Source organism: Achromobacter sp. EG18, assembly GCF_059759395.1.
The window spans coordinates 2,247,684-2,476,599 of the sequence record NZ_CM186213.1 but is presented as its reverse complement, the minus strand read 5'-3'; the positions used below and the strand labels follow the sequence as shown (position 1 = coordinate 2,476,599).

192 protein-coding genes, 1 tRNA gene, 1 pseudogene and 2 riboswitches (2 of these 196 only partly in view) are annotated in these 228,916 nt (G+C 68.9%); of the genes and pseudogenes, 106 read left to right on the top strand and 88 right to left on the bottom strand.

Annotation, left to right across the window (positions count from 1 at the left end; all coding sequences use genetic code 11):
• The 5 genes from AC6CR5_RS11185 to AC6CR5_RS11165 all read right to left on the bottom strand — a co-directional run.
• On the bottom strand, window positions 1-7 hold the 5' end (the start) of the coding sequence (locus AC6CR5_RS11185; protein WP_498085625.1) for a hypothetical protein. 422 nt of this gene lie to the left of the window's left edge; 7 of the gene's 429 nt are visible here — the first part of the coding sequence; its start codon is at window positions 5-7; its stop codon lies beyond the left edge, outside the window.
• Between the two features lie 85 nt (window positions 8-92).
• Window positions 93-359, bottom strand: a complete 267-nt coding sequence (locus AC6CR5_RS11180; RefSeq protein ID WP_006384599.1) for a hypothetical protein — start codon at window positions 357-359, stop codon at window positions 93-95.
• A gap of 69 nt (window positions 360-428) precedes the next feature.
• Window positions 429-1,271, bottom strand: coding sequence for a PhzF family phenazine biosynthesis protein (locus AC6CR5_RS11175; RefSeq protein ID WP_054516231.1), 843 nt, complete (start codon window positions 1,269-1,271; stop codon window positions 429-431).
• Between the two features lie 74 nt (window positions 1,272-1,345).
• Window positions 1,346-1,975: a LysE family translocator gene (locus AC6CR5_RS11170; RefSeq protein WP_024069708.1), complete on the bottom strand. Its 630-nt coding sequence runs from the start codon at window positions 1,973-1,975 to the stop codon at window positions 1,346-1,348.
• A 36-nt stretch (window positions 1,976-2,011) separates the two neighbouring features.
• Complete coding sequence (locus AC6CR5_RS11165) at window positions 2,012-2,416, bottom strand: VOC family protein (RefSeq protein WP_020928694.1); 405 nt, start codon at window positions 2,414-2,416, stop codon at window positions 2,012-2,014.
• A 151-nt stretch (window positions 2,417-2,567) separates the two neighbouring features.
• Here AC6CR5_RS11165 and AC6CR5_RS11160 point away from each other — a divergent pair, with 151 nt between their 5' ends.
• A complete protein-coding gene (locus tag AC6CR5_RS11160; protein WP_498085624.1) occupies window positions 2,568-3,914 on the top strand; it encodes an aminotransferase-like domain-containing protein in 1,347 nt (448 codons plus the stop codon).
• A 24-nt stretch (window positions 3,915-3,938) separates the two neighbouring features.
• On the opposite strand, the gene AC6CR5_RS11155 is transcribed toward AC6CR5_RS11160, so the two are convergent.
• Entirely contained in the window at window positions 3,939-4,907 is a 969-nt protein-coding gene (locus tag AC6CR5_RS11155) for an AraC family transcriptional regulator (RefSeq protein ID WP_498085623.1), read from the bottom strand.
• Between the two features lie 201 nt (window positions 4,908-5,108).
• Between AC6CR5_RS11155 and AC6CR5_RS11150 the strand changes: the two genes are divergently transcribed.
• From AC6CR5_RS11150 to AC6CR5_RS11135, 4 genes are read left to right on the top strand one after another with little or no spacing between them, the layout of a single operon-like run.
• Complete coding sequence (locus tag AC6CR5_RS11150; protein ID WP_006385128.1) at window positions 5,109-5,579, top strand: (2Fe-2S)-binding protein; 471 nt, start codon at window positions 5,109-5,111, stop codon at window positions 5,577-5,579.
• Complete coding sequence (locus tag AC6CR5_RS11145) at window positions 5,579-7,867, top strand: xanthine dehydrogenase family protein molybdopterin-binding subunit (protein WP_045953267.1); 2,289 nt, start codon at window positions 5,579-5,581, stop codon at window positions 7,865-7,867. Before AC6CR5_RS11150 ends, AC6CR5_RS11145 begins: the two co-directional genes overlap by 1 nt.
• Before the next feature lie 52 nt (window positions 7,868-7,919).
• Window positions 7,920-8,492: a nucleotidyltransferase family protein gene (locus AC6CR5_RS11140; RefSeq protein WP_227739980.1), complete on the top strand. Its 573-nt coding sequence runs from the start codon at window positions 7,920-7,922 to the stop codon at window positions 8,490-8,492.
• The gene (locus AC6CR5_RS11135) at window positions 8,493-9,506 is read left to right on the top strand and encodes an XdhC family protein (protein ID WP_006385130.1); all 1,014 of its coding nucleotides are present in this window, start codon (window positions 8,493-8,495) and stop codon (window positions 9,504-9,506) included. It abuts the gene before it with no gap.
• A 36-nt stretch (window positions 9,507-9,542) separates the two neighbouring features.
• Here the strand turns inward: AC6CR5_RS11135 and AC6CR5_RS11130 are convergent.
• Window positions 9,543-9,616 (bottom strand) — tRNA-Cys (locus tag AC6CR5_RS11130).
• A gap of 167 nt (window positions 9,617-9,783) precedes the next feature.
• Between AC6CR5_RS11130 and AC6CR5_RS11125 the strand changes: the two genes are divergently transcribed.
• The 10 genes from AC6CR5_RS11125 (at window position 9,784) to AC6CR5_RS11080 (ending at window position 20,485) form a co-directional block, all read left to right on the top strand.
• Complete coding sequence (locus AC6CR5_RS11125) at window positions 9,784-12,048, top strand: Orn/Lys/Arg family decarboxylase (protein WP_498085622.1); 2,265 nt, start codon at window positions 9,784-9,786, stop codon at window positions 12,046-12,048.
• Window positions 12,049-12,158: 110 nt separating this feature from the next.
• Window positions 12,159-13,454, top strand: coding sequence for a MocR-like B6 salvage transcription factor PtsJ (ptsJ, locus tag AC6CR5_RS11120; RefSeq protein WP_047991338.1), 1,296 nt, complete (start codon window positions 12,159-12,161; stop codon window positions 13,452-13,454).
• Window positions 13,455-13,642: 188 nt separating this feature from the next.
• The gene (locus tag AC6CR5_RS11115; protein WP_026382840.1) at window positions 13,643-14,362 is read left to right on the top strand and encodes a glutamine amidotransferase; all 720 of its coding nucleotides are present in this window, start codon (window positions 13,643-13,645) and stop codon (window positions 14,360-14,362) included.
• Window positions 14,341-14,577, top strand: a complete 237-nt coding sequence (locus AC6CR5_RS11110; protein WP_047991336.1) for a hypothetical protein — start codon at window positions 14,341-14,343, stop codon at window positions 14,575-14,577. Before AC6CR5_RS11115 ends, AC6CR5_RS11110 begins: the two co-directional genes overlap by 22 nt.
• A 213-nt stretch (window positions 14,578-14,790) precedes the next feature.
• Window positions 14,791-15,000: a hypothetical protein gene (locus AC6CR5_RS11105; protein WP_006384197.1), complete on the top strand. Its 210-nt coding sequence runs from the start codon at window positions 14,791-14,793 to the stop codon at window positions 14,998-15,000.
• A 55-nt stretch (window positions 15,001-15,055) separates the two neighbouring features.
• Window positions 15,056-15,688, top strand: a complete 633-nt coding sequence (locus AC6CR5_RS11100; protein WP_498085621.1) for a UdgX family uracil-DNA binding protein — start codon at window positions 15,056-15,058, stop codon at window positions 15,686-15,688.
• Between the two features lie 198 nt (window positions 15,689-15,886).
• Window positions 15,887-17,011 (top strand): TRAP transporter substrate-binding protein, encoded by a 1,125-nt coding sequence (locus tag AC6CR5_RS11095; protein WP_020928681.1) that lies wholly within the window; start codon window positions 15,887-15,889, stop codon window positions 17,009-17,011.
• Between the two features lie 149 nt (window positions 17,012-17,160).
• Window positions 17,161-17,784, top strand: coding sequence for a TRAP transporter small permease subunit (locus AC6CR5_RS11090; RefSeq protein WP_006384200.1), 624 nt, complete (start codon window positions 17,161-17,163; stop codon window positions 17,782-17,784).
• Window positions 17,781-19,817, top strand: a complete 2,037-nt coding sequence (locus tag AC6CR5_RS11085; protein WP_498085620.1) for a TRAP transporter large permease — start codon at window positions 17,781-17,783, stop codon at window positions 19,815-19,817. Before AC6CR5_RS11090 ends, AC6CR5_RS11085 begins: the two co-directional genes overlap by 4 nt.
• Window positions 19,818-19,981: 164 nt before the next feature.
• The gene (locus AC6CR5_RS11080; RefSeq protein ID WP_053530720.1) at window positions 19,982-20,485 is read left to right on the top strand and encodes a ClbS/DfsB family four-helix bundle protein; all 504 of its coding nucleotides are present in this window, start codon (window positions 19,982-19,984) and stop codon (window positions 20,483-20,485) included.
• Window positions 20,486-20,539: 54 nt separating this feature from the next.
• Here the strand turns inward: AC6CR5_RS11080 and AC6CR5_RS11075 are convergent, their stop codons facing one another.
• Genes AC6CR5_RS11075 through AC6CR5_RS11065 form a run of 3 tightly spaced genes read right to left on the bottom strand, consistent with a single transcriptional unit; the run spans window position 20,540 to window position 26,468 of the window.
• Entirely contained in the window at window positions 20,540-22,033 is a 1,494-nt protein-coding gene (locus AC6CR5_RS11075) for an efflux transporter outer membrane subunit (protein WP_498085619.1), read from the bottom strand.
• 20 nt (window positions 22,034-22,053) lie between these two features.
• Window positions 22,054-25,230, bottom strand: a complete 3,177-nt coding sequence (locus AC6CR5_RS11070) for an efflux RND transporter permease subunit (RefSeq protein ID WP_054437024.1) — start codon at window positions 25,228-25,230, stop codon at window positions 22,054-22,056.
• On the bottom strand, window positions 25,227-26,468 hold the full coding sequence (locus AC6CR5_RS11065; protein ID WP_045953264.1) for an efflux RND transporter periplasmic adaptor subunit: 1,242 nt from the start codon (window positions 26,466-26,468) through the stop codon (window positions 25,227-25,229). The genes AC6CR5_RS11070 and AC6CR5_RS11065 overlap by 4 nt, the downstream gene beginning before the upstream one ends.
• Window positions 26,469-26,715: 247 nt before the next feature.
• Here AC6CR5_RS11065 and AC6CR5_RS11060 point away from each other — a divergent pair, with 247 nt between their 5' ends.
• Window positions 26,716-29,100: a catalase gene (locus AC6CR5_RS11060; protein WP_346507110.1), complete on the top strand. Its 2,385-nt coding sequence runs from the start codon at window positions 26,716-26,718 to the stop codon at window positions 29,098-29,100.
• Window positions 29,101-29,140: 40 nt separating this feature from the next.
• Here AC6CR5_RS11060 and AC6CR5_RS11055 read toward each other — a convergent pair whose 3' ends face one another.
• The 3 genes from AC6CR5_RS11055 to AC6CR5_RS11045 all read right to left on the bottom strand — a co-directional run bounded on the left by AC6CR5_RS11055 (window position 29,141) and on the right by AC6CR5_RS11045 (window position 32,370).
• Window positions 29,141-30,064: a SphA family protein gene (locus tag AC6CR5_RS11055; protein WP_020928673.1), complete on the bottom strand. Its 924-nt coding sequence runs from the start codon at window positions 30,062-30,064 to the stop codon at window positions 29,141-29,143.
• Between the two features lie 81 nt (window positions 30,065-30,145).
• Window positions 30,146-31,303 carry an FAD-dependent oxidoreductase gene (locus tag AC6CR5_RS11050; protein ID WP_238926451.1) on the bottom strand — a complete coding sequence of 386 codons (1,158 nt, stop codon included), beginning with the start codon at window positions 31,301-31,303 and terminating at the stop codon, window positions 30,146-30,148.
• Window positions 31,304-31,377: 74 nt separating this feature from the next.
• A complete protein-coding gene (locus AC6CR5_RS11045; protein WP_218911316.1) occupies window positions 31,378-32,370 on the bottom strand; it encodes a DODA-type extradiol aromatic ring-opening family dioxygenase in 993 nt (330 codons plus the stop codon).
• A 248-nt stretch (window positions 32,371-32,618) separates the two neighbouring features.
• Between AC6CR5_RS11045 and AC6CR5_RS11040 the strand changes: the two genes are divergently transcribed.
• Window positions 32,619-33,746, top strand: a complete 1,128-nt coding sequence (locus AC6CR5_RS11040) for a helix-turn-helix transcriptional regulator (RefSeq protein ID WP_047991324.1) — start codon at window positions 32,619-32,621, stop codon at window positions 33,744-33,746.
• A gap of 45 nt (window positions 33,747-33,791) precedes the next feature.
• On the opposite strand, the gene AC6CR5_RS11035 is transcribed toward AC6CR5_RS11040, so the two are convergent.
• From AC6CR5_RS11035 to AC6CR5_RS11000, 8 genes are all read right to left on the bottom strand, one after another.
• Complete coding sequence (locus AC6CR5_RS11035) at window positions 33,792-34,676, bottom strand: alpha/beta hydrolase (protein ID WP_241060716.1); 885 nt, start codon at window positions 34,674-34,676, stop codon at window positions 33,792-33,794.
• Window positions 34,677-34,892: 216 nt separating this feature from the next.
• Window positions 34,893-36,002 (bottom strand): acyltransferase family protein, encoded by a 1,110-nt coding sequence (locus tag AC6CR5_RS11030; protein WP_498085618.1) that lies wholly within the window; start codon window positions 36,000-36,002, stop codon window positions 34,893-34,895.
• 17 nt (window positions 36,003-36,019) lie between these two features.
• Window positions 36,020-36,847: a class D beta-lactamase OXA-114w gene (locus tag AC6CR5_RS11025; RefSeq protein ID WP_136512081.1), complete on the bottom strand. Its 828-nt coding sequence runs from the start codon at window positions 36,845-36,847 to the stop codon at window positions 36,020-36,022.
• A 38-nt stretch (window positions 36,848-36,885) separates the two neighbouring features.
• Window positions 36,886-38,589, bottom strand: coding sequence for a M56 family metallopeptidase (locus tag AC6CR5_RS11020; protein WP_498085617.1), 1,704 nt, complete (start codon window positions 38,587-38,589; stop codon window positions 36,886-36,888).
• On the bottom strand, window positions 38,586-38,975 hold the full coding sequence (locus AC6CR5_RS11015) for a BlaI/MecI/CopY family transcriptional regulator (protein ID WP_498085616.1): 390 nt from the start codon (window positions 38,973-38,975) through the stop codon (window positions 38,586-38,588). Before AC6CR5_RS11015 ends, AC6CR5_RS11020 begins: the two co-directional genes overlap by 4 nt.
• 81 nt (window positions 38,976-39,056) lie before the next feature.
• Entirely contained in the window at window positions 39,057-41,765 is a 2,709-nt protein-coding gene (locus tag AC6CR5_RS11010; protein WP_498085615.1) for an autotransporter family protein, read from the bottom strand.
• 73 nt (window positions 41,766-41,838) lie between these two features.
• Window positions 41,839-43,053: a GGDEF domain-containing protein gene (locus tag AC6CR5_RS11005; protein ID WP_498085614.1), complete on the bottom strand. Its 1,215-nt coding sequence runs from the start codon at window positions 43,051-43,053 to the stop codon at window positions 41,839-41,841.
• A gap of 222 nt (window positions 43,054-43,275) precedes the next feature.
• Window positions 43,276-44,001 carry a glutathione S-transferase family protein gene (locus AC6CR5_RS11000; protein ID WP_498085613.1) on the bottom strand — a complete coding sequence of 242 codons (726 nt, stop codon included), beginning with the start codon at window positions 43,999-44,001 and terminating at the stop codon, window positions 43,276-43,278.
• Window positions 44,002-44,098: 97 nt separating this feature from the next.
• On the opposite strand from AC6CR5_RS11000, the gene AC6CR5_RS10995 reads away from it, so the two are divergent.
• Both AC6CR5_RS10995 and AC6CR5_RS10990 read left to right on the top strand, forming a co-directional pair.
• A complete protein-coding gene (locus AC6CR5_RS10995; protein ID WP_498085612.1) occupies window positions 44,099-45,007 on the top strand; it encodes a LysR substrate-binding domain-containing protein in 909 nt (302 codons plus the stop codon).
• A gap of 51 nt (window positions 45,008-45,058) precedes the next feature.
• Complete coding sequence (locus AC6CR5_RS10990; protein ID WP_223821455.1) at window positions 45,059-45,430, top strand: four-helix bundle copper-binding protein; 372 nt, start codon at window positions 45,059-45,061, stop codon at window positions 45,428-45,430.
• 54 nt (window positions 45,431-45,484) lie between these two features.
• On the opposite strand, the gene AC6CR5_RS10985 is transcribed toward AC6CR5_RS10990, so the two are convergent.
• Entirely contained in the window at window positions 45,485-45,853 is a 369-nt protein-coding gene (locus tag AC6CR5_RS10985) for a VOC family protein (RefSeq protein ID WP_058664882.1), read from the bottom strand.
• Window positions 45,854-46,069: 216 nt separating this feature from the next.
• Between AC6CR5_RS10985 and AC6CR5_RS10980 the strand changes: the two genes are divergently transcribed.
• From AC6CR5_RS10980 to AC6CR5_RS10960, 5 genes are all read left to right on the top strand, one after another.
• Complete coding sequence (locus AC6CR5_RS10980) at window positions 46,070-47,392, top strand: sensor histidine kinase (protein WP_395500742.1); 1,323 nt, start codon at window positions 46,070-46,072, stop codon at window positions 47,390-47,392.
• Window positions 47,377-48,708: a sigma-54-dependent transcriptional regulator gene (locus tag AC6CR5_RS10975; protein ID WP_395500743.1), complete on the top strand. Its 1,332-nt coding sequence runs from the start codon at window positions 47,377-47,379 to the stop codon at window positions 48,706-48,708. The genes AC6CR5_RS10980 and AC6CR5_RS10975 overlap by 16 nt, the downstream gene beginning before the upstream one ends.
• Window positions 48,709-48,859: 151 nt before the next feature.
• On the top strand, window positions 48,860-49,516 hold the full coding sequence (locus AC6CR5_RS10970) for a hypothetical protein (protein ID WP_047991319.1): 657 nt from the start codon (window positions 48,860-48,862) through the stop codon (window positions 49,514-49,516).
• Between the two features lie 69 nt (window positions 49,517-49,585).
• On the top strand, window positions 49,586-49,933 hold the full coding sequence (locus AC6CR5_RS10965) for a DMT family protein (RefSeq protein ID WP_395500760.1): 348 nt from the start codon (window positions 49,586-49,588) through the stop codon (window positions 49,931-49,933).
• Window positions 49,934-49,942: 9 nt separating this feature from the next.
• Complete coding sequence (locus AC6CR5_RS10960) at window positions 49,943-51,181, top strand: MFS transporter (protein WP_082388391.1); 1,239 nt, start codon at window positions 49,943-49,945, stop codon at window positions 51,179-51,181.
• A gap of 60 nt (window positions 51,182-51,241) precedes the next feature.
• On the opposite strand, the gene AC6CR5_RS10955 is transcribed toward AC6CR5_RS10960, so the two are convergent.
• The 8 genes from AC6CR5_RS10955 to AC6CR5_RS10920 form a co-directional block, all read right to left on the bottom strand.
• Window positions 51,242-52,048 carry an N-acyl homoserine lactonase family protein gene (locus tag AC6CR5_RS10955; protein WP_020928653.1) on the bottom strand — a complete coding sequence of 269 codons (807 nt, stop codon included), beginning with the start codon at window positions 52,046-52,048 and terminating at the stop codon, window positions 51,242-51,244.
• Window positions 52,045-53,277: an alpha/beta fold hydrolase gene (locus AC6CR5_RS10950; RefSeq protein WP_251200839.1), complete on the bottom strand. Its 1,233-nt coding sequence runs from the start codon at window positions 53,275-53,277 to the stop codon at window positions 52,045-52,047. The genes AC6CR5_RS10955 and AC6CR5_RS10950 overlap by 4 nt, the downstream gene beginning before the upstream one ends.
• Window positions 53,222-53,965, bottom strand: a complete 744-nt coding sequence (locus tag AC6CR5_RS10945) for a GntR family transcriptional regulator (protein WP_047991317.1) — start codon at window positions 53,963-53,965, stop codon at window positions 53,222-53,224. Before AC6CR5_RS10945 ends, AC6CR5_RS10950 begins: the two co-directional genes overlap by 56 nt.
• 117 nt (window positions 53,966-54,082) lie before the next feature.
• A complete protein-coding gene (locus AC6CR5_RS10940; protein WP_020928650.1) occupies window positions 54,083-54,796 on the bottom strand; it encodes an ABC transporter ATP-binding protein in 714 nt (237 codons plus the stop codon).
• Window positions 54,793-55,533, bottom strand: a complete 741-nt coding sequence (locus AC6CR5_RS10935) for an ABC transporter ATP-binding protein (protein WP_020928649.1) — start codon at window positions 55,531-55,533, stop codon at window positions 54,793-54,795. The genes AC6CR5_RS10940 and AC6CR5_RS10935 overlap by 4 nt, the downstream gene beginning before the upstream one ends.
• On the bottom strand, window positions 55,526-56,494 hold the full coding sequence (locus tag AC6CR5_RS10930) for a branched-chain amino acid ABC transporter permease (RefSeq protein ID WP_223821453.1): 969 nt from the start codon (window positions 56,492-56,494) through the stop codon (window positions 55,526-55,528). Before AC6CR5_RS10930 ends, AC6CR5_RS10935 begins: the two co-directional genes overlap by 8 nt.
• A 5-nt stretch (window positions 56,495-56,499) precedes the next feature.
• Window positions 56,500-57,360 carry a branched-chain amino acid ABC transporter permease gene (locus tag AC6CR5_RS10925; protein WP_020928647.1) on the bottom strand — a complete coding sequence of 287 codons (861 nt, stop codon included), beginning with the start codon at window positions 57,358-57,360 and terminating at the stop codon, window positions 56,500-56,502.
• A gap of 27 nt (window positions 57,361-57,387) precedes the next feature.
• Window positions 57,388-58,608: an ABC transporter substrate-binding protein gene (locus AC6CR5_RS10920; protein ID WP_020928646.1), complete on the bottom strand. Its 1,221-nt coding sequence runs from the start codon at window positions 58,606-58,608 to the stop codon at window positions 57,388-57,390.
• A gap of 207 nt (window positions 58,609-58,815) precedes the next feature.
• On the opposite strand from AC6CR5_RS10920, the gene AC6CR5_RS10915 reads away from it, so the two are divergent.
• The 3 genes from AC6CR5_RS10915 (at window position 58,816) to AC6CR5_RS10905 (ending at window position 61,234) form a co-directional block, all read left to right on the top strand.
• Window positions 58,816-59,229, top strand: coding sequence for a carboxymuconolactone decarboxylase family protein (locus AC6CR5_RS10915; RefSeq protein ID WP_020928645.1), 414 nt, complete (start codon window positions 58,816-58,818; stop codon window positions 59,227-59,229).
• Window positions 59,226-60,140, top strand: coding sequence for an NAD(P)-dependent oxidoreductase (locus tag AC6CR5_RS10910; protein WP_020928644.1), 915 nt, complete (start codon window positions 59,226-59,228; stop codon window positions 60,138-60,140). The genes AC6CR5_RS10915 and AC6CR5_RS10910 overlap by 4 nt, the downstream gene beginning before the upstream one ends.
• A 116-nt stretch (window positions 60,141-60,256) precedes the next feature.
• Complete coding sequence (locus AC6CR5_RS10905) at window positions 60,257-61,234, top strand: Bug family tripartite tricarboxylate transporter substrate binding protein (protein WP_020928643.1); 978 nt, start codon at window positions 60,257-60,259, stop codon at window positions 61,232-61,234.
• A 54-nt stretch (window positions 61,235-61,288) separates the two neighbouring features.
• On the opposite strand, the gene AC6CR5_RS10900 is transcribed toward AC6CR5_RS10905, so the two are convergent.
• Entirely contained in the window at window positions 61,289-62,134 is an 846-nt protein-coding gene (locus AC6CR5_RS10900) for a c-type cytochrome (RefSeq protein WP_251200838.1), read from the bottom strand.
• A gap of 16 nt (window positions 62,135-62,150) precedes the next feature.
• Window positions 62,151-62,501 carry a c-type cytochrome gene (locus AC6CR5_RS10895; RefSeq protein ID WP_200222132.1) on the bottom strand — a complete coding sequence of 117 codons (351 nt, stop codon included), beginning with the start codon at window positions 62,499-62,501 and terminating at the stop codon, window positions 62,151-62,153.
• 130 nt (window positions 62,502-62,631) lie between these two features.
• Here AC6CR5_RS10895 and AC6CR5_RS10890 point away from each other — a divergent pair, with 130 nt between their 5' ends.
• The 6 genes from AC6CR5_RS10890 (at window position 62,632) to AC6CR5_RS10865 (ending at window position 68,945) form a co-directional block, all read left to right on the top strand.
• Complete coding sequence (locus tag AC6CR5_RS10890) at window positions 62,632-63,696, top strand: cytochrome c oxidase subunit II (RefSeq protein ID WP_251200837.1); 1,065 nt, start codon at window positions 62,632-62,634, stop codon at window positions 63,694-63,696.
• The gene (locus tag AC6CR5_RS10885) at window positions 63,693-66,239 is read left to right on the top strand and encodes a cbb3-type cytochrome c oxidase subunit I (RefSeq protein ID WP_200221601.1); all 2,547 of its coding nucleotides are present in this window, start codon (window positions 63,693-63,695) and stop codon (window positions 66,237-66,239) included. The genes AC6CR5_RS10890 and AC6CR5_RS10885 overlap by 4 nt, the downstream gene beginning before the upstream one ends.
• A 4-nt stretch (window positions 66,240-66,243) precedes the next feature.
• The gene (locus AC6CR5_RS10880; RefSeq protein ID WP_053074741.1) at window positions 66,244-66,585 is read left to right on the top strand and encodes a hypothetical protein; all 342 of its coding nucleotides are present in this window, start codon (window positions 66,244-66,246) and stop codon (window positions 66,583-66,585) included.
• 105 nt (window positions 66,586-66,690) lie between these two features.
• The gene (locus AC6CR5_RS10875) at window positions 66,691-67,116 is read left to right on the top strand and encodes a CBS domain-containing protein (protein WP_047991312.1); all 426 of its coding nucleotides are present in this window, start codon (window positions 66,691-66,693) and stop codon (window positions 67,114-67,116) included.
• Between the two features lie 75 nt (window positions 67,117-67,191).
• Window positions 67,192-67,620: a DUF2231 domain-containing protein gene (locus AC6CR5_RS10870; protein ID WP_251200836.1), complete on the top strand. Its 429-nt coding sequence runs from the start codon at window positions 67,192-67,194 to the stop codon at window positions 67,618-67,620.
• Between the two features lie 38 nt (window positions 67,621-67,658).
• On the top strand, window positions 67,659-68,945 hold the full coding sequence (locus tag AC6CR5_RS10865; protein ID WP_412514204.1) for a PQQ-dependent sugar dehydrogenase: 1,287 nt from the start codon (window positions 67,659-67,661) through the stop codon (window positions 68,943-68,945).
• Window positions 68,946-69,291: 346 nt separating this feature from the next.
• On the opposite strand, the gene AC6CR5_RS10860 is transcribed toward AC6CR5_RS10865, so the two are convergent.
• A complete protein-coding gene (locus tag AC6CR5_RS10860; protein WP_047991309.1) occupies window positions 69,292-69,720 on the bottom strand; it encodes a VOC family protein in 429 nt (142 codons plus the stop codon).
• 370 nt (window positions 69,721-70,090) lie between these two features.
• Between AC6CR5_RS10860 and AC6CR5_RS10855 the strand changes: the two genes are divergently transcribed.
• Complete coding sequence (locus AC6CR5_RS10855) at window positions 70,091-70,336, top strand: hypothetical protein (RefSeq protein ID WP_047991308.1); 246 nt, start codon at window positions 70,091-70,093, stop codon at window positions 70,334-70,336.
• 159 nt (window positions 70,337-70,495) lie between these two features.
• Here the strand turns inward: AC6CR5_RS10855 and AC6CR5_RS10850 are convergent, their stop codons facing one another.
• The gene (locus AC6CR5_RS10850; RefSeq protein ID WP_396027363.1) at window positions 70,496-70,717 is read right to left on the bottom strand and encodes a CrpP-related protein; all 222 of its coding nucleotides are present in this window, start codon (window positions 70,715-70,717) and stop codon (window positions 70,496-70,498) included.
• 386 nt (window positions 70,718-71,103) lie between these two features.
• Here AC6CR5_RS10850 and AC6CR5_RS10845 point away from each other — a divergent pair, with 386 nt between their 5' ends.
• The gene (locus AC6CR5_RS10845) at window positions 71,104-71,685 is read left to right on the top strand and encodes an SMI1/KNR4 family protein (protein WP_251200834.1); all 582 of its coding nucleotides are present in this window, start codon (window positions 71,104-71,106) and stop codon (window positions 71,683-71,685) included.
• A gap of 19 nt (window positions 71,686-71,704) precedes the next feature.
• On the opposite strand, the pseudogene AC6CR5_RS10840 reads toward AC6CR5_RS10845, so the two are convergent.
• The 4 genes and pseudogenes from AC6CR5_RS10840 to AC6CR5_RS10825 form a co-directional block, all read right to left on the bottom strand.
• Window positions 71,705-72,055: pseudogene (locus AC6CR5_RS10840) on the bottom strand (molybdopterin dinucleotide binding domain-containing protein); the annotation flags it as partial.
• A gap of 52 nt (window positions 72,056-72,107) precedes the next feature.
• Entirely contained in the window at window positions 72,108-72,740 is a 633-nt protein-coding gene (locus AC6CR5_RS10835; RefSeq protein ID WP_020928640.1) for an ATPase, read from the bottom strand.
• Window positions 72,740-73,102 (bottom strand): hypothetical protein, encoded by a 363-nt coding sequence (locus tag AC6CR5_RS10830; RefSeq protein WP_047991306.1) that lies wholly within the window; start codon window positions 73,100-73,102, stop codon window positions 72,740-72,742. The genes AC6CR5_RS10835 and AC6CR5_RS10830 overlap by 1 nt, the downstream gene beginning before the upstream one ends.
• A gap of 551 nt (window positions 73,103-73,653) precedes the next feature.
• Window positions 73,654-74,478: an IclR family transcriptional regulator gene (locus AC6CR5_RS10825; protein ID WP_251200833.1), complete on the bottom strand. Its 825-nt coding sequence runs from the start codon at window positions 74,476-74,478 to the stop codon at window positions 73,654-73,656.
• A 126-nt stretch (window positions 74,479-74,604) separates the two neighbouring features.
• Here AC6CR5_RS10825 and AC6CR5_RS10820 point away from each other — a divergent pair, with 126 nt between their 5' ends.
• The 3 genes from AC6CR5_RS10820 to AC6CR5_RS10810 all read left to right on the top strand — a co-directional run bounded on the left by AC6CR5_RS10820 (window position 74,605) and on the right by AC6CR5_RS10810 (window position 78,609).
• Window positions 74,605-75,411 (top strand): enoyl-CoA hydratase/isomerase family protein, encoded by an 807-nt coding sequence (locus tag AC6CR5_RS10820; protein ID WP_020928637.1) that lies wholly within the window; start codon window positions 74,605-74,607, stop codon window positions 75,409-75,411.
• Complete coding sequence (locus tag AC6CR5_RS10815; RefSeq protein WP_026382813.1) at window positions 75,408-77,513, top strand: acetate--CoA ligase family protein; 2,106 nt, start codon at window positions 75,408-75,410, stop codon at window positions 77,511-77,513. Before AC6CR5_RS10820 ends, AC6CR5_RS10815 begins: the two co-directional genes overlap by 4 nt.
• Window positions 77,514-77,616: 103 nt before the next feature.
• A complete protein-coding gene (locus AC6CR5_RS10810) occupies window positions 77,617-78,609 on the top strand; it encodes a Bug family tripartite tricarboxylate transporter substrate binding protein (RefSeq protein ID WP_020928635.1) in 993 nt (330 codons plus the stop codon).
• Window positions 78,610-78,680: 71 nt separating this feature from the next.
• Here AC6CR5_RS10810 and AC6CR5_RS10805 read toward each other — a convergent pair whose 3' ends face one another.
• From AC6CR5_RS10805 to AC6CR5_RS10775, 7 genes are read right to left on the bottom strand one after another with little or no spacing between them, the layout of a single operon-like run.
• Window positions 78,681-79,649 carry a Bug family tripartite tricarboxylate transporter substrate binding protein gene (locus tag AC6CR5_RS10805; protein WP_020928634.1) on the bottom strand — a complete coding sequence of 323 codons (969 nt, stop codon included), beginning with the start codon at window positions 79,647-79,649 and terminating at the stop codon, window positions 78,681-78,683.
• Between the two features lie 28 nt (window positions 79,650-79,677).
• Window positions 79,678-80,616, bottom strand: coding sequence for an SMP-30/gluconolactonase/LRE family protein (locus AC6CR5_RS10800; RefSeq protein WP_026382812.1), 939 nt, complete (start codon window positions 80,614-80,616; stop codon window positions 79,678-79,680).
• A gap of 29 nt (window positions 80,617-80,645) precedes the next feature.
• On the bottom strand, window positions 80,646-81,455 hold the full coding sequence (locus tag AC6CR5_RS10795) for an amidohydrolase family protein (RefSeq protein WP_047991302.1): 810 nt from the start codon (window positions 81,453-81,455) through the stop codon (window positions 80,646-80,648).
• 13 nt (window positions 81,456-81,468) lie between these two features.
• Complete coding sequence (locus tag AC6CR5_RS10790) at window positions 81,469-82,473, bottom strand: Bug family tripartite tricarboxylate transporter substrate binding protein (RefSeq protein WP_047991301.1); 1,005 nt, start codon at window positions 82,471-82,473, stop codon at window positions 81,469-81,471.
• A 51-nt stretch (window positions 82,474-82,524) separates the two neighbouring features.
• Window positions 82,525-83,325: an SDR family NAD(P)-dependent oxidoreductase gene (locus AC6CR5_RS10785; RefSeq protein WP_026382809.1), complete on the bottom strand. Its 801-nt coding sequence runs from the start codon at window positions 83,323-83,325 to the stop codon at window positions 82,525-82,527.
• A gap of 34 nt (window positions 83,326-83,359) precedes the next feature.
• Window positions 83,360-83,929 (bottom strand): carboxymuconolactone decarboxylase family protein, encoded by a 570-nt coding sequence (locus tag AC6CR5_RS10780; protein WP_020928629.1) that lies wholly within the window; start codon window positions 83,927-83,929, stop codon window positions 83,360-83,362.
• A gap of 13 nt (window positions 83,930-83,942) precedes the next feature.
• Window positions 83,943-84,914 (bottom strand): tripartite tricarboxylate transporter substrate binding protein, encoded by a 972-nt coding sequence (locus AC6CR5_RS10775; RefSeq protein WP_020928628.1) that lies wholly within the window; start codon window positions 84,912-84,914, stop codon window positions 83,943-83,945.
• A 154-nt stretch (window positions 84,915-85,068) separates the two neighbouring features.
• Between AC6CR5_RS10775 and AC6CR5_RS10770 the strand changes: the two genes are divergently transcribed.
• From AC6CR5_RS10770 to AC6CR5_RS10755, 4 genes are all read left to right on the top strand, one after another.
• A complete protein-coding gene (locus tag AC6CR5_RS10770; RefSeq protein ID WP_026382806.1) occupies window positions 85,069-85,947 on the top strand; it encodes a LysR substrate-binding domain-containing protein in 879 nt (292 codons plus the stop codon).
• A 156-nt stretch (window positions 85,948-86,103) separates the two neighbouring features.
• The gene (locus AC6CR5_RS10765) at window positions 86,104-87,438 is read left to right on the top strand and encodes an MmgE/PrpD family protein (protein WP_327762229.1); all 1,335 of its coding nucleotides are present in this window, start codon (window positions 86,104-86,106) and stop codon (window positions 87,436-87,438) included.
• Between the two features lie 170 nt (window positions 87,439-87,608).
• Complete coding sequence (locus AC6CR5_RS10760; RefSeq protein WP_020928625.1) at window positions 87,609-88,616, top strand: Bug family tripartite tricarboxylate transporter substrate binding protein; 1,008 nt, start codon at window positions 87,609-87,611, stop codon at window positions 88,614-88,616.
• A gap of 12 nt (window positions 88,617-88,628) precedes the next feature.
• Window positions 88,629-90,029, top strand: coding sequence for an MmgE/PrpD family protein (locus AC6CR5_RS10755; RefSeq protein ID WP_058664865.1), 1,401 nt, complete (start codon window positions 88,629-88,631; stop codon window positions 90,027-90,029).
• Window positions 90,030-90,035: 6 nt separating this feature from the next.
• Here AC6CR5_RS10755 and AC6CR5_RS10750 read toward each other — a convergent pair whose 3' ends face one another.
• On the bottom strand, window positions 90,036-90,920 hold the full coding sequence (locus tag AC6CR5_RS10750; protein ID WP_045953259.1) for a LysR family transcriptional regulator: 885 nt from the start codon (window positions 90,918-90,920) through the stop codon (window positions 90,036-90,038).
• A 122-nt stretch (window positions 90,921-91,042) separates the two neighbouring features.
• On the opposite strand from AC6CR5_RS10750, the gene AC6CR5_RS10745 reads away from it, so the two are divergent.
• The 6 genes from AC6CR5_RS10745 (at window position 91,043) to AC6CR5_RS10720 (ending at window position 96,145) form a co-directional block, all read left to right on the top strand.
• Window positions 91,043-91,918, top strand: coding sequence for an alpha/beta fold hydrolase (locus tag AC6CR5_RS10745; protein WP_223821449.1), 876 nt, complete (start codon window positions 91,043-91,045; stop codon window positions 91,916-91,918).
• A gap of 776 nt (window positions 91,919-92,694) precedes the next feature.
• Entirely contained in the window at window positions 92,695-93,657 is a 963-nt protein-coding gene (locus tag AC6CR5_RS10740) for a Bug family tripartite tricarboxylate transporter substrate binding protein (protein ID WP_498085611.1), read from the top strand.
• Between the two features lie 90 nt (window positions 93,658-93,747).
• Window positions 93,748-94,290 (top strand): glutathione S-transferase family protein, encoded by a 543-nt coding sequence (locus tag AC6CR5_RS10735; RefSeq protein WP_498085610.1) that lies wholly within the window; start codon window positions 93,748-93,750, stop codon window positions 94,288-94,290.
• Between the two features lie 13 nt (window positions 94,291-94,303).
• Entirely contained in the window at window positions 94,304-95,089 is a 786-nt protein-coding gene (locus AC6CR5_RS10730) for an aldolase (RefSeq protein ID WP_006384944.1), read from the top strand.
• Between the two features lie 118 nt (window positions 95,090-95,207).
• Window positions 95,208-95,762 carry a helix-turn-helix domain-containing protein gene (locus AC6CR5_RS10725; RefSeq protein ID WP_020928619.1) on the top strand — a complete coding sequence of 185 codons (555 nt, stop codon included), beginning with the start codon at window positions 95,208-95,210 and terminating at the stop codon, window positions 95,760-95,762.
• Between the two features lie 17 nt (window positions 95,763-95,779).
• Complete coding sequence (locus tag AC6CR5_RS10720; RefSeq protein WP_006384946.1) at window positions 95,780-96,145, top strand: cupin domain-containing protein; 366 nt, start codon at window positions 95,780-95,782, stop codon at window positions 96,143-96,145.
• Window positions 96,146-96,166: 21 nt separating this feature from the next.
• On the opposite strand, the gene AC6CR5_RS10715 is transcribed toward AC6CR5_RS10720, so the two are convergent.
• Complete coding sequence (locus tag AC6CR5_RS10715; RefSeq protein WP_020928618.1) at window positions 96,167-96,547, bottom strand: hypothetical protein; 381 nt, start codon at window positions 96,545-96,547, stop codon at window positions 96,167-96,169.
• Window positions 96,548-96,762: 215 nt separating this feature from the next.
• Between AC6CR5_RS10715 and AC6CR5_RS10710 the strand changes: the two genes are divergently transcribed.
• The 19 genes from AC6CR5_RS10710 to pdxK all read left to right on the top strand — a co-directional run bounded on the left by AC6CR5_RS10710 (window position 96,763) and on the right by pdxK (window position 138,119).
• Window positions 96,763-97,458, top strand: a complete 696-nt coding sequence (locus tag AC6CR5_RS10710; RefSeq protein ID WP_020928617.1) for an STN domain-containing protein — start codon at window positions 96,763-96,765, stop codon at window positions 97,456-97,458.
• A complete protein-coding gene (locus tag AC6CR5_RS10705) occupies window positions 97,448-97,996 on the top strand; it encodes an RNA polymerase sigma factor (protein WP_020928616.1) in 549 nt (182 codons plus the stop codon). The genes AC6CR5_RS10710 and AC6CR5_RS10705 overlap by 11 nt, the downstream gene beginning before the upstream one ends.
• Window positions 97,993-98,988, top strand: a complete 996-nt coding sequence (locus AC6CR5_RS10700) for a FecR family protein (RefSeq protein WP_020928615.1) — start codon at window positions 97,993-97,995, stop codon at window positions 98,986-98,988. The genes AC6CR5_RS10705 and AC6CR5_RS10700 overlap by 4 nt, the downstream gene beginning before the upstream one ends.
• A gap of 125 nt (window positions 98,989-99,113) precedes the next feature.
• A complete protein-coding gene (locus AC6CR5_RS10695; protein ID WP_498085609.1) occupies window positions 99,114-111,704 on the top strand; it encodes a putative filamentous hemagglutinin family protein in 12,591 nt (4,196 codons plus the stop codon).
• Window positions 111,705-111,877: 173 nt separating this feature from the next.
• A complete protein-coding gene (locus tag AC6CR5_RS10690) occupies window positions 111,878-112,573 on the top strand; it encodes an STN domain-containing protein (RefSeq protein ID WP_054447339.1) in 696 nt (231 codons plus the stop codon).
• 11 nt (window positions 112,574-112,584) lie between these two features.
• Window positions 112,585-113,121 (top strand): RNA polymerase sigma factor, encoded by a 537-nt coding sequence (locus tag AC6CR5_RS10685; RefSeq protein WP_223203209.1) that lies wholly within the window; start codon window positions 112,585-112,587, stop codon window positions 113,119-113,121.
• A gap of 4 nt (window positions 113,122-113,125) precedes the next feature.
• A complete protein-coding gene (locus tag AC6CR5_RS10680; protein ID WP_107315758.1) occupies window positions 113,126-114,091 on the top strand; it encodes a FecR family protein in 966 nt (321 codons plus the stop codon).
• A gap of 193 nt (window positions 114,092-114,284) precedes the next feature.
• Entirely contained in the window at window positions 114,285-126,983 is a 12,699-nt protein-coding gene (locus tag AC6CR5_RS10675; protein ID WP_498085608.1) for a putative filamentous hemagglutinin family protein, read from the top strand.
• A gap of 319 nt (window positions 126,984-127,302) precedes the next feature.
• Window positions 127,303-128,919 carry a ShlB/FhaC/HecB family hemolysin secretion/activation protein gene (locus AC6CR5_RS10670; protein WP_006385391.1) on the top strand — a complete coding sequence of 539 codons (1,617 nt, stop codon included), beginning with the start codon at window positions 127,303-127,305 and terminating at the stop codon, window positions 128,917-128,919.
• Window positions 128,920-128,956: 37 nt separating this feature from the next.
• Window positions 128,957-130,879 carry a DUF2341 domain-containing protein gene (locus tag AC6CR5_RS10665; RefSeq protein ID WP_498085607.1) on the top strand — a complete coding sequence of 641 codons (1,923 nt, stop codon included), beginning with the start codon at window positions 128,957-128,959 and terminating at the stop codon, window positions 130,877-130,879.
• Window positions 130,880-130,892: 13 nt separating this feature from the next.
• Window positions 130,893-131,312, top strand: coding sequence for an ExbD/TolR family protein (locus AC6CR5_RS10660; protein ID WP_006384781.1), 420 nt, complete (start codon window positions 130,893-130,895; stop codon window positions 131,310-131,312).
• Window positions 131,313-131,329: 17 nt separating this feature from the next.
• The gene (locus AC6CR5_RS10655) at window positions 131,330-132,046 is read left to right on the top strand and encodes an energy transducer TonB (RefSeq protein WP_026383049.1); all 717 of its coding nucleotides are present in this window, start codon (window positions 131,330-131,332) and stop codon (window positions 132,044-132,046) included.
• Window positions 132,047-132,082: 36 nt separating this feature from the next.
• Window positions 132,083-133,783 carry a putative porin gene (locus tag AC6CR5_RS10650; RefSeq protein WP_110059163.1) on the top strand — a complete coding sequence of 567 codons (1,701 nt, stop codon included), beginning with the start codon at window positions 132,083-132,085 and terminating at the stop codon, window positions 133,781-133,783.
• A gap of 10 nt (window positions 133,784-133,793) precedes the next feature.
• On the top strand, window positions 133,794-134,489 hold the full coding sequence (locus AC6CR5_RS10645) for a DNA repair protein (RefSeq protein ID WP_235442319.1): 696 nt from the start codon (window positions 133,794-133,796) through the stop codon (window positions 134,487-134,489).
• A gap of 107 nt (window positions 134,490-134,596) precedes the next feature.
• Complete coding sequence (locus AC6CR5_RS10640; RefSeq protein WP_006385385.1) at window positions 134,597-135,082, top strand: YbjN domain-containing protein; 486 nt, start codon at window positions 134,597-134,599, stop codon at window positions 135,080-135,082.
• Between the two features lie 104 nt (window positions 135,083-135,186).
• Window positions 135,187-136,254, top strand: coding sequence for a peptidylprolyl isomerase (locus tag AC6CR5_RS10635; RefSeq protein WP_047991291.1), 1,068 nt, complete (start codon window positions 135,187-135,189; stop codon window positions 136,252-136,254).
• On the top strand, window positions 136,187-136,669 hold the full coding sequence (locus tag AC6CR5_RS10630; protein ID WP_047991290.1) for an MbcA/ParS/Xre antitoxin family protein: 483 nt from the start codon (window positions 136,187-136,189) through the stop codon (window positions 136,667-136,669). Before AC6CR5_RS10635 ends, AC6CR5_RS10630 begins: the two co-directional genes overlap by 68 nt.
• Window positions 136,666-137,148, top strand: a complete 483-nt coding sequence (locus AC6CR5_RS10625; RefSeq protein WP_047991289.1) for an RES family NAD+ phosphorylase — start codon at window positions 136,666-136,668, stop codon at window positions 137,146-137,148. The genes AC6CR5_RS10630 and AC6CR5_RS10625 overlap by 4 nt, the downstream gene beginning before the upstream one ends.
• A gap of 107 nt (window positions 137,149-137,255) precedes the next feature.
• On the top strand, window positions 137,256-138,119 hold the full coding sequence (gene pdxK / locus AC6CR5_RS10620; RefSeq protein WP_026383046.1) for a pyridoxine/pyridoxal/pyridoxamine kinase: 864 nt from the start codon (window positions 137,256-137,258) through the stop codon (window positions 138,117-138,119).
• Between the two features lie 32 nt (window positions 138,120-138,151).
• On the opposite strand, the gene cynS is transcribed toward pdxK, so the two are convergent.
• From cynS to AC6CR5_RS10590, 6 genes are all read right to left on the bottom strand, one after another.
• Window positions 138,152-138,595: a cyanase gene (cynS, locus tag AC6CR5_RS10615; RefSeq protein ID WP_045953619.1), complete on the bottom strand. Its 444-nt coding sequence runs from the start codon at window positions 138,593-138,595 to the stop codon at window positions 138,152-138,154.
• A 9-nt stretch (window positions 138,596-138,604) separates the two neighbouring features.
• A complete protein-coding gene (locus tag AC6CR5_RS10610) occupies window positions 138,605-139,399 on the bottom strand; it encodes an ABC transporter ATP-binding protein (protein ID WP_026383044.1) in 795 nt (264 codons plus the stop codon).
• A gap of 5 nt (window positions 139,400-139,404) precedes the next feature.
• Window positions 139,405-140,247, bottom strand: coding sequence for a nitrate ABC transporter permease (ntrB, locus tag AC6CR5_RS10605; RefSeq protein WP_047991287.1), 843 nt, complete (start codon window positions 140,245-140,247; stop codon window positions 139,405-139,407).
• The gene (locus tag AC6CR5_RS10600; protein ID WP_054504598.1) at window positions 140,247-141,632 is read right to left on the bottom strand and encodes a CmpA/NrtA family ABC transporter substrate-binding protein; all 1,386 of its coding nucleotides are present in this window, start codon (window positions 141,630-141,632) and stop codon (window positions 140,247-140,249) included. Before AC6CR5_RS10600 ends, ntrB begins: the two co-directional genes overlap by 1 nt.
• Before the next feature lie 132 nt (window positions 141,633-141,764).
• Window positions 141,765-142,403 carry a response regulator gene (locus tag AC6CR5_RS10595; protein ID WP_020928595.1) on the bottom strand — a complete coding sequence of 213 codons (639 nt, stop codon included), beginning with the start codon at window positions 142,401-142,403 and terminating at the stop codon, window positions 141,765-141,767.
• 12 nt (window positions 142,404-142,415) lie between these two features.
• Complete coding sequence (locus AC6CR5_RS10590) at window positions 142,416-143,558, bottom strand: sensor histidine kinase (protein ID WP_020928594.1); 1,143 nt, start codon at window positions 143,556-143,558, stop codon at window positions 142,416-142,418.
• A 192-nt stretch (window positions 143,559-143,750) separates the two neighbouring features.
• Between AC6CR5_RS10590 and AC6CR5_RS10585 the strand changes: the two genes are divergently transcribed.
• Both AC6CR5_RS10585 and AC6CR5_RS10580 read left to right on the top strand, forming a co-directional pair.
• The gene (locus tag AC6CR5_RS10585) at window positions 143,751-144,674 is read left to right on the top strand and encodes an ABC transporter ATP-binding protein (protein WP_026383041.1); all 924 of its coding nucleotides are present in this window, start codon (window positions 143,751-143,753) and stop codon (window positions 144,672-144,674) included.
• Entirely contained in the window at window positions 144,671-145,432 is a 762-nt protein-coding gene (locus tag AC6CR5_RS10580; protein ID WP_006386110.1) for an ABC transporter permease, read from the top strand. The genes AC6CR5_RS10585 and AC6CR5_RS10580 overlap by 4 nt, the downstream gene beginning before the upstream one ends.
• 85 nt (window positions 145,433-145,517) lie before the next feature.
• Here the strand turns inward: AC6CR5_RS10580 and AC6CR5_RS10575 are convergent, their stop codons facing one another.
• The 4 genes from AC6CR5_RS10575 to AC6CR5_RS10560 all read right to left on the bottom strand — a co-directional run bounded on the left by AC6CR5_RS10575 (window position 145,518) and on the right by AC6CR5_RS10560 (window position 148,773).
• On the bottom strand, window positions 145,518-146,216 hold the full coding sequence (locus AC6CR5_RS10575; protein WP_498085606.1) for a glutathione S-transferase family protein: 699 nt from the start codon (window positions 146,214-146,216) through the stop codon (window positions 145,518-145,520).
• Window positions 146,217-146,297: 81 nt separating this feature from the next.
• On the bottom strand, window positions 146,298-146,690 hold the full coding sequence (locus AC6CR5_RS10570; protein ID WP_006386112.1) for a DUF4168 domain-containing protein: 393 nt from the start codon (window positions 146,688-146,690) through the stop codon (window positions 146,298-146,300).
• Window positions 146,691-146,885: 195 nt separating this feature from the next.
• A complete protein-coding gene (locus tag AC6CR5_RS10565) occupies window positions 146,886-148,067 on the bottom strand; it encodes an acetyl-CoA C-acyltransferase (protein ID WP_020928590.1) in 1,182 nt (393 codons plus the stop codon).
• Window positions 148,068-148,113: 46 nt separating this feature from the next.
• Window positions 148,114-148,773, bottom strand: coding sequence for a 4'-phosphopantetheinyl transferase family protein (locus AC6CR5_RS10560; protein ID WP_498085605.1), 660 nt, complete (start codon window positions 148,771-148,773; stop codon window positions 148,114-148,116).
• A 237-nt stretch (window positions 148,774-149,010) separates the two neighbouring features.
• On the opposite strand from AC6CR5_RS10560, the gene AC6CR5_RS10555 reads away from it, so the two are divergent.
• Window positions 149,011-149,571: a LuxR family transcriptional regulator gene (locus AC6CR5_RS10555; protein ID WP_006386116.1), complete on the top strand. Its 561-nt coding sequence runs from the start codon at window positions 149,011-149,013 to the stop codon at window positions 149,569-149,571.
• A 20-nt stretch (window positions 149,572-149,591) separates the two neighbouring features.
• Here the strand turns inward: AC6CR5_RS10555 and AC6CR5_RS10550 are convergent, their stop codons facing one another.
• From AC6CR5_RS10550 to AC6CR5_RS10530, 5 genes are read right to left on the bottom strand one after another with little or no spacing between them, the layout of a single operon-like run.
• A complete protein-coding gene (locus AC6CR5_RS10550; protein ID WP_006386117.1) occupies window positions 149,592-150,908 on the bottom strand; it encodes a TRAP transporter large permease in 1,317 nt (438 codons plus the stop codon).
• Window positions 150,909-150,930: 22 nt separating this feature from the next.
• Window positions 150,931-151,461, bottom strand: a complete 531-nt coding sequence (locus AC6CR5_RS10545; protein ID WP_006386118.1) for a TRAP transporter small permease subunit — start codon at window positions 151,459-151,461, stop codon at window positions 150,931-150,933.
• A gap of 55 nt (window positions 151,462-151,516) precedes the next feature.
• On the bottom strand, window positions 151,517-152,611 hold the full coding sequence (locus AC6CR5_RS10540) for a TRAP transporter substrate-binding protein (RefSeq protein WP_047991664.1): 1,095 nt from the start codon (window positions 152,609-152,611) through the stop codon (window positions 151,517-151,519).
• Between the two features lie 40 nt (window positions 152,612-152,651).
• Window positions 152,652-154,211 (bottom strand): class I adenylate-forming enzyme family protein, encoded by a 1,560-nt coding sequence (locus tag AC6CR5_RS10535; RefSeq protein ID WP_498085604.1) that lies wholly within the window; start codon window positions 154,209-154,211, stop codon window positions 152,652-152,654.
• A 4-nt stretch (window positions 154,212-154,215) separates the two neighbouring features.
• A complete protein-coding gene (locus tag AC6CR5_RS10530) occupies window positions 154,216-155,397 on the bottom strand; it encodes an acetyl-CoA acetyltransferase (protein WP_053499135.1) in 1,182 nt (393 codons plus the stop codon).
• Window positions 155,398-155,968: 571 nt separating this feature from the next.
• Between AC6CR5_RS10530 and AC6CR5_RS10525 the strand changes: the two genes are divergently transcribed.
• The 6 genes from AC6CR5_RS10525 (at window position 155,969) to AC6CR5_RS10500 (ending at window position 172,991) form a co-directional block, all read left to right on the top strand.
• A complete protein-coding gene (locus AC6CR5_RS10525) occupies window positions 155,969-168,007 on the top strand; it encodes an amino acid adenylation domain-containing protein (protein ID WP_498085603.1) in 12,039 nt (4,012 codons plus the stop codon).
• Between the two features lie 93 nt (window positions 168,008-168,100).
• Window positions 168,101-169,432, top strand: a complete 1,332-nt coding sequence (locus AC6CR5_RS10520; RefSeq protein ID WP_020928585.1) for a hypothetical protein — start codon at window positions 168,101-168,103, stop codon at window positions 169,430-169,432.
• Complete coding sequence (locus AC6CR5_RS10515) at window positions 169,432-170,241, top strand: alpha/beta fold hydrolase (protein ID WP_223203207.1); 810 nt, start codon at window positions 169,432-169,434, stop codon at window positions 170,239-170,241. Before AC6CR5_RS10520 ends, AC6CR5_RS10515 begins: the two co-directional genes overlap by 1 nt.
• Window positions 170,242-170,316: 75 nt before the next feature.
• Window positions 170,317-171,462 carry an aromatic ring-hydroxylating oxygenase subunit alpha gene (locus AC6CR5_RS10510; protein WP_149895297.1) on the top strand — a complete coding sequence of 382 codons (1,146 nt, stop codon included), beginning with the start codon at window positions 170,317-170,319 and terminating at the stop codon, window positions 171,460-171,462.
• 12 nt (window positions 171,463-171,474) lie between these two features.
• Window positions 171,475-172,086: a LysE family translocator gene (locus AC6CR5_RS10505; RefSeq protein WP_020928582.1), complete on the top strand. Its 612-nt coding sequence runs from the start codon at window positions 171,475-171,477 to the stop codon at window positions 172,084-172,086.
• Window positions 172,087-172,094: 8 nt separating this feature from the next.
• Entirely contained in the window at window positions 172,095-172,991 is an 897-nt protein-coding gene (locus AC6CR5_RS10500) for an alpha/beta hydrolase (protein ID WP_200221587.1), read from the top strand.
• Window positions 172,992-173,067: 76 nt separating this feature from the next.
• Here the strand turns inward: AC6CR5_RS10500 and AC6CR5_RS10495 are convergent, their stop codons facing one another.
• Window positions 173,068-173,883, bottom strand: coding sequence for a sulfite exporter TauE/SafE family protein (locus tag AC6CR5_RS10495; protein ID WP_020928581.1), 816 nt, complete (start codon window positions 173,881-173,883; stop codon window positions 173,068-173,070).
• A 100-nt stretch (window positions 173,884-173,983) separates the two neighbouring features.
• On the opposite strand from AC6CR5_RS10495, the gene AC6CR5_RS10490 reads away from it, so the two are divergent.
• Window positions 173,984-174,754: an AraC family transcriptional regulator gene (locus AC6CR5_RS10490; protein WP_026383035.1), complete on the top strand. Its 771-nt coding sequence runs from the start codon at window positions 173,984-173,986 to the stop codon at window positions 174,752-174,754.
• A gap of 16 nt (window positions 174,755-174,770) precedes the next feature.
• On the opposite strand, the gene AC6CR5_RS10485 is transcribed toward AC6CR5_RS10490, so the two are convergent.
• On the bottom strand, window positions 174,771-175,208 hold the full coding sequence (locus AC6CR5_RS10485; RefSeq protein WP_047991279.1) for a hypothetical protein: 438 nt from the start codon (window positions 175,206-175,208) through the stop codon (window positions 174,771-174,773).
• A 414-nt stretch (window positions 175,209-175,622) separates the two neighbouring features.
• Here AC6CR5_RS10485 and AC6CR5_RS10480 point away from each other — a divergent pair, with 414 nt between their 5' ends.
• Both AC6CR5_RS10480 and AC6CR5_RS10475 read left to right on the top strand, forming a co-directional pair.
• Entirely contained in the window at window positions 175,623-175,826 is a 204-nt protein-coding gene (locus AC6CR5_RS10480; protein WP_006385404.1) for a cold-shock protein, read from the top strand.
• A gap of 40 nt (window positions 175,827-175,866) precedes the next feature.
• Window positions 175,867-176,145 carry a hypothetical protein gene (locus tag AC6CR5_RS10475; protein WP_047991278.1) on the top strand — a complete coding sequence of 93 codons (279 nt, stop codon included), beginning with the start codon at window positions 175,867-175,869 and terminating at the stop codon, window positions 176,143-176,145.
• Window positions 176,146-176,200: 55 nt separating this feature from the next.
• Here AC6CR5_RS10475 and trhA read toward each other — a convergent pair whose 3' ends face one another.
• A complete protein-coding gene (trhA, locus tag AC6CR5_RS10470; RefSeq protein WP_045953616.1) occupies window positions 176,201-176,845 on the bottom strand; it encodes a PAQR family membrane homeostasis protein TrhA in 645 nt (214 codons plus the stop codon).
• A 277-nt stretch (window positions 176,846-177,122) separates the two neighbouring features.
• Here trhA and AC6CR5_RS10465 point away from each other — a divergent pair, with 277 nt between their 5' ends.
• The 3 genes from AC6CR5_RS10465 (at window position 177,123) to AC6CR5_RS10455 (ending at window position 179,060) form a co-directional block, all read left to right on the top strand.
• Entirely contained in the window at window positions 177,123-177,305 is a 183-nt protein-coding gene (locus AC6CR5_RS10465; protein ID WP_006385401.1) for a hypothetical protein, read from the top strand.
• A gap of 20 nt (window positions 177,306-177,325) precedes the next feature.
• The gene (locus tag AC6CR5_RS10460; RefSeq protein ID WP_498085602.1) at window positions 177,326-178,393 is read left to right on the top strand and encodes an extracellular catalytic domain type 1 short-chain-length polyhydroxyalkanoate depolymerase; all 1,068 of its coding nucleotides are present in this window, start codon (window positions 177,326-177,328) and stop codon (window positions 178,391-178,393) included.
• Between the two features lie 154 nt (window positions 178,394-178,547).
• Window positions 178,548-179,060, top strand: a complete 513-nt coding sequence (locus AC6CR5_RS10455) for a DUF1993 domain-containing protein (RefSeq protein WP_020928574.1) — start codon at window positions 178,548-178,550, stop codon at window positions 179,058-179,060.
• Window positions 179,061-179,107: 47 nt separating this feature from the next.
• Here AC6CR5_RS10455 and AC6CR5_RS10450 read toward each other — a convergent pair whose 3' ends face one another.
• On the bottom strand, window positions 179,108-179,611 hold the full coding sequence (locus tag AC6CR5_RS10450; protein WP_006385398.1) for a VOC family protein: 504 nt from the start codon (window positions 179,609-179,611) through the stop codon (window positions 179,108-179,110).
• A gap of 125 nt (window positions 179,612-179,736) precedes the next feature.
• Window positions 179,737-180,108 carry a DUF1428 domain-containing protein gene (locus AC6CR5_RS10445; protein WP_006385397.1) on the bottom strand — a complete coding sequence of 124 codons (372 nt, stop codon included), beginning with the start codon at window positions 180,106-180,108 and terminating at the stop codon, window positions 179,737-179,739.
• A gap of 169 nt (window positions 180,109-180,277) precedes the next feature.
• Between AC6CR5_RS10445 and AC6CR5_RS10440 the strand changes: the two genes are divergently transcribed.
• The gene (locus AC6CR5_RS10440) at window positions 180,278-181,252 is read left to right on the top strand and encodes a GlxA family transcriptional regulator (protein ID WP_047991276.1); all 975 of its coding nucleotides are present in this window, start codon (window positions 180,278-180,280) and stop codon (window positions 181,250-181,252) included.
• A 75-nt stretch (window positions 181,253-181,327) separates the two neighbouring features.
• On the opposite strand, the gene AC6CR5_RS10435 is transcribed toward AC6CR5_RS10440, so the two are convergent.
• On the bottom strand, window positions 181,328-182,719 hold the full coding sequence (locus AC6CR5_RS10435; RefSeq protein ID WP_498085601.1) for an MFS transporter: 1,392 nt from the start codon (window positions 182,717-182,719) through the stop codon (window positions 181,328-181,330).
• A gap of 183 nt (window positions 182,720-182,902) precedes the next feature.
• Here AC6CR5_RS10435 and AC6CR5_RS10430 point away from each other — a divergent pair, with 183 nt between their 5' ends.
• The 3 genes from AC6CR5_RS10430 (at window position 182,903) to AC6CR5_RS10420 (ending at window position 185,791) form a co-directional block, all read left to right on the top strand.
• A complete protein-coding gene (locus AC6CR5_RS10430) occupies window positions 182,903-183,805 on the top strand; it encodes a LysR family transcriptional regulator (RefSeq protein WP_035199863.1) in 903 nt (300 codons plus the stop codon).
• 120 nt (window positions 183,806-183,925) lie between these two features.
• Complete coding sequence (locus tag AC6CR5_RS10425) at window positions 183,926-184,735, top strand: DinB family protein (protein ID WP_155869126.1); 810 nt, start codon at window positions 183,926-183,928, stop codon at window positions 184,733-184,735.
• Window positions 184,736-184,843: 108 nt separating this feature from the next.
• Window positions 184,844-185,791 carry a Dyp-type peroxidase gene (locus AC6CR5_RS10420; RefSeq protein WP_498085600.1) on the top strand — a complete coding sequence of 316 codons (948 nt, stop codon included), beginning with the start codon at window positions 184,844-184,846 and terminating at the stop codon, window positions 185,789-185,791.
• 6 nt (window positions 185,792-185,797) lie between these two features.
• On the opposite strand, the gene AC6CR5_RS10415 is transcribed toward AC6CR5_RS10420, so the two are convergent.
• Window positions 185,798-186,244 carry an SRPBCC family protein gene (locus AC6CR5_RS10415; protein ID WP_020928567.1) on the bottom strand — a complete coding sequence of 149 codons (447 nt, stop codon included), beginning with the start codon at window positions 186,242-186,244 and terminating at the stop codon, window positions 185,798-185,800.
• A 97-nt stretch (window positions 186,245-186,341) separates the two neighbouring features.
• Window positions 186,342-188,057 (bottom strand): NAD(P)H dependent flavin oxidoreductase family protein, encoded by a 1,716-nt coding sequence (locus tag AC6CR5_RS10410; RefSeq protein WP_498085599.1) that lies wholly within the window; start codon window positions 188,055-188,057, stop codon window positions 186,342-186,344.
• Window positions 188,058-188,138: 81 nt separating this feature from the next.
• On the opposite strand from AC6CR5_RS10410, the gene pdxR reads away from it, so the two are divergent.
• The 3 genes from pdxR (at window position 188,139) to AC6CR5_RS10395 (ending at window position 191,375) form a co-directional block, all read left to right on the top strand.
• A complete protein-coding gene (gene pdxR, locus AC6CR5_RS10405) occupies window positions 188,139-189,641 on the top strand; it encodes a MocR-like pyridoxine biosynthesis transcription factor PdxR (RefSeq protein WP_498085598.1) in 1,503 nt (500 codons plus the stop codon).
• Between the two features lie 57 nt (window positions 189,642-189,698).
• On the top strand, window positions 189,699-190,487 hold the full coding sequence (locus tag AC6CR5_RS10400) for a PhzF family phenazine biosynthesis protein (RefSeq protein ID WP_024069624.1): 789 nt from the start codon (window positions 189,699-189,701) through the stop codon (window positions 190,485-190,487).
• Window positions 190,488-190,631: 144 nt separating this feature from the next.
• Window positions 190,632-191,375, top strand: a complete 744-nt coding sequence (locus AC6CR5_RS10395; protein WP_054445506.1) for a sulfite exporter TauE/SafE family protein — start codon at window positions 190,632-190,634, stop codon at window positions 191,373-191,375.
• Window positions 191,376-191,426: 51 nt separating this feature from the next.
• Here the strand turns inward: AC6CR5_RS10395 and AC6CR5_RS10390 are convergent, their stop codons facing one another.
• Window positions 191,427-192,656 carry a D-amino acid dehydrogenase gene (locus tag AC6CR5_RS10390; protein ID WP_498085597.1) on the bottom strand — a complete coding sequence of 410 codons (1,230 nt, stop codon included), beginning with the start codon at window positions 192,654-192,656 and terminating at the stop codon, window positions 191,427-191,429.
• A gap of 44 nt (window positions 192,657-192,700) precedes the next feature.
• A riboswitch (glycine riboswitch) is annotated at window positions 192,701-192,787 on the bottom strand.
• A gap of 1 nt (window position 192,788) precedes the next feature.
• Window positions 192,789-192,880: riboswitch (glycine riboswitch) on the bottom strand.
• Window positions 192,881-193,017: 137 nt separating this feature from the next.
• Between AC6CR5_RS10390 and blaELC the strand changes: the two genes are divergently transcribed.
• Window positions 193,018-194,310 carry an ELC family class C beta-lactamase gene (gene blaELC, locus AC6CR5_RS10385; RefSeq protein ID WP_498085596.1) on the top strand — a complete coding sequence of 431 codons (1,293 nt, stop codon included), beginning with the start codon at window positions 193,018-193,020 and terminating at the stop codon, window positions 194,308-194,310.
• Between the two features lie 27 nt (window positions 194,311-194,337).
• Here the strand turns inward: blaELC and AC6CR5_RS10380 are convergent, their stop codons facing one another.
• From AC6CR5_RS10380 to AC6CR5_RS10370, 3 genes are all read right to left on the bottom strand, one after another.
• A complete protein-coding gene (locus AC6CR5_RS10380) occupies window positions 194,338-195,351 on the bottom strand; it encodes a 3-hydroxybutyryl-CoA dehydrogenase (RefSeq protein WP_437257495.1) in 1,014 nt (337 codons plus the stop codon).
• A 2-nt stretch (window positions 195,352-195,353) separates the two neighbouring features.
• Window positions 195,354-196,451, bottom strand: a complete 1,098-nt coding sequence (locus AC6CR5_RS10375; protein ID WP_437257496.1) for an NAD/NADP octopine/nopaline dehydrogenase family protein — start codon at window positions 196,449-196,451, stop codon at window positions 195,354-195,356.
• 190 nt (window positions 196,452-196,641) lie between these two features.
• Window positions 196,642-197,634: an AraC-like ligand-binding domain-containing protein gene (locus AC6CR5_RS10370; RefSeq protein ID WP_200221576.1), complete on the bottom strand. Its 993-nt coding sequence runs from the start codon at window positions 197,632-197,634 to the stop codon at window positions 196,642-196,644.
• A gap of 162 nt (window positions 197,635-197,796) precedes the next feature.
• Here AC6CR5_RS10370 and AC6CR5_RS10365 point away from each other — a divergent pair, with 162 nt between their 5' ends.
• The 6 genes from AC6CR5_RS10365 (at window position 197,797) to AC6CR5_RS10340 (ending at window position 203,924) form a co-directional block, all read left to right on the top strand.
• Entirely contained in the window at window positions 197,797-199,200 is a 1,404-nt protein-coding gene (locus tag AC6CR5_RS10365) for a spinster family MFS transporter (RefSeq protein WP_498085595.1), read from the top strand.
• A gap of 169 nt (window positions 199,201-199,369) precedes the next feature.
• Window positions 199,370-199,795, top strand: coding sequence for a CopD family protein (locus tag AC6CR5_RS10360; protein ID WP_026383017.1), 426 nt, complete (start codon window positions 199,370-199,372; stop codon window positions 199,793-199,795).
• Between the two features lie 201 nt (window positions 199,796-199,996).
• Window positions 199,997-200,836 carry a MetQ/NlpA family ABC transporter substrate-binding protein gene (locus AC6CR5_RS10355; RefSeq protein WP_020928557.1) on the top strand — a complete coding sequence of 280 codons (840 nt, stop codon included), beginning with the start codon at window positions 199,997-199,999 and terminating at the stop codon, window positions 200,834-200,836.
• A gap of 92 nt (window positions 200,837-200,928) precedes the next feature.
• Window positions 200,929-202,047 carry a methionine ABC transporter ATP-binding protein gene (locus AC6CR5_RS10350; protein WP_200221574.1) on the top strand — a complete coding sequence of 373 codons (1,119 nt, stop codon included), beginning with the start codon at window positions 200,929-200,931 and terminating at the stop codon, window positions 202,045-202,047.
• Window positions 202,025-202,681 carry a methionine ABC transporter permease gene (locus AC6CR5_RS10345; protein WP_026383015.1) on the top strand — a complete coding sequence of 219 codons (657 nt, stop codon included), beginning with the start codon at window positions 202,025-202,027 and terminating at the stop codon, window positions 202,679-202,681. Before AC6CR5_RS10350 ends, AC6CR5_RS10345 begins: the two co-directional genes overlap by 23 nt.
• 46 nt (window positions 202,682-202,727) lie before the next feature.
• The gene (locus tag AC6CR5_RS10340; RefSeq protein WP_498085594.1) at window positions 202,728-203,924 is read left to right on the top strand and encodes a trans-sulfuration enzyme family protein; all 1,197 of its coding nucleotides are present in this window, start codon (window positions 202,728-202,730) and stop codon (window positions 203,922-203,924) included.
• 42 nt (window positions 203,925-203,966) lie between these two features.
• On the opposite strand, the gene AC6CR5_RS10335 is transcribed toward AC6CR5_RS10340, so the two are convergent.
• Both AC6CR5_RS10335 and AC6CR5_RS10330 read right to left on the bottom strand, forming a co-directional pair.
• Window positions 203,967-205,043, bottom strand: a complete 1,077-nt coding sequence (locus AC6CR5_RS10335) for a hypothetical protein (RefSeq protein WP_047991262.1) — start codon at window positions 205,041-205,043, stop codon at window positions 203,967-203,969.
• 36 nt (window positions 205,044-205,079) lie between these two features.
• Window positions 205,080-205,523 (bottom strand): hypothetical protein, encoded by a 444-nt coding sequence (locus AC6CR5_RS10330; RefSeq protein WP_026383014.1) that lies wholly within the window; start codon window positions 205,521-205,523, stop codon window positions 205,080-205,082.
• A 199-nt stretch (window positions 205,524-205,722) separates the two neighbouring features.
• Here AC6CR5_RS10330 and ppk2 point away from each other — a divergent pair, with 199 nt between their 5' ends.
• Window positions 205,723-206,982: a polyphosphate kinase 2 gene (ppk2, locus tag AC6CR5_RS10325; RefSeq protein WP_269878208.1), complete on the top strand. Its 1,260-nt coding sequence runs from the start codon at window positions 205,723-205,725 to the stop codon at window positions 206,980-206,982.
• A 22-nt stretch (window positions 206,983-207,004) separates the two neighbouring features.
• Here the strand turns inward: ppk2 and AC6CR5_RS10320 are convergent, their stop codons facing one another.
• The 4 genes from AC6CR5_RS10320 to AC6CR5_RS10305 form a co-directional block, all read right to left on the bottom strand.
• Window positions 207,005-207,385, bottom strand: coding sequence for an RNA-binding S4 domain-containing protein (locus AC6CR5_RS10320; RefSeq protein ID WP_049055401.1), 381 nt, complete (start codon window positions 207,383-207,385; stop codon window positions 207,005-207,007).
• 50 nt (window positions 207,386-207,435) lie between these two features.
• Window positions 207,436-209,136, bottom strand: coding sequence for a putative bifunctional diguanylate cyclase/phosphodiesterase (locus tag AC6CR5_RS10315; protein ID WP_498085593.1), 1,701 nt, complete (start codon window positions 209,134-209,136; stop codon window positions 207,436-207,438).
• A gap of 147 nt (window positions 209,137-209,283) precedes the next feature.
• Window positions 209,284-210,273: a tripartite tricarboxylate transporter substrate binding protein gene (locus AC6CR5_RS10310; protein WP_437263486.1), complete on the bottom strand. Its 990-nt coding sequence runs from the start codon at window positions 210,271-210,273 to the stop codon at window positions 209,284-209,286.
• Complete coding sequence (locus AC6CR5_RS10305) at window positions 210,270-211,130, bottom strand: amidohydrolase family protein (RefSeq protein WP_437263485.1); 861 nt, start codon at window positions 211,128-211,130, stop codon at window positions 210,270-210,272. The genes AC6CR5_RS10310 and AC6CR5_RS10305 overlap by 4 nt, the downstream gene beginning before the upstream one ends.
• 103 nt (window positions 211,131-211,233) lie before the next feature.
• Between AC6CR5_RS10305 and AC6CR5_RS10300 the strand changes: the two genes are divergently transcribed.
• Both AC6CR5_RS10300 and AC6CR5_RS10295 read left to right on the top strand, forming a co-directional pair.
• Window positions 211,234-212,121, top strand: coding sequence for a LysR family transcriptional regulator (locus tag AC6CR5_RS10300; RefSeq protein WP_327762328.1), 888 nt, complete (start codon window positions 211,234-211,236; stop codon window positions 212,119-212,121).
• Between the two features lie 144 nt (window positions 212,122-212,265).
• Complete coding sequence (locus AC6CR5_RS10295) at window positions 212,266-214,098, top strand: ABC transporter ATP-binding protein/permease (RefSeq protein WP_498085592.1); 1,833 nt, start codon at window positions 212,266-212,268, stop codon at window positions 214,096-214,098.
• 31 nt (window positions 214,099-214,129) lie between these two features.
• Here the strand turns inward: AC6CR5_RS10295 and AC6CR5_RS10290 are convergent, their stop codons facing one another.
• Window positions 214,130-214,933 carry an aspartate dehydrogenase gene (locus AC6CR5_RS10290; protein WP_026383008.1) on the bottom strand — a complete coding sequence of 268 codons (804 nt, stop codon included), beginning with the start codon at window positions 214,931-214,933 and terminating at the stop codon, window positions 214,130-214,132.
• A gap of 186 nt (window positions 214,934-215,119) precedes the next feature.
• Between AC6CR5_RS10290 and AC6CR5_RS10285 the strand changes: the two genes are divergently transcribed.
• The gene (locus tag AC6CR5_RS10285; RefSeq protein WP_020928545.1) at window positions 215,120-215,629 is read left to right on the top strand and encodes a GNAT family N-acetyltransferase; all 510 of its coding nucleotides are present in this window, start codon (window positions 215,120-215,122) and stop codon (window positions 215,627-215,629) included.
• A gap of 95 nt (window positions 215,630-215,724) precedes the next feature.
• Here AC6CR5_RS10285 and AC6CR5_RS10280 read toward each other — a convergent pair whose 3' ends face one another.
• Entirely contained in the window at window positions 215,725-217,113 is a 1,389-nt protein-coding gene (locus AC6CR5_RS10280; protein ID WP_026383005.1) for an amidohydrolase, read from the bottom strand.
• Between the two features lie 257 nt (window positions 217,114-217,370).
• Complete coding sequence (locus AC6CR5_RS10275; protein WP_054445494.1) at window positions 217,371-218,864, bottom strand: MFS transporter; 1,494 nt, start codon at window positions 218,862-218,864, stop codon at window positions 217,371-217,373.
• Between the two features lie 157 nt (window positions 218,865-219,021).
• On the opposite strand from AC6CR5_RS10275, the gene AC6CR5_RS10270 reads away from it, so the two are divergent.
• On the top strand, window positions 219,022-219,663 hold the full coding sequence (locus AC6CR5_RS10270) for a TetR/AcrR family transcriptional regulator (protein WP_020928541.1): 642 nt from the start codon (window positions 219,022-219,024) through the stop codon (window positions 219,661-219,663).
• Here AC6CR5_RS10270 and AC6CR5_RS10265 read toward each other — a convergent pair.
• From AC6CR5_RS10265 to AC6CR5_RS10250, 4 genes are all read right to left on the bottom strand, one after another.
• The gene (locus AC6CR5_RS10265; protein ID WP_006384921.1) at window positions 219,650-220,600 is read right to left on the bottom strand and encodes a Bug family tripartite tricarboxylate transporter substrate binding protein; all 951 of its coding nucleotides are present in this window, start codon (window positions 220,598-220,600) and stop codon (window positions 219,650-219,652) included. The genes AC6CR5_RS10270 and AC6CR5_RS10265 overlap by 14 nt on opposite strands.
• Window positions 220,601-220,655: 55 nt before the next feature.
• Complete coding sequence (locus tag AC6CR5_RS10260; RefSeq protein WP_172999628.1) at window positions 220,656-221,921, bottom strand: carboxylesterase family protein; 1,266 nt, start codon at window positions 221,919-221,921, stop codon at window positions 220,656-220,658.
• 157 nt (window positions 221,922-222,078) lie between these two features.
• Complete coding sequence (locus AC6CR5_RS10255; RefSeq protein WP_006396140.1) at window positions 222,079-223,029, bottom strand: adenosine deaminase; 951 nt, start codon at window positions 223,027-223,029, stop codon at window positions 222,079-222,081.
• Window positions 223,030-223,037: 8 nt separating this feature from the next.
• Window positions 223,038-223,958 (bottom strand): LysR family transcriptional regulator, encoded by a 921-nt coding sequence (locus AC6CR5_RS10250; protein WP_020928537.1) that lies wholly within the window; start codon window positions 223,956-223,958, stop codon window positions 223,038-223,040.
• A gap of 148 nt (window positions 223,959-224,106) precedes the next feature.
• Between AC6CR5_RS10250 and AC6CR5_RS10245 the strand changes: the two genes are divergently transcribed.
• The 5 genes from AC6CR5_RS10245 (at window position 224,107) to AC6CR5_RS10225 (ending at window position 228,032) form a co-directional block, all read left to right on the top strand.
• Complete coding sequence (locus tag AC6CR5_RS10245) at window positions 224,107-224,784, top strand: hypothetical protein (protein ID WP_150100744.1); 678 nt, start codon at window positions 224,107-224,109, stop codon at window positions 224,782-224,784.
• Window positions 224,785-224,886: 102 nt separating this feature from the next.
• Window positions 224,887-226,446 carry a lytic murein transglycosylase gene (locus tag AC6CR5_RS10240; protein ID WP_498085591.1) on the top strand — a complete coding sequence of 520 codons (1,560 nt, stop codon included), beginning with the start codon at window positions 224,887-224,889 and terminating at the stop codon, window positions 226,444-226,446.
• Window positions 226,443-227,078, top strand: a complete 636-nt coding sequence (locus tag AC6CR5_RS10235; protein ID WP_251201428.1) for a class I SAM-dependent methyltransferase — start codon at window positions 226,443-226,445, stop codon at window positions 227,076-227,078. The genes AC6CR5_RS10240 and AC6CR5_RS10235 overlap by 4 nt, the downstream gene beginning before the upstream one ends.
• Before the next feature lie 175 nt (window positions 227,079-227,253).
• The gene (locus AC6CR5_RS10230) at window positions 227,254-227,829 is read left to right on the top strand and encodes a GNAT family N-acetyltransferase (RefSeq protein ID WP_026384566.1); all 576 of its coding nucleotides are present in this window, start codon (window positions 227,254-227,256) and stop codon (window positions 227,827-227,829) included.
• Complete coding sequence (locus AC6CR5_RS10225; protein ID WP_006385007.1) at window positions 227,826-228,032, top strand: oxidoreductase-like domain-containing protein; 207 nt, start codon at window positions 227,826-227,828, stop codon at window positions 228,030-228,032. The genes AC6CR5_RS10230 and AC6CR5_RS10225 overlap by 4 nt, the downstream gene beginning before the upstream one ends.
• Before the next feature lie 52 nt (window positions 228,033-228,084).
• On the opposite strand, the gene AC6CR5_RS10220 is transcribed toward AC6CR5_RS10225, so the two are convergent.
• A protein-coding gene (locus AC6CR5_RS10220; protein ID WP_238874049.1) for a TonB-dependent receptor crosses the window boundary here: on the bottom strand, window positions 228,085-228,916 show its 3' end. It continues 1,595 nt past the right edge of the window; the window shows 832 of its 2,427 coding nt (coding positions 1,596-2,427); its start codon lies beyond the right edge, outside the window — the gene reads right to left on this strand; it ends in the stop codon at window positions 228,085-228,087.

Genomic DNA, 228,916 nt, shown 5'->3' with positions numbered 1-228,916 from the left:
GGGGCATGGCGGGCTCCTGGTAACGGGAAGGCGCGGATGGCCAGGCCCCGTTGCCAGCAAGCGCCGCTCCCGCATCCGGCGGCGCCGCCGCCTCAGAAGCGCGTATGCCTGCCGAACGGCTGCTCGGCGGCGGTCGGCTTGTCGAAGGTCGCGGTATCGCCGTTCAGGTCCGCTACGTGGATCTGCGCCAGCCGGGTCGCTTCGTCGATGGCGGATTGGGCGGACGCAAAGCGTTCATCGATGGCGATGCGTTCCCTGCCCGGACCGGCGGCGGGGGAGATCAAGGTGTACCCGATGCGCCAGGCGCCGTCGTCGTGGACCGGGCGTTCGATCTGGAAATCCCATTTGGTGTTTTCCATGGTGCCTCCTGTGGTGCTTGCTGTCAGGTGCTTCCATGCTAACGCGATCGATCCGGCCCTCCCAACCGCTCAAACGGCCTGCAGCGTGCCGCTCACATGGATGCGGGTGTCGCCGCCGACCCAGACCTGGCCGCTGTCGTCACGCGATAGATGGACGCGGCCGCGCCGGCCCAGGCGCGTGCCCTGGGCGGCGACATAGTCGTGGTCGATCCATCCCTGCGCGAAGAACCACTGCGCCAGCGCGGCGTTCAGGCTGCCGGTGACCGGGTCCTCGACGATGGCGCCGGCCGGGTCGGAAAAGAATGCGCGCACTTCGAATGCGGCTTCGCCGCCCGGCGCGTGAGGGCCGATCACGCCGATATCGACCGGCGTTGGCCAGCGTCCGGCGGGTTCGAGCGCCAGCACCTTCTCCGCCGACGCCAGCCGGATTCCCAGCCATCCCGGGCCGTTGTCGACCCAGGCCGCGGCCAGGATGTCGCGGGCCTCGATGCCCAGCAGCCGCCGCGCCTGCTCCAGTTCGTCCGCGCCCGGCGCGCCCGAGCGGATCAGCGGCGGGGCGGCGAAGGCCAGCCGCCGCGGGTCGCGCCGGATGCGCACCAGTCCGGCGCCGCACTCCTGCATGACGTGGGTATCGTGGCGCGGCGCATGTGCCGCCAGCCACGCGTGGCAGGTGCCCAGCGTCGGATGGCCGGCAAAGGGCATTTCGCGGTCCAGCGTGAAGATCCTGACGCGGTAGTCGGCCTGCGGATGGGTCGGCGCGACCAGGAACGTGGTCTCCGACAGGTTGAACCAGCGCGTCAGGCGTTGCATGTCGGACGTCGACAGCGCGTCGGCGCCGGTGACGACCGCGACCGGATTGCCGGCAAGCGGGCCGGCGCCGAAGACGTCGACCATATGGACGGTGAGAGGCATCATGTCAGTGCGCAGTTCGATGAAAGGGAAGCCGCGCCGCGCGGCGCGGGCAGGGAGGGGCGATCCATGCGGGCTCAGCCGCGCCAGAACAGCAGCTTCAGCCCGGCGGCGGCGAACACCGCGGCGAGCGCGCCTTCGATGGCGCGCCGCGCTCGCGCGTACAGGGCCGCCATCGACGCGGTCGAGAACAGCAGCGCGTAGCCGCCGAACACGCCCACGCCCAGGGCCACGCAGCCGCCCACGATGGCCGGCAGTTCGTGGGCGGCGCCGTCCGGACCCATCCCGAGCGAGATGATGGCAGTCCAGGCCATGATGGCCTTGGGATTGCCGACGTGCATGAACACGCCCTGGCGGTAACGGGCGCCGAGTCGCCCGGTGCTGCCCGCCGCGCGCGGCGCCGCGCAGGCCGCGGCCGGCCGCAAGGCGGACCGGCCCGTGCGCGCGGCCAGGTACAACAGGTAAAGGCCGCCCGCGATCTTGAGAAGCGCCAGGGCCTGCGCATAGGCGTTGAGCACGGCGGCGATGCCGGTGGCGGCCAGCAGCGCCCAGAACAGCGAACCCGTGACGACGCCGGCCGCCAGCGCCAGGGCCGGACCGCGGCCGTCGCGCATTGCCGTGGCCATGATGGCCATGGTGCTGGGCCCCGGGCTGGCGGTGGCGATCAGATAGGTGCCATAGACCATGGCGAGGTGGCTGGCATTCATGCCGGTTTGCTCCGGGTGAGACACCGCCTTGCGCCCTCAGGGCAGCAGGTCGGCGCGGTGGACGATGTGGATCTTGTTGCCGTCGGGATCGCGCAGGTAGGCGCCGTAATAGCCGTTGCCGTAGCGCGGGCGGGGCCCGGGGGCGCCTGCGTCGGCGCCGCCGTGCGCCAGGCCGGCGGCGTGCGCCGCGTCGACCGCGCCCGTCGAAGGCGCCAGAAAGGCCGTCATGGCGCCGTTGCCCGCGCTCGCCGGTTCGCCGTCATAAGGGGTGTAGACGTAAAAGCGCGGCAGCGCGGCGTGCGCCGCGACCCAGCACAGCGCCGCCGGGCCGCCATCGGGCGAGACGGGGCGGCGGCGCAGTCCGAGCGGGGACAGCACTGCATCATAGAAGCGGCCTGCGCGTTCGAGATCGCGCGTGCCGACGGTAACGTGGCTGAACATGGGTTTCTCCAGGCCGGCCGACATCGCGGCCGGCGCATCCGGCAGGGAACGGGCGGGCAATCGCGCCGCGGCGGCGGACTGCGGCATCAACGTTACACTATTGAAGAAAGCAAAAAGTGTCATGTGACGCTTATTTTTGGAGGCCGCCCGGATGCTGCTGCAATCGCCCTGGATTCCCCGCCTGGCGAACATCGAGGCCAGCCCGGCCGAGCGCCTGGCGCTGGCGCTGGCCGACGATATCGTCGAAGGGCGGCTGGCCGGCGGCGACCGCCTGCCGGCGCACCGCGACCTGGCCAAGCGGCTGCGCATCGGCCTGGGTTCGGTGACCCAGGCCTATGTGTCGCTGGAGCGGCGCGGCCTGACGCGCAGCGTGCAGGGGCGCGGCACGTTCGTCGCGAGCCGGCAGGCGCTGGGCGACGCGGTAATCGACCTGTCTTCCAACGCCCCGCCGGCCGCCCTCGATGCGCGCGTGCTGGCGCGCACCCTGGCCGGCATCGCGCGCAGGATCGACGCCGACCATTTCAATCTCTACGCGCCGCCGGGCGGCCATCTGGAACACCGCCGCGCGCTGGCGCGTTGGCTCGAAACCGTCGGCCTGCCCGTGGATGCCTCGCACCTGGTGTTGACCGGCGGCGCGCGCCAGGCGCTGTCATTGGCCATCGAACTGGCCTGCGGCAAGCGGGGGTTGCTGCTGACCGAGAGGCTCACGTATCCCGGCGCCCTGGCCCTGGCGCGGCGGCAGGGCTGCCGTGTGCGGGGCGTCGAGATCGATGGCGAGGGCATGGTGCCGCAATCGCTCGCCGCCGCGCTCGAGGCGACCACGGCAACGGCGGGCCGGGCGGTCTACCTGACCCCGACCCTGCACAATCCGACGACCGCGACGATGGGCGCGGCGCGCCGGCGGGCCATTGTTGACCTTTGCCGCCGCGCGGGAGCATGGATCATCGAAGACGGCGTCTATTCGGTGGCGGCGCCCCATCTGCCGCCGTTGGCGGCCCTGGCGCCGGACCTCTGCCTGCACGTCAATGGCATGTCCAAGGCGCTCGGCCCGGGTTTGCAGATCGGCGCGCTGGCGCTGCCCGCCGCCTTGCGTGACGCGGCGCGGGAACGGTTGCGCGACCTGCCAGCGGGGCCGTCCGCGCTTGCCTGTGCCGTGGTGCAGGAATGGCAGGCCAGTGGCATGATCGCCGCATTGCAGCGCGACCTGCTGCATGAGGCGCGGCGGCGCGCCGGCCTGGCCGCGTCGATCCTCGGGACTGATGCCCTGACATTGTCTGCCGACGCCTATCATGCCTGGCTGCCGATGGCGAGCGCGGCGGCCCGGCGCTTCGTGGCCGCCGCCGCCGACAAGGGCGTGCGGCTGACGCCGCCGGAAAGCATGATGGTCGATGCCGCGGACCGCCGGGCGGGTGTGCGGCTCTGCCTGGGCGGCCCCGCTTTCGCGGACCTGGAGACGGCCCTGACGCGGCTGGCGGGCCTGCCAGGCCGGGCGGGATGAGCGGGGGGGCGTGCGCCTGCCCGCTCAGACCCCCACGGCGTCCGCGGATGCGGCCCCGGCAGGTCCGGGGCTGGCGCCGGGCTGTCCGCGCAGGGCCGCGATGTCGCGCTTGGGCGGCACGCCATACAGGCGGCTGTACTCGCGGCTGAATTGCGAGGGGCTTTCGTACCCCACCTTGAACGCGGCGCTGGCCACGTCCAGGTATTCGTTCAGCATCAGCCGCCGCGCCTCGTTCAGCCGCAGCCACTTCTGGTACTGCAGCGGGCTCATGGCGGTCAGCTGGCGGAAATGGTGGTGGAACGTCGGCGGGCTCATCTGCACGCGCGCGGCCAGCTCCTCCACCCGCAACGGCAGCGCGTAGTGCCGCTTCAGCCATGAGATCGCCCGCGCGATGCGCTGGCCCTGGCCATCCACGGCGGTGATCTGCCGCAGCCGGGCGGCCTGGTCGCTCATCAACAGGCGGTAGTGGATTTCACGCAGCACCAGCGGCGCCAGCACGGGGATGGCGTCGGGCTCATCGAGCAGGGCCAGCAGGCGCGTGAACGGCGCAAGGATGGTCGGGGTTGCCGTGCCGATGCCGACACCGATTCCCTGGGCGCGTTCGCGCGGCGCCAGCGTGTCGCCCTGGGCGATGAGCTCGGCCAGGATGCGCAGGTCCAGCTTCAGCGCCAGGCCCAGGCAGGGATGCTCGGGCGTCGCCGCCGTGACTTCCGAATCGCCGGGCAGGTCCAGTGACGTGATCAGGAAGCGTGAGGTATCGTAGGGAAATGCCTGCCCGCCGATCCACATCTGCTTGGCGCCCTGCACGACCAGGACGATGCTGGGTTCGACCAGGCAGGCGCAGGCCGGCGCCACCGCGTCGCGTCGGAACAGGCCCAGCCCCGCAATGGCGGTGTCGAAGTCGCCCGGCCCCGGGGTCCGTCCGCCGATGACGCGCGCCAGCGCCTGGCAGGAAATGTCATGATGCGCCGCCGCATCGGGTGTCAGTGTCATGGTTGGCCGCAACCTCCTGGGCGCACTGTACCCGCCCGGGAACGGCTTGCACACAAAGTCATCAATCCCTCATAGGATCAGGCAAGAAATTCAGCGAAATGCGCTACCAGCGATGGGCGCGATTGCGGAAAATGCTTGTGGGCAGGCACGCTGGACCGTCCTTGCCCGCTCCCCCACGCCACACCCCATGAGGATCCCGCCATGACACGATTGCAAGTCAACGGTCAGCCCAAGGAAGTCTCCGTTCCCGACGATATGCCCCTCTTGTGGGTGCTGCGCGACGAGCTCGGCATGACCGGCACCAAGTTCGGCTGCGGCATGGCGCTGTGCGGCGCCTGTACCACGCACCTGGACGGGCAGCCGACCCGCGCCTGTGTGACGCCCGTGTCCGCCGCGGCGGGCCGGGCCATCAGCACCATCGAAGGCATGGCGGCCGACCCGGTCGGGCGCACCGTGCAGCGCGCCTGGGTGGAAAACAACGTGGCGCAGTGCGGCTACTGCCAGGCCGGCCAGATCATGACGGCGGTGGGGCTGCTCAAGACCACGCCGGCGCCGACCGAACAGCAGATCGACGAGGCCATGAGCGGCAACATCTGCCGCTGCGGCACCTATCCGCGCATCCGCGCCGCCATCCAGCAGGCGGCCGCGCAACTGGCCCAGGGAGGCAAATGATGACGACCACGATGCAGGTTTCGCGGCGCGGTTTCCTCAAGGGCGGCCTGGGCGCGTTGACCCTGGCGGTGACCGGCAATGGCCTGGTGAGCGCGGTGTGGGCGGCCGACGAGCCCAAAAAGTATGGCGCCGATTCCATGCCGGGCGGCACGGTGGACGACCCGCTGGCGTTTGTCTCGATCGCGGCAGACGGCACCGTGACCATCGTGGCGCACCGCGCCGAGATGGGCACCGGGGTGCGCACCAGCCTGCCGATGGTGGTGGCCGACGAGATGGAAGCGGCCTGGGACCGGGTGCGGGTGGTGCAGGCCGACGCCGACGAAGCGCGCTATGGCAACCAGAACGTGGACGGCTCGCGCAGCGTGCGCCACTTCCTGATGCCGATGCGGCGCGTGGGCGCCGCGGCCCGGCAGATGCTGGAAGCGGCGGCCGCCGCGCGCTGGTCGGTGCCGCTGGCCGAGGTGCGCGCCACGCAGCACGAGGTCGTCCATGCGCCCTCCGGCCGGCGGCTGGGCTATGGCGAGCTGGCGGCCGACGCCGCCAAGCTGCCGGTGCCGGCGGGCGACGCGGTCAAGCTCAAGACCCGCGCCGAATTCCGCTATATCGGCAAGGACGAGGTGCGCCTGGTCGACCTGGAGGCCATCGGCAAGGGCGAGGCCATGTACGGCATGGACATGCGCCTGCCCGGCATGGTCTATGCCGTGGTGGCGCGCCCGCCGGTGGTGGGCGGCAAGCTGCGCCGCGTGGACAGCGCCAAGGCGCTGGCGGTGCCCGGCGTGCTGAAGGTGGTGGAAATTCCCGCCATGGCCGGCGCGCCGGCCTTCCAGCCGCTGGGGGGCGTGGCGGTGGTGGCCAGCAATACCTGGGCCGCGATGCAGGGCCGCGCCGCGCTCGCCATCGAATGGGACGATGGCCCCAACGCGGCCTACGACTCGGTCGCCTACCGCGAGACGCTGACCGAGGCCAGCCGCAAGCCGGGCAAGGTGGTGCGCGACCAGGGCGACGCGCCGCAGGCCTGGGCCAAGGCCGGCGAGACCGAGCGCTTCATGGCGGAATACCACGTGCCGCACCTGGCGCATGCGTCAATGGAGACGCCGGTGGCGACGGTGCGGATCCAGGACGGCGCGGCCGAGGTCTGGACCTCGGTGCAGAATCCGGCGGCCGCGCAGGAGGCGGTGGCCAAGCGCCTCAAGCTCAAGCCCGAAAACGTCAAGGTCCATGTGCTGCTGCTGGGCGGCGGCTTCGGCCGCAAGTCCAAGCCGGACTATGTCGACGAGGCCGCCATCGTGGCCCAGGCCATGCCCGCCGGCACGCCGGTCAAGCTGGTGTGGACGCGCGAAGACGACATCCACCACGACTACCTGCATACCGTGTCGGCCGAGCACCTGGAGGCCGTGGTCGGCAAGGACGGCAAGGTGCAGTCCTGGCTGCACCGCAGCGCCGCGCCGACCATCGCGTCGCTGTTCACCGAGGGGGCCAAGGGCGAGCAGTTGTTCGAGTCGGCCATGTCGGCCATCAACATGCCCTACGTGATTCCGAACGTGCGGGTCGAAACGGCCGAGGTCGCCGCCCACGCCCGCATCGGCTGGTTCCGTTCGGTGGCCAACATTCCGCACGCGTTCGCGGCGCAGTGCTTCATCGCCGAGCTGGCGCACCGCGCCGGCCAGGACCACAAGCAGTATGCGCTGGACCTGATCGGCCCGGCCCGCCGCATCGATCCGGGCACGCTGGCGGACACCTGGAACTACAGCGAATCGCCCGAACGCTATCCCTACGACACCGGCCGCCTGCGCGGGGTGATCGAGGCGGCGGCCAGCGGCGCCAAATGGGGGCGCGAGCTGCCGAAGGGGCACGGCCTGGGCCTGGCGTTCTGCTACAGCTTCATGAGCTACACGGCCACGGTGGTCGAGGTGGCGGTGGACGAGAAGGGCGAAGTGCGGGTGGTGGCCGTGGACATGGCGCTGGACTGCGGCCCGCAGATCAAGCCCGAACGCATCCGCGCGCAGATGGAAGGCGGCGCCATCATGGGCCTGAGCCTGGCGCTGCTAGGCGAGATCACCTTCGAGAAGGGGCGCGTCAAGCAGAACAACTTCTACGACTATGAAGTCCTGCGCCATAATGCATCGCCGCGCGTGATCCGCACGCACCTGGTCAACGACGACCACGCCCTGCCGCCAGGCGGCGTGGGCGAGCCGCCGGTGCCGCCGGTGGCGCCGGCGCTGTGCAACGCCATCTTCGCCGCCACCGGCAAGCGGGTGCGCAGCCTGCCGGTGCGCAGCGTCGCTTAAGACCACCGGGGCAGACCGCACCGCGAAAAGAGCTGATTCCGCCATGCCGCCAATGGATACACCTGTCGTCATCGTGCTGGCCGCCGGCCGGGGCGAGCGCTTTGCGCGCTCCGGCGGCGCCCGGCACAAGCTCGATACGCCCCTGGCCGGCATCACGGTGTTGCAGCGGGTGCGGGATACGGTGGCGCGGTCGGGCCTGCCCTGCCATGTGGTGCTGCCCGGCGACGATCCGGCGGCCGGCATGGGCGATTCCATCGCCCGCGGCGTGCGCGCCACGCCGCGGGCGTCGGGCTGGCTGATCCTGCCGGGCGACCTGCCGCTGGTCGGCGCCGACAGCCTGCGCCAGGTGGCGCGGGCCCTGGCGGCCGCCACGGTGGTGCAGCCGTTCTGGAATGGCCGGCAGGGTCACCCGGTCGGCTTTGGCCGGCCCTGCTACGAGGCCCTGGCGCGGCTCTCCGGAGACACGGGCGCCGCCGCGGTGGTGGCGGCGCGCCGGCTGGCCGGCGAGGTGTTGGCGCTGGCCCTGGACGATCCGGGCATCGTGGCCGATATCGATACATTGGAAGACCTGGCGTGGGCCGAGTCGCTGCTTGCCGCCCGCCAGTCCCTGCAAGGAGCGGGCTGAATGGAAAGTGTGGATGTACGCGTGTTGCGCGCCGCGCGCGACTGGGCCATGGCGGGAGAGCGGGTGTTGCTGGCCACGGTGGCGCGCACCTGGGGATCGTCGCCGCGCCCGACGGGTTCGATGATGGCGCTGCGCGAGGACGGCCGCTGCGTCGGCTCGGTTTCGGGCGGCTGCATCGAGGACGATCTGGTGCTGCGCTATACCCGCGCCCACGGCGGCGCGGGCATGCCGCGTGCGACGCCGGAACTGGTGCGCTATGGCGTCCACGCCGACGATGCGCACCGCTTCGGCCTGCCTTGCGGCGGCACCCTGGAACTGCTGCTGGAGTTCGATCCCGACGTCGCCGCGCTGGACACGCTGGTGCGGCAGCTGGAATCCGGGCAGCTGGTAAGGCGCAGCGTCGACTGCGCGACGGGCGCGGTGACGCAGGCGCCGGCTTCGGCGCCGCAGGCCCTGCATTTCGATGGCGCCACCCTGTCCAGCACGCTGGGGCCGCAGTACCGCATGCTGCTCATCGGCGCCGGGGCGCTGGCCGAGTACGTCGCGACCATGGCGCTGTTCAACGATTTCGCGGTCACGCTTTGCGATCCGCGCGTCGAGCACCTGGGCGCCTGGTCGGTGCAGGGCGTGCGCCTGACCACCGAGATGCCCGATGATGCCGTGCGCGCCATGCGTCCGGACACGCGCACCTGCATCGTGGCGCTGAGCCACGATCCCAAGCTGGACGACCTGGCGTTGCTGGAGGCGCTGCACAGCCCGGCCTTCTATGTCGGCGCGATCGGCTCGCGGCGCAACACCGACCTGCGCCGCCAGCGGCTGATCGAGCATTTCGACGAGACCGAGGAATCGCTCAAGCGCCTGCGGGCACCGGTGGGCCTTTACATCGGCAGCCGCACGCCGGCGGAGATCGCCGTCAGCGTCATGGCCGAGATCCTGGCCGTCAAGAATGGCGTGGCCTTGCCCGCCACGCTCTCGGTGGCCGTCGCCAAGACGCGCGAACCGCGCGCCGCCTAGCGGCCCCGCCGCTGCCGCGCGCGGCCCCCAATGGCCTGGAGGCGCGGGCTGGAATCGAACCAACCTGGACGGATTTGCAATCCGTCGCATGACCACTCTGCCACCGCGCCGTTACGTCCTGGTTTGTCCTGACGTGGCTATAATTATGTCATAGGACAAAACAAAAGCAAGCGGAAAACCTGCATCGCATCGCGCCGTGAGGATTGCCGTGGCGCTGCGCCGTTGTCCTTGAAGCCGGGCTGCCCCGCGGGCGGCCATCCATCGATCGAGGACAACGATGCTGTTTCAATTTCCCATCGTCATCATTGACGAAGACTTCCGTTCCGAGAACACCTCCGGCTTGAGCATCCGGGTGCTGGCCGAGGCAATCAAGGCGCAGGGTTTCGAGGTGCTCGGCACCACCAGCTATGGCGATCTCAGCCAGTTCGCGCAGCAGCAGAGCCGGGCCAGCGCCTTCATCCTGTCGATCGACGACGAGGAACTGACGCATGGCGAAGGCCTGGCGCCGGCCTTGCTGGCGCTGCGGGAATTCATCGGCGAGGTGCGACGCCGCAATGCCGACGTGCCGATCTACGTCTACGGGGAGACCCAGACGGCGCGCCATCTCCCGAACGACATCCTGCGCCAGCTCCAGGGCGTCATCCATATGTTCGAGGACACGCCGGAGTTCGTTGCCCGCCACCTGGTGCGCGAGGCCCGCGCCTACCTGGAAGGCGTCAAGCCGCCGTTCCTGAAGGTGTTGCTGGACTATGCCGAGGATGGCTCGTATTCCTGGCACTGCCCCGGGCATTCCGGCGGCGTGGCCTTCCTGAAAAGCCCGGTCGGGCAGATGTTCCACCAGTTCTTCGGCGAGAACATGCTGCGCGCGGACGTGTGCAACGCGGTCGAGGAACTGGGGCAATTGCTGGACCACAACGGCGCCATCGGCGCGAGCGAGCGCAACGCGGCCCGCATCTTCAACGCCGACCATTGCTTTTTCGTGACCAATGGCACCAGCACCAGCAACAAGATCGTGTGGCATCACACGGTGGCTCCGGGCGATGTGGTCGTCGTCGACCGCAACTGCCACAAGTCCATCCTGCACAGCATCATCATGACGGGCGCCATTCCCGTGTTCCTGCGTCCGACGCGCAATCACTTCGGCATCATCGGGCCGATCCCGCGCGGCGAATTCGACGTCCAGGCCATCAAGGACAGGATCCGAGCCCACCCCTTGCTGCGCCACGTCGACCCGGAGCAGGCGCGTCCGCGCATCCTGGCGCTGACCCAGTCCACCTATGATGGCATCATCTACCATACCGAGACGATCAAGGCCGCGCTCGACGGCTATGTGGATGTGCTGCATTTCGACGAGGCCTGGATGCCGCACGCGGTGTTCCACCCGTTCTATGGCGCCTACCACTGCATGGGCCGGCGGCGGCCGCGGCCGAGCCGCTCGATGGTGTATTCGACCCAGTCCACGCACAAACTCCTGGCGGGGATCAGCCAGGCCAGCCATGTCCTGGTGCAGGATTCGATGACACGCAAGCTGGACCGCCACCTTTTCAACGAGGCCCACCTGATGCATACCAGCACCAGTCCGCAGTACGCCATCATCGCCAGCTGCGACGTGGCGGCCTCGATGATGGAGCCGCCGGGCGGCACGGTGCTGGTGGAGGAGAGCATCGCCGAAGCCATGGATTTCCGGCGCGCGATGCGCGAGGTCGGTTCGCATCTGGCCGCGCACGATTGGTGGTTCAAGGTGTGGGGACCCGACGCCCTGGCGCCGGAAGGCATCGGCCCGGCCGAGGATTGGATCATCCGCGACGAGGGCGACGGACAGGACTGGCATGGGTTCGGGCCCCTGGCCGACGGCTTCAACATGCTGGATCCGATCAAGTCCACCATCGTGACGCCGGGCCTGGACCTGGCCGGCAATTTCGCCGCCGAGGGCATTCCGGCGGCGATCGTCAGCAAGTTCCTGGCCGAGCACGGCGTCATTGTCGAGAAGACCGGCCTGTACAGCTTCTTCATCATGTTCACCATCGGCATCACCAAGGGCCGCTGGATCTCGCTGGTGACGGCGTTGCAGCAGTTCAAGGAGGATTACGAGCGCAACCAGCCGATGTGGCGGGTGCTGCCGGATTTCTGCGCGAAACACCCGCGCTATGAAAACCGGGGACTGCGCGACGTATGCCAGTCCGTGCACGAGACCTACGCCGCCCACGATATCGCCCGCCTGACCACGCGCATGTACCTGGCCGACGTGACGCCCGCGATGAAACCCAGCGACGCCTACGCCTGCATCGCCCAGGGGCGCACCGAGCGGGTGGAGGTCGACCATCTCGAAGGCCGGATCACCACCAACCTGATCACGCCGTATCCGCCCGGCATTCCCCTGCTGATCCCCGGAGAGGTCTTCAACCGCACGATTGTCGAGTACCTGAAATTCTCGCGCGAGCTGAACCGCGAATGCCCGGGGTTCGGCACCGATATCCACGGTTTCGTGGAACTGCCCGACGAGGGCGGCAAGCCGCGCTACTACGTGGACTGCGTCGCGTAGCCGGCCGGGGGGCGCGCTTTCGCCGGCAAGGCAATCATGTCAAACTGGCGCATTGACTTCATGGCGCCATCGTTATGTCAGCGCCCTTGCCGGTATTGACCCAGGCCCATATGAAAATACAAGGAAAGACCGCCGCGGAGATCTTCGAGAGCGTGCGCGGCCTGCTGCAATCCGGATCGTTGCGGGCGGGGCAGGCGCTGCCGCCAGTGCGCGACCTGGCGATCGAGCTGGACGTCAACCGCAACACGGTCGCCGCCGCCTATAAGCGGCTGGCGACGGCGGGGATCGCCTTGACCCAGGGGCGCCTGGGGACGATCATCCGCGACCCGTCCGGTCCCCGGGAACAGGAGGGCGCGCAGGCGGATACGCCGCTGGCGGACCTGGCCAGCGGCAATCCGGATCCGGCCTGGCTGCCCGACCTGACCGCGGCATTCGCCGCGCGTCCGTACGTGCCCCGGCTGTACGGCGAAGCCACCGTCAACCCGGGCCTGGAAGACTACGCCCGGGGCTGGTTCACGCCGGACTGCCCGGCCGCGTTCGAGATCAACCTGACGCATGGCGCGGTCGACGCCATCGAGCGCCTGCTGGGTTCCTACCTGGTGTCCGGCGACCGGGTGGCGGTCGAGGACCCGTGTTTCCTGAGCAGCATCAACATGTTGCGGGTTGCGGGCCTGCAGCCGGTCGGGGTGCCGGTCGACGCGGAAGGCATGCAGGCGCAGGCGCTGGAAGCGGCGCTGGAAAAGGGCGCGCGGGCCGTCATCCTGACGCCGCGCGCGCACAATCCGACCGGGTGCGGGCTGAGCGCGAAGCGCGCGCGCGCCCTGGCGCGCGTGCTCGCCCGGCACCCGCAGGTGATGGTCATCCTGGATGACCATTTCGCCTTGCTGTCCGAGGCCGCCTACCACAGCGCGCTGGCGCCGCAGACGCAGCGCTGGGCGCTGATCCGGTCCTTCTCGAAGGCGCTGGGCCCCGACGTGCGGGTGGCGCTGGTCGCCAGCGATGCCGCCACCTCGCGCCAATTGCGCACGCGGCTGGCCTCGGGCACCGGCTGGGTCAGCCATCTGCTGCAGGACATGGTGGAAGTGACCCTGGGCCAGCCCCAGGTGGCCAGCCAGATGGCGCGGGCGCGCCAGGACTATGCCGCGCGCAGGCGGCAGCTGGAAGATGCATTGCGCGAGCAGGGGCTGCCCTGCCTGGAGAACGGCGACGGCCTCAATCTCTGGGTGCCGCTGGATACCGACGACCAGGCGGTCGCCCTGGCGCTGGCGCGCAAGGGCTGGCTGGTGCGGCATGGCGGCGCCTTCGGGGTCCAGGGCGGCATCAATGGACTGCGGATCACGCTTTCCGGCATGACGCCCGCCCAGTGCCGCAAGTTGGCGCAGGATATCGGGCACAGCCTGCGCTGAGCCACGGCGCGGCGCGCCATATCGGGTTGTCATTCAATGCTCGCGCGTCCGTGGCGGCCGCGCGTCGCTTGGTCGCGTCACGCTTTCTTGTTTGTCCTGGGTCTTGATAATATTTTGGCATAGGACAATAATAGCGATCAACGCCACAGGCGCGTTGCCGCTACTGCCCATCCTGGAAGCCGACCCTCATGACCCTGAACGCCATTGCCTTGCGCCACGTCCACTTCGAAGACCTTGGCGTGCTGGAGCCGCTGTTGCAGGCGCGCGGCTACACCGTGCGCCATGTCGACGCGCCGGTGGAGGATCTGCCGGTGGCAGACGCGCTGGGGGCGGATCTGCTGGTGGTGCTGGGCGGTCCGATGGGAGCCTTTGATGAGCCGCGCTATCCGTTCCTGGCGCGGGAGCTGGAACTGGTGCGCGCGCGCCTGGCGAATCGGGCGCCGACGCTGGGGATCTGCCTGGGTGCGCAGCTCATCGCGCGGGCCCTGGGCGCCAACGTCTACCCGATGGCGGGCGGGCCGGAGATCGGCTTCGGCGCCCTGACGCTGACCGACCAGGGCCAGCGCTCGGCGCTGGCAGGCCTGCGCGATACGCCGGTGCTGCATTGGCACGGGGACCAGTTCGACATTCCGGCGGGCGCCATCCGGCTGGCGGGCACGGCGGCGGGACCGAACCAGGCGTTCGAGTACGGCGACAGCGTGCTCGGGCTGCAATTCCACCTTGAGGCCGATCTGGGCAACTTCGAGCACTGGCTGGTCGGGCACGCCTGCGAACTGGCCCGCGCCGGCATCGACCCGGCGACGCTGCGGGCCCAGGCGCCGGCAGTGCAGGCCGACCTGCGCGGCGCCGCCCGCGCCGTCTTCAACGACTGGCTGGACCGCATCGTATGCTCAAACACCGAATCGTGATTCACCGCCACGGCGAACTGCTGGGTCATTTCGATGCCAGCGCGCGCATGACGCGCCAGGCCGTGATGGAAATTCAAGGCCTGTTCAAGGCGGCCGACGGGTTCCGCTGCGAACTCTGGGCCGAGGCTGGCGAACGGCGCATCCTGGAAAGCGGGCCCGACGGGATCCGCGTGCTGGGCAGCGATACGTTGTTCACCCCCGTCGCGACAGGCTGATTGCCGGTCCGCGCCGCGGTGGCCGAGCGGCCCGCCGCCAGATCTCCGGCAAGGTGCGCGACTAGCGCAGCACCATGGGCGGGGCGGAAACGAACCGCAGCCAGGCGAGCCTGCGCGAGAACCTGCCGTAGCGCGGCACATCACTTGCTGCACAGGCCTGCCCGCCACGGCGTCCCGCCGTGGCGGCGAGCACACCCCTGCGAGGACGCCGCCATGAGCACCAAACCCCATTCCCACCAGGACTCCCCGGCCGACGCGCCGCACAAGCCCGTGCCTGAAAACGAACGAACCCTGTCGGACCGTCCGGCGGACCCGAACCGCAGTGGCGCCGGCCGCCAGATACCTCCGGGCATGGCCCCCGAGGACGTATGGGACCCGGGCCGGGCCACGCCCGGCGCGCCGCCGGTGGACAACCGTTCCTGACCTTCGGCCTCGCCTTGAAGGCGCCATTGCGTGCAAGCCCGATCGAGGAGACGGCATGAATGCCCACCCGCGGTCCGCCGATGACGCGGACGACGAGATCGACCCCGACCAGCACCCTCGCAAGCTTGCCGATTGCCGCCGCTGCGGCTTGTGGCGCAACGCCACGCAAGCGGTCGGCGGCGAGGGCAAGCGCCGCGCCACCATCATGCTGGTTGGCGAACAACCCGGCGACAAGGAGGACCTGGCCGGCCATCCCTTCGTGGGCCCGGCCGGCGCGCTGCTGGACAAGGCGCTGGAGCAGGCCGGCGTGAGCCGCGACGCGGTCTACATCACCAACGCCGTCAAGCACTTCAAGTGGCAGCTGCGCGGCAGGCGCCGCATGCACAAATCGCCGGCGCAAGCCGAGATCGCCGCTTGCGGCTATTGGCTGGAACAGGAGCTCGACGACATCCGGCCGCGGGTCATCATCGCGTTGGGCGCCACCGCGCTCGGCGCGCTGGTGCCCGATCGCAAGCTGACCCTGAAGGCCGCGCTGGGCCAGTCGCTGCGGCGCGGCAATACGCCGGTGCTGGTCGCGTATCACCCGTCATTCGCGCTGCGCAGCCCGGACCCCGAAAGCCGGCAAGCGGCGTTCCAGACCATTGTCGAGGCGTTGCGGCGGGCAGGACGCCTGGCCGGCAGGGCGTGAGGGCGCGGCGTCCACATGCCCTAGGGTAAATCCCAGCAAACAGCTGATTGTCAGCTTACGTTCAGGAAGGTTTAATCATCGGACGACGCGGCGGCCGCCCCAGGCCACGACCCGACGTCGTATCGGCGCCGCGCCTCATGACGCCGCGAGCAGTAACTACAAGCTGGTCATGCATGCCCTTACAGGAGACAGCACACCATGCAACACGTTACGAAACCCCGCCGCAAGTTCATCTCGGGCGCGGCGGCCGCCGGCGCGGCCGCCCTGGCTTTTCCCGCCGTCACCCGCGCGCAGAACGCGCCGATTTCCCTGCGCTTCCAGAGCACCTGGCCCGCCAACGACATCTTCCACGAGTTCGCGCGCGATTACGCCCAGAAGGTCAACGACATGGCCGGCGGCCAGTTGAAGATCGAGGTGCTGCCGGCCGGCGCCGTGGTCAAGGCCTTCGACCTGCTGGACGCGGTGTCCGCCGGCACGCTGGACGGCGGCCATGGCGTGGTGGCCTACTGGTACGGCAAGAACACCGCCGTGGCGCTGTGGGGTTCCGGACCGTCGTTCGGGATGGATGCCAACATGCTGCTGGCCTGGCACGAATATGGCGGCGGCAAGGAACTGCTGGTCGAGATCCAGAAGGCCATGGGCGTGAACGTGGTGTCGCTGATGTACGGGCCCATGCCGACGCAGCCCTTCGGCTGGTTCAAGCGCCCGATCTCCAAGATCGAAGACGTCAAGGGCGTGAAGTTCCGCACCGTCGGCCTGGCCATCGACATGTACACCGCGATGGGCGCGGCCGTGAACGCGCTGCCGGGCGGCGAGATCGTGCCGGCGCTGGACCGCGGCCTGCTCGACGGCGCCGAATTCAACAACGCTTCTTCCGACCTGGCGCTGGGCTTCCAGGACGTGTCCAAGATCTGCATGCTGCAGAGCTTTCACCAGAGCGCCGAGCAATTCGAGGTGCTGTTCAACAAGGCCAAGTACGACGCCCTGCCTGAACACCTCAAGCACATCCTCAGCTACGCCGCGCAGGCCTCCAGCGCCGACATGTCGTGGAAGGCGTCCAACCGCTATTCCCAGGACTACGTCAAACTGCAGAAGGACCACAACGTCAAGTTCTACAAGACGCCTGACGCCATCCTGCAGCAGCAGCTCAAGATCTGGGACGAGATGATCGCCAAGCGTTCGGCCGAGAATCCGCTGTTCAAGAAGGTGCTCGACTCCCAGCGCGCCTTCGCCGAACGGGTCGGCCGCTGGCATGGCGACACCACGGTCAATTACCGGATGGCCTTCAACCACTACTTCTCGCGCGGCGGCAAGACCGGCTGACGCCTTTGCCGCCGCCCGTCCCTGCCGGGGCGGGGCGGCGGCGTCCGCGTCGCCATGGCGGGTGCGCGCTCGCGCCGCCTGCGCCTGCCCGCCCACGGCGCCGCGCCGCGCGTGCGACGGGGCGGCGCACGTCTTCACCAGGACGTCCGATGATCCGATTCATCCGTTTCATAGACCGCATCTCCACCTTCGTCGGCAAGACCTTCGCCTGGCTCATCGTCATCCTGACCCTGCACGTATGCTGGGAGGTCGGCGCGCGCTACCTGCTGAACCAGCCGAGCGCCTGGGCCTTCGACCTGCAGATGATGTACTACGGCATCCTGTTCATGATGGCGGGCGCCTACACCCTGGCCAAGAACGGCCACGTGCGCGGCGACATCCTCTACGGATTCCTGCCGCCGCGGGTGCAGGCCGGGCTCGACCTGATCCTGTTCATCGTCTTTTTCATCCCGGGCGTCATCGCGCTGGTGTGGGCCGGCTGGCACTACGCCGGCTATTCCATCGCCATCCGCGAGCATTCCTCGCTGATGGCGAACGGGCCGCCCATTTATCCGTTCAAGGCCTTCATCCCGGTGGCAGGGGCGTTCCTGCTGCTGCAGGGCGTGGCCGAGATCCTGCGCTGCGTGCTGTGCCTGCGGCGCGGGGCGTGGCCCTCGCGCGAAGAGGACGTCGAGGAGGTCGACGTCGACAAGCTCAAGGAAATGGTGCACGTCAAGGACGAGGACATCGCCAGGCTCGACCGCTACGTCAAATCCGGAGGGCCGGCGCAATGAAGATCAACAAGGCTCTGTGGTTCGGCCTGTCGTGCATCGGCCTGGTGCTGCTGATGATCGCCTTCCTCACGCCATGGGACAACCTGGACACCGGACACATCGGCCTGCTGATGCTGGCGCTGATCGTGGTGGCGATCATGCTGGGGTTTCCCACCGCGTTCACGCTGATGGGCATGGGAGTGCTGTTCACCTTCCTGGCCTACTACATGCAGAGCCATGACCCGGCGCGCTCGATGGGGCAGACGCTGGACCTGATGGTGCAGCGCACCTACGCCACCATGACCAACGACTCGCTGATCTCGATTCCGCTGTTCGTGTTCATGGGCTATCTGGTCGAACGCGCCAACCTGATCGAAAAGCTGTTCCGCAGCATGCACCTGGCGCTGGCGCGGGTGCCGGGCGCGCTGGCGGTGGCCACGCTGGCCACCTGCGCCATCTTCGCCACCGCCACCGGCATCGTCGGCGCGGTGGTGACGCTGATGGGCCTGCTGGCCATGCCGGCCATGCTCAAGGCCGGCTACAGCGTGCGCCTGACGGCCGGCGCCATCACGGCCGGCGGCTGCCTGGGCATCCTGCTGCCGCCTTCCGTGATGCTGATCGTGTACGGCGCCACCACCGGCGTGTCCGTGGTGCAGCTCTACGCCGGCGCGCTGTTTCCCGGCATCATGCTGGCGGCGCTCTACATGGTTTACGTCATCATCGTCGCCAAACTGCGGCCCGACATGGCGCCGCCGCTGGCCGAGGCCGAACGCGGCGTGGCGCTGCCCGCGGCCTCGGCGACCCTGGCCAGGCAGGGGTATACGCGCGCGCTGTCGGGCATGCTGGCGGCCCTGTTCAAAGGCCGGCGCAACCGCGACGTGCCGCTCTCCTACCTGGCGCGCAACATGACACTGGCGCTGGCGCCGCTGGCCGCGGCCGGGCTGCTGGTGGGCGCGGTCCACTACGCGGTGACGCAGCCCGAGGTCGTGTACGACATACCCGCCGAGCTGCGGCTGGGCTCGGATGAATTCCAGTCGGGGTTGAGCGAGCCGCCGCTTGGCGGGCTGGCCGAGCCGCCCACCGATGGGCTGGCCGAGCCGCCGGCGGACGGATTGGCGGAACCTCCCGCCAGCGGCGTGACCGAGCCTGCCGCCAGCGGGTTGGCCGAACCGCCCGGAACGGATGGCGGCGGCCAGGCCGCCACGGCGCCGGGCGCGCCGCAGCGGGCGGGGGCGGACGCCGCGAGTGGGAGCGGCGCGCCCGCCGATACCGCGTCGACGTCCCCGACGGGCGGCGAGAAGCCCGCCCCGCGCGGCTTCTGGATCTTCCTTGGCGTCTGCGTGGCCGCGCTGGCCCTGTTCTACGGGCTGCTGACCTGGGCGCGGCTGGAGATCTTCAAGATGCTGCTGGGATCGTTCTTTCCGCTGGCGGTGATGATCGCCGCGGTGCTCGGTTCGATCGCCTTCGGCCTGGCCACGCCCAGCGAGGCCGCGGCCATGGGCGCGATGGGCGGCGCGCTGCTGGCCCTGGCCTATCGGCGCCTGAACCTGCCGGTGCTGAAGGAGTCGGTGTTCCTGACCGCCAAGACCAGCGCGATGGTGTGCTGGCTGTTCGTCGGCTCGTCGATCTTTTCGGCCGCGTTCGCGCTGCTGGGCGGTCAGCGCATCATCGAGGAATGGGTGCTGTCGCTGGGGCTGACGCCGATCCAGTTCCTGCTGCTGGCCCAGGTCATCATTTTCCTGCTGGGCTGGCCGCTGGAGTGGACAGAGATCATCGTCATCTTCATGCCGATCTTCGTGCCGCTGCTCAACGCCTTCGGCATCGATCCGCTGTTCTTCGGCCTGCTGGTGGCGCTGAACCTGCAGACGGCCTTCCTGTCGCCGCCGGTGGCCATGTCCGCCTTCTACCTGAAGGGCGTGTCGCCGCCGCACGTGACGCTGAACCAGATCTTCCTGGGCATGATGCCGTTCATGGGCATCCAGGTGGTGGCGATCTTCCTGCTGTACATGTTTCCGGGCATCGGCATGTGGCTACCGACGGTGCTGTATCGGTGACGGAGGGGCGTCATGCCGGCGCCAGTTGCGTGAGACCATGCGCCCGGCCCGGCCCTTGACCTTCCCATGCCGGCATCGTCCACACTGCCGGTGCCCTGGGCCGTGCCGCAAGCGCCCGGCCGCGGGACGGGCGGATGACCGCCGTGACCGGAGTGGATGGCTGGATGACACTGCTTACCCCGAAACAGGCGCTCCTGCGCACCCTGCACGCCAGCCACGGCAGATTCCAGGCGGCGATGATGGCGATTCCTCCAAGCCGCTACCGCCATGCGGTTGCGATCCCGGGGCCGTCGCGCTCGCACCTCAGCGCCGCCACGGTGCTGGTGGACATGATCGTCTGGAACACGATGATCCTGCAGCTGGCGAACGATGGAACGACCGGACCGACGGCGTCCTTCTACGGCGCGGCGGCGATGTCGAACCGCGTGGCGCGCCTGTCGCCGGCGTTCCAGCGGCGATTCGCCGCCGACGGCCTGGCCGACCTGATTGCGCTGGTCCAGGCTGGCCAGCAACGCATCATCGACAGCGTCGGGCAGCGTTGCGATGCGGCGCTATCCCGCCAGATGCCGGCCGCGGCGCGTACGCTCGGCGGGCTGATCGAGTTCCACACCGCAACCGCCTGCAGCCGCGCCTTGTCGCTGCTGCGGCGCTGGCAGCGCGCCCCGTAGCGGGAGGCATTGCCAGCGGTCCGGCGCGTCATCCCGGCGTACCGCGCCGCCGCGTCACCGCGACGCGATGGCCGCGTCCGCGCGCGGTGGTACGGTGGTCGCCGTCCAGCCGCCACCGAGCGCCTTGTACAGGTCAATCAGGTTGGTCAGGCGCGCCAGCCGCGTGCGCACCAGCGCCTGCTGCGTGCCGTACAGCGTGCGATGGGTCTCGAGCAATGCCAGCGAGTCGTCCATGCCCTCCCGGAAGCGCTGTTCAGCCAGCGCGTAGGCGTGCTGGCTGGCGGCGACCGATAATTGCTCGGCGCGGATCTGTTCGTCCAGCGTGCGCTTGCCCGCCAGCGCGTCGGCCACTTCGCGAAAGGCGGCCTGGATGGATTGCTCGTAGCTGGCGATCTCGATGCGCTTCTGAACGTGCGCCAGGTCCAGGTTCGCGCGCAAGGCGCCGCCGCGGAAAATGGGCAGCGTGATCTGCGGCAGGAAACGCCAGGCGCCGGAGCCGGCGTCGAACAGCCCATCGAGCGAAGCGCTGGCGGTGCCGGCCGCGCCGGTCAGGCTGATGGCCGGCAGAAACGCGGCGCGGGCGGCGCCGATGTTGGCGTTGGCGGCGCGCAGGCGCTGTTCGGCGGCGCGCAGGTCGGGACGCCGCGCCAGCAATTGCGCCGGCAACCCGCTCGGCAACGTGGCCGGCACGATGCCGTCGGGAAGCGTGTTGGCCTGGTCCAGTTGCCGCGCCAGCGCCGGCGCCAGGGGCTGACCCAGCAGCAACACCAGGGCATTGCGATCCCTGGCGGCCTGGCGTGTGTAGGCGGCGCGGTCTGCCTCGGCCGCCCGCAGGGTGATTTCCGCCAGGCGCAGGTCCAGTTGCGTCGCGTTGCCGACCCGCGCCAGCTGGGCCGTCAGGTCATAGGAACGCTGCTGGGTGGCCAGGGTGTCGGTCGTCAGGCGCAGCAGTTCCTGGTCGGCGCGCAAGGTCAGGTAGGCGGCGGCCACTTCGGCCACCAGGCTCATGCGCGTGGCGATACGGGTTTCATCCAGCGCCAGGTAGGCGGCCAGTTGCCTGTCGCCGAGACTGCGTAATCTGCCCCAGAGATCCAGCTCCCAGGCGGTGGTGATGCCGCCCGCATCGTAGCGACGGGCGATGTCGGCGGACCCTGTGGCGCCCAGGTCGGCGGGCAGGCGTTGCGCCGCGCCGCTGGCCGCGACGTCCAGGTTCGGCATCAGTGCGGCGCGCTGGATGCGGTAGAGCGCGCGGGCCGCTTCGACGTCGAGCGCGGCCTTGCGGGCGTCGCGGTTGTTGGCCAGCGCGATTTCGATCAGCTGCTGCAGGAGCGGGTCCTGGAAAAAATCGCGCCAGCCTAGGTCGGCGGCCAGGCGTTCGCCGGGCGTCGGCGGCGGGTCGGCCGCGTAGGCGTCGCCGCTGGGGTAGCTTGCGCTGATGGGCGGCGCCGGACGTTCATAGGGCGGCGCCAGCGTGCATCCGGCCAAGGCGGCGAGCGCGATGGGGGCAAGCAGCCGGGCGGCGCGCAGGGGCAAGGGAAAGTTTTTCATATCGACATTCGTCCAGGCGATCACGCGTGCAGGTCGCCGGCGCCGGCGCGCGCCCGCGAAGGCGCGCGCCGCAGCGCCAGCTTGCGCACGACGACATAGAAAACGGGCGTCAGCAGCAGGCCGAACAGCGTCACGCCCAGCATGCCGGCGAACACCGCGATGCCCATGGCATGACGCATTTCGGCGCCGGCGCCGCTGGCGAGCACCAGCGGCACCACGCCGGCAATGAAGGCGAACGAGGTCATCAGGATCGGCCGCAGCCGCAACCGCGCGGCTTCCAGCACCGCGGCCAGCGGATCGGCGCCTTCGTCTTCCTTGGCGCGGGCGAACTCGACGATCAGGATGGCATTCTTGGCCGCCAGGCCGACCAGCACCACGAAGCCGATCTGCGTGAAGATATTGTTGTCGCCGCCCGACAGCCAGACGCCGCCGATGGCCGAGAGCAGGGCCATCGGCGCGATCAGCAGCACTGCGAACGGCAGCGACCAGCTGTTGTACTGGGCCGCCAGGATCAGGAAGGCCAGCAGCACCGCCAGCGGAAAGATGTACAGCGCCGAATTGCCCGCCTGCTTTTCCTGATAGACCAGATCGGTCCATTCGTACACCATGCCGTCGGGCAGTGTCTCGCGCACGATCTGCTCGATCGCATCGGTGGCCTGGCCCGAGGAATAGCCCGGCGCCGGCCCGCCGCTGATATCCGCCGACGGGAAGCCGTTGTAGTGGATGACCCGGTCCGGACCGGAACCGCGCGTCAGCGTGACGAAGGCGCTCAGCGGAATCATGTGACCGTCGGCGTTGCGCACCTTGAGCAGGCCGATGTCCTCGGCCTGCATGCGAAATGGCGCATCGGCCTGCGCCATGACGCGATAGGTGCGGCCGAAACGGTTGAAGTCATTGACGTAGAGCGATCCCAGGTTGATCTGCAGGGTTTCGAACACATCGGTCAGCGATACTCCCAGGGATTTGGCCTTGACCCGGTCTACGTCCACCTGCAGCTGCGGCGCGTTGGTCTGGAAGCTGGCGAGCATGTTCGCCAGCTCGGGCGCCTGCATGGCGCGGGCCATGATCTGGCCCTGTGCCTGGGCCAGCGCCTCGAACCCGAGCGCGGCCCGGTCCTCGATCTGCAGCTTGAATCCGCCCATGGCGCCAAGCCCCGGCACCGGTGGTGGCGGGAATATGCCGACAAAGCCGTCCGGGATCTGGCTGAACTTGCCCATCAGCTTGCCGGCGATGGCGTTGGCCGACAGCGCGGCGTCCTGGCGTTCGTCGAACGGCTTGAGCATGGCGAACATCAGCGCCGAGTTCGGCACGTTCACCGGGCCATTGACGGACAGGCCGGGAAAGGCCACCACGCTTTCCACGCCCGGCTCCGCCAGCGCGATCTCCGACATCTGCTTGACCACCGCTTCGGTCCGGTCGAGCGAGGCGCCGCTGGGCAATTGCGCGATGCCGACCAGGAAATACTTGTCCTGGGCCGGCACGAAGCCGTTGGGAACCTGGTTAAAGCCCAGCCAGGTCAGCCCGGTGAAGCCGGCGTACAGCAGCAGCACGATGGCACTGCCGCGCACCGCGCGGCGCACCGCCACCACGTAGGCCTGCGAGGCCCGGTCGAAGAAGCGGTTGAAGCGGCGGAAGAAGCCGCCGAGCGCGCGGTCGATGACGCGGGTCAGCCAATCGGCCCGCGCCGCCTCATGGTGCGGGCGCAGCAGCATGGCGGCAAGCGCTGGCGACAACGTCAGCGAGTTGATGGCGGACAGGACCGTCGAGATGGCGATGGTCAGGGCGAACTGCCTGTAGAACTCGCCCTGCAGGCCCGACAGGAATGCCGACGGAATGAAGACCGCGGCGAGCACGGAGGTGATGGCCAGGATCGGCCCGGTCACCTCGTCCATGGCCTTGCGCGCGGCGTCGATGGGCCGTTCGCCCAGCGCCATGTGGCGTTCCACGTTCTCGACCACCACGATCGCGTCGTCCACCACGATGCCTATGGAAAGCACCAGCCCGAACAACGACAGGGTGTTCAGCGAGAAACCGAACATGTGCATCACGGCAAAGGTGCCCACCAGGGACACGGGCACCGCCACCAGGGGAATGATGGAGGCGCGCCAGGTCTGCAGGAACAGCACCACCACGATCACCACCAGGATGACGGCTTCCAGCAGCGTGACCGCCACCGACTGCAGTGAGGCCCGCACGAACACCGTCGGGTCGTAGGCGATCCGGTACGAGATGTCTTGCGGGAAACCTTGCTGCAGCGTTTCCATCTTGGCGCGCACGGCGTTGGAAACGTCGATGGCGTTGGCGCCGGGGCTCTGGATGATCTGCAGGGCGGGCGCCGATTCGCCGTCGATCAGGCTGCGCAGCGTGTAGGCGTCGGCGCCCAGCGAGACGCGGGCGATGTCGCGCAGGCGCGTCACCTGGCCATCGGCGCCGGTTTTGACGACGATGTCGCCAAACTGCTCCTCGCTGGCCAACCGTCCCAAAGTGTTGACCGTCACCTGGAAGGCGGCGGACGTATCCGGCTGCTGCCCGACCGAGCCGGCCGCCACCTGCACGTTCTGTTCGCGCAGCGCGGCGACCACGTCGGTGGCGGTCAGGCCGCGGGTGGCCACCCGCGACGGGTCGAGCCATACGCGCATGGAGTATTCGCCGGCCCCCCACACCAGCACGTCGCCCACGCCGGGCAGCCGCGCCAGTTCGTCGCGTACCTGGCGGATGGCGAAGTTGGACAGGTAGAGCGAGTCATATCGCTTTTGCGGCGAGACGATGTGCACCACCATCAGCACGTCAGGCGAGGTCTTCTGCGTGACGACGCCGATCCGCTGGACTTCCTCGGGCAGCCGCGGCAGCGCGCGCGATACCCGGTTCTGCACCTGGATCTGCGCCATGTCGGGGTCCGTGCCCTGCTTGAACGCGATGGTCAGCACCATGCGGCCGTCCGTGGCCATCTGGGAGTTCATGTACAGCATGCCCTCGACCCCGTTGATCACCTGTTCCAGCGGCGCGGCCACGGTATCGGCGATGACCTCGGGATTGGCGCCGGGATAGCTGGCGGTGACCTGGACCGTGGGCGGGGTGACGGCCGGATATTCGCTCAGCGGCAACTGCCAGAACGCAATGGCGCCGGCCAGCAGCATCAGCAAGGACAGCACGATCGCGAAGATGGGCCGCGCGATGAAGAAATGAGGGAACTTCATTGGCCTGTCTCCGTCGCGGCGGCCGCATCACCGGCGGCCGCGCCTGCCTGGCGCCTGGCCTCGGGCACCGCCGCGGCGGCGGGTTCCATGGGGACCAGGCGCGGCGTGACGGCCATGCCGGGCCGCACCAGCCCCTTGATGATGATCCGTTCGCCAGCCCGCAGTCCGGACTGGATGACCCGCAGTCCGTCCACCATCCGGCCCAGTTCGACGGGACGGTATCCGGCCAGGTTGTCGGCGCCCACGACCAGCACGTAGTTTTTCCCCTGGTCGGTGCCCACCGCCTGCTCGTTCACCAGGACGGTCTCGCGCGGTTCGCCGGTGGCCAGCCTGGCGCGGGCGAACAGGCCGGGGGCCAGCTGGCCATCCGGGTTGGGGAGGACAGCGCGGACGCGGATGGTGCCGGTGCCACGGTCCATCTGGTTGCCGACGAAATCGAGGCGGCCCCGATAGGGAAAGCCCCTGTCGGTGACCAGCCCCACGTCGACGGGCAGGGCGCTTGCTTCCCGCGCGTCGGGGCGCGCCTGCCGCACCGCGTTGAGATAGGTCGCTTCGTCAACGTCGAAGTAGACGTGCATGGGATCGATCGACACGATGGTGGTCAGCAGTGTGGCCCCGCCCGCCGTGCCGCCGCTGACCAGGTTGCCCTCGGTCACCATGACCCGGTCGACGCGCCCGGCAATCGGCGCGGTGATGCGCGCGTACGACAGGTCGAGCCGCGCCGCCGCGACCGCTGCCTTGGCGACCTGCACCTGTGCCAGCCGGGCGCGCCGCGTCGATGCAGCCTCGTCGTGGACCTTGCGCGAGACCGCGCCCGTGGACACCAGGCGCTCGGCGCGATCGAAGTCCGTCTGCGCCTGGTCGGCCAGCGCCTGCGCCTGACGCAGCTGCGCCAGCGCGGTATCCAGGGCAACCTGGAACGGGCGCGGATCGATCTGGAACAGCGGTTGCCCCTGGCGCACCAGGCTGCCCTCCGGCACGCTGACCGCGTCCACCGTGCCGCCCACGCGCGAGCGCAGTTCCACCGTCCGGGGCGCGGCCAGGAAACCGGTGAATTCCGCCGAAGGCGCAATCACCCGCGTGATCACCTCGGCCACCGGGACGCTCGGTCCCGCTGGCGCCGGCGCGGACGTGTCCGCCTTGCCTTCCTGTTGTGGCGTTTCGCCGGTGGCGTAGGCCAGGCCCGCTGCCATTGCGATGGCGCTCGCCACCACGGAAATTCTGGATATTCGACGCATGCATCTACCCCTGTCCATACCGCAGGGCTTCGGCCCCTCCGAAACATCTCTGCGGAAATTCCGGGCAAGGCTAGGTGTTGCCATGGCGGGAAGGTCAAGTCGCGCGCGAAAAAACACCGCGGCCGCCGCGGGCACGGCGCTTGCTGGTCCAGGCCGATTGCCCTCGGACTGGCGCCGGCCAGCCGATGCACGCGAACCGATGCAGGCAAACCGATGCCCGTGAACTGATACACCCAAGGAGATTGCCATGCCAGGCAGGAAATCCAGCAAGGCCCGGACGCAGGGCGCCGTCGACACCGCGTTCAACAATACGGACAGCGGACCCGCCGCGCCGCCCGCCCCGGATACCGGCTCTCCCGCCATGAAACGCGCGGCCGCCGTCGCGGCGACGGCGCAGGCGCAGCCGCAGCATGCCAACAAGGCGGACGAGTACGGCGAGGCGGGCGCGCGCTGTCCTTACCGGGGCGCCCAGGTTGCGCCGCCGGATGAATCGGTGGGGGCCAGCTCCCTGTCCGAACGCGAACGCAACGCCAAGACCGGCGAGCCGGCCGAGGCGGGCGTGAATGCGGTCGATGGGCAGCTTGGCCGGGTGCGGGCCGATGGGCAGGGCCAGGCGCTGACGACGAACCAGGGCGTGGCCGTGAGCGACAACCAGCATTCGCTCAAGGCCGGGTTGCGCGGCCCGGCGCTGCTCAAGGATTTCATCCTGCGTGAAAAGATCACGCACTTCGACCACGAGCGCATTCCGGAACGCATCGTCCACGCGCGCGGCTCGGCGGCCCACGGCTACTTCGAATGCTATGAGCCGCTGACGGACCTGACGCGGGCCTCGCTGTTCGCCGAGCAGGGCAAGCGCACGCCGGTCTTCGTGCGCTTTTCCACCGTCGCCGGCGAACGCGGGTCGAAGGACACCGCGCGCGACGTGCGCGGTTTCGCGGTCAAGTTCTATACGGACGAGGGCAACTGGGACCTGGTGGGCAACAATATGCCGGTTTTCTTCATCCAGGACGCGATGAAGTTCCCCGATCTGGTGCATGCCGTCAAGCCGGAGCCGCATCATGGCATGCCGCAGGCCGCCTCCGCGCACGATACCTTCTGGGATTTCGTGTCGCTGATGCCCGAATCGACCCACATGCTGATGTGGCTGATGTCCGATCGCGCCATCCCGCGCAGCTATCGCATGATGCAGGGCTTTGGCGTGCATACCTTTCGCTTCGTCAATGCCCGGGGCGAGGCGCGGTTGGTGAAATTCCATTGGAATCCGCTGCAGGGAACGCATTCCCAGGTCTGGGACGAAGCCGTGAAAGTGTCCGGCGCCGATCCGGATTTCCACCGGCGAGATCTGTGGGAAGCGATCGACGCGGGCCATGGGCCACAATGGGAATTGGGGGTGCAAGTATTCACGGAAGAAGAGGCCGAGCGCTTCAGCTTCGACGTGCTCGACGCGACCAAGATCGTGCCCGAGGAACTGGTGCCGGTGCGGCCCATCGGCCGCATGGTGCTGGACCGCAATCCCGACAATTTCTTCGCGGAGACCGAGCAGGTGGCATTCTGCGCCGCGCACGTGGTGCCGGGCGTCGACTTCACCAACGATCCCCTGCTGGCCGGGCGCATCCATTCCTACGTCGATACGCAGATCTCGCGGCTGGGCGGACCCAACTTCCACGAGATCCCGATCAACGCGCCGCTGGCGCCGGTGCACAACAATCAGCGCGACGGCATGCACCGGCAGGCGGTCCACCGCGGCCGGGTGGCCTATGAACCCAATTCCCTGGCCGGCGGCTGTCCGTTCCAGGCCGGGATGGAAGGGTATGTGTCGTTTCCCGAGCCGGTTGGCGGAGACGAACTGCGCGGCCATCCCGAAAAGTTCGCCGAACACTACAACCAGGCCAGCCTGTTCTACCACAGCCAGGTGGATTGGGAGCGCCGGCACCTGGCCAGCGCCTTTGCCTTCGAACTGAGCAAGGTGACCGTGGCCGCGGTGCGGCAACGCATGGTGGCCTCGCTGCGCAACGTGTCCGATGAGCTGGCGCAGTCGGTCGCGGACAGGCTGGGCATGGCGCTGCCCGAGCCGATGCCCCGGGCAGTGCGGCAGGTGCCGCGCCCGGAAGTGGAGCAGTCGCCGTCATTGTCGCTGACGGCCCGCCCGGGCCAGGCAGGCGTGGCGACGCGCAAGATCGCCATCCTGGTCGCCGAGGGCGTGGACGGCGCCGCGGTCTCGGCGGTGGCGCAAGCCTTGATCCAGGCCGGCGCGGTGGTGCGCCTGGTGGGGCAGCGCATCGGCCCCGTGGCCACGGCCGAAGGCGATGCGCTCGACGCGGATGCCTCGCTGGACAACCAGCCCTCCGCCGTGTTCGATGGGGCCGTGGTGCCGGGCGGCGGCATGGCCGTCGACCGTTGGCGGCAGGATGGACGCGCATTGGAATTCGTCCGCGACACCTATCGCCATGGCAAGACGCTGCTGGCGATGGGCGAGGGCGCCGACTTGCTGGAGGCGGCCGGCATCGACCCGGCGTGGCGGGACGACGGGCTGGTCGTGGATCCGGCGCCGGCCCAGGCCGCGAAGCTATTCATCGATTCGCTGGCGCGGCACCGGCATCCGGAGCGCGAGACTTCTCCTCCGCGCGTGTGACGGCAGGCATGGCGGCACGGCGCCCCCGCCGTGCGCCGTTTCAGAAGCTGGCGGCCAGGCGCAGCGCCGCCGTGTAGCCCTCGGCCCGGTTGCGCGCGCCGAATTCCTTGTAGATATGGAACCACACGGGCGGCAGGCCCGGCTGGTAGAAGCTCACCGCGGGGCCGAGCGCCATCACCCGCGAGCGATTGCCGCCTTGCAGGCCCGGCGCGTCGTCATCGCTGAATTGTCGGCTGTAGTAACCGCCGACGCCGAGAGTCCAGGGGCCGGCGTGCTGGCCCAGTGCGAACTCATGCCGGTATTCGATGCCGTTGCGGTAGCGGGTCGCGCGGTTGCGGGTGCTGATGTCGACCTCGAAGCTGGACGACACCTCGAATCCGCCTTCCGTGAGATAAGTGAAGTTGAATATGGGGGAAAAGGCCCAGTGGTTCAGGCCGGGGTTCACCAGCCGCTTGCGGTCGTAGTCGCCGGTGGGGGCGAGCACCTGGAACTGCGCATTGAAATGCAGCCGGGGCGAGGCGTCCCATTGCAGGATCAGGGGCAGCAGCAGCGTGTCGGCGATGCGGAACGTTTCGCCCTTGAGCCGCAGCGGGCCGCCCGGCGTGGGCACGTCGAAGGCCGCGCTCATGCGGAAGAAGGGCTGCACCACGCCGAAACCGTAGCTGGCGCCGAACAGCCTGGTCTGCGTCATGCGCAGGTAGGCGGCGCTGACGGTATGCACGCGCAGCGAGAAATCGTTGTCCAGCTTCGTGCCGTATTGGTCCTTCTGCACCGACGCCGTGTTGTACGAAGTGCGGAACGACAGTGTGCCGAACGGTGTGGCGGGCGGCGACATGCCGGCGCCGAAATCATAGAAGCCGTTGACGGTGGTGGGTATGCCGTTTTCGGTGGCGCTGGCGACGCCGGGCGCCGTCATGCAAAGCAGCGCGCAGGCGGCCGCCCGCCAGGCATGGCGATGTCTCATGTTCTTCCCCTTGGATATTGGCATCGTCCGACGCGCGTGGCGCCGGCTTTGTGTTGTCGGCCGGCCTGCGTGGCCGCGCGTCTAGCGCGCGCTGGCCGGGCGCCAGTCGGTGGCGGCGATCGGCGACGAACCGGATGCCGCCGTGATCCTGGACAGCACCCAGGGTTCGCTGAACGCGCCCCGGACGATGCGCGCGCGCGCCTCGTTCGGGATGTTCGCCAGCTCGCCCCACAGACAGGCCCAGCGCTGGCATTCGTCCGTCAGCGGCCGGGTCGCGGCTTCCCAGGCGCCGAGCGCTTCGGGAACGTCGCGCGGATCGCGCACATTGGCCATGTGGGCCGCCAACGCGAGACCGTTCTGCATGGCCATGCCGCCGCCCTGGCCCAGGTTGGGTGGTTGCGCATGGGCGGCATCGCCGAGGATGCAGGCGCGGCCGGCGGACCAGCGCTTGCTGTGCACGATCGTGTAGACGTTCCACAGCACTTGGGAGCGGTCGATGCGGTCCAGCAGGAACGACCAGTCCGGGAAGCTCTCGCTCCAGCACGGCTGCACGCGGGTGTCGCGCGCCTGGTCGTCGTCCTCCCGGCAGGTCAGCGCCAGGTAGATTTCCTCCGTGTTGATCGGCGTGATGAGCAGTCGGCGCGTGCCGTTCCAGATCTCGATACAGCGTCCGCGCGCCGATGGCGGCAGCTCCTGCTGGGTGGCGCGGACGATGCTGCGCAAGGCGCCTTCCTGCGCGCGCTGACGGTGCAGTTCGAGTCCCAGCGCGCGCCGCACCGGCGAGGCGATGCCGTCGCAACCGATGACCAGGTCGGCGTGGGCGCGGTCGCCGTTGGCGAACACCAACGTGCCGTCGGCCTCGGCCGCCACCACTTCCGCGCCGGTGACGATGCGCGCGCCGGCGTCGCGCGCGGCGGCCTCCAGGCCCGCGAGCAGGTCGCTGCGCGCCACCGCCAGCACGCGCAGGCCCGGCGGCAACAGCGCGGGGACCAGCACCTGGCCCGTATGGTCGCGTTGTTCGATGCCTTCGGCCAGGAAGGCGTTGCGCATGGCGCGCTCATAGGCGCCGATCTCGGACAGCACGGCCAGGCCGTTGGACCACAGGTATATGCCCGAGCCCGCGACGCGCAGTCCGGGCCGGCTTTCGTACACGGTGACGCGCCAGCCGCGCCGGCCCAGCGCCGCCGCGGTGGCCAGGCCGCCGATACCGCCGCCGCTGATAATGGCTTCCAGTGTCATGTCGAATTCCTTTTGCGCCGGCCGTCTCGCCGGCGGCATGTTGAGAGATTGCCGAGGGGGGCGGGCGCGGCGGTTCAGGGCCGGGCCAGGCTCCTGGCGTAGCTGAGCAGCCCCACGCCGCCCATCCATTCCTGGACCGCCTCGTACATGACGATGTCTGCCGGCGCGTCGCGCATCGCGCCCATCAGCGCCGCCCACATGAGCATTTCGGCGCCCCCGGGTCCGGCGTCCTCGCGCACTTGCGCGTGGCGCAGCGCCAGCAGCGCCGCGCTGTCGCCGTCGGCCAGCCAGCGCAGCACCTGCCGGTCCCAGCCGACGTTGACCAGGTTCCGGCCGGAAGCGGCCATTTCGGCTTCACGCTGCAGGATCGCCAACGGCAGGTCCGGGTCTTGCGCGAACGCCGCCATGCCCTGGATCTGCCAGCGCAGCACGCGTTCCATGAGCGGATCGCCGGGGTGTTCCTCGTCCACCGTGATGGGCGGCCAATGGGACAGCCCGCCGCTGGCCATCAGTGCGATGCGCTCGCCGCGGCCCGCCAGCGCCTTGCGCACGGCCGCGCCCAGCGCGTGCGCCCGCCGCCAGGTGGGCAGCGGCGGCGCGAAACAGTTGATGAAGATCGGCACCACGGGAATGTCCGCGTCCGGCCACAGGTACTTGCGCGGCATGAGCACGTTGTGGACAAGTTCGGCCGATTCGCTACGGAACAGTTCGAACCCGTCATCCACCACGGACTGGTATATGGCTCGCGCCACGGCGGGGTGGCCTGGAATGGGCGCGCGCGGCATGCCCAGCCATGCCTCGGTGGCCAGCGTCGGGCCCCAGTGCGTGTCGCCCAGCGCGATGGCCATGCCCGGCATCGCGTGCAGCGTGTACATGTCGAAGTGATCGTTGACGAACGCCACGATCACGTCGGGGCGCGCCGCCGAGATCTGGCGCCTCACGGTCGCGAAGCCGTCCATCATGCGTTGCATCTGGTCGGCGGGCGGCTTGTCGGTCTGGCCGCCCAGTCCCGGCGTGTGGGTCATCGCGAACGCGGCCACGATCGGCGTATTCTGTTCTGGTGACATCGGTGGTCCTTGCTGTGCGTTGCCGCCGCGTCCTGCGGCGGGTAAGAGACGTGTCCGCCGCGCCGCCTGCTCCTCCTCAGGCGGCGCGGCTGGATGGACACGGTTCGGAGTATGGGCAGCGCGCCGGGGCCGGTCATCTCTCAAATTGCAGATGGCCGGGCCCGCCCGCGTTGCTGGCAAACCCCAGTTGCGCGGGGCCTGGAGTTGGCGGACGATTGGCGGCTTTCGGGTCGTTCGGTGCTCCGTCCATGGCCGTCAACGCGGTGTCTGATGCCTTTCTTCTCGATCTCTACGCGTGTTGCGCGGACGCGGGTCGGTGGACGCCGGTGCTGGACCGGCTATGCGGTGAAGTCGGCACCCTGTCCGCCGTGGTGCAGTGCATCGAACTCGATGGCGCGCGGGCGGTTCCCTATTGGGCCGCCTACGATTCGCGCATCGACATGGCCGCGTACCGCAGCGAGGTGTCGGACGCCAGCAACCCGCGGTTCGATTCCTGGCGCTTGCGCCGCGTGGCCTCGCGGCCCGGCCGCATCGCCACCGACCACGAATTGTTCCTGCCCGGGGAGACGGCCATCCGCGATCGGTTGCACGCGCAACTGCGCCGTGCCGGACTGGGGCGATTCATGGGAGCGATGGCGCCGCTGGGGGGCAACCGCTATGCTGCCCTGGTGCTGCATCGCGACCCGTGCGATGACCTGGATTTTTCGCCGCGCCACAAGGAGCGCCTGCGCAGGCTGATGCCGCATCTGCTGCAAGCGGCGGGACTGGCCCAGGCGGCGGCCGCCAGCCGCTGCGCGTCGACGCTGGTCGAGCACTATCTCGGCGCCTGGCCCCGCGCCCTGGCGCTGAGCGACGGGCGCGGCCGCGTATGGTGGGCCAATCGGCAGGCCCGGGCGCTGGACCATAGGTCGGTCGTCAGTCTGCGCGGCCAGCAGTTCAGTGCGCCGCCGTCGGCGCAGACGGCGCTGGTGGACGCCTTGTCCCACGCGTCGCAGACCAGCGAACCCGTTTTCCTGAAACTGACCGGCATACACGGAGCAATGCAGCTGGCGCTGCAGAGGCTGGATGGGCGCGGCGCGTCCGGGGAAGGGCTGGTGCTGGTTTCGTTCGTGGACGCGACGCAGCAGCACGGCCATTTTCCGATCGCCGCGCTGCGCGCGCTGTTCGGCCTGACGGAAGCGGAAGCGCGGCTGGCGAGCGCGCTGGTCGCGGGCAAGACGGTCGAGGCCTATGCGCGCGATCGCGGCGTGACGGTGGGAACGGCGCGTTATCAGTTGAACCAGGTGCTGGGCAAGGTCGGCGCGCGGCGCCAGGCGGATCTGGTCCGCCAGGTATTGTGCTCGGCCGCCGCGCTGGTGGTGCCAGGGCCCGACTGAATTCCGCCCGCGGACCACGGGATGCGGTCGGCGGGCGGGCCGCCATCACCCGGGGCGGCCGCTCAGCAGGAAGGCGCGCGCCCGCGCGATCCAGGGATGGCCATCGTCCACGCAGCGGCTGCTGGCGGTGAAATGATCGTGGCCGGCCAGCAGGTCGAGGGCAACGGGCACCCCCGCCGCCTGCAACCGCTGCCGCATGTCGACCGCTTCGGCCGCGAGATTGCCCAGATCGTGCTCGCCGGCGGCGATATAGAAGGGCGGCGCTTGCGGATGCGCGTGCGACACGGGACTGGCCGCCTCCACGTCGGCGTCATTGGGGATGAAGCGGCGGCGTATCGCCAGCGCCGCCGCGCCGAAAGGCTGGTCCGGGTCGCAGGTCAGGTCGTACAGGCCGCTGATTGGCAGCACGCCCTTCACGACGTCGCCGGGCAGGCCCCATTCGCCCAGCCAGCGGCGGTCCAGGGCGGCCAGGCTGGCCAGATGTGCGCCGGCCGAATGGCCTCCCAGGAACAAGCGGTCCGGATCGCCGCCGTAGCGGGCGACATTGCGCCAGGCCCAATGCACCGCCGCGGCCACATCGCGCACGGCGGCGGGGTAGACGTGGCTCGGGGCCACCCGGTATTCGACCGAAATGAACAAGGCCGGCGTGGCGCATATTGCCGGCGCCATGAAGCCCATCCATTCCTTGTAGCCGGTGGCGAAGGCGCCACCGTGCACGAACAGCAGGGTGGGCAGCGCGGCCGGGCATGCATGGGCGGGGGCATACAGGTCCAGGCGTTGGGCGGGATCCGAACCATGGGCGAGGTCGGGATGAAAGCGCAGATCCGGGCTGGCCGCGGCGCGGCGCGAGCGTTCCAGCACTGATTCGGCATAGGCCTGGCCGCCCGGCAGTCCGGCGGCGGGGCGAGGGGGCAGGGAATCGAAAGCCATGGTAGTCCTCCTGGTCAAGCATCCATGGCCCCACGGACGCGGCGGTGCTGCGCGTCATGGCGGGGCGGGTTAGCAGGGATCCTTGCGGCAGGAGGAGGCCGGCCACCGGCCAGCCTTGCGCTGGATGGTGGCCGTGCCGCGGGGCAAAGCGCGCAAATGATAGGCCGACAAGCGGGCCAGGGCAAGGTCCAGGAAGAAATGCCCGGTGTGGCGTCATCAGCGACCAGTGCGGTTGCCCCAAGTCCGCAGCCGGCGATTCAAGGGCGTGGAATAGACGCGCGCGATCCATATGCCCAGAAGGCACGAACCGATGAAGTAGCCCGGCAGCAGGGCGAGCCTGGCGTCGCCCGCCAGTTGCGCGGGCGGCAGCGCGGTGCGCAGCAGCCCCAGCACCAGCAGGTGCAGCAGGTAGATCTCGTAGCAGTCGCGGCCGCAGCGCATCAGCAGGCGCCGGGCCGGGCCGGGCGCCGAGGGGCTGACCGCCGGCCCGCCGAGCAGCAGCAGGGCCGTTCCCACGGCGATGGCGCTGGCGCCAAGGATATTGCTCTGGCTGATCGGCCATGCCAGGTAGAGCGCGGCCATGGCGATCCCCACGAGCGCGCGGACCAGGGGGCGCCGCAGCGCCGGCCATGCCCGCCGCCGCGCCAGCGCCGCGGCGCAGCAGCCGATGGCGATCGCGTCGAAGCACGCGGCATAGCCATACAGCCAGGCTTCGCCGGCGCCCTGATTGGCAAGGCGGTAGAGCGGGCCGGCCGCGATCAGCAGCATGGCCAGCGCCAGCAGCAGCCAGGCGCGCCGCAACAGCACGCAGGCCAGCGGAAACAGCAGGTAGAAGGTCATCTCGACCGACAGCGACCACATCACGCCCAGGGGATAGTTGATCCATCCTTCCCGGATGACCAGCGCGTTCATCCAGGCCCCGAGCGCGGCGGCGTTGACGGTCCAGAGCGATACCGCGCTGCCGGCGCGGTTGCCGAACAGCGGCAGGCCAGCCAGCGCCAGCGCGTCGACCAGCAGCAGCGTCAGCACCAGCGTGGGCACGATCCGCGCCAGGCGTAGCAGCCAGAACGACGCCGGCCGGATGGCGCCCAGCCGGCCCCAGCGTTCGAGCGCGTTGCGGGTGATGAGAAATCCCGAGATGACAAAGAAGATCGTCACCGCGTAATTGCCGTTGCGCGCGACGGCTTGCAGTAGCGGCCAGCCCGGCGGGCCGCCCAGCGCCGTATCGCGCAGCGGATAGGCGATGTTGAAATGATGCAGCAGCACCAGCAGGATCGACAGGCCGCGCAGTGCGTCGATGCCGTCATCGCGCGTCGCGCCGTTCATGGCGGGGGCCGGCCGGATCACGGGCGCCACGCGCCGGCCATGGCCGGCCAGTCGCGCACCAGCTCGTCGCGGGCGCGCAGGCCGGCGTTGGGCTGGGTGGCGCGCTCATCCTGCAGCAGGCGGGCGTACACCAGCTGGCGGCCATCCTTGCGCGCCCAGCCGACGAACCAGCCGTAGGCATTGGCCGCCGTGTAGACGCCGTTGCTGCCGGGCGAACCGGTGCCGGTCTTGCCATACAGGCGCCAGCCATCGGCCTGGCCCACCTCGAAGAGGTTGTCGGCCAGCTCATAGGCGGCGGCCTTGACCGGCAATTGCCGATTCACCAGCTTGCGCAGGAAAGCCAGTTGTTCCAGCGGCGAAATGCGCAGCGACGAGATGATCCACGCGCCGTCGGTGCCGTTATGCTTGCCGGGCTCGCCCGAGACGTCCGCATTGCCGTAGCCGAACGCGCTGGTGTAGCGCTGGAAGCGGTCCTGTCCCAGCGCCTTGGCCGTCAGCTGTGAATACCAGACCACCGAATACTTGATCCAGCGCGCCGGATCGGTGGGCTGGCGCCAGGCGTCGCCGCCCCAGTCGGGATAAGCGGGCTGGTAGTTCCAGACCGGCTCGTGCGGGCCTTGCAGGATGCCGGCGTCGGCGCCCATCAGGGCGATGGCCAGCTTGAAGGTCGAGGCCGGCGTGTAGCGCTCGGCGCAGGCCTGCTGCGTGCCTTGCTGGAACAGGATGCGGCCGTCGGCGGCGTCGGCCACCACGGTGCACAGGACGGCGGCCTGGACGGGGCCGCCGCCCAGCGCGGACAGGGAAAGGGCTGCGCCAAGGGCGCACGAAAGGCGTCGAACGGTCATGGTCGATGAAGCGAAATGGGCAGGAAGGGGAAAAGGATTCAGGCGTGGCCGGGGCGGCCATTGAGCAGGACCAGCGTCAGGTCGCGGTCGTCGATATGCAGGCGCATCGCCAGGCAGCGTCCCGCTTCGGTCGAGTTGCCGGTCTTGGACAGGCGCACGTCCCAGTCCCGGGCGCCGACCAGCGGATTGGTGTTGCGATAGCTGAGCCGGCTGCCGGCCGCCTCGACCGTATCGGCAAGCGTGGTCGTGTCGCGCGCGATCTGCGGATAGGCGGCCGCCGCATCGATGATCCGGCCGATGTCGGCGGCGCTGGCGCGATTGGCGTTCGACAGGCCGGTCGCGTCCTGCAGCGTGGTGTGTTCCAGGCGCAGCGCGGCGGCCTTGCGTTGCAATGCCTCGGCGAACGCCGTTTCGCCGCCCGGATAGGCGCGGGCCAGGGCATGGGCGGCGCGGTTGTCCGATGCCATCAGCGCCAGCTTGAGCAGGGTGTCCAGCGTCACGCTGGCGCCAACCGGCAGCGGCGACGCGGCGCCCGAGGCGGTGGCCAAGGCATCGCGCTCGTCGATCCGGATGCGCCGCGACAGGTCTGGCGAAGTGTCCAGGACCACCATCGCGGTCACCAGCTTGGTGAGCGAGGCGATCGGCACGGCGTCGTTCTCGGCGCGGCCGAACAGCGTCGCGCCCGAGCGGCTGTCCAGCACCAGCACATGGGAGGCGCCACTGGCCTCGATCAGTGCCTGGACTCCCGGCATGCGTGCCATCAGTCGTTGCGCCTCTTGCGCCGACAGCGGCTGCGCCGGCCCGGCCGCCAGCGCCGACCAGGCGCCGAATCCGGCCAAGGCGCACGACATCGCCAGCGCCGGCAAGGCCACGGCGCGCCGGGCCGCGAGCGTGTCGGGACGCGCCAGGCGGCGGATGCGGTCGAGCAGGTCGCCGTCGCGCGCGGCGGGCGCCACCGGCGCCGGTGACTCGGTGGCGGCGCGCGCCAGGGCGTGCAGGGCCCGCGCCAGCGGCATGGGGCTGCCGATCAGGGTGGCCGCCATCTGGTCGGCGATGCGCTCGCGCTCGATCCGCAGGCGCCGCGACAGCCACCAGATCGACGGGTGGAAGAACAACAGCACCTCGGCCGCATGCTGCAGCAGGTTGACCAGGTAATCATGGCGGCGCACGTGGGCCAGTTCATGCGCCAGCAACGCGGCCAGCAGGTCCGCCGGCATGCCGGTGACGAGCGAGGCCGGCACCAGGATCACAGGCTTGAGCCAACCAGCCGTCACCGGCGTGGACAGGTTGCGCACCACCCGCAGGCCGACCGCGCGCGACAGCCGCAGGCGGCCGGCCATCCCGGCCACGCGCGCCTGCCAGGCGGGATCGGCCCAGGGCTGGCTGGCGCGCAGCACGCCACGCAGCCAACCCAGCCCCAAGAGCACCCGCAGGGCCGCGAGCGCGCTGCCGGCCAACCAAGCCGCCGCCAGCCACAACGGCCAGAGCGTGGCGGCCGCGCTGGAGGCCGGCGCGGCCATGGGGGCGGGCAGGGCGCGCCAGGCGAGCGCCACGTCGGTTGCGCCGATGCCCACGCCGGCCAGCAGCGCCGCGCCCAGCAGCGCGTAGCGCAGCCGTGCATCGTCGCGACGGGTCAGGCACAGCAGCGCCAGCGTCGCCGCGTGCAGGCACAGGATCTTCCAGGCCAGCGCGGGCAGGCTGGCGCCGAGCGTCCAGGCCATGGCGAAGGCGACGTCGCTCACAGCTTGTCGTCGCGCAGCAGGGCCTCGATCTCGGCCCGGTCTTTCCTGCTGACGTGGCCTTCGCGCAGGGCGGCCAGCACCAGGGCCTTGCCGGAGCCGGCGAAGGCCTTGCTGATCAGGTTCTTGACCAGGCCGCCCTGGGTCGCCTTCTGGCTCTGGGCGGCGGCATACACGTGCGAGCGCTCGGCTTCGTCGCGCGTCAGCAGGCCCTTGCCGTGCATGATCTGCATCAGCCGCAGCACGTTGGCGTAGGTGAGGCTGTCGCGCCCGGCCGCCATGGCCGCATGGACCTGCTTGACGGTGGCGGGTCCGGTGCGCCACAAGGTTTGCAGGATATCGAGCTCGGCGTTGGTGGGCTTGCCGCCCGCCGGGGATTTCGTGGTCATGAAGGGATGGGTCCTGCGCAGATATAGAAAAAATGTTCTATATCCGGCAGGATAGGCGTTCTAGAAAATTTTGTCTAGATCCTAGAACATCATCCGGAAACCCACGGTGCCGGTGACGACGTAGCTGCCGGAGAAGTCCGCGTCCGCGTCGACCTGGCCATAGACGGCATACCGCTTGCTCCAGGCGTAGTCGGCGCCCACGCCGAGATTGCCCCAGGTGCGCGACATGCGGCTTACCACCGGCACATTCGCGACCTGGATCCGCGTGCCGTCCAGGAACTCGTGCTTCAGGTTGATCACGCCATAGACGTTGGACCGGCGGTCGCTCTCCGTCTCCTGGCCGTTGCTCCTGTAGTCCAGCGCGACGCCCAGGCGGCCTTGCAGGCTGTCGCCCTTGTCGCTTTCGACCCGCGCGCCGAACCTGTCGCTGAAGCGGTCAAAGCGCGTGGAGACATACGTCAGCTGCGCCTGCGGGACCAGGGCCAGGCCTTCGCGCAACCCGAACGCCTTGCCGGCTTCCAGGCCCAGTCCATAGCTTTGCGCCTTGCGGCCGTCCTTCAGCTTGCCCGCCAGGCGGGATTTCAGGTCGCTGTCGAACCAGGTCGCCTGCGCCTGGGCGTCGACATAGACGCCGTCGCTGCCATACCAGGTCAGCGTGGGCGTCAGGCCGTAGCGGGTGGTGTCGATGGAGCCGTTGCCGTACACCGACGACACGCGGGTGTCGGAGGTGCCGTAGTGCAGGGCCAGCCCGCCCACCAGGCGCGAACCGTCCTCTTGGCCGGCCAGCACGCGGTCGACCCCGATCTGCATCTTCCAGTCGTCGATGTCCTGGCGCTGGCCGGTGGTGGACACGGCGGGTTCGAGGCGGCTGGTCGAGCCTTCCATGCGAGCCCACACCCCGTTGCGCCCGGCGCCCTGCGGATCGTAGAGACGATCGCCGACCCGCTGGCGCAGCGTGGGCAGCTTGCTCAGTTGCATCAGGGTGTTGGCGTAGGCTTCATACACCGGCACGCCGGGCTGGTACAACGGGCCTGGCGCGGGGGCCGGCGAGCCGCCGCCGGTCTGCGGCGATCCTGGGTCAGTCAGAGCCGACCGCAGATACCAACTGCCGTCGCCCGAGTCCTGTTGCAGCGTGTAGCCATAGGCGCCGGCCACCAGCGCCGGGCGTCCGCCGATCACGTAGTCACCGTTGGCAAGATTGAATTGCCCCGCGGAAAGGCCGTTGACCTGCACGACCTGGATGCCGCGCTGGGTCTGCGCGCCGGCGCCGCCGATGTTCGTCACCGTGACGGGCGTGGTGCCCGCGGTGGCGCCGGTGATCACCAGCTTGTCGGTCGGCGAGTCATCGCCGCCCAGCCGGGTGCGGACTTCCAGGTTGCCGCCCTGCGCGGCGTAGTCGCCGGCAATCGTCAGGGTGCCGAAGCCGCTGCGCGGGCCCGGCGCGATGGTGCCTTTGTTGGTCGTCGCGCCGACGCGTCCGGTCCCGGTCAGCCGCGCGCCGGCGAGCACGTCCACCGGTCCGCCGAGGACGCCATCGACCTGCAGCGTGCCGGCCTGCACCTGGGTGTTGCCGGTGAAGGCCGCGCTGTTGCCCGACAAGGTCAGCCTGCCGGCTCCCAGCTTGTTGAAGACGGACGTGCCCGAGAACGCGGTGCCCACGCCGACCTCGCGGCCGTTCGTGTCGAACCAGGCGCCGCCGGCAGCCACCGCCTGCGTGGCGAAGCCCTTGAGGAAATCGCCTTCGTCGCGGTTGGCGCGCAGGATGCCGCCATCCAGGTTGACGGTGACATTGCCCGCGCCCTTGATGACCGAACCGGTCTCGAGCACGCCACGACCGCTGGCGTCGCCTGTCAGGTTCAGCGTGCCGGTGGACGTGCCGTCAATGGCGACCCAGGTATCGCGGGCCGCGATGGCCAGCCCGCCTTTCGCCACGGTGAGCGCTCCCGTGCCAGCCCAGCCGACATTGATGCGGTCGGTGGCCGAGAGGGTCGAGATGTCGCCTGTCGTGCTCGATACGGTGACCGTGCCGATGCCCCCTGCGTTCTGGCCGATGTAGATCGATGCCGGGGCGCCGGGCGAGGTCGAGGCCTCGGTATGCACCGTGGCGCCATCCTGGACAAGCAGTTCCCCGGTGCCGTCGAAACCAACGTAGATGTTGTTGAACGGGTTCCAGGCCGATGCGCGGCCCGATACCGTGACGTTTCCTTCGCTGCCGGTGTTCCAGCCGATCATCCCCTGGCCGCTGTGCACGGCGCCGCCATTGTCGATCTGTAGCGTGCCTTTGCCGTCCGCACCGATAATGAAGGCGTTGGCCGCATTGAGATTCCAGGTCGATTTCGGCCCGGATACGATAGCCGTGCCGACGCTGCCGGCGCTGCTGCCAAGGGTGCCCGAGTAGCTTTGCGCCACGCCGCCGTCCAGAATCCGCAGTGTGCCGGTACTGCCTGGATCGGCGCCGATATACACGGGGTTGAGGCTGGTCCAGCTGGACGCCTTGCCGCTGCCGTCAACGCCCGTCACGGTCAGGGTGCCATCGCCGCCGTTGACATAGCCGATGAAGGCCCAATCGTTCCGCACAGACCCGCCATTGCTGATGGTCAGCGTGCCGGCGGCGGATTCTCCGACGGTCAGGTCTCCCCCTACCGTCCAGTCCGGCGAAACCAGTCCGGGCGTTACATCGCCGGTACCGGAGACGGACTGCGCGTTCGCGGGCTGCGCGAAGCTGGCCGCGGATGCGAGCAGGATTACCCACGTTGACAACACCGTACGATTGAAATTCTCTTCGACCACGATACATCCTCCCAGGTAGATTGCGCGCCGCACGCGAGCAGTACGGCATCCGACACGGTTTTTTTATAGGTGTTTACCCACGCTGGACGGCGGCGCGGGCTTCAAAGTCATGCGTGCTGCTTTCTCCACTCGCCGCGTCCCGGAACGCGGCCTGGCCCGGCCCGGCGTCCGCCTGCGCGTGACCCGCAACCGTGCAATTGCGTCCGCGTCGCTTCGCCGCGTAGAGCAGGTCGTCCGCGCGCTGGAGCGCGCTGGTGAACGACTCGCCGGCCTGCGCCAGCGTCACCCCCATGCTGGCCGTGAAACGCGAATCGGGTGCCTGCGGCGCCCATCGCTGCGCGACGAAATCCGCGCGGATCTCCTCGGCGATCGCGGCGGCGCTGGCCAGATCCGCCACGGGCAGCAGCAGCAGGAATTCTTCTCCTCCCAGCCGGGCGGCATGAGCCTGGGCGTGCGCCCGCGGCCGCAGCAGGGCGCCGAATCGCGCCAGCACCATGTCGCCAAACGGGTGGCCGAACCTATCGTTGATGCGCTTGAAGTTGTCGATGTCGGCCATGATCAGCGCGGTCGGCGTCGGGCCATCCGATAGCGGGCGCGCGGAACTGGAAGCGAGCAGGTTGTCCAGGCCCTGCCGGTTCAGCAGGCCCGTCAGCGCGTCGGTATGGGCGTGGCGGCGGTATTTCTCTATGGCGTCGTAGCTTGTCGCGATGAACACCGCGAAGGTCAGCACGATGCTCCCGAGCAGCCCGGTGTACTGGATCAGGATGCCCCACACGGACGTGCGCCATTCTCCCGCCGCGAGCGCGGGCGTCGGCGCGGCGAGGTACAGGATGCACTGGCCCGTCAGCACCAGCGCGATGAAAAGGAACGCGGCGGTGAGCACCCTGTCCGAGGTGGTCGCGGCGTGCCTGGCGAAGGACAGCGCGGCGCGCCAGGTCACCAGCGCGCAACAGGCCTGGACGAAGAACGTTTCCAGCTTCGCGCTGGCAAACAGCACCACCGAGACCACCACCATCGCCGTCGAGGCAAGCAGGATCGCAACGTCAAAGCAGGGCGGCGCCTGGCGGCCGCGCCGGCCCTGCAGCGCGCGACAGGCCAGGATGACACCGCCCAGTATGAAGGCATCCTCGACCACCTGTTTGTACGGCGCCAGCCCGGCGGCCTGCACCAGCATGATGGCGTAGCCCGCGCCCAGGCAAGCCAGGGCGCCGCCCCAGCGCAGCGTGTTGAAGCCGATGAAGCGCGCGGCGCAGAGGCCGGCTGCGCACATCAGGATCGCCGCGGGCACGGACCACTCGAGAAGGGTTGCGGGCATGGCAGGGATAGGTGAAACGAACCAGTCCGGCACATGCCCGACCGACACAATCTGTGTCGAAAAAGATTACAGTGTGTCGCAATGTATCGCCAGCGCGCAACAGTCAAGGATTGTCAAGCGTGATGGCACACCGCCTCGACGTTTTGTAGTCGTCGGGATCCAGGATGAATCGGCGCGGATAACGCCGCGTCCGCGTCACGCCGCGGCGCCGCCCGTATCGCGCAGCACCTGTTCGAGCGGGACCAGGCCTGTCATGGCGCCGCTGCCGGTCGCCGGCTTGCCGTCTTCGATCGCCAAGGCGAAGCGAAACGCGGGATCGGCCTCGATGCGCCGGCGCTGTTCCAGGATGCGCGGATAGTCCCGCGGCTCGATCGCCTGATGGAAGTCCGCCCAGCGCGCCACGCCCGCGAACACCGCGTCCGCCAGCGTCGGCCGGTCGCCCAGCAGATAGTCGCTGTCGCCCATCATCGCTTCGAGCTGCGCATGCCGCAGGGCGACGAATTGGCGGCCGAACTTGCGCAGGGTTTCCTTCTCGCCTTCGGTGGCTTCCTGCGCTTCCAGCGCGACCCACATGGGATAGAAGGCGCCGGTGAAGCCGGTGTTGAGAAAGGCCAGGTACTGGTGCAGCCGGTCGGCCTGCCGCGTGCCGGGCTCGAAGCTGATGCGTCTTTCGGTGTCGCGCGCCTCCAGCCACAGGGCGATCGCCATCGTTTCGGTGACCACCTGGCCTGCATCGGTGATCAGCACCGGCGTTTCCACCCGGCCATTCAAGCGCTTGTAGGCGTCGGTGCGCATCTCGCCCAGCATGTCCACCCGGGTGATGCGGTAAGGCTGGCCCAGCCATTCAAAGGCGGTCACGAGCCCGGCCGAGCTGCCCAGGGGAAAGCCGGCCGCGAGGATCGGTCCAGATGTGGGATTCATTTTCATTGCTCCGTTGGTTGACACCTGGAAATATACGTTCGTGGACATTGATTGAATACATGGATAAATTGGGACTCAAAGTCCACAAATAGAGACCATGATGTTGAACCTGAACGATCTGCATTTTTTCGCCCAGGCGGTCGACAGCGGCGGTTTCGCCGCGGCCGCCCGGCGGCTGGGCTGCCCAAAGTCCACGGTCAGCAAACGGGTTGCGATGCTGGAAACAGCGCTTGGCGTGCAGCTGCTGCACCGCACGTCGCGCAGCTTCACGCTGACCGACGTCGGGCGCGACGTGTACGACCACGCCCGCGCGGTGACGATCGAGGCGCAGGCCGCCGAAATGGTGGTGCATCGGCGGCTGGCGGAGCCAAGCGGCACCGTGCGGATCACGGCATCGGTTCCCGTTGCGCAGTTTCAGCTCGCGGATCGCCTGCCCGTGCTGGCGCGGCGGTATCCGAAGCTGCGCATCCAGTTGCACGTCACCGACCGCTTCGTCGATCTGGTGCAAGAGGGCTTCGACATCGCCATCCGCAGCCATTTCGCGGCGCTGCCGGACTCGGACCTGGTGCAGCGGCGCATGGCCGAGGAGCCGATCACGCTGGTGGCCGCGCCGTCCTACGTCGCCGAGCGCGGCGCGCCGCAAGCGCCGCAGGCCTTGGGCGATCACGATGGACTGATTGCCGGCATGGCGACGAAGTCCTGGCGATTGTGCGACGCGAGCGGCCACATCGTGGAGGTCGCGCCGCGCCCGCGCTTGCATGCCGACGAATCCACGGCATTGATGAAGGCCGCGCAGGCGGGACTCGGCATCGTCTGCCTGCCGCGGACGATCTCGGCGCAGGCCGTGAGCGAGGGAACATTAATGCGGGTCTTGCCGGCCTGGACCGCTGGCCGTGTGACGACAACGATCTTGACGCCGCACAAACGTGGCCAGCTGCCCGCCGTGCGCGCGGTGATCGATTTCCTGACGCAGGCAGAGGGTGCGGGCGGTGGCGCGGTGGCCTGATCCTGCCGGCCGAATGTTCACAAGGCTGGCCCTCGCCCCCCGGCATGGCGTTTGCTGGACAGGTTCGTCCCGATCAAACACAAGGAGGACACCATGCCTGGAAATGACAAGGACATCGAGGCGTGTACGCGCCTTTGCCTCGACTGCTATCGGACCTGCCTGCAGACCGCGTCGCAGCATTGCCTGGAGGCCGGCGGCGAGCACGTCGAGCCTGGCCACCTGCGCCTGATGCTCGCATGCGCCGAGATCTGCCGGACGGCCGCCCACACGATGCTCATCGGCATTGCGCAGCATGGCAAGGTCTGCGCCGTGTGCGCCGAAATCTGCCGTGCATGCGCGCAAAGCTGCGCCGGCCTGGATGGCATGTCGGAGTGTGAGCAAGCCTGCAAGCGCTGCGCGCAGGCGTGCGAAAAAATGGGGTAGCGACCGGCCCCAAAGTCGCCATGCGGGCGCGGCGGGAGCCCCGCGCATTCCCTTTCAACCCGGGGGCAGATGGCAAACGGCTTCCAGGTTGTGGCCGTCAGGCCCGATGACAAAGGCGGCGTAGTAGTGGGGATGGTAGTGCGGACGCAGCCCCGGGGGGCCGTTATCCTTGCCGCCGGCGGCGATCGCCGCCTGGTGGAAGGCATCCACGGCCGCGCGGGTGTCGGCGGCGAAGGCGATATGCAAAGGCGGTGATACCGCGGCAGTGGCGTAAAGCCATAGCGACGGCTTGCCCGCCTTGCCCAGCCCGACGCTGTTCGGCCCCTTCATGGCGAGTTCAATGCCCAGCGGAAGCAGCGCCCGCAGCAGGAACTCGCGGCTTTCATCGATATCACTGACGCCCAGGCCTATGTGGTCGAACATATTTCGCGCTCCGTGGAGGTGAGGCCGTGCCGCCTGCGGCAACACACGGCCGATGCGGCAGTATAAGCAGTCGCGCGCGCGTCGGCGCACGGCGCGCAGGGCGCGGGCGGATCGTGTGGCGCCGGTCCCGATGCGGCGTGGCCGGATCGGGTATTCTTGCCGGTGTCCATGCCTGGGAGCGCGATCCTGTCACCACAGAAGTCGATTCGTCGAGATTTGGCGATCCTCTGGTTCTGGATCGCCATCGTCGCGCTGGCGTTGGCCGCTTTGCTGGTGGCGCTCAGCCGCCAGGGCGCGAACGCCCAGATTGCGCGGGCGCGCGAGCTGGTGGCGATCAGTTGCGAGGCGTTGCGCGCCGGGGCGGCGCGCCTGCCCGCGGCAGCGCCCGCGCCTGCGCGCGCGAACCCGGCCGATCTTCCCGGCGCCCAGGCCATTCTCGATCTGGCGCTGCGGGACCGGCCCGGCATGGAAGGCGGCTTCTGGCAGCCTGGGCCGGGCGTGGTGGCCTACGCCTTCCCGACCTACGACGGCACCGGCATCAAGCGTGATCCGCCCAGCGCGGAGCTGGAACGCATCGGCGCGACCGTCCAGCGCGCCCTCGATGGCGGCGGCCTGGTCACCGACTTGCGGCCAGGCCTGCGGGAAGCCGTGGTCTTTGCCGCGTGTCCCGCCGACGTCAAGGGCTCCCCGCTCGCGGCCTGGACCATGGCGCGCGTGCCGTTGATCGGCGGCGACGTCATCAACTCGCTCATTCTCGCGGTGAGCCTGCTGCTGGGGGTGGTGGTGGCATCCGGCCTGTGGCTCGGCCGCACGTTCGCCCGCTGGCGGCGGCAGACCGACGATATGCAGCGCCAGCTGCAACAGGCCGAGCGTCTCGCCACCCTGGGCCGGATGTCCGCGGGGCTGGCGCACGAGATCCGCAACCCGCTCGGCACCATGCGCATGAAGGTGGAAAATGCGATGGCGGCGCCCGCGGCGGTGCGCGAGGCGCGTGTGGCCAGCGCGCTGGAGGCGGTGCTGGCGCAGAGCGAGCGCCTGGAGTCATTGGTTGCAAGCCTGTTGGCGCTGACGCAGCCGTTCCGGGTCGAGCGGCAGCCTGTCGCGCTGGTCGATTTCCTGGAAGAGCGCAGGCGCGTTCACATGGCCGCTGCGCAAAAGGCAGGGGTACGCCTGGACGTGTCATTGACGGGCGATGAGGACGCGCGCGCCTGGTTCGATCCGTCGCAGATGGCGCGGGTATACGACAATCTATTGTTGAATGCGCTGGCGCACACGGGCGCGGGCGGCGTCATCGAACTGGGCGCGGGGCGGGCGCCGACGGGCGCCTTGATGCTGTGGGTGGCCGACGATGGCGCCGGGGTGCCGCAAGAATTGCGCGATACGTTGTTCGAGCCCTTCGCCACGGCGCGCGCCGGCGGTTCCGGCCTCGGCCTTGCCCTGGTCCGTGAAATCGTTCAGGCGCATGGCGGCCAGGCCCGCCTGGCGCAAACGGCGCGCGGCGCTCGCATCGAAATGGAATTGCCATGGCCCGTATCCTGATCGTCGATGACGACGCGGCTTTCCGCGAGAGCCTTTCCGAAACGCTGCACGACCTGGGCCACACCGCGTTGCAGGCCTCGTCCACCGTCGCCGGCTTGAATCGCCTGCGTACCGAGGCGGTGGACCTGGCGATCGTCGACCTGCGCATGCCGGGCGAGGACGGCCTGGTGTTCCTGCGCAAGGCGGCCGGCATCGCGCCGGTTCCCTGCATCATGTTGACGGCCTACGCGAGCGGCGGCAACACCATCGAGGCGATGCGCCTGGGCGCCTTCGACCACCTGACCAAACCGGTGGCGCGCGCGGCGCTGGTGCAAACGCTCGAACGCGCCCTGGACAGTGCCAGGGTCGCCGGTGATGACGGCGCCGACGCCGACACGGCGCCGGCCGACGAATTCGAGTTGGTCAGCGGCAGCGAGGCCATGCGCGAGGTTTTCAAGCGGATCGGCATGGCCGCGCGCGGCGATGCCACTGTCCTGATTCAGGGCGAAACCGGCACGGGCAAGGAACTGGTGGCCCGCGCCCTGCATCGGAACGGCGCGCGCGCCGCGCGGCCGTTCGTCGCCGTGAACTGCGCCGCCATTCCCGCCGACTTGATGGAAAGCGAACTGTTCGGCCACGTCAAGGGCGCCTACACCGGCGCCACCGGCGATCGCGCCGGCCGTTTCCGCGAGGCCGAAGGCGGCACGCTGTTCCTGGACGAAATCGGCGACATGCCGCTTGCGACCCAGGCCAAGATTTTGCGCGCGCTGCAGGAGCGCGAAATCACGCCGGTCGGCGGGGCCCGCACGGTGCCGGTGGATGTGCGCATCGTCGCGGCGACGCATCGGGATCTGCCGGCCGCGGTCGCGGCCGGCAGGTTCCGCGAAGACCTGTGGTACCGGTTGCAGGTGGTGCCCATCGCCTTGCCGCCGCTGCGCGAGCGTTTGGGCGACGTGCTGCTGCTGGCCGAGCACTTCCTGCGACGCGGCGGCGGCACGCCGAAGCGTCTTTCCGCCGCGGCCGCGCAACGGCTGCTGGCGCACAACTGGCCCGGCAACGTGCGCGAACTGCGCAATGCCATGGAACGCGCGGCGATTCTCGGTCGTGGCGCCAGCATCGAACCGGAACACATCGGCCTGCAGCCGCTGGGGATCGCCCAAGATGGGTTCGCCATCCCCCTGGATGGCTCCCTGGCCCAGGCAGTGGCGGCGTTGGAAGGCGCCATGATCCGGCGCGCTTTGGCGGCCGCTGCCGGCAATCGCGCCGAGGCCGCGCGGCGCCTGGGGCTGTCGCGCCAGCAGCTGTATCGCAAATTGGCCGAGCACGGCGTGGAATGAACCTGTCCGGTCCTGTGACTCGGTCGTGTCACAGAATCGGACATCTGATCCAGGTGCCGTCGCGCAAGTCGTTGATTTGACTGGAACTCCTCGCTGGCATGCGGTTTGCATCCAATGCAGACGTATCCACTGCCGGCTCAAGGAGTCCGCCATGTTCCGACGCGCGCTATTCCCGCTTGCCCTCGCGGCGGGCTTCGCCACGGCCGCCGCCGTCGCGGCGCCGCCGCCGTTTCCGCCGCCGCCCACGGCTGGCATGACCGCGCCCACGGTGGCGCAAGGCCAGGTCCAGCGGCTGCTGCTCAACCCCTACGGGGAGATCGATGGCCTGCGCCTGACGGACGGCACGCTGGTGCAGTTCCCTCCGCACCTGTCGCAGGCGCTGAGCGCCGCCGTCAAGCCTGGCGACGCGGTGCGCATCATCGGCCGGCAGCAGGCGCGCGATGCGGTCAGGGCGGACGCCATCGTCAACACCCGCAGCGGACAGACCCTGTACGACCAGCCCCCCTCGCCGGGAGCGGGACTGCCGCCGCCGCCGCACCTGCGCGCCCAGGCGCTGCGTCCGCAACGGGTCGAGGGACGGGTCGACGCGGTGCTGACTGGTCCGCGCGGCGAAGCCAACGGCGTTCTCCTGACCGACGGCAGCATCGTGCGCTTTCCGCCCGAAAGCCTGCGCCTGTCGGTACTGCCCGGCGCGCCATTCGCGGCCGACGGTCTGGGAACGCGCAACGCCCTGGGCATCTCGCTGGAGGCCACCAGCCTGGGAACCAGCCTTGCCACGCTGCAACCCCTGTACGACCGCGCGCCCTGATCGCCTGCATGCCGCCGCGGATCCGGTCGTCCGCGGCGGCATGCCTTGTCTTTCCCGGATTTTTCCATGTTGTCTCCAAAGTTCTTTCCCGTCCTCCTGCTGCTGGTGTCCAACGTCTTCATGACCTTTGCCTGGTATGGCCATCTCAGGTTCGGCGAACGTCCGTTGCACGTGGTCGTGCTGGTCAGCTGGTTCATCGCCCTGGCCGAGTACTGCTTCGCGGTGCCGGCGAACCGCATCGGCCATACCGTCTACAGTGCCGCCGAACTCAAGACGATGCAGGAGGTCATCACCCTGACCGTGTTCGCCTTGTTCTCGGTGTTCTACCTGGGCGAAAAACTGACGCTCAATCACCTGGTGGGGTTCGGCTGTATCGGGCTGGGCGCCTTCTTCGTCTTCAAGGGGCCGTTGCCTTAGGAGCCCACGATGGTGGCACTGAACGCGCACGGCGACTCGCGCCGCTGGCTCGCAGGCGTCAATTTCTTCCTGGCGGATGTGCGCGACGGCCTTGGGCCGTTCCTGGGTGTGTTCCTGGTGGGACATGGCTGGCGCGCCGACGACATCGGTTACCTGATGACCGCGGCCGGACTGGCGGGCATGCTGGCCACCGCGCCGATGGGGGCCTGGGTGGACGCCTCGCGCCGCAAGCGCGGGTTGCTGGCGGGCGCCTCCCTGGCGCTGATTGTCTGCAACCTGGCGCTGTGGGCCGCGCCCGTCGCTGGCGTCGCCGCCATCACGCAGATTCTCGGCGCCATCATCGGGGCGCTGTTCGCGCCGGCCATCATGGGACTGACGCTGGGACTGGTCGGTCCGCGCGGGCTGTCGCGGCAGTTGGGGGTCAACGAAGCCTGGAACCACGCCGGCAACGTCGCGGCCGCCGCCTTGGCCGGCCTGGCGGGCTACCGGTGGGGCCTGTCGGCGGTGTTTGTCCTCATGACGGTGATGCCTTGCGGGGCGTTCATTTGCCTGCGCCGCATCCGGCCGCGCGACATCGACCATGGCGTCGCGCGGGGCCTGGAACCCGGCGGGGCGGCGGCGCCGGTGCCCTCGGTCTGGCAAGTACTGGCGGGTTCACGCGATCTGCGCCTGGTGGCGCTGGTCATGATGCTGTTCCATCTCGGCAACGCGGCGATGTTGCCGCTGCTCGGCCAGGCCGCCATTGCCCGCGGCCAGGGCGACCCCAGCGCCTATACCGCGTTGACGATCATCATTGCGCAACTCGTGATGATTCCCGCGGCGTTGCTGGCCGGGCGATTCGCCCGGCACTTCGGCTACTGGAGGCTGGTCGCGTTCGCTTGCTGGGTGCTGCCCGCGCGCGGATTGCTGGCCGCGGCGTTGCCGCCGTCGTGCGCCCTGATTCCGGCGCAGGTCATGGATGGCGTTGCCGCCGGACTCCTGGGCGTCGCGCTGCCGGGATTGGTGGCTTCGGTCTTGCGCGGCAGCGGCCATGTGAACCTGGGGCTGGGCGCAGTCATGTCCATCCAGGGCGTCGGGGCCGCGCTCAGCCCGGCGCTGGCGGGATGGGTGGCGCAACGCCATGGCTACGCGTCGGCCTTCGTGGGATTGAGCGCGGTCGCGGCCGCGGCGCTGGTGTTGCTGGCGTTGCGCCCGCGCATTTCAGCGCGGCGCCCGTTCGCGATCGCCCAATCCCGCCAAGACGGCTGAATTGCGAAGGGCTGGGCCTTGCGGTCGTTGCCGAGATCGAACGTGGTGAAGGTGCGCATCCTATGGCGTTCCCGGCTGCACATCACGATGCAGCGCGACGATCTCGGCGTTGCCTTGCACAACGGCGGGATAGCGCAAGCGCACCAGCGGATCGTGGCCCGGCACGATGTGGTCGGCGCTTTCGGCGTACTTCAGCAGGGTCGCGTAACCGGCCAGCATGTCGGCCACGTTCAGCACGATGGGAAAGGGCGCATCCAGCCTCATGTTGTCGTAGTAGTGGCTGGCGTCGGAAGCCAGCACGATCCACCCCCGCGCCGTATGCACGCGCACGGCCTGCAGTCCTTGGGTGTGGCCGCCGATGTGCAGCAGCTGCAGGCCCGGCGCCAGCTCGTCGTGGCCGTGGTAGAAGTCCACCCGCTTGTCATAGACGCCGCGCACCACGTCGACCACATCTTCGACCGCGTAGGCGTGGCGCAGCATGTCAAAGCGCATGTTGCACCCGCAGGCGTAGTGCAGTTCGCTTTCCTGCAAGTGCAGCCGGGCGCGCGGCAGCTTGCGCAGGTTGCCGGCGTGGTCGTAGTGCAGGTGGGTGACGATAACGTCCTGGATGTCGGCCGGGGCGATGCCCAGGGTCCGCAGCGCATCGATGGGGCAGCGCAGGAACTCGCGGCCGCGCGCCCGGGCCGCGGCTTCGTTGAATCCTGTGTCGACCAGCCAGACGCGCGGACCCTGGCGGATGACCCAGACGAAATAATCCATCGGCATCGGGCCGTCATGCGGGTCGGGCGGCGAGATGAAGTTCTGGCCGCGGCGGCGCGCGACGGTGGCGTAGCGCAATGCATAGACTTCGTGGTTGGGCAGCATCATTGGATTCCCCGGGCGGTGCGGATGTGGTCGAGTTCGGGCATCAGATAGTCCAGCAGCCGTTGCGGATTCTCGACCATGGGAAAGTGGCCCAGTTCCGGCATGACGGTGAATCGCGCGCCCGGAATCCGCGCGGCGACGCGGCGGCTGTCGTCGGGGCTGGCGGAGTAGTCGTAGGCGCCGGTCAGGAGCGACACACCGAAGCGCGCGGTATCCAGGCCGGTCAGGTGCTCGGCGGCGTCGAAGTCCTCGCTGTAAAAGCACAGGTCGTTGGCGTAGACGTTGAAACCGCCCTGCGCGTAGATCCAGGCGGCGTCGCGGCGCGCCGCCAGCGTGGCGGCCGGTCCCATCAGCCCGCGCACGTAGGCCGGGTTGTGCGCCGCCTGGTTGACCTGCGGATGGCATAGCATGGGCGTGCGCCGGCCCGTGGCTTTCCAGGGGGCTTCCAGCGCCACGACGCCCGCCACGTCGCCGGGACTGCGGGCGGCGGCAACGAGCGCCATCGCGGCGCCCATCGAACAGCCCAGCAGGACGGCGGGCGCGCCGGCCACCTGGCGTATGACGGCCAGGCAGGTCTGCAGATAGGCGTCGCGGGTCAGGCCCGTTTCGGTCCAGGCGCGGCCTGGCAGCGGCATGCTGCGGCCATGGCCGGGCAGATCGAAGGCGATCATGCGCCATTGGCGGCGCAGGGCCGCGTCCGCCATCAGCGCGTGGTACTGGCGCGAATCGGCGCCGGCGGTGTGCAGCATCAGCAGCGGCGGGCCATCCGACAGCCCGCTGGTTTCATAGTAGAGGGAGGCGGACACCGCGCCCAGGTCCAGGTTGGCGTAATGGCCGGCGATGGCGCCGCGGTCAAGCAGGGCGGGGCCGGCGTCGATCTGGCCCCGCAGGATCTCGAACAGCCGTTCCAGGGGATGCAGGGCCTGGGCGATGGCCAGGGCATCGCCCTTGACGCGCAGGCCCTGGGCCTGGCGCTGCGCGGCGGTGAACGAGTGGTAGCCGGGAGGGGGCACGGGATCCAGCAGCTTGCGCCAGGTGTCGGGCGGCGCGCTGATGACGAGGCATTGCGAGGGGGCGGCGGGCTGGCCCGCCCAGGCAGGAACCCGGTCTTGCGGATCCGCGCCGGCTTGCAGCCAGATGGCGCACGGCAGGCCCCTGGCTGCGGCGATGAATTCGCTATCCTGCTGCGCCAGGGCCGCCGCGGCCCTCAGTTCCTGGACGATCGCCTTCACTTGCGGATGCCTCCTCTTGTTGGCGCCTGAGCACGTCGAGCGCGGTGCGTTCCGCGTTGACGATATGGCTCTGTGCGGCCGCCTGGGCGCCTTGTGGATCCCGAGCATGGATGCGCTCGAAGATGTAGTCGATTTCGGCCATGCTTTCCGGTAGCCGTTCCGGGCGCGCGAACGAGGTCGCGCGCAGCAGGTTGATGCGCGACAACAGGCCGGGCAGCATGTCCTTGATCAGGTCGTTGTCGCAGCCCGACAGCAGCACGTCGTAGAAATCGCGCTTGGCCGCCAGCAATGCCGATTTGTTGCTGCCCTTGGCCTGGCGGTGCAGCGCGTCGACGGCCTTGCGCAGGCGTTCGACGTCGCTGTCGCTGGCCAGCCGCGCGAATTCATGCGCGGCGTAGCCTTCCAGCAGGGCGCGCAGCGAATAGAGGTCGCGGGCCGCCTTTTCGGTGATGCGCACCACCGTCGGGCCGCGGTGCGGCTCGATGGAGATCAGGCGCTCGGCTTCCAGCGTGCGCAGCGCTTCGCGCAGCGTGCTGCGGCTGATGTTCAACTGTTCGCACAGTTCGACTTCGCGCAGGCGTTCGCCGCCCTTGATGCGCCCGTCCATGATGGAGGCGCGCAGGTATTCCTCGACGCGGGTGCGCAGGGTGGTCGGTTTTTCGAATACTGCGCCGGTGGGGGTGGGCATGGCTGTCTCTCGCTTAGCATAGCGGCGGGCGCGGGCGGCAACGCGGGCTTTTGGCCCGGCCGCGGCGAACCGCCGGTTCAACGTAAAGACGCAATATATCCCGCCGGCGGGCCATGGTTACAGCCCGAGGTAGGCGGCGCGCACGCGGCTGTCTTCCAGCAGGCTGCCGCTGGGCCCGGACAGCACCATCGTGCCGGACTGCAACACATAGGCGTGCTCGGCCACGGACAGGGCCAGCCGGGTGTTCTGCTCCACCAGCAGGATGGTCAAGCCGCTGCGATGGATGTCGATCATGGCCTGGTGCATTTCCTCGACCACCTTGGGCGCCAGGCCGTGGCTGGGTTCGTCCAGCAGCAGCAGGCGCGGATCCAGCATCAGCGCGCGGCCGAAGGCGACCATCTGCTGTTCGCCGCCGGACAGCGTGCCGGCCAACTGCCGGCGCCGCTCATGCAGCCGGGGGAACAGGGCATAGACGCGCTCGCAACCGCGCTTCAGGCCCGCCGCGTCCCGGCGCCGCGTGTAGCCGCCCAGGTACAGGTTTTCCTCCACCGTCATTTCGGGAAAGACGTGGCGCCCTTCCGGGACGTGGGCGATGCCCAGCTCCGGGATGCGGTGCGGCGGCAGGCGCAGGATCTGGCGACCGTCGAAAGCGATGCTGCCGCCGACCTTGTCCAGCAGCCCGGAAATGCAGCGCAATAGCGTGCTCTTGCCCGCCGTGTTGGCGCCGACGACGGCGATGAAACTGCCTTCGGGCACGTCCAGCGATACGTCGTGAAGCACGGGGCTGCGGTCGTAGGAGGCGGTCAGCCCTTGAATCTGCAGCAGGCTCATGCGGCCACCTCCACCTGTTCCATCGATTTGCCCAGATAGACTTCGATCACCGTCGGGTCGGCGGCGATGGCGGCCGGGGCGCCTTCGGCGATCTTCTGGCCGAAAGACAGCACCAGGATGCGGTTGCACAGGCGCATGATGGCGCGCATGTGGTGTTCGACCACGATGAAGGTGATGCCGGACTCGTCGCGCAGCGCGCGGATCAGGTCCAGCAGCGCATCCATCTCGGATTCGTTCAGCGCCGCCATCACCTCGTCCAGCAGGAATACCTTGGGATCGGTGCACAGCGCGCGCGCCAGTTCCACCCGCGCCTGTTCGGGAAAAGACAGCTCGCCTGCGGGCTTGGCGGCGATGGCGGACAGGCCGACCCGGTCCAGGTTGTCGCGCGCGACCCGGCGCGCCCGCGCCACGTCATGGCGCAGCAGCCCGCCGACCAGCACGTTGTCCAGCACGGTCATCTCGGGAAACAGCGCGACGTTCTGGAACGTCTTGGTCATGCCGCGCGCGGCGATCTGATGGGGGCGCAGCCGGGTTATGTCCTCGCCGTCCAGCTCGATGCGGCCGCCCTGGCTGGCGTACAGGCCGACCAGCAGGTTGAACAATGTGGTCTTGCCGGCGCCGTTGGGACCGATCAGCCCCAGGATGTCGCCGCGGGCCACGCTGAACGACACGTCGTCCACCGCCTTCAGGCCGCCGAAGCGGCGCTGGATGTTCGATACCTTCAGGATGTCAGGCATGCTGGCCCCGCGTCAGGTTGCGCAGCCGCGTCCATAGCGCCGACAGGCCGCGCGGCTCGATCAGGATGATGGCGATCAGGATCAGGCCGAACGCCAGCTGGGAAACCCCGGCGGTGTGGCCCGACAGCCAGTCGTTGAACACTTCTTCCAGCGGAATGATGACCAGCGCGCCGATCAGCGGCCCGGCCACGGTGCCCACGCCGCCAATGATGCAGATCAGCGCCACGCGCACCGAAATGCCCACCAGCGAGAACACGGTGTCGGGATCGAAGAAGTAGATGAACTGCGCGTACAGCGTGCCGCATGCGCCCATCAGCGCGGCCGAGATGACGGCGGCCAGGATGCGGGTGCGCGCCGTGTCCACGCCGATCACCTCCGCCGCCTGCGGATTGGCCTTTACGGCGCGCAGCCGGTAGCCCAGGCGGGAATGGCTGATCACGGCGAAGACGACCGACGTGATCAGCGCGGCGCCCAGCATCAGGTAGTAATACGGGATGCTGGACTTGAACTGCATCTGCGCCAGGCCTTCCGAAAACGGAATGGACAGGCCGACCGGCCCGCCCGTCACCGACGCCCAGGTGTTGGCGATAGCGCGCAGCACTTCACCGAACGCCAGCGTGGCCAGCGCGAAGTAGTGGCCGCGCAGCCGCATGGTGGGCAGGCTGAGCAGCGCGCCCGCGACGGCGGCCACCGCCATCGCGGCCACGATGCCCAGCCAGGGAGAAATGCCGTAGCGCATCAGCAACAGGGTGGAGGTATACGCGCCCAGGCCGAAGAACGCGGCGTGGCCCAGCGAAATCTGGTTGGCCAGGCCGCCCACGATGTTCCAGGATTGGCCCATCGCGGCGAACAGCAGCACCAGCGTCAGGACGCGGATGCCGTAACCCTGGTCCTCGAACATCCAGGGCGCGGCCAAGGCAACGGCCAGCAGCGCGGCCCACGGAAGGAGTTGTCGATTCATGGCCATCACGCAGCCCTTTTCAGAAGACCTTCCGGGCGCACGGCCAGGACCAGTATGAAGATGGCGAACAGCACCAGGTTCTGTAGCTGCATGGGCAGCACGAGCGAGGACAGCGACTGGATGACGCCGACCGCGATGCCGCCGACGACCGCGCCCATCACGCTGCCCAGCCCGCCCAGCACCACCGCCGTGAACATCAGCACGCTGAACTGCGCGCCCACGGTGGTGGAGGCGGTCAGGTAGGGCAGGATGATGCCGCCGCCCAGCGCTGTCAGTCCCACGCCCAGGCCGAAGGCAAGCTGGTGCACGCGATGGGTGGAAATGCCGGACAGGCGCGCCGCCATGGGATCCTGCGCCGTCGCCCGCACCGCCATGCCCCACCACGTTTTCTTCAGCACCCACCACAGCGCCAGCCCGGCCACCGAGGCCACGGTGAAGGCCAGCAGATACGGCGCCGCCAGCAGGATCGGGCCGACCGCCAGCGCGGTCATCTGGTACGGGGTCTGCACCGAGCGGAACTCCGACCCGAACAGGATCAAGGCCAGGTTTTCCATGACGATGAGCAAGCCCACCGTCAGGAATATCTGCGCGACCGCCGGGGCCCTCAGCACGCGGTCTATCAGGAACTTCTGCGTCAGCACGCCCAGCACGAAGGCCACCGCGAACGACAGCAGCGATCCCGCCAGCGGGTCCAGCCCCAGCAGTTTCCAGGCGAAGTACGCCACGAACATGCCCACCATCAGGAATTCGGCCTGGGCGAAGTTGACGATGGAGACCACCCCGAACACGAGCGTCAGCCCGATCGAGATGACCGCGTAAACGCCGCCCAGCAGAATGCCGTCCACCAGCGCCTGCAAGAATTGCATGTCGATCCTCCGGTTCGCGCCGCGTGCTCAGCTGGCGGTGATGACGCGGCCCTTGGCCAGCGCCTGGGGCCACACCGAGACCAGCTCGTTGTCCTGCCACTGGACCATGACGGGCTGCGCCAGGGTGTTCAGGCCGTTGGCGTCGAAGTGCACGCCGCCGCCCGACATCACGCCCGCCCAGCCCTGGTCGTACTTTTGCGCGCGCAGCGCTTTGGACACCGCCTCGGGCTTGTCGGATGCGGCCACCTCCAGCGCCTGGGCCAGCACGCCCGCGCATACCGCATGTTCCAGCGCTTCATGGGGCATGAAAGTGCCGAAGCGTTTGCGGTAGCGTTCGGTGTATTCCGGCGCCTGGTCGTAGTTGGCCGGGGCGATCGACAACACCGCCTGGGAATACTGGCCCAGCGCTTTCGCGAAATCGGGGATCACGTAGCCCGCCGCGCCGCCCACGATGGGCACCGTCAACCGCTGCTGGCGCATCACGCGGATGATCAGCAGGCTGTCGTTCAGGTAGGAAACCGGGAACACGATCTGGGCATCCGACGCCCGCAGCTTGCTGATCAGTGGCGTGACGTCGGTGATGCCCAGCGGGTAGGCTTCGTCCAGCACGATCTGCGCGCCGGCCGCCTTGGCCGCATTGCGCACGCCGACGGCCTGCGATGTGCCGTAGGCCGTGTCTTCGTACAGCAGCGCGATCTTCCTGATTTCGGACGCGCCGGCCACGACGGATGCGGCGTAGTCGTATTGGGCCCGGCCCAGCACCGAGCCCTTGGACACCACCTGGAAGATGTGCTTGAAGCCGCGTTCGGTCAGCACATCCGAAAACGACATGGTCAGCAGGGGAATGCCGCGGCGTTCGGTCACCTCGGACACGGCCAGCGTCAGCGACGACGCGTAGGCGCCGATCAGCGCCACGCAGCGGTTCTGCGTGATGAGACGCTGGGCGACCGTGGCGGCGGTGGTGGGCTGCGAGGTGGCGTCGGCGATGATGAGCTTGAGTCTGGCGCCGCCCAGCGATTTGATGCCGCCGGCCGCATTGATTTCGTCGGCGGCCAGTTCCAGGCCTTGCCGCGAATTGATGCCGAACTGCGCGTTGGCGCCGGACAGCGGCAGGATCACGCCGACATTGATGTCGGCGGGCGCCGCCAGCGCGCGGCCGGGAAGCGAGGCCGCCAGTGCGGCCGCGCCCAGGCCGGCGACGAATTGCCGGCGCCCTTGGCGCACGGCCTGCTTGGGGTGGTTGTTCATGCTTGTCTCCTGGCTTTTTGTGGGGGAGGTGCGCACGGCAGCCAGCCCGGCGCTTTGCGGCATTATTGTGTTCATTTTTTAAGCAGTCAAGCATATTGTCAGACAATCGGACTATTGACGTTCGGACGAAAATTGACTGACAATCAGACAAGCGAGGCCGAACCAGCGCCGGTTCGACGCCCGTCGTCACCACCAACGAGGAACCCAATGGCAGACACCAAATCCGAAACCCAAGCCCTCTTCGACCAAGGCCTGGACCTGCGCCGCGAGGTGCTCGGCACCGAATACGTGGACGGCTCGCTGGCCCGCGCCAACGATTTCATGATGGCTTTTCAGCGCATCACGACCGAGTGGTGCTGGGGCTACGCCTGGGGCCGTCCGGGCCTGGAGAAGAAGACGCGCAGCATGTTGAACCTGGCCATGCTGACGGCGCTGAACCGTCCGGCCGAGATCAAGCTGCACGTCAAGGGCGCGCTGAACAACGGCGTCAGCGTCGAGGAGATCAAGGAAATCCTGCTGCAGGCCACCGTGTATTGCGGCATTCCCGCGGGCCTGGACGCTTTCAAGGTGGCCAACCAGGTGCTGGAGGAAGAGGGCGCCTTCAAGGAGCAACGGGCATGAGCGCATCGCTAGAACGCGCGGGCCTGATCGGCATCGGCAGCATGGGCTGGCCGATGGCGGCGCGCCTGGCGCAGGCCGGCTACGCAGTGACGGTCTACGACGCCGTGCCGGGCCAGGCCGACAGGTTCGCGCAAGAGGTCGGCGGCCAGGCTGCCGCCACCTGCGCGGCGCTGGCGGCGCAATCGGACATCGTCTTCACCATGCTGCCCACCAGCGCCATCGTCGAGCAGGTGCTGTCCGGCGAACAAGGCGTGCTGGCGGGCCTGCAACCGGGCAGCGTCGTGGTCGACATGAGTTCCGGCGTGCCGGCGCATACGCAGCGGCTGGCCCAGGCCGTGGCCGCCGCCGGCAGCCAGATGGTGGACGCGCCGGTGTCGGGCGGGGTGCCGCGTGCGCGCAGCGGGGAACTGGCGATCATGTTCGGCGGCCCCGCCGCCACCTTGGAACGCGTGCGGCCCGCGCTGTCCGCCATGGGCACCTCGATCACGGCCGTGGGCGAGGTGGGCAGCGCCCACGCCATGAAAGCCTTGAACAACCTGGTGTCGGCCGGCGGTTTCCTGATCGGCGTCGAGGCCATGTTGATTGGCCAGCAGTTCGGCCTGGATCCCGAAGTGATCGTCGATGTCTTGAATGCGTCGACGGGGATGAACAATTCCACGCAGAAAAAGTTCAAGCAATTCGTGCTGTCGCGCCAGTTCAATTCCGGCTTTGGCCTGGACCTGATGGTCAAGGACCTGGGCATCGCGCTGGGTATCGCCACTGATACCGGCACGCCCACCCCGTTCGCCGCGCTGTGCCGCGAGCTGTGGGCCGCCGCGGGCAAGACCCTGGGCAAGGGACAGGACCACACCGCCGTCGCGCGCCTGTCCGAGCAGTTGGCCGGCGTGGAGCTGGCCGCCAGGAAGCGCTAGGTCGCTTCGACACGGCGCGGCCGCGGTCGCGCCGCCTTTTCAACCTGCATCACGAGAATCCGCCAGGACAAGGCGGAGGGCCGGCTGCCGCCGGCGAACACAGCGAGGAGCAAGACATGAAGAAGACTTTTCTGGCGACCCTGGGCGCCGGCCTGATCGCGCTTGGCGCCAACGCATCGGCGCAAGACTATCCCACGCGCGCCATCTCGATGGTGGTGCCGTACGCCGCGGGCGGATCCACCGACGGGCTGGCCCGCATCGTGGCGCAGGCCATGGGCGAAAACCTGGGCCAGACCGTGGTGGTGGAAAACCTGGGCGGTGGCGGCACCATGATCGGCAACCAGCGCGTGACCCGCGCCGCGCCCGACGGCTACACCATCACCTTCGGCAACATGGGTTCGCTGGCCATTGCGCCGTCGCTGTACCCCAAGAGCAAGTTCGACCCGCGCCGCGACATGAGCGCGGTGGGGCTGGTGGCGACGGTGCCGATGGTGCTGTCGGTCAGCAAGAAAAGCGGCATCGCCACGCTGCCCGAGTTCGTCGCGCGCTTGAAGAAAAACGGCGCCGACGTGAATTTCGGCAACGCCGGGTCCGGATCCACCAGCCATATCGCCGCGGCCTATTTCATGCACGTGACCCATACGCAAGGGATGCAGATCCCGTATCGCGGCGCGGGCCCGGCGATCGCCGACCTGATGGCGGGCACGGTGGACGCCGTGATCGACCAGACCGTCACGATGATTCCCATCCACGAGGGCAAACGCGTCACGGCCCTGGCGGTGGCGTCCGCCGCCCGCCTGCCGCAGATTCCCGACGTGCCGACGTTCGCCGAGGCGGGCGTGCCGGATTTCAATATGAGCGTGTGGAACGGCATCGCCGCGCCCGCCGGCACCCCGCCCGCCGTGGTCGCGCGGCTGGAACAGGCCCTGGCCGCGGCGCTGAAAAGCCCCGGCGTGCGCGAATCCCTGGACAAGCTGGCGGCCCAGGCGCCGGCCGAGCAGGAGCAGGGGGCGGCCGCTTTCCAGGCGCTCATCGCCCGGGATGTCCCGCGGTTTGCCGACCTGATCAAACAGGCGAACATCACGGTGAACTGAGCGTTTCCTTGTGCCCCGCCGCATGCGGGCGGCGCGGGCAACGCTATTGCGCCGCTAGTCGGCGGGGGGCAGCGATCCGAGAAACGCAGTGATATCGCGCGCATCCTGTTCGTCCAGGCCGAGGTTGGGCATCGCGGATCCCGGTTTCACCGCGGAAGGGTCGCGCAGCCAGCGTTCCATATTGGCCGAGGTGTTGGGCACCCCGCCCGCGATGTACGGCCGTTGCGAGATACCGGCCAGTGAAGGCCCGACATGATGGCGCGCGCCCGCCACGCCCGGAATGACGTGGCAGGTCGCGCAGAGATGCTGTTGCAGCGCTGCGCGACCGGCAACGGGGTCCCCCGCGCGTGTCGTGGTTGGCGCCGGCCTGGCAGGCGGCGAGGGTGCCGCCCCCGTTTCCCACTTCCCGTAGGCCTCGGGCGACAGCGTCGGCAGGACGCGCAGGAACGCGACAATGCTCCAGATTTCGGCGTCCGTCAGCCGATACTGCCAGGCGGGCATGCCCGTCATCTTGATTCCTTGCCGGGTGATCCAGAAGATATCGGCCGCGCTGCGGTCGCGGGCCGTTGCGACAAGCGCGGCGGGAGCCGGGTTCAATCCCCGCGCATAAGGTTCGGGAGCGATGCCCGGCGCGCCGTGGCACTGCAGGCAATGCTGCTGGTAGAGCGCATATCCCTCTTGCTGCATGCGCGGCGCGTTCAGGTCCGGGACGTCGATGCTGCTCGCCCGGCGCCTTACCGAGCGTGTCTGCGCCGTATCCAGCAGTTCGTGCACGACGGCGGTATGCGAGCCGGTGGCGCTTACGTCGTACCAGCCGAACCAGACGGCCGCCGCGCCCAGTACAGCGCCGGCCGCCGCGCATGCCAGGATGGTCAGGCCGGCGACTTTCAGGCTGCTCATGGCGGTGTCCGGGAGCTCAACGGCGGCTGAGCAGGAAGGCGGCGATATCACGCGCTTGTGAGGGCGTGAGGTCCGCGGCGGGCATGGCGGTGCGGGGATTGACCGCGGGCGGGTCAAGCAGCCAGCGCACCAGATTGTCAGGGGTGTTCGGCAACCAGCCACCCAGGTAGGCCCGCCTGCCCACGTCAGTGAGCGGTGGCCCGATTCGAGAGGCCGGACCGCTTATTCCCGCAACCCTGTGGCAGCTCAGGCATCCCCTTTCGGATATCAGGAGCCGGCCCCGGAGGGGATCGGCGCCCTCCAGTTGCCCTGGCCGGCCGGGAGGCGCCAGCGATTGACGGGCGTCTCCGCACGCACCCAATAGCATGAGGGCGACGGCCAGGAGCGCCGGAGCGGGGCGGGCGGGGCGGTGCAAGGTCTGGGCCTGTAGAGACGTTGACTCCCGCGCTCAGCAAATGCCGTACCGATAGACTGCACGCGCATACCGGGCATGCCACATGCTGAAGCGGGTCCTCAAGTTCGGTCATCCGCGCAGGCCGGCGGTTCGGCCTGTCCCTGACAATTTCTTCGTGGCGCCGCTCGTGGATATGTCACCCCTTTTTCCCTCCATAGTGGCCACTGCCTCTCCCGGTGCGTGGGCGGGCATGCCATCGGTCCTGCATCCAAGGGGGGAAGAGGCTGCCTCGATCGCCGAAACCGCCTGGGTATTGTCGGTGGGGGCCGGACTGATTTTCCTGTTGACGTTGATCATGCTCGGCGCGGCGATGTTCGGGCCCGCAAGGGTTCGCGGCATGCTTGGCCGGCCCAGGTTGATCGTGGTGGCAGGGGTGGCGTTCCCCGTCGCCATTCTTACGGCGTTGCTTGCCTACGCGCTGCAGGTGGCCGCAACCATGGGGCGCGGCCCGGAAGCCGCGATCAGTATCGATGTCGCGGGAGAACTCTGGTGGTGGCGAGTGCATTATCGGGACAGGACTGGCGCGCTACTGTTTGAAACGGCGAATGACATACGGATCCCTGTCGGCGCGTCGGTCGAGATCAGGCTGACCTCGGCCAATGTCATCCACAGCTTCTGGGTGCCCGCTCTGGCCGGGAAATTGGATTTGATTCCCGGGAAGGTCAACCGACTGCGCCTGCTGGCACGCGAGCCGGGCGTGTTTCGTGGCCTGTGCGCGGAGTACTGCGGCGCGCAGCACGCCAAGATGCAGTTCGACGTGCAGGCGCTGAGCGCCGCGGACTTCGATGCATGGCTGATGGCGCAACGCCGTTCAGCCGCCGAGCCGGGCGCCGAATTGCGAGCGGGTGCGAATATCTTCCTGCGCGACTGCGCCCAGTGCCACACCGTGCGGGGCTCGCAGGCGGCAGGCACCTTGGGGCCGGATCTGACCCACGTGGCCGACCGGCGCCGACTGGCGGCGGGTACGCTGGCCAACAACACAGGCGCGTTGGCAGGCTGGATCGCGGGCAGCCAGCACATCAAGCCAGGAAATCTCATGCCAGCCTTTGGCAACCTGTCCGGCGAAGAATTGCGCGCCGTGGCTGGCTATCTTGGATCCCTGAAGTGAAGCCGGATTCGACACGTGCCCGCGCGCCAAGCGAGCTCCCCAATCCCCTCCCGCGCCCGGACGGAGAGCTGGAGGGCCTGCAACGCGCATGGCGCCGTCCCACCGGGTGGCGCGCGCTGACGATCGTCAACAACACGTCCATAGGCCTGCTCTATATCGGCACCGCCATGCTGTTCTTCCTGCTGGCTGGCGTGCTCGCGCTCGTCATGCGTACCCAGTTGGCAGTGCCGGACAATGCGCTGGTCGGGCATGCGCTGTACAACCAACTGTTCACCATGCACGGGACGGTGATGATGTTCCTCTTCGCCGTGCCAGCAGTGGAGGCTGTCGCGGTGCTGCTCTTGCCGAACATGCTGGGCGCGCGCGATCTGCCGTTTCCGCGCTTGTCCGCCTACGCATACTGGGCGTACGCCATCGGCGGCCTGGTCTTCTTCTGCAGCATCTTCGTCGGGCTCGCGCCGGATGGCGGCTGGTTCATGTATCCGCCATTGACGAGCGCCGCATACTCGCCGGCCCTGAATGCAGACCTGTGGTTGCTCGGCATCGGATTCATTGAAATTTCGGCAATCGCCGGAGCGATAGAGCTGGCCGTGGGCATACTGCGCACGCGTGCCCCCGGGATGACATTGGACAGGATGCCGATCTACGCCTGGGTGATGCTGGTTTTCTGTGGCATGGTGATCATTGCGTTCCCGGCCGTCGTCGTTGCCACCATGCTCCTGGAACTGGAACGGGCCTTCGACATGCCCTTCTTCATCGTCGAACGTGGCGGAGCGCCGTTATTGTGGCAGCACCTGTTCTGGTTCTTCGGCCACCCCGAGGTCTACATCATTTTCCTGCCAGCGGCCGGCATGGTGTCGATGATCATCCCTGCCATGACGGGAGCGCGCCTGGTGGGATACCCGCTTGTGGTGGCGGCCGTGGTAGGAACGGGATTCATCAGCTTCGGGCTCTGGGTGCACCACATGTACGCCACGGGCATCGCGCCGCTCTCGCTCAGTTTCGCGTCGGCCGCCAGCATGGCGGTATCGGTGCCGACGGCGATTCAGGTGTTCGCCTGGATCGCCACCATCGCCGCCGCGACCCGGCTGCGGCCCCTGAAGACGCCGATGCTCTTCATATTGGGATTCTTCTTCACGTTCGTCCTGGGCGGGTTGACCGGCGTCATGGTGGCCGTCATCCCGTTTGACCTGCAAGTGCACGACACCTACTTTGTCGTCGCCCATCTGCACTATGTGCTGTTCGGCGGAATGGTGTTTCCGCTGTTCGCCGCGTTCTACTACTGGATGCCCTTCGTCAGCGCGCGGGCGCTTTCCGAACGCCTGGGCCGCTGGTCGTTCTGGCTGATGTTCTCAGGATTCAATCTGGCCTTCTTTCCGATGCACGTCACTGGCCTGGCCGGGATGCCCCGGCGGGTATACACCTATGCCGAGAGCCAGGGGTGGAGCGCATTGAACCTCCTGTCCACGGCTGGCGCCTATCTCATTGCCGCCGGCGTACTGGTGTTCCTGTTCGATTTGGTCCGCCGCTTTCGGCCCACCCTGGGCGCGGGGGCGGGAAACATCTGGGATGCCGGCACGCTGGAATGGCTGCCGGCCGACACTTATGGCGTGCGCAGCGTGCCACGAGTCGCCAGCCGCGAACCGTTGTGGGACCAGCCCGAACTGGCCGCGCAGGTCGAGGCCGGCAGGCATTTCCTGCCCCATGCTCCCGCGGGCCTGCGCACCACGCTGGTCACCAGCGCGGTGGACGCCCGGCCCGACTACGTGTTGGCGTTGCCCGGCCCGGCCTGGTCGCCGTTGTTGGCGGCCGTGGGCACCGCGGGATTTTTCCTTTTGCTCACCTTCAAGCTGCCCATGGTCGCGGGTCTGTTCGGCCTGCTGGCTGTCGTGTCGTTGTGGCGCTGGCTCTGGGATACCGACACGGCGCCGGACCGGATGGAGGTGGACATAGGCGCAGGGCTGCGGTTGCCCACGGCGTGCATGGGCAGCGGATCGCATGCCTGGTGGGCGATGATCATGCTGGTGATGGTATGCGCGAGCATCTTCGGTTCGCTGGCCTTTTCGCACCTCTTCCTGCGGATGGCGGCTCCGGCGAAGTCCTTCCCGGTTGGCGACGGCCTGGCTTCGGCATGGGTTTGGCTATCGGCTGCGCTCCTGTTGGGATCGTCGGCGATGGTGGCCTTGGCCGGGCGCGCGCTGCGAAGAGGCCGGCCTGGATACCTGAAATCGGCTATTGCCCTGGCGATTGCCTTGTTATCGGTATCGGTGTGCCTGGACGCACAGCAGCATTGGCGGGCCGGCTTGCGGCCGCAGGCATCCGCCTACGAAGCCTCGGTCTATGCGCTGGTGGGCCTGCAGGCCGCCTTCGTCGCGTTTTGCGCCCTGATGGGCGCATTCACGATCGCCAGGAGCGCGGCTGGCAGGCTCAGCGCGTCCCGCCGGGCCTGTTTCGACAGCACGGCGATTCTTTGGCACTACACCGTGGCGCAGGGATGTTTGAGCCTGGGCTTGACACACGGCTTCCCCCTTCTGGCAGGCTAGCGCCATGAAATCACGCTCCGGGGCTGACCTGCTTCTCCTGGTTGCGCCGCCCATGATATGGCTGGCTCACTACCTTTTCATCTATGCGATCAACGCCACGGCGTGCGCGGGTCATGTCCCGACCGCGCCTTGGCTCGGGTTGGCGGCATCGTCATGGATCATCGTGGCCGCCAGCGCTTCGGCCCTTGCCGGCATGGGCGCGGTGGCCCTGCGCCAGTACAGGCGCGTCCGCACCCGCGGCCTGCCAGCGTTTCACGCCAGGTTGACCGGGCTGCTCTGTGCTCTTTGCTCGGTCGCGATCGCCTGGGAGACACTACCGGTCTTCACGACCTCCCCGTGTGGCTGACGGCTTCGATTGACCAGGCAGGGCATGCTGCTTGCTGCGCAACGGGCATGTCCGCGCGGCAAGCACGCCAGGCAACGCATCCACACACACGGCAAGGAGCACATTATGACGCGTCTATCTGAAATCATGACCCCCGAACCGGCCTACATCGTCCAGGGAGAATCAATTCGGCGGGCCGCCGAATTGATGGCGGACCTCGATGTTGGAGAGCTTCCTATTTGCGACGGCAGGCGGCTGGTGGGCGTCATCACCGATCGGGATATCACCGTTCGGTGTACTGCTCGTGGCGCGGCGCCCGATGCGGCCACGGTTGACGATGCGATGTCGGAGCGGCCCATTTGGTGCTACGAGGACGACCCGATCGAGGTGGCGAAGTCGATGATGGAATCTGAAATGGTGCGCCGCGTGCTGGTCCTGAACAGGGACAAGCAGTTGGTTGGCGTAGTGTCCCTGGGTGATATCGCGGCCAAGGCCGATGGGGCGGGTGCAACCCTGGCGCAGGTGTCTGAACCGGCGCAACCGGCGAGGTGACCCCCGCGCGCAGGCGGTGGTAGCGAGCGCGTGGCACCGCGATGGCCGGCGCCGGTCGCTCAGGAGGAGATTGACGTGACCCCCAATATCGTGGACAGGTACGTTTTGACCGTACATCCCGTGCACGCCGTATTCCTGGCGGGGATGTTTCCCTTGTTTCTCGGGACGGCCCTCAGCGATATAGCGTATGCGAAATCTTTACACGTCCAGTGGAATAATTTCGCCGCCTGGCTGCTCCTGGGGGCGTTGGTGTTCGGCGGTATCGCACTGGCCTTCGCCATTGTCGATTTGTTCCGGCGTGGCCGGCAGCCGCGCAGGACCGTGCCCTATGCGTTGCTACTCGCGGCCGTGTGGATAATTGGCGTTTTCAACGCGCTGGTACATGCCGGCGACGCATGGGGCAGCATGCCGGTTGGCCTGGCCCTGTCGGTGGTTACGACGGTGCTTGCCTGTGCGGCGATATGGCTGGGCTTGCGCGCTCCGTATGTCAGGGGAACCGTATGAGATACGTGGGCTTGTTTGCCGCATTCCCGCTGTCAGTCATGGTTGGGGTTTGTAGCGGCCAAGCGGAAACCGCGCAGGTGGGTCCGTCTCCCGATTTGCCGAAGCCGCAGCGCAGGCTGCTGCCCGACATGGTGATCGCGCAGCCCAAGCAATGGCGCGATAGCGTTCCGACAGTGCCTGATGGCTATAGGGTAAAAGCCATCGCGACCGGGTTGAAAATTCCGAGGCAGACGCTGGTATTACCCAATGGCGACATCCTGGTGGCGGAGGGCCGGGGCGGCAACGCTGCCAAGCTCAGGCCCAAGGACGTGATAGCCGGCATCATCAAGGCCGGCGGCACGAGCCAGGTGGAAGGCGGCAACCGATTGAGCCTGCTGCGCGATACCGACGGCGATGGCATTTACGAGGTTTCGACTTTTGCCGAGAACCTGAATGCGCCTTATGGCCTCGCGTTGGTAGGCGACAAGCTCTATGTTGCCAACCAGGATGCCGTGGTGCGGTTCGACTACCAGCCGGGGCAGACCAAGGCGAGCGGTCCGCCCCAGGAGGTGGCGCTGCTGCCATCGGAAATCAACCATCACTGGACCAAGGCGCTGGCTGCCAGCGCGGATGGCCGATATCTCTATGTCGGCATTGGTTCCAACAGCAATATCACGGAGCGGGGCATGGCGGCGGAGGTTGATCGAGCGCGTATCTGGCGGATAAACGCAAGCACCGGCGAATACAAGACCTACGCCACGGGGTTGCGCAACCCGACGGCGTTGGCCATTGAGCCGGATACAGGCCAGCTGTGGGCCGTCGTAAACGAACGGGATGAGATCGGCCCGGACCTGGTCCCCGATTATCTGACGGCGGTGCGAGAGGGCGCTTTTTATGGCTGGCCATACAGTTATTGGGGGCAGAATATCGATGTTCGCGTAAGGCCTCAGGACCCGGCCAAGGTCGCGGCGGCGATCAAGCCGGATTACAGCCTGGGTGCGCACGTTGCGGCATTGGGCGTCGACTTTTCGACGGATGCGATGGGGCGGCGGTTCGCCAACGGGGTCTTCGTTGGCGAACACGGCAGCTGGAATCGCAGCGAGCCCGTGGGCTACAAAGTGGTGTTCGTCCCGTTCCGGGACGGCAGGCCGTCTGGTCCGCCGGTCGATTTCGTCACCGGGTTTCGCGATAGCGATGGCACGACTCGCGGCCGCCCCGTAGGCGTGACGGTTGACCCGAAAGGTGCGCTGATCGTCGCCGACGATCTATCGAACACGATCTGGCGCGTAACGCCAGTGCCTACAGCGCAGTCGTCGCGGTCCGTGCCCAACGCCCAGAGCCAATGAGCCAGATGGCTTACGTGGCTTGCCGCTACTGCGACCAGCGCCACACGAGGCCAACCAGGAGCAGGACGGCGACCACCAGAATCCAAAGGGCCAACAGCTGCCATGGCCCCCGGGTACGCCGCGGCGTGTGGATTGCCTGCCTTTCGCCCCGGCCGCCGCGAGGCATGCGGGAATCGTCCGAATTGCGCATTGCTGTCCCCTTGCGCCCAGCGAGGCGGTTGTACTGACGCGACAAACCGAATGTCCGCCGTTGTCTTCCTTGGCGGGCTCGCGTTCATTGGGCGCCAGCATGGATCGTGCCCGCAAGAGAGGGGGGCGGCGCCCTGTCGGCGCGGGCGGCGCCTGGCTAGGGGGTATGCACGAAACACAGCTTGTTGCCTTCCGGGTCGAGGCAATAAGCCGCATAGAAATCAGGCGCGTACCGGGGACGCAGACCTGGTTGGCCCACGTCCTTGCCAGACGCGGCAAGCGCTTCTTCCCAGGCGGCATCCACCGCGCTTCGGCTGGGCGCCAGGAAGCTCACCTGCGAGCCGTTTGCCGTCGTTGCCGGCTCGCCGTTGAGGGGCAGATTGATGACGAACTGGGGCCAGCGTGCGCCGGGCCTGCGCCAGATGACACCGGCCGGCCCGATCTGGCGCAGGTCGGTGAGGCGCACCAAGTCTAGCTCGTGCAGCACCCGATCATAGAAGGCGGTCATGCCGTGGAGGTCATGAACACCAATCTGGATGTGAGCGTACATGGGAAAGCCCCCGGAAATCTTCACCGGCCTGTTCATGCCGGCCGGGGTCCGTGGCGTAGGGCGCGGAGCATTGCAGTCCGTTCGTGATGTTCGTAGCGGTCGGCCGTGATGTCTCGCCAGCCCGGGTCACACCTCTTCTGCGCTGGGCCCTATGGGAATTCAGGCTTTACCGTCGGGGTGGAGACGGTTATTAGTGTTGTCCCGATCGGGGGGCGACGCAATAGTGCTGCTGCACTGGCCAGGTGCGCCGCGGTCCTTGGGATGTTTGCCGGCGTAACTTTGCTGAATGGTCCGCCCGGGTGCAACGGTTGGCAAGGCTTGTGACGCCGGTAGGCTGTTCTTACTCTTGCTTTCCGATCGCTGCCGTGCGGCATGAGATCCTGACCGCTTCCGATAGAGGCCGCGTATGGACAGTGAAGAATTGTTGGCCATGATGATCTCGACACCCGCACCCGCGCCGAACCTCGACGACTGGGATCGCGTGCTGGTGATCTATGCCGGCCATTTGGAGCGACTCGCCCCGAAGCTTGACGAGAAGGATCTTGGCGCGCTGGTCGCCAGCGGCGCGATGTTCTACCGGACGCTGCGGCAGGCCGAGGCTGCGCGGCTGCAAGCCCTTGAGCGGTGGACCGGGCCGCGCCGCCGAGGTTAGGAGGCGAGTTGGCCAGCTGCGGCCCACCCGCGACACACGGCGAAGAAGGCGCGTGACCGGGTGGATGTCCCGCGGAGGTTTCCACCCCCTCCGAGGGCATCGGAAAATTACATCGGGTTCCGATGTCGTGCAATACGGCATTTGTCGAAGCTGGCGCTGCTAATGGCTGCTGTCTTTTTCCGGAGCCTTGTCGGCAGCCTTGGCCTCATCGCGTATGAGGGGAAGGCGTGCATTGACGCACTCGTGCCAACCGTGCTCCCACGCTTCAACTTTCTCGCGCCAGTGAGTCAGATTTTCGCCTGTGCGAGTGGGCAACTTGTCGGCCCGCATAAAAGGGCACGACTCTAGCGACTGTCCGCGCGCTGCCGCCCGATATCCCATATGTCGAGCCGCGTCTTTCATCGCGAATCCTCCTCTGCCTGTTTGACGCGTCAGAGGTGTCGAGTATGGCGGATGGTGCGGAATGTCGCCATGGTTTTCATCGTTGGACACAACTGTCAGCGTGGCGCATACGCGAATTGAATCAACGGCCGCCCCGCATGCTGTATTGCCATGCGATGCGGGGATGCCGAGGCGGCGCATTCCGCAATGAGTTTTCCCAGATACTGATCGCCGCGGGCAGCCGGCCATCGGAGAGATGCCACTGCCCGCCGATGTCACGCCAAACCTGGGGCCATGCGGCCACCTTCGCGGCTATAGTGTTGTGCCATTCCGGCCTCCCGTCCTGGCGGCGGGCCGGGACTTGTCTTTTGATTCAGGAAACTTGCATGACCATGACCGCCGAACAGTTCCACAAACGCATATGGGAGATCCTGGACCCCGTGGACTCCGCGTATTTCGAGGTGGTGGCCGCGCCCGCGCCCGATGCGGCCGCGATCGCGAGCCTGGAGGCCGCTGTCGGGTTCCCGCTGCCGGTGGCGTTCGCGGCCTTCTGCCAGCGCACCAACGGCCTGTGCGTGATGGCGCGCGAGGAAGTCTGGCCGCGCCCCAAGGAGTTCGAAGTCGGCCCGGCCTGGACCTTCTGGCGCGGTGTGGTGCTGTTGGGCGTCGATGCGCCGGAGTTGCCCGAATGGGCCAGCATTTCGGCGCAACAACGTCAGCTTGCCGAGGCCGGTCTGCCCGGCATCCTGCCGGTGCTGAAGATCGTGGGCGACGGCAGCCGGATCTGGGGCGTGGACCAGGCGGGGGCCGTCGTGGCGATCGACGACGGGGCTGATCCGGAGCCGGTGGGCGGCGATCTCATCGATCTTTATGCCGAGCAGATCGCCGACCTGATGCAGCGCCAGCAGGACATGGCGCTGCGACTGGCCGAACGCGCCAAGCACAAGCACGGCAAGCTGCCGGGATAGTGGGAAGCGGAGCGCGGTGTCAGCGCGCGGACGCTGCCGTTTGGGGCGGATCGAAGGCCCGGACCGGCGGCAATGGTCCGTCATGGCGCTCAACCTGCACCGCCGTCAACTGGCCGCTGCAACCCTGCGCCAGCGACGAGGTGCCGACGTCACATGTCAGGATGTTGGGATTGCCGTGGCCGGACATCGTCACTTCGCCCTGCGCGTCCCGCACAGGGTCGTACCAGGCGCCGGTGGGCAGTTGCGCCACGCCTGGCATGATGCGGTCGCTGAGCGTGGCGCTGGCCAGGCAGGCGCCGCGATCGTTGAACAGCCGCACGATGTCGCCTTCGCCGATGCCGCGGGCCGCCGCGTCGCCGGGATGCAGCGTGCTCCGAGGTGCCGCCCCGGCGCAGCCTCTTTTATACCGAGCGCAGGCTGCACTACTCGCTGGCCGACAACGAGGCCTCAACGAGCGGCTTCGCCCAATCAGGCGTGTCCCGCATCTGCGCAAGCGAAGTGGGATAGTGCACCTGGCCCTCGTCCACGTAGAGGACCAGAGCCGGCTCAGGCACGGCCTCGCCAGGCTCTACGTCCACGCTGTTGTCGTAGACCCGCAAGCTGACCAGGCGCGGCATCAATTTCAGCAGATTGCGGCAGGACGTCTTGCAGCGTTCGCGGATGCGTTCTTCGGGGATGTCGTGGCCGCCGCGCGCCACCCGGGCCCGCACTCGCGCAATATGGTGCTCGGCGTCGCGCAGGCCGCAGTACCAGACCAGCACATCGTGTGTCGACGCCGCGGCGATGAGCTTTTCCACGATGGTCTGGCCGCCCAGGGTGGTTTCGAAGGCGAACGACCCGCCCGCCGCCACTGCCGCGTCCAGCCGCCGCACCCCTTCCGCCCAGGCCTCGGCATTGGCCTGGTCCTGGGACCGGCCCAAGCGCTGTACAAGCTCACGAGCGAAGGTGTCAGGGTTGAACCAGGCCATGCCGGCCTGAGTCAGGATATGGCCGCCCACCGAGCTTTTGCCGGCGCCATTCACTCCCGCCAGCACGTACAGAATCGGGCGTTCCATCAAAATGTGGATCCGGCCTTAACCCGGCCAGCCAACGGGCCAGGGTTGCGCATAACGCTTCGCAGGCGCTCGGCCGCGTCGGGGGCGGACAGCGCGGCAAGTCGTTGATCAAAGCTGCGGCGCAGGTCTTCGACCGGGTCCGGCACGGCGGCCTGGGCAGCGCTCAGCGCGTCCATGATCCGTGTGTACTCGGCCACCGTCATGATCACGGCCTCCGGCTCATCGTGGTTCGTGACGACGAGCCTTCCTTCGGCGGCGGCAAGACTGCGCACGACACCCCGCCAGCCGTCCTTCTTGACTGCCGAGGCGGGCTTCGTCGGCAGGCGGGTGATAGGTTCAGCGAGCAATGCGGAAGCAGCCATGATCGTTCTCCCTACAGCGGGGTTGGTTGAGCCTTAATAGGCTTTTTACCCATTTTACCCTTTTTTCCTTAATTGGCCTTATGGAACTGCACGGGGAGGCTGGCAGGGGAGACACCGTAATTTCTTGGGAGCCCGCCTCCCGCCGACATACAGGTGGTGCGGCGAGTCTGTCAAAAGTGCTGCCGTTAATCTGTTGTGCCGTCGTTTGTTCCAATCAGACCGCCACGGATGTGCAGACTCTATGGACCCGTACGAAAATATTGTCATAGGAAACTTTCTTTAGAGTTTGGGCTTGATCGTTGGGCAACAGACCGGCGGAGAGATGCGCCCCATGTGCGTAAATCTGCTGCAGCAATCCCCCATGGACCCACCTCTAGGGGATGTGCTGATCGAGAACGCGGGCGTTACCCGCTTGATCGCGTTCAAGCGTGAGCAAAATGATTCGATGAAGGAGGAGACAAAGCGCTTGATGCTCGAACGCATATTGGGAGGAAACGCGCGGCTGCAGTCTGTCTCGCGCGAGATCCTTCAGACGCTTGCATGTGGACACGCTAAGGGAAAGTATCGGGTTCAGAAAGCGCCAGCACATGAGCAATACGATCCTTCAGCGCCAACAGCTCTCCCACATATAGTCGCGCCACCGGCGCGCATGGTTCGTCAGTCGTCAGACTCAGATTCAGCGCCATCGTCCGACCGCTCGACAGTCTCAGAGGCGTCGACATCGCAACTACGCCAGGCTGCCAGGACGCGACGCAGTAGCCATCGGCGTGAACTTGGGCGATCGCGGCGTCGATTTCGGCGCCGACCGGCTTCCAAGTTGTGCTGCGGTAGCTCCGCTTGATGCCGCGTATCAGCGCATCGCGAGCGGCGGCGTCCAGTGTGGCCAGATAGGCGCGTCCCAGCGATGTCAGTTCAATAGGCACTCGCTGGCCTGCCACGATCGTGCGTAGGGCCGGTTTGCGGTTGTACCTGATGGATTCCAGGTAAATCATCTCGGCGCGATCCGGCGCGGCCAGGCCGACATTGACCTTGAGCTTGTTGGAGAGCTCCTGCATCAGCGGGGTGGCCGCCTTCAGAGCGGGCGAGGCGGCGCGCATGGCGTGCCCCAGGCTCAGCACTGGCACGGCAAGCCGGTAGGCGCGTGCTGCCCGGTCGTGTTCCAGAAAGCCGCTCGTCACCAGGGTTTGCGTCAGTCGGCTGACCGTCGCCGCCGACAGTCCGGTGCGTTCCGCCAGTTCGCCATTGCCCAATAAATCGGTGCCAGGTCGAAACGCGCGCAGTATTTCCAAGCCGCGTTCGAGGGATCGATTCTGGCTGATGCCATCGAAACGATCACGAGTTCGAGTAGAGGGCTCGGGCTTAGCAGACGCAGCCATGCAATTCCATCCTGTGGAAATAAGGAAGTGTTTTCAGCAACTGTACCGCTTACTGTGTCATCAGAGCTAGCCAGGAAAAATTCCGCAACGGGAACCGCTGGCGTTTCGATATCACGGAGCTTAGAGATGGCGGACTACGAATTCATCAAACTTCAAACGGATCAGGGCGTGGCAACACTGACGTTGAACCGGCCGGAGAAGCGCAACGCGATCAGTGACCCGATGCGTGCTGAGCTGATCCATGCACTGGAATCCGTTTCCCAGGATCGCGCCATCAAGGCGCTGGTGTTGACTGGCGCGGGGAAGGGGTTCTGCGCAGGCGGGGATATCTCGGGCATGCAGCGCCGCATGGATGCGCCCGCGGGCGAGGTGGCTTTCAATGGTTGGTCCCGCCAGCAGCGGGTGCACCATGCGGTCAGTCTGCTGTTCCGCATGCCCAAGCCGACGATTGCGGCGGTGAATGGCGCGGCCGCCGGCCTGGGTGCGGATACCGCATTGAGCTGCGATTTCATTGTTGCGTCCGAAAACGCGACTTTTACCTGGAGCTACATCGCCCGGGGGCTGATTCCGGACGGGGGCGGCATGTACTTCCTGCCTCGCCGGGTGGGTCTTGCGCGCGCCAAGGACTTGATCTATTCCGGCCGCAAGGTCGCGGCTGATGAAGCGCTCACGCTGGGCATTGCCGACCGCCTGGCCCCTGCCGGCGATGAACTGAGGACAGCGCAGGCGTGGGCGGCGGAATTGTCGCAAGGATCCGCTACTGCGCTGGCCCTGAGCAAGTCGATTCTGGATCAGAGCTCCGAACTGACGGCGGATCAGGTGTTCGCGATGGGCAGTCAGGCTCAGGGAATTTGCTACACGAGCACTGAGCATCGCGATTCCGTGACCGCGTTTCTGGCCAAGATGGCCCAGGCCAAGGGAGACGCAAAGTGAGCGGCCTTGAGAAGTTGCTACAACCCCAAAGCGTGGCCGTCGTCGGGGCATCTGCCGATCCGATCAAGACATCGGGCCGGCCGGTGGGTTACTTGCGCAAGCATGGATTTCCGGGACGGATCTACCCTGTGAATCCCAAGGCTTCCGAAATAGATGGCCTGCGTTGCTATCCCGACGTGCATTCCTTGCCGGAGGCGCCCGACGTGGCGATCGTGCTGCTCGGAGCCGAGCGTACGCAACAGGCCATCCGCGATCTGGCTGCTATTGGTACGGGCGCGGCAATCGTGCTTGCCAGCGGCTATTCCGAGACGGGCGAGGAGGGCGCTCGCCGTCAGCGCGAATTACGTGAAGCGGCAGGCAGTATGCGGATCCTGGGGCCGAACACGATCGGGCTGGTCAATCTGACTGATCGTATCACTTTGTCCGCTAGCGGGGCGCTGGCGATGGACCAGCTCCACAGCGGCGCAATTGGCCTGGTGTCGCAAAGTGGCGGCATCCTGGGCGCGTTGCTGTCGCGCGCCGCGGCCCGGGGCATCGGCTTCTCCAAGCTGATCTCCACGAGCAACGAAGTCGATTTGGACCTGGCCGACTTTGTAGACGCGCTGGCCGACGATCCGGCGACCCGTGTGATCGCGCTGTACGTGGAGACCATTCGCAACCCCAGGACATTCCGCGCGGCCGCGCGTAAGGCCGCACTCGTTGGCAAGCCCATCGTGGCCTTCAAGATCGGGCGGTCGGAGTCCGGGGCGCAAGCCGCAGCGTCGCACACGGGTGCGTTGGCGGGCGCAGACGGCATGTATGACGCGTTGTTCGAAGAGGTCGGCATCATTCGCGCGCAAACCTTTTCGGATCTGCTGGATATTCCGGCGGCCTTGGCTAACGAACGCAAGCTCGGCGGCCGCCGGGTGGCGATCCTGACGTCGACAGGCGGGGCGGGCACGCTAGTCGCGGACTGCCTGGGCGTCGCGGGCTTCGCGCTGCCGGCCCCGGATGCGCGCACCGGCGAGGCGCTGCGAGCGCTGCAAAAGGGGGACCACGCGGCCTTGGACCGGAACCCGATCGACGTCACGCTGGCGGGCTTGCAGCCGGACCTGCTGCGCAGCGCAATCCGCATCGTGCTCGAAAGCGATGATTACGATGCACTCGTCGTGATCGTGGGCTCGTCCGCGGTGGCGCAGCCGGAACTGATGGCGGATGCGCTCAGGGACTCGCTCGCGCTTAGCGTCAAGCCACTGCTGGCCTATATCAGCCCGCATGCCCCAGACGCGGCGGAGATGCTCAGTCGCTACGGTATTCCCGCGTTCCACGCGCCGGAGAGCGTCAGCGCGGCCTTGTCGGCGATGTGGCAAGTGCAGGCGCGCGCGGTGCACTCGGAGTCGGACCATACGCGAACCGCAGCGCAGGAGCCAGTTACTTGCGAAGAGCACGGTTCGCTCGATGAAGCCCAGGCCAAGGCGTTGTTCGCCCGCTTTGGTGTTCAAGGCGTCAGGGAGTTCGTGGTGAGCACCGAAGCGCAGGCCGTTGACGCCGCCCGGAAGCTGGGACCGCGCGTGGTACTGAAGCTCTTGTCCGGCGAAATCACGCACAAAAGCGATGTCGGCGGCGTTGCCGTCAATGTTTCCCCGCAAGACATCGGCCAACGGATGCGGCAGATGGCGGCCGATGTGCAGCGGCATACGGGTAGGGAGCCCAAGGCGTATCTGGTCCAGGAAATGGTGTCCGGCGCGGCGGAGGTGATCGTGGGGTTGCACAAGGACCCGTTGGGCACCGCCATTTTGCTGGGCATGGGCGGCGTGGTTGCCGAACTGGTCCGCGACACGACTTTGCTGCTGCTGCCGGCGGATGGCTCGGCGTTGAGAGCGGATCAGGTCGAAGCGGCCCTGCGGCGCCTGAAGACGTGGCCTTTGCTGGATGGATATCGCGGACGGGAGCCTGCAGACGTCCCGGCGCTTGTCGAGGCGGTGCTGGCGTTCTCGCGTATGGCCGAGGCTTTGCAGGATCAATTACTGGAAGCCGAGATCAATCCGCTGTTTGTCCGGCCTTTGGGGCTGGGTGTGTGCGCGGCCGACGGCATCGCCGTCTTGCGGGATACGTCTGCCTAGTTCCAACAGGTGGAATTCGTGAGGTGGCAAACAAGTTTGCCACTTCTACACTTTTCTCATGCGCTGCACTCAGACAGGCGCAGGAAATATCAGGAGACAAATCATGAAATCTAGCCGGGTCGCGACGCGACGTATCAAGGCGTTCGGCGCCATTTTGTTGGCGACGGGCATGTTGTCGGCGCCGCAGGCATGGGCTGCCTTTCCGGATCGGCCATTGCGGATCGTAGTGCCGTTTACGCCTGGCGGTGGTACCGATATTGTTGCTCGTCAGTTGGCCAAAGGGTTGACTGATGAATTGGGTCAGTCAGTGGTGGTTGAGAATCGTCCGGGTGGCAGCACGATCATCGGCACCGAGAACGTCGCAAAGAGTCCGGCGGACGGTTACACCCTGTTGATGTCGACCTTTGCGCACGCGGTCAACCCTGCCATACACAAGAAGCTGCCCTATGACACGGATAAGGCGTTTGCACCAGTGGCGATGATTGGAAAGTCTCCCAATGTGCTGGTGGTGTCACCCAAGTCCCGGTTCAAGAGTGTGCAGGATATTCTCACGTATGCACGGGCCAATCCGGGCAAGTTGACGTTCGGCTCGTACGGCAACGGCACGTCTGCGCATTTGGCGGGGGAGCTGTTCAAGAGTCTGGGAAAGATCGACATCCTGCACGTACCCTACAAGGGCGCGGGGCCCGGGATCAATGACCTCATGGGCGGGCAGATCGACATGATTTTCTCTACGTCGGCCAGCGTCAGCGGCCACGTAAAGAGTGGGCAATTGCGGGCATTGGCGGTGACGACCAAGGAGCGCTCGCCGGCCTATCCGGGCGTTCCCACGGTGGCTGAATCTGGCGAGCCGGGGTATTTCGTCGATAGCTGGTACGGTGTGTTCGTGCCGGAAGGCACCCCCAAGGAGGTTATCGACCAGTTAAACAAGGCAATCAAGAAGGCGTCGAACGAGCCTGACTTCCAAAAGGCATTGGAACTGGAAGGCCTAGTCGCCGCTGTGGGAACGCCCGCAGGGCTCGGTGAATACGTGAAGCAGGAAGAGAGCCGCTGGACCAAGATCATCAAGGATGCTGGAATCACTGACAACCCTTGAACGCCGGCGGATAACAGGAATGCAAAGCACGCCCCGAGTGGGGCGCGCCGCATGTGGGCTTTGGGATCGCCCTATTCGGCTTTGACGTTGCCCGCCTTGATGACCGCCGCCCATTTTGCGGTGTCTTTTTGCACCAGATCGCGGAATGCTTCGGGCGACGAGGGGCTGGGTTCCACACCCAGGCTGGCCAGATTGGCGATCAGTGCGTTGGCCTTCAGGCTGTTGCGTACGGCTTCGTTCAGTTTGGCCACGACCTCCGGCGACGCGCCCTTCGGTGCGAACACGCCATACCAGTTGCTCGCCTCTACGTTCGGAATGCCCTGCTCCGCCAGCGTGGGCACGTTGGGCAAGGACTTCAAGCGTGCGGGCGCCGCGACGCCCAGCGCTACAAGCTGTCCGTCATTGATGAACGGCATCAAGCCCGAGACATCGCCAAAAAATGCCTCTACGTGACCGCCGATGGTGTCGGCGATGGCCGGCGCGGCGCCCTTGTAGGCCACATGCAGGAAGTCGACCTTCGTCTGGTTCTTGAATAGCTCAATGGTCATGTGAGGCATGCTGCCTACGCCCGACGAGGCAAGAGTAGCGGGTTCACTGCGTTTGGCCGCGGCGGAGACATAGTCCGAGGCGGTCTTGATCGGATTCTTGGGAGAGACCACCAGCACTTCGGGCGTGTGCACCACTAGCGCAATCGGCGTGAGGTCTGCGGTCGGCTTGTAAGACAGGCTGGTATACAGAGACGGGTTGATCGCGATGGCGCCCGCCGAACTCAGGAACAGCACGCTGCCGTCTGCGGGGCTGCGCATCACATAGTTTGCGGCGATGGCGCCGTTGGCGCCCGGCTTGTTTTCAACGATGACGGTCGTGTTGAGCTCGGTTTCAAGCTCCTTGGCCAGAATGCGCGCCAAGGAATCGGCGGGACCGCCCGGGGGAAAAGCGACGACCAGACGCGTAGGCTGCGCGGCGATGCTGACGCTGGCAAACGTGAATGCGGTCGCCAAGGCGCCGCCCAGAATGGTGCTGAGGATTCTATTTTTCATGGTGTGGGGACTCCTGGAAGCCGGCAATTCAACCGCCGGGCGCTCCTTGGGTGTTGACGTATAAGGAGTAAATGGATGTGCATGACGCCATGAACAGGCGATTGCGGTGCGTGCCGCCGAAACACAGGTTTGCGCAGCGTTCGGGAAGGGCGATATGTCCGATGGCTTCGCCGTCGGGCGAGAAGATGCGCACGCCGTCGAGTTCTTCGGTGCCCATTCCCCAACCGCACCAGAGATTGCCGTCGACATCGACGCGAAAGCCGTCGGGCGTTCCGGAACCGGCGTTCAACAGCACATCCGGCCGCGACAGCGTGACGCCGTCGTCCTGAACCTGAAACACCAGGATGTTGCGCGGGCGTGCGCGCGATTCGATGACGTACAGCAGCTTTTCATCGGGCGAGAACGCCAGTCCATTGGGACCATTCACGCCTTCGGCAGCAACGGTGAGTTCTCCCGATACACCGTCGATCCGGTAGATGTTTGCGGGCAGTTCCTGGCGGGCAGGTTCGCCTTGATAGTGACCGACGATGCCGAAGGGCGGGTCGGTGAACCAGATGGAGCCATCCGACTTGACCACGACATCGTTCGGTGAATTGAGCGGCCGGCCCGCGTGACTGTCTGCCAGCACGGTGATGCGTCCATCGTGCTCGGTGCGGGTCACGCGGCGGCTGCGGTGTTCGCAGGTGATCAGCCGGCCTTGGCGGTCGCGCGTGTTGCCGTTGGCGTGGTTGGATGGCGTGCGGTAGACGTGGACCGAATTGCTGATCTCATCCCAGCGCAGGATGCGGTCGTTGGGCACATCGCTCCACAGCAGATAGCGGCCATCTCCAGACCATACGGGGCCTTCGGCCCAGCGGCAGCCCGTTGCCAAGCGTTCCACGGCGGCGGACAGCAGGTGGTACTTCTCAAATTGGGGCGCCAGCGTTCGAATGGCGGGGTCGGGGTAGCGCTGAGAGGGTTCCCACATAGGGCCTCCACAAGAAGGGATGGATGAACTTAGCCGTAGAGCCGGCGGGGGTTGCCGTGCAGCACGGCATCCAGCACGGCAGGGTCTTCGCCGCAGGCGCGCCGCAGCAGGGCAAGCAGGTCGGGCAAGCGCGGCTGGGGGTAGCGGATATTGACGTGCGGCCAATCACTGCCCCAGATGGCGCGGGTGGGAGCGCCCTGGATCAGCGCCGACATCAGCGGCAGCGCGGCCTGGAAACCGTTCGCGCCATCCGTCACGCGGTCAGCCCCCGAGACCTTGATCCAGAGGTTGGGGTGATGCAGCAGTGCCAGCAGCGGCTGCCATTCCTGCGGGCGTGCGACGGGCGCGCGGGCCATGTGGTCGATGATGAGCGGTACGTCATACCGAAGCAGGGCGGGCACGGTGGCAAGCACATCGGCCATCTCTGCATGCACCAGCGCGTGCCAGCCATAGGGCTTGATGCGCGCCAGCAGCTCGCCCATACGCGAGACATCCGGCTTGCCGGCCAGATGTTTCATCATCCCCAGGCGTATGCCGCGCACGCCGTGCTGGTGCATGTGGGCGAGGTTTTCCTCGGACGTGTTTTCCGTGATGACGGCAATGCCGCGATACGCGCCGTGGCTGGCGGACAGTGCTGCCAGCAACGCGCGGTGGTCATCGCCATAAGGCGTGGCCTGGACGATGACACCGCGAGTGATGCCGGATTCGGCATGCAAGGCTTGTAGAGCATGGAACGGGGCTTCGTCGGGCACATAGGTGGGGCGCTCGGCAAGCGGGTATTCGTTCCAGGGGCCAAAGATGTGTGTATGGCAATCCCAGGGTTCGCGGGCCAGGGGCATGGGTGGGCTCGATTCAGTTTGAGGTGGCGCCGGTTTCTTTGATGATGGCGCTCCAGCGCCGGTATTCAGACGTGATCAAGTCGCCATACCGCGCGGGCGTGCCGGGCGTGGCTTCGGCGCCCTGCGCGTCCAGGCTGGCCTTGAGCGAGGGGTCGTTGACGGCATCGTTGACAGCCTGGTTCAGGCGCGCAGTCACATCGGTGGGCATGCCGGCTGGACCAACAATGCCTTGCCAGGTGCCGGAATCGAAGCCGGGGGCGACAGTCTCGGCCAGGGTGGGAACCTCCGGCAGTGCCGACACGCGTTTTGCCGTCGTGACGGCCAGCGCCTTCAACTTGCCTTCCTTCACGTAGGGCAGGAACGCGTTCAGGCTGCCGGACATCATGAATTCAATGCGGCCGGAAAGCAGGTCAGGAAGCGCCGCGGCATTGCCCTTGTAGGGCACATGCGCGAAGTCGGTTGCGGTCTGGCGGGCGAAAAGAATGCTGGTCAAATGATCGATGGTGCCGTTGCCGGAGGAACCCATGTTCAGCTTGCCAGGCTTTTCCTTGAGTAGCTTGACGAATTCCACAGCCGTATTGGCGGAGACTTCGGGGTTGACGATCAACACCAAGGGTACGTTCGCTACCGAGGCGACGGGGGTGAAGATCTTCCCCGGGTCGAGCTTGTCGTTGGCGAACAATGCCGGCGATATCGCAATGGACGAACTGTTGTAGAGCAACGTGTAGCCATCGGCGGGCGCGTTCGCGACCATTTCGGCGGCGATGTTGCCGCCCGCGCCGGGCTTGTTTTCTACCACGACCTGCTGGCCCAGGCCATCGCCCAGGCGCTTGGCGACCAGCCGCGCCAGCACGTCCGTCGGCCCACCCGGCGAGAACGCGACGATCAGCCGGATCGGCTTTTCGGGATAGGCGCCAGCCAGCGCGGGTGCGCCGCCACATGCCAACAGCGCCGCACCTGCTAGAGTGTGCAAGATGCGCCTGCGCTGGAACGAGAAGAACTGCGTCGAATCATGCATGATGTCTCCTGGGAGGCGCTTGGTGCGCCTCTCTCTATTCAATGGGCGATGTCAGTCGCAGCGCACGCTCATGCCGCCGTCGACGATGATCTCGGTTCCGGTAACGAACCGGGCTTCGTCGGAGGCAAGGAACAGCGCCGCATTTGCGGTGTCTGTGCCATCTCCCATGAAGCCCAGGGGAATGCGGGCCTGGCGCTCAGCCAGCAGGGCATCCACGTTGCCGCCTGCGCGCTGTCCGGCCAGCCGCGCTTCGACCATGGGGGTGTGCATCTGTCCCGGAACCACCGTATTCACGCGGATATTGTGCTTGGCGTATTCCACGGCGACGACGCGAGACAGCTGGATGATGCCGGCTTTGGCTGATGCGTAACCAACCTGCGCCGCTCCGGTCCAGCGGATGCCGGATGTGGACGCGGTGTTCACGATGGCCCCGCCGCCTTGGCCTTGCATGATGGGGATAACGTGTTTGCAGGCCAGGAATACGCTCTTCAGATTGAAGTCCATCTGCGCATCCCAGTCGGCTTCGGACAAGTCCACCGGCCCGCCGCGGCGCGACCCGCCGACGTTGTTGACCAGGATGTCGACGCGCCCATAGCGTTCGACGCAAGCCTGCACCATGGCGTGGACGTCGGCGCTGACCGTCGCGTCACCCGTCCAGGCGGTGATGTCGCCGCCCGCATCCTTGGCTCGCAGCAGCGTTTCCGCCATGGCGTCCGCGCTTTTGTCCACCGCGAAAACCTTGGCGCCTTCCTGCGCGAAGCGCACCGCCACGGCGCGTCCATTTCCCCAACCGGGGCCGACGCAGCCCGCGCCGGTGACGATCGCAACTTTTCCTTCCAGCCTCTTGCTCATGGTCCTCGCTCTATCTGTTGATGACATGCCGTGTTTAAGGAGTGACGCTGTCTGCGGCTTTCAGCTCGTGTGGCTCGCCCTCGGGCGGGTCTATCTGAAAAACGTTCAGCGTCATCGAAATCAGGGTGTAGTAACCGGCCAGCGCCACCAGGTCGATGACGCCGTGCTGGCCAAACATGGCTTCGGCGCGTGCGTAGACGTCGTCAGACACGCGGCGTTTCTCGTGCAGCTGCGTCAGGAACTCGTGGATCAAAGCTTCATCGGCTTCTGCAAACGGGATGGGCTTGCCATCACGCAACGCGTCGATCACCGCCTCTGACACGCCCGCCTTCAGCGCGATTGCCTTATGCGCCCACCATTCGAATTCCGAGCCCCACCAGCGTGCGAGCACGAGAATTCCGAGTTCGGACAATCGGGGAGAGAGGGAGCTGTTGTAGCGGCAGAACTGGCCCAGCGCCTGCGCGGGTTCGGCCATGGATGGCCGGTGCAGCCATACCGCCAGCGGGCCGCGCACGCGGCCGCGCGGGCCGGAGGCGATGAGGTCGTAAATTCGCTTCTGTTCAGCGGACATGTCCTGAACCTGCGGGGGGCTGACGCGTGCCATGCTTGCTCCTGAATTATTCGGGCTTGATGCCCAGGTCCTGAACCACCTTGCCCCATTGGGAAATCTCGTTGCGGATCGTGGCGGTGAATTCGGCGGGCGTGCCGCCTGCCGGTTCGGCGCCATCGGCCAACAACTTCTCGCGGGCTTCCGGGGCCAGCAATGCGCGATTGACGGCGGCGTTGAGCTTCTCAACGATGGGGGCGGGCAGGTCCTTGGGGCCGATCAAGCCGTACCAGAGCGTGGCGTCGTAGCCAGGCAGACCGGATTCGGCGATTGTCGGCACATTGGGTAATGCGGCGATGCGGGTTGCGGTGGTGACGGCCAGCGCCTTCATCTTGCCGGAGGCAACATGTGGCAGCGCGCTGGCGGTAGCCGCGAAATAGAGTTGCACCTGGCCGGCCATCAGATCATTCTGTGCGTTGCCGCCGCCCTTGTAAGGGATGTGCGTCATCTCGACACCCGCCTTGCGGTTGAACATTTCATTGGCCAGATGGATGACGCTGCCTTGGCCCGAAGACGCATAGTTGATGGCGCCTGGATGCTTCTTGGCGTAGTCGATCAGTTCGGGCACGGTATTGGGGGCGAAGCCGGGGCTGGCTACTACCAGCAAGGGGCCGCGCGATACCTGCACGATGGGCGTAATGTCCGCGACCGGGTCGAACGTCATCCGGTACAGGCTGGGGTTTACCGTGTAGCTCGAGGAAATCAGGGTCAGTGTGTAGCCGTCCGCGGGCGCGTTGCGGCCCGTCTCCACGCCGATCATGCCACCGGCGCCAGGCCGATTCTCTACTACCACCGTCTGCTTCAGATCGGTCGTCAAGGCCTGGCCCAGGTATCGCGCCAACAGGTCGGCGCCACCGCCGGGGACGAACGTCACGATCAGGCGGATGGGGCGTTCGGGATAGTCGGCTTTCGCCCCCCCGCTAACCGCGGCCAGCACGCAAGTGCCAATTGCTGCAAACCATCGAGAATAGGGGCTGCGCATGAAAGTCTCCGATATGAATCTTGTTCTAGTGGGCGATTCTGCTTATTCTGTGTAATAGCCGTCCAATATGTTTTTCGGATGTCAGTAATTCTTCTTCGGAATTACTGAATTTGGCGGTCTCCTCCAAACTTTTCTATTTCTGACGCCCCGCGCTATGGATGTGAAGTCGATGCGCATGTTTCTTGCGCTTGCTGAAGAGCTCCACTACGGGCGCGCCGCCGCGCGCCTGTTCATTTCCCAGCCGCCGTTGACCAAGGCGATCCAGCAGTTGGAAGAGCGGCTGGGCGTCACGCTTTTTGACCGCAACAAACGCAGCGTCAAGCTGACGGTGGCCGGCACGGCGCTGGTCCAGGAAGCCCGCAGATTGTTGGCGCAGACCGAGCTTTCCATCCGCACGGTGCAGCGTGCCGAACGTGGCGATGCCGGGCGCCTGCGCATTGGCTTTGTGGCGGCGGTCTTGTTCATGGACATCAGGGAAGTGGTGCTGGGTTTGGAACGCGATCTTCCGGGTCTGGAAAGCGTGTGGGAAGAAATGGGGTCGTGGGAGCAGCTTCAGGCGCTGGAGCAGGACCGCATCGACATCGGTTTTGCCCAGGTTTCTCAGGGCGTGGGCGACATGAGGTCGATACCCGTGGGACGCGTCGGGCTGGTGATCGCGCTTGACGAAGGGCACCGGTTGGCGCGAAGCAGGCGCGTCAAGCTGCAAGAGTTGGCCGAAGATGCCTTCGTCGCCATTCCCCGGCACAGCGGGCCAAGCTTTCATGACCTGACAATCGCCGCTTGCATGGAGGCTGGGTTCAGCCCCAGGATCATGCATTACGCCAAGCACCTCGTGTCCGTGGTGAGCCTGGTGGCGATGGGGCGAGGCGTGTCGCTTGTGCCACGGTCATTCGCCCGCGCAGGCGTCCCGGGCGTGGTGTTCAAGGACATCGATGGCCTCGTGGTCGAAGCGGAATACTCGGCGGTATGGAATCCAGCCAATACCTTGCCGCTCCTGCCCCACGTTTTGAGTCTGTTGGGCGGCAAGCGCTAGCGCCTGTCTCCCGCGCCTTTCGCATCGTCTGGTACCTAATTTCATTAGATGGAATTTCCTCGTTGCGGCGGCCTCGCTGGCGGCCCTAGACTCGGCAGGGCTGGCCAGATGGCCAGACACCTTTGAGAAAATCGAATGTCACTTGGAAGCTGCCGCATGCATGCCATAGAAGTTCTGAGCGCATTTGCCGACAAGATTCAACAGGAGCCTCTGCCCACAGAGGTCAGCCGGCACGCCAAGCGCGCCCTGATCGATTGGTATGCCGCAGCCTACCCCGGTGCGTCTGATCCTGCCGTGGGAATATTGCGTTCGTTGCTGCTAGACGAACCCGCCTGCGACGTGGCCGATTTGGTGGCGGGGGGGCAGGCGACGGCGCGCTCGGCGGCCCTCGTCAATGGGGCGGCCGCGCATGCCGCGGAACTGGACGACAGCTATCGGGACGCGATGTATCACCCCGGGGCCGCAACCATCGCTGCGGCGCTCGCGGCCTGCCAGGAACAGGGTCTGAGCGGGGAGCGGCTTTTGAAGGCCATCGTGACAGGTTATGAAGTGTCCACCCGTATCGGCGTGGTGCTGGGCCGCGCGCATTATCAGTACTGGCATAGCACCGGGACGGTGGGCGCGTTCGGCGCGGCCGCTGCAGCCGGTTCCGCCTACGGTCTGACCCAAGCGCAGTTTGCCCATGCCCTTGGCACCGCCGCCACCTTTTCGGCGGGTTTGCAGCAAGCCTTTCGCACCGACTCCATGTCAAAACCCCTGCATGCTGCGCGGGCGGCAGAAGCCGGCGTGCTCGCCTCGAAGGCCGCATGGCGGGGGCTGACGGGGGCTTGGGACATGCTGGACGGAAAAGGGGGGCTGGGCCAAGCCATGAGCGATGGCCCCTCCTGGGATGGCGTGGGCGAAACCTTGGGCAAGGACTTTCACATTACTCGGCTGACGTTCAAGAATCATGTGGGTTGCGGCCATACATTCGCGGCCATCGATGCCGCGCTCGCACTGCGCGCGGGCGAGGATTTCAACATCCGGGACGCCAGCCGAATCCATGTCCACACCTATCGTCCCGCGTTGGACATCGCTTGCCATGGCAAGCCCGCGAGCTCCAACGAGGCACGCTTCAGCCTGCGCTACGTCGTGGCGCACGCCTTGCTTCACGGCAGCGTCCGCTTGAACGCCTATGACGATGAACGTGTCCACGACCCTGTGCTCGGCGCGCTGATCGACCGTATCGACGTGCATGCGGATCCCGATATCGACGCCGCGTTCCCGGCGAATCGTTCCGCTCGGATCGAGATTGAATTCATGTCCGGGGAGCGGCGGACTCACGTCCAGGCGAATCGAAAGGGCGACCCGGAGGATCCGCTCAGCGACGCCGAGCTTGAGTCAAAGTTCATCGAGCTCGCGACCCCATGCCTGGGCGCCGCTGCGGCCAAGGAAAAGCTGGCGGATCTTTGGCGCATCGATCAGCGCGCTGACCTGCGCAACATGGCGTAGTCAGACATATAACTGTTGGTCGAAATCGATATTGGACTGTGTTGAAGCCGCAAAGATAGAGTGCTTGCAAGGACGCGACAGACCGTCCGCGCCATTCGCAGTCGGCACCCGCAACCGTGAGAGCGCGGTGTGCGCTGCGGATGAACTCTACATCCCTGGCTGGAGACAACATGAAGTCCAATCAACGTCGCGCGCTCCTGCGCGCAAGCCTGCCCTTGGCGGCACTGATCGCCTCTGGCGCGGCAGCCCTCCCCGCCACCGCATGGGCCGATACGACGTACCCGAAACAGAAGGCGATCACCCTGGTGGTGCCGTATACCCCAGGCGGATCCATCGATACGATGGCGCGCCTGGTGGCTGAACAATTGCAGGCCAGGCTGGGCCAGAGCATCATCGTCGAGAACCGCGCTGGCGCTTCGGGATTGATCGGCGCTGAATACGTTGCGCGCGCTGCACCCGATGGCTACACCTTGCTGTTCAACGCGTCGAGCCAGGTGGAAATGCCCTTGGTGATGGGACGCGCCACCTATGACGCAGAGAAGGACTTCACCGCCATCGCGCAGGTCGGATACGTGCCCTTGCTGGTGGTGACGCATCCCGGCATACCCGCCAAGGACTTGCGTGAATTCACGTCGCTGGTCAAAGGCGGGAAGAACAAATACACCTGGGCGACGTCCGGCTATGGCACGTCGGGCCATCTGGCTGAAGAACTCATCAAGCATGGACTGAAGCTGGACATGGACATCATCTCCTACAAGGGCGCGGCGCCGCAGCTCACGGATGTGATGGGCGGCCACGTGTCAGCCGCCGTGTCGCCCATGCCCGGCGTCTATCCCCACGTCAAATCCGGCAAGTTGCGGCCGCTGGCGGTAACCAGCGCTGAGCGTCTGCCGCAAATGCCAGATGTACCCACCGTCGCAGAGAGCGGTCTGCCGGGTTTCGAACTGCTGTCGTGGTACGGCGTGTGGGGGCCGGCAGGGATGCCCGAGCCGGTCGTGCAGCGCTTGGCGCAGGAAGTCGAGACGGTGAAAACCAATACCGCCTTGCAAGCCAGATTCCAGGAACTGTCGTTTGTCACCGTCCCGTCGACGCCGGCGGCCTTCGCAGAGGTGATTCGCAAAGATATCGAGAAGGTGAAAGGCATTGTCTCGGATGCGAACATTCGCGTGGCGTTTTAAGGAGAAGCAGTGATGACGACCACCACGAAGGCGCTTGCGCAATGGATTTCAGGTCTGCGGCGCGATGACGTGCCAGAGGGCGTGCGGCGCGCCTTGCGTCTGCTGGCCATGGATACGTTCGCGTGCGCAATGGTAGGAGGCGCGCAGCCGTGGACCCAGGCCATCCGGTCTTGGGCGCTGGCGCCGGGTTCCGGCTTGCAGGGGGTGTCGCGGATTTGGGGAGAGTCCACAGGACGACTGCGAGCGGCCGACGCCGCCATGGTGAACGGCGCGGCCGCCCATGCCTTTGAGTTGGATGACTTCCACAACGCCAAGGTACATCTGGGTGCAGTGGTTGTGCCAACGGTGTTTGCACTGGCTGAAAGCCACGACGCCACGCCCGAACGTGTCGAGACCGCACTGGCCGCGGGCTACGAGATCATCATCCGAAGTTCCCTGGCGCTTAAGCCCGCGCTGGCGCGGCTGCACGGTTGGCACTTGACCGCCGTGTGCGGTCCGTTGGGCGCTGCGGCGGCGGCTTCTGTAATGCTGGGGCTGGATGCCGAGCGTACCAGCTGGGCCTTGGGGCTGGCGGGAACGCAGTCGGGCGGACTGTTTGCGTTTACGGCAGACGGAGCGTCTTCAAAACGCTTTCACCCGGGGCGCGCTGCGCATGCCGGCGTGATGGCGGCGGAACTGGCGAGCCTGGGCTTGACCGGTCCTACCCAGCTGTTCGAGGCGGAAGACGGAGGATGGCTGCGCGCATTCTCGGAAGATCCGGACGAATCCGCGCTGACTGATCGCCTTGGCACGCATTGGCACGCTCCAGAGACAAATTTCAAGCCTTATGCGTGCTGCGGCAGCGTGCATGCGCATGTGGACGCCGCGATCGCGCTTCGGCCCCACTGGGCGCCGGGCGGCCGCGTGCGCGTGGGCATGCCCGAGGTGGTTCGGGTGCAGTGCGGTTACGACTATTTGCCCGGCAGTGCGCTGAATGCACAGATGAGCGGCCGATACAGTGTGGCGGTGGCGCTGCTGGACGGCGCGGCGCTGCCCGAGCAATTCGAGGCGGGCAGGATGCAGTCGGAGGATGTCATCAGGCTCGCTGGGCAGCTGGAGCTGATCCACGACAAAGACCTGGACGCGCTTTACCCGCGCAATTTTTGCGGTTGGGTCGAAGTGCAGTGTCTGGATGGCGAGTGGAAGCGGTACACGGTGTTGAATCCGTCGGGGTCAGCGGCCAACGCCTCGCGTGGCGAGGCGATAGAGGCCAAGACCGCTACCCTTTTGACACCGCTGTTGGGCTCGAACGGTGCGGCGAGATTGCGTGAATCGTTCAAGACGCTGGCCGAAACGCCAATCCGTGAACTGTTGGCCAACGCAACCGTTCACGACATGGCCGAGCCGGCGCCGCCCGCTCGCCACTGTGCCTAGGGACGCTCAGGAAATAGGGGGCTCAAGAATGCCGCGGACCACGTTGGCGACAACGTCCGAGGGGTTCTTGGGGTTCCAGATGGCGCAGATGCGGACGCGTTGCTGCACCTGGTCAAGCTTGCGGTAGACCACGCCAGGTACGGCGCTCTGCGCGAATGAACTGGGCACAAACGCGATGCCCAGCCCCAGGCTGACCATTTGGAAAATCGTCAGCGCGTGCCGCGCCGTATGCGCGATCTTGGGGCTGAAGCCCGCCTCGGCGCAAGCGGCGATGAAGCTGTCGAAGAGCGCGGGTGCATACTCGCGCGAGAACGCCACGAATGCCTGATCGCGCATTTCGCCCAACGGTATGTCCGTGCGTGCGGCGAAGGCGTGGCCGGAAGGAATGGCCAAGCTGAAAGGCTCGGTAAATATCGGTAGCGCAGCCAACTCTTCAATGTGGGGCTGTTCGTGAATGATGCCGATATCGATCTTGTCCTGAAGCACCGCCCGAATCTGGTCTCGGGACCCCATATCGGTGACGGCCACATTCACTTTTGGAAACCGGGCCTGTAGCCGCCCCAGTATCTTTGGCATCACGTGAAACACGGCCGACGTCGCCATACCCAGCCGCAATTCCCCGATGTCGCCTTTTGCCGTTTTGAGCGTGGTGTCGACCGCAGCTTGCAGATGCGCAAGCACCGATCGGCTTTCGCGTAGGAACACCTTCCCTGCATCCGTCAATTTCACTTCGCGCCGCGTGCGCAGGAAGAGTACTACACCCATCTCTTCTTCTAGTGCCTTGATCTGCTGGGAAAGTGGCGGCTGCGACATGTGCAGCTTCGTCGCCGCGCGGCTGAAATTCAGTTCTTCCGCGACGGTAACGAAGTAACGAAGCTGGCGAATGTCCATTAGTCAGAGTTCCGATAACTGTTAGCTGAATTCAATATTGGATGGATGCTTGGCGAGCGCCTAGAGTGCTAAGCGCGGGTTCTTTTCAGAAGTGAAAATCTTAAATGCAATCAGGAGCGCGAATGGAATCGGTTGTCCAACAGTCTCGCATGGAACGAGAAGCCGAAGCAGATAAATCTGATGTTTGCGCAACAAGCGCATTCTTTGTCGAACGTGGGAATGGCGTTCGTATCGAGGTGTATGCGCAAGGGCAGGGGGATTTGCTTGTCATGCTGCCCTCGCTCGGTCGAGGCGCGGTGGATATGGAAGAGATTTCAACGCCTTTGGCCGCCGCGGGATACCGGGTGCTGCGGCCGGAGCCGCGCGGAAATGGACGCAGTGTGGGCCCGCTGGAAGACAAAACCTTGCACGATTGGGCGGAGGATATCGCCGCGGTCGTGGAAAGCCAGAACGCCGGTCCAGCATTCATCCTGGGCCATGCGCATGGGAATTGGATTGCAAGAACGCTGGCGTCTGACCGCCCGGACTTGGTGCGCGCGCTGTTGCTGCTGGCAGGTTCTGCTGGAAAGGTGCCCGAGGGCTTTGAGGGACTACCGATCAGCCATGAAACACGGGCGGTTATTGAACGTTGTGGAGACACGTCGCTTCCCACGGACGTGCGTCTCAGGAGCCTGCAAGAAGTATTTTTTGCGCCGGGCAATGACGCCAGTGTATGGCTGACAGGATGGAACACGCGGCTATTGACCATGCAGACGCTCGCGCAAAAGCGTACGCCCGTGGACGATTTCTTTTCGGGCGGGGTCGCACCCATCCTGAACTTGCAGGCGCAATACGACGTGATCGCGCCGCAACGCTTCGCGCGGGTATTGAGCGATCGTCTGGGCGATCGGGTGACCAACGTCACGATTCCCAATGCCGCGCATGCGTTGCTGCCAGAGCAACCAGAGGCAGTGGTTGCTGTCGTATTGGACTACCTTAGCAAACATCGCTCGCGTTAACATGCTGGAGCGGAGCCAACACGTATGGACCGACTGCATAGGTGCGAGTTGACGAGGCCGAATCGCACGTCGAACAGCGACCGGAAGAAGGTCGCCTTCATGCAGCTGGCGGCTGATATTTTCCGGTGCACGACCGAGCTATTGCGAGTATCTCCAGTCAGCTCATCGCGCCGCGCTTGAACGCTCAATGGGGCACGTTCAGCGCGACAGCGGCCAGAGCCGGCGCGTTGCCGACTTCCTGGTTGGATGAGGGGAGTGTGGAGGGTTCGATCCAACAACCTGTGGGCCGTGGATGAGGGCATTGCCGAGGACATGGGGATCGTCTTTCGCCTGGTCGCGCGTGCCAACAGCTACGCGGACACGTTTGGCTCGGCACGCAATTCGAGGGTCATCGTGAGCGTATGGTGGCACGAGCAGTTGAATGACAGTCATTCTCGGCCGAGCGTCCCGGGCCAGCTAAGCATGGCCTAGTCTTGCGATCCATATAACCCTTTCCCAAGGCGAATGGCATTGCTCAACAGATCGCCGGCGGTAGGGCGATTTTTTCGCTTTCTTGGCGCTGATGGGGCGGAGGCTAGCCGCCTTTCGCCGTCTGGATTGTTGTCCTTCGAATTCACGGACACCTGCATCAAGGCGGCGAACTTCAACAAAAAAGGCGAACTTTATTCCTGCCGCTCAGGGATTCCCCCAATCACATTTCCCTTGCGGAAAATCAATGCTCTATAGGACACTTTGTGTCATAGCCGCGATCCAGCGGCGGACGCAAGGGGAATCCTATGAAGCGCATGATCATGGCCGCCGCGCTGGCGGTGGCCGCAGGGGCGGGTAGCGGCGCGCAGGCCGCGTTTCCGGATCATCCGATCCGGCTGGTGGTGCCGTTCGGCGCCGGCGGCATCACCGATATCGTGGCGCGCCAGGTGGGCAAGGGCATGGGCGATGCGCTCGGCCAGAGCGTGGTGGTGGAGAACCGGCCAGGCGCGGGCGGCGTGATCGCCGCGCAGGTGGCGGCGACGGCGCCGGCCGACGGGTATACGATCTTCATGGGCACGGTGGGCACGCAGGTGGTGAATCCGCTGATCTACGCCAAGCTCAGCTACGACGCCGACAAGTTCGCGCCGGTAGGACTGGTATCTGGCTCGCCCTATCTGCTGGCGGTGCGCGGCGACCTGCCGGCGGCGAGCTTTGCCGACTTCGTGACGTACGCCAAGGCGCACCCGGCCAAGCTGAATTTCGGTTCGGCGGGCACGGCCAGTTCGCCGCACCTGGGGCTGGAACTGCTGAAGCTGACGGCGGGCGTGGACATCGTGCACGTGCCGTTCAAGAGCGGCAGCGAGGCGGTCAACGCAGCCATCGGCGGCCAGGTGGACGTGGTGATGGACGCCAGTCCGGTGATCATGCCGCACGTGGCGTCGGGCAAGCTGCGCGCGCTGGCGGTGGCGGCGGACCAGCGCCTGCCGTCGGCGCCGCAGCTGCCGGCCGCGGGCGAGGCTGGCGACGCGGGCTTGCAGATCAGTTCCTGGAATGCGTTCTTCGCGCCGGCCGGCACGCCGCCGGCGGTGCTGGAAAAACTCAACGCGGCGCTGCGCCAGACGCTGGCCTCGCCTGAATTGAAGGCGAGGCTGGCGGCGCAGGGCACGCAGCTGTACACCGGCGCGCCGGACGAATACCAGCGCTTCATCGCGGCCGAAAAGAAAAAATGGGCCGAGATCGTCAAGCGCGCCGATATCAGGATGGATTGACGATGACCACGCATCCCTTGGCGGGACAGCCGCTGGAACTGGCCGATACGCTGCGTTCGGGCCTGGAAGATCCGGCTGGCCTGCGGCTACATGGGGTTGGCGCTCACGCGCCGCACCTTCGATATCGTGCAGGGCGACCTGGAGACCGAGGCCTTCGGCCGCATCAATCCGTGGCGCCAGGTGCCCGCGCTGCGCACGCCCGAAGGCGTGTGGCTGGCGGAGTCGCAGGCGATCCTGTGGTATCTGGGCCGGGGCACGCCGTGGCTGCCCGAGGGGCGGCTGGCGCAGGCGCAGGTGGCCAGCTGGCTGAGCTTCGAGCAGACCCAGCACATGCATGCCTTCGCGCAGCCGCGGCTGTTGATCCACCTGCGCGGCACGGCGCGGGTGGATGACCCGGCGATGGTGGAGTGGCGCCGCGCCGGCATGCGCGCGGCTGCGTGGATGGAGGCGCATCTTACCGGGCGCGACTTCCTGGTGGGCGAGGTGCCGACCATTGCCGACATCGCGCTGTATCCCTACACCAGCATGGCGGAGCAGGGCGGCTACGACCTGTCCGCCTTTCCCCACATCAACGCCTGGCTGGCGCGCATGCGCGCGCTGCCGGGTTTTACGCCGTTGTTGGAAACGGCATAGCAAGGAGTCAAAGATGGCCGATACGATGCATTTGGGCAAGGATGAACTGATCGCGCGGGCCAAGGCCGAGATGCAGCGCCAGTTCGACACGCCCGACTGGACGCTGCGCGAGCGCCTGGCGCTGACCTGCCGCATCCTGTTCGACGGCGGGCACGATTCGGGCCTGGCCGGCCAGATCACGGCGCGCGCGCCGGAACCCAACCGCTACTACACGCAGCGGCTGGGCCTGGGGTTCGACGAGATCACGGCCGGCAACCTGCTGCTGGTGGACGAGGACCTGCGGGTGCAGGAAGGCGGCGGCATGCCCAACCCGGCCAACCGTTTCCATTCCTGGATCTACCGGGCGCGGCCGGATGTCAACTGCATCATCCATACGCACCCGCTGCACGCGGCCTCGCTGTCGATGCTGGAGGTGCCGCTGGAGGTCTCGCACATGGACAACTGCCCGCTGTATGGCGACGTGGCGTTCCTGAAGGACTGGCCGGGCGTGCCGGTGGGCAACGAGGAAGGCGAGATCATCTCGGCGGCGCTGGGCGACAAGCGCGCCATCCTGCTGTCGCACCACGGCATGCTGGTGGCCGCGGGCACGGTGGAAGAGGCCTGCGTGCTGGCGCTGCAGTTCGAGCGCGCCGCGCGCATGCAGCTGCTGGCGATGGCGGCCGGCACGATCCAGCCGATTCCGCCGGCGCTGGGGCGCGAGGCGCACGACTGGATCCTGACGCCCAAGCGCTCGCAGGTGGGTTTTTCGTACTACGCGCGGCGGGCGTTGCGCCAGCACCCGGACGTGCTGGGCGCGTAGCGCGGTCCGCCCCGGGGCGCGGGCCGGTCATGGCGCCCCGGATGGGCAGGGGAGGCCGACTCGACGGCCGGACGGGTTTCGGGCATGCTTACCGGTCGTTTCCGCCATTTTCCCGCCCATGATCGACCTGCCTCACCGCCTGCGCGCGCTGCGCCGCCAACAATCCCTGTCCCTGGAACAGCTGGGCGAGCGCACGGGCCTGACCAAGAGCTATCTGTCCAAGCTGGAGCGGGGCCTGAGCGAGCCCTCGATCTCCACCGTGCTGCGGCTGGCCGAAGCGTATGGCGTGGGCGTGTCGCAATTGGTGGGCGGCGATGGCGCGGCGCAGGACGAGGTCGTCAGCCTGGTGCGGGTGGCCGATCGCGAAGCGCTGCAGCGGCGCGACCTGGGCACTGAATACCATTACGAATCGCTCGCCGGGCGCCGCAAGGTCAAGGCCATGGAACCCTTCATCGTGCACCCGCCGCGCGAGTTTCCCGACGCGGCCGCGGTGTTTCCGCACCCCGGCGAGGAATTCCTGCTGGTGCTCAAGGGCGCCATCGAGGTCCAGGTCGGCGAACGCGAGTTCCGCCTGGACGCCGGCGATTCGCTCTATTTCGATTCCGAACTGCCGCATCGCATGCGCACGGTCAGCCGCGGCGCGGCCGAGGTGCTCGTGGTGGCGGCGCATTGAACTCCAAGGAAAGCGCAGTGAAGCATGATCAATCGCGGCTGGTCCGCATCGACGCCGGCCCCATGAAGAATCCGGTGCCCGGCAAGCCCAAGCGTCCCCTCTCGGGCGACGCGGCGTTCCGCACCGTGACCGCGTTCGAAGGCAACGGCGGCCGCGCCGAGGCCGGCGTGTGGGAGAGCACGGCCGGCAGTTTCCAGTCCAACACCACCGGCTATATCGAATTCGGCTACATCGTCGAAGGCGCGGCGCGCCTGGTCGACCCGGATGGCACCGTGCACGAACTGACCGTGGGCGAGGCCTTCGTGATGCCGGAGGGCTATACCGGCCGCTGGGAAGTCGATACCTTCGTCAAGAAAATCTATTTCATCAGCCGCACGGCCTGAACGCGCGGCGCTGCAGACGCCCTACGGCGTCGGCCGCTGCGGATAGGCCGAGGTGCCGAAGGTGTTGCCCATGCGGTTGCCGATGGTGGCGGGCGTGGGAAGGCCCATCTGGTTGGGCGGCCGTTGCGTGATGGCTTCGGAGCCCAGCTCGGGCGGCGGCCTGGGCGCCGCGTCGGGCGCCATCTTCTGGTTCAGGCAGCCATACGACAGGGCGCGGTAGCCGTTGACCTCGGTCTCGATGCAGGCGCCGCCGGGCGCGGGCCCGGCCGTCGACGCGGGCGGCGGCACCGGCGTGGCCTGCGCGGCGGGCGCGGTCTGGGCGCCCGCCGTCAGGGGCGCGAGCGCCAGCGCGGCCAGCAACAGCAGACCGGCGCGGTGCGGAAAGGGGCAAGGGATGCGCATGCGGGCTCCTTGGAAAAGGCCCGGCGGCCAGTGGCCACCGTGCCATCAGTATAGGGACAGATGATCGCGCGCAGGTGACGATTGCGTGGCGGGCCGGCGCCGCGTGCATGTGGCGTGTCACGATTGCGTCATTCACGCGTCCTAGCATGGCGCCTTTCCTTCGAGGCGGGTGCGCCGGCACTCGCGACAACGGCAATGCCTGGCATTTTTCCTCCATGTTGGCGTCCATGACCTTTGCCTGTCCGCCGGGCGGGGGCTGGATGGGACGCGCCTGCCTGGCGTTGGGGATGTGGGCGCTGGCCGGCGCGGGCAGCGCCGGGGCGCCGCCGCGCGAGATGGCATTCGCCATTGCCGCGCAGCCGCTGGACCAGGCGCTGGCGGAGTACAGCCTGGCCAGCGGCCGCACGGTGCTGGTCGACACCGCCTTGACCGCCGGCCGACACGCGCCCGCGGTGATAGGCACCTATACCCCCGGGGATGCCCTGCGCAGGCTGCTGGCGGGGGCGCCGTTGGCGATCCGCTATGCCAGCACGCATTCGTTCACGCTGGTGGCCGCGCCGCACACGGCGCCGGCGGTGCGCGCGGCCAGCGCGGCGCGGTTGCGAGACACGCCCTACGCGGCTGCGCTGCAAGGCGCGCTCAAACAGGCGCTGTGCAGGGGCTCGGGGGCCGAGCCGGGCCGCTATCGCGCCCTCGTCAAGCTCTGGTTCGACAAGGCCTGGCGCGTTGACAGGGTGGATTGGGTATCGGACACGGGATCGGCGCCATTGAATCGCCGGCTGGAGACCGCGCTGCGCGGGGTGACGGCCGGGCCATTGCCCGCCGGCATGCGGCAGCCGGTGACGATATTGCTGCGGGCCGGTGGCGCTGACGACTGCGCCGCGCCGCGAGGGGCGGGCCATGCGGGATGACAGGTCGCCGGGCTCGCTGCGCGCGCTGTTCCTGGAGCGCTACAACGATTTCCGCAGCCAGCTCAGGCGCCGACTGGGGTCCGATGACCTGGCCCATGACGCGATGCAGGAAGCCTTCCTGAAAGTGAACGACCTGCCGGCGAGTTCGTCGATCCAGCAGCCGGCGGCCTATCTGTTCCGGGTGGCGCTGAACATCGCCGAGGACCAGCGCCGCCGTGATTCACGTCTATTGACGGGGGTGGAGATCAGCGAGCTGATCGGCGGCACGGACGAAGCCGCCGATCCGGCACGCATCGCGCAAGGCCGCAGCCAGATCGACGCGTTCCGTCGCGCCTTGCGCCAGTTGCCCGAGCGCACCCAGCAGATGCTGTTGGCAGCCCGGGTGCACGACGTGCCGCATGCGGAGATCGCCAGGCGCTATGGCGTGTCGGAACGCATCGTATCCAAGGAGCTCAAGCGCGCATTGGTCCATTGCGGCAAGGTGCTGCAAGCGCAGGAGGAGCCAGCGCGACGCGCCGGCGAGGAAGACGAAACATGACGCTGACGGGGCTGCCAGGAAGGCGCAAGGGCGAGGCGTCGGTGCATGACCGCGATGCGCGCGAATGGTTGTTGATGCTGACTTCGGGCGCCGCAACCGAGGCCGATGCGCAGGCATTCCGCGCCTGGCTGCGCCAGGACGCGCGCCACGAGGCCGCGTTCGCCGAACAGAAGCGCCTGTGGCAGGCGCTGGGACCGGCGGTGCGCGAAGAGGCGAAGGCATGGGCCGCGCCGCGTCGTCCGTCGCCGTCGGGCCGGCGCGCCTTCCTGGGGGGCGCGGTGGCGGCGTCGGTCGCGTATCTGGCCTGGCGTCCTCCGCTGGGACTGTGGCCCGGCCTGGGAGAATTCGGCGCCGATTACCGCACCGCCACCGGCGAGCAGCGGCGGGTGGCGCTGGGCGAGGCGCTGGAACTGGAGCTCAATACTCAGACGCGCATCAACGTGCGCTCGGCGCCCGACGCCGGCGCGGTGATCGAACTGGAGGCGGGCGAGGCCGAAGTCCGCGTTGGCCGGCCGCTGAATGCGCGTGGCGAAGCGGCGGCGCCGGCGACACAGGTGGTGGCCGGCGCCGGCCGCATCACCGCGCGCGAGGCGCGGTTCAACCTGCGCTATCTCGACGGCGAAGCCAGCTTGTGCTGCCTGTCCGGCAGTTTGCGGCTGGCGCACGCGCGGGGGGCGTATGACGTGGCCGCCGGGCAGGAGCTGCGCTACGACGGCCAGCGGGTGATGCCGCCGGTGGCGGCGGATACCGAGGCCGTAACGGCCTGGCGCCGCGGCTGGCTGGTGTTCGATCGGGTGCCGCTGGCGGACGTGGTGGAGGAACTGAACCGCTATCGTCGCGGCCGCCTGGTGCTGCTCAACAGCCGGCTGGGCCGGCGCCGGGTGCAGGCCCGCTTCGCGCTGGCGCAGGTGGCGGACGCCGAGCAGTTGATTCGTGACGCCTACGGCGCCGAGGTGACTCGATTGCCCGGAGGCGTGGTGTTGCTGTCCTGAGCTGCCACCAATGTCGGGCCGGGAAGCTGCATGAATTATTTATGACAGGGTTCCGGTCGGCATTTTTCCATCCGTCTGTCTTGTTCCAGGTGGCGACACCCCGATAGGAATGAGGAAGGACGATCATGCAGACACGGTTGGCGCAACGCGGCGGTAGGGCATTGAGGGCGCGTAAGGCGGGGCGCGGGCGTCCGCGCTGGCGTCCGACACAGGTGTCGCAGGCGTTGGCGGTGCTGCTGGTGGCGGGCGGCTGGAGCGGCGCGGCGCAGGCGCAGGCGCGCGCCTTCAGCCCGGCCTGGTTCGCGGACAAGGGCGCGGTGCAGTCGACCGCGCAGCGCACCGGCCGCATGCCCGACGGCAGCCTGGCCGGCATCGGCAACAGCGCCCGCCAGCAGGCGCAGTCGCGCCAGCAGTTGCAGCGCTCGCTGGACAATCTGAATCGCACCGCCGCGGCGGTGGCCGCGCAGCAGGCGGCGCAGGCGGCGGCGCGCGCGGCCGCGGCGGCAAACGGCACCGCCGTGCCGGACGGACTGGCGCCGGGCGGGCTGTGGATCGCCGAGGGCGCGCAGGCCAAATGGGAGGGCGCCAACAAGCCGCGCACCGGCACCGAGGGCGGGCGCCAGCTGGTGACCATCGAGCAAACGCAGTCGCGCGCCATCCTGAATTGGGACACGTTCAACGTGGGCCGCAACACCACGCTGCGGTTCCAGCAGAAGGCCGACGACGCGGTACTGAACCGGGTGGTGGGCGCGTCAGCGCGGCCCAGCCAGATCCAGGGCGCGATCCAGGCCGACGGCACGGTGCTGGTGGTGAACCAGAACGGCGTGATCTTCAGCGGCACCAGCCAGGTCAACGCGCGCAACCTGGTGGTGGCCGCCGCCACCATGAGCGACGCGCAGTTCCGCGGCAATGGCCTGTATGGCGACAATGGCCAGCCGACTTTCCGCGACGCCGCCGGCCGCATCGAGGTGCAGGCGGGCGCGCGCCTCCAGACCTCGACGCCGGCCTCCTCGACCACGGGCGGCGGTTATGTGCTGCTGCTGGGCAAGGAGGCCGTCAACGCCGGCACGATCGATACCCCGGGGGGCCAGGCACAACTGGCGGCCGGCGACAGCTTCGTCATCAAGCGCGGGCAGGGGACGGCGGGCAATCAGTTGTCCACCACCCGGGGCAACGAGGTGACGCCCGCGGGCGCGACGGGCCGTGTCGAAAACACCGGCCTGATCCAGGCCGCCCTGGGCGACGTGACATTGACCGGCGCCGAGGTGGCGCAACGCGGTGTGCTGTTGTCGAGCACTTCGGTGAACGCCCGCGGCACCCTGCACTTGGCCGCGGCGGGCGCGGATGGCCGGATCACGCTGGCCGCAGGCAGCGCCACGGCGATCCTGCTGGATCGGGGCGGCGACCTGGCGCTGGACAGCCAGCGCGATGGCCTGCGCGTGCCCCTGGGCGCGCAGACCGATGCGCCCATGGCCGCGGCAGGCAGCGACCGGCGCGACCTGTCCCGCGTGGAAATCCGCAGCGGCGGCACGGTCGATTTCGCGGCGGATTCCATGACGCTGGCCACGGGCGGGCAGATCGTGGTCCACGCCGCCCGGCGCAGCCTGCTGCGCGACGGCGCGGTGCTGGACGTGGCCGGCGCGGTGGGCGTGCCCGTCGCCATGGAAAACAACAACATCAAAATCAACGTGCAGGGCAACGAGCAGCGCGACGCCCCGCTCAATCGCGACAGCGGCAAGCTCAACAGCAGCGATGTGTGGGTGGATCTGCGCGAGCTGGTGTGGGTGCCGGCGGGAACCAACGGCTATGCCACCGATCGCTGGTACACGGCGGGGGGGCTACTGGAAGTGAGCGGCTATCTCGGCACGCGGCCGCACGCGGTCGGCGAATGGATGGCGCAAGGCGGCAATGTCGAGTTCAGTGGCGGCGACGTGGTGACGCGCGCCGGTTCGTCCATCAATCTGTCCGGCGGCACCCTGGACGTGCAGGACGGCATGATCCGCCAGAGCTGGTTGCGAGGCGCGGACGGCCGCTTGTATGAGGTGTCGCGCGCGCCGGGCGACCTGGCCTATGCCGGCCTGTACCTGGGGTACGAGGCGCGCAGCGCGCGCTGGGGCCAGACGCGGTATTTCTACAACCCGCTGCTCGCCCCGCGCGAGCGATTCGAGACCGGCTATACCGTGGGCCGCGATGCGGGCAGGCTGCTGGTGGGCACCAGCGGCGCGGTGCTGGAGGGCGAACTGCTCGGCGCCACCTTCCTGGGCGAGCGCCAGAGCGTCGCCGCGCGCTCTGACCTGGATGGCTACCAGCAATCGCAACGCGCCGCGGCGCGCGGCGCGCAATTGGTGGTGGGCGCCTACACGCCCTATTACGACAAGCGCACCGGGGCGTTGCGGTACACATTGGAACGCAATCAGAACACCGCCGCGCGCGTCGTGCTGGACGGGTGGGTGGCAGCCATCGCCGGCGGCCTAGAACTGGACACCGCCCTGCCCGCGGACCGCGGCGCCAACCTCTTGCTCGACAGCGCACGGTTGAGCGCGTCGGGCCTGGGCGCCGTCAGGATCGCCGCCGCCGACATTGACGCGCGCGCCGACCTGGCGGTGGCGCCCGGCGGCGAGATCACGCTGTTTGCCGAGCGGGTGTCGGTGGACGCCACGTTGAGCGCGCGCGGGGGCGCGCTGCGCCTGGGCAGCGTCATGACGCAGGCCACGCCGACCGGCATGCTCGACACCCTGGCGGGCGGCAACGGCGCGGACGAGCGCGTGGCGCTGGGCGCGAACGCCCGCCTGGACGCGTCGGGGCTGTGGCGCAATCTGGCGCCGGCGCAGGCCGGCGCCCTGGCTTATCTGGATGGCGGCAGCGTGTCGGTGCGAGGACGCGGCGATCTGCTGCTGGATGCGGGCAGCACGATCGACGTGGGCTCGGGCGCCGCATTGCGCGCGCCGGGCAAGCTGACCGGCGGCAGGGGCGGCGACATCACGCTGGAGACGCTGGCGGCCGACGGTTCGGCAGGCGGCCGCTTGCGCCTGGCGGCCGACTTGCGCGGCTATGGGGTGGAGGGCGGCGGCACCTTGGCGGTAACGGCGCCAAAGGTGGTGCTCGGCGATGCCGGCGCGGCGGGCGACGGCGCGCTGGTGCTGGAGGCGGCGCTGTTCCAGCGCGGCTTTTCGCGCTACCAGATCGCGGGCAGCGAAGGCCTGGCCGTGGCCGACGACGCGCGCATCGACGTCGCGATGCCGGTCTACCGGCCCGGCGCCGATGCGGCCGAAGTGCCGACCGGCTCGCGGCCGGCCGTGGCGCTGCAAGCCTGGCTGCCGCCGGTCTATCAGCATGATCCGGTGGCGGCAACGATCACGCGCCGTCGCGGCGCCAGCCTGTCACTGCAGAGCGGCCGCAACCTGGCGACGGCCGGCGCCGACGTCGATGCGGCGCTGACGATCGGCCGCGGCGCGCGCGTCACCGTCGACCCCGGCCAGACCCTGCGGCTGCGGGGCGCGGGCCAGATCACGGTGCTGGGCGCATTGAGCGCCGCCGGCGGCAGGATCGACATCCGGCAATTGCGGCTGGGCGATATCGACGTGGCCGAGTCGGTGGAAACCGCCAGCGGACGGGTCCACGACCGGTCCATTCTGGTGGGAGAGCAGGCGCTGCTGGATGTCGCCGGCCGCGCCGAGGCTGGCGTGGACGCGCGCGGGCGCAGGTACGGCGTGGCGGATCAGGGCGGCGCCATCGTCATCGGCGGGGAAATCGACCACGAGCGCGCCACCGCGACCTCCTCCGATGCCTATGTGATCGTGCGGCCCGGGGCGCGGCTGGAGGCCTCGGGCGCCAGCGTGGATCTGGACGTGCAGGGCGTCGGGCCGCTGCGGCTGGACCGCGATGGCGGCCGGATTTCGCTCAGTTCGTACCTGGGCCTGCAGCTGGACGGCCAGTTGGCGGCGCGCGCGGGAGGCCCCGGGGCCGCTGGCGGCACGCTCGATATCGCGCTGGAAACGCCGTTGTACCGCCTATGGGGCGGTGATACGGCCACGGCCGCGGTGCAAGTGCCGCGCGAATTAGTGCTGACGAGCGGCGCCGCCGCGCGCGAGCCGCGTTATGGCCAGGCGCGGCTGGACCTGGCGCGCGTGTTGGCCGGCGCGGGCTTCGATCACATCGGCCTGTTGTCCAACGGCCTGATGTCCTTTGACGGCGCGGTCGACCTGGCGGCCGCGGGCAGTCTGCGGCTTTATGCCGGCGCGTTTTCCCTGGCGACGGGGGCCGACGCGGCGGACAGCCGGGTGATGCTGTCGGCCCCGTATGTGCGCCTGTCGGGCCCGGGCAGATACTTCGCCACCAATGGCCTGACGCGGCCCCGGGTGCTGTTCGGCGATGCGGCCACGGTGGGGGCGGGCAACTTCACCGTGCGTGCCGGCGGCTTGCTGGAGGTCGGCAACAGCCTGTCCTTTGGCACCCAGGGCCAGATCCAAGTCGCCGGCGCCACGCCGCTCGTGGTGACGCGACCAGGCTTTGACCGTGTCGAGCTGCGCAGCGGCGGCGACATGCGCTTCCTGGCCCCCAACGATGATCAGCCGCGCACGCGCCTGTGGACGCGCGGCGACCTGGATCTGGTCGCCGCGCAACTCTATCCGGCCACGGGAGCTGATGCGGAGGTGCTGGCCGGCCACACCCGCGACCTCGCATCCGGCGCACTGGTGTTCGATCCGGCGCGGATCTTGCGCGTCGGCCGTGTGGACGCGGCCGCGGCATTGCCGCCCGTGCCGTATTCCGCGTTCGGCACGCTGCGCCTGGCCGCCGCCAGCGTCGAGCAGGGTGGCGTGCTGCGGGCCCCGCTGGGCGCGATCGTCCTGGGCGACCTGAGCGAACGGTTGGGGACACGGCGCCTGACCCTGCTGCCGGGCAGCGTCACGTCCGTCAGCGGCGCCGGCCTGGTGATGCCTTACGGCGGCACCTCGGATGGGGTGTCATACCGGTTCCAGGGCGAGGAGGTGGCGCTGGTCGGCGTGGGCGGGGCGACGGGCTTCGAGCAGGGCGCCTATCTGCGCACCGGCATCACGCTGGCGTTTCGCGACGTGGATGCGGCGCCGGGCGCGTTGCTGGATCTGTCGGGCGGCGGCGAACTGGCCGGCGCTGGCTTCGTGTCGGGCCGCGGCGGTTCGACCGATGCGCGCTACTTTCCGCTGGTGCGCAACACGCCCGACGGCGGTTTTTTCCTGCCGGTCCTGGCGGACCATCCGGTCTATGCCATCGTGCCGGGCGCGCAACCCGGCTATGCGCCCGCGGGCGGCGAGGCAGGCGCGTCGAGGCCGGGCGTGGGGCGCCAGATCACGGTGGGCGCGGGCGTGCCCGGCTTGCCGGCCGGCACCTATACCTTGATGCCTTCCACCTTCGCGCTGTTGCCGGGCGCCTTCCGCGTCGAGATCAACGGCGCCGCGGCCGCGGGGCCGGCCATCGCGCCGATGCGGCTGCGCAACCTGTCATGGGCGGCCAGCGGCACGTTGTCCACTGCCGGCACGGCCTTGGCCGACAGTTTGCCGAGCCAGGTGATCCTGACGCCGGCCGCCGTGCTGCGAACCTATTCGCAATACAACGAGACCAGCTACGCCAGCTTCGTGCGTGCCGACGCGGTCAGGCGGGGCGTGCCGCGCGCGATGTTGCCGGCCGACGCGCGCACGCTGCGGCTGACGATATTCCCGGGGACGTCCGACGGCCAGGCGCTGCGCTTTGACGGCGTTGCCGATTTCCGGGCGGCGGCGGGCGGTTTCGCCGGCACCGCGGCGCTCAACGGCGGCAGCAGCCAGGTGGAAATCCTGCCGGCCGGCCAGGCGCCGAGCGCCGGCTTTGGCGGCGCATCGGTGCAGGCGGATGCGCTGGCGGCCCTGGGTGCCAACCGGTTGGTGATCGGCGCCCTGCCGGTGGTCGAGTATGGACAGGGCGGCCGCTTCTACACCTTCCAGGGCGGCGCGCAGCGGGTGATCCTGCGGTCCGGTGCGCAGCTGGCCACGCCCGAGATCCTGGTCTCGTCGCGCGAGATCGAAGTCGAGGCCGGCGCGGGGCTGTCGACGCTGGGACGCGGCGCGCCGTCGGTGGATTCGACGCAGGGCTATGCCTTCCAGCCTGGCGCGGTGGCGCTGTTGGCGCTGTCCAATGGGCGCCTGGATGTGCTGGCGCCCGACGCGCAGGCCGCCGGGTCGATCCGCATCGGCACCTGCGCGGCGGTGCCGTGTCCCTCGGCAACGGGGCTGTACTCCGAAGGCACCATCGCCGCGGCGGTCAATGGCGTGTTCGACCTGGGCGAGGCGGTGCGCTACGGAACCCGCAACCTGACGCTGGCGGTCGGCGCAGTCAATGTCGGCACGGCCACCGCGCTGGAGCAGGCAGCGGTGCGTGGCGTGCTGCCGAGCGGCCTGACCTTGAACCAGGAAATTCTCGCCCGGCTCCTGCGTGGCGATGTCAGTAGCGGCGCGCCGGGGCTCGAAGTGCTGACGCTGACCGCGCGCGACGCCATCAATTTCTATGGCTCCGTGGCGCTCGATACGCGCGACCCGGCCAGCGGCCGCTACAGCCTGGCCACACTGGCGCTGGGCACGCCGGCCCTGTACGGCTACGGTGAAAGCGGCGACGAGGCCGCCATCCGCACCGGGCATCTGGTCTGGAACGGGGCCACGCAGGCGCCCGGCGCGGTGGCGGCGGGCGGCGCCGGCACCGGCCGGGGCACCCTGCGCATTGACGCCGAGCGCATCGAGTTCGGCTACGGCCAGGGGGCGCAGCCCAACGGCGTGGACGACAACGCCCGCCTGGCACTGGGCTTCGGCGCTGTCGTGCTCAATGCCAGCGAACGCGTCACCGCGAACCATCGCGGCAGCCTGGCGGTGTACCAGTCGCAAGGCGCCTATGGCAGCGGTGGCTACGCGTACAGCGGTGGCGACCTGACGGTGAACACGCCGCTGCTGACCGGTGTCGCCGGCTCCGTCAACCGTTTCATCGCGGGTGGCGACGTGCGGGTCGTGGCGCCGGCGGGCGCGCCGGTCGCGCCGGTTCAGGCGCTGGGCGCGGAGCTGAGCCTGACGGGGGCGAACGTGCGGATCGGCGGGGCCATTGTGCTGCCCAGCGGCAAGCTGACGCTGACGGGGCGCGACAGTGTGTTGTTGGGGGCGGGCTCCACGCTGGACCTGGCGGGCCGCGCCATCGCCTTCAACGACGTATGGCGCTACAGCTGGGGCGGCGAACTGATCCTGGAAAGCGGCCTGGGCGCCATCCGCCAGGAAAGCGGAGCGTTGATCGACCTGTCGGCGCGCGAGAACGACGCCGGCGCCCTGCGCGCGGTGGCGCTGTCCCCGACCGGCGGCGAGGTGGCCTTGCTCGGCCGCATACTGGGCGGCGCGTCGGGGCGCTACGACGCGGCAGGCACGCTGGTGCCGTATCGGGCCGGCAGCATCGACATTCGCGCGCAGCGCCTGGGCGCGGCGGGCTCGCTGGATGCCGATTTCGACGCCCTGAATCAACGCCTGAACGAGGGCGGCGTGAGCGGCGCGCGCAGTTTCCAGATCAAGCAGGGCAACCTGACGGTGGGCGACGCCTTGCGCGCCAACGATATCAATCTGTCGCTGGACGGCGGCCACCTGACCGTGGCGGGCCGTGTCGACGCCAGCGGCGAACGGGTCGGCCGCATCCGGCTGGCGGCGCGCGAAGGGCTGACGCTGGCGTCCGGCGCCGTGCTCGATGCGCACGGCACGCTGCTGCGCGTGGACAGCTACGGCAAGATCATCGACGCGCCCAACCGCGCCGTCGTCGAACTCAATGCCGGCCAGGGCGTGCTGACCCTGGCCGGGGGCGCGCGCATCGACTTGCGCCATGGCACGGCGGCCACCCAAGGCACGGCGGCGGGGCAGCACGATGGCGCCGCGCGCGGCACGCTGGAATTGCTGGCGCCGCGCGTCGATGCGGCCGGCAACGCCGGCATCAACGGGGGCGGCGCGCCGGATGCCGCCGCCACATATGGCGACATTGCCATCGAGGCGCGCGGACCTCTGGCCATCGAGGGCGCCAAGGCAATCACGCTGATCGCCACGCAGCGCTACGACGATGCCCGTCCCGGTGATCCCGCCGAGCGCAGCGGCGGGCGCGAATACCAGATCATCGACCAGGATTACCTGAACGAAAAGCATGCCGACAGTGCGGCTTTCATGGGCCGCGCGCTGGCCAACGGCAACCTGCTCGGCGGCAAGCTCGCCGGCCTGAACAATGCCGTCTATCGCGACGTGTTCCATCTGCGGCCCGGCGTCGAGATCGTCAGCCGCAGTGCGGACGGCGACCTGGTCGTGCAAGGCGACCTGGACCTGTCGGGCTATCGCTATGCCAGCCTGAATCCGCGCACGCCGCTGGGTGCCGCGTATGGCTCCGGCGAGGCGGGCGCGCTGGTGCTGCGGGCCAAGGGCAACCTGGATGTATATGGCAGCATCAACGACGGTTTCGCCCCGCCGCCGGCGTCGCCGGACGACGAGAACGGCTGGATCCTGACCCCGGGGACGCAGCCCTTCGGCGGTGACGTGGTCCTGCCGCGCGGGGGAGTGGAGCTGGCCGAAGGCACCGAGTTCCCGGGCGGGCGCACCCTGAATTACCCCTTGCCCTTGCAGGCGACCACGCTGGCGGCGGGGACGCGCCTGCCGGTGGAGGCGGTGCTGGACCAGAGCCTGTCGCTGGCCCCGGGCACGGTGGTGTCCGGGGACGTGCGCGATGCGGCCGGACAGTTGCTGTACGGGGCCGGCACCGTGCTGGCGCAGGCCGTGGAACTGCCTGCGGGGACGCGCTTGGGCGCGGGCACGCTGCTGGCGCAGGGCACGGCCTTGCAGGCGTTCACCTGGCCGGCGGACGTGGCCCTGCCGAACCTGCACACCACCCAGGGCAATGAGGCCAACGTGCTGCGTCTGGCGGGCACGATCACGCTCAAGCTGGGCGCGCTGATCCCGTCGCAGGCCAAGCTGGTGCTTCCGGCCGGCACCGAATACGTGCCATTGCGGCCGGACGCCACGGCGGCGCAGCGGCGCAATTGGGCGTTGGCGCCGATGCTGCCCGCCGGCAGCCAGTCGTGGTCGGTCCAGCTGGTGGCGGGCGCCGACCTGGAGGCGGCCGATCCGCGCCGCGTCCTGCCGGGCGCAGGCCACCTGACGCTGGCCGACAGCCATTACAACGTCAGTCTGGAGCAGGGCAACGCCCGGCTGGTGTGGGGGCCTGACGCGCCGGATTACGGCGCCGAACCGGGCAAACCGGTGCCGGACGAAATGCAGTGGCTGTGCGATGTCACGCCCGGCCTGTGCGTGCCGCCGCCGCCCTGGGTGTGGGCCGAGGACAACTGGCTGGGGTTCCCCGGAGGCGAGCCGGTGGCCGATGGCGACCTGGCGCTGTGCAAGACATTTCCCGATCAATGCGTCGCGAACAAGACCACCCTGACGATCGTTAACCATACGCAGAACTTCAGCGTGCTGCGCACGGGCACGGGCGATCTGGCGCTGGCGGCGGGGGGAGACATCAGCCTGCGGTCGGCCTATGGCGTCTACACGGCGGGCACGCAAGCGGCCGACGTGGCGCCGGCCTACCTGCTGTCGCGCGGCCGTTATGGCGGCACGGTGCTGGGGGATGCCTACGCCTCGACCTATGAGCCGTTCGTGGCGGACGGCGCCTACCAGGCCTGGTATCCCGAGGCGGGCGGCAATCTCGACCTGTATGCCGGCGGCGCGCTGCGCGGCGACGTATGGGGCAGGACCGTGCCCGCGTCCCTCGAGGGACGCGTGATCGATCCCAGCGTCGGCGTCGGCAACTGGCTGTGGCGCCAGGGCACGGGCAGCGCCAACGGCGGTGACACACCCACGGCATGGTGGATCAACTTCGGCAGCTATACGCAGGCCCCTGCCTCGTTCAAGGATGGCACGCCTTTGCTGGCCGGTTTCACCGGATTCGGCGCGCTGGGCGGCGGCAACGTCAGCGTGCGCGCCGACGGCGACGCCGGCAATATCGACGCGCGCGGCACCGCTTCGGACCCGCGCAGCCAGGGCCTGGTCGTTGCGGTGGGCAGCACCGGCCGCGTCGCTGCCGACGGCGCCCTCGCATTGACCGGCGGCGGGGATATCGACGTGCGCATCGGCGGCCGGCTGAATCCGACTCAGAACGCGCGCGGACTGGTGTCGACGACGACGGGCGCCAAGCCCTTCTATGGCGACCCGGCCCTGGACCTGCAGGGCGCCCTGATCAACCTGCGGGGCAGCGTGCGCCTCTCGGCGGGCGCGGTGGGCGGCCTGGCGCTGCAATATGGCAACAACGCGACCCTGCAGGACGCCAAGGAAAGCCGCGGCTACGATCCCTACACGTCCACCCTGGCCAGCGCCACGGGGGGGCTGGTGCTGATGCCTGGCGACGCGGTCATGCGCGTTGATACGCGCGGCGACCTGGTGCTGGGCGGGGCTGGCGACCCTGGCCGTGTCGCAGTGCCCAACAGCACGCCGTTCCGGCTGCCCGACGGCACCGCGCTGGCGGGCGGCGGCTACAGCTGGTTTTCGATGTGGACCGACAGCACCGCCATTGAACTGGCCAGCGCTGGCGGCAACCTCGCGCCCAGCCGCCAGACCGCGCACAGCGCCCGCAATTCACCGCTGCAGACGGGGCGCAACACGTCGGCCTCGGACGCGCGCTATCTGTATCCGTCGATACTGCGCGCCACCGCCTACGACGGCAGCGTCTACGCCGGCGCGTCCGCGGGCTACCTGAACAGCGAAATCGATGGCGTGCCGTATTCGCTTACCCTGGCGCCGGGCGCTCGCGGCCAACTGGAACTGCTGGCCGGCGACTCGATCTACGCTGGCGGCTACGCCATCAATCGATCCGGCGCCGATCCGACCGTGATGGCGAGCGTGCGCAACCCCGCCTTCGCCGGTTATGACTCCCTGGCCAGCGATGCGGTATTGCTGGGCAACCAGGGGGCCGGCGGTGGCGCCGCGACGCGCGGTATCCATTACCCACTGTTCCATTTCGGCGCACCGACCGCGGGCGCCGCCGGCTCCAACGCCGTGACGCGGCTATATGCGCGCGACGGCGACATCGTCGGGTTGCGCAGCGGCGAGCTGATCAGCGTGGCGCAGGGGCCGCAGGCCGGCCTGAACTGGTTCGAGGCCGCCGGCCCGGTCTGGATGATGGCGGGACGGGACATCGTGGCCTCGGGCACCGACATCGGCAAGCCCACCGCGGTGCCCACCAGCAACGGCTATACCTTCGGGATCGGCGACGGTGTGTCCAGCGGCAATCTGTTCCTGCATCGGGACGGGCTCGATGTTTCGCGGGTCGCGGCGGGCCGCGACATCCTGTACAGCACGTTCCAGGTGGCGGGGCCGGGCGTGCTGGAGGTCACGGCGGGCCGCCACGTGCTGATGGCCGACCGGGCCGCCATCGGCAGCCTCGGCCCGGTGCTGCCGGGCGATCCGCGGCCGGGAGCGTCGATCGCCGTGCAGGCGGGGGTGGGCGCGGCCGGGCCGGACTACGCCGGGTTCCTGGCGCGCTACCTGGATCCGGCGCGGCTGGCCGATGCCGGCCGGCCGCGTGAAGACCAGGGCCTGCCCTTCAAGACCTATGAGGCGGAACTGCTGCTGTGGTTGACGCAGCGCTACGGTTTCGCGGGCAGCGGCGAGCAGGCGCGCGCCTACTTCGACGCCTTGCCCGCCGAGCAGCAGCGGATCTTTGCGCGCCAGGTGTATTTTGCCGAACTGCGCGCAGGCGGCCGCGAATACAACGACAAGTCAGGTCCGCGCAGCGCCAGTTACCTGCGCGGCCGCCAGGCCATCGCGGCGCTGTTCCCGGATACCGCGCCCGGTGCCTACCAGGGCGATCTCACGCTGTATGGCGCGGCCGGTATCCGCACCGCTTTCGGCGGCGACATCCAGCTGCTGACGCCGGGCGGACAGCAGGTGTTCGGCGTGGAAGGCGCGGCGCCGCCCGCCACGGCCGGCATCATTACACAGGGCGAAGGCGATATCCAGCTGTATGCGCTGGGCAGCATCCTGTTGGGCCAGAGCCGCGTCATGACCACGTTCGGCGGCGGCATCACCGCCTGGTCCGCGCAGGGGGACATCAACGCGGGCCGTGGTTCCAAGACCAGTGTGCTGTACACACCTCCCAAACGTGTCTACGACAGCGTCGGCAATGTGACGCTGTCGCCCGCCGCGCCCAGCACGGGCGCGGGCATCGCGACGCTGGCGCCGCTGCCCGAGGTGCCAGCAGGCGATGTGGACCTGTACGCCCCGCTTGGCACCATTGACGCGGGGGAGGCTGGCATCCGGGTCTCGGGCAACGTCAACATCGCCGCCTTGCAGGTGGTCAACGCGGCCAACATCCAGGCCCAGGGCGACAGCCAGGGCGTCCCGGTGGCGGCTGCGGCCAACACAGGCGCGCTGGCGTCGGCCAGTGCCGCCGCCAGTTCCGCGGTCAACGCCGCGCAGGATTCCGTCCAGCGCGCCCAAAGCCAGGCACGCCGGAACCTGCCATCGGTGATCACCGTGCAGATCCTGGGACACGGCGATGAGCCGCTGGCGGGCGCGTCCCGGCCGGCGGCGCCGGGGCCGGCCACCGGCTACGACGCCGCCAGCGCGGTGCAGGTCCTGGGGGCCGGGACGCTGGACGACAGCGAGATGCGCGCGCTCAGCCCGATCGAGAAAAGTCGGCTGGCGATGTAAGGGCGGACGGCGCGCGGGTGACGCGCACATGACGATTGCCGGGCGATGCGGCCTCGATCGTCACGCGGGCGTCACCCGACCGTCACATGCGGCCGCTACCATGCCGCTTCCGCCCTGCGTCCGGCCGTCGCCGGCACGCAGTCGCCACGCCATCTTAGAGACATCGGGGTGTTATGACAGTCACGCAGGCGCCTGGGGCCGCTTGGGCGTTCGCATGGTGGTTCGCGCTCGGCCTGTCGATGCTGCCGCCGGCCGCGCTGGCCCAGCAGCGGGCCGCCGAAACCGCGTTGATCCCGTTCGACATCGCCGCGCAGCCGCTGGATGCGGCGCTGGCCGCGTATACCCAGGCCACCGGCATGGCGGTGCTGGTCACCAGCCGCGTGACGGCGGGCCGACAAGGCGCCGCGGTGCGCGGCCGCCTGGCGCCGCGCGAGGCGCTGCGCCAGTTGCTGGCCGGCACCGGCCTGCAGGCGCGCTACACCAGCGCGTCGGCGTTCACGCTGGTGGAGGCCGCGGCTCCCGCGGCGGCGCGCGCGCCGGCCGCCGGCGCGCCAGCGGGCGCCGTGACGCGTTACGCCGGCGTGCTGCAGAACACCGTGACGCGCGCGCTGTGCCAATGGACCGGCGCGCAGTTCGGCCGCTACCGCGCCTCGCTGCAATTGTGGATCGGGCGCAATGGCGTGGTGCGCCAGGCCCGCGTGCTGGCGGGCACCGGCGACGCGCGCCGCGACGAGGCGCTGGCCGGGGTGCTGGCGGGATTGATCATGGACACGCCGCCGCCGGCCGACCTGCCGCAGCCGGTGACCATCGTGCTGGCGCCGCGCCCGGATCCGCGGGCCGATTGCCGCCTGGCCGGCGCGGCGGGTTGACGCGCATGGCCATGACCGGCGACGCCCTGCGCAACCTGTTCCTGTCCAAGTACCAGGAATTCCGCAAGCGCCTGCGCATCCGGCTGGGGTCGGAAGACCTGGCCAACGACGCCATGCAGGAAGCGTGGCTGCGGGTCGACAGCCTGGCCGAGACCGCGCCGGTGGAGTATCCAGCCGCCTATCTCTTCAAGATCGCCTCGAACATCGCCGAGGACCAGCGCCGCGCCAATGCGCGCATCCTGTCGATGGCCGAGATCGAGGAGCTGTACGACATGGCTGACGAGGCGGCCGGCCCGGCGCAGGTGGCGGAGGGCCGCCAGCAGGTCGAGGCGCTGGAAGCGGCGCTGGCCGAACTGCCGCGCAGGCGCCAGGCGATCGTGATCGCGGCGCGGGTGGACGACGTGCCGCACCGCGAGATCGCCGAACGTTTCGGCATCTCGGTGCGGACCGTGGAAAAGGAATTGCGCGCGGGGCTGGAGCACTGTTGCGAGAAATTGGAAAAAAAGTATGTCCAGCGCTACGGTCCCCAGGCCCGGGAAACGTCTTAGCTATATGACACCCCTGTTCAGACGCTCCCGCCCCGGTGGCGACCCCGCGGCCGCGCTCAAGCGCGAGGCCCAGGCCTGGGTCGTGCGCCTGGCTTCGGGCCAGGCCAGCGTGGCCGATGGCGAGGCCTTTCGCCGCTGGTGCGGACAGAGCGCCGAGCACGCCCGCATCTTCAAGGAAACGCGCAGCGCCTGGCAGCAATTGGCGCCGGCCGCGCGCCAGGTCCAGGCGGCACAGGCGCGCCGCGGCCGCAGCGCGCGGCCGGCGCGGCGCGCCTTCCTGGGCGGCGCGGTGGCGGCCTGCGGCGCGTGGCTGGCGTTCAAGCCGCCGCTGGGCCTGTGGCCAGCCGTCGACGAACTGACCGCCGACGTGCGCAGCGGCACCGGCGAGCAGCGCCGGGTGGCGCTGGCGGGCGATGCCAGCGTGCAGTTGAACACGCAGACCCGCATCAACCTGTCGCGCAGCGGCCAGGCGCAGCAGATCGACCTGCTGGCCGGCGAGGTCGAGCTGGCGACGGCCGGCCAGCCCGTCAGCCTGACGGCGGGCGCCGGCCGGATCAACGCCACGTCGGGTTGCGTCAACGTGCGCTACACCGACGGCCAGGTCCGCGTGACCTGCCTGGAGGGCAGCGCCCGCGTCACATCGCGGCAGGACTCGCTGGAACTGACCGCCGCGCAGCAGGTGGTGCTGGGCGCGGCCGGCGCCAGCGGACCGCGGCGGGTGGACCTGGACGCGGTCACCGCCTGGCGCCGCGGGGTGCTGGAGTTCAACGGCGTGCCGCTGGCGCAGGTGGTCGACGAGATCAACCGCTATCGCCCCGGCCGCATCGTGCTGGTGGGCGACCGCCTGGCGGGCAGCCTGGTGCAGGCGCGCTTTTCGCTGGACCAGCTGGCCGATGCCGCGCTGCTGATCCGCGACGTGTACGGCGCCCAGGTCACGTCGCTGCCCGGCGGCATCGTGCTGCTGAGCTGAGTCCGCCGCAGGTCGCGGCCGCCGCGTCCAAAACCTGAAATATGAAATTTTTGTGAAAAAGCGCAGTCGATGACGCTTCAGACGGTCTAGGCACCCATGCGCAGAATCGCCCGGTCCGTGCCGCCGTTTTTTCCCGGCGAACCGGCCCCGGCGCTGCAGATGCCAGATCCGATTCCAGGAAGGAAAAGCCGTCATGCCCAGCCGTAATCACGCTCTTGTTTCCCGCAGTTCCCCGCGGCGTTCGCGCCGTCCCGCCTGGCGCCTGAGGCCGGTGACGCAGGCGTTGGCGGTGCTGCTGGTGGCGGGCGGCTGGAGCGGCGCGGCGCAGGCGCAGGCGCGCGCCTTCAGCCCGGCCTGGTTCGCGGACAAGGGCGCGGTGCAGTCGACCGCGCAGCGTACCGGCCGCATGCCCGACGGCAGCCTGGCCGGCATCGGCAACAGCGCCCGCCAGCAGGCGCAGTCGCGCCAGCAGTTGCAGCGCTCGCTGGACAACCTGAATCGCACCGCCGCTGCGGTGGCCGCGCAGCAGGCGGCGCAGGCGGCGGCGCGCGCGGCCGCGGCGGCCAACGGCGCCGCCGTGCCGGACGGACTGGCGCAGGGCGGGCTGTGGATCGCCGAGGGCGCGCAGGCCAAATGGGAAGGCGCCAACAAGCCGCGCACCGGCACCGAGGGCGGGCGCCAGCTGGTGACCATCGAGCAGACCCAGTCGCGCGCCATCCTGAATTGGGACACGTTCAACGTGGGCCGCAATACCACGCTGCGGTTCCAGCAGAAGGCCGACGACGCGGTGCTGAACCGGGTAGTGGGCGCGTCGGCGCGGCCCAGCCAGATCCAGGGCGCGATCCAGGCCGACGGCACGGTGCTGGTGGTGAACCAGAACGGCGTGATCTTCAGCGGCACCAGCCAGGTCAACGCGCGCAACCTGGTGGTGGCCGCCGCCACCATGAGCGACGCGCAGTTCCGCGAGCGCGGCATCTACGCCGACGCCGACGGGAAGATCGCCACTTTCCAGGACGCGCTCGGCAGGATCGAGGTGCAGCCCGGCGCGCGCCTGGCCACCGCCGCGCCCGGCAGCGCCACGCGCGGCGGCGGCTACGTGCTGCTGGCGGGCAAGGAAGTGCTCAATGCCGGCGAGATCAGCACGCCGCAGGGCCAGGCGCTGCTGGCTGCCGGCGACAATTTCATCATCCGCCGCGGCCAGGGATCGGACAGCAACATCGGGTCCACCACCCGCGGCAACGAGGTGCAGGTGGCCGGCGCCGGGCTGGCGCGCAACACCGGCCTGATCCAGGCGCCGCAAGGCGACGTCACCCTTACCGCCCAGCGCGTTGAGCAGGCCGGCGTGGTGGTGTCGACCACTTCGGTCGACGCGCGCGGCACCATCCATCTGGACGCGCGCGGCAATGGCGCCGCCGTGACGCTGGCCGAGAGCGCCGTCAGCGCCATCCTGGTGGACGCCGGCCTGGCGACGGCGCTGGACGGCCAGCGCGGCAGCCTGCTGCAACCGGCCGTGAGCGGCAATACCGCGCTGGTTCCCGGCGACGAATTCCGCCGCGACCTGTCGCTGCTGCGCATCAGCAGCCAGGGCACGGTGGATTTCCAGGGCGGCTCGCTGTCGCTGGCCACCGGCGGCCAGGTGGCGGTCAAGGCCGATGGCCGCGCGCTGGTGCGCGACGGCGCCCGCATCGACGTGAGCGGCGCGGTCGGCGTGAGCGTGTCGATGGAGTCCAACAACCTCAAGATCAACCTGCAGGGCAACGAACAGCGCGACGCTCCGGTCAACCGCGACAGCAAGCTGCTGAACAACAGCGAGGTGTGGCTCGACCGGCGCGACCTGGTGCGCCTGGCGGCGGGCAGCGGCGGCAACGACACCGACCGCTGGTACACGGCCGGCGGGTTGCTGGAAGTGGGCGGCTACCTGGGCACGCTGGGCGTGCCGGTGAGCCACTGGCTGGCGCAGGGCGGGGTGGTGCGCTTCGATGGCGCCGAGGTGGTCACGCAGGCCGGCTCGGCCATCAACCTGTCGGGCGGCACGCTCGACGTGCAGAGCGGCGAGATTCGCCAGAGCTGGCTGCGCGGCGAGGACGGCCGCCTGTACCTGGCCGACCGCGCGCCGGGCGACCTGCTCTACAGCGGCCTGTACCGGGGCTACGAGGCCGTGTCGCGACGCTGGGGCGAGAACGCCACGCGGCGCTTCTACAACCCGCTGATCGCGCCGCCGACGCGCTACGAGTCGGGCTACACCGTGGGCCGCGACGCCGGCACGCTGGTGGTCTCGACCCGCAACGCGGTGCTGGACGGCGACCTGATCAGCGACACCTACCAGGGCGACCGCCAGACGCGCGCGCCGGTGGCCGGCCAGGACGGCTACAGCCAGTCGCACCGCAACGCGGCGCGCGCGGCGCAGTTCGTGGTGGGCAGCTACAAGCCGTACTACGACACCGCCGGCAATTTCCTGCGCTACCAGCTGGGCGCCACCGGCACGGCCGCCGAGGTGGCGGTGGGCAAGGACCTGGCGGGCCGTTCCGCCGGCCTGGACCTGGCCGATGCGCTGCCCGCCGACCTGACGGGCAAGCTGTTCCTGGACGCCGACCGCCTGAACGGCTTCGGCCTGGGCGCCATCCGCATCGCCGCCAGCCGCGACATCAGCGTCGACGCCGCCTTGCGCAGCGCCGATGGCGGCGAGATCACCCTGTACGCGCCCACCGTCGACATCAACGCCGACCTGGTCAGCCGCGGCGGCCTGATCCAGGCCGGCAACCTGCTGCGCCAGCCCGGCCAGACCGGTCGCGTCGAGGACGTCGCGCTGGCGCCGGCGGCCGGCGCCAAGGCCGCGCTGCGCGTGGCGGGCGGGGTCGTGCTCGATACGCGCGGCGTGTGGAGCAACCTCAAGCAGGACCCGGCCGCGCAACGCGGCCTGGCCGTCATCGATGGCGGCCGCGTGTCGCTGCGCGGCACCGGCGACGTGGCGCTGGCGGCGGGCAGCCTCATCGATGTGTCGTCGGGCGCGGCGCTGCTGACCAGCGGCGCGGTGCAGGGCGGACGCGGCGGCAGTGTGACGCTGGAAGCCAACGCCGTCAGCACGCAGGCCGAGTCGGGCGGCAAGGTGTCGCTGGCCGGCGCGGTGCGCGGCTACGGCGTGAGCGGCGGCGGGGCCTTCAGCCTCGCCAGCGGCGGCACCGTCGTGCTGGGCGGCCCGGCCGACGGCCTGGCGGCCGATGCCGTGCGGCTGGATCCGTCCTTGTTCCAGGCCGGCTTCGCCAGCTATGACATCAACGGCCATGGCGGCCTGCGGGTCGCCGAGGGCGCCGACATCGCCGTCGTCATGCCGGCATGGCGCATGCGGCGCGAAGCCGGCGCGCTGCCGGTATCGGGCGCCGACCCGGCCCAGGCCCTGGCGCTGTGGACGCCGCCGCTCTACACGGAAGATCCCAAGCGCGCCAGGCTGAGCCAGCGTGGCGGCGCCAGCCTGACGCTGCGCTCGGATCGCGCCGCCCTGGGCGGCGTGCTCGAGGTGGGCGAGGGCGCGCGGGTGGCGGTGGATCCGGGCCAGTCGATCCGCCTGGTCGGGGGCGACCAGATCACGGTGCTGGGCCGGCTGGTGGCGCCCGGGGGCCTGATCTCGATCCTGGACACGCGCGTGAATTCGCAGCAGAACTACACCCCCAAGGCCAACGGCCGCTCGGTGTGGATCGGCGGGCGCGCGGTGCTGGACGTGGCCGGCGACAGCCACGTCGCGCTGGCCACCGACGGCCGCCGCTATGGCGTGGCGCGCGCCGGCGGCAAGATCGAGATCGGCGGCATGCTGGACTGGGAAGCCGATGCCTACGCTCCGCGCCGGCCGATGGATCGGCACCTGATCCTGCGTCCCGGCTCGCTGCTGGACGCATCCGGATCACAGGCGCTGGTGGACCTGCCCGGCCGCGGCGCCACGCTGCTGGCCTACAACGGCGGCAGCATCGTGCTGGCGTCGGCCAACAGCCTGTACCTGGACGGCGACCTGCGCGCCGCCGCGGGGGGAGCGGGCGCGGTGGGTGGCACCCTGGGCGTGGCGCTGGCGCCCGCCTTCTACCTGAGAAGCCTGGCCGAGGCCGCGGTGCTGACGCCGCGCGTGCTGACGCTGTCGCAGCAGCGGGGCGCCCCGCTGCTGCCCTCCGACCTGCGTCCGGGCGAGCTTGCCGCGGACCTGCGCTACGGCGCCGGCGGCCTGGGCGTGGATCAGGTCCAGGCCGGCGGTTTCGGCAACCTGGCGTTGTTCGCGTCGGTAAGGGCCGAGAACGGCCTGTCGCTGGCCATGCCCCAGAGCCTGCGCCTGTCGGGCCCGTTGATGCTGAGCGAGAACGCGCCCGCGGACAGCCTGGTGCACCTGGCGGCGCCCTATGTGTTCCTGAATCACGCGGCCTATGAGCCGCCGTTGGGGTCCGACAGCGTGGTGCAGGTCGGCATGGTGGCGCCGGATTGGCTCAAGCGAGGGCACCGCCTGGTGCTGGACGCCGGCATGATGGATCTGCGCGGCATGCGCGACTTGCGCAGCTTCGATGATGTCCAGATCAACCTGGCCGGCGACCTGCGCCTGGCGAGGGTGTCGGTGGGCCAGGATTTCAATGGCAATACGCTGCTTGGCGCGCCGAACCGCCTGACCATCACCGCGGCCCAGATCTATCCCACCACCGGCGGCGGCGGCGGGATCGCCGCGGGCGAATACTACGGGCAGGGGGGCGGCAATGTACTGAGAAATCCGGATGCGGTGCTGACGATCCGGCGCGCCACGGATGAATTGCCCGATATGCCGTATTCCGCCTTCGGTTCGGTGACGCTATCGGGGCCCAATATCGTCCAGGGCGGCGTGGTGCGCGCGCCGCTTGGCTCGATTTTCTTCATGGGGCCTGAAGACGCGCCGTCCAGCGTGCGTTTCCTGGCCGGCAGCGTAACGTCGATCAGCGGCCAGGGGCTGGTAATGCCCTATGGAGGGACAACCGACGGCATCAAGTACCTGTACGGCGGGCAGGAAATCCGCACCACGGGCGTGGGGGGCAATGATCTGAACGGCGCGCCGCCCCGCATGATCCAGATCAACATGAAATCCATCGTGGCCGACGCCGGCTCGCTGCTGGACCTGTCAGGCGGCGGCGAACTGACCGGCGCCGCGTTCGTGCGCGGACGCGGCGGTTCCGTGGACGTGCTCAAGTACGCCATGGCCGACGCCAATCCCGGCTTCGGTTTCAGCAAGTCCGGCAATGCCGTCTATGCCATCGTGCCCGGCTTCGGCGGCGACTATGCGCCGGCCACGAAAGACGCCGCCATGCCTGCGTACGGCCAGCGCGTCACCATCGGCGCCGGCGTGCCGGGTTTGCCGCCCGGCACCTACACGCTGTTGCCCGCCAATTTCGCCATGCTGCCGGGCGCGTTCCGCGTCGAGGCTGGCGCGCCGGGCGTGTTCGACGCGGCGCAGGCCGCGCCGACCCGCGGCGGCTCCTGGGTGACCACGGGCCGGATGACGGCGCCGGGCGTCAACCCGGGCGCGGTGGCCGCCAGTCAGCTGCTGGTGACGCCGGGCGACGTGGTGCGCCGCCATGCGCAATACAACGAAACCTCGTACAGCGCCTTCCTGGTGGCGAACGCGGCGCGCACCGGCACGCCGTTGCCGATGCAGTTGGCCGACGCGGGCATGCTGCGCCTGAAGCTGACGCCGGGCGCGGGCCGCGAAGGCACGCCCGCCCTGTCGTTCGGCGGCGTGGCGCGCTTCTCCGCGGCGCCGGGCAGCACCGGCGCGGGCGGCACCCTGGCCGTGGACGTGCGCGGCGGCGGCCTGGAAATCCTGGGTCCGGGGCAGGCGCCGGCCCTGGCCGGCCCTGGTGTGGCCGTTTCCGCGGACGCGCTCAACGCCCTGCGTCCGGCGCGCATGGTGCTGGGCGGCGTGATAGGCGCCTCCACCCAGGCCGATGCGCTCGGCGCGATCAGCCTGGGCGGCGACGCCCAGCGCGTGCTGGTGCGCGGCGGCGCCAGCCTGTACGCGCCGGAGATCGTGCTGTTCTCACCCCACAACGGCAATATCACCATCGAGCAGGGGGCCGTCCTGTCCACCGTCGGGCTGGGACCGGCGCCGCAGGACGCGCGTGGCGGCTATTACTATTCGGTCCAGTCCAACGGCGCGCTGGTCCTGTCCAATGGGCTGGTCAACCTGCGACCGCCGACGCAGGACGGCCGTGTGGCCATCGACATCGGCGCCTGCGCGGGTGTCTGCTCGGGAACCACGCGCCTGGTGTCCGAAGGCACCATCGGCGCCGCCACCAACGGCGCCTTCACGCTGCGCGACAATGTCGAGTACGGCACGCGCAACCTGATGCTGAGCGTGTCCGGCCTGAATCTGGGCTCGCCGCAGGCGCTGGCCCAGGCCGCAGCGGCAGGACAATTGCCGCCCGGACTGGCGCTGGACCAGGATGCCCTGGCGCGGCTGCTGCGCGGCAATACGGCGTTGGGCGCGCCCGCGCTGGAAAGCCTGATCTTCAATGCCGCCGAATCCATCAACGTGTATGGCGCGGTGACGCTGGACACCCGCGCCGCGGCCGGCCCCTCGGCCTTGCGGCGGCTGGTGCTGGGCGCGCCGGCGGTGTATGGCTATGGCGCGGCGGGCGACACGGCGCGCATCAGTGCGTCGGAATTCGTCTGGGCCGGCTCGGTCAGGGCCGCGGTGGCCGGCAACGTGCCGTTGGGCTACGACCAGCCCGCGGCGCCCGGCGGCGCGGTGCTGGATCGCCTGGGCGACGGCAGCCTGACCATCGCCGCCGATGTCATCCGCTTCGACTACTCGCCCTACACGGTGCCGGCCTCGCTGGTGCCGGCCAACCGGCTGGCGCTGGGCTTTGCCGCGGTCAACCTGGAGGCGGCCCAGATGATCACGGGCGTGTCGACCGGCAGCCTGCACGTCTATCACAAGCAGAACGGCTATGTGGCGGAAGAAGGCTGGCGCTACCAGGGCGGCGATCTGACGCTGCGCACGCCGCTGTTGACGGGCGAGGCGGGCGCGACGCTGGCGTTGCGCGCCGGCGGCGCGCTGGCGCTGACGGGCACCGGCGCCGTGGCGCCCGCCCGCGACGTGCTGGGCGCCACGCTCGATCTGAAGGCGCAGCGCGTCACGCTGGATTCGACCGTGGCGCTGCCGTCGGGCAAGCTGGCCGTCAAGGCCGATGGCGACATCACGTTGGGCGCGGGGGCGCGCATCGACCTGGCGGGACGCGCCTTCACGGCGTTTGATGCCACCCGCTACAGCTGGGGCGGCGACCTCGAACTGAACAGCGTGGCCGGCAACATCGTCCAGGCCGCCGGGTCGGTCATCGACCTGTCGGCGCGCAACCAGCGCGGCGGCCGCATGCAGGCCTTGGCGCTGGGCGCGGCCGGCGGCCGCGTGGCGCTGGACGGCGTCATTCTGGGCGGGGCCAGCGGCGAGCACGATGCCGGCGGCACGCGCGTGCCCTACGACGGCGCCGAGATCACCCTGCGCGCGCAGACGCTGGCGGATTTCGCGGGCCTGAACCAACGGCTGAACCAGGGCGGCGTCACCGGCGCCCGTCGCTTCCAGCTCAAGCAGGGCGACCTGGTGGTGGGCGACGAGGTGCGCGCGCGCGTGGTCGAGATCAGCGTCGATGGCGGCAGCCTGACGGTCAATGGCCGCATCGACGCCAGCGGCCGCCAGGTCGGCAGCATCCGCCTGGCGGCGCGCGACGACCTGCGCATCAACGGCCTGCTGGACACGCATGGCACGCGCCTGCGCCTGGACAGCTATGGCAAGGTCATCGACGCCGCCAACCGCGCCATCATCGAACTGACCTCGCGCGACGGCACGTTGGCGCTGGACGCTGGCGCACGCTTCGATCTGCGCGCCGGCACCGACGACGCCAGCCGCCTGGGCGGCCGCCAACTCGGCACGCTCGACCTGAACGCCCGCCGCCTGGGCGGCGGCGGCGAGCGCGGCGCCATTGCCGGTTCCGGCGACGGCGCCAATGACGTGGCCATCGGCATCACGGGCACGCCGCAGATCCTGGGCGCCAAGACCATGGCCGTGAATGCCTTCCGCCGCTACGACGACGCGCCGCTGGCGCCCAAGCCGGACGTCAGCGGCAAGACGCCGCAGCTGATCACGCAGGCCTACCTGGACGGCATCGACGGCGAAAGCGTGGCCTACATGAACGCCGCGCTCGGCAACGGCGCGCTGGCCGCCCGCCTGGCGGCCCTGGGGCCGTACCACCTGCGTCCCGGCGTCGAGATCGTCAGCGCCACGCCCGATGGCAACCTGACGGTGTCGGGCGACATCGACCTGTCGAACTACCGCTACGGCCCCAATGCCAATCGCACGGTGGCCGCGCTGCGCGGCTACGGCGAGCCCGGCAAGCTGGTGCTGCGCGCCGGCGGCGACCTGGCCATCCACGGCAGCATCAACGACGGCTTCGCGCCGCCGCCCGAGACCCTCGACGACAGTGGCTGGAAGCTGGTCGAAGGGCGGTTCCTGGACAATGGCCAGACGCCGTTCGGGGAAGACCTGGTGGTGCCCATCGATGGCGTCCAGCTGGAAACGGGCACCATCTTCCCGGCCGGCCGCGCGCTGAACTACGACCTGCCGGCGCAGGCCGCCACGCTGCCGGCCGGCACCGTGCTGCCGATGGCGGCGACGCTGAACGGCCCGCTGGCGCTACCCGCCGGCCTGGTGCTGACCGGCGACCTGACGCTGGCCGACGGCCGCGTGCTGCGCGCCGGCTCGGTGCTCCAGGAGGCGCTGACGCTGGGCGCGGGCGCCCGCCTGGGCGTGGGCTTCACGCTGCGCAACGAGGCGGCGCTGCAGGCCTTCACCTGGCCCAAGGGCGTGCCACTGCCGGCCGCGCTCAAGGCCAGCGCGCGCCTGGACCTGGCGCGCGGCTCGCTGATTCCGTCACAGACCTTCATCGAACTGCCCGGCGACCAGCCCATCAACCTGCGTCCGGTCGGCCCGGACGGCCGGCAGGGCCGCAACTGGGCCCTGGCGCCGATGCTGGGCGAAGGCGCCAGCGCCTGGAGCCTGATGGCGGTGGCGGGCGCGGACCTGACCGCGGCCGACATGGCGGCGCGCCGCGCCGACGGGCAGGGCGACATCATCCTGGCCGATACGCACTACGGCCGGCTGGGCTTTGGCACCAAGACCATCACCAGCGTCTTCATCGGCGACCGTGTGCTGACGCAGCTCGCCATCACGGACCTCGGTTTGGACCCGTCGTTGCTCGGGACCTCGCCAAAGGCCATCGCCGAAAGCTTCTTCATGACCGAGGATGAGTTCTGCGCTGGCACGGGCTACTGCGAAACGGCCTCGCGCACGCTGACGCTGGCCGGGGCGATCATGTATTTCGGCGACCCTGCCTACGTCGGCTACTCCGTCAGGAAACTGGCGGAAGAGTGGTTCATCGATGAGAACGAGGTGTGCTTCGACGCCAGTTATTGCGAAGGCGGCGGCCGCATGGAGACCACCGTGACGCGCGACTACCGCTACGCGGACCGCGCGCCGCTGTTCAGCGTGCTGCGCACCGGCACCGGCGACCTGTCGCTGCTGGCCGGGCGCGACGTCGGCATGGCCTCGGTCTACGGCGTGTACACGGCCGGCGCGCCCTCGTCGCTGGGGGCGCCGCTGGACGCGCGCTTCAACCTGCCGCGCGGCACCACAGACGATGACGCCGTGCTGGGCACCATCCAGCACGATGGCAAGTACGACGCGGCGCTGGCCGCCTATCGCGCCTGGTACCCGGACCAGGGCGGCAACCTGACCGTGGCGGCGGGCCGCGACATCTACGGCGATGCATGGAGCGCGAATTCCATGAACGCCCAGCGCTATGGCACCCAGGATGTCGAATACACCAAATACCCCAGCGCCGCGCTCAGCAACTGGCTGTGGCGCCAGGGCAGCGTGGGCATGCCGGGCGTGAACGACATCGCGTCGAGCTGGTGGATCAACTTCGGCACGTACGCGGCCAATGCCTCGACCAACAGCCAGCAGCCGCGGGTCGTGGGTTTCACCGGCTTCGGCACCCTGGGTGGCGGCAATCTCAGCATCAGCGCCGGACGCGATGCCGGCGTGCGCGATGCGCGCGGCGACGCGCTGCTCAACAACAATCTGGCATCCGGCCGTTCGCAGGCCCTGGTGGCCGTGGTGGCCGGCACCGGCCGGGTGGTCGACGGCGACCTGGTGTTGACGGGCGGCGGCGACATGGATCTGCGCATCGGTGGCGCGTACAACCCCAATCTGCGCGCGATGCAGCAGACCGACGGCAGCGCTGGCACCGGCACCGGCTATGCCGGCAACTTCGAGGATGTCGATCTGAACGGGCTGCTGGTCAATCTGCGCGGGCAACTGGCGTTGACGGCGGGCCGCGTCGGCGGCATCTCGCTGTTCTATGGCGACGGCGCCCAGCTACGCGCGCCCGATATGTCCGCGGTGGGCGGAGGCAAGCCCATGGGCGGGCCGCGCCTGCTGCTGGGCGATGCGGTGGCCTCGCTGGATACGCGCGGCGACCTGGTGCTGGCCGATGCGCCGGACCCCGGCCGCGTGCGCCAGATCAACACCAGCCCCTACACCCAGGGCAGCCTGTCCAAGGGCGGCGGCGCCGAAAGCTGGTTCACGTTGTGGACGCCGGCCACGGCCATCGACCTGTTCTCGGCGGGCGGCAACCTGACGCCGCTGACCACCAACAATACCTTCAAGCCGGGCACCGACCTGCAGATCGATGAAACGACCCGCTTCGGCGCGCAGCGGCAGATGAGCTACCTCTACCCGTCCAAGCTTGGCGTGACGGCGGCCGGCGGCAATATCATCCTGGCCGCCACCACGCGCGAGGCGGAAAGCGTCAACCACGTGCTGTTGCTGGCGCCGTCGTCCAGCGGTGAATTGTCGATGCTGGCCGGGGGGTCGATCTTCGCCGCGGGTGCTCACGCGGTGTCGATCTCCGGCGCGGACACGCCGCTGCCGACGCCGTGGCGCCCCGGTTTCATGGCCATCAATGCGGGCGAGAACAACGACCAGACCATCTTCAATGTCTCGGTCGAGGGCAACAAGGTCTGGCAGAACTCGCCCAAGCCGTTGTTCACGTTCGGTCCCAATACGCCATTGGATGCGTCGCCGCGCCAAGGCGGAACGGCAGTGGCGCGTTTCCATGCCGTGGATGGCGATATCGTCGGCCTGCGCGCCGGCGCCGAGACGCGGATCATGACGGATGCCTTGCAGGGGCGGCCGCGCACCGTGCTGACCTGGTACGAGGCCGCATTGCCGGTCTCGGTGCGGGCGGGGCGCGACATCCTCGGGATGAGCGCGCTGGGCCTGCACAGCAACGCCAACGACCTGTCGCAGGTGAGCGCCGGGCGCGACATCGTGCGGGCCGACCTGACGGTGGCCGGCCCCGGCACGCTGCTGGTGCAGGCGGGCCGCAACATTCGCCAGGACGACGTGGCCAGCATCGTCAGCGTCGGCGCCATCGTGCGCGGCGACGCGCGCCCCGGCGCCAGCGTTGCCGTGCTGGCGGGCGTCGGCCCGCAGGGGCCGGACTACGCCGGCCTGCTGGCGCGCTACCTGGATCCGGCGCGGGCGCTGGCCGCCGGCCAGACGCTGGGAGCCAATCCGGACCGCGTGGTGCAATCCTACGCCGGTGAACTGTCGCTGGCCGGCTGGCTGCGGCAGGTGTATGGCTACCAGGGCGACGAGGCCGGCGCGCCGGCGGAACTGTCGCAGCGCCAGGCGCAGCTGGATGCCGAGGTGGCGGCCGATCCGTCGCGCAAGCGCCGCGACCTGATGCAGGACTATCGCCAGGAAAGCGAGCTGCACCTGGTCAACTGGCTGCGCGCGCACCACGGCTACGACGGCGGCGAAGACGGCGCGCGCGCGGCGCTGGATGCCCTGGCGTCCGAGCAGCAGGGCATCTACGCGCGCCAGCTGTACTTCGCCGAACTGCGCAAGGGCGGCCGCGAGTACAACGAGCAGGGCGGCCCGCGCAGCGGCAGCTACCTGCGCGGCCGCCGCGTCATCGCGGCGCTGTTCCCGCAGACCGACGCCGAAGGCGCGCAGCGCTTGTACCAGGGCGACTTCACCATGTATGGCGGCGCCGGCCTGCGCACGCAGTTCGGCGGCAACATCCAGGTGCTGACCCCGGGCGGACAGCAGGTGCTGGGCATCGAAGGCGCGGCGCCGCCGGCGACGGCGGGCGTGGTGACGCAGGGGCAGGGCGACATCCAGCTGTACGCGCTGGGCAGCGTGCTGCTGGGACAGAGCCGCATCATGACCACCTTCGGCGGCCACATCCAGGCCTGGTCGGCGGAGGGCGACATCAACGCCGGCCGCGGCGCCAAGACCACCGTGCTGTATACGCCGCCCAAGCGCGTCTATGACGCCCTGGGCAACGTCACCCTGGCGCCGACGGCGCCGTCCACGGGCGCCGGCATCGCCACGCTGGCGCCGATCGCCGAGGTGCCGGCGGGCGACGTCGACCTGATCGCGCCGCTGGGCACCATCGACGCGGGCGAGGCCGGCATCCGCGTGTCGGGCAACGTCAACGTGGCGGCGCTGCATGTGGTCAATGCCGCCAACATCCAGGTGCAGGGCGACAGCAAGGGCATCCCGGTGACGGCGGTGGTCAACACCGGCGCGCTGTCGTCGGCCAGCGCGGCGTCCTCGGCCGCGTCCGGCGCGGCGCAGGAATCGGTGCAGCGCGCCCGCCAGCAGGCGCGCCAGAACCAGCCGTCCATCATCAGCGTGCAGGTCCTGGGCAACGGCAACGAACCGCTGACCGGCGCCGGCGCCGGCGCGGCGCCGCAACCGCGCGCGGCCGCGCCGTCCTATCGTCCCGACGGCGTGGTGCAGGTGCAGGGCGTGGACAACGGCGGTTGATGCCGGGGTTGCAACCGGTCGGAAAAAATCCGGCCGGTTGTCATGCCCGCGTCATGAAAGCACGGCGCAAAACGCGTGGCAGGGCCCGGTGAAAACCGGGCCCTGATTCTTTTCTGCGCACCTTTTCCGCGGGCCGGCGCTGTTTCATGAAATTTTTCTTACAACGCGCAGTCCGCGCCGTCCGGGAACGTCTAGTAACAAGCAGAAGCTGTAGACGCGGGTATGCGGGCAGAAAGCCGTAACAGGATTGTCGCAAGCGCGCTGCACGGTAGCGGCCGGTGCCAGACCGGCTATCACACAAGGAACTGAGTGCATCGCTATGCATGATTTCGAGAGCAGGGGCGGCGCGCTGCGCGCCATGATGCGCGGCGCGCCGGGAGCGGTGGCGCTGGCGTTGGCCGTGAACGTGGCCTGGGCGCAGCCGGCGCCGGCCGCGCAGGAGGCGCGCCGCGTCAACATCAACGAATACATCGTGCGCGGCAATACCGTGCTGGAAGCCCGCGACATCGAGAAGGCCGTCTATCCCTACCTGGGGCCCGACCGCACGCTGGCCGACATCGAGGCCGCGCGCGAAGCCTTGCAGGCCGTCTACCAGGAACGGGGCTACCAATCCGTGTACGTCGATCTGCCCGAGCAGCAGGTGGCCGACGGCATCGTGTTCCTGCAGGTGGCCGAAACCAAGGTCGGCCGCGTGCGCGTGGTGGGGGCCAAGCACTATTCGCCGCTGGCCATCCGCGACGAGGTGCCGGCACTGCGGGAAGGCGAGGTGCCCAACTTCAACCAGGCGCAGGCCGAGCTGACAGACCTGAACAAGGGCGCCAGTCGCCAGGTGGTGCCGCTGGTCAAGGAAGGCCGCATCCCCGGCACCATGGATGTGGACCTCAAGGTCGAGGACAAGAATCCGTGGCACGCCAGCCTGGGCCTGAACAATGACTACAGCGCCGACACCTCGCGCCTGCGCAGCACCGCGTCGCTGGGCTATGACAACCTGTGGCAGCTGGGCCATTCGGTCAGCCTGACCTTCTTCACGGCGCCGCAGGAAACCGACAACGCCAAGGTCTGGTCCGGCTCGTACTCGATGCCGCTGGACAAGCAATGGAGCCTGCAGTTCACCGGCTACAAGAGCGACAGCAACGTTGCCACCATCGGCGGCACCAACGTGCTGGGCAAGGGCTATTCGTTCGGCATGAGCGCCATCTACACCCTGGCGCCGCAGGGCGATTGGTACAACTCGCTGTCGGTCGGCCTGGACTACAAGAAGTTCGACGAGACCACGCGCTTCGGCGGCAACGAAGACCTGATCCCGCTGAAGTACGTGCCGTTCACTTTCTCGTACAACGGCTACCGCTATTCCGAAGCGTCGCAGAGCAGCATCGGCCTGTCGCTCGTGGGCGCCAGCCGCTCGTTCTTCGGCCTGGGCAGCGACTGGAAGGAATTCGACGACAAGCGCTACCGCGCCAGCCCCAGCTTCGCGCTGCTGCGCGGCGACGGCACCCATACCCAGAACCTGTTCGGCGACTGGCAGCTGGGCTTGCGCGCCGGCTTCCAGCTGGCTTCGGGCGCGCTGGTGTCGAACGAGCAGTTCTCCGCCGGCGGCAGCACCAGCGTGCGCGGCTACCTGGCGGCCGAGCGCACCGGCGACGACGGCTTCCTGGGTTCGGTCGAGTGGCGCACGCCGTCGCTGGCGCGCTGGCTCGGCAGCAATGTCAACGAATGGCGCTTCTACGCCTTTGCCGATGCCGCCACGCTGCGCCTGCGCGATCCGCTGCCCGAGCAGGATTCGAGCTACTCGCTGGCCAGCGTCGGTCTGGGCACGCGCCTGCAGGTGCTGGACTGGCTGTCCGGCTCGCTGGACTGGGGTTATCCGCTCAAGGACGGCCCCAACACCAAGAAACACGATCCCCGATTGAACTTCAGCGTCCGCGCCAGCTTCTGAGCGCGCGCGAAACCGTATTTATCCCGGAGTCCTGACCATGCAACGCTTATTGATGCTCCTACTGACCGTGCTGGCCGGCGTGCTACCGTCCGCCGCCAACGCCTGGTGGCAACCCGACTGGCAGTACCGCAAGCAGATCACCGTCGACAGCACGCCGCAGGGCGCGCCCTTGGGCGGGCCCGCTGGCCGCACGCCGCTGCTGGTGCGCCTGCACACCGGCAATTTCACCTTCGACGGCATCAACGAGAAGGGCGCCGACATCCGTTTCGTGGCCGGCGACGACCAGACGGTGCTGAACCACCAGCTGGAAGCCTTCGATCCGCTGCTGGGCATGGCGCTGGTGTGGGTCGACCTGCCGGACCTGGCCGATGGCCAGCGCCAGGACATCTGGATGTACTACGGCAACCAGAAGGCGCCGGCATCGGCCAACGGCCAGCTGACGTTCGATCCGAACTACACGCTGGTCTACCACTTCGACAATGCCGCCGGCGCCCCGCCGCGCGACACCACCGGCAACAGCAACAATGCCCAGACGCCCATGGCCGCCGCGGTCGACGGCGTGATTGGCCGCGCCGCGCAATTCGCCGGCGGCGCGCCGCTGATGCTGCCCGCCAGCCCCTCGCTGGCCGTGCCCGCCGCGGGCGCCTTCAGCTTCAGCGCCTGGGTGCGCGCCGACCAGCCGGCCGGTGAGCAACTGGTGTATGCGCGCCGCGACGCCGGCAACGCGCTGCTGATCGGTATCAACCAGGGCGTGCCCTTCGTCGAAGTGAACGGCCAGCGCAGCCAGCCCGGCCAGTCGCTCACGCCGGCCGCCTGGCAGCACCTGGCCGTGACGGCCGACGGCAGCCGCGTCACGCTGTACGTGAACGGCCGCGCCACGTCCTCGCTGGCCGCCAGCCTGCCGCCGCTGAATACGCCCGCCGCCCTGGGCGGCGACGTGCCGGCCCCGGCCGTGGCCGCCGCGCCGGCCGCGCCCGCCAATGGTGAAGCCGGCGCCGCGCCGGCCGAAGCGGCCGCCGCCCCGGCGCCGCGCGTGTACGCGCCGTTCGTCGGCGCCATCGACGAAGTGCGCCTGTCGCGCGTGGCCCGTCCGGCCGCGCTGCTGCTGGCCGACGCGACCTCGCAGGGCGCCGAGTCGCGCCTGGTGGCCTACGGCAACGACGAAGAACAGTCGGGCTTCGGTTTCGGCGGCCTGGGGTTCCTGCTCAAGGCTGTGCCGGTCGACGCCTGGGTCATCATCGCCATCCTGGTGCTGATGATGGTGCAGTCGTGGGTCATCATGATCAAGAAGAGCCGCAACGTGGCGCGCGTGGCCAGCGCCAACGAGGCCTTCCGCGAGTCCTTCGCCAAGGTCGGCCAGCGCCTGGAGCTGCTGGCCGACGACGCCGCCCTGGCCAAGCGCCTGGAGCACGCCTCGCTGTGGCGCCTGTACCGCGTGGCGGTCAATGAAATCCGCACCCGCCGCGAACAGGGCGCCGACACCAGTTCGATCTCGGCCGCCACCATCGAAGCCATCCGCGCCTCGATGGACGCCGTGCGCACCAAGGAAAACCAGGTGCTGGGCGCCAAGCTCGGCTCGCTCTCGAACGCCATTGCCGGCGGCCCGTACATCGGCCTGCTGGGCACGGTGCTGGGGATCATGGTGGTGTTCCTGGGCACCGCCATGGCCGGCGACGTCAACATCAACGCCATCGCCCCGGGCATGGCCGCCGCGCTGCTGGCCACCGCCATGGGCCTGTTCGTCGCCATCCCGGCGCTGTTTGGCTACAACCGCCTGGTCTCGCGCAACAAGGAAGTCAGCGCCGACATGCGCGTGTTCGTTGACGAGTTCGTGACGCGACTGGCCGAAGTGCATGGCGAAAGCCAGGCCCAGGAAGCCGCCCACCAAGGCGGCGCGCGCGCCGCGGCCGCCGCCCGCCCGACCGCGCGCGAGCCGCAGCCGGCCGCCGCCGAAGCATAAGGAGACGACCCCCATGGCTTCCGTATCCGCATCCCAGGACGACGATGACGACGCGCCCGTCGACGGCATCAACATCACGCCGCTGGTCGACGTGCTCATGGTCGTGCTGGTCATGTTCATCCTGACCGCCACGGCGCAGATCGCCGGCATCAAGGTCAACCTGCCCAAGGCCAGTTCGTCCATCGCCCTGTCGCAGCCCAAGACGAAGGCGATTTCCGTCAACGACGCGGGCCAGGTGTTCCTGGACGCCTATCCGGTGACCCTGCCCGAGCTGGAAGACCGGCTGCGCACGGAAAAAGCGTTGAACCCGGACTTTCCGGTGATCGTGCGCGGCGACTCCGCCGTGCAGTACCAGAAAGTGGTGGAAGTGCTGGACCTGCTGCGCCGGCTGGAACTGGCCCAGGTCGGGCTGGTCACCGGCAAGCCGCGATAGGAGCCGAGGCGACCGTCATGCCGCAACACGCATCCGATTCCCCGCGCACGCCGCACCCCGCGCGCCGCTGGCTCAAGCTGGCCGCGGTCGCGGTGGCGCTGATCGCGGCGGCCTACGCGCTATGGCGCTGGGCCAACGACATGGCCGGGGTGCGCCGCGAGGCGCCCAAGGCCACCGCGATCATCCCGCTGCCGCCGCCGCCTCCGCCGCCGCCCGAGCCCGAAAAGCCGCCCGAGCCCGAGCCGCCCAAGGAAGAGCCGGTGGCGCCGCCCGAGCCCGAGCCGCAGCCCACGCCCGAACCGCCCAAGCCGCAGGACGAGGCGCCGCCGCGCCCGGCCGACGACCTGGCCAACCCGATGCAGATCGATGGCGATGCCCAGGCCGGCACCGACGCGTTCAACATCGGCGCCGGCCAGGGCAAGGGCATGGCCGGCGGCGGAGGAGGGCGCGGTGGCAACGGCACCTACAACCAGTACGTCGCCTACGCGCTGCAGAAGATCCTGAGCCAGGACGACCGCACCCGCAATCTGAGTTTCCGCACGTACGTGGACATCTGGTTCGACGCCGACGGAAAGATCACGCGCGTGTCGCTGGGTCGCGCCGGCGCCGACGCCGAGATCGATGCCCGCGTGGTGGAGACGTTGCGCGCCGTGCCCCGTATCGACGAACGGCCGCCCGCCTCCATGGGCATGCCGATGCGAATCCTGGTGACGGGTCGCCGTCCCTCTCCCTGAAGTGCTGAATTGAACCGATCCTGGAGTGCCAAGAGAATGAAGTTCCAATTGAACCGGTTGGCGGCATCGCTGGCCCTGGCCGCGGCGGGCGCCGCCGCGTTGCCGGTCACGGCCAACGCCGCGCCCGCCCCGTCCGAAAACGCCACCATCAACCTGATCCGCCTGCTGGTGCAGCAGGGCGTGCTCAAGCCGGAGCAGGCCGACGCCCTGGTGGCCCAGGCCGAAGCCGAAGCCAAGGCCGCCCGCGCGGCGCCGCAGGATCGCGGCGCCGCCGTGGCCCAGGCGGGCGACGTGCGCGTGCCGTACATCCCGCAGACCGTGCGCGACCAGATCCGCGACGAGGTCAAGGCCGAAGTGATGGTGCAGGCCAAGGAAGAGAACTGGGCCCAGCCCAACACATTCCCCGACTGGGTTTCGCGCATCACCATCGATGGCGACGTGCGCGTGCGCGACGAGTCGCGCCTGTACTCGGGCGGCAACAGCAACGAAATCGTCGATTTCGCCAAGCTCAACGCCAAGGGGCCGTACGACCTGAACCGCAACACCAACGGCAACTATCCGCCGATGCTGAACACGCGCGAGGACCGCCGCAACCAGCTGCGCGTGCGCGCCCGCCTGGGCGTGCGCGCCGACATCTCGGAAGCCTGGACGGCCGGCATCCGCCTGGCTACCGGCAGCGACGACAGCCCGGTCTCGACCACCCAGACGCTGGGCGGCGGCATGGGCAAGAAGGACATCTGGCTGGACCAGGCCTACCTGACCTACCGTCCCGCCAAGTGGGCCACGGTGACGGGCGGCCGCATCGCCAATCCGTTCGAGTCCACCGACATGCTGTTCTCGAACGACCTGAACTTCGACGGCGTCGCCGCGATCTTCAAGCACCCGCTGGAAGGCCGCGACGTGACCCTGTTCGGCACCCTGGGCGCGTTTTCGACCGAGTACGGCTCGAACGGCTGGAACTCGTCGTCGTTCTCGGAAGGCAAGAGCGAAGACAAGTGGCTGCTGGCCGCCCAGGCCGGCGCCGACTGGAAGATCGACAGCCGCAATAGCCTGCGCGGCGCGCTGGCCTACTACCACTTCGACAACATCGCCGGCAAGCGCTCCAGCCCCTGCTCGCCGTGGGCCGGCCAGGAAAACTGCGACACCGACTGGTCGCGCCCGGCCTTCATGCAGAAGGGCAACACCCTGTTCCTGCTGCGCGATATCACCTCCAACCCGCAGGATCCGGCCAACACGCCGCAGCCGCAGTACGTCGGCCTGGCGTCCAAGTTCGACCTGCTCGACGTGAACCTGCGCTGGGACACGCGCGTGTTCAACGGCCTGGGCCTGCGCGTGAACGCCAACTACATCCGCAACCTGGCCTACAGCAAGAGCAAGATGATGAACCGCTCGCAAGGCAACATCGTCAACAACTTCGGCGAGAACGGCGATGTCGAAAGCGGTCCCAACGCCTGGATGCTGCAGGCCACGCTGGGCCGGTCGTACGACCTGAAGGAGAAGGGCGACTGGCTGGCCTTCGTCGGCTACAAGTACATCCAGCCGGATGCGCTGCCCGACGCCTTCAACGATTCGTCGTTCCACCAGGGCGGCACCAACGCCCGCGGCTACTACATCGGCGGCGGCTACGCCTTCGACAAGAACGTGTACGGCGTCCTGCGCTGGATGAGCACGCGCGAGATCTACGGCGCGCCGCTGTCCATCGACACCATGCAGTTCGAGATCAACGCCAGGTTCTGAGGCCATGGACATGCATACCTTGTGGGATGAATCGCGCCAGCCGCGGGCGCGGGAACGCGGCCGGCGGCTGGCCGCCGCCGCGGCCCTGTGCGCCGCGGGCCTGAGCGTGGCGCTGCCGGCGCAGGCCGAGAGCATGGAAGAGCGCCTGCGCGCCCAGTTGCGCAGCACCACCCAGCAACTGCAGCAGCTGCAAAGCGAGCAGGCCCAGGTCAACGCCGCCAAGGCCGCGGCCGAAGCGCAGCGCGACGCCGCCCAGAAAGAACTGGCCGCCTTGCGCAGCCAGCTGGCGAGCGCCAAGGGCCAGGCCGAGAAGCTGGCCGGGCAGCAGGAGGCCGTGATGGAAAGCGCCCAGGCGCAGGTGGCCGCCAGCCACGCCCAGCTGGGCAAGTTCAAGGGCGCCTACGACGAGCTGTTGACGCTCTCGCGCGCCAAGGAGGCGGAACGGCAGACGCTGGCCCGCACCCTGGCGCAGCGCGACACCGAGGCCAAGGCCTGCATCGCCAAGAACCGCGAGATGTACGAGGCCGGCAAGGAAATCCTGAACGCCTACGAGCGCATCGGCGCCGGCGGCATCCTGGCCATGAAACAGCCGTTCGCCGGCAGCGCGCGCGTCAAGTTCGAGGAGCAGGCGCAGGCGTATGGCGACAAGCTGTACGACGCGCAGGTCGGCGCGACCGCGCCGGCGGCGCCGGCGGCCCAACCCTGAGCATCCAGGCGCTGTCTTATCTCTTTCATGCAGGGAGACTGTAATGAACGGCTTTGCTTGCGAACCGATCTCTCTGAATTGATCTCTTTTACCTAGGAATGACTGTAATGACCGACTCCAGCCTGATTCTCGACGTGAACGCCGAACGCCTGCAGGAACTGCTGCAATCCGCGGGCTATCGCGTCACCGTGTCCGAGCAGAACGGCATGGTGCAACTGCTGAGCGCCAGCCAGGGCGTGGGCTTTGCCGCGCGCATGGGCAACCCCGCCGTCGAACCCGGCAGCTACCTGGACTACACGCTGAGCTGCGCGCTGCGCGTGCAGGGCGAACTGCCGCCCGGACTGGCCGAGCGCTGGAACGTCGAAAAGCGCTTCGCCCGCCTGACGGTGCAGGGCGTGTTCCTGGTGCTGGAACTGGACGTGATCCTGGCCGGCGGCGTGTCCGAGAACTACCTGCGCGCCACCGCCGAACTGTGGGATCGCCTGCTGCAGGAATTCCTGTTGTTCCTGCGCGCCAACGCCAGCGCCGAAGCCGGCGCCGATACCGACGCCGTTGAACCGCGGCAGGACGCCGCCACCGAGGCGCTGAACTGATCCATCCGCCAGGCCCGGCGCCTGGCGTTCGGGACGGCAACGTCCCCAACCCCCGAGGCCGCCGTGGCGGCGAATGGCGCATCCAAGCAAGCGAGGTTCCGACCATGAACATTCTTTCCAATCAGCCCGCGCGGCTGCGCGTGACCGCCGCGGTGCTGCTGATCGCGGTGCTGGCCGGCGCGGTGGCGCTGATGCGCGGCAGCCCGGCGCAGAGCAGCGAATCCAGTCCCGTGCCCGCCAAGGCGGCGGCCGCGCCGGAAAAGGGCGCGGCTCCGGCCGCCGCCGCCGCCCAGCCGGCCCCGGCCAAGGCGCCGGCCGTGGCCACCCTGGGCGCGGTGCAGGTGGACCGCGACGAACTGGTGCGCCAGCTGGAGGCGCTGCCGCCCGAGGCCCGCGCCCAGCTCAAGGGCAACCGCGCCGGGCTGGACCAGTGGCTGCGCGCCCGCCTGGCCGAGAAGGCGCTGGTCGAGCAGGCCCGCGCCCAGGGCTGGCAGGAGCGCCCCGAGCTCAAGCGCGCCTTCCAGGCGGCGCAGGAGCGCATCGTGCTGCAGACCTACCTGGATTCGGTCAGCCGCGCGCCTGACGACTACCCGGCCGAAGCCGACCTGCGGGCCGCCTACGAGCGCGCCAAGCCGCAGCTGGCGCAGCCGGCGTTGTACCGCGTCAGCCAGATCTTCCTGCCGGCGGCGCCGGGTGACGGCGACGCGGTGGCGGCCGCGCGCAAGCAGGCGCTGGACCTGGTCAAGCGCGCCCAGGCGCCCAAGGCCGATTTCGCCGCGCTGGCCAGGAGCCATTCGCAGGACGCCTCGACCCGCGCGCAGGGCGGCGACATCGGCTACGTGCCGCTGGCGCAGCTGACGCCGGAAATGCGGCCCGTGATCGAACAGCTCAAGGCGGGCGAGGTCGCGGCGCCGGTGCAGTCGGCGGCGGGCTTCCATATTCTGAAACTGGTGGATCTGCGCGCGGCCAGTGTGGCGCCGTACGAGCAGGTCAAGGATGAGTTGCGTGCCGCGTTGCGGACCCAACGCCAGGAACTGGCGGCGAGGGCTTACCTGGAGGGGTTGCTGAATGCAGGAACCGTCAGCATTGATGGCGCGGCCCTCAATGCCGTCTTCGACCAAACCGCGGCTGCCACGACGGCCCAGCCCGCCGTCGCCGCCCGCGCTCCCTGAGCCGGGCGGCATCGCGGCGGCGCTGGAGGCGCGGCTCAGCCAGGCCCTGGGCCAGTCCGGGCCGCCCGCCAGCCTGCAGTGCGCGGCCGCGCTGTTGCAGTCGTTGCGCGTGGCGTTCGCCGGCGAGCTGCTGCACTGGCTGGCGCTGGTGCCGCGGGTCGAACCCGGCCGGCCGCGCGATCCGCTGCGCGACCACAGCCTGGACCTGGCCGACCTGCGCGTGCTGTACCGGGCGTTACGGGTGGCGTGGCTGGCCGAGCTGGTGTTCGGCGGCGTGGAAGATGCGCGGCGCTGGCTCTGCAGCCCCAAGCGCCGGCTGCATGGCCGGGTGCCGTTGCTGCTGTGCCAGCACGGCCGCTACGCCGTGCTGATCGAACAGTGGCTGATCAACATCGATGAAGGAAACGGCCCATGACCGAGCTCTGGCGCTTGAGCAACAGCCAGGACCTGATGCCGCGCGCCCGCCCCGCGGGCCGCTGGCATGCCGCCGGCGCGGCGGTGGTGGTGCTGGACGCCACCCCCGCCGCCGCCGTGTTCGCGCGCCTGGCGCAGGCCGAGGTGGCGCATCCACGCGCCCTGCCGCGCAACTACTTCCTGCTGGAAGTGCGGGTGCCGGTGGCCGCCGTGGCCGAACCGCGCCCGCCGGCCGGCTGGCAGACCGACCTGCAGGCCTCGCGCGCCTTCGGCAACGCCTGGCTGGCGCGCGGCGATACCTTGCTGCTGAAGGTGCCGTCGGCGGCCGGCAGTTGCCAGTACCTCCTGAACGCCGATCATCCACAGCTGGCGCAGTGCCAGATCGTCTCATCGCTGGGCTACCCGTTCGCGCCGCACCTGGCCGGCATCGACGGCGCGGTGCTGGACGGGGCCGGCTGGCTGGCCGCCGCGCCGGACTGACGGGAAGGGCGGCGGCCCTGGCGGCGGCGGGGCCTGCCGCCGGCAAGAGGGGGGCGGCTGGGCATAGAATAGGGCGCATCCCGTCTCTGTCCGCAGGAGCCTTCCGTATGACCGCCATTCCCGCTGCCCCGACGCCCGGCGCAGCGCTGCCCGCCGTGACCGCGCGGGTCGACGTCGTTTCCATCCAATCCCAGGTCGTCTATGGCTGCGTCGGCAACAACGCCGCCATGCCGATATTCCGCCAGGCTGGGCTGCGGGCCGTCGCGCTGCCCACGGTCATCCTGAGCAATACCCCGCACTATCCCACGCTGCACGGCGGCGCGGTGCCGCTGGACTGGTTCCAGGGCCTGCTGCGCGGGCTGGACGAGCGCGGCGTGACCGCGGTGGCGCGCGTCGTGGTCTGCGGCTACCTGGGCCAGCCCGGCCAGGCCGACCTGCTGGCGGACTGGCTGCGCGGGCTGCGGGCCACGCGGCCCGAGCTGCGGGTGCATATCGATCCGGTCATGGGCGACCGCAACGATGGCCTGTACGTGGACGCCGGGCTGGTGGCGCAGTATCGCCGCAAGCTGGTGCCGCACGCCCATGGCATGACCCCCAACCATTTCGAGCTGGAGCAGATGGTGGGCCGGCCGCTGGCCTCGATCGACGAGGTGGCGGCGGCCGCGCGCGAACTGATCGCCGAAGGGCCGGAGTGGATCGTGGTGACCAGCGCCGCGCCGCAGACGGCCGCGCCCGGCACGCTGCAGCTGGCGGTGGTCACGCGCGACGACTGCGTGGTGCTGAGCCATCCCGAGATCGCCATCCCGCCGTCGGTGCACGGCACCGGCGACGTGTTCATGGCGGCCATCACCACCCGGCTGCTGGCCGGCGATGCGCTGGAAGACGCGGCGCGTGACGCGGCGGCGGCGGTGACCGGCGCCCTGGCCCGCACCCGCGACCTGGGCTGGGAAGAACTGGCGGTGGAAGGCTGACGCGGGCGGGCCGTTGCGCCCGCCCGGCCGCTTCAATACGTCTTGTAAGGCAGGAACTTGCCGCTCATCACGATCTGCACGCGGTCGCCCTTGGGATCGGCCTCGCGCGTCAGGTCCATCTTGAAGTCGATGGCGCTCATGATGCCATCGCCGAATTCTTCGTTGATGAGCGCCTTGAACGTGGTGCCGTAGACGTTGATCAGCTCATAGAAGCGGTAGATCAGCGGGTCGGTGGGCACCGTGGTGGGCAGCGAGCCCTTGTAGGGCACCACCTGTAGCTGCACCACCGCGTCGGCGGGCAGGTCCAGCAGGCGGGCGGCGGCCTGGGCCTGTTGCTCGGTCAGGGTCATCTGGCCCAGCAGCGCCGCGGTGGTCCATTCCTTGCTCTGGCCGACGGCCTCGGCGATGGCGGCCCAGGACAGCTTCTTTTCCAGGCGGCGGGTGACGATCAGTTCGGTGACTTCGGCGCGGGACATCATGGGGGTTCACTCCTTATGGGAAGCCTTGTCGACCAGGAAGTCGACGAGATGGTTGCGGATTTCGTAATAGCGCGGCTCGTGGTGCAGGCTGGCGCGGGTGCGGCCGCGCGGCAGGTCCACCTCGACCGACTCGGCGATGCGGGCATGGGGGCCCGCGCTCATCAGCAGGATGCGGTCCGACAGCAGGATGGCCTCGTCCACGTCGTGCGTGATCATGAAGACGGTCTGGCGGGTTTCCTGCACGATGGCGCGCAGTTCGTCCTGGATGGTGCCGCGCGTCAGCGCGTCGAGCGCGCCGAAGGGTTCGTCCAGCAGCAGCATGCGCGGCTGGATGGCGAAGGCGCGGGCGATGCCCACGCGCTGCTTCATGCCGCCCGACAGCTCGCACGGCTTCTTGTCGGCGGCGCGGGCCAGGCCGACCATGTCCAGGTAGCGCAGGCTGTGCTCGCGCACCTGGGCGCGGGAATAGGCCGGCCAGCGCGAACGCACGCCGAATTCGACGTTCTGCAGCGCGCTCAGCCAGGGCAGCAGGGCGTGCGCCTGGAACACCACGCCGCGCGCCAGCGACGGGCCGGCGATCTCGCGCCCGTCCATGATGACGACGCCTTCGCTGGCCTCGTCGATGCCGGCCAGGATGTTCAGGATGGTGGTCTTGCCGCAGCCCGAATGGCCGATCACGCAGACGAACTGGCCCTGTTCGATGTCGAAGTCGATGTTCTCGAACACCGGCGCCGCCGGCCGGCCGTCGCGGCCCGGGTAGCGCTTGGCCAGCGCCTGCACTTGCAGAAAGGGTGGGCTCATGGCGTTCACTCCCGGTAGCTGACCAGCCGCGCGGCGCGCGCCAGCACGGTGTCCAGCAGCATACCGATCAACCCGATGAAGAGGATGGCGCAGATGATGTTGGCGATGGACAGGTTGTTCCATTCGTTCCAGACGAAGTAGCCGATGCCGGTGCCGCCGATCAGCATTTCGGCCGCCACGATCACCAGCCAGGCGATGCCGACCGAGATGCGCATGCCGGTCATGATGGTGGGCGCGGCCGCCGGCAGGATCACCTGCAGGGCGGTGCGCAGCCGCGACACTTCCAGCGTGCGCGCCACGTTCAGCCAGTCTTGCCGCACGGCGCCCACGCCGAATGCCGTGTTCACCAGCATCGGCCACAGCGAGCAGATGAAGATCACGAAGATGGCGGAGGTGTCGGCGTCCTTGATGGTGTACAGCGCCAGCGGCATCCAGGCCAGCGGCGAGATCGGCTTGAGCACCTGGATGAACGGGTCGAAGGCGCGGTAGACGGTCCTGGACATGCCGATCAGGAATCCCAGCGGAATCGCCACCAGCGCCGCCAGCAGGAAGCCGGTCAGCACCCGCGCCACCGAATACGCCAGCTGGATGCCGATGCCCTTGTCGTTGGGGCCGCGGTCGTAGAACGGATCGCGCAGGTGCTGCCACAATCGGGCGCCGACCTCGGCCGGGCCGGGGAAGGGCGTCTGCGAGCCGCTGGCGGCGGCGTTGCCAACCAGCGCCGCATAGGCCGGATCGACGGTCGCCCCGCCGGCGGCTGGGCGGGTGGCGACGTGCCACAGCAGCAGGAACAGCAGGAACAGGATGACGGACAGGAAGGTCGCCCGCCAGGGTTGCACGGCCGGCATCAGCTCCTCCGGATCTTGAAGCCGGCCAGGTAGGCCTCGGGCTGGGTCGGATCGAAGGGCTTGCCCATCACGCTGAAGGTCTTGGCGGCGTCGGCGGGCGGGGTCAGGCCGGCCTCGCGCATCAGGCGCAGCGCGTCGGTCGCCAGGAACACCTCGTTGGCGACTTTCTGATAGTCGACATCGCCTTTTATCTGGCCCCAACGCTTCATCTGCGTCAGGATCCACACCGCGAACGAGCCCCACGGCATGGGATCGAAGTCGATGCGCTGCGGGTCCTTGAGCACGTTGCCCAGGCCGTCGGCGTAGGTGCCGGTCAGCACCTGTTCCACCACCGTGACCGGCTGGTTCAGGTAGTTGGGCGCGGCGATGGCTGCGGCAATCTCCTTGCGGTGGGCCGGGTCGCGGGCGTAGGCGGTGGCCTCGATGATGGCCTTGAGCAGGGCCTGGTAGGTATTGGGCTGGGCGGTCACGAATTCGCGGCTGGCCGAGAACGCGCAGCACGGATGGCCGTCCCAGATGGCCTTGGACAGGGTGTGGATGAAGCCCACGCCGTCATAGACCGCGCGCTGGTTGACCGGGTCCGGCGCCAGGAAGCCGTCGATGTTGTCGGCGCGCAGGTTGGCCACCATTTCGGGCGGCGGCACCGAGCGGATCTGCACATCGGTATCCGGATCCAGGCCATGTTCGGCCAGGTAGTAGCGCAACAGGTAGTTGTGCATGGAATAGTCGAACGGCACGGCGAACTTGAAGCCCTTCCAGTCCTTCGGATCGCGCCGGTCCTTGTGCTTCATGGACAGGGTGATGGCCTGGCCATTGATGTTCTCCACGGCGGGCATGGTCCACGGCACCGCGCGGCTGGCGCCCACGCCCAGCGAGATGGCCAGCGGCATGGGCGACAGCATGTGCGCGGCGTCGTACTCGCCGGACATGGCCTTGTCGCGGATCAGCGCCCAGCCGGCGGTCTTGACCACTTCCACGTCCAGTCCCTGCTTGCCATAGAACCCCATCGGGTGCGCCATGATGATGGGCGTGGCGCAGGTGATGGGAATGAAGCCGACCTTCAGCTTCTGCTTCTCGAGCGGGCCGGCGGATTGGGCAAAGGCCTCCTTGGCGGCCGCCAGCGGGAACAGCGCGGCGACGGCGGCCATGGCCGTGCCCCCGCCGACCGCGCGCAGGAAGCGGCGGCGCAGGGCGTCCTGCGGGAACAGGGCACGCATGACGGCGCCTTCAACGGCGCGGTCAAAGGCGGCGTCGCCGGACGCCGCGCCAGCGCGGGCGTCCTGGCCGCCCGCCGCCGCGCGCGCGTGCTCGGCCTGGGAGACATGGCGGCCGCAGGCGCAGGCCAGGCGGCTGGCGGGATCGAACGGATTGCTGAACAGGGACATGGAGGCCTCCAGGGTTCGGAATGCCTCCATCTTGGGGCGCGCCGCCGGCGCCCGGTATCGCCGGTTCGACGATATCCGTGTAGGGGGCGCACTACACGGTGCGCGGCCGCGCCGGGCCGGTGCGCGTGGCGCTCAGCGCGCACCCAGGTGGTGCGCGCGGGCATAGTCCACCAGCTCGACCAGCGTGCGCACGCCCAGCTTCTCGAAGATGCGGGCGCGGTAGGTGGAAATGGTGTTCACCGACAGCGCCAGTTGCTCGCCGATGGCCGACACCGATTTGCCAGCCGCCAGCAACTGCAGCACCTGGAATTCGCGGTTGGACAGCAGCTCGTGCGGCGGCCGGGTGCTGTCCTGGCGCACGGTGTGCGCCAGCAGTTCGGCAACGGTCGGCGTCACGTACATCCGGCCGGCGGCGGCATTGATGAGCGCCGCCAGCAGCTCGTCCGGATCGCAGCCTTTGTTCAGATAGGCATGGGCGCCGGCGCGCAGGGCCCGCACCGCGAACTGCGATTCCGGATAGACCGACAGCATCACCACGCCCAGCGCCGGATGGTCGGCGCGCACCGTCTTGAGCACGTCCAGGCCGTCGCGCTCGCCCAGCGCCACGTCCAGCACCATCGCGTCGAAGGGCTCCTGGCGCAGCGCGCGCAGGGCGGCGGGGGCGTCGGCGGCCTCCCGCACCAGCCCCACGCGCGGGTCTTCCTGCAGGATGCGGGCCAGGCCGCGGCGGATGATGAGGTGGTCGTCGACGATCAGCAGGTTCAGAGGCATGGCGTCGTCTCCTCAGGCCGCTTGCGGGTTCAGGCGCAGGCGGGCGCACAGGCCGGCGCCGGGCGCGCTGTCCAGCTCCAGATCGCCGCCGATGGCGCGGGCCCGTTCGCGCATGCCCAGGATGCCGAAGGTCTGGCGCGTCTCGGGCAACCGCATGCCCACGCCGTCGTCTTCCACTTCCAGCAGCAGGCCATCCTCGCCCCAGACCGCGCTGACGCTGACGCTGCGGGCCCGCGCGTGGCGCTGCACATTGGTCAGCAGTTCCTGCACGATGCGGTAGACGGCGATTTCCGCCGCCGGCTCCAGGCGGCGGCTTTCGGTGTCGGGCGGGCACAGGTAGCGGCAGCGCAGCCCGCTGCGCGCCTGCAGGTCCTGAAGCAGCGTTTCCAGCGCCGCCCACAGGCCCAGGTGGTCCAGCACCACCGGCCGCAGGTCGTTGAGGATGCGGCGGGTGGCGTCCATGGCCGTCTGGGTCACCTCCAGCATGCGGTCCAGGTGGGCCTGCAGGGGCGGCTCGCCCGCCAGTTGCCGGCGCAGCCAGTTCAGGTCCAGTTGCAGCGCGGTGAACGAGGCGCCCAGGTCGTCGTGGATATTGCGGGCGATGTGGGCGCGTTCCTGTTCGCGCAGCGTGCTCAGGTGCGAGGCCAGCCGCCGCAGCGACTCATGGGCGGCGCTGAGTTCGGCGGTGCGCACCTGCACCCGCGCTTCCAGTTGCGCCCGGGTGGCTTGCAGCTCGCGCTCGATGCGCTTGCGCGCGCTGATGTCCGAAAACGTCACCACCGCGCCCACCACCTCCTGGTCGTTGCGGATCGGATACGAGGCGTACTGGGCGTCGAAGCAGGAGCCGTCGCGGCGCCACAGCACCTCGTCGTCGACCCGTTCGCCGCGGCCGTCGCGGAAGGCCTTGAAGATGCGGCAATCGTGCACCGGCATCAGGCTGCGGTCGGCGTGGGAATGATGGATCAGGTAATGCATGTTGCGGCCCACCACCTCGTCGGGGGTGTAGCCCAGCATGGCGGCGCCGGCGCCGTTGATGAAGATGCAGCGGCCGCGCAGGTCGATGCCGTAGATGCCCTCGCCGGCCGATTCCAGCAACATTTCCAGCTGGCGGCGCCAGGCCGCGTGGTGCGACAGATGTTTCAGATCCGCGAACATAGCCTTTCGACGGGCCTGGCCGGCCCGATTCCCCTGGTTCGGGCGGTTTCCGCCCTGTTTTTCCTTTCCGGGCAGTGTACGGCAGGCCGGCGCGTTTATCGTATTTATCAAACACACCGTTCCACCAGGCCGAACAAGTCGCCTGCGGCAGGCAGGTAAAATCACCGGTTGTCCACCACGCTGGGAGCCAGAGTGCAGCCGGTCATTTCAGTTCAAGGCCTATCCAAGCGATACGCCTCGGGATTCCAGGCGCTCAAGAGCGTCGACCTGGAAATCCAACGCGGCGAGATCTTCGCCTTGCTCGGCCCCAACGGCGCCGGCAAGACCACGCTCATCAGCATCATCTGCGGCATCGTCAACCCGACCGAGGGCCGGGTGCTGGCCGACGGCCACGACATCCTCACCGACTACCGCGCCGCCCGCAGCGCCATCGGCCTGGTGCCGCAGGAAATCTCCACCGATGCCTTCGAAAGCGTGTGGAACACCGTCACCTTCAGCCGCGGCCTGTTCGGCAAGCCGGCCAACCCCGAGTACATCGAGAAGGTGCTGCGCGACCTGTCGCTGTGGGACAAGAAAGACAGCCGCATCATGGCCCTGTCCGGCGGCATGAAGCGGCGCGTGATGATCGCCAAGGCGCTGTCGCACGAACCCAAGATCCTGTTCCTGGACGAACCCACCGCCGGCGTCGACGTCGAATTGCGGCGCGGCATGTGGGACATGGTGCGGCGCCTGCGCGAGAACGGCGTCACCATCATCCTGACCACCCACTACATCGAGGAAGCCCAGGAAATGGCCGACCGCGTGGGCGTGATCCGCAAGGGCGAGATCATCCTGGTCGAGGAAAAGAACGCCCTCATGACCAAGCTGGGCAAGCGCCGCCTGACGCTGACGCTGAAGGCGCCGCTGCCGGGTATCCCCACCGCGCTGGAGCCGTTCCACCTGGAAATGTCGGCCGACGGCCGCCAGCTGGTCTACACCTACGACAACCAGGGCGGCGGCCAGATCTCCGGCCTGCTGCGGCGCCTGACCGAGCTGGACATCGAATTCACCGACCTCAACTCCTCGGAAAGCTCGCTCGAAGAGATTTTCGTCAGCCTGGTGCACGGACAATCATGAATTTCTACGCAATCCGCGCCATCTACCGCTTCGAAATGGCCCGCGCCTGGCGCACGCTGATGCAGAGCGTGCTGTCGCCGGTCATTTCCACCTCGCTGTACTTCGTGGTGTTCGGCTCGGCCATCGGTTCGCACATGGTGCAGATCGACGGCGTCAGCTACGGCGCCTTCATCGTGCCGGGCCTGATCATGCTGTCGCTGCTGACCCAGAGCGTGGCCAATGCTTCGTTCGGCATCTACATGCCGCGCTTCTCGGGCACCATCTACGAGATCCATTCGGCGCCCATCTCGTACCTGGAGATCGTCGCCGGCTACGTCGGGGCGGCGGCCAGCAAGTCCATCATCCTGGGGCTGATCATGCTGGCCACGGCGCGCCTGTTCGTGCCGTTCGAGATCGCGCATCCGTTCTGGATGCTGGGGTTCCTGCTGCTCACCGCCGTCACCTTCAGCCTGTTCGGCTTCATCATCGGCGTGTGGGCCGACGGCTTCGAGAAACTGCAGATCATTCCGCTGATGATCATCACGCCGCTGACCTTCCTGGGCGGCACCTTCTATTCCATCAAGATGCTGCCGCCGTTCTGGCAGGGCGTGACGCTGTTCAACCCGGTGGTGTACCTGGTCAGCGGCTTTCGCTGGGCGTTCTATGGCGTGGCCGACGTCAACGTCACGGTCAGCGTCGCCATGACGCTGGTGTTCCTGGCCGTCTGCCTGGTGGTGGTGCGCTGGATCTTCAAGACCGGCTATCGCCTGAAGACCTGAGCCTGTCCGTCGGCCGCCCGCCGGAGCAGGGGGGCGGCCCGCGCCAAGCGCCCGCGTGTGCGCCTGGCGCCAGCGCCGGACCGGGCTACGCCGCCGCCACGGGCGCCTGGCGCGCCAGCCCGCCATGGGCATCGAGCAGCCGCTCGCGCCACGCGGCCACCGGATCGTCGGCCGCCAGCAGTTCCAGCGCGCTGGTGCAGCGCGCCCACATGAAGAAACCGAACACCGCGTAATCCGCATAGGCCGGCTGCTGGCCGGCCAGGTACGGCTGCCGCGCCAGCGTCTGGCGCAAGGGCAGCAGCGAGGCGCGCAGGGCCGCCAGTTGTTCCTCCCGCAACGCGGGCAGGTCTTCGAGCGGGCCGAAGCGCTTTTCGCGGGTATGGCGGAAGTAGTCCTTGTCCTTGGCGTCGATCAGGGCGTGGATCTCCGGCAGCAGCAGCCGCGCCAGCGTCGGCACCAGGGTGGTGTCGGCCCAGGTGTTGGCGAACAGGCTGAGCGCGCGGCCGCTGTCGCCGCCGAACAGCGAGGGGAGTTCGGGGAACGTGTCTTCCAGGTAGCAGGCGATCTGCCACGAATCGCTGATCACGTGGTCGCCGTGCACCAGCACCGGCACCAGCTTCTGGCCCGAGAATTCGATCGCTTCCTTGTCGGTGAAGCGCCACGGCACGGTGTTGGCGGACAGGCCCTTGTGGGCCAGCGCCATGTGCGTTTTCCAGCAATGGGGGCTGAAGCGCAGCGTCGGATCGGCGCCGGCCAGGTCATACAGGGTGAGATCGATGGTCAAGATGCCGCACTCCTTGGAAGTATCCCGTTAGGATACCGCCAAGGCGCGGCCGGCAGGGCAGGCGGGGAAAGACGGACGGACCTACTGCACCGTCGCGCCAGCCTTGCCCATCTTCATCAGGCGCTCCTTGAGCTGGGGATTCTGCTGCACGGCCTGGCCGATGCCATTGAATTCCTCCACGGACAGGCCATCGGCCTGCACCAGCTTGACCATCTTGGCGTCGGCTTCCTGGATCACTTTCTGTTTGTCCGCATCGGTCTTGGCGGCGTCGACCTTGGGACGGTATTCGTCCACCACGCCCGACACCTTCTGCGACGCCGAGGCGAAGCGCTGCAGTTGCTGGTCGGTGGGCTGCACCGCTGCCGGCGCCATGGGCGTCTGGCTGGCGGGGGCGTTCTGCGCCAGGACGGGGGCACCGGACAGCGCGGCCGTCAACATGATGGCCGACAGGATTGCGGTTTTGGAATACGGCATGAAACCTCCTTGTTCCGGATGAATGTCCGACCATGATGGCAAGGCACCCCGGGAGGCTTCAAGTTTCGCAATGTGTTTTCCTGTGTCGGCAGGCCACGAGGGGCCGGCCGCGCACAGCAGGGCGGCGCCCGCAGGCGCCGCGGAAACGTTTACGCGCAGTTCTGTGACGTCTTAAAACGAGGGCGTGACCCTTTTTTAGACCATTTCCAGCGCGATCGCGGTGGCCTCGCCGCCGCCGATGCACAACGTGGCGACGCCGCGCTTGCCCTGCGTGGCCTTCAATGCGCCCAGCAGCGACACCATGATGCGCGCGCCCGACGCGCCGATGGGATGGCCGACCGCGCAGGCGCCGCCGTGGATGTTGACCTTGTCGCGCGGGATGTCGTGCTCCTTCATGGCCGCCATGGTCACCGCGGCGAAGGCCTCGTTGATCTCGAACAGATCCACGTCGGCGGTCTTCCAGCCGGTCTTGTCGTAGAGCTTCTTGATCGCGCCCACGGGCGCGGTGGTGAACCATTCGGGTTCCTGCGCGAAGCTGGCGTGCCCGACGATGCGGGCGATCGGCTTGCAGCCGAGCTTGCTGGCGGTGGATTCGCGCATCAGCACCAGCGCGGCGGCGCCGTCGGCGTTGCCCGACGAGGACGCGGCGGTGATGGTGCCGTTGGCGGCGAAGGCGGGCTTGAGGGTCGGGATCTTCTCGACGTTGAGCTTCTGCGGACGCTCGTCCAGCTCGATCACCGTGTCGCCCTTCTTGGACTTGATGGTGACGGGCACGGTTTCCCATTTCAGCACGCCGTCGCGCGCGGCCTTCTGCGCCCGCGAGACCGATTCCACCGCGAAGGTGTCCTGTTCTTCGCGGGTGAAGCCGTATTTGGCGGCGCAGTCCTCGCCGAACGTGCCCATGGCGCGGCCCACCTGGTAGGCGTCTTCCAGGCCGTCGAGCATCATGTGGTCGTACATGGTGGCGTGGCCGGCGCGATAGCCGCCGCGCGCCTTGGTCAGCAGGTAGGGCGCGTTGGTCATGGATTCCATGCCGCCAGCCACCACCACGCCATAGGTGTCGGCGATGATGCCGTCGTGCGCCAGCATCGCGGCCTGCATGCCCGAACCGCACACCTTGGACACCGTGATGGCGCCCACCGAGGACGGGATGCCCGCCTTGATCGAGGCCTGCCGCGCTGGCGCCTGGCCCTGGCCGGCCTGCAGCACGTTGCCCATCAGCACCGCGTCGACCTGGTCGGGCTTGAGTCCGGCGCGCTCGAGCGCGGCGCCGATGGCGACGGCGCCCAGCTCGTTGGCTGAGAGGGTGGAAAATTCGCCCTGGAAGGCGGCCAGCGGGGTGCGCGCGGCACTCACGATAACGATGGGATCAGACATTTGAACGCTCCTTGTCGATGGGAACAACGTAAGGGGGGGAGATGCTTCAATGGCCAATTTCCAAGGCAGTATAGACGTGGCCTTGTGCACTGCGATAGCCGCATTCAAACAGGCGACCCGGCCCGAATTCCGGCGTCGCGGCGCGCAGCAGGCGCAGTTCCAGGCACTGCCGCGCCGGATCGATCCGGGTGACGGAGACGTCGGCGAAATCGAACGCCACCTGGGTGAGCGGCTGCATGCATTTGTAGAACGCCTCCTTGGCCGAGAACAGCAGCGTGGCGAACTCGGCGCGGGTCAGCGCGCCGGCATCGAACGCGCGTTCCTCGGGCCGCATGCAGAGCGATTCGATCGCCTCCACGGCGGAGGGATCGGCAATCGCTTCGATGTCGATGCCTACCGCGCGCACGTCGCTGTGACGCGCCACCGCCACGCCCACCAGCCGTCGACTGTGGCTGATGGAGCCGACGTAGCCCGCGGGCCAGATGGGTGAGCGGTCCGCGGCCACGCCGACGTCGGTGGCGGGCGCGCGCAGCGCCGCCAGCAGCGCCGCCGCCAGTCGTCGGCCGGCCTGGAACTCCGCCTGGCGGCGCTGTGTCGGCGGCAGGCCGCCGGCAGCGCTGGCGCCGGGCGTGATCCATTCCAGCCGCTGCGCCAGGCGGGCGCTCAGCGGCAGCGAGGGCAGGGCCTCGGTCGAGTGGCCGGTCATGGCCGGTCGCCGCGGACAAGCGGCGCGAAAAAAGAGGTGGCGCGCAGGTGCATGAAAAGGAATGAAACGGGGTGGAAAAAACCGCCTGAAACCGCTGGAAAAAGCCCATTCCAGGTGCCGGAAGCTTCTTATACACTGGCGCCTCGAAGCCCGCACGGACAAGATGCGGGCCGCCAGAAAAGCGCCGCGGATTCCGCTGCGCAACGGCAAGACCGGCACGCTATCCGGGGAGACAATATGAGTGACTTTCACCTGACATTGCTCGCCTTCAAGGAATCTCCCGCGCCGCAGGTCATCTGCAGCGCGCGCAAGATCTCGGAATGCAATCACTCCTTCGCAAATCTGTTCGGCTACACGCGCAGGGAACTGGTGGGCAAATCGATACTCCAGCTTTACCCCTCGCTTTCCGATTTTCACCAGATCGGCCAGCGCTGCCTCAAACACCTGGAAAGCAATTGCTACTACGAAGACGAGCGCTTCATGCAGCACCGCAGCCGCGAGGTGTTCTGGGCGCGCGCGCGCGGCATCACCCTGACTCCGGAAGACCCTTTCGACCTGATGATCTGGAGCTTCGAGCGCATCGCCGAAAACTGCCTGCGCACGGCCAACCTGACGCGGCGCGAACGCGAGATATCCGCTTACGTCGCCAACGGCCTGAGCTGTAAGGAGATCGCCATGCGGCTGGACATCTCCTATCGCACGGTGGAGGTGCATCGCGCCCGCATCATGCGCAAGCTGGACGCGAAGAACACCGCCGAACTGGTGTCCAAGATCATCCTGGTCGACAACATGGCCTGAGCGGGGCCGCGCGTCCCGCTTCATTTTCCGAGCATCATCTCAGGCAGGATCGTGACGATGACAGGGAAAAAGAACAGGATCAGCGTGGTCACCACCTCCATGATGACGAACCACCAGGCGCCGTGGAAGATCCGCGTCAACGGCGTCTGGCGGTCTATGCCCGCGATGACGAACACATTCAGCCCGACCGGAGGCGTGATCAGGCCGATCTCGCACATCTTCACGGCCAGGATGCCGAACCAGATCGGGTCAAAGCCCAGCGACACCACCGTGGGGAACATGATCGGCAGCGTGATCACCAGCATCGAGAAGGCATCCAGGAACATGCCCAGCGGGAAGTAGGCCAGCAGCATCAGCCCCACCACCAGCAGTGGCGGGATGTCCGAGGACACGATCACCTCGGCGATCTGCTGCGGGATCTGCACCAGGCTCAGGAACAGGCTGAAAAGGCCCGCGCCCAGCATGGTGAACAGGATCATCACGGTGGTGGTGACGGCGTTGCGCAGGCTTTCGACCAGCTTGCCGCCCAGTTCGCCGCGCGCCTGCCGGGCGCACAGCAGCATCACGAACGCGGCGAACGCGCCGACCGCGGCGGCCTCGGTCGCCGTCACGAAACCCAGGTAGATGCCGCCCAGCACGATCAGGAACAGCACCAGCACCTGCCAGCCGTTGCGGATCGACAGCACGCGTTCGCGCCACGGGCTCTTGGGCAGCACCGTCGCGGCCATCTGCGGCGAAGCGCTGATGACGCGGATGCCCAGGATGAACACTAGCGTCGACAGCAGTCCGGGCAGCACCCCGGCCACCAGCATCTTGCCGGCCGAGACCTCGGTCAGGGCGGCATAGAAGATCAGCAGCACGCTGGGCGGGATCAGCACGCCCAGTACACCGCCGGCCGCCACCGCGCCCGCCGACAGGCGCGCGTCGTAGCCGGCGCGCTTCATCTCGGGGATGGCGACCGCGCCCACGGTGGCAGCCGTGGCCACGCTGGAGCCCGACGTGGCGGCGAAGCCGGCGCAGGTCAGCACGCTGGCGATGGCCAGTCCGCCGGGCATGTGGCCGACCCACTTGCGCGCCATGTCAAACAGCCTGCGGCCCACGCCCGCGTGATGGGCGAAGGCGCCCATCAGGATGAAGAGCGGGATCACGGTCAGCAGGTACGAGGCCGACTGCGCATAGGAATACGACTTGAGACGGTTCAGCACGAAAGCGCTGTCCTCGACCAGGACCAGGCCGGTGATGCCGGCCAGCGCCAGCGCGGCGAAGACCGGCGCGCCCAGCAGCAGGAATACGAAGATCAGGCCGGTGGCGACCAGCGTTATGGTGACGTCATCCATGGAGGGAATTCCCGCGAGAGGGTCAATGCGAGGCCAGCGCCGGGGTGGCGCGGGCAGCGGGTTCGGCGCGGCACAGGCTGCAGCCAGCCTGGGCCAGCATCTGCAGCGCGCCGAACCACAGGCCGAGGGCGACGATGGCCTTGGTCCACCAGATCGGCACTTCCACGTAGCCCCAGCGGAACTCGCGGATCTCGATCGATTCCAGCGCCTCGCCGGTGGCGGGATAGGCCAGCATCGCCAGCACCGCGGCGGCGGCCAGCCATGCCAGCGCGTCCATCCATTGCGCCACGCGCGGCGGCACCTTCTTGTGCAGCAGCGTGACGCGGATGTGGGCGTCGTCCATCTGGGTCCAGCCCAGGCCGAAGAAGACGATCACGACCAGGCTCAGTTCGGACATCTCGAACAGGCCGGGAATGGAATGGCCGTAGATGGCCCGCACGATGGCGTCGAGCGTGATGCCGAACATCAGGAACAGCAGGAACAGCGTGGCGATGGCGCCGAACACGTTGGAGACGGCGCGCAGCGCCACGCCCAGTCGGGAGGAATAGTCCATGGGTCTCTGCCTGTGGCGGCCCGGCGCGCGCCGGGCCGCGGGGAAGGAAACGGCGTCAGGCCTCGGCGGCCAGTTCGTCGAAGCGTTTCAAGCTGCCCTGCGCGTCGTACTTGGCGATGGCCTGGTTGACCAGGGCCTGCATCGCCAGGCCGTCCAGGCCGGAGGGCTTGGCCACCCGCTCGACCCAGCCCTCGGTCTGCGCCGGCTGCACCAGGGTGCGCGCCCGGTCCTTCTCGGCCTGCGACAGCGACGAGAACTTGGCGCCCTCGGCCTTGGCGGTCTTGACGTACTGGCGCGCGGCCGCCTCGTAGATGCGCGCGTATTCGCCGCCGTAGATTTCGCTGACGATCTGGTCGCTGACCTGCTTGACCGGATCGGGGAAGTTGTTCCACACGCGGGCGTTGATGATGGTCGCGGCCGGGCCGTGCGGGCCGTCGCCGATATCGGTGAAGTAGGGCGCGATCTCGTGCAGCTTGTAGGCCACGGCGGTGATGAAGTCAAAGCCGTAGACGCCGTCCAGCACGCCGCGCTCCAGCGCGGTGTAGACCTCGGGCGCGGCCATCGGCACGGCGGTGCCGCCCAGGCGCTCGATGACCTCGTTGGCGGCGCCGTAGCCGCGGATGCGCTTGCCGCGGATGTCCTCGATCGAGTTGATCGGCTGGCGCGTCACCAGCGGCGCGTAGTACCAGTTGGTCCAGTACAGCACCTTGCTGTTGTAGCGTCGCTCCCATTCGTCGCGCAGCGGCTGGTACTCGGCGTAGACGTCGCGGCACAGCCATTGCAGCGCGTCCGAGCGGTGCATGCGGTAGTACCAGTCCAGCCCGCGCGTGACCGGCAGCTGGGCCTGGTAGTAGCCCGGCGAGATAAGCGACATTTCCGAGGTGCCGTCACGCACGGCGGACAGGTGCTCGCCGACCTTGTTGAGCGACTGCGCCCAGTAGCGTCGCACCTTGACCGCGCCGTTGCTGCGGGTCTCCAGCTGCTTCAGGTACCACTCGTCCAGCCGCGAGGGGCCCGACGTCTCGCTGATGTAGCTGTCGAACTTCAGGGTGACCGGCTTGGCCGCGGCGGCCGCGCGGCCGGTCCAGATGGCCGGGGCCGATGCGCTGGCCAGCAGGCTGGCGGCCTTGATGAAATCGCGTCTTCTCATGCTCTCCTCCTTGGGGGATTCCGGCTTCTGATGCGCCGGTTCATCGGCCTGGGCTGGCATCTCCCTGACCGCCTGGTTCCGCGCTGCGCAAGGCTTCGCGCAATGCGGTCTTGAGAATCTTGCCGTAGCTGTTCTTGGGCAGCTCTTCATGGAATACGTAGCGCTTGGGCTTCTTGAACGAGGCGATTTCGCCGCGGCACCAGGCGTCCAGTTCCTCGGGCGCCAGGGTCGCGCCGGGGCGCGACACCACGAAGGCCACCACCTCTTCGCCCCATTGCGCGCTGGGCGCGCCGACCACCGCCACCTCGCGCACGCCGGGATGCCGCGCCAGCGTTTCCTCGACTTCGCGCGGATAGATGTTGGAGCCGCCGGAGATGATCACGTCCTTGCTGCGGTCGGTCAGCGTCAGGAAACCCGAATGGTCGAGCCGGCCAATGTCGCCCGTGCGTAGCCAGCCGTCCACCAGCGTTTCAGCGGTGGCGGGATCGTTGCGCCAGTAGCCCTGCATCACGGCGTTGCCGCGCACCAGCACCTCGCCCTCGGTGCAGGACGGCACGGCCCGCAGCGCGGCGTCGACCACGCGCAGCTCCATGCAGCTCTGCGCGGTGCCGACCGAAGCCAGCCGCGCGGCGCGCTCGGGGTGGGCGGCATCGGCGATCACCTCGCGCGACAGCGCGGTGATGGTCATCGGGCTTTCGCCCTGGCCGTAGATCTGCACGAAGCGCTGGCCCAGCACCGCCAGGGCTTCTTCCAGGTCGGCCAGGTACATCGGCGCGCCGCCGTAGATGATGGTCTTGATGCCGCGGCCGTCGCGGCCGCCGGCGCGCGCCTGCTCCACCAGGCGCTTGATCATGGTGGGCGCGGCGAAGAACGACAGCGGACCGGTCTGCTCGGCCAGCGCCAGGATCTCGGCCGGCTCGAAGCCGCGCGATTCGGGCACGACGTGGCGCGCGGCCTTGCGCACGTAGAGCACGTGGTACAGCCCGGCGCCGTGCGACATGGGCGCGGCGTACAGCATGCCGTCGCCGGGCTCCACGGTTTCCACGTCCACCGCATAGCACAGGCCCATGGCCACCAGATTGCGGTGGCTCAGCATCACGCCCTTGGGCCGGCCGGTGGTGCCGGAGGTATAGAACAGCCAGGCCAGCGCATCCGCGGCCAGCGGCGCCGGCGGCGCCCAGGGGCCGGTCCCGGCACAGGCCCGGGCGTAGTCGGCGCCGTCGATCTCCAGGTGGCGGCAGCCATCCGGCAGGCAGCCCGCCGGCAGATCGTCGAGCCGGTCGGTGAAGATCACGCTGGCGTCGGCGTTAGCGGCGATCCAGCCAACCTCCTTGGGATGCAGCTTGGGGTTGATCGGCACCGCCACCGCGCCCAGCCACCAGGCCGCGTACAGCAGCTCCAGGTATTCGACGCGGTTGCGCGCGAACAGCGCGACGCGATCGCCCGGGGCCAGGCCATGGTCGCGTTGCAGCCAGCCGGCCAACGCCGCGGCGCGGCGGGCGAAGTCACGGTAGTTCGCATGCAGGCGCAGGCCCGTATGCAGGGCCGGCCGGCCTCCGTGCTCCAGCGCGGCCGCCTGCAACCAGTTCGCGATATTCATGCCATTACGCCCGCACCGCCTCGAGCACCGACGCGTAGTTCGCCACGGCCATGCCGCCCATGTTGAAAACCAGCCCGAGCTCGGCGCCGGGGCGCTGCATGTCGCCGGCGCGGCCGGTCAGCTGGCGGTAGGCCAGCGCGTGCATCGACACGCCGGTGGCGCCGACCGGGTGGCCCTTGGCCTTGAGTCCGCCCGACAGGTTGACCGGCAGATCGCCGTCGCGGCGCACCGTGCCCTCGGTGAGCACGCGATGCCCTTCGCCGGGCGCGGCCAGGCCCATGGCCTCGTAGATCAGCAGTTCGGCGATGGTGAAGCAGTCGTGCACCTCGGCGAAATCCAGATCCTGCAGCTGGATGCCGGCATCCGAGTAGGCGCGCTGCATGGCGCGGTGCGGACCCTCGAACGCCAGCAGGTCGCGGCCCTCCAGCGGCAGCATGTCGTTGACCTGGGTGGCGGCGCGAAAGCGCACTTGGCGCGCATAGCGCGGCGCGCGCCGCTCGCAGGTCAGGATGACGGCGGCGGCGCCGTCGCTGATGGGGGAACAGTCGGTCATGCGCAGCGGCGCCGCGATCATGGGATTGCGTTCCGAGATCGTGTTGCAGAAGTCGGCGTCCAGCTCGCGCCGCAGCTGCGCCAGCGGATTGCGCAGCGCATTGGCGTGGTTCTTGGCGGCGATGGCGGCCATGACCGGCAGCGGGTCTTCGTAGCGCTCGGCGTATTTCTCGGCCAGGCGCGCGAACTGCTGCGGAAAGCTCATGGCGCTTTCGCGTGGATCGTTCTTGTAGCCGGCGCAGGCCAGCGCCTCGGTCACCTCGGGCGTGCTGCGCGAGGTCATCTTCTCGACGCCGATCACCAGCACGGTGCCGGCCGCGCCCGACTGGATCGCGCGCAGGCCGGCGTGGATCGCGGCCGAGCCCGAGGCACAGGCGTTCTCGCAGCGCGTGGCGGGCTTGAAGCGCAAGGCCGGATGCGCCTGGTGCACCAGCGAGGCGGGGAAGGCATCGGGCACCAGCCCCGCGTTGAAATGCCCCAGGTAGATCGCGTCGATCTCGGCGGGGTCGATGCCGGCGTCCTCGATCGCCTCGTTGGCCGCCATCACGATGAGTTGCTCAAGATTCAGAGCGTCCAATTTGCCGAACGGCGTATGGCCGCTGCCCACGATCGAAACGCCCGAATGATCGAACATGTCCCTCTCCCCATGCACGGTGATGTGCGGCGGTGGTGTGCTTGTGCGATCAAGTGTAGGACTGCGCCAATACGTATCTCTATACGTGCATCCACGTACGCGAATACGTAGTGGGGGGATGCGCATGTCGACCCGTACGTACCGGACGGGCCGCGCATCGATGCGCGAAATCGCGCCGTCGTGGAGTGGCGATATGACGCTCGAAATACGGCGTAGAGGCGCGGATTCAGGCGCTTGCGAGCATGTTCACATGTGTTCCAAATGGCGTTTGACCGCGCCAGGCGCGAACGGCCGGGACGTGTTTTTTTGCTCGAAGAAATGGGGGTGTACGTACGTGTTTGGAGGCAGTGACGCGTCTGGAATTTTCAAATCATCTGTATAAGAATTCGTCGACGCGAGCATGCGGGCGGCAGGCAACGCATTAGAAAAAAACGTGCTGCCGCCAGGGTCAGAATGTCTTTCATAGGAAGAACAGATCATGACGAGTTTCGTATCGCTTTTGGTTGGAGACGGCAGTGTCCTGGTTCGTTGCGGCGAACTGCTGATGGCAAAGGGACACCGCATACAGGCAGTGATTTCCACCGATTTGACCGTGCGCGCGTGGGCCGCCAAGGCCGGCATCCCGCAGTACGCGCTGGACGACGCGGTCAAGCCGGAATCCCGGCTGTCGGCCGACATCCTCTTCAGTATCGGCAACTACTCGGTGATCCCCGATGCGCTGCTCGAGCGCGTGCGGCGCATGAGCATCAACTACCACTATGGCCCGTTGCCGGAATACTCGGGCCTGCACGTGCCGGCCTGGGCGGTGTACGACCGCGCCATCGACTACGCCATCACCTGGCACCGCATCGGCGAGATCATCGACGGCGGCGGCATTCTCAAGCGCGTCGCGGTGCCGATCGAATCGACCGACACGGCCCTGTCGCTGGGCCTGAAGTGCGACGAGACCGCCATCCAGAGTTTCGGCGCGCTGGTCGACGACTTGGCCGCCGGCCGCGAGCGCGAGACGCCGCAGGACCTGTCGCGGCGCCGCTATTTCTCGCGCCATTCGCAATTTTCGGCCGAAGGCCTGATTGACTGGCACCAGGACGCCGAGCAGATCGCCGCCATGGTGCGCGCCACCGACCACGGCCCCTTCAGCAGCCCGCTGGTATGGCCCAAGGCCTTGATCGATGGCCGTGTGCTGGCCGTGCGCAAGGTCAGCGTCGAGGCGCGCGCCGCGGGCGCGGCGCCGGGCGATGTGGTGGCGGTGGATGCCTTCGGCGCCAGCATCGCCACCGGCAATCGCGTGCTGCGCCTGGAAGCGCTGTGCACGCTCGAGGGCGAGGACGTCGCCATCGCCGACCTGGCCAGCGCCGGCAGCCTGCGGGCGGGCGCGCGCCTGGCCTCGGCCAGCGAGCAGGTGCGCGCCCAGGTCACGGCCGCCGGCACCGCCGCGTCGGGTTCCGCCGCCTTCTGGCGCGGCCAGTGGGCCGCCTGGCAACCGTACCGCCTGCCGTATGCGCGGCCGACCGCCCCCGAGACCAACACGGCGCCTATCGTGGGCAAGCTGCCCGCCGCGCCGCAGGGCGCCGGGCGCGAGCAGGCCTTCATCGAGCAGGCCGCGGGCAGCCTGTGCACCTTCCTGGCGCGCGCCTCGGGCGCGGCCGACGTCCACCTGGCGGTGGCGCTGCCGCGCACAGATGTGGACCCGGAGTGCCGCGATGTGTTCTGCGCCTGGGCGCCGGTCCTGGCGCACATGGACCCGGCGGCGCCGGTGTCGCGCAACCTGGACGCCGTGGCCGGGGCCTTGGGCCAGGCGCGCGAGCATGGCCTGATCCGGCGCGACCTGATCGGCCGCGACGCGGCGCTGGCCGCCCGCCATGCGCGCGGTGAACTGACGCCGGACGTGCTCGTGTCCAGCCAGGTGCCCGCGGCCTACGCGGTGGACGAGGACCGTCCGGCGCTGGAGTTCGTGCTGCTGGCCGGCAGTGAAGCCTTCGAACTGCATTTCAATCCGCGCAAGATCACGCGCCGCGCCGCGGCGCAGCTGGCCGCGCAGGTGGCGGACTGGTGCCGCCGCCTGCCGGCGTCGACCGACCGCAAGCTGGGCGAGGTCGAGGCCCTGTCGGCCAGCGAACGGCAATCGCTGGTGGAGCAGTTCAACGCCACCGGCGATGCCGCCACGCTCGGCGCGGTGGTGCACGAACTGTTCGAGCACGCCGCCGCCCAGCACGAGGGCAGGGTGGCGCTGCGCTGCGCCGACCAGTCCATGTCGTATGGCGAACTGAACGCCGCCGCCAACCGCGTGGCCGGCGTGCTGCGCGGCAAGGGCATTGGCCGCGGCCAGTTGGTGGGCGTATGCCTGGACCGTTCCATCGACATGGTCGTGGCGCTGCTGGCCGTGCTCAAGACCGGCGCCGCCTACGTGCCGGTCGACATGGCGTTCCCGGCCGAGCGCATCCGCCAGATGCTGGAAGCGGCCCAGCCGGCGCTGCTGATCGCGCCGCCGGCGGCGCGCGACGCCAGCCTGAGCGCCTGGGCCGAGCGCTGCCTGGATCTGGGCGCCGCCCTGGCCCAGGCCGGGGACGACAGCGCCAATGCGCCGCCCTCGGCGCAGGCTGACGACCTGGCCTACGTCATCTTCACCTCGGGGTCCACCGGCAAGCCCAAGGGCGTGGAAGTCACCCACGGCGCGCTGGGTAACTTCCTGCTGTCGATGCGCGCCGCGCCCGGCTGCGACGCCGGCGACAGCCTGCTCGCGGTGACCACGATTTCCTTCGACATCGCGGCGCTGGAGCTGTTCCTGCCGCTGATCAGCGGCGCCAGCGTGGTGATCGCGCGCCAGCAGGAAAGCCTGGACGGCCAGACGCTGCTGGACCTGATGCGCCGCCATGCCGTCACCATGATGCAGGCCACGCCCACCACCTGGCAGCTGTTGCTGCAATCGGGCTGGCCGCGCGCCGTGGCGCTCAAGCGCCTGCTGTGCGGCGGCGAAGCGCTGCCGCGCGCGCTGGCCGACGAGCTGCTGGCGCGCGCCGAGTCGGTGTGGAACATGTATGGCCCGACCGAGACCACCGTGTGGTCCAGCGTCTGGCAGGTGCGCCCGGGCGAGGACATCGTCATCGGCCAGCCCATCGCCAACACCCAGCTGTACGTGCTGGACGCCAACCTGGCGCCGGTGCCGGCCGGCTTTCCCGGCGAGCTGTGCATCGGCGGCGCCGGCGTGGCGCGCGGCTATCACAAGGACCCGGCGCAGACGGCGGCGCAGTTCGGCGCCAACCCGTTCGCGCCCGGCGCCCTGTACCGCACCGGCGACCTGGCCTGCTTCAAGGAGCCGGGCAAGCTGGTGGTGCTGGGCCGCAACGACGGCCAGATCAAGCTGCGGGGCTTCCGCATCGAACTGGGCGAGGTCGAGGCCGCCGTGGCCAGCCACGAAGACATCGGCCGCGCCGTGGTGGTGGGCCGCAACGACCAGCTGGTCGCCTACTGCCTGCGCAACAGCGCGCCGGCCAGCGCGGCGCAGGACCGCCGCGCCGAGACCACCGCCGTGACCGAATGGCGCGATGTCTGGGACCGGGCCTACGAGCCCGGCGCGGCCGATCCCACCTTCAACACCGCCGGCTGGCACAACAGCTACGACGGCCTGCCGTTCGCCGCCGACGAAATGCGCGACTGGCAGCAACGCACCGTCGACCGCATCCTGGCCACCGGCCCCGAGCGCGTCTTCGAGATCGGTTCGGGCACCGGCCTGGTGCTGTTCGGCGTCGCGCCCAAGGTCGCCCAGTACCGCGCCATCGACGCCTCCAGCCAGGCGGTGGAACAGATCAACCGCCACCTGGGCGGCCTGCCGCAGGCCTCGTGCGAACACCGCCTGGCCAACGATTTGCCGGAGGTGGAGCCGGGCAGCTTCGACACCGTGGTCATCAACTCGGTGGCGCAGTACTTCCCCAGCGCCGGCTATCTGCTGTCGGTGCTGGACTGGGCCACCCAGGCCGTGACCGAGGGCCGCATCTTCGTAGGCGACGTGCGCGACCTGGCGCTGCTCGAGGCATTCCATGCCGACGTGGCCAACTTCCAGGGCCTGTGCAGCCTGTCTCCCGACGAGCTGCGGCGGCGCGCGCAGCGCGGCCTGCGCGCGGAACGCGAGCTGGTGCTGGCGCCCGAGTTCTTCGCCAACCTGCCGGCGCTGTACCCGCAGATCTCGCGCGTTGAAATCCTGCTGCGCGACGGCGCCTACGTCAACGAGATGTCGCGCTTTCGCTTCGACGTGATCCTGCACGTCGGCGCGCCGGCTTCCGGCCGCGCCAGGCCGCGTGCCACGACGGCGCTCGATTGGGGCCGCGACGGACTCGATCTGCCGGAGCTGGCACGGCGCCTGGGCAAGGGCGGCAAGCCGCTGGCCATCGCCAATATTCCCAACGGCCGCCTGGCCGACGTGCACCAACGCGTGGGCCACGTGCTAGAGGCGCAGGCCACTACCGGCCCGGGCCAGTGGGTCGACCCGCGCGACCTGGCGCAGGCGGCCGAGGCGGCCGACTATCGCATGGCCATGCTGCCGAGCCGCGCGCGCGACATCTGGGCGTTCGACGCGGTGTTCTGGCAGGCCGGCGAACAGCCCGACCTGGGCTGGCAGGCGCCCCAGGCGCTCGACCGCGATGCGCTGGCGCAATGGGCCAACCAGCCCGCGGCCGGCGCGCCGCCGCGCCCCGCGCTGCAACGCGTGCTGCGGCCCTGGCTGGAAGCGCGCCTGCCGGGCTACATGATTCCGGACTTCTTCGTCGAACTGGACGAGTTCCCGCTGACGCCGAACGGCAAGATCGACCGCAAGGCGCTGCCCGAACCCACCGAGGTGATGCTGGAGCCGGCGGTGCAGCCCACCAATGAGCTGGAACAGCAGTTGCAGGCGGTCTGGGCCGAAGTGCTGGGCCATGACCGCATCGGCATCCACGACAGCTTCTTCAAGATCGGCGGCAATTCGCTGCGGGTGGTGCGGGTGCAGGCCGAGCTGCAGAAGCTGCTGGGCCGCAACGTGTCGACCTCGACGCTGTACGAACATTTCACCATCAAGGACCTGGCCGCGCATCTGGCCGGCAACAAGAAGGCCGCGCTCAACACGCCCAAGCGCCGCAATGCCCTGGCCGACGAACCCATCGCCATCGTCTCGATGGCCTGCCGCCTGCCGGGCAACGTCAACAGCCCCGAAGACCTGTGGAACCTGCTCGAGCGCGGCGGCGACGGCATCGTCGAAGTGCCCAGGGAACGCTGGGACGCGGCCGCCATCTACGACGCCGACCCGGACGCGCGCGGCAAGTCGTACTGCATGCGCGGCGGCTTCGTGACGCCGATCGACCTGTTCGACGCGCCATTCTTCGGCATCTCGCCGCGCGAGGCGCGGGCGCTCGACCCCGCCCAACGCATGATGCTCGAAGTCACCTCCGAGGCGATCGAGCTGGCCGGCTATTCGATGGACCAGTTGCGCGGCAGCCAGACCGGCGTGTTCGTCGGCATCGGCAAGGGCTACCACGAGTACGGCCTGGCGCTGGCCGGCGGCCTGGCCGACCTGGACGGCTACGTCGGCACCGGCTCGGCCGGCAGCACCATGTCCGGCCGGGTCTCGTATGTGCTGGGCCTGGAAGGGCCGAGCATGACGGTGGACACCGCCTGCTCTTCGTCGCTGGTCACCACCCACCTGGCCTGCAATGCCTTGCGCCAGGGCGAATGCGACCTGGCGGTGGCGGCCGGCGTGACGCTGATGCTGTCGCCCGACCTGCACGTGGAATTCAGCCGCCTGCGCGGCATGTCGCCGGACGGCCGCTGCAAGTCGTTCTCGTCCAGCACCGACGGCACCGGCTGGAGCGAAGGCGCCGCCGTGGTGGTGCTCAAGCGCCTGTCGGACGCGCAGCGCGACGGCGATCCGATCCTGGCCGTCCTGCGCGGCACCGCGGTCAACCACGCCGGCCATAGCGCCAGCCTGACCACGCCCAGCGGCCCGGCGCAGCAGCGCGTGATCCGCCAGGCACTGGCCATGTCCGGATTGCAGCCTTCCGACATCGATTACCTGGAAGCGCATGGCACCGGCACCAAGCTCGGCGACCCGATCGAGGGCAATGGCCTGGCGGCGGTGTTCGGCGGCAGCCATACGCCCGAGCGGCCGTTGTGGGTCGGCTCGGTCAAGTCCAACCTGGGCCATACCCAGGCGGCCGCCGGCCTGGCGGGCGTCATGAAGGCGGTGCTGGCCATGCATCATGACAAGCTGCCCATCACGCTGCACGTGGTCGAGCCGACCCCGGCGGTGGACTGGGCCGCGGCGCAGATGGCGCTGGTGCAGCAGGAGCAGCCGTGGCCGGCGGGCGAACGCCCGCGCCGCGCCGGCGTCAGCTCGTTCGGCATCGGCGGCACCAATGCCCATGTCATCGTGGAAGAGCCGCCCAAGGCCGCCGCGCCGGCCCGCGCCTCCAAGCCTGCGGCCACGCCCGAGTCGCTGCCGTTCGTGCTGTCGGCCTTCACCGTGCCCGCGCTGCGGGCGCAGGCCGACAAGCTGCACCTGCACATGGGCATGAACATCCAGGACCGCTTCCTGGACGTGGCCTATTCGCTGGCCACCACCCGCACGCACTTCCGCAAGCGCCTGGTGGTGTTCGCCAAGGGCAAGTCCGACCTGCTCGACGCGCTGGCTTCGTACGGCCGCACCGGCGAGGTGCCGGCGGGCGCGGTCAGCATGGTCGATGACCGCGACCGCGAATGCCGCCTGGCCCTGCTGTTCACCGGCCAGGGCAGCCAGCTGCCGCGCATGGGCCACGGCCTGTACCAGTCCAACCCGGTCTTTCGCCAGGCGCTGGACGAGATCGCGCAGCGTTTCACCACGCTGGAAAAGCCGCTGCTGGAGGTGATGTTCGCCGAGGCCGGCAGCGACGAGGCCGCCTTGCTCAACCGCACCGACTTCACCCAGCCGGCCCTGTTCGCGCTGGAAGTGGCGTTGTGGCGGGTCTGGCAAAGCTGGGGCGTGCAGCCCGAGCTGCTGCTGGGCCACAGCATCGGCGAGATCGCCGCGGCCCATGCGGCCGGGGTGTTCGACCTGGACGACGCCTGCCGCCTGGTGGCCGCGCGCGGCCGCCTGATGCAGGCGCTGCCCGCCGGTGGCGGCATGGCCTCACTGGAGGCCAGCGCCGACGAGGTCGAGACGGCGCTGGCCGCGCTCGGCCTGGCCGCCCGTGTCTCGCTGGCCGGCCTGAACGCGCCGCAGCAGACGGTGGTGTCCGGCGACATCGACAGCATCGAAAAGGTGGTGGCGCACTTCAAGCAGCAACAGCGCAAGGCCAAGCGGCTGGAGGTCTCGCACGCGTTCCACTCGCATCTGCTGGAGCCGATGCTGGGCGCCTTCCGCCAGGTGGCGCAGTCGCTCGACTACGCCACGCCGAAGCTGGCCCTGGTCAGCAGCCTGACCGGCGAGCTGGCCAGGCGCGGCGAGATGACCCAGCCGGAATACTGGGTGCAGCAGGCGCGCCAGGCGGTGCGCTTCAATGCCGGCATGCGCACGCTCTACCAGCAGGGCATCAACGCCTTCCTGGAACTGGGTCCGCAGCCGGTGCTGTCCGGCATGGGCGCGGCCTGCCTGGCCGATGACGGCCCGGTGACCTGGGTGGCCTCACTCAACCCGGCCAAGGACGAGACCCAGACCATGCAGAAAGGCCTGGCCGAGCTGCACGTGCTGGGCGCGCCGGTGGACTGGCGCGGCTTCTTCGCCCCGTATGGCGGCGAACGGGTCAAGCTGCCCACCTACGCCTTCCAGCGCGAGCGCTACTGGCTCGAACCCATGCCCACGCGCGCGGTCGGCGCCGGCCTGAACGACGCCAATCACCAGTTGCTGGGCGGCGGCGTGCAGATCGCCGGCACCGACATGACGATGTTCACGACCGTGGTGGCGGCCGACGAGCCGGCCTGGGTGCAGGAGCACCAGGTGATGGACGCGGTGCTGATGCCGGGCACGGCGTTCTTCGAGGCCATGCGCGCCGCAGGGCGGCAGGTCAAGGGCCAGTGGGACCTGGCCGACGTGATCATCCTGGCGCCGATGGTGCTGGCGCCCGGGGTATCGCTGCGCATGCAGATCACCGTGGGCGCGGAATCGGGCGGCGCCCGCACCGTGCACGTCTACAGCGCGCCGGAGTCGGACGAGGACGGCGAATGGCAGCTGCATGCCGAAGGCAAGCTGGTGCTGGCCCAGGCCGCGCGCCAGGATTCGGTCGAGCTGCCGCCGCCGGATGGCGATCCGATCGACGTGACCGCGCTCTACCAGGACCTGCATGAACTGGGCTACGGCTACGGCCCGACGTTCCAGGGCATCAATGCCGCCTGGCACGTCGACGGCGACGTCTGGGCGCGGGTGGCGCTGCCGGAAGCGGCCGCGTCGTCGGCCATCCGCTACGGGCTGCATCCCGCGCTGCTGGACTCGTCGATGCATTCGCTGCTGCTGACCCAGCGCCTGAAAGCGCAGGTGGGTGATGACGTGTTCGTGCCGTTCGAGGCCGAGCGCCTGTCGGTCTGGAAAGACGGCCTGGCCGAAGTGTGGGTCAAGGTGGCGGAGTTCGAGCTGGGCGAGGGCGAGTTCTGGGCCTCGCTGGACCTGTACGACACCAGCGGCGAACACGTGGGCCGGTTGCAGCGCCTGCATGCGCGCCGCATCGACCGCGCGGCGCTGCGGCGCCTGGCGGCGGCCGGGGTCGACCGCTTCCTGTTCCGCACCGAATGGCAGCCGGTCGAGGCGCCCGAGGCCGTGTTCGGCGGCACCTGGGGCCTGCTGGGCGGCGCCGACGCGCCCTGGGCCGATGAGGTCCGTTCGCGCCTCATGCAGGCCGGCGCGCAGGTCGTCGACATCGCCCGATTGAGCGAGGCCGAGGCCTGCGATGGCGTGATCCAGCTGTGGGGCGGTGATGGCCAGGTGGCCGAGTCGTCGCACCGCCAGGCCGCCAGCGCGCTGGTGCAGGTGCAGGAACTGGCGCTGGCCGGCTTCGCCAAGCCCGTCATCTGGCTGACGCGCGGCGCCGTCGGCACCAGCAGCGACGATCCGGTGTCCGACCTGGGCGCCAGCCCGTTGTGGGGCCTGCTGCGCACCGCGCGCAACGAGCATCCGGAACTGGCCCTGCGCATCGTCGACCTGGGCGACACCGCGGCCGACCTGGACACGCTGGCGTCCGCGCTGTCGCTGGCGGACGAGCCCGAGTGCGCGCTGCGCGGCGCCAAGGTGCTGGCGCCGCGCCTGAAGAAGGCGCCCGCCAACGCCGGCCTGGTGTTGCCGGTCGAGGGCAACTGGCGCCTGGAGATCGCCACCAAGGGCCGCCTGGACCAGCCGCTGTCGGTCAAGACTCTGGTGGACGAGCCGCTCGCGGCGGGCGAGATCCGCGCCGCGGTCAAGGCCACCGGCGTGAACTTCCTGGACGTGCTGAACGCGCTGGGCATGGTCGAGATTCCGGCGCTGGGCCTGGAGTTCGCCGGCGTGGTCACGGAAGTCGGCAGCGCCGTCAAGCACCTCAAGCCGGGCGACCCGGTGCTGGGGCTGGCGCGCGGCGCCTTCGGTTCCTCCATCGTGGTGGATGCGCGGCAGGTGGTGGCCAAGCCCGACAATCTCAGCTTCGAGGAAGCGGCCACCATCCCCATGACCTTCCTGACGGCGTGGTACGGCCTGCACGTGCTGGGCAACATGCAGCCGGGCGAGCGCGTGCTGGTGCATGCCGCGGCCGGCGGCGTCGGCATGGCGGCGGTGCAGCTGGCGCTGCTGCATGGCGCCGAGGTCTACGGCACCGCCAGCGAACCGAAGTGGCCGGCGCTGCGCAAGCTGGGGCTGGCCGATGACCACATCGGCACCTCGCGCAGCCTGGACTTCGCGCAGACCTTCGCCGAAACGGCGCTGGGCCGCAGCTTCGACATCGTGCTCAACTCGCTGGCGCGCGAGTTCATCGATGCCAGCTTCGCCATGCTCAAGCCGGGCGGCCGCTTCCTGGAGATGGGCAAGATCGACCTGCGCGACCAGGCCTGGGTCGAGGCCAATCATCCGGGCGTGACCTACCGCGTCTACAACCTGCCCGAGGCCGGCGTCGAGCGCATCCAGGAAATGCTGGGCGCGATCGCCGCGCTGTTCGCCGAAGGCAAGCTCAAGCCGCTGCCGCTGCGCACCTTCCCGCTGGACAGCGCCTCCGACGCGCTGCGCTTCATCGCGCAGGCCCGCCACGTGGGCAAGGTGGTGCTGGTGCCGACGCAGCGCCGCGGCATGGTCGATCCGGACGGCGCGGTGCTTGTCACCGGCGGCCTGGGTGGGTTGGGCCGCTACGTATCCAAGTGGCTGGTGCAGAACCACCAGGTGCGCGACCTGGTGCTGACCTCGCGCAGCGGCATGCGTTCGCCGGATGCCGAGGCCTTCGTCGCCGAATTGGCCGAACTGGGCGCCCGCGCCACCGTGGTGGCGTGCGACGCGGCCGACGCCGACGGCCTGCAACGGGTCATGGGCGAGTTTGGCGAAGACCGGCCGCTGCGCGGCGTGGTGCACGCGGCCGGGGTGCTGGACGACGGCATGCTCGCCGGCCAGACGCCGGAACGCTTCGACACCGTGTTCGCGCCCAAGGTCGACGGCGCCTGGCACCTGCATCGACTGACGCAGGACCTGCCGCTGGACTTCTTCGTGCTGTTCTCGTCGATCTCCGGCGTGACCGGCGCGCCGGGCCAGGGCAACTACGCCGCCGCCAACACCTTCCTGGACGCGCTGGCGCACCATCGCCGCGCCAAGGGCCTGGCGGCGACTTCGGTGGCCTGGGGCGCCTGGGACGGGCAGGGCATGGCCGCGCGCCTGAGCGACGCCGACAAGACGCGCTTCAGCCGCCAGGGCATGGAAGCGCTGGGCCCCACCGAGGCGCTGGACCTGTTCGAGGCCGCCGTGATGAGCGACGCGCCGATGGCCGTGGCCGCCGCGCTCGACCTGGGCCGCCTGCAGCGCACGCTGGAGGACAACAACGGCGGCAGCGCGCCGGCCCTGTACCGCGAGCTGTTCAGCCGCGCGGCGGGCGGGCGCGGCGCGGGCGGTGGCGCGGGGGGCGGCGCCGGCCTGCGCAAGCTGCTGGTGGAGACCGCGGTCGAACAGCGCGAGGCCGCGGTGCTGGAGGCGGTGCGCGCCGAGGTGGCCAAGGCGCTGGAGTTCGCCTCGCCGGAGGACGTGGACGTCAGCCTGCCGCTGCAGGATATCGGCATCGACTCGCTCACCGCCGTGCTGCTGCGCAACCAGCTCTCGGACATGACCGGCCTGGCGCTGCCCGCCAAGATCGCCTTCGACCATCCCAACCTGCGGGCGCTGAGCCAGTTCCTGCTGGAGAAGCTGACCGAGGCGGGGCTGGACAGCCAGGAGGCCCCGGCCGAGGCCGACGCGGCGGCGAAGGAGGCGGCCGGCGGCCGTCGCCTGGACGACCGCGTGGCGCGTCGCGGCTATCTGGAGCCGGAACTGCAGTTCGACAACGTGCTGGCGATGGAGGCCGAGCCCGAAGCGGTGTTCGTCACCGGCTCCACCGGCTTTGTCGGCGCCTTCCTGTTGCACGAGCTGCTGCGCGCCAACATCATCGCCTACTGCCTGGTGCGGGCCGACGACGCCGAGAAGGCCATGGCGCGGCAGGTGGAGATCCTGCAGAAATACGATCTTTGGAAGCCGGAGTACGCCGCGCTGTTGAACCCGGTGGTCGGCGACCTGACCCAGCCGCTGTTCGGCCTGTCCGAGCACGAGTTCGACCAGCTGGCCAACCAGGTGGATGCCATCTGCCATTCGGGCGCGCTGGTCGACTGGATGCTGCCGCTGGACAACTACCTGGCGCCCAACGTGGTGGGCACGCACGAGGTGCTGCGGCTGGCCTCGCGCGGCCGCGGCAAGGCGGTGCACTTTGTCTCGACCGCCGCCACGCTGCCGCGCTACCTGGGCTACGAGGTGTCCAAGGACGAACGCGAGTATGGCTACCTCAGCTCCAAGTACATGGCCGAGCAGATGGTGGCGGCGGCGCGCTGGCGCGGGGCCAAGGCCTCGATCTACCGCCTGCCGTTCGTCGGCGCCAGCGCCAGCAGCGGCCATTTCCGGCTCGATCGCGGCGATTTCCTGCACAACCTGATCTCGGGCTGCATCGCCATGGGCAGTTTCCCGCTGCTGGGTTCGGACATCGGCGGCGTGCTGCCGGTGGACTACCTGGCGGGGGTCATCGCCCAGGTCATGACCCGCGACCAGGACCGCATCGGCCAGGACTACGACTTCGCCAACCCGCAGGCGCCCGGTTTCAACAGCCTGGTGCAGCACATCCGCGGCGCCGGCGCGCAGGTCGGCAGCCTGCCGTTCGAGCAGTGGCGGGAGGAAGCCCTGGCGTATGCGCAGGCCAAGCCCAGGAGCGCCATCGCGCGCATCGCGGCGGTGCTCGACGGCCTGGGCGTGCAGAGCGACCTGGAGCAGATGTTCGACTGCTTCCCGGTGGGCCGGCAGGTGTTCGGCGGCGAGGTCTATCCCTGCCCGCCGGTCGATGCCCGGCACGTCCGGCCGTATGTGGAGCGCATCCTGGCCGCCATGCCGGCCGCCGCGCAAGCGCAGGAGTTGGCGCCGGTATCCCAGCCGGCTTGAGCAAGTTCGACCCGCCGCCGGGGCAGCGCCATGCAGGCGCTGCCCGCCGGGCGGCGTCCTCAGACCGATTTCCACGACCCGTGGAGGATTTGAATGACTACCCTCGAATTGCAAGAGCAACCACAAGCCGCCGCCCCCGAAGCCCAGGGCACCGGCATCTGGCAGAAGACCGGCACGTTCCTGAACCAAGCGGCCGGCGTGCACGCCCGCCACCTGGTACGCGTGCTGGACCGCTACACCGTCGATCCGGCCGCCGTGGCCTCGCGCCTGCCGCCGAACCGCGTGCTCAACACCTGCTGCTTCTATCCCGAGCACCAGCCCACCCAGGTCATCCAGATGAACGTGGACGCCGACCTGGCCGGCAAGCTGCGCCGCGAGCTGCGCCTGCAGGCCAAGGTGGCGGGCACGTTCTCGGACACCTCCGTGGGCACCTATTTCCCGCTGTCCACCATGTTCGAGAACAGCGCGCTCTTCATCCCCTCGGCCAAGCGTTTCTACGACGACAACCAGGACAAGGTGATGGAGCACTTCCCGCAGGCGGCCACCACCGTGGTCAATGCCTTCGTGGTGCCCGCCGGCAAGAAACCCTACGGCACCCATTCGGCCAGCGGCATCGCGCTGCAGATCCCGTCGCTGGTCAAGAAGGGCCTGGGCTTTCCCAAGCACTACAAGAGCTTTCACACCGCCCTGACGCCGACGCCGATCACGCGCCAGCCCTTCGTCATCTTCGAGGACGCCGAGGTCGAGGCCCCGAACCTGAACTTCGTCTACATGAAGATGCTGGAGATGGACCTGGACGCCGAGGAGCGCGCCGCCGTCGACAAGGCGCTGTACCTGTACACCGAAGGGCTGCTGTCGGAAATCGACCTGCCCACGGTGCGCGACTTCCTGATGGCCAAGTACTGGGAAAAGAAATACGCCGACAAGCCCTCGTCCGGCTGGTTCTGCGACTCCAAGGTGGGCCAGGCGTTGTTCTTCGACAACTACCGCGCCCACGCCGACAGCACCTTGCCGCAGGCCACCGAGGACCGCGTCACCATCGACTTCCGCTGCTTCTCCAAGGTGGAGTATCCGGCGGGCATGACCAGCGGCCTGGACTTCATCGTCGACCCCAAGGAACGCGCCTACCAGACCAAGCGCAAGCGCGCCGGCATCGAGTTCCTGCTGACCGCGCTGGGCTACCACGACATCGACGAATTCCTGAAGATGATCTTCGGCACGCCCTACGGCCACATCAACCCCTTCGAACTGCTGACCGACCTGCAGTTCGGCGTCTACAACAAGACCAAACATCATCTGCTCGACCAGAATCTGGACGCGCACTACGAGCGGGTCGAGCGCCTGTACGAGCGGATCGAGCGCGACGGCGAATACGTGTTGCCAGAGCGCGCGCGCCAGTGCCTGGCGGCGATGGCGGGGAGTTGATGATGGCGCAAACCTCGCAAGATCCGGCCTTCGCCGCCATCCTGGAAAAGTACTTCGCCATCACCCGGGTGCCGTATGACGCCTTCACCCGCGCGTTCCTGGGACGCTGCCAGTCGTTCTCGGTGAAGGTCGACGGCGGCGTCTACAAGTACTACCGGCGCGGCGCCGGCCCCACCGTGGTGCTGGCGCATGGCATCCACAGCCACCTGGGCAGCATGGTGCCGATCGCCGAGCAGTTGCTGGACCTGGGCTACGAGGTGGTGCTGTTCGACATGCCGGCGCATGGCGAGGCCGCGGGCAGCGGCACCGACCCGGTGCAGGTGCGCGACTTCATCCGCAAGGTCTGCGCCCGGGTGGGCGACATCCACGCGGTGGTGAGCCATTCGCTGGGCGGGTTGTGGGCGCTGTCGGCCATGCACCAGGGGTTCCGCGCCGATGCCTTCGTCTCGATCTCGACGCCGTCCACCACGCGCTTCCTGGTCGAGAAGTTCGTCCAGCTCAACCAGCTCGACGCCGAGGTCGAGACCCGGCTCTGCGCCGAGCTGGAGCGGCGCTATGGCGCCTCGCTGTGGACCGACTATGCGCCCCGGCACATCGCCGGCGCGCTCGACGTGCCCGGCCTGGTCATCCACGGCGCCAAGGACGACTTCGTGCCGCCGGCGCACGCGCAAGCGCTGTATGACGCGTGGCCCGGCGCCACGCTGGAGATCGTCGATGGCGCGGGCCACTTCGAGATCCTGGGCCTGGCCGCCGTGGGCAAGCGGGTCGGCGCCTATCTGCGGGAGGTGCCGGTGGCCGCGGCGGCATGAGCGGCCCGCCCCGGCGCCGGCGGGGCCGGGGCGTCTTTTTCCATAAAACGCTTTTGACAGGACTTGGGATCTCAGATGAAACACGCGACGCAAGTAGAAACCCTGCGCAAGATGTTCAAGCTGCGCGAAGTGGACCGCGACGAGGACATGCTGGGCCGGGTGGTGCAAGTGCCGGCCAGCGTCTATATGGACAACGCCGTGCTGGAGCGCGAACTGGAAACGGCCTTCCGCGACTATCCCCTGGTGGTGGGCGCCTCGACCCAGGTGCGCGAGCCGGGCTCGTACCTGCTCAGCCCGTGGGACCGGCTGCCGTTCGTGGTGGTGCGCGACAAGGGCGGCGCGCTGCGCGCCTTCCTCAACGTCTGCCGCCATCGCGGCGCGCGCCTGGTGTCGGGCAATGAGAAGGAACTGAAGTTCTTCACCTGTCCCTTCCATGGCTGGGTCTACGGCCTGGACGGCGAACTGAAGGGCGTGACCAAGCCCTACAACTTCCCCGACCTGGACTGCGGCAAGCACAAACTGGTGGAGCTGGCGGTGACCGAGCGCTCGGGGCTGGTCTGGCTGCATCCGACGCCGGGCGCGACCATCGACCTGGACGCCGGCCTGGGCGCCGACATGAGCGACGAGATCGCCGGCTTCAAGCTCGACGAACTTTCCCTGCACAGCCGCAAGGTCAGCACCCTGAACGCCAACTGGAAGCTGCTGCTCAAGACTTACCTGGAGCGCTACCACGTGCCCATCCTGCACAAGAACACCATCGGCCCGGTGTTCGAGAAAGGGGTGATCGCGCACTTCGAACATGGCCTGCACATCCGCATCGCCGCGGCCAAAACCAACCTGATGGACGCAGCCGCCGCCGACCCGCAGTCGTGGCGCATCCTGGACTATGCGTCGGTGTTCTACACGCTGTTTCCCAATACCTTCCTGATCAACCACGCCAACATCGTCTCGCTCAATTCCTTCTATCCGATCGCGCCCGACAAGACCATCTGGACCCACGACATGCTGTACCGCGAGGCCGATTACGCCGGCGAGGAAGGGCAGGCGACGCTGGCGCAGCGCTTCGGCAACATCGACGCGGTGTTCCATCGCGAGGACTTCGGCATCGTCGAAGGCGTGCAGGCCGGCCTGCACTGCGGCGCCAACCCGCAGCACACGCTGGGGCTGGAAGAAGGGCTGCTGGGCATGTTCCAGCACAACATCGACCGCGTGACCGCCTGACGGAGCCGCGCCATGACCGGCATCGATTGGGTCTTCGTTTTGGGCACGGCCGCCATCCTGCTCACGCCCGGTCCGACCAACACCCTGCTGGCGGCGGCGGGGCTGGCGCAGGGCTTTCGCCGCGCCGCGCCGCTGGTGGGTTTCGAACTGGCCGGCTACCTGGTCGGCATCACGGCGTGGGGCCTGTTCCTGGCGTCGGCGCAGGCCGTCTATCCCTGGATAGGCATCGTGGTGCGCGTGGCCAGCAGCCTCTACCTGGCCCACGTCGCGGTCAGGATCTGGTGCGCGGCGGGCGAGGATGTGACGACGCGCAAAGAGCCCATCGGGCCCTACGCGCTGTTCATTGCCACACTGCTCAACCCCAAGGGCCTGGTGTTCGCGTCGACCCTGTTCCCGCCGCATGCGTTCGAGCACATGCCGGGCTACCTGGCCGCGATGGCGCAGTTCATCTGCCTGCTGGCGCCGATCGCGTTCCTGTGGATCAAGTTCGGCGCCGTGCTCGCCGGGCAGCGCATCGGCTTCATCAACCCGGAACGATTGCAGCGTACCGCCGCGCTGGTAATCGGGGTATTCTCTGTATCGATTGTTGGGTCCGCCGTTCGCTTGTCTCTGCTACCAGGATGAAACGACGTATGACGACTGAAAACAAGCTCTCCGCCGTTGCCGCCGCCGACACGGGCGCCGCGCGCAAGCCTCGCAAGAAACCCTTCCTGGCCAGCGCCATCGGCGCCGTGTTCGGCTTTGCCGGCACCGTGGCGCCGGGCGCTACCGCCAAGGTGGTGCAGAAGCTGCTGTTCACGCCCACACGGCTCAAGCCCTCCGAGCCCGGACGCAGCGTGCTGGCGCAGGCGCGCGCCGAACCGCATGAGATCGACGGCCAGACCGTCTACTACTACGTCTGGGGCGACAGCGGCCCGCGCGTGCTGCTGGTGCATGGCTGGGGAGGCGACGCCGCGCAGATGACGGCCTACGTCGAACCCCTGCGCCAGCGCGGCTGCCAGGTCGTGGCCATCGACATGCCGGCCCATGGCCGCTCCACCGGCAAGCAGGCCTCGGTGCGCCACTTCGAACCCTGCGTGGTCCACGCCGCCCAGGCCTACGGACCGTTCCATGGCGTGATCGCGCATTCGCTGGGCGCGGCCGCCGTCACCTTTGCGCTGTCGCGTGGCTTTACCGTCGAGCGCGCGGTGTTCCTGGGGCCGGTCAGCCGCTACGACAGCGTCTGGGAATATTCGCGGCGCATGATGAACCTGCCGCCCAAGGTCATGCCGCTGGTGCTCAAGCGCGCCCAGGACTGGCTCGGCATCACCTTTCCCGAGATGGAGCCGGCGCGGCTGGCGCCGTCCATGACGACGCCGCTGCTGATCGTCCACGACCGTGCGGACCGCGAGAGCCCCTACGAGGATGCCGCCGTGCTGGCGCAGGCCTGGCCGGGCGCCGAACTGGTGGCCACCGAGAAGATGGGACACACCCGCGCGTTGCGCGATCCCGCGCTGGTGGCGCAGGTGGCGGCTTTCGCCGCGCAATAGCGTCGCCCTGGCGCTTGGCGGAGCGCCGGGGCGCGCCGGCCCGCGGCACGGCGCGTCGGGCGGGCCGCGCGGCCGTTCAGGCCAGCGCCATGCTCAGCAGCACCAGCGCCAGCAGCGCCACGTACACCCGCGCATGCAGCCGGTCCGGGATGCGCGGGATCAGCGGCGCCGCCAGGCGGATTCCCGCCAGCGACCCCAGCGCCAATGCCGCGAAGGCCAGCAGGTCCACATAGCCGATGATCCACGGCGCCAGCGGCGCGGGCAGCGCGCGCGCCGCCGCCATGTAGGCCAGCGTGCCGACGATGGCCACCGGCAGCGTCAGCGGATTGGCCATGGCCGCGGCCTTGGCCATGGGCAGGCCGCGCCGCCGCAGCAGCGGCACCGTCATCACGCTGCCGCCCACGCCCAGGAAGGTGGCGATCACGCCGATCACCACGCCGCCGCCCACGGTCACGCCCTGGCCCAGCGGCCGAGCCGCCTGTGCTTCGTGGCGCGCCATGAAGCCCTGACGCAGCAGGCAATCGAGGATGGTCACGGCCAGGTAGGCGATGAAGGCATAGCGCACCACGTCGCCGCTGGCGCGGGTGGCGGCCCAGGCGCCCAGCAAGGCGCCCACGCCGATGAAGCCGGCCAGCGGCCAGACATAGGCGCGCACGATGTTGCCGGCGCGCTGGTGCTTGCGGGTGGCGGCCACCGAGTTGACGATCATCACGCAGGTCGAGGTCGCCACCGCGATGTGCATCGCCGCCTGGCCGATGGCGTCCTGCGCGCCGTGGGTGGCGGTCAGCACGCCATACAGCACCGGCACCACCACGAAGCCGCCGCCGAAGCCGAACAGCACCGTGGTCACGCCGCTCAGGGCGCCGAACAGCGCCAGGGTCACATACAACATCGCAAACGTCCTTTCCGGGCAAAACGCCACGATAGGGCGGGGCGTGGTGGCTCGCTTTCGAGGATTGGACAATAATGTTTGCATTCCGGCCAATCCCGCCATGCGCAACACTCACATCGACCTGCATGACCGCCTGGACCGCGAGGTGGTCGCCATCGGCAACGACTATCCGCCCGGCCATCTGCTGCCGGCGCACACGCATCGCCGCGCCCAGCTGCTGTACGGCGCCACCGGCGTCATGCACGTGGTCACGCGCGACGGCAACTGGGTGGTGCCGCCACAGCGCGCCGTCTGGATCCCCGCCGGGCTGACGCACCAGGTGCGGATGCAGGACGTCAGCACCCGCAGCGCCTACATCGAGCCGGGCGCGGCGCGTGCCGCCAGCACGGCCTGCGAAGTGGTGGAAGTGTCGCCGCTGCTGCGCCAGCTGCTGCTGGCCGCGGTGGACATGCCGGCGCGCTACGACGTGGCCGGCCGCGACGGCGCGCTGGCGGCGCTGCTGCTGCACGAAGTGGCGCGCGCGCCGGTCCTGCCGCTGCACATCCCGTTGCCGCGCGACAAGCGCCTGGCGCCGCTGTGCCGCGCCTTCATCGCCGCGCCCGACGTGCGCCAGCCGCCCGAGGCCTGGGCCGAGCGCCTGCACATGAGCCCGCGCACCTTCAGCCGCCACTTCCGCCAGCAGACCGGCATGGCGTTCTCGGCCTGGCGCCAGCGCGCCTGCGTGGTGCTGGCGCTGGCGCGGCTGGCGGCGGGCACGCCGGTGACGGCCATCGCGCTGGATTTCGGCTACCAGAGCCCGGCGGCATTCTCGACCATGTTCCGGCGCGTGCTGGGCCGTCCGCCCACCGGCTTTCTGCGGCAGGCTGACTGATGCCGGGCGAAGCGCGCTAGCGCCGCAGCTTCATCGACACGTCGGTGTGCGTGCCGCGATCCAGATCCGCGCCCAGGGATTGGTCCCAGTCGGGCAGCTTGAGCAATTCGTTGCCGGTTTCGCCCGCTTCGATGCGCCGCGCGACGTCATCGAGTAACTGCGTGCGGTTGGCAAAGCCGCGCCCTTGCAGGCCGCGCGCAAACAGGCGGTAGGTCAGGTTCGGCTCCACGCCCTTCATCACCCCGAGATCGAGGATGCGGCCGTGTTCGTCGCGCAGCAGCAAGTGGCCGGGCCGGGCGTAGATGCGGTAGATGCGCCAGGGTGACGATATCGCCGCATGTTCGCGCGGCATGTCGGATCGCGCGGCCCCGCCGGGGGGAGGCGGCGTCGCGGACGGCAGCAACTTCACGCAGGCATTGGCGAACCGGGCGATGGACCTTCGGAGGGCGCTCATGCGCGCTCCGCACGGGATGCGTGCGGCGGGTGGGGGGTGTGCGCAGTATGGCGCGTGGGGATGCGGTGCGCGGCGGGCGCCGCGCGCTTGCAAGGGTCATGGCGCATGGCCGTCCTACTCCTGTATGGCGATACGGCGAGGGACGCGCGTTCAGGCACCATGTTTGCAGCATACGCGCTTTGTCGCGTGCCCGCGCGCCGGCCCGCGCGACAAAAGTGATTCAGGGCATCACGGCCGTGCTAATTGGAAACATCCGTTGACTTTCCCGGGTTGCGCACCCATAGTCGACTGAAAGCTGTTCGAGCATCGTGATTTTCGTCCGGTATCGCACCCTTCCGGGGCGCTTCATTGTTCGCGGTCCTTTCCTTGACTGGCTCTCTTCCCGGGCGGTGCCCGCATGCAAGGAGTGGAAATATGGAAACCGGAATTGTGAAGTGGTTCAACGACGCCAAGGGCTTTGGCTTCATCATGCCCGAAAATGGCGGCAAGGATCTGTTCGCGCATTTTTCTGAAATCGTCGGCGACGGCCATAAGGCGCTGGTCGAGAATCAGCGCGTCAGCTACGTCACCGCCCAAGGCGCGAAAGGCCCTCACGCCACGCAGATTCGCGCAATGTGAGCGCAGGCCCCCACGGCCCGTATCTCGGATGGGAGCGAGCATGTTTCATAACAACATGGTCTACAAGGGTTACCGGCTGACCGCCAATGTTTCCCGCATTGTCGTGGATGGCAGCGGCAGGCCCGCTTTCACCGCGACCGTGGCGGTGGAGCTGGCCGCCGAACAGGATCGCCGCAACGACCACCACGTCGTGGTGCCCTTGTTCGCATCAGGCGGCTCTGTCTCCAGCCCCGTCATGGCGGTGGATGCGGCCATCCACCATGGCCGCCTGCTGGTGGACAGCCACGCGCGCTCCGCCAGCGCGGCGCTGCAACGGTAGGCCCGCCTTCTAACCAGCCGCGATAGCGCCGACCGGCGCGGCGGGGCCTTGCTGCCTATGCCGCGTACCACAGCACCGCGAAGAAATGGCACACCGTGCCCGTCAGCACGAACAAGTGCCAGACGAAATGCGCATAACGCCAGCGGTTGTCGAACACGAAGAACACCACGCCGCCGGTGTAGGCCAGTCCGCCCGCCACCAGCCACCACAGGCCGCCCTCGGGCACCCGTTCCAGCAGCGGCTTGACGGCAATGATGACCAGCCAGCCCATGGCCAGGTACAGTCCGGTCGAGATCGCCGGCCGGTTGAGCCGCTTGCTGGCCTTCAGGCCCACGCCCAGCAGGGCCAGCCCCCACACCAGCCCGAACAGCGTCCAGCCCCACGGCCCGCGCAGCGCGCCCAGCGCGAACGGCGTATAGGTGCCGGCGATCAACAGGTAGATAGCCGAATGGTCGAGCACATTGAAGAGGCGCTTGGCGCGGTTTTCGGGCAGCGCATGGTAGATGGTGGAAGCCAGGTACAGCAGGCACATGCTGGCGGCGAACACCGCCGCGCCGGCGATGAAGGCGGCGTCGCCCTGGCGCGCGGCGGCGACGATGAGGATGGGGGCGGCGGCCAGCGCGCCGGCCGCGCCCAGGCCGTGGCTGATGGTGTTGGCGATTTCTTCGCCCAGGGTCTGGCGGCGGTCGTTCGGGAACATGGTTTGCTGGCGGCGCGTGGCTTGGATTCTCAGGGTTTCCACCATAAGGGTTTTGGGCCGCCACCTCAAGCCGGACCGCTGCGCGCGGGGGGATGGCTTGATTTTCTGCAAACCGCATCGCCGCCGGCATGCCTCAGGAGCATCGATGGAAAGTTACTGTGTGATACATTTCACACGCTCGATCAGCCGCCCGCAGAGGCGGCGCTTTTGCTGCATGGCGTTACCGAGGGCAGCGCATCCGGCGGGCCCGCAAGACTCTTCAAGGGGAGGCTCTTCTATGATTCCGGCAATCGGCCTGATGGTTGGGGCGTACATCATCACGCGCATGACCGCGATGTTGACCCAGCCTGGCACCAGCAAAGTCCTCAAGGTACTTTCCCTCATCACGATCGCGGTGGCGCTGGTGTCTTGTCTGGACCTGTTGACCGGCAGCGCGGCGGTCCCGTCGGGCCGGTTCTGACGGGATCTCCAGCCCGAACCATGGCGCGCAGTCTGACCCATCTCTTTTTCAATGCCGCAAAAAAGCTGAGCAAGATCCAGCGCGCGGCCTTGCGCATGGCCGCGCCCCGGCGTGGCCGCAAGCGGCCCGCCCCGGCGCGCCAGACCGCGGTCCGTTCCGGCGCGGCCACCCCCGCGGCAGCCAACCTGGGCGGTGGCCGCTGGGAGGCCTCGCGGCAGTTTTCCGACGCCCATGGGCGGCGCCTCACGTTCGCCCGCTATACCCCGCCGGCCGCGCCGCGCCAGGGCATGCCGCTGGTGGTGATGCTGCATGGTTGCCGCCAGACCGCGCTGGCGTTCGCGCGCGGCTCGCGCATGAATCAATGGGCCGACGCGGGCGGCTTCATGGTGCTGTATCCGCAGCAGTCGATGACGCGGCAGGTGCAGCGCTGCTGGCGCTGGTTCCAGCCTGATGCCCTGCATGGTGGCGCCGAGGCCGACCTGATCGCCGCCTTGATCCGGGCCGAGGTGGCGCGCCATGGCCTGGATCCGCAACGTGTCTACATCGCCGGCCTGTCGGCGGGCGCCGGCATGGCGGCGCTGGTGGCGCTGCGCCATCCCGCGCTGATCGCCGCGCTGGCCATGCATTCCGGGCCGGTGGTGGGAGACGCGCACAGCGCCACGGCGGGGCTGCACACGATGCGCCGCGGCACGCTCAGGCCGCTGCTGCCGCTGGTGCAGGCCGTGGCCGACCCGGCGCTGTTCCAGCTGGGCATGCCGACCATGATCCTGCACGGGCAAATGGATCCGGCGGTGGCGCCGCGCAACGCCCGGCAGTTGTTCGAGCAGTTCCGCGCGGTCAATGGCCTGGCGCCGGACGAGCCCACCGTCGAGCGCGTGCTCGGCCTGGGGACCGAAAAGGCCTACCGCCGCGTCGACCTGCTGTGCAACCGCAAGGTGGTGCTGCGGTTGTGCGAGATCACGCGGGTCGAGCATGGATGGAGCGGCGGCGATGCCTCGGTGCGCTATCACGCGCGCAGCGGGCCGGATGCCTCGGCGCTGGCCTGGCGTTTCTTCCAGGGCCAGCGGCGCGTGCTCGTGTCTTCCTAGGACCTGTTGGCGCCATTGTTCAGGAAACGGAAACAGACATGTCGCCTCGCCCGTCGCGCGCGTGCCATGGCGGGGCGGTAACATCGCGGCACGCCCGCGATCCCCGGCGCCGTTCCGGTCGCCGGCCAGGCAAGCCTATTCGGAACTTCCCATCATGTCCCTGTCCATTTACCAGGCCTCGGTGCCTGTCTTCATTCGCGGCCTGAGCGTCCTGGCCACATTGCTGGAAAAAGGCGCGGCGCACGCGGCCGCCAATGGCATCGATCCCGCCGAGCTGGTCAATGCCCGGTTGGCGCCGGACATGTATCCCTTGTCCGGCCAGGTGCAACGCGCCAGCGACGCGTCCAAGTTCGCCGTGCAGCGCCTGTCGCAGGTCGAATCGCCGCGCTTTCCGGACGAGGAAACCACCTTCGAGCAACTGCGGCAGCGCGTCGCCGACACGATTGCCTACCTGCGCTCGGTGCCGGCCGACAAGCTCGACGGCGCCGAAGCCCGCACGATCACGCTCAGCTTCGGCGAGTTCAAGCCCGAATTCCGGGGCGACGCCTACTTGCTGACGTTCGCGCTGCCGAACTTCTACTTCCACGTCACCACCGCCTACGACATCCTGCGCCACGCCGGCGTGCCGATCGGCAAGCTGGACTTCCTGGGCCCATACCCGGCCTGACGCCGGGCGCGCGTGCCGGCGGCGCGCCGCCGACCGCGCATTGCCATTCAACCCGGCTTGCGGGCCGGATCGCCGCAGCCTTCCATCGGGCCCATCTTGGCCATGTTCGCCTGGATCTCCTCGGGCGTCAGGTCTTCCTTGTGGGTGGCGATGGACCAGCGGTGGCCGAACGGGTCCACCACCTGGCCGTAGCGGTCGCCCCAGAACATATCGGCCGCCGGCATGGTGACCTGCGCGCCCGCCGCCACCGCCTGCTTGATTGCCGCGTCGACGTCTTCCACGTACAGGTGCAGGGTCACCGGCGTGCCCTTGAGCGCCTTGGGTCCCAGGCTGCCCCACTCGGGAAAATCGTCCATCAGCATCACCACCGAATCGCCGATGCGGATGGCCGCGTGCATCACCTTGCCGCCTGGACCGGGCAGGCGCGCCAGTTCCTGCGCGTCGAAGGCCTTGCGATAGAACGCGATCGCGTCCGAGGCGCCTTCGCACACGATGTGCGGGGTCAGGGTGTGCATGCCGTCGGGAATCGCCTGCTTTGCGGGGGTCGCCATGATGTGTCTCCGAAATTCCTGGATGAAAGTTGCTCGTGGAAGGGGCGGCGCGCCTGCGCGAACCTGCCCGTCCTTGCCCTACGACGAACGGAGGCCGCCGGGATCGACACGCCGTCCGGTTTTTTTTACTGGGCGCGGGCCGATTTGCCGACCAGCGTGGTGAATCCGCCCCAGCACATGCGCTTGAAGTCGAACACGCCTTCGCACGACACGCTGTTCAGGCGCGGATCGGCCATGACCTTGGCGTTGATGCGGTCGCGCTCGGCCTTGCTGGTGAACACGATCCACGAGAACACCACCGTCTCGCCTTCGCGCGCGCTGGCCGCGGCGCTGAACGAGCCGAAGCCTTCGCCGTCGATGTCGTCCGCCACGCATTCGCGATACTCCAGCGCGCCGTTCTCCAGCCAGATCGAGCCGGCCAGATCGGCCATCTTGCGGTAGGCCTCGAGGTTGGCCTTGGGGACGCTCAACAGGTAACCGTCTATGTACTGTTCCATCTGATGCTCCTTGACTTGGTGTTGTTGTGGGCCCCGGCGCGGAACCCGCCAGTCCGCGCGGGCCATGTCGGCAGCGATGCCGGCAGATGTCACTGTATCGGGATCGGCGGCGCTTTCAGATAGGCGTTTGCGACATTCTTGAGGGTGGATTGCGACAGGCCGCAGGCGTATGCTTGGCGGCATGAAAAACATCGCGTTCCTGCTGCCCAGCGGCGCCAATATCGCTTCGCTGGAAACCGCCCGGCACGGCTTTCTGGTGGCCAACGAATACCTGGCCGCGCAGGGGCGGCCGGCGCGCTTCACGGTGCGCACGCTGGCCGCCACGCGCCAGGTCAGCCTGGACGACGGCCGCATCACCGTGCAGGCCGACCTGGTGCTGGACGAGGCCCGCGATATCGACATCTGCATCGCGCCGCCATTGCTGGGCGCGGTGTCCGACGTGGTGCTGTCGAACCGCGATCTCATCGAGTGGCTGTCCCGCCACTATCGCGGCGGCGGCGAAGTGGCCAGCCTGTGCCTGGGCGCGGCCTTGCTGGCCGCCGGGGGCCTGCTGGACGGCCAGCAGGCGGTGGTGCATTGGGCCGCGCGCAATCTGTACGCCAACCTGTTTCCGTCGGTCGACTGGAGCTGCGACCGCGTGGTCCAATCCGGCAACGGCATCTACACCAGCGGCGGCGCCTTCTCGGCGGCGCACCTGGTGCTGCACCTGATCGAGAAATACACCGACCGCGACACCGCCATCTGGTGCGCCAAGTACTTCCAGCTGGACTGGAGCCGCCAGAGCCAGCTGCCGTTCTCGGTGTTCATGGGCCAGAAGTCGCACGCCGACCAGGTGGTGCGGGCGGTGCAGGATTTCATCGAAAGCCGCTACACCGAGAAGATCACCGTCGAGGACCTGGCCGACCGCCACGCCATGGGCCGCCGCACGCTGGAGCGGCGCTTTCGCCAGGCCACCGGCAACAGCATCGTCGAATACGTGCAGCGGGTGCGGGTCGAGGCCGCCAAGAAACGCCTGGAAAGCTCGCGCAAAAGCGTGGCCGAAGTGATGTACGAGGTCGGCTACAACGACACCAAGGCCTTTCGCGACATCTTCAACAAGTACTGCGGCATGTCGCCGGTGGGCTACCGCGAACGCTATCAATGACGGCGGGCGGCGTTGCCGCAAGCCGGAGGTCGCGCGGTTCGCCGGAACGCGCGGCGCCCGGCCCGGGCGGGGCCGCTACGAGGCCGCCAGGGCCTGGCGGGTCCGCCGCGCCAGGCGTTCGAGCAGGGCGCTGCTCAGGCACCCGGCCAGCGCGAACGCCACCGCCACCCACAAGGCCCAGGTGGCGCCGCCGCGGGCATTGAAGGCAAAGCATGCCGCCACGAACGCCGCGCCCATGGTCTGGCCCAGCAGCCGCGCCAGGCCGGACAGGCCGCTGGCCACGCTGGCGCGGTGCGCCGGCACGCTGAACATGATGAAGCGCTGGTTGGGCGACAGGAACAGCCCGAACCCCGTGCCGCACAACGCCATGGGCAGCATCACCGCCCATATCGGCGCGCCAGCGGGCAGCCCGCTCACGATCAGCAGGCCGGCGGCCAGCAGCGCCAGGCCGACCGCGCCCAGCAGGCTGGCGGACATGCGGTCCGACCACTTGCCCGAGAACGGCGCCAGGCAAGCCCCCATCACCGGCCAGGGCGCGATCAGCATCCCGACTTCGGCGATGCCGCGGCCGAGCGTCTGGTTCAGCAGGAACGGCAGCGCCACCATGGCGGCGCCCTGCGCCGCGAAGGCCAGCACGCACACCAGCACGGCCATCGAGAAGGGCGCCAGGCGCAGCAGGTCCAGCGGCACGATCGCGTGCGCGCTCAGGCGTTCGCGGCGCAGCAGCAGCAGTGCCCAGCTCAGCGCGCAGCATGCCCAGATCAGGGCGGTGCCCCAGTCCGGTTGCGCCGCGCGTTCCAGGCCCTGCACGGCCAGCCCGAACGCCAGCGCGCACAGCACGGCCGCGCCGGCGTCGAGCGCCTTGCCATCGCCGGGCAACCGCGGCAGGTGCCGGCCGGCCAGCATCAACGCCACCAGGCAGAAGGGCACGTTCACATAGAACAGCCAGTGCCAGCTCAGCACCGTCAGCATCGCCGACGCCAGCACCGGCCCGCCGGCCAGCGACGCCGCCGCGATCATCGCGTTCAGGCCCATGCCGCGGCCCAGTTCCTCCTTGCGGTAGATGGCGCTCACCAGCGCCATGTTGCAGCCCATCAGCGCCGCGGCAGCCAGGCCCTGCGCCGCCCGCGCCGCTTCCAGCGACCACAGCGACTGCGCCGCGCCGCACCAGACCGAGGCGGCCAGGAACAGCCACAGCGCCGGCAGGAACACCCGCCGGTGCCCGATCTTGCCCGCCAGCGCGGCAAGCGGCAGCATCGTCGCCACCATGACCAGCTGATAGACGGTGACCACGCCGATCACGTCGGCCGCGCCGACGCCCAACTGCGACGCCATCGACGGCAACGCCGTGTTGGTCATGGAGGTATCGAGCGTCGCCATCGAGATCGACAGGGACACGGCCAGCATCGCGTAGCGGCGCGCGGCGGGAGTCAGGGGGGCGGGGGAGGAAGCGGGGGAAGCTGGCATCGCGGACTGAAGGGGGAGACAGAAAACGGGAGGCGGAAAAGACGGTGGCAGGTGGAACAGACGGTCCCAGTATGAAAGCCGCGCTTCTTGCGGTGAATAGCAAAATCCGGAAAGCAGCCTTGCAGATATGAAATACTGGAACCGATTAGGATGGCCGCGGAACGCGTCGAAAGCGAGGGCAGGGTGAACCGATCGGAAGGCATGGCGCTGCTGGTGGCGGCCGTGGACCAGGGCAGTCTCAGCGGCGCTTCGCGCGTCAGCGGGATTTCATTGGCGTCCGTCAGCCGGCGCATCAGCGCGCTGGAGGAACGCGTGGGCACCCGCCTGCTGGTGCGCTCGACCCGCGCCCTGCGCCTGACCGAGGCGGGGCAGCGCTATTACGCCGAGGCCAAGCGCCTGCTGGCCGAGATGGACGAACTGGAAAGCAGCATGCGGATCGACGCCGCCGAGCCCTCGGGCCGGCTGCGCGTCACGGCGCCGACGCTGTATGGGCGGGTGCACCTGCAGCCCTTGCTGGCGAAGTTCCTGATGCAGCATCCCAAGGTCGCGCTCGACCTGCATTTGCTGGACCGCCCCGTCAACCTGCTGGAGGAGGGCATCGACCTGGCCGTGCTGGTCGGCGAACAGCCCAGCTCCAGCCTCGTCGCCCGGCGCCTGGGCTCCATCCGCTGGGTCCTGAGCGCCTCGCCCGACTACCTGGCGCGGCGCGGCATCCCCCACAGCCTGCAGGACCTGGCGCAACACGACGGCCTGGTGTACAGCCACCTGGCGACGGAGGATGCGTGGACGCTGATCGACAAGGGCAAGCCGGTGACCGTGCGGGTGCGCACCCGGATGCGCTCGAACACCGTGGACGGCGTCGTCACGGCCGCGGCGGCCGGCGCCGGCATCGTCTATGCGCCCGCCTGGGCGATCGCGGACCACGTCGCGGCGGGGCGCCTGCAGCCGCTGCTGGTGGCGTCGGAAACCCCGCCCCGGCCGGTGTTCGCGTTGATGACCCACCAGCGGCTGATGGCAGGCAAGGTGCGGTCACTGGTGGAATTCCTCGCCCGGCACCTGCGCGAGAAATCCTTGAATGATCTGTGACGCCGGGCCAGGGCGCGAGGCACCCGGCCTGCCCGTGCTGGCGTCGAACGCCGCCATCGCGCGGTTGACGGTGCTTGGCTGGTAACGTATCGTTTTGCGCAGTTACCGGCCACCCCGCCCATGCATTCCCGTTTCGACCGATTCCGCGCCACCCCTCTCGGGCAGCAGCTCGAGGCCCTGATTGACGAGCCGGGCCGCTACCTCGAGTACGCGGCGCTGTCGCGGGTCGGCGTGGCCGCCGTCGCCGCCATCAGCGACGACGTCGAAACGATGTTCCCCGAAGTCGCGGCGGACACCACCGCGCGGCAGTTCTGCGGCGCGCTCGTGGCCGACCTGATGCGGCGCCACGGTCATGAGGTGGTGCAGGCGCGCGGCCGCGTGGCGGGCGCGATTTTCAGCTATGGCGCGGTGTTCAGCCCGCGGCCCGTGGCGCTGCCGTTCGCCGGGGTCATCGACGGGCTGGCGCGCATGCCGGACGCCGTGGCCAGCCTGATGGCGCGCGTGCCGGCGCCCTGGCGTACCCGCCGGCCCGAGGGAACCGGGTTTTCGGCCACCGAACACGTCTGCCTCCTGCGCGGCCTGGATACCGTGTTCGTCCAGCGCATCGAGGCCATTCTCGCCGCGCCGCTGCCGCGCATCGATTCCGTCGACGGCAGCGCCCTGGCGGCCGAGCGCGATTACCAGGAGCATGACCCGGACGCCGCGCTGGCCTCGTTCCGCCGCGGCCGGGCGCAGTTGTGCGCCTCGCTGCGCAAGCTGGACGCGACGGCGCTGGCGCGGTGCGGCCTGCGCGACGGCCTGCACCGCATGACGCTCGAACAGATCGTGCGCGAGCTGCTCGAGCACGACCGCACCCATTGCCAGGAACTGGAAGAACTGCTCGCCGAACTGGCCCCGCCGACCGCTCGTGGCGAACGCGGCGCCGCATGAGCCGCGGCGCCCGCCGCCACGCCCGTGCCGCGGGTCCGCGACCGCATCGGCTATATTGCCAGCGCCCCTTTTCTTTCTCGCGGGCCGCCGCCGGCCCCATCGAATCCCATGCCTGAAAAACCCGTAGAACCGCAAGCCGTCCTCAGCCCCAACGCCCGCTACGCGATCTTCATCGTCGCCACGCTGAACCCCGGCGCCGACAACGCCGCCGCCGTGCGCGCCTGGTGTGAAGACGTCGGCAACCTGGTGCGCACCGTCGGCACGCGCGCGGTGGCCGCCGACCTGTCCTGTGTCTGTGGCTTCGGCTCGGCCGCCTGGGACACGCTGTTCGGCGCGCCGCGGCCCGCCGGCCTGCATCCGTTCCGCGAGATCGGCACGGGCGAGCGCGTCGCCGTGTCGACGCCGGGCGACATCCTGCTGCACATCCGCGCCGAAGCCATGGACGCCTGTTTCGAGCTGGCCACCTTGCTGGTGGCCGCGCTGGGCCCGGCGGCCACGGTGGTCGATGAAGTGCACGGCTTCCGCTATTTCGACCGGCGCGCCATCATCGGCTTCGTCGACGGCACCGAGAACCCGCAGGGGTTCGAACTGCCCGGCTACACCCTGATCGGCGACGAGGACGAAGCCTTCGCCGGCGGCAGCTACGTGCTGGTGCAGAAGTACCTGCACGACATGAGCGCCTGGGAAAAGCTGTCCACCGAACAGCAGGAACTCATCATCGGCCGCCGCAAGCTCACCAACGTCGAGCTGCCCGACGACGTCAAGCCGTCGTACTCGCACAGCGCCCTGACCACCCTGGAAGAAGATGGCCAGGAGATCAAGATCCTGCGCGACAACATGCCGTTCGGCCGCGCCGGCGCCGGCGAATTCGGCACCTATTTCATCGGCTACGCGCGTTCGCCCAAGCCGATCGAACAGATGCTCGAGAACATGTTCGTGGGCCGTCCTGCCGGCAACTACGACCGCCTGCTCGACTACAGCCGCGCCGTCACCGGCAGCCTGTTCTTCGTGCCGTCGGCCGAGCTGCTGGACGAGCTGGCCGAACGCGCGGGCTGATCGGCCTCAGTCGGGGATCTGCGGCTCGACCAGCCGCATCAGCTGGGCCAGCGATTCCTGCCAGCCCAGGTAGCACATCTCCGTCGGGATCACCGCGGGGATGTTCTCCTGCACCACGGTCATCTCCGTGCCGCAGGACACCTTGCGCAAGGTGATCGTGGTCTGCATGCGGCCCGGCAGGTTCGGGTCGTCGAACTCGTCGGTGTAGCGGATCTTCTCGCCCGGCACCAGTTCCAGGTATTCGCCGCCGAAGCCGTGGGCGTGGCCGGTGCCGAAATTGCGGAACGCCATGCGGTGCCTGCCGCCGACCTTGGCATCAAGCTCGAAGACCTCGCAGGTGAAGCCATACGGGGGCAGCCAGCGCACGACCGCGTCCGGCTCGAGGAAGGCGCGGTAAACGGTGTCGGGTGATGCGCGCAGGACGCGATGCAGGGTAACAGTGCCAGTCGTCATGATGAATCCGCCTTTGAAGGAAGTGGTGCGTATCGGGACGACGTATGAGCTTGGGGCGGATCGACAGGCCGGGCATTGGGACAAACCCTGAGTCCGGTCAAGCTGCCGCGTCCGCCATCTCCCGCAACAGCACGTCCTCGTAGAACGCGCCGATCGGCAGCGTCCGGTCGCGCACCTGGATCTCCAGCACCCAGATGCCGTCGGCCGGCACGAATTCGGCCTGCGCCAGCCGGTGCCGGCCGTACAGCGCGTGCGGAAAATCCGCCACCCGGTGGCCCGGCACCTCGCGCACCAGCTCGCAGCCATAGTCGCGCGCGTAGGCCTCGGCGCGGTCGTACAGGGCCGCGCCGGTCAGACCGCGCAGCCAGTCCTCGCGGGTGCGCCGGAACACCTGGCGCGCGGCTTCGGCGCAGCGCCGGCGGTCGGCATCCGCGCCCAGCACGAAGGTATCGCCATAGTCGCCCTCGTAGCCGTCCCAGACCGGGCCGATGTCCACCACGAACACGTCATCGTCGCGCAGCCGGCGCTGGAAGTCGGTGGGCTGCACCGCCGGCGACTGCGAGTCGGGGCCGAAGCGCACGTAGGTCGGGTGCCAGTTGTGCGACGCGCCCATGCGTCGCAGGTGGGCATCGGCCGCCGTGACCGCCTCGCGCGTGGTCATGCCGGGCCGCAGCAGCGCGGCAATCTCGCGCACCGCCTCGCGCGAGCGGCGGCGGGCGTCGAGGATGCCGTCCAGGCTGAAGCGCTGGCCGACCTGTTCCCACGGGTGGGTCGGGGCCGGCGCGACGCGCGTGGCGGGCCGATCCCGCGCTGGCACGAAGGCCTCGGACACGAAGCGGTCCGGCGGCAGGCCGGCCGCGCACAATCGATCCCGCGCCGCGCGCACCATGGCCGGGTTGCCGCAGGCGTAGGCCACCGTGCGCGGCCAGTCGTGGTCCGCGGCCAGGGCGGCGTCCTGCACGTGCCAGGCGGGCGCGGCGGATGCCCGCGACAGCACCGCCTGCCATTGGAACCCGCTGTGCTTGCCCTGCAGCGCGTTGAGCAGCGGGCCCGCGTAGCAGTCGTCCTCGTCGCGGCCGCCCCAATAGAGGGTGACGCGCCTGATGCGCGGATCCTGCAATGCCGCCATCATGATCGCGTGGACGCCGGCATAGCCGGTGCCGGTGGCCAGCAGCACCAGCTCCTGGACCGCCTCGGCCCAGCCCTGCGCCGGCCAGACGCAGGCGCCGTGCGGGCCCGCCAGGGTGAGCGTGTCGCCGGGCATCAGGCGCGGCAGCACCCGTTCGGTGAAACCGCCGCCGGGCATGCGCCGGATGTGGAATTCGAGCCGGGCGGGGCCGGCCGCGGCCGGCACGCTGGCGATGGAGAACGGGCGCTCGCCGCCATCTTCCATCAGGAAGCGCACATGCTGCCCGGCCTGCCAGGTGAAGGCACCGGCGGCGTCGTGGGGCGCCACGATCAGCTGGGTTACGTCGGCGGTCAGCGGTACCCGCGACAGCACCGTCACCGGGTAGTGGCGCGCCGGTTGCGCCGGCGCCTGCCAGTGCGCAAAGCGCAGCGCCAGGTCACCGGTCGCCCGGCACTGGCACATCAGCAATTCGTCGGCGGCGGTGACATAGGTGCGCTCGGTGGGCGGCGCGATGCGGGCGTAGGCGCCGCCGGCCACCTGGGCCCGGCACGACCCGCACTCGCCGCGCTGACAGGAAAACGGCACGGCCACGCCCTGGGCCAGCGCGGCTTCCAGGATCGAGGTGCTGCCATCGCTGGTGAAGCGGCCGTGCTCGAGGGTGATGGCGTGGGCGGGCGTGGACATGGCGCGATTCCGGTGGCGTGCCCCGGGGGGCGATGGGGGCAATGTAGCGATAGAATGGCTCGATGAAATAGGGCCATTTTCATGAACCAGACCAAGCCACTTTCGCGCGATACCCGCCAGGAGGCCAGCCTGGACCTGCCGGTCGATCCGCCGCGCCCGGACGAATCCAAGCAGTCCTGGGTGTACCGGCAGATCCGCGAGCGCATCCTGCGCGGCGTCCTGCCCTCGGGCGGGCGGCTGCCGTCCACCCGCAGCCTGGCGGCGCGCTGGCATGTTGCCCGTTCCACCGTCGAGGCCGCCTACGACCAGTTGCGCGGCGAAGGCTATACCGCCGGCGCGGTCGGGTCCGGCACCTATGTGGCGGCGGTCATCCCGGACAATTTCTTTCGCCACGGACTGCCGGGCGATACGGCCACGGCGCCCGCTGCCGCCACGCACGCCGCGCCGCGCTCGGCCCCGCGGGATGCCGACCGTTCGGTTCCTCCCTTGCGGCACGAACCGCCTTTCACCGCGCGCGGCGCCGACGCCTCGCTGTTCCCCATGGCGGCCTGGCGCCAGGGCCTGCTGGCCAGCGCCCGGCGGGTGACGGCGGCGCAACTGGCGCGCGAGGATCCGCAGGGCTGGTATCCCCTGCGCGAACAGATCGCGCGCTATCTCGGCGCGGCGCGCGGCATTGCCTGCGATGCCGACCAGGTGGTGGTGCTGACCGGCATCCGCGACGGCCTCGATCTCAGCGGGCGCCTTCTGCTCACGCCGCGCGACAAGGTGCTGGTGGAAGACCCCGGCTACCTCAATGCCATGCCGCTGTTCAGCCAGTACACGCAGCGCGTGGTGCCGGTGGCCATCGACCAGCACGGCTTCTCGGTGGCCGGCGCCCGCCGCCATCGCGGCGTCAGGCTGGTGCATGTGACGCCGGCGCACCAGTCGCCCACCGGCGTCACCATGCCGGTGTCGCGCCGCCTGGAGCTGCTGGACTGGGCCGAGCAGGCCGGTTGCTGGATCCTGGACGACGACTACGACAGCGAATTCAACTACGACGGCGCGCCGCTGGCGGCCCTGAAAAGCCTGGACCGCGCCGACCGCGTGATCCACTGCGGCAGCTTCAACAAGACCCTGTTCAACGCCCTGCGCATCGGCTACGCGGTGCTGCCCCGGCCGCTGGTGGCGGACTTCGCCCGCGCCCGCTACCTGACGGGCCGCTCCGGCAGCATCGTCGAGCAGATGACGCTGGCGGCGTTCCTGGAGAACGGCGGTTTCGCGCGCCACGTGCGGCGGGCGCGGCCGGTCTATGCGCAGCGGCGCGATCGGGTGCTGCGCATGTTGCGCCAGGCGGTGGGCGCGGCGCCGCTGCAAGTCAGCGGCGAACATGCGGGCTTTCACCTGGTGTGGTGGCCGCCGCCCGGCATCGACGTGGCGGCATTGCTGGCGCGGGCGCGCACGCTGGGCGTGGGGCTGCAGCCGGTCGCGGATTTCTGTCGGCGCGTGTCCTGGCCGGCGGGCGTGGTGATCGGCTACAGCGCGCGCCAGGAGGCGGAACTGGACAGCCTGGAGGCGCTGCTGCGGGAAGTCGCGGGCGTTTCGTAGCAAAATGCGGCATGGCGGCGCCGCGTCCCGCCTTCACCGTTTTTTCCAGGATTCCTCATGCCGCAACTCGATCTCTACCAGGTGGACGCTTTTTCCGCCGCGCCCTTTGGCGGCAACCCCGCCGCGGTGGTGCCGCTGGAGGCATGGCTGCCGGACGCCACGCTGCAACGCATTGCCGAAGAGAACAACCTGTCCGAGACCGCCTACGTGGTGCGCCGCGGCGACATCCACGAGCTGCGCTGGTTCACGCCCGCGGTCGAGGTCGACCTGTGCGGCCATGCGACCCTGGCGACCGCCTGGGTGCTGTTCGAGCAATTGGGCGCCAGCGAAGAGGTGCTGCGCTTTGCCACCCGCAGCGGCGAACTGCGGGTGCGGCGCGCCGGCGACGGGCTGGCGATGGACTTTCCCGCCAGGCGCCCGGTGGCCGAAGCCATCCCCGACGGCCTGCTGCGGGCGCTCGGCCTGCCGGCGGCGCGCGCGCTGTACCGCACCGACGACTACCTGGTGGTGATCGACGACGAAAGCCTGATCGACGGCCTCGCGCCCGACTTCGCCGCGCTGGCGGCATTCGACGTGCGCGGCGTGGCGGTGACGGCGCCGTCCACCCGCTACGACTTCGTGTCGCGCTGGTTCGGGCCGCGCGTCGGCGTCAACGAAGACCCGGTCACGGGGTCGGCGCACACCTCGCTGGCGCCTTATTGGGGCGAGCGGCTGGGCAAGACCCGGCTCACCGCCGAGCAGGGCGGGGCGCGCAAGGGCCAGCTGCGCTGCGAGCTGCGCGACAACGGCCGCGTCATCATCAGCGGCCAGGCCGCGTTGTACCTGCGCGGCACGATCTTCCTGTGAACCGCGCCGCCATCACCGAAAACCTATTGCCTCATCAACACTTCAAATAAGGCCGCCGCGACACGCGCCTAGAATCTGCCGTCACGAGAGCCGGACGGATCGATCCTTCCGACGCCGGACACGACAACAAGGAGACGCAGGGCAATGGATGCGGTGTGGATAGTCGCCGTCGGGGCGGCCGTGGCGGGATTCGTGCAGGGCCTGTCGGGCTTTGCCTTCGGCATGGTGGCCATGTCGTTCTGGGCCTGGGTGCTGGATCCGCGGCTGGCGGCGGCGCTGGCCGTGTTCGGCGCGCTCACCGGCCAGCTGCTGGCGGTATTCTCGGTGCGGCGCGGCTTCAACTGGCCGTTGCTGTGGCCCTTCCTGCTCGGTGGCCTGGCCGGTATTCCGCTGGGCGTCCTGATCCTGCCGCACCTGGACATGGACTGGTTCAAGGCCGTGCTGGGCGCGCTGCTGGCGCTGTGGTGTCCGGTCATGCTGATGGCGCAGCGCTTGCCGCGCATCGGCGGCAATCGCTGGGGGGACGGCGCGGTCGGACTGGTGGGCGGCGTGATGGGCGGCATCGGCGGCTTCGCCGGCAGCGTGCCGACCCTCTGGTGCACGCTGCGCGGTTTCGGCAAGGACACGCAGCGCGCCGTGATCCAGAATTTCAACCTGTCGATGCTGGCCGTGACCATGGCCACCTACCTGGCCACGGGCATCGTCACGCGCGACATGGCGCCCATGTTCGCCGTGGTGGCGCCGGCCATGCTGATCCCCACGCTGCTGGGCACGCGCCTGTACATCGGCATATCGGAAGTCACGTTCCGCCGCCTGGTGCTGGGGTTGCTGACCTGCTCGGGACTGACATTGCTGGCCTCCTCGGTGCCGCGGCTGCTGGGGTATTGAGGGCCGGTCCGCGTCCGGCCCGCTCCCGGCCTGTGCTCTGCCGCAATGGCTTTACGACAGTCCGACCCCCTCCCGCACACTCGCCGCCAGCATCTGCGCCGTGGCCGCCGACAGCGTCCAGCCCAGGTGCCCATGGCCGGTGTTGTAGAACACGCCGGGCCGCTTGCCGGGGCCGACGCGCGGCATCATGTCGGGCATCATCGGCCGCAACCCGCACCAGGGCACCACGCGCGCCGTGCGCACGCCGGGAAAGTGGCGGCGGGTCCAGTCCACCAGCGGCTGGATGCGTTCGGCGCGGATGTCCAGGTTGAAGCCGTTGAACTCGGCCGTGCCGGCCACGCGGAAACGGTCGCCCAGGCGGCTGGTGACGATCTTGGCGGCCTCGTCCAGCAGGCTCACGCTGGGCGCGGCGGCCTGGCTGGCGGCGTCGTCCAGGTGCACGCTGATCGAATAGCCCTTGACCGGATAGATGTTCAGCCTGTCGCCCAATTGCCGCGCGAACTGGCGGCTGGCGGCGCCGGCGCAGACCACGATGGCGTCGGTCTCGTGCTGTTCGTGCCGCGTGCCGTCCTCGCGCGCCAGGTCCAGCACGTAGGGCAGGCCGTCGCGGCTGATGGCGCGGATGTCGGCATCCTGTTCGAAGCGCACGCCGCGGCGCGCGCAGGCCCGCGCCAGGCCGCTGGTGAACTTGTGGATGTCGCCGGTGGCGTCGGACGGCGTATAGAAGCCGCCGTGGCAGGGCGTTTGCAGCGTCGGCTCGATGCCGCGGATTTCCTCCGGCGTGACGGCGTGCCGCTCCAGCCCGCCTTCGCGCAGCAGCGCGTTGGCGCGGCGCGCGGTCTCGAAGCTGGCGGCATCGTGGTAGATGTGCAGGATGCCGCGGCGCTCCAGGTCGAAATCGATGCCTTCCTCCTCGGCCATGGCGTACAGGTGCTGGCGCGCCTCGATCGCCATGCGCGTGGTGGCGATGGTGTTCTGGCGATAGTTGCGGATCTGCCCCATGAACTGGGCCAGCCATGAATACTTGTGCCAGCTCGGACGCGGATTGAGCAGCAGCGGCGCGTCGTGGCGGCCGAGGCAGCGCAGGCCTTTCAGGATGGTGGCGGCGCTGTTCCAGACTTCGGCATTGCTGGCGGACAACTGGCCGCCGTTGGCGTAGGACGTCTCCATGGCGGGATAGCGCTGACGGTCGTAGACGGTGACGTCGTAGCCCAGTTTGCTCAAGGCGTAGGCGGACGTGACGCCGGTGATACCGGCGCCGATGATGGCGATGCGGGGCATGATGGCTCCAGATGGCGTGGCCACGATCCGATGATCGCGGCACCCCATCTGTCTCTGTACCTGAGAGCTTCACCCGGGCGCGAGGGCGCGGGTTCCCCTTCGGTGGGCGCCAGGCGCCTCTCTCCAGATTGTCTAGACCGCGCAGTCCTGTTGCCTGAGAGTTTCCGGGGCGGTTGCTCCGTCGGCGCCCGTCACGGGGGACGGGACTCTTCTGCGGGGTTTTGAATCGACGCAGTGAGAATAGCCAAAATCTGCCGCGAGCGGGACTCAGGGTTAATACCAGGAAGGAGGCGGATAGGCTCTACACTGGGCGCCAACCCGCGCGGCACGCGCCGGTCAGAAAACGAAAGGACGATCCCGCATGCGCGCTCCGGCAATGTTCCGTATTTCCCTGCTATCCGCGACGTTGGCGCTGGCCCTGGCCGGCACCGCCTCGGCCAGCCCGGCCGTTGCGCAAGCGCCCGCCGCCAAGGCAGCCACGGCATCGGCCTCCGCATCCACGCCCGCATCTTCGCCGACATCCACGCCGGCATCCCCCGCCCAGGCGTCCGCGACACCGGCATCCACGCCCGCCAAGGCCGATCGCGCCACCGCCGCCGTCGACGCCGCGGTGGCCGAGGTCATGCGCCAATACGGCATCGACGGCATGGCCATCGGCGTCAGCCACAATGGCGAGCAGCGCTTCTTCAACTATGGCGACGCCTCGCGCCAGCCGCGCCGCGCCGTTTCCAGCGACACCCTGTTCGAACTGGGTTCGATCAGCAAGACCTTCACCGTCACGCTGGCCGCCTACGCGCAGGCCACGGGCCGCCTGTCGCTGGCCGACAGTCCGGCCAAGTGGGTGCCCGAGCTGCAAGGCAGCGAATTCGCCAAGCTGACGCTGGTGAACCTGGCCACGCACACCGCCGGCGGCTTTCCCTTGCAGGTGCCGGACGCGGTCCAGAACACGGCGCAACTGATGGACTACCTCAAGGCCTGGACCCCGCAGTATGCGCCCGGCACGAAGCGCACCTATGCCAACCCCAGCATCGGCATGCTGGGCGTGGTGGCGGCACGCGCGCTGGGCGAGTCCTACGTGGCGGCGATGGAGCAGCAGTTGTTTCCCAAGCTGGGCCTGCGCGACACCTGGCTGGAGGTGCCGCCGCGCAAGATGCCCGACTACGCCCAGGGCTACGACAAGCAGGACGCGCCGGTGCGCGTGAACCCGGGCGTGCTGGCCGACGAGGCCTACGGCGTGAAGTCCAGCGCCCGCGACATGCTGCGTTTCATCGAGATCAATCTGGGCGCCGTGCCAGTTGACGCCACGCTGCAGCGTGCCATCGCCGAGACCCACACCGGCTATTACCAGTTGGGCGCGATGACGCAGGACCTGATCTGGGAACAGTATCGCTACCCGGTGGCGGTGGACGACCTGGTGCGCGGCAACTCCGCCCAGGTCGCGTTCGAGACCCTGCCGGTCAAGGCCCTGCAACCGCCGCTGGCGCCGCGGCAGTCGGTGTGGGTCAACAAGACCGGCGCCACCAATGGCTTTGGCGCCTACGTGGCATTCGTGCCGTCGCGCAAGCTCGGCATCGTGATCCTGGCCAACCGCAACTATCCCAACCAGGCGCGGGTGCGGTTGGCGTTGCGGGTGCTCGAGGCGCTGGCGCCGTGAATGCCGCCGGCCGGCGCGCAGCGGCCTTCAGGATCGGGCCGCAGGGCGCGCCTGGCCGGCCGCCCTGGCGCCGTCGAACCTCGGCAGCAGCCCCATGATCTCCAGCCGCGCGCACAACTCGCCCAGCCGCCGCAGCTTGTACGCTTCGACGTCCATGCCGCCATAGTCGTAGAAGCCTTGCCCTTCGCGCAGGCCGTTGCGCCCCTGTTCCATGTTGCGTTCGATGATGGCCGGGGCCGCGAAGCGCGTATCTAGCGCGCCGGACAGGTAGCGCGAGGCGTAGTAGAGGATGTCGCCGCCGCCCCAGTCGATGAACTCCAGCAGGCCCAGCACCGAGAAGCGCAGGCCGAAGCCCAGCCGCACGGCGGTGTCGATGTCCTCGGCGCTGGCCACGCCTTCCTCGACCATGCGGGCCGCCTCGTTCATGGCCAGCGCCTGGATGCGCGGCACGATGTAGCCGGCGGCGGGCGCGCACCGCACCGGCGTCTTGCCGGCCAGGCGCAGCACCGCCAGCAGGTCCTGCAACGCCACGTCGCTGGTCCGCGGGCCGGGGCTCACCTCCACCAGCGGGATCAGGTAGGCGGGATTGAGCCAGTGCGCGTTCAGGAAGCGGCCGGGCGCGCGCACCATGTCGGCCAGTTCGGTGACCAGGAAGGTCGAGGTGGTGGAGGCGATGACGCTGTCCGGCGCGCAGGCCTCGCCGAGCCAGTCGAAGGTGTCGCGCTTGATGTCCAGTTGCTCGGGCACCGCCTCGAACACCACGCGGGCGCGGGCCAGGTCGGCCAGGGCGTCCTCGCGCGCCACCAGGCGCACGCGGCCCAGCGCGGTGTCGGCCTGGGCCTCGTCCAGCAGGCCCAACCGCACGAGCGTGCCCAGTTCGCGCCGCAGGCCGCCCAGCACGCGGGCGAAGGTTTCGGCGCGTTCGCCGCGCGCGCGCGGCTTGATGTCGATCAGCGTAACGTCCAGTCCGGCATGGATGTATGACAGCGCGATGCCCATGCCCATGCGGCCGGCGCCGACCACGCACAAGGTCTGTTCCATGGTCAGCATCCTTGCGCGAGCAGCGCGGCCATGTCGGCGCGCGACAGGGCGTCCAGCCCCAGCGCCTCCAGCGTGCGGCCTTCGGCGTACAGGTCGCGGCCCGTCACGGCCGAGGCCACGCTCAACAGGCCCTGCGCCACCGGCGTGGGCACGCCGGCCCAGCGGCCGGTCGACACCAGGAACGATAGGCCCAGGCGCGTGTCTTCCAGCATGTAGCGGTGCGTGCCCAGGTCGATGGTTTCGCGCCAGTCGCCGCTGTCGGTCAGCTTGCCGTGGGCGCCGCGGCCATACATCCATTCGTCGCCCTCGCTGGCATAGTGGTCGGCCAGCGGGAAATGCGGCGCGGCGTAGCCTAGCGCGGCGCGGATGGCGATGCGTTCGGCGTCCAGCGCGTCGGTCACGCGGCGGATCGACGGCTGCGTGCCCTCGTTGTGGATGTCCCAGCGTTCGAAGTGTTCGAGCGGACCGGCGTTCATCAGGATCAGCGGCGGGTGGATCACCGGGCCGGCGTTCATCAGCGCCCCGGACAGGGCGTCCTCGATCGGTTCGATGCTCGGATAGGCCTGCGCCAGCGTTGCCAGCGCGGAGTCGGCCAGGCGACTCGGGAATACGCCGGTGGGCAGGCGCGTGGCGTAGGCGCTGATGACGACGCGGTCGCCGTGCTTGCGCGCCAGATAGGGCAGGGTGCCGGTCTCGGCAAAGGCGACCTCGGCCGGGTTGCCGGCCTGGCGTAGGGCGCGGGCAAACAGATAGCTGCCGAAGGTGCCGGGCGGCAGGAACACCACCTGGCCGTCGCGCAGGTGCGGCGCCAGCTCGGGCGCCAGCGCCGCATGCGAGGTGGACGGCAGCGGAATCACCAGCAGTTGCGCGCCCGCGGTGGCGGCGGCCAGGTCGGCCGTCAGCTCGATCTGGCCGGGCGCCTCGCCCAGGGCGATGCGGCGGGTGCCGCGATAGTCGGTGACTTCCAGGGCGCCGGCGCGGCGCAGGCTGTCGAACGCCGCCGCGTCGCGGCGCCACAGGCGCACCCGATGTGCTTTTTCCGCCAGGTCGGCGGCCGCCGCGTAGCAGCCGTGGCCGCCTCCAATAACGCCGATGCGCATGATCGAGCTCCTTCGTGAGAGCTTCGATCCTAGCGATGGCCGGCTCGGAGGACTGCGCCGCAGGCGCAAGCGGAATACGGAATCGGCAAGGGAATGCGCGGCGGGGCGCGGCCCGCTGCGTCGGCAGGCGCGACCCGCCACCGCAATGGGCCTGGCGCCCCGCGCTTGAACAGACCTCGCGCGCCGCCCTTCAACAGGCGCGGGCGCGGCCCTGCCGGAGCGTGTCGGACGGCAGGCAGCCGTAGCGCTTGCGGTAGTGCGTGGCGAAATGGCCGAAGCTGGTCACGCCGCAGCGCAGCAGGATGTCGGTGACGCTGTCGCCGTCGCCGGCGTTGCCCAGCGCCGCGTGCGCCAGCGCCAGGCGGCGGTTGCGCAGGTAGTCGCTGGGGCTCTGCTGCAGGAACTGGGTGAAGCCGTTCTGCAAGGTGCGGATCGAGACGCCGCAATGCGCGGCCAGGTCGGGCAGGGCGATGGGCGCGTCGATGTGGTCCTCGATGTAGTCGCGCGCGCGCCGCACGTGCAGCGGCAGCGGCTGGCGCCGATCGGCGCGCAGCGCCTCGGAATAGTTGTGCGGCAGCTGCATCAGCAGCAGCGAGACCAGGTAATCGGAAAAGCCCGCCGCCAATATCTGCGTCACGCCTTCGATGGCGGGGTGCTGGTACAGCCTGCACAGGTAGTCCAGCGTTTCCTGCACCGCCGCCAGGCCGGCCGAACCGGGCGCCGCCTCCAGATCGAACACCAGCGCCTGGCGCAGCGGACGGTCCAGCAACTGTTGCAGCTGGCGTTCCAGCGCCTGCCGCTCGACCCGCAGGATCAGGCTGCGGCAATCCGGGCCGATGCGCAGCACGCTGCGCTCGGAGGGCGACGAAATGGTCAGGCCGCCTTCGCGCAGGGCCGCGCTGCGCTTGCCCAGCGTGACCTGTCCGGCGCCTTGCAGCGTGACGCGCACCAGGTAGTAGCGGGCGATGTCGCCGGCGTCGATCTCGACCTCGGCGCCATAGTGCAGGTCGAACAGCGCGGCGCTGCCGAAGAACACGCCATACAGGCGCGATTGCAGAGGATCGCCGCGCGCCACGCACATGCGGTGCGACCACAGGTGCTGGCTGACCTGGTCGGTGATTTCGGAAAGATTGCCCGAATCCAGCAGGCAATGGCGTTGCAGCGGGTAGGTATCGTGGAACATGCTTTCCTGCGCCCCGGGAATAGCCGTTGCGCACCCGGTATAGAGCCGGCCGGCGCAAAGGCCTACAACAGATGCAGCCATCGGAATGGCGAACCAGACAGCGGGACGCCGCCACCGCCTCGATGCGGCCGGCGCGATCCCATTGCGATACAAGGGAAGAACATGACGGGCGATACCGGAACCGACGCGGCGCAGAAACGCTATGCCTATGAATGGTATGTCGTCCTGATCTGCATGCTAGCGTACATATTTTCGTTCGTCGACAGGCAGATCCTGGCCCTGATGATCGAACCCATCAAGCGCGACCTGCAGCTCTCGGACACCCAGTTCAGCCTGCTGCACGGGCTGGCCTTCTCGCTGTTCTACGCCTTCATGGGCATTCCCATCGCGCTGCTGGCCGACCGCTATTCGCGGCCCCGCATCATCGCCATCGGCGTGGCCTTCTGGAGCCTGGCGACCGCCGCCTGCGGCCTGTCTAAGAACTTCGGCCAGATGTTCCTGGCGCGCATCGGCGTGGGAGTGGGCGAGGCGGCGCTGTCGCCGGCCACGTATTCGATGCTCAGCGACATGTTCCCGCGCCACAAGCTCGGGCGCGCCGTGGGCATCTATTCGATCGGCTCGTTCATCGGCGGCGGCCTGGCGTTCCTGATCGGCGGCTATGTCATCGACCTGCTCAAGAGCGTGGATAGCGTGCGCCTGCCCGGCGTGGGCGAACTGCGGTCGTGGCAGGTGACGTTCTTCATCGTCGGCCTGCCCGGCGTGCTGGTGGCGCTGCTGATCCTGCTGACCGTGCGCGATCCGCAGCGCAAGGGCCTGCGCCACGACGCCGACGGGCGGGTGCAGAAGCCCACCGCGGGCGCATTGTTCCGCTTCCTGGGCCGCCATCGCGGCACCTTCTGCTGCCATTACCTGGGGTTTTCGTTCTACGCCATGATCCTGTTCTGCCTGCTGGGCTGGACGCCGGCCTTCTACATGCGCAAGTTCGGCCTGTCGCCGGTGGAGGCGGGCTACATGCTGGGCACGGTGGTGCTGGTGGCCAACACCGCGGGCGTGTTCTGCGGCGGCTGGCTGATGGACTGGCTGGCGCGGCGCGGCTACAGCGACGCGCCCCTGCGCGCCGGCGTCATCGGCGCGATCGGCATGGCGCTGCCGGCCGTGGCCTTCACCCAGGCGAACGGGTTGTGGCTGTCGGTGGGCCTGCTGCTGCCGGCGATGTTCTTCGCCTCGTTCCCCATGCCGACGTCCACGGCGGCCATGCAGATCCTGCCGCCGAACCAGCTGCGTGCCCAGGTGTCGGCGCTGTTCCTGCTGATCTCCAACCTGGTCGGGTTGGGGCTGGGCACCACGGCGGTGGCGCTGCTGACCGACCGCCTGTTTCGCGACCCGGCGGCGGTGGGGCATTCCATGTCGCTGCTGATCGGCGTGGCCACGCTGCTGTGCATCGGCCTGCTGGCGGCAGGCTGCGGCAAGTACCGAGGCAGCCTGGCGCGGGAAGAAGGCGAGCGCGCCGCGCCCGCCGCGCAGGTTGCGGCGCTGGCGCGCGCGCCCGCCGGCCAAACGCCGTGACGCGCGCGATGCCGCAAGCCCGGTGACGCGGCATACGGCTGCCGCGCCCGCGCCGGGGGCGCGACGGTCAGGCCGGGCCAACCCGGACCGGCATCCGCCTTTGTCCTGGCGCAAGCCTTCGGGCCCCGTCCAGCCCCCGCGATTCGCCACTGCGGCGATAATCGCGCGCATGACCTACCAATTACTCAAAATGCTGCATGTCGCCGCCGTGGTCGCATGGCTGGGCGGCTCCCTGTTCGTGTCGCTGTTCCTGCTGTCGTCGCAGCCGCCCGACAGCGACGAGGCGCCCAGGGAACGCAAGATGCTGGGCGCCCTGCGCCGCTGGACGCTGTTCGTCACCACGCCGGCGATGGTGCTGGCCTGGCTGGTCGGCCTGCACCTGGCCGTGACCTTCGGCTGGTTCGCCATGACCTGGATCTGGATCAAGATCGCGCTGGCGCTGGTCCTGTCGGGCCTGCTGGGCGTGCAGAGCGCGGCCTTGCGCCGCCAGGCCCAGGGCAGCGCGAAGCGCGCGCCGCTGGTCGACCTGTACGCGCCGCTCACGGTGGTCGCCGCGGCGGTCATCGTGACGCTGGTGGTGGTCAAGCCGTTCTGAGGCCCGGCCTGCGGCGTGGCCACGCGGCGCCGGCATGCCGGGCCGGCGCGCGCCGTCGGCGCGGGGCGTGGCCGCTTATGCGCCGGCGCCATATCCAAACACCCCCGTAATAACGACTCAACGAAGTATTCGTTCGTGGCCGCGGGGGCCATCCCTAGAATCGTCTCCTCATAACCGTATCGACTGAGAGGCGATTTCCATATGACTCCCCGTACTTACAGCGCCCGCGCGGGCACGTTGGCCAAGGCCCTGCTGGGCGCCGTGCTGGCCGCCGCCGCCATGTTCCACGGGCCGGCGTTCTCCGCCGATCCCAGACCGCTCAAGGTCGGCGTGCGCGGCGGCGTCGACGAACAGATCTGGGAAGTGGTGGCGCAGGTCGCCAAGAAGAACGGCCTGGCGGTCGAGCCGGTGGTCATCACCGGCACCGCCAGCCCCAACGAGGCGCTCAACAACGGCGACCTGGACGCCAACGCGTTCCAGCACATCCCGTTCCTGAACGACCAGATCAAGCAGCGCGGCTACAAGCTGGTGTCGGTCGCCAATACGCTGATCTCGCCCATCGCCTTCTATTCGAAGAAATACAAGTCACTGCAGGCCCTGCCCGAGGGCGCCAAGGTCGGCATCCCCAACGACCCCAGCAACCAGACCCGCGCGCTGGTGATCCTGCGCGACCAGGGGCTGATCACGCTCAAGGACGGCTTCGATCCGGCCACCGGCACCGCGACGCTGGCCGACGTGACCTCCAACCCGCGCAAGCTCGACTTCGTCGAAAGCGCCTCGGTGGTGCTGGCGCGCTCGCTGCCGGACGTCGACACCGCCGCCATCGTCAATAGCTTCGCCTACCAGGCCGGGCTGATCGCCACCCGCGACGGCATCGCGGTCGAGAAGAAAGAGAACAACCCCTACGTCAACATCATCGCCGTGCGCGAGAAAGACAGAAACGCGCCCTGGGTGCCCGAGCTGGTCAAGGCCTACCACTCCGAGGAAGTGCGCCAGTTCATCCTGAGCAAGTACGAAGGCTCGGTGATCCCGGTCTTCTGAGCCGGAAGGCGCGGCGGCGCCATCCGGCGCCGCCGCCAATCCCGTCCGCGCCATGGCATGAGCCGGGCGCGCGGGCGGCTCGGGAACACAGCATGATGCAACACGACATCCCCCTGGCGGATCCGGCCCTGCGGCCCGCCGCCGACGCGGCGCGCGACGCCCACATCGTTTTCGACGGACTGCAGAAGCGCTACCAGGGCCCGCGGGGCACGGTAACGGCGCTGGCCGATATCTCCTTTGCCATCGGGCGCGGCGAGGTGTTCGGTATCATCGGCCGCAGCGGCGCCGGCAAGTCGACCCTGCTGCGCTCGATCAACATGCTGGAGCGGCCCAGCGCCGGCCAGGTGCGGGTCGACGGCGTGGACGTCGGCGGCCTGGACGAAAATGCGCTGGTCGGCCTGCGGCGCCGCATCGGCATGATCTTCCAGCACTTCAACCTGCTGTCGGCCAAGACGGTGGCGCAGAACGTGGCCTTGCCGCTGCGCGTCGCGGGCGTCAAGCCGGCCGAGGCGCGCGCCAAGGTCGACGCGCTGCTGGACCTGGTCGGGTTGCGCGACAAGGCCGACACCTATCCGTCCAAGCTGTCCGGCGGCCAGAAGCAGCGCGTGGGCATCGCCCGCGCCCTGGTGCACGACCCCGAAATCCTGCTGTGCGACGAAGCCACCTCGGCGCTCGACCCCGAAACCACCCAGTCGATCCTGGCGCTGCTGCGCGACATCAACCGCAAGCTGGGCCTGACGGTGGTGCTGATCACGCACGACATGGCGGTGATCCGCGAGGTCTGCCACAAGGTGCTGGTGCTGGATGGCGGCCGCAAGGTCGAGCACGGCGAGGTCTGGCGCGTGTTCGGCAATCCGCAGGCCGACGCCACCCGCGCGCTGTTGCGGCCCTTGCAGCATGACCTGCCGGCCGACCTGGCGGCGCGGCTGGCGCCGGACCTGGCGGGCCTGTCGGGCAGGGCCGGCGTGGCGGTGCTGCGCCTGCGCTTCACCGGCCAGGGCCGCCCCGACGGCGTGTCGCTGCAGGCGCTGGCGGCGCTGGGCCCGGGCGCGACGCTGCTGCATGGCGGGCTGGACCGCCTGCGCGGCCACGCCCAGGGCAGCCTGCTGGTGTCGGTGCCGGCCGCCGTTCTACAGGAAGAGGCCGCGCGCGCCGCGCTGGTGGCCGATCAGATCGAGGTACTGGGCTATGTCGCTGCCGATGCTGGATAAATACCTGCAGGCCTTCCTGCAGACGCTGACCATGGTGGGCGTGTCCGCGCTCATCGCGATCGCCGCGGGCCTGACGCTGGCGGTGGTGCTGACCGTCACCGCGCCGGGCAACCTGTATCCGCGGCCGCGCCTGAACAAGGCGCTGTCGATCACCGTGAACACATTCCGCGCCATCCCCTTCATCATCCTGCTGGTGGCGATGCTGCCGTTCACGCGCATGCTGGTCGGCACCACGCTCGGCACCTGGGCCGCCATCGTGCCGCTGTCCGCCAATCTGGTGCCGTTCTTCGCGCGCATCGCCCAGGTCAGCCTGAACGACGTCGACCACGGCCTGGTGGAAGCCGCGCGCGCCATGGGGTGCCGCCGCTGGCACATCGTGCGCCACGTGCTGCTGCCCGAGGCGCTGCCCGGCATCATCGGCGGCATGACCGTGAGCGTCATCGCCATGATCAACGCCTCGGCCATGGCCGGCGCGGTGGGCGCCGGCGGCCTGGGCGACCTAGCCATCCGCTATGGCTACGAACGCTACGAGACCCGCGTGATGTTCGAAGTGATCGTGATCCTGATCGCGCTGGTCTCGATCGTGCAATTCACCGGCGAATGGCTGTCGCGCCGCGCCGACCACAAGCGCTGACGGCGCCGCGCCGTCCGCATCCCCGAGCTGATTCCCGGAGGTATCCATGTCCGACTCGCAACACCACGGCTTCGCCACCCGCGCCATCCACCTGGGCTACGACCCGCTGGACGAGCAGGGCGCGCTGTCGCCGCCGCTCTACCTGACCTCCACCTATACCCAGGACAGCATCGAGGCCTTCGACCGCATCCGCCTGGGCGAACAATCGGGCTACGTCTACGGCCGCACCCGCAACCCGACCCAGGCCTTGCTGGAAGAGCGGCTGGCCTCGCTCGAAGGGGCCGAGGCCGGCGTGGTCACGGCCTCCGGCATGGCGGCGATCTCGGCCACGCTGCTGTCGCTGCTGCAAAGCGGCGACGAGATCGTGGTCGACCAGATCGTCTACGGCACTGCCTTCACGCTGTTCGCGCAGGGGTTGCCGCGCCTGGGCATCAACGCCGTGTTCGCCGACTTCACGCGCCCGGAAACGGTGGCCGCCGCCATCGGCCCCAAGACCCGCGCGGTCTATTTCGAGACGCCGGCCAACCCCAACCTGCGGCTGGTCGACATTGCCGCCATCTCGGCCATCGCGCGCGGCAAGGGCCTCTTGACCATTGTCGACAACACCTTCGCCACGCCGGTGCTGCAACGGCCGCTGCAACACGGCGCCGACATCGTGCTGCACTCGGCCACCAAGTACCTGGGCGGCCACGGCGACCTGCTCGCCGGCGCGGTGGTCGGCCGCAAGCAGCACATCGACGCGATCCGCCTGCAAGGCCTGCGCTACTTCACCGGCGCGACGCTGTCGCCGTTCACCGCCTTCCTGGTGTTGCGCGGCCTGAAGACGCTGGAATTGCGGGTCGAGCGCCACAGCGAATCGGCATTGAAGGTGGCGAAGTTCCTGCGCGAGCACGCGGCGGTAGCCGACGTGTTCTACCCGGGCCTGCCCGGCACGGCCGGCGCCGAGGTCGCGCAGCGCCAGCAGGCGGCCGGCGGCGGCCTGGTGGCGTTCGAACTGAAGGGCGGGCTGGCCGCCGGCCGGCGCCTGCTCGACAGCCTGAAGCTGGCGCGCATCGCCGTCAGCCTGGGCGACCCGGAAACCCTGATCCAGCATCCGGCCACCATGACGCACGCCAGCTACACCGCCGAGGACCGCGAGAAGTACGGCTTGTCGGAGGGGCTGCTGCGATTGTCCGTGGGCCTGGAAACCGCCGCGGACATCCTGGCCGACCTCAAGCAGGGACTGGACCGCGCGGCGCGGTGACGGCGAGCCGCCCGGCTCCACGCAGGTTCGAGCGCCAGTCCCTCAGCGCAGCACCGAGGTCAGGCTGTCGAACTGCTGCGCCTCCAGCCGCGCGCGTTCCTCGGTCAACTGGCGCACGGCCAGCTGGTGCGCGCGGAAGCGGTTCAACAGGCTGTCGCGGTCGAACACGATCTCGTTGTGTTCCACGCGCCAGGAACGGCGGTTGTCGTCGAGCAGATTGATCATCTTCTCGAACTCGGCCAGCGTCTGGCGCTCCAGGTCCCAGTTGCGGGCCAGCATTGCGCGTTGCTGCGGGCGCGCCTTGATCGCGCCCTCGACCATCTGGTTCTTCTGCTGCTCGCTCAGGTCGAGCGAACGGATGGTGGCGGGCACGTCCCCCAGCAACCGCTGATTCTGCTGGCTGTATTTCTGCACCACGCGCTGCGATTGCTCCAGGATCAGCCGGCTCTCCACCAGCCCTCGGTCGCGCGCCAGCCGGTTGGGAATGAACAGGTCGGACAGCCGCACTTCGTCCAGTTCCCGCATGTAGGCGCGGTACTGCGCCACCCGTTGTCCCAGCATGATCTTGACGCCGCGTTCGATCTCGCCATACACGCCGCGCGCCTTGGGTGTGGCGTCGATGTCCGGCACGTCGCCGGGCGGATGGTCGGGGGCGTTGATCGCCGCGCGCATCCACTCGCCGGTGCGGCGGATCTCGGCCAGGGCAGTGGCTTTTTGCGCCTCGCGATAGGCCGAGAGGCTGGCCAGCGCGGCGACCGCCACCGCCAGCACCACGCCGATGGCGAATGCGGCGCGCATGCGGTGCAACGGGGTGCGAAAGCGCTTGAACAACGACAACACGCCGATCGCGATGGCAGCGGGCAGCAGCAGCAGGAGCGCGCAGCCCAACGCGCTGCCGACGCGGTAGCCCAGCGATTCGGCCGCGCTGGCCGCGCCGGGCGCGTCGTCGCGCTTGATGGCCAGCAGCGCCAGCCACAAGCCGATGTACAGGACCCAGGTCCAGGCGCGCAGCGCCGCGCTGGGCAAGGGCCGCGCGGCAGTGGCCGGCGGCGGGGGCAGCGGCGTGTCGGCGCCTTGCAGGGTGGGTTCTCTACGCGTGTCCACGGCGGCGCCGGTCATGAAATATTCTGCATCAGATGTTACCGTGCAGCCCGGTCAGGCGCAACGCGGCTCGCGCCGCCAGCCTACCCATTCGCCCTCGCCGGCAAAGTGCCGCGGTCCGCGGGCGGCCTGCGCCAGGCCCTCGCGTAGCGGCCGCAAGTCCAGCCCCGGCAGATGGCGCAGCAGGGCGGGCGGCAGCGCGTCGGCGTCGAGATGCTCCTGGCCGAACTCCACCGCCATCGGCGTGCCGTCTTCGATGACGCGCAGGTACCACAGGCCTTCCATGTAGTCGCCGTACCAGGGATCGGGGAAAAGCGCCGGCGTGAAACGAAAGCCGAACTCGCACACGGCCTCCCAGGGCCAGGACTGCCGCCGGCCGGTGCCGTCGGGGACGCCCAGCGCGCGCGTGAAGCCCGCATCATCGAAGCGGAAGGTCTCGGCGTAGGGATCCGGGGCGGCGGGCGGGCGAACGAAAAGCCGTTTGAGGCGTGACCACATGCTGGCGGCAAGGCGATGGCGATGGCGGCAGTGTAGCGGGGCGATCGGGCGAGGAATGCTGCAAGAATGTTACAAGCATTGATTCACATCAACTCCGCGCCCCACCGCGCGGGGTAGGGTAGATGTTTTTTCCTGACGGCTCGCCGGCGACCGGCCGGCCGCGTCGGATCGCACGACACGCATAGCAAGGACTGTATTGATGACGGACAAGATCGCGCCAGCCTCCGAACCTCCCGAAACCGGCAAGGACGACCCCCGCGCCGCCAAGCGCACCGCTGCGCCGCGGCGCGCGCGCACGGCTGCCAGCCCGGCCGCCAGGCAAGCCACTTCCAGGCAAGCCACTTCCAGGCAAGCCGCCGCCGAACGGTCCACCGCCAAACCGCCTGCCTCCAAACTCTCCGCCGCCAAGCCGTCCTCGCCGCAGCCGCCCGCCTTGCCTGCCCTGGAGCCCGCGCTGCAGGCGCGCAAGCGTGTCAGCGCGCGCGAAGTCGCGGCGCGCCAGGAAACCACCGCGGTGTTGGCGGACATCGCCCGCCGCTACCAGGTGGGGCAGTCCGGCGAAGCCCACGAAGCGCTGCGAGCGGTCATCGAGGAACTGTCGCCGGACGATGCCGTGGCGGTGCATCGCGCGCTGCTGCAGGCCAACACCCAGGCCCCGGCCGCCCGGCGCAATCCCGACGAGGAACTGGCCACCGACTGGCGCGAAGGCATCTATCCCTATCGTCACCGCATGCTGCGGCGCAATTACGAAAAGCAGAAGTACGCCCTGCAGGTCGAGCTGCTGAAATTGCAGGCCTGGGTCAAGGCCACCGGCCAGCGCGTGGTGATCCTGTTCGAGGGCCGCGACGCGGCAGGCAAGGGCGGCACCATCAAGCGCATGATGGAACATCTCAATCCGCGCGGCGCGCGCGTGGTGGCGCTGGAAAAACCGTCCGATACCGAGCGCGGCCAGTGGTACTTCCAGCGCTACGTGCAGCACCTGCCGACCGCCGGCGAGATCGTCATGTTCGACCGCTCCTGGTACAACCGCGCCGGCGTCGAGCGCGTGATGGGTTTTTGCTCGGAAGACGAATACCTGCAATTCCTGCACCAGGTGCCCGACTTCGAACGGCACCTGGTCACCAGCGGCATCCACCTGATCAAGTTCTGGTTCTCGGTCAGCCAGGAGGAGCAACGCCGCCGTTTCCTGCAGCGCAAGGTGCATCCGCTCAAGCAGTGGAAACTCAGCCCGGTGGACCTGGCGTCGCTCGACAAGTGGGACGACTACACCCGCGCCAAGGAAGCCATGTTCGCGCACACCGACACCGCCGATGCGCCGTGGATCGTGGTCAAGTCCGACTGCAAGAAGCGCGCGCGCCTGAACGCCATGCGCTACGTGCTGACCCGCTTGCCGTACGAAGGCAAGAGCGGCGCGCCGGAACTGGCGCTGGATCCATTGATCGTGGGGCGGGCGCTGTAGCCGCGCCGCATGCGGGCGCGGCCTACTTGCCGCGCATCTGGTCGATCAGGCGCCTGTCGCGCTTGGTCGGCCGCCCCGCCGCGATGTCCAGCGCCGGCTCGGGCGCCAGGCGCCGCATCTCGGCCGCGCGTTCGCGCGCGGCCACGCTCTCGGGGGTTTCCTCGTACAGCTGGCGCGCCGCCGGCGCCGGGCCGCGCACGCCGCTGACCGCCACCACCCGCACGTGCACCGCGGGATCTTCCTTGCGGATGCTGACCACGTCGCCGGCGCCGACCTCGCGCGCCGGCTTGGCCGGCTGGCCGTTGACCTGCACGCGGCCCTTGCCGATCTCGTCCACCGCCAGGCTGCGCGTCTTGTAGAACCGCGCCGCCCACAGCCATTTGTCGATCCGTATCTTGTCCATCGTCGTCATCGCGAAATTGCGCCATCAAGCGCACATGATAGCGGCTGGCGTCACGGTCCCTCGCGCAGCAGCGCGGCGAAGGCGCTGGCGGGCAGGGCGCGGCTGAAGAGAAAGCCCTGCATCGCATCGCAGCCTTCCTCGATCAGCATCTGGCGCTGCGCCTCGGTCTCCACGCCTTCGGCCAGCGTGCGCATGCCCAGCGAATGGGCCAGTCGCACCACGCCGCGGATCACGGCCGTGGCGGTCGGCACCTTGCCCAGCGCCCACACGAACGACTGGTCGATCTTGAGCGTGTCGATCGGCAGCCGCACCAGGTAGGCCAGGCTCGAATAGCCCGACCCGAAATCGTCCAGCGACGCCGAAATGCCGGCCTCGCGCAGCGCCGCCAGAATGCCGGAGGCTTTCTCCACGTCGCTCATCAGCGAGTTCTCGGTGACTTCCACGTCCAGCAGCGTCGGCGGCACGCCATGCACCGTCGCCAGGCGCACGATGGTCTTGGGCAGGTCGGGCGCGACCAGCTGGCGCGCCGACAGGTTGAACGAGATGCGCGGCACCGGCAGGCCTTCGGCCAGCCATTCGCTGATGTGCAGGCAGGTGGCGTTGGCCACCCATTCGGTCAGCGCCGATTCCAGCGGTGAATCCAGGATCACATCCAGGAATGCCGCCGGCCCGAGCAGGCCGCGGGTCGGGTGGCGCCAGCGCAGCAACGCCTCGGCGCCGCACAGCGAACCGTCGTGCATGCTGACCTGCGGCTGGAAGTGCAGTTCGAACTGGTTGTTGGTCAGTGCGCCCTGGATGTCGCCACGCAGCGACAGGCGCGCGCCCAGGCCCTGCATCAGCTCGCGGTGGTAGGCGCGCACCTGGAAGCGGCCGGCCGACTTGGCGGCATACATCGCGGCGTCGGCGTAGTTCAACAGCGTTTCGGCGGACTCGCCGGGCGAGTTCAGCAGCGCGATGCCGATGCTGGCGCCCAGCGACAGCGAGCGTCCGTGCACATCGCTGGGACGCGACAGGGAATTCAGGATTGAATTGGCCAGGGCTTCGGCCGCGCGTTCGTTGGTGTCGCGCAGCACCAGCAGGAATTCGTCGCCGCCAACGCGGGCGCAGAAGATCGACGGCGTCAGGAATTTGCGCAGGCGATCCGCCACGTCGCACAGCAGCAGGTCGCCCTCGGCGTGGCCGAAGGCGTCATTGACTTCCTTGAAGCGGTCCAGGTCCAGGAACAGCACGGCCAGCGTGGCGCCCCGCGCGGCCAGCGCGGGTTCGGCCTCGGCAATCGCCGCCGACAGCGTCTCCATGCACTGGCGCCGGTTGGGCAGGCCGGTGAGGTAATCGTGGGTGGCCTGGTACTTGAGCTGCGCGGTCTCTTCGCGTTCGCGCGAGACGTCGCGCAACAGGATCGCCAGGCCGCCTTCATGGGGAAAGGCGCGCGCTTCGAACCAGGTGGCCAGGGGCGCGTAATAGCCGGTGTGATGAGCGGGGCGGCCGGTCTGCGCGGCCGCGCGACAGGCATCGTAATAGCCGGTGCCGACCAGGTCCGGACAGCTGTCCCACAGGCCGTGGCCCACCAGGTCCTGCCTGCTGCGCCGCAGCAGCCGTTCGGCGCCCGGATTGAGATAAGCGACGCGCCAGTCGCGGTCCAGCGACAGGAGACCGTCGGCCAGGGCATCGAGCGTGGCGCCGTCGACGCCGGCCGCCAGGCGCGCCGCCGCGTCGGGGGAGGGGGATGAGTCGTCGCTTGCCTGGTTCATCACGTTCCGGATTTCCCTGAGCACGATCAATGTGCTGTTTTATCGCATCGGCGAGTCGGCGTAAAAGCAAAAAAAACGGCGCCCCGAAGGGCGCCCAGGACCGGCAAACCGGTATGCGGGCGCAGGGCGCCCGCCAGTACTCGATCCTCAATCCAGCTTCAGGCCGGCTTCCTTGACCACGCGCTGCCACTTGTCGATCTCGGCGCGGCGGAAGGTGTCCAGCTCGGCCGGCGTGGAGCCGATCGGCTCGGCGCCGATGCCTTCGAGCTGTTCGGCGATCTGCGGGTCCTTCAGCACCTTGGCCAGCGCCTGCGACACTTTGTTGACGATTTCCGGCGGCGTGCCGGCGGGCGCGAACACCGCGTTCCATTCGTAGGTTTCATAGCCGGGCACGCCGGATTCGGCGATGGTGGGCAGGTCCGGCGCGGCCTTGGAGCGTTGCGCGCCGCCGACGGCCACCGCGCGCAGCTTGCCGTTCTTCACGTGCTGCCAGGCCGAGCCCATGCTCGCGAACATCACCGGCACCTGGCCCGACATCACGTCGATCATGGCCGGGCCGCCGCCCTTGTAGGCGACGTGCTGAAGCTGGGTCTTGGCCAGCAGGTTGAACAGTTCGCCGGCCAGGTGCTGGGCCGAGCCGGGACCGGCCGAGGCGAAGTAGACCTGTTCCTTGCCGCCGGGCTGGCCCAGGCGGATCAGGTCGGCCACCGTCTTCACTTCGTACGACGGCGTCACCACCAGCACGTTGGGCACGCGCAACAGCAGCGACACCGGCGCGAAGGCGGTCAGGGTGTCGAACTGCATCTTGGGGTGCAGGGCCGGGTTCTGCGCGTGGTTGGAGGCGTCCAGCATCAGCGTGTAGCCGTCGGGCTGGGCCTTGGCGACCACCGCGCCGCCGATCATGCCGCCGGCGCCGCCACGGTTTTCAATGACCACCGGCTGGCCCAGTTCGGCCGCCAGCTTGGGGCCCAGCAGGCGGGCCACCACGTCCACCGTGCCGCCGGGCGGGTAGGTCACGACCAGCGTGACGGCGCGCTCGGGATAGGCGGCGGATGCCGTGCCGGCGGCGCTGGCCAACAGGCCGGCGGCGGCCAGCAGGCTGGCGCGGCGCGCGAGGCGTTTGAACAGAGGGGTCATTGGAATTCTCCTTGGAATTGGAACAGCCGCAACGGCGTGTCGGCGAGTACGGCGCGCCGTTGCGCGGGGTCATCGATCCAGTCGTCCAGCCACTGCATGGCAGCGGCATACGACGCCAGGTGGCGATGCTCGGTATGGGGCCAGTCGCTGCCCCACATCAGGTGGGCCGGCGTGTAGGCGTCCAGCAGTTGCCGCGCGGCCTCGCGGCCCGACGTGGCACAGGCGGGACCGGTCCAGTTGCGGTAGGGGGCCGACAGCTTGACCCAGACGCGGCCGCTGCCGGCTTGCCGCAGCAGGTACTGGAAGCCGGGGTCGGCGATGCCTTGCGCCGGATCGGGGCGGCCGAAATGGTCGACCACCACGCGGCAGCCGGCCTGCAGCAAGGCCGGCATGATATCGGCCAGGCGCGCGGCCTGCACGTGGATCTCGACGTGCCAGCCGAGCGCGTTGACGCGCTCGAGCAGGTGGCGCCAGGCGGGCGTCGCCAGGTCGGGCAGGTCCAGGCCGATCAGGTTCAGGCGGATGCCGACCACGCCGGCCGCGGCCAGGGCCTGCAGCCCGGCGTCGTCGATGGCGGGGTCCACCACCGCCACGCCACGCAGCCGCGCCGGCGCGGCGCGCAACGCCTGGAGCAGATGGCTGTTGTCGGTGCCCAGGAAGCTGGGCTGCACCAGCACTCCATGCGACAACCCATGCCCGTCCAGCAGCTCCAGGTACTGGGCCAGCGTGGCGTCGTAGTCGGGCGTGTGGCGGCGCGTGTCCGCCAGGGCCAGTCCCTGGTGGAAGACGTGGGCGTGGGTGTCGACGGCGGCGGTGGCCGGTAGGGGCAAGGCTGTCTCCTGCGATTTGCGGTGCATGCCCCAAGGGGGTGCACATCTGTAAGGTTCTGTAAGCGGGATTCTAGGCAGACAAGGTATAGTTTTCTATTCTGCAAAACTGCTTTATTCATATTGGATTGATATGGAAACCCGGCACCTGCGCTATTTCCTGGCCGTGGTCGACCATGGCAGCGTGAGCCGCGCCTCGGAATGGCTGGGCATCGCCCAGCCCGCCCTGAGCCAGGCCCTGGGCCGCATGGAAAGGGACCTGGGCGTGCGCCTGTTCGAACGCTCGCGCCAGGGTTCCACGCCGACGCCGGCGGCCCTGGCCATCCTGGAGGACGTGCGCGCCAGCATCGCCCGCATCGATGCCGCCGCGCGGCGCGCCCGGGAGATCGGCCGCGGCAGCGCCGGTCAGCTGACGGTGGGGCTGGTGTCGTCGGCGCTGTTCAACACCTTGCCGCGGGCGTTGCGCGAGATGCGGCGGCAGGCGCCCGGCGTGCGCGTGATCCTGCGCGAGATGAGCAACGCCGAGCAGGCCGAGGCCCTGCAGACCGGCGAGATCGATATCGGCCTGATGCACACGCCGGTGGCGGTGGGCGGCCGCATGCGCGAACGCCAGCTGCTGCGCGACCGGCTGGTGGCGGCGGTGCCGGACGAGTTCGACGTCGCCGCCGACGGCCAGGTGTCGATGGCGCAGATCGCCCAGGCCGGCCTGGTGATGTACCCGCAGTCGCAGCTGCCGGCGTTCTACGCCGACATCCTCGATGCCATGCGCAAGGGCGGCCATGACGCCCAGGTGGCGCAGGAGGCCAACCGCACGCTGACCGTGCTGGCCTGCGTGGCGGGCGGCTGCGGCGTGGCGCTGCTGCCCAGCTGGATCCGTTCCATGGATTTCCGCGGCGTGCGCTTTTGCGAGGTGCGCGACGGCGAACGCCTGCCCAGCTTCGACCTGAGCGCCATCTGGCCGGCCCGTTCGGTGCCGACGCTGGCGGACCTGTTCGCCAACCTCGACCTGGGCGGCGACTGAGCTTTCAGACTGAGCTTTCAATCCGCCCGGAGAATGCCTTTCAATTCGTCCGAAGAACGCTTAAGCCACGCTTAAGACGGCATTTTCGCCGGAACCGCGACATCCCCGCCGCTCTAAACAGAAACGGCATCGACGGGATGATTCATGGACCTGGACTGGCAGCAACAGTTGTGGGAAAGCGCGTGGTGGATGGCGCGCGCATTCGGCATCAGCGCCATCGCGCTGGCGCTGGTCGCGTGGGCGCTGTCGCGCTGGACCGATTGGGGACGCAAGTTCTGGCGCCTGGCCTGGCCCTACCTGACGCCGCGGCGCAGCTGGCGGCCGCTGCTGACGCTGGCCGCGCTGCTGTTCCTGGCGATGTTCTCGGTCCGCATGACCGTGCTGTTCTCGTTCTGGTACAACGGCTTCTACAGCGCATTGCAGGCGCTCGACCCGAGCGCGTTCTGGCGCTTGCTGGGCATTTTCTCGATCCTGGCCACGGTGCACGTGGTGCGCGCGCTGATCGACAGCTACGCCGGCCAGGCCTTCGACATCCATTGGCGCGTCTGGCTCAACGATCGGCTGACGGGCGATTGGCTGGACGCGCGCGCCTACTATCGCGGCCATTTCATCGAAGAACCGGTGGACAACCCCGACCAGCGCATCGAGCAGGACATCGCGGCGTTCGTGACCGGCTCGCGCACGCTGGCGATCGGCGCCCTCAGCGCCGTGGTGTCGCTGGTGGCGTTCACCGCGATCCTGTGGAACCTGTCCGGCGCGCTGGACGTGGCGGGGGTGGAGATCCCGCGCGCCATGGTGTTCATGGTGTGCCTGTACGTCATCGTGGCCACGCTGTTCGCCTTTCGCATCGGCCGGCCGCTGATCCGCCTGAACTTCCTGTCCGAACGGCTGACCGCCAACTTCCGCTACGCGCTGCTGCGACTGCGCGAGAACGCCGAGAACGTGGCCTTCTACCAGGGCGAGGCGGTCGAGCGCGCCGCGCTCTGGACGCGCTTTTCGGCCTACATCGCCAACCTGTGGGCGCGTGTGTACCGGGGTTTGAAGTTCGACGGCTTCAACCTGGTCGTGAGCCAGGTGGCGGTGGTGTTTCCGTTCCTGCTGCAGGCGCAGCGCTTTTTCAGCGGCGCGATCAAGCTGGGCGACGTGATGCAGACCTCGCAGGCGTTCGGCCAGGTGCAGGATTCGCTGTCGTTCTTTCGCACCTCGTACGACGCGTTCGCGCAGTACCGCGCCACCCTCAACCGCCTGGCCGGCTTCCTCGATGCCAACGCGGCGGCGCGCGCGCTGCCGGCGATCGAGGCGCAGCCGCTGCCGGACGCGCTGCAGATCACCGGACTGGACGTGTCGCGTCCCGATGGCCGGGCGTTGCTGCGGAGCCTGGATCTTTCGCTGCGTCCGGGGCAGGCGCTGCTGATCAAGGGGCCGTCCGGCAGCGGCAAGACCACCTTGCTGCGCGCCCTGGCGGGCCTGTGGCCCCATGCGCGCGGAACGGTGCGGCGGCCGCAGGGCGCGGCGGCGCTGTTCCTGTCGCAGCGTCCCTATCTGCCGCTGGGCAAGCTGCGCGATGCCGTGGCCTATCCCGGGCATGCGCGGCCGGGGGACGATGCGCGCCTTGCGTTGGCACTGCGCGCGGTGAACCTGGGGCACCTGGCCGGCCGGCTGGATCACGAGGCCGACTGGTCGCGCATCCTCTCGATCGGCGAACAGCAGCGCGTGGCATTCGCCCGCGTGCTGTTCAACCGGCCGGCCATCGTGTTTCTGGACGAGGCCACCTCGGCCACCGACGAAGGGCTGGAACACATGCTGTACGGCTTGCTGCGCGAGCAACTGCCCGGCGCCATGCTGGTCAGCGTCGGCCATCGCAGCACGCTCGATGCGTTCCATACCCACCGGCTGGATCTGGATGGCAAAGGCGGCTGGAACACCGGCTCGCTGGCCGCGGGGCCCGTGCCGGCGTTGGCGTGTGCGGCGGCCTAGTGCGCTGTCCCGCAGATACGCCCGGCGCCTGTCAGGTGCCCACCCGCAGCGGACCGGTCAGCTTGCGCAGCGCCGCGATCACGCTCTGCGCGGTGATGCGGCCGGTCTTGGGATTGGCCGACGGGATGTTCTGGATTTCCATCGAGAACGAAGCGGAATCGGACACCACTTCGACGCGGTGCACGTTGCGTTCCAGCGACGGGTCGGCCCAGATCTCCAGCGTGGTGCGGTCCGGGCCGATGCCGGCCAGCGACACGCTCACGGCCACGTTCAGATTGGCCGGAAAACCCACCGCCGCTTCGCGCGGCGAGCCGCGGAAGATCAGGCGCGGTTCGGTGATGCCGTCGATGTCGATGTTGTTGTCGGTCAGGTAGGGCGCGCCCAGCAGGCCGCGCACCGGCTTGCGCGTGATCATCGTGACCGAGTGGATCTCGCCCTCGGCCGCGGCGGTGATGGCGTCCAGCCCCAGGATGGCGCCGGACGGCACCAGGATCTGGCCCTGGTGGCGCCGCGCCAGCTCGATCAGGTCGTCGTGGCGCAGCAGCGCGCCGGAACTCAGCACCACCAGCTTCTTGCCGGCCTTGAGCACCGGCTCGGCCAGTTCGCGGAACACGGCGGCGGGAGCGCATTCGACCACCACGTCGCAATGCCCGGCCAGTTCGCCGATGGTGGTGAAAACCGGCGTGGCATTCTGCCAGGCCCCCGCGGGCGCGGCCTTGGGATCGCGCACCGCCACGGCGGCCAGGGTCAGGCCGGGCAGGCCGGCGTCCAGGGATTGCGCCACGGCCTGGCCGATGGCGCCGAAGCCGGCGATGCCGACGCGGTAGCTGTTCATGGAGTTTTCCGGAAGGTGGGGCGCGGCGCGCCGCGCAAGCTTGGAAGCCGGCCGGCGGCAGCTGATCCGGCCAGGGTCGGCGGTCACTGTAGCGATGGCCCGGGCAGGCGTCAATCGGACGCCGATGGCGCGGGCCGCGCGGCGTACACTCGCCCTTCGTGTCCCACCATCACCAGGAGCAGGGCCATGCGGATTTCCGCTGAAACCCCCGACGAGATCGCGGCCATCTTCGCCTTGACCCAAGAGGCCTTTCGCGACCACCCGCACAGCCAGCATACCGAGGGCTACATCATCGACGCCCTGCGCGCGGCCGGCGCGTTGACGCTGTCGCTGGTGGCGCATGAAGCGGGCATGGCGGTGGGGCACGCGGCCTTTTCGCCGGTCGCCATCGGCGACGGCGCGGCCGGCTGGTACGGGTTGGGGCCGGTGGCGGTGCTGCCGGCCATGCAGGGCCGTGGCATCGGCGCGGCGTTGATCGAGGCGGGCCTGGTCGAGCTCCAGGCGCGCGGCGCGGCCGGTTGCGTGGTGCTGGGCGAGCCGGCGTACTACACGCGCTTCGGCTTTGCGCGGATGCCGGCGCTGACCTATCCCGGCGTGCCGCCGGAGTACTTCATGGCGCGGGTTTTCACGCGCCCGGCGGCCGGCGTGGTGACCTACCACGCGGGGTTCGCGGCCAGCGGGCCGGCCGCCGGCTGACGCAGCGGCGTTCGCCGCGCCCCCCGGCATGCGCCCGCGCACGTGCGCCGCCTGCGTGTGCCACCGGCTCCGCGCCAGTGGCACACGTCCCGTCGCTAGCTGCCTTTCTTGGCCTTGGCCATGTAGTCCACCGTCAGGTTCGACAGCGCCCGCACGCCGTTGATCAGCCCCGACTCGTCCACGTAGAAGCGCGGCGAATGGTTGGGCGCGGCGGTTTCCGGATTGACGTCCTTGGGCGTGACGCCCAGATAGAAGAACATGCCCGGCACCTTCTCCTGGTAGAACGAGAAGTCCTCCGACGCCGTCGACTTGGGCTGCAGGCCGTAGTTGCCTTCGCCCGCCACGCGCCGCAGCGTCGCGCCCATTTCCTCGGTCAGGCCGGGGTTGTTGACGGTAGCGTTGTACAGCTCCACCACGCGCACGTCGGCCTTGGCCCCGGCGCTTTGCGCGATCTGCGTGGCGGTGCGTTCGATGCGCTGGTGGATGTCCTTCTTCATGCCTTCGTCATACGTGCGGATGGTGCCCGTCATGGCGACGCTGTCCGGCACGATGTTCATGCGGTTGCCGCCGTGGATCGCGCCCACGGTGATGACGGCCGGCTCCAGCATGCTGTTGATCTGGCGGCTGGGAATGGTCTGCAGGCCCAGGATGATCTGCGAACTGACCACGATCGGGTCGATGCCCGACCACGGCCGCGCGCCATGCGTCTGCTTGCCGGTCACGTCGATCCAGAATTGGTCGGCCGCGGCCATCGCCGGGCCGCTGCGCCACGACAGCTTGCCCACCGGATAGCTGCTGGACACGTGCAGGCCGAAGATCGCGTCGACCTTGGGATTGTCCAGCACGCCTTCCTGCACCATCATCTTGGCGCCCCAGATCTTCTTGCCGTCCGGCTCGAAGTCGGCGGGACTCTCCTCGGCCGGCTGGAAGATGAACTTGACGCTGCCGGGCAACTGGTCCTTCATGCCGGCCAGCACTTCGGCGGTGGCCATCAGGATGGCGGTGTGGGCGTCATGGCCGCAGGCGTGCATCACGTCCACTTCCTTGCCCAGGTAGGTGCCCTTGGCCTTGGAGGCGAACGGCACGTCCACCTGTTCCTTCACCGGCAGCGCGTCCATGTCGGCGCGCAGCGCCACCACCGGGCCGGGCTTGCCGCCCTTGAGCAAGGCCACCACGCCGGTGCCGGCCACGCCGGTCTTCACTTCCATGCCGAGCGCGCGCAGATGGTCGGCCACCAGCTTGGACGTGCGCGTTTCCTGGTTGCCCAGTTCGGGGTGCTGGTGGATGTCGCGGCGCCAGGCGATGAGCTTGTCTTCGATGGCCTTGGCGCGCTGGTCGATCTGCGTGGCCAGCTCGGGGATGGGCGCGGGCGCCAGCGGCCCCTGCGTGCCGGGCGCGCTTTGCGCGGCGGCCGGGCCGCTGAACGCCAGGTGCGCGGCCAGCGCCAGCGGGGCCAGCCGGAACAGGATCTTGCGGTGTTGCATGGCATGTCTCCTCTTGGTTGTTAACCTGTTATTGGGCGGAGATATTACCGGAGCGCACCCGCGATGGCGCGCTTGTTACGCCTGCTTAAAAACGCGGCTGTTTGATTCCGGGCGCTGGAATTCCGCGCCTTGGAATTGCGCGTCCCGCCCGGGTTTCGGCGGCTCGCCGCGAGGCCCGCGCAGTGTCGTCGGATCCACGCGGCGGCGGTTCGCGCGGCGGCGTCCGGCGTCGCCGCGACGATGCGCGCGCCTGTCGCCTACGCGGCCCGCAGCACCGGCCGCGCGCCGCGCGTGACCCACAACAGCAGCAGCGCCGCCAGCAGCGAGGCCACGCCGGCGCCGGCCATGGCGGCATGGAAACCGTCGGCCAATGCGTCGGCGAACAACGCCGCCACGCCATCGGGTTGCGCCGGCAGCGCGTGCTGGGTGACCGCCACGCGCGCCACCGCCCGCGCATCCGCCTGGCCCAGCCGCGCCAGCGCCGCGGCCAGGTGGTCGACCGCGCGGCCGCTCATCAGCGCGCCCAGCAGCGCGATGCCGATGGTCATGCCAGTCTGGCGCAGCGCGTTCATGGTGGCCGAAGCCATGCCCGAGCGCTCGCGCGGCACCGTCGCCATCACCGCCATGCTGGTGGCCGGCACCGCCAATCCCATGCCCAGGCCCAGCAGCACCATCAACGATCCGGAAAGCGCGTAGGGCGTGTGCGCGTCGAAACTCATCATGCCCAGCATGGCCGCGCCGACCATGCCGTAGCCGGCGATCATCAGCCGCGGCAGGCCGAAGCGCGGGTTCAGGCGGCCGAACACCGTCGACACGATCCCGGTGGCCACGAATTGCGGCGCCAGTTGCCAGCCTGCCTCCAGCGGCGACAGGCCGCGCACGTGCTGCAGGTAGAGCGAGAAGAAGAACAGGCTGCTGTAGGCGCCGAATCCCATCACGAACGAGGCGAAGTTGGTGCTGGCGAAGCCGGCGTCGCGGAACAGGCCCAGCGGCAGGATGGGGCGCGCCACGGTGTGCTCGACCCACAGGAAGGCGATCAGCCCGATCGCGGCCACGGCCAGCGCGGCGATAGTGGCCGGCGCCTGCCAGCCGTGTTCGCCGGCGGTGATCAGGCCATAGGTCAGCGCGCCCAGCCAGACCACGCTCAGTGCCTGGCCGGCGGGATCGAAGGCGGCATGTTCGGGATGCGCGCTTTCCTGGATGCCCCAGGCGCCCAGCGCGATCGCCAGCGCCCCCACCGGCAGGTTGATCAGGAAGATGCTCTGCCAACTGAAGTGCGCCACCAGCAGGCCGCCCAGCATGGGTCCCACGATCAGCGAGATGGCATTGCACGAGGCCCACAGGCCGATGGCGCGGGCGCGCTCGGCGGGGTCGGGGAAGGCCTGGGTCAGCAGCGACATCGCGCCCGGGATCAGCAGCGCGCCGGCCACGCCCTGCACCGCGCGGCCCGCCAGCAGCAGCGGCAGGTTGTCGGCCAGCCCGCAGAACGCCGAGCCGATCGTGAACAGCACGACGCCCGCCAGCCACGAACGCTTGCGGCCATAGCGGTCGCCCAGCGGCCCGGCCGACAGCATGAACGCCGACAGGAACAGCGCGTAGGCGTCCACCACCCATTGCAGGCCGGCCATGTCGATGCGCAGCGCCGCCTGCATGGTGGGCAGGGCGACGTTGACGATGCTGATGTCCAGGATGGTGATGAAACTGCCCAGGTTGACGGCGAACACCAGGGCGCGGCGGCGGGAGGCAAGCATGCGGAAGGGCCGTGAAGGGGATGGAAAATCGTATTCTAGTAATCGACTGACCGTCGGTCAATAAATAAAAAGACGCATTCCCGATTGTTCCCGGACCGCGCGCCAGGCGCGTCCTCTACACTGGAGATCGTTGAAAATGAAAGGATTCCCGCCCGCGATGGCCTCCGCTTCCGCCAAGTCCGCCGCCAGGACGCCCACGTCCGCCGAGCCCGCGCGGCGCACCAAACCCGCGCCGGTGCGCCTGGATGAACTGATGGCAGCCGCCGAAGACCTGTTCGTGCGCCAGGGCGTCGAAGCCACCACCATCGACCAGATCGTGGCGCAGGCCGGCGTGGCCAAGGGCACCTTCTATCACTACTTTTCGTCCAAGGCGGATGTGCTGGCGGCTCTGCGCGCCAAGTTCTCGCAGGGGTTCCTGGACCGCATCGACGCGGCCATGGCGGCCTGTGCGCCGGACGACGGGGTGGCGCGGCTGCGGGCCTGGACGCGCGCCGGCGTGCACGCCTATTTCGACGGCTATGCCTTGCACGACGTTGTGTTTCACGACGTCAACCACCCGCATCGCGGCGCCACCGAGCGCGCGGCGGTGCTGGCGCAGGCCGAGGCCATGTTGCGCGCCGGCCAGCGATCCGGCTGCTGGCGGCTGACGCAGCCGGGATTGACCGCGATCCTGCTGTACCACGGCATGCATGGCGCGGTCGATGATGCCATCGCGCGCGGCGCGGCCGACGCCGACGCGCTGGCCGCCAGCCTGATCCCCCCGTTTCTGCGGCTGGTGGGCGCGCCTACTGCAGCTTGATCCCCAGTTCCTTGATCAACGGCCCCATCTCGGCGCGATCGGCGGCGATGGTGTCGGCCAGCTCCCGCGCGCTGCCGCCGATCGGAATCATGCCCAGCGTTTCCATCTGCGCCTTCATCGCGGGTTCCTTGAGGATGTCCGCCACCGATTGCTGGATCCGCGCCACGCGCTCGGCCGGCACGCCGGCTGGCGCCATCAGGCCGATCCACGGCTGCGGCGCATAGTCGCCCATGCCCGATTCGCGCAGGGTCGGCGTGTCGGGCAGGCCGGCGAAGCGGGTCGGGCTGGTGATGGCCAGCGCGCGCAGGCGGCCGCTGTCGATCAGGCCCTTGGAGCTTGAAGGCGCGTCCAGCCCCACGTCGAGTTGTCCGCCGATCAGGTCGTTCTGCGTCTTGCCGGACGAGGACGACGGGATATACAAGGCCTTGATGCCGGCGCGCCGCGCGGTCTGTTCCCACACCAGGTGGAAGGCCGTGCCGATGGAGAACGAGCCCACCGCCAGGCTGCGCGTCTTGCTCTCGCGCACGAAATCCTGCCAGGTCCTGATCGGGCTGTCGCTGGGCACGATGAAGATGAACGGCGTGCGCGCCACCAGCGCCACCGGCTGCAGGTCTTTCTGCGGATCGAACGGCAGGCTGTCGACCGCGAACGGCACGATGGTCACCGACGACGCCACCACCATGCCCAGCGTGTAGCCGTCGGGCGCCGACTTCACCAGCGCGCCGGTGCTGATGATGCCCGACGCTCCCGGCTTGTTCTCCACCACCACCGGCTGGCCCCAGGCGGTGGACAGCTTGCTGGCGAGCACGCGCAGCATCACGTCCACCGGGCCGCCTGGCGGGTTGGAAACGATGATCTTGACCGGCTTGTCCGGATAGGCCGCGCCGGCGGCCGCGGGCAGCAGCAGGGCGAGCGCGAAGGCGAGTTGCTTGAGCATTGGTATTCCCCTTGTCGGTGTTGGATGCGCCGGGTCTTGCGCCCGGCGTCCGGCTTCAGGCCAGGACTTGCAGGCGCGGCGCGGGCGCCCAGTCGGGCGCCTCGCCGCGGATGAATGCGATCCAGGCGCGTTGCGTCGCCCGGGCCAGCGTGGCGGCCTGCGTGGGCGGCAGGCCGCGCAGCATGGGCGCGGCGGCAAAGGCCGCGAGCGTGTCGAAGACGAACGGCAGCTCGATGCAATGGCAGGCCCGGAAGCGAGGCGTGGGCGCCACGTCGAAACGCGCCAGCCAGGCCTGGCGGCCCTGCGCGGCGGCATCCGCGGCCCATTGCCGCGAGGGCGCGCCGAACACGGCTTCGCTGGCCAGCGCGCAGTCGGGGCCGTCGCCGTCCGGGAAGGCCGCCATTTCGTCGCGGGTGTAGCTGACCAGCACGTCCGCGCGGCCGGCCGCCGATTTCAAGGCGGGCACGATGTCGGCGGGCAGCACCTGGCCGTCCAGCACCGGCCCGAACAGGCTGCGGCGGCTGCCTTCGGCCTCGAGGGCGGCAATCACCTGGGGCGCCCGCTGCGCGCTCAGCAGGCGCTCGACCGGCAGGGCGCGGGCCTGTTCAAGATCGCCGGCGCCGGCGGCGTCCAGAAACACCTGCCCCAATGCCGCGGCCTGCGCGCTGCTGCGAAAGCCGCGGCCAAGCGCCGCGCTTTGCAGGATGGCGCGGCCAAAGCGCGGGCGCCGCGCCAGCATGGCGCAGATCGACGACGCGCCGGCCGACTGGCCCATCAGCGTGACGCGGGCGGGGTCGCCGCCCAGGTCCTGGATGTTGCCGAGCACCCAGTCGATGGCGCATTCCTGGTCCAGCAGTCCCACGTTGGCCGTTTGGCCGGGCACGTGCAGCCAGCCCAGCGCGGCCAGCCGGTAGTTCACCGCCACCACCACCAGGTCGCCGCGCGCCGCCAGGGCGGCGCCGTCATACCAGTCGAGCGCGCCGCCGCCGCTTTGCCAGGCGCCGCCATGCAGCCACACCACCACCGGCCGGCGGCGCTCATCGGCGGCGGGCGTCCACACCGTCAGGTGCAGGCAGTCTTCGGCCTGCGGCGCCTCGAAGTCACCCATGGCGCCGCGCAGGCGCGACGGCAGTTGCGGCGCCACGCTGCCCGGGCGGGTGGCGTCGCGCGGACCTTGCCAGCGGGCCGGCTCGGGCGGCGCGAAGCGCAGCGCTCCGACGGGCGGCTCGGCGTAGGGAATGGCGCTGAAGCGGCACACGCCGCGGTCGCGCAAACCGGTCAACATGCCGGCGCGCAGCCGGGCCTGGACGGTGTCAGTCATGTGGTCTTGCCCCTTGTCGTCATGGTCTCTGGCGGGCGGCGTGCAGGGCCGCCGTCCGCTCGGGACTATGGTAGGGACGAAAGGGGCCGGGCGGGCATGCCGGTTTCGAACCGGGTCATGCGCAACCCGCATGGCCGGGCCCCGGGCGCGGACCGGCCTACTTCAGGATGCGCGCATCCATGCTGTTGTCGGCCAGCGCCTGGGCCTGCGCCTGGCTCATGCCCAGGTGCTCGTAGAGCGCATGGAAGTTCTCGGTGACGTAGCCGCCGAAGTAGGCCGGATCGTCGGAGTTGACCGTGACCTTCACGCCGGCATCCAGCAACGACAGGATGTTGTGCTGCGACATGTGCTCGAACACGCGCAGGCGGGTGTTCGACAGCGGACACACGGTCAGCGGGATCTGCTCGTCGATCAGGCGCGCCATCAGGCGCGGGTCCTCGGCGGCGCGCACGCCGTGGTCGATGCGCAGCACCTTCAACAGGTCCAGCGCCTCCCAGATGTATTCGGGCGGGCCTTCCTCGCCGGCGTGGGCCACGGCCGGCAGGCCCTCGGCGCGGGCGCGGTCGAAGACGCGCTGGAACAGGCGCGGCGGAAAGCCCTTTTCGCTGCTGTCCAGGCCCACGGCGATGAAAGCGTCGCGGTAGGGTAGCGCTTCTTCCAGCGTGCGCATGGCCTGTTCTTCGGGCAGGTGGCGCAGGAAGCTGAGGATCAGGCCGCTGCTGATGCCGAGCTTCTTGCGGCCGTCTTCCAGCGCCTGGCTGATGCCGTCCAGCACCACCTTGAACGGCACGCCGCGGTCGGTGTGGGTCTGCGGGTCGAAGAAGGGCTCGGTGTGCACCACGTTCTGCTCGTGGCATTTGACCAGGTAGTCCCAGGTCAGGTCGTAGAAGTCCTGCTCGGTGCGCAGCACGTCGGCGCCGCGGTAGTACAGGTCGAGGAATTCCTGCAGGTTGCCGTAGTCATAGGCCGCGCGCAGGGCATCCATGTCGGGCCACGGCAGCGCCACGCCATTGCGGTGGGCCAGCCGGAACAGCAGCTCGGGTTCGAGCGTGCCTTCCAGGTGCAGGTGCAGTTCCGCCTTGGGCAAGGTGTTGAGCCAGTCGTACATGGGCGCTCCTAAGTAGGGGTATTGATGGCCAGCGCCACGGTATCGGCGAAGGCGCGGGCCTGGCGGGTGCTGGGACGGTCGCGGCGCCAGATGGCCGCCAGCGGCGATCTGCGCAGCGCCGGCCGGGCCGCCAGCACCAGCACTTCGCCGCGCGCCGCGCGCACCGCCGCGACGCTGCCCGGCAGCATCCACAGGTAAGGACCGACCGTGAGCATCTCGCGGCCGAATTCCAGCGACAGGGCGCCGATCATATCCGGAATCGGCAGGCCTTCGCGGTGCAGCACCATTTCCAGTTCGCCGCGGATGCGGCTGCCGGGCAGGGCGGTGATCCACGGATAGGCCACGCAGTCGGCCAGCGTGGCGTCGGCGCGGTCCGCCAGCGGATGATCGGGGGCGCAGACCAGCACCACCGGGTCGTCCAGCAGGTTGGCCGAGCGGTAGATGCGCGGATCCACCGTGGACGAGAAGCGGCTGATCAGCACGTCCAGCGCGCCCGCGTCCAGATCGTCGATCAGTCGCTCGTGGGTGCCGATCTCCAGCGTCAGCGTGATGCGCGGATAGGCCTGGCGAAAACGCGTGGCCGCCTGCGCCACCGGCCAGCCGGCGAACATCGAGAAACAGCCCACCGTCAGGCTGCCCTCGTCGCCGCGCGACAGCGCCGCCAGGTCGATCTCGGCCTTGCGGAACCCGGTCAGCAGCTGGCGCGCGTGGCGGCACATGGCCTCGCCCAGCGGCGTGCAACTGGTGCCGCGGGCGGTGCGCTCGAACAGCCGCGCGCCCACCAGCTCCTCGATCTCGGCGATGGCGCGCGACAGGCCGGACTGCGTGCTGTGCAGCTGCGCCGCCGCCTTGGACAGATTGCCCAGCTCGGCCACCGTCAGCACGATTTCCAGGTGCCGGGTGCGGAGTTTTCCTTTGAAGGGCGTCATGGCGGGCAGGGCAGTGGCAATGCGCCGATTATTGACCCGCGCCGGGTCCTTGGCAACGCGGCCCTGGCGTTTCGGTATAGTTCGTCGCCAGGGAGGCGGCTGTGCGATGCGCATGACGACAAGGCGGGGATCCGGGCGGCGCAGGGCCGTGCCAAGATGGCTGATGGCGGCGCTGGCGCTGGCGACGCTGGCCGGCTGCGGCGTGTCGACCGTGGACGAGGTGCGCGTGGCCTGGCCGCCGTTCAAGGACGGCACGGCGCTGGTGTTGCCGTCGGACCCCGTGCAATGTCCGGACCTGTCCGGCACCTACCGCGTCGCGGGCGAACCGCGCGCGGGCGAGGCGGCCGCCGGGGTTGGCGACCTGCGCCGTTTCCTGGCCTACACGCTGGACCTGCCGGGCCTGCCGGATACCGCGGAACACGCCTGGCGCCCCACGCCGGCCGCCAGCGTCACCTTCAACGCGGCGCCGCAAGGCTGGCAAGTGGTGGCCGACGACGGCCAAGGGGGCCGGTTCACGGGCCTGCTGCCCCTGCGCGACGCCACGGCCGGCGTCGACCGCCCGGCCGACGGCCCGCTGGCGGCCCTGCCCGGCGTCCAGCATTTCGGCGGCTGCACCCAGGGCCGTTTCTGGATCAGCGCCCGGCGCGACTGGCGCCAGTACGAATCCATGGGCGTGTTCCGCACCGTGGCGCTGCTGCGGCCACAGGCGGGCGGGCTGCTGGTGAGCGTGCAGCGCGAGTCGCACAGCATCGGCCTGCTGCCGTGGTATTCGTCGGATGAGGTGCGGTGGCAGTATTGGTTCGGGCCGGAGCGCGCGAGCCGTTAGCGAGGCACGGGTAACGCCCCATTTCTCTTGGCAATGCGCCGGTTCGATTTCGGCGCCCGCTCGCGGTACGATCCGGGCTGACTTCGATTTTTCAGGATAACCATGCGACAGAATGCGCTTCGCACCCGAATCGATCCCCTGGCGCGCGCGGTGCTGGCCGCCGCGCTGAGCGTCGCTGCCTTGGGCGCCGCCCAGGCCCAGTCGCCTGCTTCGGCCACCGGCACGCGCAGTCCCGGAGCCCAGCCTTCCCCGTCCGGACCGGTGCTGACGCCCAAGCGCAGCTTCGACGATCCGGCCACGCCGGCAGCGGCCCCTGCCGCCGCGCCCGCGGCCACGCCGGACGATTCGCCGGCCGCTCCGCCGACAAACATGCGTACGCCTGTCGCCACGCCGGCCGCCACGCCCGCGGCGGCGCCGGCCCATGCGCCTGTCGCGCCGGCCGCCACCGCCGCCCCCGCCGCGACCGCGACCCCCGCCGCGCCCACGGTCATCATCCCGACCGAACTCGACACCAAGGCGTGTATCGCCAAGCTGCGCAAGGGCGCCACCGCCAACGGCCTGACCGTGGCCGACTGGGACAAGTACACCGCCAAGGCCAAGCTGCTGCCCACCACCGTGGCATCCGCCCAGGGCCAGCCCGAGGGCCGTGAAAGCTGGTGGGACTACATCGCCAAGACGGTCGACGAAGAACGCGTGGCCGACGGCCGCGCGGTGCTCGCCAAGTACGGCAAGCAATTGGGCGACATCAGCCAGCAGTACCAGGTGGACCCGGCCACGCTGGTCGCCATCTTCGGCATCGAGACCAACTACGGCCGCCAGGTCGGCAAGACCGACGTGCTCAACGCCTGGCTGACCCGCGCCTGCACCGAGAACAAGACACTGTGGGAAAAGAACGCCTACGCCTCCGTGCGCCTGCTGCGCGACGGCGTGGTGCCGGCCGACAACTTCGTCGGCTCCTGGAGCGGCGCCTTCGGCATGACGCAGTTCATCCCCACCTCGTTCTACGAGCTGGCGGCGGACGGCGACGGCGACGGCAAGATCGACCTGTACAACTCGCTGCCCGACGCCCTGGCCTCGACCGCCAACCACCTGCGCAAGCGCCGCGCCAAGTGGACCCACGGCCTGCCGGCGGTGGTGGAGGTGCGCGTGCCGGCCGACGTGGCCGCCGCCATCCCGCCCGCGCCCGACGCCGAATACGTGGGCTCGCAGGACCGCCGCAGCATCGCGCAGTGGGCCCAGGCGGGTCTCAAGCAGGGCGACGGCTCGGCGCTCAAGCTGGCCGCCGGCAACGACCAGCAGGCCTACCTGTTCGCGCCCACCGGCGCCAAGGGTCCGGTGTTCCTGGCCACCGTCAATTTCGACGCGATCCTGCACTACAACCAGTCGCGCCGCTATGGGCTGGCGGTGGCGTTGCTGCTGAACCGCCTGCAGGGCGGCCCGGCGCTGGCCACGGCCTGGCCGACGGACGACCCCGGCCTGTCGCGCGCGCAGATCAAGGAAGTGCAGGAGATGCTCAACGCCCGCGGCTATGACGTCGGCACCGCCGACGGCATCCCGGGCGCCAAGACCCGCGACGCGGTGCGCGCCGAACAGGAAAAGCGCAACCTGCCGCAGGACGGCCGCGTCGGCAAGCGCATCTACGACGCGCTCAAGGCCAAATGAGCGCCGCCGATCCCGCGCAAGCTGTCGACGGCGGCGGGGCCGTGGTCTCGGGCACCCAGGGTTACGGCGAAAACGCCGCGGCCCTGGCCGAGCAGTACGAGAGCATCGCTTTCGCGGATGTGCATCGCGACGTGGCGCACCTGATCCCGGCGACGCCGTCGCGCATCGCCGACATCGGCGCCGGCTCGGGCCGCGATGCCGCCGCGCTGGCCCGCATGGGCCACCAGGTGGTGGCGGCCGAGCCCACGCCCGAACTGCGGCGCGAGGGCCAGCGGCGCCACGCGCTGCCCAACCTGGAGTGGGTCGATGACGCCTTGCCCGAACTTGCGGGCCTGCAAGGGCGCGAATTCGACGTCATCATGCTGACCGCCGTCTGGATGCACCTGGACGAGCACGAGCGCGCCCGTGGCATGGCGGCGCTGGCGGCCCTGCTGGCGCCCGGCGGCCAGATCCTGATGTCGCTGCGCCACGGCCCGGTGCCGCCCGGCCGCCGCATGTTCGACGTGTCGGCCGAGGAGACCATCGCGCTGGCGGCCGGGCATGGCCTGTCGGCGCATCACCTCGTCAGGCGCGAAGACATGCTGGACCGCGCCGACGTGCACTGGAGCTTCCTGGGCCTGAAGCGCGGCTAGCGGGGAAGGCCTGCCCAGGCCGCCGCGCCGGCGCGACCGGAACCCGCCGCGATTGCCGCGCTTTGCGCCGCGTACCGCGACGCCAGCGGTGTGTCCACGGTGCGAAAGTGCGATGGCATGCAGGGGCGGGCATGGATATGATGCAAGGCACCGTGTGTGTCCATGCTTCGAGATCATGCCGTCCGCCCTGCTGCCCGAATCCTTCGTCACCCGGCGCCTGCGCGCCGAGCGCATGTCGTCGACCCATTTGCCCTTCATCACCGCGATGCACGCCGACGCTGCCCTGATGGCCTCCATGGGCGGCACCCGCGACGCCACGGCCAGCCGGCGCTACGTCGAGCACAACATGCTGCACTGGGCCGAACATGGCTATGGCATGTATGTGCTGAGCGAGCGCGACAGCGGCGCGCTGGCCGGCCGAGCCGGCCTCAAGCTGGCGCTGTCGGGCAAGATCGAGCGGGTCGAGATCGCCTACGCGTTCATGCCCACCTGTTGGGGCCGGGGCTACGCCTCGGAAATCACCCGCGCCCTGCTGGCGCTGGGATTCGAACGCCTGCCGGTGGACGCGCTGAGCGCCGTGGCCATACAGGCCAACGCCGCGTCGCTGCGCGTCATGGAAAAATGCGGGATGCGCTGGATCGAGACCACCGGCGAAGGGGAGGCGCGCAAGCTGCGCTACGAGATCCGGCGCCAGCAATGGCGGGCGCTGGCGGACGAGGCGGCGCCGATCGGCGCTAACATGCGGCCATGAGTCCCGCGAATACCCCCGATACCCCGAACACCACTCCGCCCGTCGACGACGATCCGCCGCCCGTCCCGCCGGAGGCCCCGGCGCCCGAGGAATGCTGCAACAGCGGCTGTATCCCCTGCGTCTACGATACCTACAACGAAGCCATGGACGAATACCGCGCCGCGCTCAAGGCGTGGCGGGCGCGGCATGGCGAGGCGGGGTAGGGGGCAAGGGCCGCCTAAGTGCGCAGTCGCACGTCATGCGATGGGCCGCAAGTCAGAAATCCACGCTGACCGCCAGCTTGACCGTGCGTGGCGCGCCGACGGAGGAAAAGCCGTTCCACGCGCCTGACCAATAGCGCTGATTGAAGGCATTCTCCACGCCCGCACGGAAAGCAACAGGGTGCGCCGCCAGCCGGGTGACGTACCGGGCGCCCAGATCGACCCGAGTCCAGGCCGGCAATTTCTGCATATTGGCGTTGTCGGCATATTGCCGGCCTGTGTGGATGGCCGTGGCCCGGAGCGTCAGGCCGGGCAACCACGGGGTATCCCATTCGGCGCCCAGGTTGACCAACCAGGTGGGAACGCCCATGGCCATCCTTCCGTCCAGCAGCCCGGCGCGGGTCCGTGTGTTGATCGCCTTGAGATAAGTCGCTCCGCCCAGCAAGCGCAATCCCGGTGTCACCGCGCCGGCGATGTTCCATTCAAGGCCACGATTGCGCTGTTCTCCGTCGGGCGCATATCTGTTGCTGCCGTTGTCCTTGATGAGACTCGGACGAGTGATCTGGAATACGGCAAGGGTATTCAGTAGATTGCCTGCATCCCACTTTGCCCCCAGTTCCATCTGCTTGCTTTTGTACGGCGGGAAGACCTCGCCAAAGTTGGCGGCAGTGGTATCCGTGACTCTGTCGCCCTGCGAGAGTCCTTCGATATAGTTGGCGTAAATGGAGACGGGGGTGGCCCATGGCTTGACGACGAAGCCAACGGCGGGCGTAAGCGCTTGTTCATCATATCGGGTAGTCACGGCACCCGACGGCGCATAGTTCTTCGTTCGGACGCGCTGCTGCCGCGCGCCCAGCGTCAGCAGGTACTTGTCCTGCGAGAACGAA

Coding starts and splice junctions, on each gene's coding strand:
- AC6CR5_RS11180 (WP_006384599.1), bottom strand. CDS start 359: ATGGAAAACACCAAATGGGATTTCCAGATCGAACGCCCGGTCCACGAC.
- AC6CR5_RS11175 (WP_054516231.1), bottom strand. CDS start 1,271: ATGCCTCTCACCGTCCATATGGTCGACGTCTTCGGCGCCGGCCCGCTT.
- AC6CR5_RS11170 (WP_024069708.1), bottom strand. CDS start 1,975: ATGAATGCCAGCCACCTCGCCATGGTCTATGGCACCTATCTGATCGCC.
- AC6CR5_RS11165 (WP_020928694.1), bottom strand. CDS start 2,416: ATGTTCAGCCACGTTACCGTCGGCACGCGCGATCTCGAACGCGCAGGC.
- AC6CR5_RS11160 (WP_498085624.1), top strand. CDS start 2,568: ATGCTGCTGCAATCGCCCTGGATTCCCCGCCTGGCGAACATCGAGGCC.
- AC6CR5_RS11155 (WP_498085623.1), bottom strand. CDS start 4,907: ATGACACTGACACCCGATGCGGCGGCGCATCATGACATTTCCTGCCAG.
- AC6CR5_RS11150 (WP_006385128.1), top strand. CDS start 5,109: ATGACACGATTGCAAGTCAACGGTCAGCCCAAGGAAGTCTCCGTTCCC.
- AC6CR5_RS11145 (WP_045953267.1), top strand. CDS start 5,579: ATGACGACCACGATGCAGGTTTCGCGGCGCGGTTTCCTCAAGGGCGGC.
- AC6CR5_RS11140 (WP_227739980.1), top strand. CDS start 7,920: ATGGATACACCTGTCGTCATCGTGCTGGCCGCCGGCCGGGGCGAGCGC.
- AC6CR5_RS11135 (WP_006385130.1), top strand. CDS start 8,493: ATGGAAAGTGTGGATGTACGCGTGTTGCGCGCCGCGCGCGACTGGGCC.
- AC6CR5_RS11125 (WP_498085622.1), top strand. CDS start 9,784: ATGCTGTTTCAATTTCCCATCGTCATCATTGACGAAGACTTCCGTTCC.
- ptsJ (WP_047991338.1), top strand. CDS start 12,159: ATGAAAATACAAGGAAAGACCGCCGCGGAGATCTTCGAGAGCGTGCGC.
- AC6CR5_RS11115 (WP_026382840.1), top strand. CDS start 13,643: ATGACCCTGAACGCCATTGCCTTGCGCCACGTCCACTTCGAAGACCTT.
- AC6CR5_RS11110 (WP_047991336.1), top strand. CDS start 14,341: ATGCTCAAACACCGAATCGTGATTCACCGCCACGGCGAACTGCTGGGT.
- AC6CR5_RS11105 (WP_006384197.1), top strand. CDS start 14,791: ATGAGCACCAAACCCCATTCCCACCAGGACTCCCCGGCCGACGCGCCG.
- AC6CR5_RS11100 (WP_498085621.1), top strand. CDS start 15,056: ATGAATGCCCACCCGCGGTCCGCCGATGACGCGGACGACGAGATCGAC.
- AC6CR5_RS11095 (WP_020928681.1), top strand. CDS start 15,887: ATGCAACACGTTACGAAACCCCGCCGCAAGTTCATCTCGGGCGCGGCG.
- AC6CR5_RS11090 (WP_006384200.1), top strand. CDS start 17,161: ATGATCCGATTCATCCGTTTCATAGACCGCATCTCCACCTTCGTCGGC.
- AC6CR5_RS11085 (WP_498085620.1), top strand. CDS start 17,781: ATGAAGATCAACAAGGCTCTGTGGTTCGGCCTGTCGTGCATCGGCCTG.
- AC6CR5_RS11080 (WP_053530720.1), top strand. CDS start 19,982: ATGACACTGCTTACCCCGAAACAGGCGCTCCTGCGCACCCTGCACGCC.
- AC6CR5_RS11075 (WP_498085619.1), bottom strand. CDS start 22,033: ATGAAAAACTTTCCCTTGCCCCTGCGCGCCGCCCGGCTGCTTGCCCCC.
- AC6CR5_RS11070 (WP_054437024.1), bottom strand. CDS start 25,230: ATGAAGTTCCCTCATTTCTTCATCGCGCGGCCCATCTTCGCGATCGTG.
- AC6CR5_RS11065 (WP_045953264.1), bottom strand. CDS start 26,468: ATGCGTCGAATATCCAGAATTTCCGTGGTGGCGAGCGCCATCGCAATG.
- AC6CR5_RS11060 (WP_346507110.1), top strand. CDS start 26,716: ATGCCAGGCAGGAAATCCAGCAAGGCCCGGACGCAGGGCGCCGTCGAC.
- AC6CR5_RS11055 (WP_020928673.1), bottom strand. CDS start 30,064: ATGAGACATCGCCATGCCTGGCGGGCGGCCGCCTGCGCGCTGCTTTGC.
- AC6CR5_RS11050 (WP_238926451.1), bottom strand. CDS start 31,303: ATGACACTGGAAGCCATTATCAGCGGCGGCGGTATCGGCGGCCTGGCC.
- AC6CR5_RS11045 (WP_218911316.1), bottom strand. CDS start 32,370: ATGTCACCAGAACAGAATACGCCGATCGTGGCCGCGTTCGCGATGACC.
- AC6CR5_RS11040 (WP_047991324.1), top strand. CDS start 32,619: ATGGCCGTCAACGCGGTGTCTGATGCCTTTCTTCTCGATCTCTACGCG.
- AC6CR5_RS11035 (WP_241060716.1), bottom strand. CDS start 34,676: ATGGCTTTCGATTCCCTGCCCCCTCGCCCCGCCGCCGGACTGCCGGGC.
- AC6CR5_RS11030 (WP_498085618.1), bottom strand. CDS start 36,002: ATGAACGGCGCGACGCGCGATGACGGCATCGACGCACTGCGCGGCCTG.
- AC6CR5_RS11025 (WP_136512081.1), bottom strand. CDS start 36,847: ATGACCGTTCGACGCCTTTCGTGCGCCCTTGGCGCAGCCCTTTCCCTG.
- AC6CR5_RS11015 (WP_498085616.1), bottom strand. CDS start 38,975: ATGACCACGAAATCCCCGGCGGGCGGCAAGCCCACCAACGCCGAGCTC.
- AC6CR5_RS11000 (WP_498085613.1), bottom strand. CDS start 44,001: ATGAATCCCACATCTGGACCGATCCTCGCGGCCGGCTTTCCCCTGGGC.
- AC6CR5_RS10995 (WP_498085612.1), top strand. CDS start 44,099: ATGATGTTGAACCTGAACGATCTGCATTTTTTCGCCCAGGCGGTCGAC.
- AC6CR5_RS10985 (WP_058664882.1), bottom strand. CDS start 45,853: ATGTTCGACCACATAGGCCTGGGCGTCAGTGATATCGATGAAAGCCGC.
- AC6CR5_RS10975 (WP_395500743.1), top strand. CDS start 47,377: ATGGCCCGTATCCTGATCGTCGATGACGACGCGGCTTTCCGCGAGAGC.
- AC6CR5_RS10970 (WP_047991319.1), top strand. CDS start 48,860: ATGTTCCGACGCGCGCTATTCCCGCTTGCCCTCGCGGCGGGCTTCGCC.
- AC6CR5_RS10960 (WP_082388391.1), top strand. CDS start 49,943: ATGGTGGCACTGAACGCGCACGGCGACTCGCGCCGCTGGCTCGCAGGC.
- AC6CR5_RS10955 (WP_020928653.1), bottom strand. CDS start 52,048: ATGATGCTGCCCAACCACGAAGTCTATGCATTGCGCTACGCCACCGTC.
- AC6CR5_RS10945 (WP_047991317.1), bottom strand. CDS start 53,965: ATGCCCACCCCCACCGGCGCAGTATTCGAAAAACCGACCACCCTGCGC.
- AC6CR5_RS10940 (WP_020928650.1), bottom strand. CDS start 54,796: ATGAGCCTGCTGCAGATTCAAGGGCTGACCGCCTCCTACGACCGCAGC.
- AC6CR5_RS10935 (WP_020928649.1), bottom strand. CDS start 55,533: ATGCCTGACATCCTGAAGGTATCGAACATCCAGCGCCGCTTCGGCGGC.
- AC6CR5_RS10930 (WP_223821453.1), bottom strand. CDS start 56,494: ATGAATCGACAACTCCTTCCGTGGGCCGCGCTGCTGGCCGTTGCCTTG.
- AC6CR5_RS10925 (WP_020928647.1), bottom strand. CDS start 57,360: ATGCAATTCTTGCAGGCGCTGGTGGACGGCATTCTGCTGGGCGGCGTT.
- AC6CR5_RS10920 (WP_020928646.1), bottom strand. CDS start 58,608: ATGAACAACCACCCCAAGCAGGCCGTGCGCCAAGGGCGCCGGCAATTC.
- AC6CR5_RS10915 (WP_020928645.1), top strand. CDS start 58,816: ATGGCAGACACCAAATCCGAAACCCAAGCCCTCTTCGACCAAGGCCTG.
- AC6CR5_RS10910 (WP_020928644.1), top strand. CDS start 59,226: ATGAGCGCATCGCTAGAACGCGCGGGCCTGATCGGCATCGGCAGCATG.
- AC6CR5_RS10905 (WP_020928643.1), top strand. CDS start 60,257: ATGAAGAAGACTTTTCTGGCGACCCTGGGCGCCGGCCTGATCGCGCTT.
- AC6CR5_RS10900 (WP_251200838.1), bottom strand. CDS start 62,134: ATGAGCAGCCTGAAAGTCGCCGGCCTGACCATCCTGGCATGCGCGGCG.
- AC6CR5_RS10895 (WP_200222132.1), bottom strand. CDS start 62,501: ATGCTATTGGGTGCGTGCGGAGACGCCCGTCAATCGCTGGCGCCTCCC.
- AC6CR5_RS10890 (WP_251200837.1), top strand. CDS start 62,632: ATGCTGAAGCGGGTCCTCAAGTTCGGTCATCCGCGCAGGCCGGCGGTT.
- AC6CR5_RS10880 (WP_053074741.1), top strand. CDS start 66,244: ATGAAATCACGCTCCGGGGCTGACCTGCTTCTCCTGGTTGCGCCGCCC.
- AC6CR5_RS10875 (WP_047991312.1), top strand. CDS start 66,691: ATGACGCGTCTATCTGAAATCATGACCCCCGAACCGGCCTACATCGTC.
- AC6CR5_RS10865 (WP_412514204.1), top strand. CDS start 67,659: ATGGTTGGGGTTTGTAGCGGCCAAGCGGAAACCGCGCAGGTGGGTCCG.
- AC6CR5_RS10860 (WP_047991309.1), bottom strand. CDS start 69,720: ATGAACAGGCCGGTGAAGATTTCCGGGGGCTTTCCCATGTACGCTCAC.
- AC6CR5_RS10855 (WP_047991308.1), top strand. CDS start 70,091: ATGGACAGTGAAGAATTGTTGGCCATGATGATCTCGACACCCGCACCC.
- AC6CR5_RS10850 (WP_396027363.1), bottom strand. CDS start 70,717: ATGGGATATCGGGCGGCAGCGCGCGGACAGTCGCTAGAGTCGTGCCCT.
- AC6CR5_RS10845 (WP_251200834.1), top strand. CDS start 71,104: ATGACCATGACCGCCGAACAGTTCCACAAACGCATATGGGAGATCCTG.
- AC6CR5_RS10835 (WP_020928640.1), bottom strand. CDS start 72,740: ATGGAACGCCCGATTCTGTACGTGCTGGCGGGAGTGAATGGCGCCGGC.
- AC6CR5_RS10830 (WP_047991306.1), bottom strand. CDS start 73,102: ATGGCTGCTTCCGCATTGCTCGCTGAACCTATCACCCGCCTGCCGACG.
- AC6CR5_RS10825 (WP_251200833.1), bottom strand. CDS start 74,478: ATGGCTGCGTCTGCTAAGCCCGAGCCCTCTACTCGAACTCGTGATCGT.
- AC6CR5_RS10820 (WP_020928637.1), top strand. CDS start 74,605: ATGGCGGACTACGAATTCATCAAACTTCAAACGGATCAGGGCGTGGCA.
- AC6CR5_RS10810 (WP_020928635.1), top strand. CDS start 77,617: ATGAAATCTAGCCGGGTCGCGACGCGACGTATCAAGGCGTTCGGCGCC.
- AC6CR5_RS10805 (WP_020928634.1), bottom strand. CDS start 79,649: ATGAAAAATAGAATCCTCAGCACCATTCTGGGCGGCGCCTTGGCGACC.
- AC6CR5_RS10800 (WP_026382812.1), bottom strand. CDS start 80,616: ATGTGGGAACCCTCTCAGCGCTACCCCGACCCCGCCATTCGAACGCTG.
- AC6CR5_RS10795 (WP_047991302.1), bottom strand. CDS start 81,455: ATGCCCCTGGCCCGCGAACCCTGGGATTGCCATACACACATCTTTGGC.
- AC6CR5_RS10790 (WP_047991301.1), bottom strand. CDS start 82,473: ATGCATGATTCGACGCAGTTCTTCTCGTTCCAGCGCAGGCGCATCTTG.
- AC6CR5_RS10785 (WP_026382809.1), bottom strand. CDS start 83,325: ATGAGCAAGAGGCTGGAAGGAAAAGTTGCGATCGTCACCGGCGCGGGC.
- AC6CR5_RS10780 (WP_020928629.1), bottom strand. CDS start 83,929: ATGGCACGCGTCAGCCCCCCGCAGGTTCAGGACATGTCCGCTGAACAG.
- AC6CR5_RS10775 (WP_020928628.1), bottom strand. CDS start 84,914: ATGCGCAGCCCCTATTCTCGATGGTTTGCAGCAATTGGCACTTGCGTG.
- AC6CR5_RS10770 (WP_026382806.1), top strand. CDS start 85,069: ATGGATGTGAAGTCGATGCGCATGTTTCTTGCGCTTGCTGAAGAGCTC.
- AC6CR5_RS10765 (WP_327762229.1), top strand. CDS start 86,104: ATGCATGCCATAGAAGTTCTGAGCGCATTTGCCGACAAGATTCAACAG.
- AC6CR5_RS10760 (WP_020928625.1), top strand. CDS start 87,609: ATGAAGTCCAATCAACGTCGCGCGCTCCTGCGCGCAAGCCTGCCCTTG.
- AC6CR5_RS10755 (WP_058664865.1), top strand. CDS start 88,629: ATGACGACCACCACGAAGGCGCTTGCGCAATGGATTTCAGGTCTGCGG.
- AC6CR5_RS10750 (WP_045953259.1), bottom strand. CDS start 90,920: ATGGACATTCGCCAGCTTCGTTACTTCGTTACCGTCGCGGAAGAACTG.
- AC6CR5_RS10745 (WP_223821449.1), top strand. CDS start 91,043: ATGGAATCGGTTGTCCAACAGTCTCGCATGGAACGAGAAGCCGAAGCA.
- AC6CR5_RS10740 (WP_498085611.1), top strand. CDS start 92,695: ATGAAGCGCATGATCATGGCCGCCGCGCTGGCGGTGGCCGCAGGGGCG.
- AC6CR5_RS10735 (WP_498085610.1), top strand. CDS start 93,748: ATGGGGTTGGCGCTCACGCGCCGCACCTTCGATATCGTGCAGGGCGAC.
- AC6CR5_RS10730 (WP_006384944.1), top strand. CDS start 94,304: ATGGCCGATACGATGCATTTGGGCAAGGATGAACTGATCGCGCGGGCC.
- AC6CR5_RS10725 (WP_020928619.1), top strand. CDS start 95,208: ATGATCGACCTGCCTCACCGCCTGCGCGCGCTGCGCCGCCAACAATCC.
- AC6CR5_RS10715 (WP_020928618.1), bottom strand. CDS start 96,547: ATGCGCATCCCTTGCCCCTTTCCGCACCGCGCCGGTCTGCTGTTGCTG.
- AC6CR5_RS10710 (WP_020928617.1), top strand. CDS start 96,763: ATGTTGGCGTCCATGACCTTTGCCTGTCCGCCGGGCGGGGGCTGGATG.
- AC6CR5_RS10705 (WP_020928616.1), top strand. CDS start 97,448: ATGCGGGATGACAGGTCGCCGGGCTCGCTGCGCGCGCTGTTCCTGGAG.
- AC6CR5_RS10700 (WP_020928615.1), top strand. CDS start 97,993: ATGACGCTGACGGGGCTGCCAGGAAGGCGCAAGGGCGAGGCGTCGGTG.
- AC6CR5_RS10695 (WP_498085609.1), top strand. CDS start 99,114: ATGCAGACACGGTTGGCGCAACGCGGCGGTAGGGCATTGAGGGCGCGT.
- AC6CR5_RS10690 (WP_054447339.1), top strand. CDS start 111,878: ATGACAGTCACGCAGGCGCCTGGGGCCGCTTGGGCGTTCGCATGGTGG.
- AC6CR5_RS10685 (WP_223203209.1), top strand. CDS start 112,585: ATGACCGGCGACGCCCTGCGCAACCTGTTCCTGTCCAAGTACCAGGAA.
- AC6CR5_RS10680 (WP_107315758.1), top strand. CDS start 113,126: ATGACACCCCTGTTCAGACGCTCCCGCCCCGGTGGCGACCCCGCGGCC.
- AC6CR5_RS10675 (WP_498085608.1), top strand. CDS start 114,285: ATGCCCAGCCGTAATCACGCTCTTGTTTCCCGCAGTTCCCCGCGGCGT.
- AC6CR5_RS10670 (WP_006385391.1), top strand. CDS start 127,303: ATGCATGATTTCGAGAGCAGGGGCGGCGCGCTGCGCGCCATGATGCGC.
- AC6CR5_RS10665 (WP_498085607.1), top strand. CDS start 128,957: ATGCAACGCTTATTGATGCTCCTACTGACCGTGCTGGCCGGCGTGCTA.
- AC6CR5_RS10660 (WP_006384781.1), top strand. CDS start 130,893: ATGGCTTCCGTATCCGCATCCCAGGACGACGATGACGACGCGCCCGTC.
- AC6CR5_RS10655 (WP_026383049.1), top strand. CDS start 131,330: ATGCCGCAACACGCATCCGATTCCCCGCGCACGCCGCACCCCGCGCGC.
- AC6CR5_RS10650 (WP_110059163.1), top strand. CDS start 132,083: ATGAAGTTCCAATTGAACCGGTTGGCGGCATCGCTGGCCCTGGCCGCG.
- AC6CR5_RS10645 (WP_235442319.1), top strand. CDS start 133,794: ATGCATACCTTGTGGGATGAATCGCGCCAGCCGCGGGCGCGGGAACGC.
- AC6CR5_RS10640 (WP_006385385.1), top strand. CDS start 134,597: ATGACCGACTCCAGCCTGATTCTCGACGTGAACGCCGAACGCCTGCAG.
- AC6CR5_RS10635 (WP_047991291.1), top strand. CDS start 135,187: ATGAACATTCTTTCCAATCAGCCCGCGCGGCTGCGCGTGACCGCCGCG.
- AC6CR5_RS10630 (WP_047991290.1), top strand. CDS start 136,187: ATGCCGTCTTCGACCAAACCGCGGCTGCCACGACGGCCCAGCCCGCCG.
- AC6CR5_RS10625 (WP_047991289.1), top strand. CDS start 136,666: ATGACCGAGCTCTGGCGCTTGAGCAACAGCCAGGACCTGATGCCGCGC.
- pdxK (WP_026383046.1), top strand. CDS start 137,256: ATGACCGCCATTCCCGCTGCCCCGACGCCCGGCGCAGCGCTGCCCGCC.
- cynS (WP_045953619.1), bottom strand. CDS start 138,595: ATGTCCCGCGCCGAAGTCACCGAACTGATCGTCACCCGCCGCCTGGAA.
- AC6CR5_RS10610 (WP_026383044.1), bottom strand. CDS start 139,399: ATGAGCCCACCCTTTCTGCAAGTGCAGGCGCTGGCCAAGCGCTACCCG.
- ntrB (WP_047991287.1), bottom strand. CDS start 140,247: ATGCCGGCCGTGCAACCCTGGCGGGCGACCTTCCTGTCCGTCATCCTG.
- AC6CR5_RS10600 (WP_054504598.1), bottom strand. CDS start 141,632: ATGTCCCTGTTCAGCAATCCGTTCGATCCCGCCAGCCGCCTGGCCTGC.
- AC6CR5_RS10595 (WP_020928595.1), bottom strand. CDS start 142,403: ATGCCTCTGAACCTGCTGATCGTCGACGACCACCTCATCATCCGCCGC.
- AC6CR5_RS10590 (WP_020928594.1), bottom strand. CDS start 143,558: ATGTTCGCGGATCTGAAACATCTGTCGCACCACGCGGCCTGGCGCCGC.
- AC6CR5_RS10580 (WP_006386110.1), top strand. CDS start 144,671: ATGAATTTCTACGCAATCCGCGCCATCTACCGCTTCGAAATGGCCCGC.
- AC6CR5_RS10570 (WP_006386112.1), bottom strand. CDS start 146,690: ATGCCGTATTCCAAAACCGCAATCCTGTCGGCCATCATGTTGACGGCC.
- AC6CR5_RS10565 (WP_020928590.1), bottom strand. CDS start 148,067: ATGTCTGATCCCATCGTTATCGTGAGTGCCGCGCGCACCCCGCTGGCC.
- AC6CR5_RS10560 (WP_498085605.1), bottom strand. CDS start 148,773: ATGACCGGCCACTCGACCGAGGCCCTGCCCTCGCTGCCGCTGAGCGCC.
- AC6CR5_RS10555 (WP_006386116.1), top strand. CDS start 149,011: ATGAGTGACTTTCACCTGACATTGCTCGCCTTCAAGGAATCTCCCGCG.
- AC6CR5_RS10550 (WP_006386117.1), bottom strand. CDS start 150,908: ATGGATGACGTCACCATAACGCTGGTCGCCACCGGCCTGATCTTCGTA.
- AC6CR5_RS10545 (WP_006386118.1), bottom strand. CDS start 151,461: ATGGACTATTCCTCCCGACTGGGCGTGGCGCTGCGCGCCGTCTCCAAC.
- AC6CR5_RS10540 (WP_047991664.1), bottom strand. CDS start 152,611: ATGAGAAGACGCGATTTCATCAAGGCCGCCAGCCTGCTGGCCAGCGCA.
- AC6CR5_RS10535 (WP_498085604.1), bottom strand. CDS start 154,211: ATGAATATCGCGAACTGGTTGCAGGCGGCCGCGCTGGAGCACGGAGGC.
- AC6CR5_RS10530 (WP_053499135.1), bottom strand. CDS start 155,397: ATGTTCGATCATTCGGGCGTTTCGATCGTGGGCAGCGGCCATACGCCG.
- AC6CR5_RS10520 (WP_020928585.1), top strand. CDS start 168,101: ATGACTACCCTCGAATTGCAAGAGCAACCACAAGCCGCCGCCCCCGAA.
- AC6CR5_RS10515 (WP_223203207.1), top strand. CDS start 169,432: ATGATGGCGCAAACCTCGCAAGATCCGGCCTTCGCCGCCATCCTGGAA.
- AC6CR5_RS10510 (WP_149895297.1), top strand. CDS start 170,317: ATGAAACACGCGACGCAAGTAGAAACCCTGCGCAAGATGTTCAAGCTG.
- AC6CR5_RS10505 (WP_020928582.1), top strand. CDS start 171,475: ATGACCGGCATCGATTGGGTCTTCGTTTTGGGCACGGCCGCCATCCTG.
- AC6CR5_RS10500 (WP_200221587.1), top strand. CDS start 172,095: ATGACGACTGAAAACAAGCTCTCCGCCGTTGCCGCCGCCGACACGGGC.
- AC6CR5_RS10495 (WP_020928581.1), bottom strand. CDS start 173,883: ATGTTGTATGTGACCCTGGCGCTGTTCGGCGCCCTGAGCGGCGTGACC.
- AC6CR5_RS10490 (WP_026383035.1), top strand. CDS start 173,984: ATGCGCAACACTCACATCGACCTGCATGACCGCCTGGACCGCGAGGTG.
- AC6CR5_RS10485 (WP_047991279.1), bottom strand. CDS start 175,208: ATGAGCGCCCTCCGAAGGTCCATCGCCCGGTTCGCCAATGCCTGCGTG.
- AC6CR5_RS10480 (WP_006385404.1), top strand. CDS start 175,623: ATGGAAACCGGAATTGTGAAGTGGTTCAACGACGCCAAGGGCTTTGGC.
- AC6CR5_RS10475 (WP_047991278.1), top strand. CDS start 175,867: ATGTTTCATAACAACATGGTCTACAAGGGTTACCGGCTGACCGCCAAT.
- trhA (WP_045953616.1), bottom strand. CDS start 176,845: ATGTTCCCGAACGACCGCCGCCAGACCCTGGGCGAAGAAATCGCCAAC.
- AC6CR5_RS10465 (WP_006385401.1), top strand. CDS start 177,123: ATGATTCCGGCAATCGGCCTGATGGTTGGGGCGTACATCATCACGCGC.
- AC6CR5_RS10460 (WP_498085602.1), top strand. CDS start 177,326: ATGGCGCGCAGTCTGACCCATCTCTTTTTCAATGCCGCAAAAAAGCTG.
- AC6CR5_RS10455 (WP_020928574.1), top strand. CDS start 178,548: ATGTCCCTGTCCATTTACCAGGCCTCGGTGCCTGTCTTCATTCGCGGC.
- AC6CR5_RS10450 (WP_006385398.1), bottom strand. CDS start 179,611: ATGGCGACCCCCGCAAAGCAGGCGATTCCCGACGGCATGCACACCCTG.
- AC6CR5_RS10445 (WP_006385397.1), bottom strand. CDS start 180,108: ATGGAACAGTACATAGACGGTTACCTGTTGAGCGTCCCCAAGGCCAAC.
- AC6CR5_RS10440 (WP_047991276.1), top strand. CDS start 180,278: ATGCTTGGCGGCATGAAAAACATCGCGTTCCTGCTGCCCAGCGGCGCC.
- AC6CR5_RS10435 (WP_498085601.1), bottom strand. CDS start 182,719: ATGCCAGCTTCCCCCGCTTCCTCCCCCGCCCCCCTGACTCCCGCCGCG.
- AC6CR5_RS10425 (WP_155869126.1), top strand. CDS start 183,926: ATGCATTCCCGTTTCGACCGATTCCGCGCCACCCCTCTCGGGCAGCAG.
- AC6CR5_RS10420 (WP_498085600.1), top strand. CDS start 184,844: ATGCCTGAAAAACCCGTAGAACCGCAAGCCGTCCTCAGCCCCAACGCC.
- AC6CR5_RS10415 (WP_020928567.1), bottom strand. CDS start 186,244: ATGACGACTGGCACTGTTACCCTGCATCGCGTCCTGCGCGCATCACCC.
- AC6CR5_RS10410 (WP_498085599.1), bottom strand. CDS start 188,057: ATGTCCACGCCCGCCCACGCCATCACCCTCGAGCACGGCCGCTTCACC.
- pdxR (WP_498085598.1), top strand. CDS start 188,139: ATGAACCAGACCAAGCCACTTTCGCGCGATACCCGCCAGGAGGCCAGC.
- AC6CR5_RS10400 (WP_024069624.1), top strand. CDS start 189,699: ATGCCGCAACTCGATCTCTACCAGGTGGACGCTTTTTCCGCCGCGCCC.
- AC6CR5_RS10395 (WP_054445506.1), top strand. CDS start 190,632: ATGGATGCGGTGTGGATAGTCGCCGTCGGGGCGGCCGTGGCGGGATTC.
- AC6CR5_RS10390 (WP_498085597.1), bottom strand. CDS start 192,656: ATGCCCCGCATCGCCATCATCGGCGCCGGTATCACCGGCGTCACGTCC.
- blaELC (WP_498085596.1), top strand. CDS start 193,018: ATGCGCGCTCCGGCAATGTTCCGTATTTCCCTGCTATCCGCGACGTTG.
- AC6CR5_RS10380 (WP_437257495.1), bottom strand. CDS start 195,351: ATGGAACAGACCTTGTGCGTGGTCGGCGCCGGCCGCATGGGCATGGGC.
- AC6CR5_RS10375 (WP_437257496.1), bottom strand. CDS start 196,451: ATGCGCATCGGCGTTATTGGAGGCGGCCACGGCTGCTACGCGGCGGCC.
- AC6CR5_RS10370 (WP_200221576.1), bottom strand. CDS start 197,634: ATGTTCCACGATACCTACCCGCTGCAACGCCATTGCCTGCTGGATTCG.
- AC6CR5_RS10365 (WP_498085595.1), top strand. CDS start 197,797: ATGACGGGCGATACCGGAACCGACGCGGCGCAGAAACGCTATGCCTAT.
- AC6CR5_RS10360 (WP_026383017.1), top strand. CDS start 199,370: ATGACCTACCAATTACTCAAAATGCTGCATGTCGCCGCCGTGGTCGCA.
- AC6CR5_RS10355 (WP_020928557.1), top strand. CDS start 199,997: ATGACTCCCCGTACTTACAGCGCCCGCGCGGGCACGTTGGCCAAGGCC.
- AC6CR5_RS10350 (WP_200221574.1), top strand. CDS start 200,929: ATGATGCAACACGACATCCCCCTGGCGGATCCGGCCCTGCGGCCCGCC.
- AC6CR5_RS10345 (WP_026383015.1), top strand. CDS start 202,025: ATGTCGCTGCCGATGCTGGATAAATACCTGCAGGCCTTCCTGCAGACG.
- AC6CR5_RS10340 (WP_498085594.1), top strand. CDS start 202,728: ATGTCCGACTCGCAACACCACGGCTTCGCCACCCGCGCCATCCACCTG.
- AC6CR5_RS10335 (WP_047991262.1), bottom strand. CDS start 205,043: ATGACCGGCGCCGCCGTGGACACGCGTAGAGAACCCACCCTGCAAGGC.
- AC6CR5_RS10330 (WP_026383014.1), bottom strand. CDS start 205,523: ATGTGGTCACGCCTCAAACGGCTTTTCGTTCGCCCGCCCGCCGCCCCG.
- ppk2 (WP_269878208.1), top strand. CDS start 205,723: ATGACGGACAAGATCGCGCCAGCCTCCGAACCTCCCGAAACCGGCAAG.
- AC6CR5_RS10320 (WP_049055401.1), bottom strand. CDS start 207,385: ATGGACAAGATACGGATCGACAAATGGCTGTGGGCGGCGCGGTTCTAC.
- AC6CR5_RS10315 (WP_498085593.1), bottom strand. CDS start 209,136: ATGAACCAGGCAAGCGACGACTCATCCCCCTCCCCCGACGCGGCGGCG.
- AC6CR5_RS10310 (WP_437263486.1), bottom strand. CDS start 210,273: ATGACCCCTCTGTTCAAACGCCTCGCGCGCCGCGCCAGCCTGCTGGCC.
- AC6CR5_RS10305 (WP_437263485.1), bottom strand. CDS start 211,130: ATGCACCGCAAATCGCAGGAGACAGCCTTGCCCCTACCGGCCACCGCC.
- AC6CR5_RS10300 (WP_327762328.1), top strand. CDS start 211,234: ATGGAAACCCGGCACCTGCGCTATTTCCTGGCCGTGGTCGACCATGGC.
- AC6CR5_RS10295 (WP_498085592.1), top strand. CDS start 212,266: ATGGACCTGGACTGGCAGCAACAGTTGTGGGAAAGCGCGTGGTGGATG.
- AC6CR5_RS10290 (WP_026383008.1), bottom strand. CDS start 214,933: ATGAACAGCTACCGCGTCGGCATCGCCGGCTTCGGCGCCATCGGCCAG.
- AC6CR5_RS10285 (WP_020928545.1), top strand. CDS start 215,120: ATGCGGATTTCCGCTGAAACCCCCGACGAGATCGCGGCCATCTTCGCC.
- AC6CR5_RS10280 (WP_026383005.1), bottom strand. CDS start 217,113: ATGCAACACCGCAAGATCCTGTTCCGGCTGGCCCCGCTGGCGCTGGCC.
- AC6CR5_RS10275 (WP_054445494.1), bottom strand. CDS start 218,864: ATGCTTGCCTCCCGCCGCCGCGCCCTGGTGTTCGCCGTCAACCTGGGC.
- AC6CR5_RS10270 (WP_020928541.1), top strand. CDS start 219,022: ATGGCCTCCGCTTCCGCCAAGTCCGCCGCCAGGACGCCCACGTCCGCC.
- AC6CR5_RS10265 (WP_006384921.1), bottom strand. CDS start 220,600: ATGCTCAAGCAACTCGCCTTCGCGCTCGCCCTGCTGCTGCCCGCGGCC.
- AC6CR5_RS10260 (WP_172999628.1), bottom strand. CDS start 221,921: ATGACTGACACCGTCCAGGCCCGGCTGCGCGCCGGCATGTTGACCGGT.
- AC6CR5_RS10255 (WP_006396140.1), bottom strand. CDS start 223,029: ATGTACGACTGGCTCAACACCTTGCCCAAGGCGGAACTGCACCTGCAC.
- AC6CR5_RS10250 (WP_020928537.1), bottom strand. CDS start 223,958: ATGACGCCCTTCAAAGGAAAACTCCGCACCCGGCACCTGGAAATCGTG.
- AC6CR5_RS10240 (WP_498085591.1), top strand. CDS start 224,887: ATGCGACAGAATGCGCTTCGCACCCGAATCGATCCCCTGGCGCGCGCG.
- AC6CR5_RS10235 (WP_251201428.1), top strand. CDS start 226,443: ATGAGCGCCGCCGATCCCGCGCAAGCTGTCGACGGCGGCGGGGCCGTG.
- AC6CR5_RS10230 (WP_026384566.1), top strand. CDS start 227,254: ATGCCGTCCGCCCTGCTGCCCGAATCCTTCGTCACCCGGCGCCTGCGC.
- AC6CR5_RS10225 (WP_006385007.1), top strand. CDS start 227,826: ATGAGTCCCGCGAATACCCCCGATACCCCGAACACCACTCCGCCCGTC.